The sequence below is a fragment of the Tautonia rosea genome (assembly GCF_012958305.1).
Classification (GTDB): domain Bacteria; phylum Planctomycetota; class Planctomycetia; order Isosphaerales; family Isosphaeraceae; genus Tautonia; species Tautonia rosea.
Genome location: NZ_JABBYO010000006.1, coordinates 173,014 through 403,699, shown reverse-complemented (window position 1 = coordinate 403,699; position 230,686 = coordinate 173,014). Strand labels below are relative to the sequence as shown.

Genomic DNA, 230,686 nt, shown 5'->3' with positions numbered 1-230,686 from the left:
CTGTCGGACGGAGCCGACGCCTCGACTGCCGACCTGATCGATCAGCCCTCCCGCGAGGCTGAGATAGTTGCGGCCGACCTTCACGTCGATCGGTTCGTCGCTGGTGATGCCCGGATCACCGATCGTCAGGAGCACGGCCAGACCGGCAATCGTTCCCAGGAGCCAGGGCCATCGGGCGATCGAGGGAGCCGGAGTCGGAGTTGCCATCGGCGCGGGGTCGGGCATCGGGAGGCATCGGGCGAGAGGAGCGATCGGGCAATCGGCAGAGCAACACGATGGCTCGCATCATACCCAGGGGGATCGGGTTGATGCCAAAGGTCGGAGGATCGAATTGTGAGGTTCGGGAAACGATCGCGGGCCCCAGGGAATGGCCCCGGCGAGGAACGCCGGGAATTCCCGATGGGGCCCGAGAACGCAGTCGAACCGAACGAAGCGGAGATCGCGGAGGATCAGTCCTCGTTCTTCTTCTGGGCGATGAGCCGCTTGACCCGTTCGGCGAGCAAGGCGCCGTCGAAGGGCTTCTTGAAGCCGTCGTGGAAGCCGAGGCGGTAGATCTCGTCGCCGGGCTCGTCGCTGGTCAGGGCGATGAGGACGGTGCTGGCGTGATCTTCGCTTCGCTTCAGGTTCTGGGCGATCTGACCGGCTTCGATGCGGCCGATGGCCATGTCAATAATGATGCAATCCGGGTGGAAGCTTTCGGCACGAATGCCGGCTTCGAATCCGGACGCGGCGACTTCGAGGCGGAAGTCCTCGGTTTCGCGGAGGTGGTCGCGGAGCATGGACTGGAGCGGGCCGTCAGCCCCGACTACCAGCACTTTGCTATAGACCTCGGCTTCAAGCTCGCCGAGAGGCATCCCGTATTCTTTGAGGAATCGCAGCAAGTTATCCCGTGGGATACGGCGATCCTGCGAACCCGGGATGCGATATCCCCGCAGTCGGCCGGAATCAAACCACTTGCTCACGGTTCGGGGCGCAACTTTGCAGATCTTGGCGACCTGACCAGTCGTATAAACCTTCTTCATATCGAGGACTCCACTCGGATCGGAGTACGTGAGAGACCTCGGAGGTGTCCGAGACCCCCTCCTTGGGGCCGGGCCGGCCCGATCCGACGCGGACGGGGAGCGTCGCCAGCTCCGGCCGCATCGGCCGGGGTCAGCGGATCGGGTTGCCGAGAACGAGCCGGGTCCGGGGCGAGCGGACATCGGCGGGCAACCAATCGATTCAACCGTCACCATCCGTGGATCGTAGGGACCGATCGCTCCGCGGAAGCGAGTGACACATGGTCCTTGACGGACCGTTGCGTCGAGCACTTGCACGGAACCGACCCGCTGACACCGCGTCATGCAGGCCGCCCGGTTCAGGTCACCCGGAGGGGGGTTCGCTCGCCTCCTTGCGGTAGCGGACCTGACCGTCAAGACTAATTTTCGATCGGCGCGGCCGGCGACTTTAGGGAGGGTTACAACACAAGCCCGGTCGGGAGACGTGTACCGGGGGTCGCCGAGAGGGGAATGGTGCCGGCAGGAGCTATCAACACAAGTGTTCCGGCCAGTCGAGACGGGAGGAAGATTCGGGGGAAAATCGATCCGGGAGGCGTCGGCTGCCCCTCGACCCCGAGGGCCGGATCATCTCCGGCCACAAGGGGTTGGGGCAACTCGTCTGCACTCGCGAGGCTCAGCGATCCGAGTCACCGGGGCGGTTGCGGAACCGGCCTAGGAGACCAGGACGACGGGGCTCGGGCTCCTGGAATTGGGGATCAAGCCCGAGTTCGGCTTCAAGCTCGCTTTTTGGCTCCTCGTCGGGCGGATTTGACGTGGTTCCCCCCGGCCGAAGCCGCTTGAATAAGCCGAATCCGCGCCGACGGTTGGTCTCCTCCTCGAACGAGGCGGGGGCGAGGGCATCGTCCTTGACAATGTCCTTGCCGGCGAGCAGGGCCCGATCGTACTGCTGAACGTCGTTCGGGACGGTATCGATCTGGAAGGCCGCGTCGAGATTGGCCTGGGAGTGGGCCCCCTGGAGGATTGAGACGACCTGCGGGTAGGTCGCCCCGAGGGCCGAGACGCAGCGGATGACCTCGACGAGGTCGGTTGAGCAGGAGAGCACCTGGGGCGGGGCTCCGGTCAATTCGATCCGGGAGACCTCAATCCGGCGATCGCCCTGAGCGGCATTGAGCAAGATGGGACCGGTTCCGCCGAGGACCACGGGAGTTTCCAACTGGTGCTGATCCCCGAACAGGACGATCTCCGGGCGTCGGGTCCGGCTCACATGGATCATGGGAGGCCCATCGCTTCGAACGACGTACAGCTCGAAGGGGTCTTCCCGAGGCGGTTCCTTTCGAACCGGGGCCGCTTCCGCACCAACGCGGAGGCTCATGGGATCGTCGGCCTCTTCGGAGCGTCGGCGTTCTTCGAGGAAGCCGAGCACCCGGGTTCGACCAAGGTACGGATCGCCGGGGTCAGCGGTCCGCAAGGCGTTGAACGCTCCGTATCGGATGGCCGGGTCGGGCTGGTCCATCAGGGTGCGGAGCCGGACAATCCCGGCCGGCTGATCCATGGCCGCCAATGCGGCCAGCGCCATCGTCCGAAAGTCGGGCTGCTCGATCACCGCCCTCACAAGTTCATCCGTACCGGCCGAGTCATCGAGGTACGCGAGGGCCTCGGCGGCGAAGAAACGGACCTGCGGGTGATCGCTCGTCAGCGCCTGGGCCAGGACGGGTGAGGCGATCCCGCCAATCGCTTCGAGCTTCAGGGCCGCCTCGCCGGCGGTCTTGGGGTCGAGAAGCTCCTTACCCCAGGTTTCGAGCCGCTGATCCTGGAGTTCCGGCGTGCGCTTTAAGCGAAGCTGAGCGAGCACCTGGAGGTAGCGAAGCTGATTATGGTGGTAGCGCTGGGGGACGTTCAACACGATGGTGTTGTCGGTCTTGGCCGTCGCCACCCCCTTCTTGAAACGGCCGTCACGATACTGGAAGCGCTGGTTCACCAGGTCCTGAAGCTGCTTGGCGACGCCCCCGCTCCGGTAACGATCATTGATCAGCAGAACGTAGGGAATTTCTTGCTTGATCCGACCGCCACCGAGCACGCGACCGACTTGCGGGTCGTCGGGGGCCTCGGCGTTGCCGGTAATCACCGGGCCATAGGCGTAGACCATCGGCTTACCGTCGAGCTGATTGCCCGACGCGATGCCGATTTCGTTGAGCCAGGTCCCCATGAGGAAGCCGCCTTCAAGGCTGGTCGTCTCGCTGTCGGGCGGGAGGAGCACCTCGATGTTCAGCTCGTCCTGAGGAGACATGCCGGCGGTAATCCGAGCCCGAACGACCACCAGGGACGTCCGCTGGAGCGGGTCGCCAAGGATGGACTGGACGTCGAGATCCGGATTGCGCTTGATCTCGGTCTCCAGCTTCTCGCGATAGGCCGAAGGTCGGGGTTCCGATCCGGTCCCGGCCAGGCCGATGACGAGGCCAACCCCCTCGACGACCTTCTGTCCGAAGCCCAACGGCTCGGCGATGTCGACGACCTTCTGATCGGTATCTTGACCGAGGACCACTGCCGGGGCACCGATCATGAAGATCGCCACCCCGAACCCAACCAAGGCCCTCGCCGGGACCGCGCGTCGATCGCCGCGTCGCATCACCTGGCCTCCTTGCCTGTGACTGCATCTGTAACGTGATCGAGGCGCCCCGAGACGCCTCTTGCCCGCCGCCGAGGACCGGGGCGAGCATCCTTTGAGCAATCGGCCCGGCTCTTCTCGATAGAAGCCGAAAGGCCGGATCACCTGTATGGACGAGTACGGATTGCGTTGCGGCAAACGCTCCCACCGCTCGGGGTCGATCAGGAAGGGAGTGTCCACCCAGAGAGCGGGCGGACCGGTGCGGTAGAGGCGGTTGACCGGACGCGGACTTTAAGCAAATCGCTGAGAACGGTCAAGATCGTCCCCGAAGTTGCAGTCGAGGGATTCTGGAGAGACTCGCAGCCCGAACCACAGCCCCGACCCCGAAAACCGCTACAAACCGCAACCTTGCGCCGAACACACTCCGCCTCGCATTCTCCCTATATGGTATAAATCCCCTGGGTTCGCGTTACGCGGCGGGACTGAGGGAACGTCGAATTCCGTCCATCGGTGCCGGTCGGGGGAGCGGACCCGGCCGGCGGGTGTGGATCGCTCCTCGGTTGGCACCCGTGTCACTCCGTCCGGCTGCTTCGTTTGAGGATCGCATCATGTGTGGCATCGCTGGCGCAGTGGATCTGACCGGAGCCCGTCGAACCTTCCCCCTCGATCGGGCCGTGTCCATGACCCGGGCGATCGAGCACCGGGGGCCGGACGCGGAAGGGATTCACCGCGAACCGGGAGTGTTCCTGGGGGCCAGGCGGTTGTCGATCGTCGACCTCAACGGCGGCTTTCAGCCGATGGCGAACGAGGACGGCTCGATCTGGGTCGCCTTCAACGGCGAATTATATGACGACGACCAGTTGAGGCGCGACCTGATCGCCCAGGGGCACCGGCTCCACTCGCGATGCGACACGGAAGTCTGGGTCCATCTGTTCGAGGACTACGGCGACGGGGCCTTCCGCGCCGCCAAGGGGCAGTTTGCCGTCTCGCTCTGGGATCGCAACCACCGGACGATCCACCTGGCCCGCGACCGCGTGGGCATCTGCCCGTTGTTCTATGCCGAGCGGGACGGCTGGCTGCTGTGGGGCTCGGAGATCAAGGCCCTGCTGGCGTCGGGTCTCGTGGACCCAATTCCCGACCCGAAAGGGCTCGACTCGTTCTTCAACACCTTCTCGGCGAGCATTCGCCGGACCTGCTTCCGAGACGTTCATCTGCTGCCGCCGGGGCATTTCTTGCGGGTGGATGCAGAATCGGGGCGGAAGCACGTTGTCAGCTACTGGGACCTGGAATTCCCGGATGCAGGGGAGGAGCGTCGGGAGGAGAACGTCGAGGGATTGATCGAGGAGTTCGAGGGCTTGATCCGCAACGCCGTCCGCCGTCGATTGCGCGGGGATGTGCCGGTGGTCAGCTACATCAGCGGGGGGCTCGATTCTGCGATCGTGCTTGGTGTGGCCGGTCAGGAGCGGGGAACCCCCCTGCCCTCGTTCTCGGTGGCGCTCGATCGGGCCGGGCCGGACGAACGGACGAAGGCGAGCGAGGCAGCGGCCGGAGTGGGATCACCTTTGACGCTCGTGGAAATGTCCAAGTCTCGGATCGCTGAGACGTATCCTGAGTTGATCGTCGCCGCTGAGATGCCGGTGATGGATACGGCGTGTGCGACCTTGCTTCGGCTGGCGCAAGCGGTGCATCGCGACGGCTACAAGGTCGCCCTGACAGGGGAAGGGGCCGATGAGGCGATGGCCGGCTATCCGTGGCACCGAATGCACGCCATGCGTGATCGCTTCAAGGCCCGATGGGGGGAAACGCTTCCCCGGATCGGCCGGGAATGGTTCCTCAACCGTATCTCGACCGACCCAAGAGCGCGCAACCCAAGGTTCCCGGTCCGAGGGGCGCGCGTCGCGCAGCAAGAGCTGTACGACATGCTCGGGCAATCACGGGCTCGCGTGTATTCGGAGTCGATGTGGTCATCGATCGATGGATACAGCGCCTATGGCGAGGACATGGGGATCACCCACGATCGCTTTGAGCACTGGCACCCGCTGCATCAATCGCTGTACCTCGGCTACAAGGTGATGCTGCCGGGGCTCTTGCTGGCCGGCAAGGGGGACCGGGTGGCGATGAACGCCTCGGTCGAGACGCGGTATCCGCTGCTCGACGAGGACGTGACCGCCTTCTGTGCCGCGCTGGCTCCGGAATACAAGCTGCGAGGGAAAACGGATAAGTGGCTGCTCCGCCAGGTCGCCCGTCGTGTCTTGCCGAGCCCGATCGGCGAGAAAACGGCGAGCCGACCGAAGGAGATGTTCCGGGCCAGCCTCTCGCGGACCTTCCTCGGCCCGCACCGGCCGGGATGGGTCGATCAGTTGCTCAGCCCCGAGTCACTCGGCCGCACCGGCTTCTTCGACGCCGAGGCTGTGGCGGCGGAAGTCGCCCGACGCCGCTGGTTCCCCCGAGTCACCCCGAGGCAAGGGGGAATGGACCTGAGCCTGACGATGGTCATTGCCACGCAGCTCTGGCATCACACCTATTGTGGCGGCGGACTCTGCGACCTGCCGACGTGGTCGGCTCCGACCGTCAGTCGCGCGGATCTGTCGATTCCTGATGCCTCGGCCTTCGCTCCCCACACGGCGACGGCGGCCAGCGCCTGATCAAATCCGATCGATCAGAACTGGCTGATCGTGAGCAATCGCGTCGGCCAGGCAATGGCTCAGGGCGATGAGGGCAGCATCGACCTCGTCGCCCGGCTCGATCGCGTTTCGGGCGAAGCGGTCACGGAGCAGACGGAACGCGGAGAGCGTTTCCGCCGGGTCATTGAGCACGGATCGGCCGACCTCGGGATCGAACAGCCCACGGTCGGCGATCCAATCGCTCAGGATGTTCAGACGCTTGATCCGACGGTCGCACCACCAGAGATCATGAAGGCCGCGGAGGATCACGTCGAACGTCCCGTACCAGAGGTCCACCGGGACCGGATCGTCCTCCCCTCCGCAGACGCGAACGCCGGGAGCGCCAGGGCGGCCGAAGTCATCGGGATCGTCGTCGATCATCTCAGTCCGCAAGCTCCGTGAGCGATCCGTACGGGGAATGCGATTCCAAGCACTCTCGGCTCCCCTTCACCCGGCCTGACGGCCACCCTCTCCTCCGCGATCGGGGGAGAGGGTTTGGGAGGCGGGGCTTCATCGAAAGAACAACGAGGGTCAACGGCCGGCGGCGGCCTCGGTCGCGAGGGCGTCGGCGGTGTGGCCGAGGGTGGTCCAGGCCCATCGGAACAGGTTGCGGGCGTCGGTGTAGCGGGCGTCGGCGGAGGTGCTGCCGAGGACGACGGTGATGACCCGGTCGTCGCCTCGCGATCCTCGGGCGACGAGACAGGCACCGGCGGCGCTGGTGGTGCCTGTCTTCACGCCGTCGTAGCCCTCGGTCGGCAAGAGCCGATTGGTGTTGTTCCAGAGGACGTTGCGCGGCGAGTCGTCGGGGTCGAACAGGGTGCAGCCGCGGCGGCGGGTGGAAACGATCTCGGCGAAAAGCTCGTTATCCAGGGCGACCCGAGCCAGGCGGGCGAGATCGACGGCACTGGCGTGGTGTCCGGGAGCCGTCAGGCCGTGCGTGTTGGCGAAGCGGGTGTCGGGTAACTCCAGCTCAATGGCCAGGCGGTTCATGGCGGCGACGAAACGAGGGAGCGGGTCGACCTCGTGCGGGTCGTCTTCGATCGGGCCGACTCGGGCGCCGAAGTGCTCGCCAAGCGCGACGGAGGCGTCGTTGCCAGAAGGGAGCATCAGGCCGTAGAGCAGTTCACGGACCGTCAGGCGCTCACCAGCCCGAACGCCAGCGGTCGAGCCGTTGGTGCGGTCGGCGCGCTCGGAGAAGGTGACGACCTCGTCGAGGATGCTCGGGTCGGCTTCAGCCAGGCGGACGACGACCAGGGCGGTCATGATCTTGGTCGTACTGGCCATGTCGAGTGCCGTGTCTTCATTGTCGCCGCCGAGCAGTTCGCCAGAGTCGGCGTCGATGATGGCCCAGGCCTTGGCGGTGACGAAGGGAGGCCCGTCGATCGGGTCGGGCTCGGCCTGTTCCTCGACCTGGTTGTTGACCTCCTCAGGAGAGGGAACGGGCGGGTCTTCGAGGGGTTCGGTACCGAGGGCAGCGAGCGTTTCCGGGTCGGCATTGCCGCTGGTGGGCAGGTTCCGAAGGCCTTGAAAGCGGATGAGGGCCGACTGGGTGGCTGGGCCGAAATCACCATCGACTGAGAGGCCGGGCGAAGGATCGAGCGCGGCATTGAGCCGTCGCTGGAGCGCCTCGACGGCCGGCCCGTTGGCCCCGAAGCGGATTGTCTCGGAAGCGTTGTCAGCGGGTTGAGAGTCTTCGGGCAAGCGGTTGAAGTGGTTGTAAACCTCCTGGGCGACGCGGGCGATGAGGCGTTCGGCGGCGTTGTCGTCGGTCCAGCGGGTATCTTCGTTCTCGGAGGTCAACACACAGAGGGCAACGGGGCCGCCGGGAGTTTCGATGATACCGGCCGAGGTGCGAACCTGGCTGACGGCTCCGGTCTTGTGCGCGACCTTCGTGCCGGAGGGAAGGAACCGCTTGAACAGCTTGTCATCCTGACAGTTGAGCATGTGTTCGTACATTTGCTCGGAGGCATCGGCGCTGACGAGCTCGCGGGCGTGAAGCTGTTTGAGCAGGGTGATCATCTCGTCGGCGGTGGTGCTGCCGAGGCCAAACTCGGGGCTGCGGTCGGGGAAGACGGAAGTATCGCGGCGGTAGACCTTCGAATGAAGCTTGGTGTTGGGCAGTCCCATGCGCTCCATCGTGTCGGCGGTCGCCTTCAGGCCGACGGCGTCGGCGACGAGGTTGGTTGCGGTATTGTCTGAGTAGGCGATCATCAAGCGGATCGCGTCGCGGAGCGGGAACGAGGCCCCCTCGGAGAAGTGATACGTCAGGACTCCCGAACCGGGAACCTTGTCGTCGTCGATCAGGGTGATGGCCTGATTCAGGTCGAGTCCGTCCTCGGCAGCCTGGCGGTAGGCTTCGACCATGACGGGGAACTTGATCAGGCTGGCCGTCGGCATGGGTCGATCGGCGTCCTTGCGGTACGAATCGCCCGACTCCAGATGCTCGACGGCGACAGAGACCTTCCCTTGATGCGACTGGAGCAACGGTTCCAGGCGATCGTCGAGCGATGTTTGCGCGTGAAGAAGCGGACAGACGAAGAGGAGCAGGACGACACTCGCAGTCGTCAGGGGGGCGCATCGAATCATGGCAATGGAGTCTCAGGAGGGCGTCGAATAGGGGCCGATCCGCCGCCGCGTCCTCAGCCGAACCGGGTCGATCCTCGGGAAGCAAGGTGAGCGGCGATCCCGCCATCGTGGCGAATCGCCGGGCTTGACGCAATCGGCCAGACGGTGTTGGGATCGCCTGATCGGCGAGGGCTCAGAGGCGAATCCGTGGGCAAGGGCGAGATTTCCGAATAGAATCGAATGCGACACGGCCCGCTCCGGTTGACCCATGGCACCGAAGGCCCCAGGGAGCCCGTCCGCATGAACCCTTGGCGATCCGAGTCGATCGGGGCATTTGCCCTGATCGCGCCCTTCCTCCTTCTCATCCCGCCTGCATCTGGCACGGGGAATCCGCGGCCGCACGAGCCGTCTGATCGCTCGACCGCAGCTCCGGAGCTTCGCTGGCGAGAGCCGGTCGCGATGGCCGTTTCCTTCGATGGATCGTGGCTTTACGTAGCGAATCGGGGGAGCGGGACGATCTCGGTCATCGACACGCAACGGTGTGTGGTCGTGACGGAGGAGCCGGTGGGGGCGGCCCTTGCCGACCTGGCGGCGACGCCGGATGGGCGGTTCTTGCTGACGGTCGATGAGGAGCATGACCAGACCGTCTTGTTGAGGGTGGAGGGGCCAGAGCTTTCGGTCATCGCTCGGGTGGCGGTTGCCGACACACCGGTGGGCGTAGCAATCGAACCGGACGGCTCTAGGGTGTTTGTCGCGTCGCTCTGGTCGAGAACGGTGACGATCCTTGAGGTGGGTGAGGCTGATCGGCCGTTGCGCGTAGTTCACACGGTCCCGTTGCCATTCGAAGCAAGGAACGTGCTGGCGATCGGTGACGGTCAGGCGGTCGTGGCCGATGCGTTCGGCGGACACCTGGCGGTGGTGGACGGGAATGTCGGTGCGCTCGCTTCGGTCCGGGAACTCCCCGGGCACAACATCCGAGGAATGGTGCAAAGCATCGAGGGAGATCGAATCCTGATCACCCATCAGGTATTGAATCGATCGGCGCGCACCGACATGAATGATATTCACTGGGCCGGATTTATTGGCAGCATGCTGCGAACGATTCCAAGAGCGGCCCTGCTCGACCCCAACGCCGACCTGCACGCGGCGAGCACCCGTCAGCACCTGAGCGATGTGGGGGACGGTGCGGGGGACCCGAACGGGGTGCTGGCGATTCCCGGAGGTCGGATCGCAGTGGCCCTGGGCGGCCTGAACCGGGTGGCGTTCGGCCCTGAAGGAAGCTCGATCGGGCAGCGGGTCGCGGTCGGTCGTCGGCCGGTAGCGATGGTCCGGCTTTCGGAGGACGATCGGGTTGCGGTGGCCAATGCGTTCGACGATTCGGTTTCGATCGTTACGCTGGCGTATGGCGCGAAGCCGGTCTCGATCTCTCTCGGCCCGACCCCCGAGCCCGACCCGGTGCGCCGGGGTCGGTTGCGGTTTTACGATGCGAGGCTTTCGCACGACGGCTGGATGAGCTGCCATAGTTGCCACACCGACGGCCATGCGAACGGTCAGATGGCCGACACGCTCGGGGATGATTCGTACGGGACGCCGAAGCGCACTCTCTCATTGCTCGGCGTCGGAGAGACAAAGCCCTGGGCCTGGGACGGGGGAATCGAGGTTCTTGGTGATCAAATCAAGAAGTCGGTTTCCTCAAGCATGAGGGGATATCCTCTCTATGACGACGAGGCGGAGGAGATCGAAGCCTATCTTCGGTCGCTCGGGCCTCCCCCTGCCCTGACCGCTCCGGAGCACCCGTCGTACGACGCCGAGGCGGTTGCGCGTGGGGCGAATCTGTTCCGAGCGATGCGATGCGACCGCTGCCACACGCCGCCGGTCTACACCTCGGCCGAGGTGTACGACGTGGGCCTGAGCGACGAGCAAGGCCAGACCGCGTTCAACCCGCCGTCGCTGCGGGGGGTTGGTCGACGGCCGATGTTCTTTCATGACGGACAGGCGAACACGCTCACGGACGTCTTCAACCATCACCAGCATCAGCTTGAGGAACCGCTCGGAGAGGAAGACCTGGCGGATCTGATTACATTTTTGAACAGTCTGTAACGATTGATCCGTGTCGAGCGATGGTTCGCCTCGACCATTTTCCGTTCATGTTCCTCTTCACGAAGACTCCCATGACGCACAGAAATTGCGGTGAACTGGCCGGGGATGACGTTCAAGCTGAGGCTGATCGGCCTGAAGGAATGCATCGCCGGGCGGTCTTGAAGGCGCTGGGGGCCTTGGGAATCGGCTCGGTGACGTTTCACCGAGCGTTGGCGGCCGGGGTGGGCGAGGGAGTGATGGTGACTCCCGAACTGATCGCCCAGGCCGAGTGGATCTCCGGCCTGGAACTGAACGACGATGAGCGGGCGAGCATCTCCAGTGCCCTGATGCGCGCGCTGTCCGATTTTCGGCAATTACGAGCCGTGCCGGTCGACTACGATGTGCCCCCTGCCCTGACGTTCCTGCCCGACCCGGACCTGCGGCCCGCGGCCGAAATTCGCCGCAATCAGGCCGAGCCGAGCGACTGGCACGCGCTGGAGCGTCCGGCCTCGGACGAGGACCTGGCGTTCCTCCCCGTGACCGAGCTGGCAAGCTTGATCCGGTCGCGGAAGGTTTCGTCGATCGAACTGACTGAGCTGTATCTTGACCGGCTCAAGCGGTTCGACCCGATGCTCAAGTGTGTTGTCACGCTGACCGAGGAAACCGCCCGGGAACAGGCGAAGCGCGCTGATGCAGAGCTGGCCGCCGGGCAGTACCGAGGCCCCTTGCACGGCGTTCCCTGGGGGGCCAAGGATTTGATGGCCTATCCCGGCTACCCGACGAGTTGGGGAGCGCCGCCGTTCAAGGATCAAGAGCTCGACACCAAGGCCACCGTGGCCGCCCGCTTGGAGGAGGCGGGAGCAGTGATGGTGGCCAAGCTCTCGCTCGGAGCGCTGGCAATGGGGGATCGCTGGTTTGGCGGTCGGACCAACAGCCCCTGGGACCCGAGGCGCGGATCGAGCGGCTCGTCGGCCGGGTCGGCCTCTGCCGCGGCAGCTGGGCTGGTCGGTTTCGCGATTGGCAGCGAGACCCTCGGCAGCATTGTTTCGCCGTGTCGCGCCTGCGGTGCCTCGGGCCTGCGGCCGACGTTCGGCAGGGTGAGCCGACACGGCTGCATGACCTTATCATGGACGATGGACAAGGTCGGCCCGATTGCCCGATCGCTGGAAGATTGCGCCTTGATCCTCGACGCGATCCACGGCACCGACGGGTTCGACGCGGGGGCCGTGGATCAGCCGTTCGACTGGCCTCCGAAGGTCAGTCTGCCGAAGCTGCGGGTTGGTTTCTTCGACGATCCCGAGCGCCCGGCCGATGATCGACCGGAGTTGGCGATCTTGCGCGAGCTGGGCGTGAGCCTCGTTCCCATCAGCTTGCCTGACCAGTACCCGACGTCGAGCATCACCCTGATGCTCGGTACTGAAGCGGCCACGGTGTTCGATGGCCTGACTCGGGCAAGGATTACCGAGGGGCTCAATAGCTGGCCAATCACCTTCCGACGCGGGCAGTTCATCCCGGCGGTTGAGTACCTTCGGGCCGCTCGGGTCCGTACTCTGCTCATGCGAGCGATGGCCGATCTCATGAAGACGGTCGATCTATACGTTTGCGACGCCGACGACCTGGCCCTGACCAATTTGACCGGCCACCCGACGGCTGTCCTCCCGTTCGGCATGAAGGAGATCGACGGTCGGGACGGTCCCGGCTCGATCACCTTCACCGGACGGCTCTACGACGAGACGACCCTGCTGGCCGTGGCCTCCGCCTTCCAACTCCGCTCGGGAGACCACCTGCGACGGCCCCCTCTGGAACAGTTTCTTGCCGAGTTCTCCCCGGAAGACGAGGATTCTTGAGGGAACGAGACGCGAATCCGCGATTGGGGCGGGGCGCCTAAGGTCGGTCTCTCCCCACCTTCTTTCGATGAGTGTCCATCCTTCGCACTGGAAGAGCCTGCGTCCTCTCGGATCGAACATCCCAACGCACCCGAACACCCAGGACCGATGGAAACCTCGATCGAGATCATCGTTCGCCCGACGGAAATCGACGTGAATGGACATGTCAATAACGGCAAGTACGTCGACTATCTTGAGTGGGGCCGGGAAGACTGGTATGAGCAGCACGGGCTCGACTACGACACCCTGTTGTCCCTCGGGGCGATCACGGTCACAGTCAATCTGAGCCTCAACTTTCGCAAGGAGTGCCGCCAGGGGGAGCGGCTGACCATCGTCACCCGCCCCGAGCGGCTCGGCCGGACCAGCTTCGCGCTTCGGCAGGAAATTCGGAAGCCGGACGGCGAGATCGCCGCCGATGCCGTCGTGACGCTGGTGACCATCGACCCCGAATCCCGCACCAGCCGCCCCGTTCCGGCCCCCCTCGCCGAACCGTTCACCACCTGACGGAATCAAGGGGCGGCGGCCCTGTGTTCGACAGCGTGGGATGCAATCCGCTCCGATCGAGTCGCGTTCCTTGGGCGATCGCTCGTGCTGCGTACCCGGGTCGACCGATCCGGTGAACCGAGGCCGAGGCTTGAGTCGTTTTCCATCTCTGGCCGCACACCCCGACCGGCTGAATCACCATTCAGGGTTGCGCTTCAGACCCAAGAGACCGCCTCCCTTTCCTTGCTTGCTTTTGGAATTTTTTCACCAAACTTGACCTAGACGTTTGACTCAACGCAATTGTCCTCGTATTTTCTAGCTGTGCAGGGCACCCAGGCTTCCCAGATTTACAACTCGAAGGTGTCCTGACCTCCGCCCTACATGCTGGGGTGGTTGTCTCACCGTATCAAGCTCGGAACGCCTTGGTGGTCGAGGCGAGGTCGGGCAGCTTCCGACCGGGTCCGGAATGGGTGGATTGGGGGAGACGAGGCCTTCTCGCGGAGGGTCAACGTCGACCAGACACCCTCGGTCGCCGGACTTGGTGGTTTGTGATGGCATCGGGGTCGGACTCTTCGGTTCGCAACTCGCATATGCGGAGGACATTCGGGATGATCTCATTGCTTCGCCGATCGGCATACTCAGTGGCTTGCCTGGGAGCCCTTTCGCTTGGTGTCCCTCATGTGGCACTGGCTGGGCTGTTCGGACACGGATCGCACGGGTCCAGCGGTGGATCGCACGGGTCCAGCGGTGGATCGAGCGGCGGGTCCAGCGGTGGTTCGCACGGCGGCGGCCTCTTCTCGAAGCACCACGGCTCCAGCGGCGGGTCGAGCGGTGGATCGAGTGGCGGATCGCACGGGGGCGGTCTGTTCAAGACGAGCCACGGGTCCAGCGGTGGATCGAGCGGCGGGTCCAGCGGTGGTTCGCACGGCGGCGGCCTCTTCTCGAAGCACCACGGCTCTAGCGGTGGGTCGAGCGGCGGGTCCATTGGTGGCCTGTTCAAGAAGCATCACGGCTCTAGCGGCGGGTCGAGCGGTGGCTCCAGCGGTGGTGGCCTGACCAAGACGAGCCACGGATCGAGCGGCGGGTCGAGCGGTGGATCGCACGGTGGTGGCCTCTTCTCGAAGCACCACGGCTCTAGCGGTGGATCGAGCGGCGGATCGCATGGTTCCAGCGGTGGGTCGAGCGGTGGCTACGCTTCAAGCGGCGGATCGTACGGCTCGACCGGCGGATACTACGCCGCTCCGGCCGCAGCTCCGATTGCTGCTCCGCAGGCCGCTCCTCAGTATGTGCCCGTTTCTCAGAACGGCGTGCTGAACATCACGGTTCCGGCCGATGCCAAGGTGTATCTCCAGGATCAGCTGATGACGCTAACCGGTGCTGAGCGTCGGTTCGTCACCCCGCCGATCGCCGAGGGAGAAATTTTCGTCACCAACGTTCGGGTCGAACTCGAACGCAACGGCGAGATCGTCACCGAGACGGTTGAAGCTCGGGTCAACCCGGGTGAAGAGGTCAACGTGGCCGTCAACCTCGACGGCTCGGTCATTCTCGCCGGTCGCTGATCGGTTTGTGAGTGATCGTTGAGAATGGACCCGACCCGGGCGGCTCGACCTCGGTTCCGTCGCAAGACGATCGAGTGAGTCCCCGGGTTCGGGTCGTCTCGCAAGGGACTGGATCGGATCGATCACGGAGGTTTCGATATGGACGTCGATTCGGATCGCAATCGCGATCAAGACGCAGATGGGCGGGAGATCGACTCCGGCCCTCCCCCTCGACGGATCGGGCGACGATCGCTCCGGTGGGCGGTCAACCTCTGGCTCGTGCTGCACGTCTCGGCGATCATCATCGCCCCGGCCTCGGTTGCCCCCTCGTCGGCCCTCGCCCAAACGGGCTGGGAGATTGTCCACCCCTACTTGCAACTGCTCTTCTTGAACCACGGCTACCACTTCTTCGCCCCCGAACCGGCCGAGAGCACCTTACTCGGCTACGTGGCGGAGCGGGAAGACGGTACGGTCGTGACCGGCCGGATCCCGAACCGGGAAATCGGCCCGCGACTGCTCTATCACCGCCACTTCATGCTCTCGGAGCACATGGCGGGAACCGATCCCGAGCTACGCGAGCTCTGGCACCAGTCCTTCGCTCGCCACATCGGGACGAAGTACGGCGCCGATCGGGTGAGCCTGTCGCAGATCACCCACTACCTGCCGACCCGGCAGATGGTTCTCGAAGGGGTTCGCCTGGATGACCCGGCCAGTTACGTCGAGCAACCGCTGGGGGTGTACCAATGGGACGAGGACTAAGCCTTGCCATCGGGGCCGTGCGTGATCGCCTGCGGACGATGTCCGAAGGCTGGGACCGATTCTGGTTCTCCCCGGCCGACCCGACATTGCTCGGTGTGCTTCGCGTGCTCGCCGGCTTGATGTTGCTCTACACCCACGCCGTCTGGGGCCTGGCTCTCAACGATTTCTTCGGGCCCGACGCCTGGCTGAGCGTCGAACTGGTCCGCACGCTTCAGGAATACCAGTTCGCCTACTCCTTCTGGTGGTGGATCGAACCCGACTGGATGTGGACCGCCTACGGCATCTCGATCCTCATTCTGGCGATGTTCACCGTGGGGCTCTGCACGCGAGTGACCTCGGTCCTCTCCCTGATCGTGGCCATTTCGTTTGCCCACCGAACGCCCGAGGCCCTGTTCGGCCTCGATCAAATCAATGTAATGCTCACGCTGTATCTGACGATCGGCGATGCCGGCCGCGCCGTCTCGATCGACCGCTGGCGAGCCCGTCGCCGAGGGATCGAGGACGTCGCCCCCAGCGCTCGGGCCAACCTGGGGCAGCGTCTCATCCAGATCCACATGTGCACGATTTATTTCTTCGCCGGTGTTTCGAAGCTCCAGGGGCTGGCCTGGTGGAACGGCGAGGCAATGTGGCTTGCCTTCGCGAATCTCGAATATCAGTCGATGGACATGACCTGGCTGGCCGGGCATCCCCTGTTGATCAACGTCGCAACCCACACGACGATCCTCTGGGAAATCTTCTTCTGCGCCTTGATCTGGAATCGAAACTGGCGGCCGGTGATGCTCGCCGGAGGTACGGCGATGCACCTGGGGATCGGTGCCTGTCTGGGCATGTGGACGTTCGGCTTGATCATGCTGGTCGGCTGTGCGTCGTTCCTGCCGAACGAGCGTGTCAGACAGTTGGTCGAGGTCCTGGCGACGCGACGTTCCCGCGCCGTGCCGGTCTCCTTCCCGATCGCCGCGAGCCCTCAGGCCGCCTCGTCGGCGCTACTCGGCGGACCGCACCAGACCCTCCCCATTGTGGTGACGGTCGATTACGGACCGCACCGCTCGGCGAACGGATCGCAACGCTTCCAGGGATGATCACCTCGATTGAACCACGAATCTTCCGGGAGCGTGATCGTCGCACGCGTCGATCATTCCCGGAAGGTTCAGCGATGACGTGTGGATGCGCCCGTCAGCCCCGGCCGACAAACGGCATCCCGGCGGCCATGACGGTCAGGAAGAGCACATTAGCCTCCGGCGGCAGGCTGGCCATGTAGAGGACGGCTCGGGCGACGTGTTCGGGGTCGATGGTCGGCTCGTTGGCGATGGAGCCGTTGGCCTGGCGAACACCGCCCTGCATACGGGCGGTCATCTCGGTGGCGGCGTTGCCGATGTCGATCTGACCACACGTGATGCCGAACGCGCGACCATCGAGGGCGGTCGATCGGGTCATCCCTGTGATGGCGTGCTTCGCCGCCGTGTAGGGTGCTGAATCGGGCCGGGGCACGTGAGCCGAAACCGATCCATTGTTGATGATCCGCCCCCCTTGCGGTTCCTGGCGTTTCATGAATCGAAACGCCTCTTGAGTGCAAAGGAACGTGCCGGTCAGGTTCACGTCGATCACGCGGCGCCACTGATCGAGCGTCAGGTCTTCGAGCGGAACGGCCGGAGCCCCCGTCCCCGCATTGTTGAAGAGCAGGTCAATGCGACCAAAGGCCCTGTGTGTAACCTCAAAAAGTGCCCGGACGGAATCGGGGTCGGTCACGTCGGTCGGGACGGCGATCGCCCGCGATCGCGCTTCCCCGGCGCGTTCGACTGTTTCTTTCAGGGCCTCCGCTCGTCGTCCCGCGAGCGCGACCGAGTAGCCTTCCCCCAGCAACGCTAGGGCCGTCACCCGGCCGATTCCCGACCCTGCTCCCGTGACAATCGCTGCGTTTCCGAGGGTCACCATCGTCAACTGCGCCTCCCTTCATCACCCTCCTGGTGATGCGTCCCTCGTTGCGAGGGGAGTGAAGGCGACCAGACGGGCGAATGGGCGATGAGGGATTCGAACCCCCGACATCCTGTGTGTAAAACAGGCGCTCTAACCAGCTGAGCTAATCGCCCGAAGGAGTGAGAAGTACGTTATTCTAGCGAGAGAGGGAGGCTGATGGCAAATTCTCACGCGGAAGACGAGTCGGGTGGCGAGGGATCGGTCGAGCGTTGCTCGGCGGCGGCGAGGGCGGGGGCGTCGGCGTAGAGGCGGCGGGTCCAGCGGCCGAAGCCCCAGTCGACGAAGCCGGGAACGACGCGGTTGACGGCGAGGAGCAAGCGTCCTCGGGCGGTCAGGGTCAGCTCGCGGCGGCCACGGAGTAAGGCGCGAAGCCCGGCCTGGGCGACGGCGTCGGGGGTCATACTCCGCTCGGATTCCGTTTTGTATATGGCGGTGTGGACAACCACGTTGCGTTCGAACCCGGTGGTCGTGAAACCGGGGTTCAGGAGCATGACGTGGATGCCGTCGATCGTCCATTCGGCGCGAAGGGCTTCGGTCAGGCCGGCGACGGCGAACTTGCTGGCCGAGTATTCCGGGCGACCGGGCAAGCCGCGTCGGGCAACGATCGAGCCGATGTTGAGCAACGAGGGACGATCGCCTCGGCGAAGCATCGGCAAGGTCGCTCGGCACATTTCAGCCAGGGCGAAGACGTTGATCTCGAAGACCTGACGCATGACCGCAGGCGCGTGCGACTCGAACCGCCCATAGGCCCCGACCCCGGCGGCGTTGATCACCAGATCGAGGGCGCCGTCGAACCGCTCGGACGTGGCATCGAGCAGCTTCCGGCGATCGTCAGCATCGGTCAGGTCGGCGGGAACGGCAAGGATCTGATCGGCGGAGGCACCGGCGTCCTTCAGGTGCTCGACCTCCGAGGCGAGGCGATCGGCCGATCGGCCGGTCACGACGAGCCGGGCACCATCGGCGGCCAGCAGCCGGGCAAAGGCGGCTCCAATGCCGGAGGACGCTCCGGTGATCAGGCAACGCGTGGCCTGGAACGAGTCTCGACGACGGGGCATGGACGTGACGTACTCCTCGGGGATCGGGGAGTCCTCGAACGATGATCGCAAGTCGAACCGGGCTGAGGCCGGAAATCGATCAACGGACGAGCGACGCGTCGGCTCCGCCTTGGACCTCGGTCGTCACCAGCCTCGGATTGCGTCCGAGCGGATTCCAACCGCCACCGGCCATCGGGCCGGAGCTGGGACGACTAATGACCACCCGAGAGGATGATCGGGAGTTGCTGGTCACCAGGTCCGGCTCGGACGAGACGGACGACCGCGGGGCGTCGGCCCGGGCGACCAGCGAGGGGCTTTGCGTGACGACCCGGCTGGGGATCTCGCAAACGTCGTCGAGAATGACGGTTTCTCCCGGAACCACATAGGCCGGGGAGGTCCCATAATAATGATTGTGCGTGCAACCGGTCGCGAGGGCCAGGCCGGCAACGGCCAGGGCCAGACCCGCAGGACCGGGGCGGCGCGACGTCGAAGGGCGTCGCATGGCGATCTCCTATGCCGAGGGAGGGTCCGCCCCGGGCCGGGTGTCCGGGTGAGGGCGCGAGCCATCGTGCTCGCCCTGCGACTCACCCGGGTCGATTCCGGGGATCGGCCGGTTCGGAATTCGGGCCGCGCGATCAGAAGGCTCAACAGAGGGAGATCGGAAGACGTGGCGAGGCCATCCGGCCGGCGAGGGACTTTACCCGAACGGCTCTTCTCGGCCAACCGGAATTTTCCGAAGGAGTTCACAAGTCCTTTTTCGCCCGCCTTCGGTGGGGGGGCATTGCTTGCTGAGCCGTCGCAATGGCCTGTTCGAGTCGTTCCCGGATCAACTGGGTCGCGTCCTCAGGCGAGAGTCCATCCAGTTCCTCAGGGGCAATCCTGGGCGCGAGGTGGAGGCGAAGCGGGTGAGGTCGGGGAAAGCGTTGATCGCGGGGCCATGATTCGAAGGTGCCGGCGATCCCGGCCGGGATGATCGGCACGTGGGCTCGGGTCGCCAGAGCGGCGATCCCGGGTTTCAATTCCTGGAGTGTGCCGTCGGGCGATCGGGTTCCTTCGGGAAAGAAGGTGACGATGCCCCCGGCCTTGAGGCGGCGGAGGGTTTCCTTGAACCCCTGCGATCCGAAGCCGTCTCGCTGAATCGGAAAGGCACCGTAGAAGCGGAGGAAGCCCCCGAATTTCGGCGTGAACAACGATGATCGCGCCACAAAGTTCACCGGTCGGCGAATCCCACTGCCGAGGACCAGGACATCCCAGAAGCTCAGGTGGTTCGAGATGAGCAAGGCGGCTCCGCGTTCCGGGACATTCTCCTGCCCCGACACGCGGAGGCCACCGTAGCACGCCTCGAATCCTCTAATCATCCACTGAGTCATGCGGTAGCCGACCCGTCGAATCCACGAGCGATCATACCGGGGAATGTCGTCCGGTTCGCGACGGCGGGACGAGTCGGGGGCGGTCATGACTGTGGAGGCTCCGGGAGGGATGCCTCGCCCGAGCAGCGCCGGGCCGCGGCCTCGACGATGGTGGCGATCTCTTCGATGGTCCGGCCGGTCGTGTCGATCAGGGTGGCGTCTTCGGCCGGACGCAACGGGGCGAGGGTGCGTTCGGTGTCTTCGGCATCGCGTCGCTGCTGGTCGCAGAGCACCTCGTCGAAGGAGATGGACTCACCACGATCGAGAAATTCGGCATGGCGACGGCGAGCCCGTTCGTTCGGGTCGGCGGTGAGGAAGAACTTGCAAGGGGCGTCGGGGAAGACGACCGTACCTTGATCACGGCCCTCGGTGATCGTGTCATTCTCAGCGGCGAAGGCCCGTTGCCAGAAGGCCAGGATCTGGCGAACCTTGGGGTTCTCGGCGGCGAAGCGGGTGACGCGCGTGACCTCGACCGTGCGGATCGCCTGGGTCACATCCTGATCGTCGAGCAGGACCTGGCCAGGAGGCAGTGAGACGGTGATTCGACTGGCCAGGGTGCCGAGAGCCTCCTCGTCGGCCAGGTCGATTCCGGCTCTCAAGGCGGCCAGCGCGACCGATCGGTACATCGCCCCCGTGTCGAGCAGCCGCCAGCCAAGCCGTTCGGCCACGATCCGGGCCACGGTACTCTTTCCCGATCCGGCCGGTCCATCGATCGTCACCACTCGCCGCATGGAAATCGTCGCTCCTCCCGTCGAGAGTCGTCTCGGTCGCGATGACCGGACCAAGTGTAGCGATTCCCGAGCCCGAGCGGGAGGGATCGGACCCGTTCGAGAGGGCCAGGCCGGTCATCGCCGCTGGCGCATGGTGGCAATGACGATCTTGAGCTGAATGACGTTGGTCAGGTTGTTGCACTGGAGCAGGAACAGCGCAAACGTGCCATCGCCTCGGAGCGTTTCGTGAGTGAACTGGGAGAGGGCGTGGAGCTTGATGCGGACGACGCGGTCGAGCAGCTCGCGGAGACGGCGGGGGTCGTCGGTATCCATCTGCTCGCGCTCGATTGCGGCGGTTTGTTCGAGGAACAGGTCGAGGCGTTCCTTCTGAACACGAACCTCCTCCTGTTTCTCGCGCTCCCGGACGCGTCGCCAGCGGTCCCAGAGCAGGTACGCACCGGCGGCCATTGCAAAGAGCAACTCCTTGAGCGCTGAGAGGGATTCGAGCACCGTGGCCGTCCAGCCGAGATGATCGAACGGGTCGAAGAACGAGCGGGCCGCCGGGTGCATCGGAGCCGGGTGCCAGTCGAGGGCTCGGGAACGAGGAATCAGGTCGGGGAAGTCCCAGGGGCCGATCTCGGAGTATAGGGCTTCGAGGGTTTCCTCGACCAGTCGGGCGGGGGCATCGGCCCTCGTGGCGAGAAAGGCGGTCGTGGCGACCGTCGGCACCGGCTCGGCGGGAATGCGGGGCGACTCGCAGAACAGGCCCCGAGGAATGGTGATCGCGTGGTAATGGTAATGGATCAGGGCGATCGCGTCGGCGTCGATGACCGGAACGAGGACGTACTGTCCCCCGGCCAGCAATCGTCGCAGCGCGCGATTGCTGGAGTTGGTCGTGACGATGGCCGCGTCCAGTTCGTCGTCGAACGCAAGTGAGTCGAAGCTGACCGATCGGGCGTCGAGTTCGATCGCATAGTGATCGAGCAGGTGTTGCGCGCTGACCTGCATTCCCGACCCCGGCTCTCCGACCGAGACGCAACGCCCCCGGAGGTCCTCGATCGTCTCGATCCCCCGATCGGCCCGAGCGACGACGTGCACCACGTCGGGAAAGAGTGGGGCGATCATCGTCAGGCCGCGGAGCGGGACGGAGCCACCTTGAAGAATCGCCAGATCGGCGCGACGATCGGAGTCGTCAGCCAGCAGGAGTTCCCGGCTGGCGAGTGATCCTTCGGAGGGGAGGACCTCCGAGGGCCGTCCGAGCCGTGCCTCGATAGCCGGACCAAGGCGGCGGGCGAACTCATGGTAGCGGCCTTCGACCTGGCCTGAGGAAATCCGGAAGGTTCGCGGAAGCCATTCCCGGGTGACCAGCCAGGTGATCGCCGACCCGATCAGAACCGCGAGCATCGCGGAAGCGACCCCGCGCCGGATCAACCGGGATCGTCGTTGCGCCATCGGCTCGGTCTCGACGATGAGGGAAACTGTCGTCGATCGGCAGGCTTACACCGGATGAGCCGCGGTCGAAGGCTCGTCACTCTCGATCGGCTGACGGCCGGAGAAGCCCGAGTGCAGCTCGTGCCAGTGAGAGACCTCGGGCTCGCCGAGCTTCCAGCACAGGTAGACCTCGCGGCCGTTTTTGAGGCTCGGGAAATCGCAGAGGCCGTTGTGGGCCCCTTTCAGCTCGACGCCGAGCGTTTCCAGCTCGTGCAGGTAGCGCCGGAAGGCCGCCTGTTCGGTCGCAAGTTCGGCGCGTCGGCTTTCCAGTTCCGCGTCGTAGGGGTCGTCTTCGGGCCGAGCGGTCCGACGACGATCGAGCACGGGGGTCAGGCGTTGTTCCAGGTCACTGACGACCTGCCACTGACGAACGATGTCGGCCACGATCGCCCGCACAAGCGGCAAGGCGCGATTGGCCTCCTCGACCGTGAAGTATCGCCGATCAGGCTGATCCGATTTCGGTAATGCCATGGCGCGAATCTCATTCGTGAGGGTCGATGTGACCCGTTCGGGCGATCGAGCAACAAGGGCATTGCGAGCGTCGACGGTCGGAACACCCGCAACGCGTTTCGGGAGGAGCGCAACGCGAACGCCCCGGTCGTCCTGGCGGTTGTGACATCATCGTCCGGAGATGACGTTCACGGACCAACCGTCATCATCTCCCGATTCGATCGTGATTTCCGTCGTCGTTGTGGATTCACCTGTCTGCATTATAGAAGGCCTGGCCTGACCCGCAAGATCACGCCGATCACTCGATCCCGAAGAACTGTCGCGTTCAGTCACCTTGATGAGGTTTTTTTGAGTCGTCGAGCCACCTCCGAGCAGTTCGCCGTGTTCAAAACATGCTCCGGGCTCAGACCGGCGCGACGGGCCACACCGATACCGAACTCCAGGTCATCGAGGCCCCCGGTGGCGTGGGCGTCGGGATTGATGACGAGTGTGATCCCGCGCTCACGAGCCCGGCGGGCATGCGGGGCATCGAGGTCAAGACGATGCGGGTTGGCGTTAATCTCGATCATTGTCCCGGCCTCGGCTGCCGCGTCGATGACCGCGTCGAGATCGACGGCATACGCGTCTCGACGGAGCAGGAGCCGACCCGACGGATGCCCAAGCATCGTGACCAACGGGTGCCGCACGGCCCGGACGATCCGATCGGTCATCACCTGTCGAGCTTGCCCAAAGCTCGAATGAACGCTGGCGACGACGTAATCGAAGCCTTCGAGCACCTCGTCCGGGTAGTCGAGCGAGCCATCGGGCAGGATGTCGCACTCGATTCCCTTGAACAAACGGAACTCGCGGCCAAACGTCTCATTCAGAGCGTCGATCTCGTCCCACTGGCGACGGACCCGGTCAATGCTCAGCCCATTGGCATAGCCGGCCGATCGGGAATGATCGGCGATCCCAAGATACGACAGGCCGCGCTGGCGGGCGGCTTCGGCCATTTCGAGTAAGGTATTGCCGCCGTCACTCCAGTCGGTATGGCAGTGAAAGGTACCTCGCAGGTCGCTTCGCTCGATCAACGGGGGAATCGGCCCGCGCTCGGCCAGGTCGAACTCGCCGTGATCTTCCCGAAGTTCGGGAGGAATGAAGTCCAGCCCGAGCGCCTCGAACAGCTCGGCCTCGGATCGGCAGGCAAGCGGCCCCTCGGAGCCTTCAAGGGCGTATTCATTGAGCCGAAGCCCCCGGGCGATCGCCCGACGCCGCATGGCGATGTTGTGCGCCTTCGATCCGGTGAAGTAATGCAGGGCGAACGTGAACTGCTCGGGCGTCACCCCTCGGAGGTCGCATTGTACGCCCCCGGCCAGACGAACGCTTGCCTTGGTCGGACCGTGAGCGAGCACGCCGGCCACCTCCGGAAGCGCCACGAACCGATCAAGCACCGGCGCGGGGTCGTCCGCCGCGAACAGGACGTCGAGATCGCCGATCGTCTCCAGGCGACGGCGAAGGCTGCCACAGACCTCAACCTGTTCCACTCCCGGAGCCTTGCGCACCGCCTCGACGATCGGAGCCACGAGGCGCAACGCCGTGCTTTGCAAGATACGGTCGCCCGAGGACTCGACGAAGTCCAGCCCTTCCAGGATCTTTTGCTGCGTCTTCGCCCCGAAGCCCTTCAACCCGGCAATCGCCCCCGATTCGGCCACACGTCGCAGATCGGCCAGGCTGGTGATCGCAAGCGCTTCGTGCAACGCCTTGATCTTCTTCGGCCCGAGTCCAGGGACCCGAAGCAAGGCCACCAGGCCCGCCGGCATTTGCTCGCGAAGCTCCTCCAGAGCCGTCAGCCGGCCGGTCGTCACCAGCTGGGTGATCTTGGACTGGATCGTCTCGCCGATGCCCGGCACCTCGGCCGCCAGGCGACCCGAGGAGACCATGTCGAGCAGATCACCCCCGACCCCCCGTACGGCATCGGCGGCCGTGTGATACGCCCGGCATCGGAACGGATTCTCCCCCTGGAGTTCCAGGAGCGTGCCCATCTCGTCGAGCAGACGGGCCACGTCGTCCGCGAGCATTGTAAGAGCCTCAGCAGAAGGAAACCAACGGTCGACATCCGGGGGTTGATGGTAACGGATTCCGTTCCATTCAGGGAGCCGGGCGGCGGTGGGAAACGCTTCTCGACCAGAGAGCCTGACCCGGGCTGAATCATCCGGCCGGCGACCCAGGAAACTTGGATCAACAGGAAGGGAAATTCCCCGTTGACAGGTTTCCCGGGCCTGAGTATCGTTCGCCGCGTCTTTGGGGCGACGGTGCGGAATCCGGGAGAGCCGGGCCGCGTCAGATTGCTCCCGGAGATCCGGAGTACGACCCGATGGCTCCGATGCCGGGGTCGGGCGCACAACCTGATTGAGCTTAACTTCCTAAGCGACCGTCCCGCCTTCGACTTCCGACGACGCACAATCGTTGGGAATGCCTCGGCTGCCCTCGGGCACAACGGACTGGATCGCCACGCGGACCGCAGATGGAAAGATCGCCGATCCTCCCGCCGTCAATCGTACCAGAGGATGGGTGCGAGACGGGATGAGATGGCGAGCGTTGCAAGTGTGAGGTCCGAGCGGGCTACCCCCGACGCGATCGGACCGAAGGAGTTTCCATGCACCGGATGCGTCACTACGTCGCCGTCTTTGGGTTGATCACCGGAGTGACTGCCCTGATCGGCAGTCCTGCCGAGGCCAACCTAATTCGGACTGACCCGAAGCTCGCGTTCCCCGACGTCCTCGCCGCCGCCATCAACGGTCGGATTGAATACGACTTTGATGAAGCGTCCCAGCGAGGCGTTCTGACCATGACCAACACGCCGTGGGAGATCGCCGGAGACGAGACCACGTCGTTCCCGATCGAACATGCCGACGGCTCCAACAAGTCTCAGCGACTGGTGCTCAATCTTGATGCGAGCGGGAACATCGTTTCCGACCCGTCAAACCTTTACGAGTTGTACGGCCGAATCGTTGCGGGAGATCAGACCTTCGACGGTCTGCTCCTCAAGGGCACCCCGACCAAGTTCGGCTGGCTCGACTTCGGCAGTCCCTCGGCCCCGATCGGCCTGGACATGTTCGACGTCGAGATCGAAGTGACCGGCGGTGAACTCGCCCGATACTTCGGCGATACCGCCTACATGGAGTTCACCCCGCTGCTCGAAAGCACCTTCGAAGGAGCCTTCAATAATGACTTCACCGGGCTGAAGCCGGTGAGCAATATCCGCTCCTACAACTCTCCGGAGCCGTTCCCGATTCCCGAGCCGACGACCATCGTCGTCTTGCTCAGCGGTGGAGCCGCCTTGCTCTACCATCGACATCGCCGCCGTATTGTCTCTTGAGGGCGGCAGGGACCAGAGGTTCGGGAGGGGTGTGCTGCCTCCCGAACACTCGGAACCGTACGTATCGAGACCTCAGACCGTTACGACCGACTCATGATGCGAACGGCCGACCCGGGCGAGGGGTCGGCCGTTCGGCGTTTGAAATGAGTCTGTCGATCGGAGCAATCACCCAAGGTCGGGCAACTCTGACCGATCAATCCGCCATAAACGAGGCCGAAAGCTTGCCCAGCGCTTCGTTTTCGATCTGACGGACCCGCTCGCGGGTCAGACCGAGCGATTCGCCAATCTCCTTGAGAGTCTTCGGCGGCGCATCGTTCAGGCCGAACCGCATCCGGAGCACCGTCGCCTCGCGCTTGTCCATCGCGTCGAGCCGCAGCATCACCAGTTTCAGATTGTCGGCCTCGAGCATCTCGACATCGGGAGCCCGGGTCCGCTCATCCATGAGCATCTCTCCCAGGCTCCAGCCGTTCTCGGGCTGATCGGTCTGAGGCACAAGGTTGTAGACCTTGATGGCCTTCTTCACGATCGCCAGCTTCTTCTTGGGAAGCTCCAGTGCGGCGGCGATCTCCTCCACCGTCGGCAACCGTCCCAGGCGGTCCTGAAGCTCCGCCTGCATCCTGCGCCACTTGCACAGCAGTTCGACCATGTAGGCCGGAATCCGGATGGGCTTGGCCGTGTTGACCAGGGCTCGCTTGATCGATTGCTTGATCCAGTAGCTGGCATAGGTACTGAATCGGGTTCCCATCGACGGGTCAAAGCCCTCGACGGCTCGGAGCAAGCCGAGATTCCCCTCTTCAATCAAGTCCTGGAGCGACAAGCCTTTGCCCGTGTAGTGCCGGGCGATGTTCACAACCAGCCGAAGATTTGCACGGATCATGCGATCCCGAGCATCCTTGTCTCCCCGAGAGATGCGGTGGGCGAGCTCCTTTTCCTCCTCGGCGCTCAGCAGCCTGACCTCGTTGATCTCCCGGAGATAGGTCTCCAGCGGGCTCTGAACCACGTCGCGTCGGTGTCGTCGAATACGAGCCATGAAGGTCCCTCTCGCGTCGGTCACTCTGGTGCTGCGGTCTGCACCGGACGGTGTTTCTCCCCCGCCTTGAAGCCGCCGGAGCGCCGGTCCGAACGCAATCGACCGGCTACTCTCAGCCAGCCCCGATTGCCTTCGTTCCACGCCACCACCGACCCCGCATCCCTCCCTCCCGAGCCCAAGAGCCGGCACCAAGACGCGTCATTCCCTTTGCCGGAATAACACCCTCGATGCGTCAGCCAGACGCTCCAGTCGAGATCGATTCGCGGTTCGAAAACATTATCGTCCAGGAGGAGTGGGAATTTGAAGGGGTCTTGTGAAAATAGGATGCCTGGGAAAGACGAATTGTTCAGGCTTTTCCGATTTTGCGGATTGTGCGGGGGAGTATGGGGTACTGGAGACGGGATGACCTGGAGCCTTGATTCTTGGAGTTGGTCTACGAGGGCGAAGCGGATCCCGGAGCGAGCCGGCGGAACGTTGTGGAACTCGGCGTTCGATTCCCGGGAGGCGTGTGGGATTGAGTGGTTCAGGTCCAGCGTGATGATGCAGGACATGGATGCGGATTCGGGATCGGCTGAGAGGGCGCTGCTTCCCATTTTACCAAGCCGGTCCAAATTCGCCGTTACGGAGCAGTCTCCAGGCGAATCGGTGTCCCTCGGCAACGATCTCAGAGCGCATCGACCGACCGGGCGAGGTTCTTCCGTACAACACCTTCTGAACGGTTGACCAGAACCAAAGGAGAGTGCTGCAACGTACTTTTCGGGGAATAGGCGAAAAATCCCCACATCTGGTGTAACCATTCACCCGACGCCGCAGGATTCAAGGTACGGGCTTGTTCGATCGGACATGTCTTCGCCCGATCGTCGCTCGAGCCGACCGGGAGGTGAACTGGCCTGCCCTTGCCAACCCAGACGCGGGACGAGGCATCAAGGCCTGCCGCGAACGGACGTCTGCCTCCCGTGCTGAAGCGGGGGGAGCCGAGGCGAAGGGCGGTCGGGCTCTCTTCACACGAGGGGCGGCGGCCGTTGAGAGGCCGCCCGCCTACGCCTCTCGGGCGGTCCTTCATCATGATCACCGAGGAGTTGCTTCGATGGATTTCAGGATTCCGGGCCGGGACTCGTCCGCTCGTCGAAGGCGATCGAGCGGAGGGGCGGATCGACGTTCGTTCGGGAATCGTTCGGCCGGGCGACGATCGCCCCGGCTCGAGGCGCTGGAGCGGCGGACCCTGCTGACCATCCTCGTCGACACGTTCGACGACGTGGTTGGCGACGATGGCGTGACCAGCCTCCGGGAGGCGATCGACCTGGCCGCCTCGAACCCCGGGGCCGACACGATCGAGCTGCCGGTGGGGACCTACCCGCTCGACCTCGGTGTCCTGGCGATCGACGACCCGAGCGGTCCGCTGACGATCCGCCCCGAGGCCGGCGGTACGGCGACGATCGACGGGCAGTCCCTCAGCGGCGTGTTCTTCGTGGCGGCCGGCAGCGAGGCGGCGTTCGAGGGCCTGGAGGTCATCAACGGTTCGGCGTTCGCCGGCGGCGGGCTGTCCAATGAGGGCTCGGTCACGGTGCTCGACAGCACTTTCCGGGGCAACGCCGCGACCTTCGGCGGCGGCCTCTCGAACATCGGGACGGTGTCGATCAGCGACAGCACCTTCCTGGAGAACGAGGCGCCGCGAGGGGGCGGCATCGCCAACCTCGGCACGGTCACCGTCGACGGCTCGACGTTCCGGGGCAACCGGATCGAGGACTTCACCGCCCAGGGCGGCGCGATCTGGAACTTCGGCTCGGATGCGGACCTGACCGTCGTCGGCTCGACCTTCGACGGCAACGAGGCCGTCGGCTTCTTCGGAGGCGCGGGCGGGGCGATCTTCAACGACTCTGGCGCCGGGCTCGACGTCGCCGGCAGCACGTTCGTCGGCAACCGAGCCGTCAGCTCGGACAGATTCGACGCGAGGGGCGGGGCGATCCTCACCGAAGGCCCGACCTCGATTTCCGACAGCCACTTCGAGGTGAACCAGGCCTTCGCCGGCAACGGTTTCTCGTTCGGCGGGGCCGTCTTCGCCGATCGCTTCGACGTGTCGATCGCCGACAGCACGTTCAAGGGCAACGCCGCGCTCGGGGCCGCCTCGCCCGAATTCTCCAACGGCAACGGGTCGGGAGGAGGGGCAATTGTCGCCGTCGGCGTGGTGCTCGACGTGGCCAGGTCCGAGTTCACTGCAAACGAGGCCCTGGGGGGAGACGGCGGCTTCAACGCGGGTGGTGGCTTCGCCCAAGGCGGCGCGATCCTCACGGAGGCATCGATCGTCTCGGTTTCCGACAGCCTCTTCTCGACGAATGTCGCCCGTAGCGGAAACGGCGGCGACAGCGACTCCACCGGCCGGGGGGGCTCGTTCGCTCGCGGCGGCGGGATCGCCCACTTCGGTGGACCGTCGGGGCTGCTGACCATCTCCGGCACCATCTTCGTTGCCAACCAGGCCCTCGGTGGCAACGGCGGCGAGGGGGGACCATTCTCCTTCGGCGGCAGCGGCGGCTCAGGTCAGGGTGGTGGACTGTATGCGTCGTTCGGCTCGTCCGTGGAGGTCGATGCGAGTTCGTTCGAGCAAAACCTTGCCGTCGGTGGGGGTGGCGGCCTCGGCGGCGCCGGTGGCACCGGCGGCTTCGGCCGGGGAGGCGGAATCAGCGCCGAGGGGGGAAATGCCCTCTCAGTCACTGGAAGCAGATTCGCGGCCAATGTTGCCGAAAGCGGCGACGGAGGGGCCGGCATCGGGTTCTTCGGCCAGGGTTCCCAGAACGCGCTCGGCGGCGGCATCTACCTCGGCGGGATCTTTGCGGGCTCTCTCTCAAGCCTGACCGTCGACGCCTCGCTCTTCGAGGCCAATCGGGCTCTTGGCGGCGATGGTGGGGACAGCGATCAATTCTACGATGGGGCCGGCGGCAGTCAGGGGCTCGGCGGGGGCATCTCCGTCGGCACCTCTTCGACCGCGACGATCACCGACACCACCTTCCGGCTCAACGAGGCGATTGGCGGAGACGGCGGCGCCGGCGGCCCGGACGGCGGCCGTGGTGGCAACGGCGTCAGCGGGCTCGGCGGTGGGATCTTCGCCGACGATAGAGCCACGCTGATCGTCGCCGGCGGGAGCTTCGAGCGGAACCACTCCCGGGGAGGCGACGGCGGGGCCGGCGGGCTCGGACGACCCGGCGGCTCGGGCGGCCTCAGCTTTGGAGGCGGGATCGTCCTCGACCCGGATGGGACGCTGGAGCTCTCCGACAGCCACTTCTCGCGCAACTCCTCACAGGGTGGTGCCGGCGGCCCAGGCGGAGCCGGTGGCAACGGCGGCTTCGGGGGCGGCAGCTTCGGCGGTGTAATCTGGACCAGTTCACGGACCGCAGCGTCCTTGAACCAGGTGGAACTGGAACGCAACACCGCCATCGGGGGCGCCGGCGGCGCCGGCGGCGAGGGGGGCAACGGGGCCAGCGGCGGCTTTGCCGTGGGCGGGGCCATCTACACCATCTCCTTCTCCCTGCTCGAATCGGTCGATTCCCGGTTTGTGCGGAACGAGACGATCGGCGGGACCGGCGGCGCCGGCGGGCTGGGGGGTGACGGCGGCGCCGGTGGGCTTGCGGCAGGCGGAGCGATCGCGCTGTTGGCCGATGCCGTCGTCATCTCCACCGGCGACGTCTTCGACCGCAACACCGCCGTCGGCGGCGCCGGCGGTGATGGGGGAGGTGAAGGTGGCGCCGGCGGCGCCGGCGGCGGTGCCGAGGGCGGGGCAATCAACAACTTCGGGGCGACCTTGATGCTCACCTCCGCCCTGCTCGATCGCAACCAGGCCCTCGGCGGCCAGGGTAGTCGGGGAGGCGACGGCGGCGGGGCAGGCGGCGCTGGCGGGACCGCCCGCGGCGGCGCGATCATCATCAACTCGTTCGGTTCCTTCACGGGGACTGCCGTCGTCGTCGACTCGCTGATCGACCGCAACCGCGCCCTCGGCGGTGACGGGGGCAAGGGGGGCGACGGGGGCCAGAGCGGTGACGGAGGCGATGCCCTCGGCGGCGGGATCTTCCTGACCCCGGGCTCGGTACTCGAACTCAACAACACCGAGGTCACCCGCAATCGCGCCGACGCCGGCAAGGGCGGCGAGAGCGAGTTCAAGGGAGACGACGGCGAGGGACTCGGCGGCGGCCTGTTCATCTCCGAGGGGGCCCTCGCCCAGGCCGTCGACTCGGTCATCGAGGGCAATTTCGCCTCGGATGACGATGACGACGTCTTCGGGTTCCTGAACGAACTCTGATCCGATCGAACCGAACCGACCGGAGATCGACGATCGGCCCGTTCCCGCCGCGAGCGAGTGGCGGGGGCGGGTCGGCTTCCTTTTGGGACGCGCGTGAAAACACGAAGCCCGCCGGAAGCAGATGCTTCCGGCGGGCTTCTGTTGAGGATCAGCGATCCGAGAGGATCAGTCCTTTTCTTCGGTTTCGGCCGATTCGTCTGAGGCCGCTTCGCCCGGGGTTTCGGCTTCGGTCGATTCGGCCGGAGCCTCGGCAGGGGCGGAAGCCTCGGATTCGGCGGCTTCGCCGGACTCCTGACCACCGAAGGAGAAGAGCGGTCCACCGCCACCGAGGCCGCCCTTGAGCTCGGACTTGGTCGAGCCGGCGGCGGCGGCAGCGGCAGCCGGGGTGCCAGGGGCAGCCCCTTCGGCCTTCGTCTCCTCGGCTTCGATTTCTTCCTTGCTCCAACCGGCCTTCTTCTTGGACAGGCCGATCTTGCGATCGCTGCGGTCGACGCGGAGGATTTTCACCTCGATGTCGTCCCCAACGTTGACGATTTCCTCAGGGCTATCGACCTTGTGATCGGCCAGCTCCGAGATATGGAGCAAGCCTTCCAGGCCGGGCTCCAGCTCGACGAAAACGCCGAAGTTCGTCAGCTTGGTGACCTTGCCCACCACCACTTCGCCGGGGTGGTAGCGGTCGGGAATGTCGGTCTCCCACGGGTCTTGCTTGAGCTGTTTGAGGCCCAGGGCGATCCGCTTGCGTTCCTGGTCGACATTGAGGACCTGGCAGGAGACCTGCTGGCCCTTTTCGAGCAGCTCGTTCGGGTGGCCGATCTTGCGGGTCCAGCTCATGTCGGAGATGTGCAGGAGCCCGTCGATCCCTTCCTCGATCTCGATGAAGGCGCCGTAGTTCGTCAGGTTCCGGACGGTGCCGTCGACCATCGTGCCCGGCGGGTACTTCTGCGCGACCTGATCCCAGGGGTTCGGCTGGGTCTGCTTCATGCCCAGCGAAATTTCCTGCTTGTCGCGGTTGATCCCGAGGACGACGACCTCGACCTTGTCGCCGATCTGGACCAGCTCGCTCGGGTGATTGATGCGCTTCGTCCAGGACATCTCGGAGATGTGGACGAGCCCTTCGATCCCCTCTTCGAGCTTGACGAAGGCCCCGTAGGACATGACGTTGACGACTTCGCCGGTGACGCGGGCGCCTTCCGGGTATTTCTCGCCGATGTTTTCCCAGGGGCTGGCCGACTTCTGCTTCAGGCCCAGGGCGATCTTCTCGCGGTCGCGATCGACGTTGAGGACCATGACCTCGATCGTGTCGTCGATCCGGACCATGTCGCTCGGGTGGTTGATGCGCCCCCAAGACATGTCGGTGATGTGCAAGAGGCCGTCGATGCCGCCGAGGTCGACGAACGCGCCAAAGTCGGCGATGTTCTTGACGACGCCCTTGCGGACCTGACCCACCTCGATCTCCGACAGCAAGGCTTCCTTCTGCCGGGCGCGCTGTTCCTCGATCAGCTTGCGGCGCGAGACGACGATATTGCGTCGTCCTTCGTCGATCTTGAGGATCATGCACTGGATCTCGGTATCGAGGTAATCCCCGATGTCCGAGGGGCGTCGGATATCGACCTGGCTGGCCGGCAGGAAGACATTGACGCCGATATCGACGAGCAAGCCACCCTTGATCTTTTTCGTCACGCGGCCGGTGACGACGTCGCCCTCGGCGTGCTTGGAGATGACGTTCTCCCAGGCCCGCATGCGGTGGGCCTTCTTGCGGGAGAGCAAAATCTCGCCGGTGTCGTCGTCCATGCCTTCGAGCAGGACTTCGACCTCGTCGCCCGGTTCGGGGCGGCCCTCGGTCTCATCCCACTCGTTCAGGGGGACGAGTCCCTCGGCCTTGTAGCCGACGTCGACAATCGCCTGGTCGCCGACGATGTCAACCACCTTGCCGTGGACGATCGTATTGAGCACATACTCCTGGCCCTCCTCAAGCAGGGCCATCGGGTCCTCCTGGCTTCCGTCGGTGTAGACGGCGGTGGAGAACTCTTCGTCGGAGATATCGAACTCGCGGAGCAGGTTGCGATCTACCATAAAAATAAGGTCGGTCCGGACCGCCCGGCAGCCTCCGTCCGTCCCGGCGCGCGTCGGGTCGGGATCGTTGCCGCCCTGGATGCAAAAGGGAAATCGATGGGGAGTCAGGTCCCGGCACCGCGCGCAGACCGGGATTGAGGACGCAACGAGCCATTGTAACCAGCCCGACGGGAGTCCGGATAGGGGGATTTCGCGGGATCTGGCCGAGGCCCCGAGGAGCGCCAGTGTATTCCGGCGTTGCGTGTTCTGATGGGCGGGGGCGATCCGTCGCGGATCGGGGAAGATCGCCAAGGCCGGGAAGATGATCTATGGTCCAGGAAGGAGCAGGCGGGCGCATCCTCTCGAGGTGAGAAACGGCTCTGCCCGATTGCCGCCCGGTGCCGTCATGCCCGGGACTCGTCCCGACAGGTCACCCCCGAGAAGCCCAAATGTCTCAAAACGTTGGACGTCGCCGCCCGGATCGATCCCTGCTCAATGCGCACTCCCGCCGACGGGCGAGCCGACCGCCGACCCGCCTCCGCCCTGAGATCCTCGGGCTTGAGGATCGCGCCCTGCTTGCCATCAGTGCCGTCGTGACGTCTCCCACCGTCATTACCAGTAGCGGCGCATTCGAGATCTCCGTCCAGGTCAGTTACACCTCGGACGCGACCAACCTGAATGCCGGTTCCTTCGATCTCAATGACGTCAGTCTGAGCGGCCCGAACGGCTACACGGCAAACGCCATCGGTATCGGCGGTTTCGTCAACGGGGCGACCGCGGGCGTGACCTACTCGTTCCAGGCTCCGGGCGGGGTGATCGACCCGGCTGACGACGGGCTGTACACGGTCATCCAGGGGGCCAATGAGGTCTCGAATTTCGGGGGCGAGTTCGCACCGGCGGGCTCCATCGGAACGTTTACGATCGACACTGATCCGCCCCCGACGGTTGCCCTCTCGACGACGGCAACGAGCCCGACGAACCTGGCCTCGATCCCGGTGACGGTGACCTTCAGCGAGGCGGTCAGCGGCTTCGACGCCTCGGACCTGCAACTGACCAACGCCTCGGCCCAGGACTTCGCGATCGTTGACAGTTCGACCTACACGTTTCTCTTGATCCCGACGGCCGACGGGCCCTTCTCCGTCACTGTCGGGGAGAACGCCGCGGAGGACTCGGGCAACAAGGGCAACCTCGCCGCCTCGGCCCCCCTCTCGCTGGTCTCCGACCGCACGGCGCCAGCGGTCGCCCTCTCGACGACGGCAACGAGCCCGACGAACCTGGCCTCGATCCCGGTGACGGTGACCTTCAGCGAGGCGGTCAGCGGCTTCGACGCCTCGGACCTGCAACTGACCAACGCCTCGGTCGCCAACTTCACCACCCTCGACGACTTGACGTACAGCTTCGACCTCGTGCCGACGAACGAGGGGTTCGTCGCCGTCTCGATTGCGGCGGGAACCATTGCCGACCCGTCGGGCAACGAGATCACGGCCCCCGAGTCGCTCGAACTGGTTTACGACACGACCCGCCCGACCGCCACCCTGAGTACCACGGCGACAAGCCCGACGAACGCCTCGACCATCCCCGTGACGCTGACCTTCAGCGAGGCGGTGGTGGGGTTCTCGATGTCGAATCTGCTCCTGGAGAACGGGACGGCGGACAACCTCGTCGCGATTGACGGAACGACTTACACCTTTGATCTCACGCCGGCCTCCCAGGGAGAGTTCTCGGTGGCCGTGGCCGAGGGGGCGGCTGTCGACGCCGCGGGGAACCCGAGCCTGGCCTCGGTCGAGATCAAGCTCGTTCTGGACCTCGACCGTCCAACCGCAACGCTCTCGACCGCCGCCACCAGTCCGACCAACCAGACGGGGGTCCCGGTGACGGTGTCCTTCAACGAGGCCGTGACCGGCTTCGACGTGATGGATCTCTTGCTCGAGAACGCCACGGTGCGAGACTTCATTGGCGTCGGGTCGAGCTACAGCTTCACGCTCGAACCGACGGGCATCGGGCCGTTCTCGGTTTCGGTCGGGGAGGACGCGGCGGCCGACGCGGCCGGCAACGGCAGCCTCGCGGCGACGGATTCGGTCGTCCTGGTCTTCGACCCGGTCGCGCCGACCGTCTCGATGAGCGCCGCCGCGGGCGATCCGGCCGGGGCGGCTGTGCCAGTGACAGTCACCTTCAGCGAGGCGGTGAGCGGTATCGACGCCTCGGACCTGGTGCTCGAACACGCTTCGGTGTCTGACTTCCTGGGGGACGGCTCGAATTACAGCTTCACGCTGACTCCGACTGGACGCATGCCCGCCTCGGTCTTGATCCGAGCCGGGGCGGCCAGCGACGCGGCCGGCAACGCCAGCGAGGCCTCGACCATCCTGACCCTTCCCGGGCTCCCGGCTCCCCCCGAACCGCCGGAGCCGGTCGACCCCGAGCCGATCGCGGCCCCCGAGCCACTGCGACCCTTCGAACAGTTCTTTGTCGGAGTTGCCCCGGAGTCGGTTTCCCGTGCGTCGATCGCCCGATTCCTACAGGCGAGCCGGGTCCAGCCCTTCCGGGCGTATGTGGGGCTCTTCGAGACGAACGGCCAGCGATCCGCGGCGGTCCGCGGGGCATACCGGATGATCCTGGGCCGCGACCCCGAGTCGCCCCTGGCGACCCAAGCACACTGGGCATCCGCCCGATCAGTCCCCGACATCCGGATCCTCTGGCGGGCCATTGCCCGTTCGGACGAGTTTTTCGCCCGGGGAGGCAGCACGGCCGAGGGCTTCGCGGGCCTGATCTACGAAACCTTCCTCGATCGCCCGGCCGGCGACTTCGAGATCGCCAACGCCGTCCGGTTCATGCGGAACTCGACTGGTCAACCAGCGCGGACCCGACTAATCAACGCGATCTTCCAGTCGCCTGAGTTCACGACGTTCTGGACGCCGAGACTTTACCAGGACGCCGTGTCCCGGGCATGACTCTCGCCAGGACGTTTCAAGCGATCGAATTGTCGACACCAACGCGGAAGGTCCTGGACTGGGCCTTCCGCGTCGTCGTGTCCCGGGCCCTCGCGAGACGTCCACCCCCCATCATCGAGCAGCCGATCGGGCAGCGCGAATGAAGGCCGAAACGAGGTCGCGGTCCTTGCGACCAGGGGTTGACTCAACCCCGCTGGCGACATCGACCATCCAGGGGCGAACCCGAGCTACAGCCCTGGCCACATTCTCAGGCGTCAGCCCGCCGGCAAGGATGAGCCGGGGAGCCGCGCCTTCGGCCGGCTCGTGATGCCTTGCCAGAAAGGGCGAGGTGTTGAGACGATCGGCCAGATGGTCAAGGACGTCGGTCGTGATCGCATGCCCGGTGCCCCCTTGCTGACCAGGCACGAAGGCATCGACCAGCACCGCGTCTGGCAATCCGTCAAGCTGCGACGCGTGCAGAAGCCATGCTTCCAGGCGGTCGACGGACTGCCGATCGGCCAGGCGAAAGGCGCGAATCACCTGATAACGGTCTCGTTTCAGGTCTCGAATGGTTTCGGCGGGCTCGTCACCGTGAAGTTGCACGATCTGGACACCGGCACGTTCCGATTCGCGGACGATCTCGGCCGGACGCCGATCGACGAAGAGACCGACCGGCTCGGAAAGCCCCGCCATTGCTGCAACGAGGCCGGGAGCCTGGTCGGGAGGGACATACCGCTTCGAAGCCGGATGAAAGTTGATGCCGATCCAGTCGGCCCCGGACCCGGCCACCATCCGAGCATCGTCGGACGTGGTCACGCCGCAAATCTTGATCAGTGGTGCGGGGGCGTTGATGGTCGTGTCCAATCGCAGAACCACGACGGCCAACCGTCAACGGTCGGCCGTCGTCCACTGTCAATGATCACGCGTTGCGAAGGCTTCGGTTCAGGAAACGCCCATCTCGGCCAGCGTGGCCTTGAACTTCGCCTCGGGATTGACCCCGACGAGGCGTCCGACTTCCTTGCCACCCTGGAAGAAGACGACCGTCGGAATGGATGAGATGCCGAGGCCGCTGGGGGTGTTGTTGTTCTGGTCGGTATCCATTTTGCCGATCTTCACGCGACCAGAATACTCGTTCGCCAGCTTTTCAATGGTCGGCGCGAGCATGCGGCAAGGGCCGCACCAGGGGGCCCAGAAGTCGACTACCACAGGGACATCCGAATCGAGAACTTCCGACTGCCAAGTCGCGTCGGTAAACTCTTGGACGTTCCCAGCCATGAGAGAGCCTCACCGTCTGTAAAGGATGCTCGATCGGAGCCTAACGAAGTTGCGTCCCCCAAGACAGGGACTGCACGGGAGCCATTATAAATTGACAAAGAAGCGAGTCAACCGACGGGAACGGCCAGCGTCTCGACCCGAGGGACCTCCCCCTCACACGCCAGGGCCTCCCGCGACCCACGATCCTGAGGCCCCAGGCTTCGATTGGCGAGACTGGCTCGACCCGCGTCGTGTCGGCTGGTTGAGCCTGATGCTGGTGTTCGTGCCCATTGGCATCGGCTTGCGGATTGCGGGGGTCGGGGAAACCTGGCAGTTCGTCGCGGCAGGTCTGGCGATCATCCCTCTGGCCGGCTTGATGGGGGAATCGACCGAACACCTCGCCCACCGGCTGGGGCCGGGGATTGGCGGACTCCTGAACGCCACCTTCGGCAACGCGGCCGAGTTGATCATCGCGCTCTTCGCCCTGTTTCGCGGGTTTGACGAGGTGGTCAAGGCGTCGATCACCGGATCGATTATCGGCAACCTTTTACTCGTCATGGGTGCCAGCTTGTTGGCCGGCGGCCTACGATGGCCGCGGCAGCAGTTCAACCGAACCGCCGCAGGTGTCGGCTCAACAATGATGGTGCTGGCCGCCTTCGGCATGCTCATTCCCGCGATTTTCTATGCCTTACCTGAGGTCGTTCAGGTGGCCGAGGAGGAAGGCCAGGGGCAGCGTTTGATGCTCGAACACGAGTTGAGCGTGGGTGTCTGCATCATCCTGATGGTGACGTATGTTCTCTATCTCGTCTTCAGCCTGAAAACGCATCAGGACCTCTTTAATCCCGATGCCGAGGAGGGCACTCCCGATGAGAGCCTGCACGGCCACGGCCCCGGATGGAGCATGCGGCGATCCATTGGAACCTTGCTGCTGGCAACCACGTTCGTGGCTATCATGAGCGAGATTCTCATCGGCGCCGTCGAGCATACGACCGAGGCGTTTGGCCTGAGTGAGGTCTTCGTCGGGGTGATCGTCGTGGCCATTGTCGGCAACGCGGCCGAGCACTCGACGGCCATTCTAGTGGCGATGAAGAACAAGATGGACCTGTCTGTCGGCATCGCGATTGGCTCGGCCCTGCAAATCGCCCTGTTCGTCGCGCCGGTCCTGGTCTTTGCCAGCTACCTGCGCGAGGAGCCGATGGACCTGCTCTTCACCACGCTCGAAATCGTGGCCGTCTTGCTCGCGGTCTTCATCGCCCGAATGGTTGCTGAGGATGGCGAGTCGAACTGGCTGGAAGGGGCCATGCTGTTGATGATCTACGCCATCCTCGCTGTCGCCTTCTTCGTCTTGCCCGCAGGCCACGGTGAACTCGATGCCGAGGAAACGTACCCAGCTTATTCAACCGAGGCCGCGGCGATCGAAGGGGGATAATCTCTTATCGACTCTTCGTGTCGATATGGGCAATCCTGGTCCGAGACAGCCCTTCCCCGAGGAGGGGCCATCCCGGTGCCGTCCGTCCCGAGCAATGAGAGCAAGGCGGGCGATCAGTCCTCGACGAGGTACATGATCCGCCCGCAGGTCTTGCAGAAGACCAGGCGCTCGGCGTTCATCAGCTCGCTAATATCCTGGATCGTGTTGACCTGATTGCAGCCTTCGCAAGCGCGGGTATGGCGATCGACCGCGGCGAAGGCGTCGTCTCCCTTGCCCTTGACCGAACGTCGGTAGCGTTCGCGATCGTCAGCGGGAACGACGGCCTCGCCCTCCTTGATCGCCGCTTCCAGTTCCTGGAGCTGGGCACGCTGCCCTTCGGCCTTCGATTCAATCTCGTGGCGAAGGGCCTCGACCCCCTCGGCGAATTTGGCGACCTCGGCCTCCTGCGTGGCCAGTTCGGCGGCGGCCGTCTCGACCCCCTGCATCAGTTCGAGGATGGCCTCTTCCTTGCTGTTCACATCCTTGTTGATCATGGCGATCTCATTCATGACCGCCTTGTATTCCTCGTTCTTCTTGACGCTGTTGAGCTTGATCCGCAGGTCGTCGCACCGAGTTCGCTGACTCTGAACCGTCAGCTCCTGGCGCTGGACGTCGGACTTGCGTTGTTTCAGGGCGGTGCGTGCTTCTTCGAGGGCCGCACGGCGCGATTCGAGGCCACGCATCCGGGCAGCGAGGGTCTTCGGTCCGGACTCCAGACGATCGCGGAGCGCCTTGACACGGCGGTGCAGGTCGTGAAGTCCGCGGAGGTCGTCAACGGTCGCGGGCATCGGGATCGGGCTCCTCGGGACGATGGGAACGGTGAGGACAGGATCGGGTAGGGAAGGCGCCCTGGCAACAAAAAAACCGCCGGTCGCCTCGGGGCGACCGGCGGTTGAGGTGTCCGGGGTCAACCGGTACTTTCCAGGAAGCCTTCCAACTGGCGGCTTCGCACCGGATGTTGCAGCTTTCGAACGGCTTTCGCCTCAATTTGCCGCACCCGCTCTCGGGTGACCTTGAAGATACGGCCGACTTCTTCGAGCGTGTAGGTGTAGCCGTCGCCGAGCCCGTAGCGGAGTTTGATGATCTCGCGTTCCCGGTAGGTCAGGGTCTTCAGGACCGCGTCGATCTTCTCCTTGAGCATTTCCTGGGTGGCGGCGTTGATCGGGCTCTCGGCGGCCTCGTCTTCGATGAAGTCGCCGAAGTAGCTGTCCTCGCTCTCGCCGACCGGGCGGTCGAGCGAGATCGGGTGCCGGCTGATCTTCATGACGCGGCGGGTTTCCTCAACCGAGATGTTGGCGACCTTGGCCATTTCCTCGATCGTCGGCTCGCGGCCCTTCTCCTGAAGCAACTTCTTCGAGACGTTGCGCAGCTTCGACATCGTCTCGATCATGTGCACCGGAATGCGGATCGTGCGGGCCTGGTCGGCAATGGCCCGGGTGATCGCCTGGCGAATCCACCAGGTGGCATAGGTCGAGAACTTGTAGCCGCGACGATATTCGTACTTGTCCACGGCCCGCATCAGGCCGGTGTTCCCTTCCTGAATCAGGTCGAGGAACGAGAGGCCGCGGTTGCGATACTTCTTGGCGATCGAGACGACGAGCCGCAGGTTACCGCCGGAGAGTTCACGCTTGGCCTGCTCGTATTCCTTGTATCGCTCGTTCATCAAGGTGACGCGCCGGGTCAGGCTCCGGGGCGTCTCAAGCGTCATGATCATCAGGTCCTTGAGCTCTTTCTGGAGGTTGGCCAGGTCGTCCTGGTTCCCCCGGCCGGCCAGGACGAGATCACGCTGAGTGAGGATCTCGTTCAACCGGGCGGCGATTTGCTCAAGCCGCTTCATCAACGGCTGGACCTTCTGGGTGCGGATCGACAGTTCTTCGACGAGCGTGACGGCCTTGCGGCGACGGCGGGCCAGATCAACGCGAAGGACGCGGGCGGTATCGGGATCGTCCTTGGCCCGGATATAGGCGCGGAAGTCGCGGAGGTTGCAGTCCATCAGGTGATCCAGCGTGGCCAGGTTCGGCTTCATCCGCTGGAGAATCTGTTCCTTCTCAAGGTTCTCGGTGACGGAGACCTTGACGGTGCGGTCGAACGGCAGCTCACCGCAATCGACCTTCTTCAGGACGTCGACGACCAGCCGCAGGGCGTAGTCACATTCAAGAACCTTGCGGCGGAACTTGCGGCGGGTGATCTCGATCCGCTTGGCCAGGTTGATTTCCTGGTCGCGGGTGAGCAGCGGAATCTCGCCCATCTGGGTCAAGTACATGCGCACGGGGTCGTCGATCCGCCGCGAGATCTCGTCGAGATCCTCGGGGGTCAACTCACCGTCGTCGTCATCCTCGGCCTGATCGTCGATGACCTCATCGTCGACATCGTCGCCCAGGTCACCGGCAGCCACCAGCCGCGCCTCAGCCTCTTCTTCGTTGAGCAGGTCAACGCCGAGTTCGTCGAGCCGTTCGAGCAACTCGTGAAGCTTCTCGGGGCTGCTGGAAATCTCATCCGGCAACTGGTCGTTGAGCTGATCGTAGGTGAGAAACCCTCGCCGCTTACCCAGCTCGAGGAGCGTCTTGAAACCCTCGTCCAGCTTTTCCATCGACACACTCTCCTAGGGGAAACCGACGTCGGGTCAAGACGCGTCGGACGATTTCTTGGTGGAGGCCAGCCGCAAGAGCTCTTGGTTCAGGCGCATCTTTTCCCGCCAGAGTTCGCGGTACGACTCGGGCTCGTCGGCCAGGTTGATCTCGGCCAGGGCACCTTCGAGGTCACGGAGGCGGTCGCGACAGGCACGCTCGGCCAGCCGCGGCAAGAGACGGGCCAGGCGTTCGCGCCAGGGCCGGGGGAGATAACGACCGTTGACGTACCGCTCCGAGAGCGGCCGAGGGTCGATCGGAGACACCAGCGAGGCCACCAGACTCCGCACGCTTGGATCGTCGAGTCGCGACGAGACCTCCGAAACGCTCGCCTCCCGGCCTTCGCCGTACAGGTCGTAACAGACCTGAAGGATCGTCCGGAGGGGTGCGTCTCGCAGGGAAGTCACTTCAACCCGGGTAATGACCCAAGACACCACGGAAGGCTCGTTCAAAAGAACTTCGATCAGTTCCCGACCCAGGGGATCAAGATCCCCGAGCCGAATGACCGGTGGCGGGGCCACCGCCTCGCTCGTTTCGGGCACACGCCCGGCGGTAACCGGCGTGTCCTTGTCTTGTCCATAGCTTACATGATGATGCGCCGGTCGGTCGGGCCGTCGGCGCTTCTTCAGGTCACGTCGCAACGTCTCGACCGGCAAGCGAAGCCGTTGGGCCAGCCGATCGAGCGCCTTGGCCGCCTTCAGGTCCAGCCCCGCCCGGCCTCGGTGCGAGGGCATCCGAGCCAGCAGGTCAAGCACCGTGTCGGCCGCACGACGCGCCCCGTCCAGATCTTCGAGGTTGAAGGCCGAGGCGGCCCGATCCACCACGTGATCCAGCGGGTCCGAGGCCCGCTCGACCAGGGCGAGCATGGCGTCTGCTCCCTCGCCGAGCAGGAAATCGCAGGGGTCGAGTCCTTCGGGAAGCGTCAGGACCCGGACGTCGATCTCGTGATTCAGGAAAAGTTCCAGCGAGCGATCAGCGGCCTTCTGGCCCGCCTCGTCGCCATCGAAGACCAGGACGGCCCGATCGGCGAGCCGCCGCAAGGCCCTCACGTGGTCGTCACCCAGTGCCGTGCCGAGCGTACCGACGACGTTGGCCAGGCCCACCTGATGGGCAGCCACCACGTCCGTGTAGCCCTCGACCACCGCCACCCACCCTTGCTTCCGGGCGGCCTCGCGGGCCAGATCGACGGCGTAGAGGTTCCGGCGCTTCTGAAACAGCGGTGTTTCGGGCGTATTCAAATATTTGGCGACACCCAGGCCCGATTCGGCCATCCGTTTCTCGACATCCGGCAGAATCCGACCCCCGAAGCCGATTGCTCGCCCTCGAATATCGCGGATCGGGAAGATCACCCGCCCCCGGAAGCGATCGCGGAGGCTGCCATCCCGCTCGCTCCTCGCCGCCAATCCGGCGCGTTCGAGCAAGGACTCGTCGTAGCCTTCCCGACGCCCCCGGGCCAGCAGCCAATCGCGCCGATCGGGCGCGAAGCCGATGCCGAAGCGATCAATCGACGCAGCCAGAATTCCCCGACGCTCCAGGTAGCCGCGGGCCTCGTCCGAACCGACCAGGGCCGTGCGGAAGGCCCGCTCGGCCCAGTCGCAAGCCGCGAGCAGATCACTTTTGCTCGGGCCGCTCGACGCAGTGCCGGTACTCGGATTGTCCAGGGCCACTCCGGCCCGATCGGCCAGCATACGCAACGCCTCAGGGAACTCGACCCGCTCGTAGTCCTTCACGAAATCGAAGATGTCGCCGCCGGCTCCACAGCTCCAGCACTTGTAGGTCTGACGTTCCGGATTGATTTCGAGCGACGGGTGGTGATCGTCATGGAAGGGGCACAAGGCCTTGAACTTTGAACCGGCCCGATGCAGAGGAAGGTACTCGCCAATCAGGCTCACGACGTCGATCGCGCCCTTGATCGCGGCAAGTGTCGCTTCGGAGTGTCGGGGCACCGGGAACTCCAGGGTTGAGGTCGCAGTCCCGGATCCGCTACGGAGACGACGAGGGATCGGCTCCGGACCTTGGGGGAGGTCGAGTGGGCACGGCCCCGATCTCTCATTGGCTCGCCATCTCCTGCGCGGCGATGTTATCGGGATTATACCTCGGGGTGATTTTCGGTCAAGTTCGCCCGGCCTGCTGCCGACAGAACACTTCCTCGACCTAACCTCCCTCTCAAAAAACGCTTGCAGCAATCAGGCTCTCAGAAGGAACCCCATAATCCTTCCAGTCCGCTTCACCAGGCTCTTGACAAGAGCTTGCCAAATCGTTCCGCCTCGTTGCTCAGGCGATTGTCTGGTGGCGCTTCAGGATCGTTTCGGCCCCTCGCCTTGTCGACCAGCCCGAATTTTGTCTCGAAAACCAGGTGTCCAAGTCAACCCCTGCCCCGCTTCCGAATCGTGTTGCCTTGGACTGCCAAGCGGAGTGGGGAGGACCCGGGAAAATGCGATGTTTCGGTGGGGTTCGCCAGGCCAAGGGGGACCAGGGCCGAGTCGTGTCGGCCCCGCATCATCGCTTCCGTGAGAACCGAATTTTGCGGGGAGTTCCGACAATCTTCACGGCGGAAAATGAAGTCGAACCCCGTGATGAAGTCCCCGAATTCATTCGGGAAGGCATGATCAGAGGGCTCGGGCGGGGACTCGGGTGGGGAGGTCGGATCAGCGCGGTTGGAGCCCTGGATTCGGACCGCCAATGGTCCACCAGAGCCAGGTCCCGTCAATCGCGACGGCTTGCAGGCGAAGGCCTTCGTCCTCGTCGTACTGGGCCGCGGACACGTCGTGCAGTTGCTCCAGCGTCGTCACCGGAACGTTTCCGACCCCGGTAATGCGCAAGAGTGACAGGATCCTCGGGTCGATCCCCGATCGGGCAGCCAGGCTTCCCGGACTGACGCCGGCAATGTACAGACCGTCATCCGGCAACTGCTCGGCCAGCTCGACGGTCAGGTTTTCAGGAGGGCCTTCCACCACGATGAGACCGAGGTCCATCAAGACCGGCATGGCCTGAATGGTGACCGAGATTTCCTCTCGAGTGCCGTTGCGAACGACCGTGACCGGCACAGCCTGTTCGACCGGAATGGTTGTGGTCCGGATTCGCAAGGCGTTCGAGTCGTCGACCGCTACCCCGTCGAGTTCTAGCACCACGTCGTCGGGACGCAGCCCTGCCTTGGCCGCGGGTCCTCCGGGGACGACTCCGACCACCCGAACCCCACGAGGCTCCTCAAGCCCAAGCTCGGCGACGTCGTTCGCCTGAACATCCTGGATCGTCACCCCCAGGTAGCCCCGGATGACTCGACCGTCCTTGATCAGTTGATCAACGATCCGCCGCGCCAGGGCCGAGCTGATCGCCAGGCCGATTCCCTGATAGCCCCCGGTTTCCGACAGGATCGCCGTGTTGATCCCGATGACCTCCCCTTTCAGATTGATCAACGGCCCTCCGGAATTCCCCGGATTGATCGCCGCGTCGGTCTGGATGAAGTCCTGGTACAGGTCGCCCGGCAACTGCAGGCCCCCCCGGCCAGTGGCCGAGACAATGCCGGCTGTCACCGATCGGTCCAGCTCGAACGGACTGCCGATTGCCAACACCCAGTCGCCAATGTCCAGCTTATCGGAATCCCCCCACGAGGCTTCCGCACTCAGGCGGCCCTCGACCTGAAGCACGGCCAGGTCGGTCTTCACATCCGAGCCGACCAATCGGGCAGGAAGCTCTCTCCGTCCCAGCCGAACGGTGATCCGGTCGGCGTCCTGAATCACGTGATGGTTGGTCACGATGAAGCCGTTGCGGCTGTCGATCACGACGCCCGAACCGGCCCCCAGGGCCAGTTGCATCGGACCGCCGGCGCCTCCCATGCCCGGCACCCCGAGTTGCGAGGTCCGCACGTTGACCACCGCCGGCTGCACCTTCGTGCTCGCCAGCCGAAACAGAGCCGACGATCGGCCGATCAGGTCGTCACCGTCGAGCCGCTCCAGCGCCTCGGCCGCGGCAATCGAACGGCCGACCTCATAACGATAGCCGATCTGCTGCGCCAGATACGGCGCACCGTAGACGCCCCCGGCCGCCAGACAGAGGATGAGAAGGACGATCAGAAACCCTCGACGCACCGGCGGGGTCTCGGGCCGGGGCGGAGGCTCAAGCGGATCGTAGTCAATCGGATCAAACGAGGCCATCGGGGAGCGTCTCCAGGGCGCATTTCCTCCCGGGCCGGAACGCCTGTTCGGCCCGAATCCGCGACAAGGCAAGCGTATGCGCCAACCGCGCCGAATTCAACGGCCGGCCCGCGTGCCTCTTGCCTCGATGTGCTTGGCAGGCGACGCTCGGCCGCAATAATGAATCAAGACCGGGCCACGATCGGCCCTTTGGAGACTCAAACGAGGCCCATCATTCCTTATGTGCGGGATTGCCGGCTTCCTCAACCGCGACGGCGATGCCGCCGATCGCTCCCTCATCGACCGCATGACCGCACCGATCACCCACCGAGGGCCGGACGGTTCCGGAGCGTTTGTCGAGGGGCCGGTCGCCCTCGGACACCGACGCCTGGCCATCATCGACCCGAGCCTCGGCGCCCAGCCGATGAGCAACGAGGATGGCACCGTCTGGGTAACCTACAACGGCGAGCTTTACAATGAACCCAACCTTCGCAAGAGGCTCGAAGCCCTCGGCCACCGCTACCGGACCCATTGCGACACCGAGAGCCTTGTCCACCTGTATGAGGAAGAGGGTCCCGACTTCGTCCGGCAATTAAACGGTATGTTCGCCCTGGCCCTCTGGGATGCGAAGCGACGGCTCCTCATCCTCGCCCGCGACCGAATGGGGCAAAAACCCCTCTTCTATGCCGAAACCGCACACGGCGGCCTTGTCTTCGGTTCCGAACCGAAAGCCTTGCTCGTCCATCCCGAGGTGCCCAGACAGCTCGACCGCGACGGCCTGGCCCGCTATCTCTCCTACGAGTACGTCCCCGCTCCCAACTCCATCTGGCAAGGGATGAAAAAGCTTCCCGCGGGGCACCTGCTCGAATGGTCGCTCGATCCTCCCCGATCGGCGGCCCCGCGACGCTACTGGCACGCCCCCCTGCCCGTCTCCAACGCCGACGCCCTCCCCTTTAACCAGGCGAGCCGCCAGTTCTGGAGCCTCTTTCGCGAGGCGGTCGCGCGGCACCGGCGATCGGACGTGCCGCTCGGGGTATTCCTGTCCGGAGGGATCGACTCCTCCAGCGTCGCCGCGGCCGTGGCCGACTTGCAACCGGCCGCATCAATTCGGACCTTTTCAATTGGCTTCGACGACCCGACCTTCGACGAAAGCGAGCACGCGCGAGCCGTCGCCCGGCATCTCGGGACCGATCACCACGAGCGCACGTTCGCCGTGTCTGATGTGGTCGATCTCTTGCCCGAGGTCGCCGGATGGCTCGACGAACCGTTCGGCGATGCCTCGATCCTGCCAACCCACCTGCTCAGCCGGTTCGCAAGGTCGGAAGTCACCGTCTGCCTGGGCGGCGACGGTGCCGATGAGCTGCTCGCCGGCTATCCGACCTTCACCGCCGAACAGCTCGCCCGGTCGTTCCAACGGGTGCCAAAGCCGATCCGGTCGCTCGTCGGCGCGGCGGTCGGCCGCTTACCCGTCGATCACGGCAACATCAGCCTCGACTTCAAGCTCAAGCAGTTCCTGCGAGGGGCCTCCGAGCCGGGTCCGCTGGCGCACCTGCGCTGGATCGGATCGTTCAGCGGGTCGGAATTGAGCGATCTGCTCGTCGATCCTCCCTCGATCGACGTCGAGAGCGAGCACCTGGCCCGAGCCGCCGCCCTTGCTCCCGGGGCCGACCCGCTGACTCAGTCGCTCCGGCTCTATCAGGACACCTACTTGCCCGAGGACATCCTGACAAAGGTCGATCGCGCAAGCATGGCCACCAGCCTGGAAGTCCGTGCGCCGTTCCTTGATGCCGAGCTGGTCGACTTCGTCCAGGCGTTGCCGGCAGGCGACAAGTACAGCCGAGGGACCGGCAAGCGATTGCTCAAGGCCGCCGTGGCGGATAGGCTACCGGCGTCGATCCTGAAGCGTCCGAAGAAAGGCTTCGGCATTCCGGTCGCCCGCTGGTTGAACGGGCCGCTTTCGGGGTTGCTCGATGATCGGCTCGCCCCGGATCGCCTGCGTCGTCAGGGGCTCTTGAGGCCCGAGACCGTCTCCCGGCTGGTGGCCGAACATCGGGCCGGGGTCCGCGATCATCGCAAACCGCTCTGGACGCTCGTTTCGTTGCAACTCTGGATCGATCACTGGCTGGGCGACTCTTAAGGGATCACCCGTTGCAACCCGATTCGGGGATCGTCGCGCACAAGGAGGTCGGGGGTTGAGGATCCTCGTCGTCTCGGACATTCACGCGAACTGGGCGGCCCTGTCGGCTCTCCAGGAGCCGCACGACCTTTGCCTCTGCCTCGGCGATCTGGTCGATTACGGCCCCGACCCCTTGCCCTGCGTGCAATGGGCCATGACTCACGCCCACCATGCCGTCCGGGGGAACCACGACCACGGTGTTGCCCAGGGAATCGACGTCGGCGGCGACCACGGCTACCGCTACCTGACCAGCGTCACCCGACAACAGCACTGGCAGGCCCTCGGCCCCGACGAGCGCCGGTATCTGCTTCAGCTTCCGTTGACCCAACGGCTGACCCTCGGCGGCAAGCGATTCCTGCTCGTCCACGGCACGCCGCGCGATCCGCTCGACGAGTACCTGATGAACGATCCCGGAACCTGGACCCGCCGTCTGGCTGGAGTCGAGGCCGACATTGTTTGCGTCGGCCACACGCACATGCAGTTCAACCTGCGGGCTGGCGACACCATCGTGTTGAACCCCGGCAGCCTCGGCCAGCCGAGAGACGGCGACCCGAGAGCCGCCTACGCGATCATCGAGGACGGCAAGATCCAGCTCAAACGAGTTGCCTATCCGATTGAGGAGGCGATTGCCCGCACCCTGGCCTCAGACCTCCCCGAGCGCGCCAAGCACCTTTATTGTGAAGGGCTCCGCCTGGGACGCTTACCCCAGGCAGCCCCCTTGCCTCAAGGGGGGCCGGCATGACCGAGGGCCTCGGCGACGGCCCCACAACACGGTTGGGCATGCCCCGCGTCGGCCGGGTCCACCTGATCCTCTTTGCATTGGTCTATGGGCTGCAAGGAGTGGTGTTCGCCTACGTCATCAATTTCAATCAGCTCTACATGAAAGCCTCCGGGCTGGAAGAAACCACCATCAATGATGTGCAAACCTTTGCCATCATCTTGCCCTTTGCCTTGAAATTTCTCTTCGGACCAATTTCCGACCGATTCAACCCGCTGGGCCTAGGGCATCGTCGGCCGTTCATCGGGTTCGGTATTTTGATGCAAAGCCTCGGTCTGATTGGCCTGGCTCTGATCAATCCTGGGCAGCATGTCGGCGGCTTCGCGGCGGTGGCTCTGATCACCGTCCTCGGCCTGGCGATCTACGACACCTGCTGTGACGGCCTGATCGTCGATGTCACTCCCGAGGCCGATCGCCCCCGCGTGCAGTCGATCGTCATGGTCGCTCGCTTCGTCGCGGCCACGATCATGACGTTCGCCTTCGGTCACTTCCTCTCCGAAACGGGAATCGGCCCCGGCAAGAGCGGCTGGATTCTCTACACCTGCGCCGCGTTGGGGCTTCCGCCGCTTGCGCTGACCCTCGTCATCCGAGAACGTCGGGAAGGCCACCCCGGCGATCAGTTCGACTGGCACGCCTTGAAGGTCCTGATCCGCCCCAAAGGGCTCGCGTTGATCGCCTTCGGCTTGCTGTACGCCCTACCCGGGTGGGGGGTCGAGATCAATCTGCCGCTCTTTTACGCATCGAGCGGTTTTGACGAATCCGATGTCGGCCTCTGCGGCGCGGCCCGGCTCTCGGGAAGGGCGGTCGGGGCCATTCTGCTGCCATTGGCCACGCCGATTCTCGGACGCAAAGGGACGATTCTCCTCGGCGTCGTCGGCCTGATCGGATCGACCATGGCCCACGCCGTCATCTCCGTTGGAGACGTGGCCACCGCCGCCGGACTGGGCTTCCTGTTCGGGGTCGCCAACGGCTGGAACGACGTGCTCTTTGCCACCCTGGCCATGGGGGCCGCCGACCCAAGGCTCGCGGCCTCGACGTTTGCCCTGTTCATGGCCGTGACCAATCTGAATATTCTGGGGGGATCGCTCTTCGGCCGGGGGCTGGTTGCCCTCGACGGAAGCTACCCCCCTTTGTTTCTTCTGGCCGGGTTGATGATGCTCCCGGCCTTGCTCCTGGTCGGCCCGCTCGCGCGACTGGCGCCGCGGGCCTCCGATGCGAAGGATCGCCCTGATGAGTTCCTTGCCTGACCTCTTCGTCTGGATCGGTGCGGCGCTGGCCGTGCTGGTCTTTCTGGCCCTCTGTCCGCTGCTGATCTTGATGGTCGTCGCGGCGGTCTATCCCGACGGTATCCAGTCGGCCGTCCGGTTCGTGCTGACGCCAGTCTATCGGCTCCGGATCATTGGTCTGGAGCACCTGCCAAAAACCGGGCCGGTCCTGGTCATCGCCAATCACGTTTCATGGATCGACGGGTTCCTTCTCGCTGGATCCGTCCCTCGGCGAGGCCGGGCCCTGGTCTTCGCCCCGTACCTGAAGATCCCGATCGTCGGACCCTTGGCGAAGCGATCGGGCATGATCCCCGTCCCCGATCGCGGCCCGAAGGCCCAGCGCGCCATGCTTCGCGCTGCCTTCGAGGTCCTCGACAATGGCGAGGTCCTCGGCATGTTCCCCGAAGGTCAGATCTCTCGAACCGGCGTGATGGGCACGCTCTATCGAGGGGTCGAGGTGATCGCATCAGGACGCAAGGAGGCGACGATCATCCCGGTCTATCTCGATAATCTCTGGGGAAGCATCTTCAGCTTTTCCGGCGGCCGGTTCTTCCGCAAGTGGCCCCGAGGAATCCGTCGAACCATCATCGTCTCCTTCGGCCCCCCGATTGATCGCCCGTTGACCGTCTTCAACGCCCGGCAAGCGATCATCGAGGCCGGCGTTCGGGCCTTCGAGCACCGCCCCGAGCGTGACAAGACCATCCTTCCCGAAACCATCGATTTGAGCTTGCCGCACCTCACGCATCCCGAGTTTGGCCTCCTGACCGCCTCGGCTCCGAACTTTGCTCGCGGGATCATTCGCCAGACCGGCCACAAGGACGGCTCGGTCGGCCAACCGGTCCCCGGCGTCGCCCTTCGCGTGGTTGATGCCGACGGCCACCCGCTCCCTCCCGACACCGAAGGCCGGCTCCAGGTCCTCCGCGCCGGGAATCCCAACTGGCACGACCTGGGGCGAACAGCTCGGATCGAACGCGACGGCTTCGTCTTCCTCACCCAACCGACTGCGGACCCGGAAGTCCGATCACAGCAAGAACCGACAGCCTTTCCCTGACCATATCCCTCGATTGACGGAGTGATCGCTCATGGTCCGCCTCGGAGTCCCGTCGGCCATGAGCCTCCGCCTCACAATCCTCCATTGAAACAGTCTCGAATCGTCGGCAAGTACTTCTCGGCCGACGCCGTGTTGACCAGGACCACGCGATCCCCTTGCCCCACGATCCGACGATCGGCTAGCTCCTCCAGCACCGCCAGCGTCGCCGCCCCCTCGGGCGACCAGGCAAACCAACGATCGTCCCACTCCTGCCGGATCACCTGCTTTATCCGATCATCATCCACCGCAATTGCGCATCCCCCCGTCTCCCGGATGATCCGCAACACGTTGATATGGCCGACATTCTTCGCCACATTGAGCCCCGTGGCGATCGTCTGCCCTGCCGGTTCGGGGGTAATGTCCTCGTCTCCCCGATCGAACGCCCGGACCAACGGTGTTGTAACCGATGACTGCACGCAGACGAACCTCGGTCGCTTCGGGCCGATCAACCCCAGCGCCTCCAGCTCGTCGAACCCCTTGGCCATGCCGACCACGCCCGTCCCTCCTCCGGTCGGATAGACGATCACATCGGGCACCTGCCATCGACGATCCGCCAGCCGATCCCCTTGCGGCTCGGCCATCTCCAGCCCGAGCGTTTTCTTCCCCTCGGTCCGCCAGCCGGGCTCCTGGAACGTCGCCACGCTGAAATACCCCTGCGGGACGTAATGATCACGCACCCGAGCCGCGCAATCGACGATCGTTCCCGGCACCAGCTCCAGCCGAACCCGATCCGGATGCAAGGCTGCCAGCGCCGCCACATTCCCAAGCACCGGCCGATCCGTGTCGGGCGACATCACCACCACCGCCTCAAGATCGGCCGCGATCGCATACCGCGCCAGGGCATCCCCTGCGTTTCCTTGCGTCGGCACGGCCAGTCGTTTCAGCCCCAGCGCTCGGGCCATCGAGACGGTCATCGCCATCCCCCGGTCCTTGAACGACAGGGTTGGATTCGCCCCGAACCCGGCATGGGGCTTCCCCTCGTCCTTGACCTCCAGCCGACAACCAATGCGATCGGCCAGTGGATGCTCATACGTCAGGCTCGGCGTCGCCCCTTCACCAAGCGTGACAACATGCCGGCGGTCGTCCGGATCGGTCACATCTAGCGGCAGCAATCCGCCGAATCGCCAGAGGTCGCGCCGTTCGGGGTTCCAGAATCGATCCGGCCCGTGATCAGCTCGCAACCGATCCAGGTCGAGCACCACCTGCACGGGCCTCCCGTCCCGCTCGCACAAATTCATCACGCGGTCGGGCGGATACGTCGCTCCGCAAACAGTGCAGGCCAGATGAGACACATAGCGCATGGAACCACCACTCCCGGTTCGACCACGGTGCCGGGCCGAGCACCTTTCGCCCTCCCGACCGGCTTGCCCGGATTGTATCGCATGCAACGCTTCGGCCCAGCGCCACCCCGTGGAAACCCCAATTCGGTTGAATAGAGGTCCCGAAATCGTCGTCACTGGCAGAAAGAGATCCAGGGCATTTTCCTCCCGTTCGGATCTCGTTGAGGCCTCACGATTGACGTGCTAGGCTAACTCTCGATTGGCGTTTTTCCCCCCAACATCGGTTCATCGGGGCACTTCTACGGACGTGGTGTCCTGGTCCTGGAGATTCCCCTATCCCTCACGATTGACGAAAGGTGCCCGACCCATGCGTTCGACGTTCATCACGCGGTTCCTCTCCCTGACCGTGGCCGGTAGCCTGCTCGCCCTTGGGCCAGTCGCTTCCGGCCAAACCGATGAAACACTCCCCGTCGAGGCCGTGGAATCCACTCCCTCCAGCACCTCCCCTGCACCTCAGCCGCAACCGGAGCTTCCCGTCATTGACCTCTTCGAAGGGGTCCGTACCGGCCAGATCGCCGTCAAGGCCGAAGGGGCCAAGGGCGGCGCCATGACCGTCTCGGTCACCAATACCTCCCGCGCTCCGCTCCGCGTCGTCCTGCCTCCCGGACTCATCGCCTCCGGCGCCACCGGCCAGTTCGGCGGCATGGGCGGTATGGGCGGCGGCATGGGCGGTATGGGTGGCGGAATGATGGGTGGCATGGGCGGTATGGGTGGCATGGGCGGTATGGGCGGCATGGGCGGCATGGGCGGTGGTATGGGTGGCATGGGCGGTATGGGCGGCATGGGCGGCATGGGCATGGGTGGCGGTGTGATGCCCGCCTCGATGGGCATGATGATGCTCGGCATGCTCATCATGCAGCTCATCGAAACCGACAGCTGGGACATGACCTCCCTCATGATGGGTGGCATGGGCATGATGGGCGGCGGCATGATGGGTGGCATGGGCGGTATGGGTGGCATGGGTATGGGTGGCATGGGCGGCATGGGGATGGGCGGCATGGGCGGCGGCATGGGGATGATGGGCGGCGGCATGATGTCCATCCCCCCTGGATTCCGCTCCGTCCCCCCCACCGGCGTCCCCGCCGCCGCTCTGGCTCCCGGCCAGACCCGAAACCTCAAGACCCGAACCGTCAGCCTCGCTCCCCCGGTCGCAGGCCGCGCCCTCTTGCCCGCCGAGGGGGAAGTCCTGCAGCTCGGCGACATCAGTCAGACCGAGGTCGGCAGCGATCCGATCGTCCAGAAGGCCCTCCGCCAGCTCTCGCTCGAAAAGGCCCCCGAGTCCGTCACCCAACTGGTCCTCTGGAACCTCATCTACAAGCTCGACTGGACGACCATCGGCCAGCTCTCGCGCAAGTGGGCCAACCCCCACGAACTGAGCCTCGCTCGCCAGTTCGTCGACCGCATCACCCGGCCCGAAACCGAGCTCAGCCCCATCGGTCCGGCCACCCTCTTCGTCCAAATCCAGGGCAATGACCCGATGGCCGAGGCCCTCGAAGGGGTCCTCGTCGGCACCCGCACCCTGGGCATGGCCGTCGAACTCGACGCCCCGGCCGCTCCCGAAGGCCCGGCCCTGGCCTGCCTCGTCCGCTTCCACGACGCACCGGCCGGCGGCGACGACCGCGAAGCCTCGGTCCTGATCTACTCCAGCGACCCGAACGCCAGCCGCTGGGCCGCGGTCGGCAAGTTCTCCCTGCCGGTGGCCGCCGACGCCACGGCCGAGACCCTGGCCGATGCCCTGGCCGAAGGGATCATCAGCCGGTTGGTCCGGGCTCAGGTGACCAAGGGCAAGAAGGTCAAGGATGTGCAAACCTACAAGCTGCGGATCGACAACGCCGCCCCCTTACTGCTCAACGGCCTGGCCCTGACCGGTTCAGACCTGAGCGTCGAGAGCAGCCCGTCGATGCTCGCCGGCTTCTCCCTGCCCCCGCGTCGCAGCATGACCTTCACCATCACCGGCGACGCCGTCGAACGGCTCAACCTCGAAAACGGCGCCAAGGTCATCGCCGCTGACCTCAGCGGACTGTAAGCGACTCTGCCGAATCTGGGTCATCCCAGGTCATTGCCTCGGCTCCGTTCCTTTTCTTCTTCACGGAGCCGAGGCCCAGGTTCGATTGAAGACGAAGCGGTCCCGTACTCTGTTGCGGGACCGCTTCGTTGTTTGAGTGCAGACACTCTGTTCCCTTTCTCCAGAGCAATCCGTCGCCGGAGACTCGACGATCGTGGGGCTAACGCCTCCGGGACGATCCTCTCAGCCCGAATCGCTCCACGATTGCGGAGGACGGCCGATGGAATGAATCGGCTGACCTCGCAGAGCGTTCTCGCATGTCGAACGTCATCTCTCGTCCGTCGCCTCTGCAAGGGTCTTGCGTTCGACTGATCGAGCCGAATCCCCTCGGTCTGTTCGGGTTTTCCGGGTTCCGACGAACGCAACGGCGCGTTCGGAATCCATGGACCAGATCTCCGAAACGGCTTCGAATAGACGCTCTGAACCTACCGTCTGAGGGAGAACAACCGAAGGATACGGGTCCCCAGATCCGGCGATGGGCCGGAGGCGACTTCCACCTTCGATCGGCATGATATGCTAAGCATCAACCGTCCGACCACTCCAGCACAAGTTCAGGCTGGATCGCATGTTTGGACGAAGCTCCCCGACCGTAGCAACGCGTGCAATCGCATCGATTGCAGAAAGGCTCCCCCTCAAATGCGTCCGAATCGCAGAAGCTGGTTTTTCTCCGCAGGCATCGCAGGCACGCTCCTTACCTTCGGCCCGATGGCGATCGGTCAGACCAATGACGTTCTGCCCGCGTCCCCTGCATCCGCATCTCCCGAAGCGGCTCCCTCCGACCCTCAGCCGCAACCGGAGCTTCCCGTCATTGACCTCTTCGAAGGGGTCCGTACCGGCCAGATCGCCGTCAAGGCCGAAGGGGCCAAGGGCGGCGCCATGACCGTCTCGGTCACCAATACCTCCCGCGCTCCGCTCCGCGTCGTCCTGCCTCCCGGACTCATCGCCTCCGGCGCCACCGGCCAGTTCGGCGGCATGGGCGGTATGGGCGGCGGCATGGGCGGTATGGGTGGCGGAATGATGGGTGGCATGGGCGGTATGGGTGGCATGGGCGGTATGGGCGGCATGGGCGGCATGGGCGGTGGTATGGGTGGCATGGGCGGTATGGGCGGCATGGGCGGCATGGGCATGGGTGGCGGTGTGATGCCCGCCTCGATGGGCATGATGATGCTCGGCATGCTCATCATGCAGCTCATCGAAACCGACAGCTGGGACATGACCTCCCTCATGATGGGTGGCATGGGCATGATGGGCGGCGGCATGATGGGTGGCATGGGCGGTATGGGTGGCATGGGTATGGGTGGCATGGGCGGCATGGGGATGGGCGGCATGGGCGGCGGCATGGGGATGATGGGCGGCGGCATGATGTCCATCCCCCCTGGATTCCGCTCCGTCCCCCCCACCGGCGTCCCCGCCGCCGCTCTGGCTCCCGGCCAGACCCGAAACCTCAAGACCCGAACCGTCAGCCTCGCTCCCCCGGTCGCAGGCCGCGCCCTCTTGCCCGCCGAGGGGGAAGTCCTGCAGCTCGGCGACATCAGTCAGACCGAGGTCGGCAGCGATCCGATCGTCCAGAAGGCCCTCCGCCAGCTCTCGCTCGAAAAGGCCCCCGAGTCCGTCACCCAACTGGTCCTCTGGAACCTCATCTACAAGCTCGACTGGACGACCATCGGCCAGCTCTCGCGCAAGTGGGCCAACCCCCACGAACTGAGCCTCGCTCGCCAGTTCGTCGACCGCATCACCCGGCCCGAAACCGAGCTCAGCCCCATCGGTCCGGCCACCCTCTTCGTCCAAATCCAGGGCAATGACCCGATGGCCGAGGCCCTCGAAGGGGTCCTCGTCGGCACCCGCACCCTGGGCATGGCCGTCGAACTCGACGCCCCGGCCGCTCCCGAAGGCCCGGCCCTGGCCTGCCTCGTCCGCTTCCACGACGCACCGGCCGGCGGCGACGACCGCGAAGCCTCGGTCCTGATCTACTCCAGCGACCCGAACGCCAGCCGCTGGGCCGCGGTCGGCAAGTTCTCCCTGCCGGTGGCCGCCGACGCCACGGCCGAGACCCTGGCCGATGCCCTGGCCGAAGGGATCATCAGCCGGTTGGTCCGGGCTCAGGTGACCAAGGGCAAGAAGGTCAAGGATGTGCAAACCTACAAGCTGCGGATCGACAACGCCGCCCCCTTACTGCTCAACGGCCTGGCCCTGACCGGTTCAGACCTGAGCGTCGAGAGCAGCCCGTCGATGCTCGCCGGCTTCTCCCTGCCCCCGCGTCGCAGCATGACCTTCACCATCACCGGCGACGCCGTCGAACGGCTCAACCTCGAAAACGGCGCCAAGGTCATCGCCGCTGACCTCAGCGGACTTTGATTCGATCCCATCCGATCGACTGGTCGCCATCGTCAACCGCGTCGACCCCCTTTGTGAAGGGTCGACGCCTTCCCTTCGACGCCGCCCCGCATTCGATCGCGGTGCGGCGTCGTTCGTTTGCGCCGAGGGTTCGGTCCCACCCGTTCCCGCCCCGTCTCCCGATTTTTTCTGAGCCGAGTGACTGCCCCTCCCCAATTTCCCGATCCTTTCAGACGGAGCCTCATGAGTTCCATCCCCTCGATCTTTGGCAATTCGAGCCCCCATTGATGTCTCCTCGACGGGAACGACGTGTCTCTCCTTTCCCTGCACAGTTGAGTGGTATCCTACGCACACCGTTTTCCCGAAACGAACGACCGAGTGATGACGCAACCCTCTGTCACAGAACCGATTTCCGCGATTCCCCCAGATCGCATTGCAGCGCACCGAGCTTTGTTTCGAGGTGCACCGAGGCGCGCGGCCTCAGCCTCCTCAATGGCTACCCGTCGCGGCCCCAAACCAACCCAACGCCCGGGAAGACTGATTCCCGAAACGAACGGTGCCGTTTGGACCGAACTCCCTGTCCAGCAATGAAATAGCGTCAACGCTCAGAACCGCACCGAGGCGCACCAGGGCCGTGTTTCGAGGCGCACCGGAGCGTACCGCGACCACCTCAACGGTTTGATCGATCAATCGCTGGCGTCGAGTTGACGAACAGCCTCGAAGACCCCGACGGCCGCCGAGACAGCCAGGTTGAGGCTCCTTGCCTCGCTCCGCATCGGGATTCGGACGGCCCGATCAGGCCGATCTTCGACCAGCCGGGCCGGCAAGCCGCGGCTCTCGGGCCCGAAGACCAGGGCGTCGCCGGGTTGATAGCGGACCTGGGTGTAGGGAGTCGAGGCCCTTGTGCTGAAGGACCAGAAGCGGTCATGACCGATCGCCTCGGCCACCTCGTCGAGCCCATCGACGACCTGCCAGCGGAGATGGTCCCAGTAGTCCAGCCCAGCCCGCTTCAGGTGGCGATCTCCGATCAAAAACCCAAGCGGACGAACCAGCCAGAGCATTGCCCCGACCGCCACGCATGTCCGACCGATCGACCCGGCATTGGCTGCGATTTCCGGCTGATACAGGACGACGTGGAGCCGAGCGGCCGACCCTTCCGCAGGCATGATGGTCATGAGTCGCCCGGGTTCGCCTCGACCAGATCCGGCCGTCGCTGACGCTCGCGACGAAGCGAGAGGCCGATCCCCTGAAGGATCGCCCACCAGGCAACGCCGATCATCAAGAAGCTCCAGTTGATCATCGGAACCATCGCCAGCCCAACAAAGTACATCAAGACCGCCGGGATCAAAAATCGGATACCGCAGAGCCATGCGGTCGTTGCAAAACCGAAGGTCGCCAGGCCCGCCCAGACGAGGAAGTACCAGCGGAACCCCAGACCGGTCATCCCGTTGAGCGTCACGGCATTGAAGCCAATGATCAGCGAAGTGGCCCAGACTCGCGTCAGAATCCCGATTAAGGGTGACGTCTTCGTCCACCCCTTACCAAGCATGACGTTGAGCAAGGCCAGCACCAGAACCAGTTCCAGCGGCCAGAGCGTCAGGTGTGGCCACTTCGCATTCAAGGCCATCGCCGCCCACTGATGGACCGCGAAGAAAACCAGATGGATCCAGCCGAGTGTCATCAAGACCCGATCCCAGCCATCCCGGAGCGCCACCCGAAGCAGGTCGGTCCGAAGCTCGGCTTGATAGTCCGATAGGTTCTCCAGCGGCAACGGTGCGTGAGCCATCAGCGAATCATGTGTTTCAAGAGAAGAAAGAGAGAACGAGGATGCCAGGACTCACCCTCAACGTCAACGACACCCCAGGCCGGAAACACAACCGAACCCGTTCGTTTATCCTATCACACGGAAACCCCGCTGATCTCTTCATCTTCTCCAATTGAGCAGACTGGGAGCAAGATCGAAGGCGATCGGGCGATCCGGGGATCGGTCGCTGTCCGATTCGGAGCGAAGACCATCGAGGACACCCCAGAAGTAGACGACCCTCCACGGGCGAAGGACACGACCATGCCGATTGATGGGTTGATCCGTCTGGGTCGGTTTGTCGACTTCGCCCTTCGGGTGATCCTGGCCGCGCCGGTGGCGATCGTCCGAAGGCCCGGCGAGGTGCTCCGCCAGTTTGAGCGCGTGGCCTGGGGTAGCCTCTCCCTGGTCTCGGTGGCGGGTCTGAGCGTTGGCCTGGTGTCTTGGCTCCAGACCCGCCGCCTGCTGGTTCGCTACGGGGTTGAGGCGACCTTGCCAAGTGTCCTGGCCGCGGCCGTGCTGGTCGAGACCGGCCCGATGCTCGCGTCGATCCTGGTCGCGGCCCGGCTCGGAGCGGGGCTGGCCGCAGAGTTGAGTTCGAAGGTCCTGACCGAGGAAGTCGACGCCGCCGAGGTGCTGGGAGCCTCGGCCATTCCGAGCCTGGTGGCTCCTCGGGTTGTCGCCTGTGCCCTGGCGGTGCCGTTCTTGACGATCGTGCTCGACACTGCGGCCCTGCTCGGCGGTTTGGCCGCCGAATTGACCGGCGGCTCGCTCTCGGTCCAGGCCTACGCCGAGCGCTGCCTTGATTACTTGAGACTGGCCGACGTGATCCCCGGCACGCTCAAGACGGTCGTCTTTGGCCTGATCGTCGGCCTGGTCGGCTGCTGGGTGGGTCTGCGATCGGAACGCTCGACCGAGGCGATCGGCAGCGCCGCGACCCGAGGAGTGGTGGCGTCGGTCTTGCTCATTTTCGGAGCGAACGTGCTGCTCGTCCCCTTGATTCAATGGGGCACGGCGGCGGTCGGGTGGGTCGGGTAATCGACGGGAATCCAAGACTCCTCTTGACCGATCGGGGCGGTTTGGGTCGTACAATAGAATCCACACAGGCGAATCGACGCGGGGGACGGGGAAGCGGCACCACCCTCCCCGATGAGATCAGCACCAAGGGGCGCAAGCCATGCATCGAGAGATCGGACCGCTGCGAGCCCTGGCCAACGGGGTGTTTTGCCTGGGCCTTCTGGGACTGGCCGGCTTCGGCGCGGTCCAGGTGGCCGGAAAGAACTGGCAGGTGCAGGACACCTATCATCTCTCGGCCGCGTTCGATTCGATCAGCGGACTGGAGCCCGGAGGCCGCGTCTTCGTCCAGGGGGTCGATGCCGGGGTGGTCGAGGCGATCGTTCCGCCCTCGACCCCAGGTGATCCGGTCCGGCTGACGCTTCGGATCGACGCCCGGCTCCGCCCCTTGATCCGGACCGATGCCGAGGCCCGGATTGTCACTCAGGGGGTCGTCGGTGCCCGGGTCGTCGAGATCCGCCCGGGAAGCGCCGAGGCCGAGATTCTGCCCGACGGCGGTGTCATTGCCAGTGAGAAACCGCTGGAACTGGCCGACCTGATGCAGAAGGCGTCGGCAGCCCTTGAACGGCTCGACACCGTGGCCGGGTCCGCCGAAGAAGGGCTGGCCGAGGTCAACGCCATTGCCTCGGCCATCCGAGGTGGTGAAGGCACCCTCGGCCGGCTCTTGACGGACGACGAACCGGTGAACCGGCTGGTCCAACTCACCGACCGTGGCGAACAGACGCTCGCCGACATTCAAGACAATCTGGATGCATTAAAGAACACCTGGCCCATTTCGCGCTATTTCACCCGCCGCGGCTATGACGACCGGGACCTGGCGCTCTACCGGCCCAACGCAAGCCGAAAATCGATGACGATTTCCGAATCCGACCTGTTCGATCCTGGTCGGGCGGTACTGACCAAGGCGGGTCGAGAGCAGCTGAACAGCGTGGCCGAGTGGACCAAGGAGCATCTTACGAAGAAGACCGAGGTGGTCATCGCGTCGTTCACCGACAACTCGCTCGATGACCTGATGGCAGAGCGATTGACCCAGCAGCAGGCCGAGGCGATCCGCGAATATCTGGTCGACAACCACGGAATCGACTCGGCAGGCTGGTTTCGATCGAGAACGGTCGCCGCCGTCGGGTTTGGACGCCATCGGCCCCGGATGATTTCTGCCGAACCACAGGGGACCTCTCCCGATCGTCGGGTCGAGATCATCCTGTTCACCCCTCAAGCAGCCTCGTGAGGAGATCGACGTGACGCTCAGGGCTGAACGATGATCGGAGGACCAAGCGCGGGAGCATAAAACCCAACCGGAACCCCCCACGGAGGCGTGACCCCTCCTCGGGGAATCGGGAAGGTGCTGTAGCGGCCTGGCGCGGAGTAATCGCCCGGATTGACCGAGCCGGGACGCCAGAGCGAGGCCCCGAACGATCCAGGAAGCAGCACATACGGATCGTATCCATATCCGTATCCGACACCACCGAAGGGGGTGGCGAAGTTCGAATGGGTTCGGGGAACACCGTAGCTCGCAACACCCCAGGCCATGCCATAGTATCCTGGAGCATCGTAGATCGGAGCAGCCATTGGGACGCCGTTGACGTCAACCGACTGAGCCAGGCTGAGTCGAGCCGCGCCGAAGGAGATCGCGGTCCCGATCACGGCCACGACAACAATTTGCCTCATCTCTAATGGTGCTCCAGGAGAATGACAGCAGAGGCATGGTCCTGGTCGATCGGACCTCGGAACGGATCAACGCGATCCGATGATCTTGCCCCCCCCAGAATGCCACGAAACACCGCCAGGCGATCGACGAGGAGCACCTGGCGGCCTCGAACATCAAAGCATACCTCACTTCGGGCAGGTCGGGCAGTTTACGCTGGGAATCGTCCCGGTGGTCGGAACGCCGAGCGGGGTCGAAGGCTCGACAATCCGGTAGCCTGGAGTTCGCGATCCGAAGAGGGGACGCCTCACTTGAGTGCTGGGGACCATCGGCGGCTGGCGATAGACCTGTGGAGCAAAAGCGACATTCCCGGCCCTCGAAGGCGCCGCAAACGGATTGATCCGCCGGGCGGCCGTCTCAATCAGCCCCCCCGAGGCGACACGACGCCCGTAGCCAGACGCGAGCGTCGAAGGGGAGGTTACGACCGGCAAGGTCGAAGAACCGACCACGTACCCCTGCGGCTGAGGCGTGGGGGCAGCCGTTCGCCACCCTTGAGCCTCTGCCCTGCCCGCCATGATCAGCAGCATCGAGAGACCGAAGGCCATCCTGAACCATCGGGACATTGTTCGCTCCTTTGAGATTGATTCGGAAACTTACTTGTTGATCCGACTCACCACGGTTCGCTCGCCAGGAAGACAACGCTAAGCCCCACTGTTCCAACGAAACGTTTTTCGGTCTTCCAAAAAACTGAATTGCGTCTCCCATGATGGTTGCGTAAAATCGCATGAGTGATGTTGAATTCGATTGAGGAAAGGAAAATTTGCCGTGGGTTGTGATCTGCAATCGGCATTGACCCGTGTGAATCTTGCACGGGATGCGTGCAAGGAAAGGGCTTGGAGCGAAAACGCGGCTCGGGTCTTGCGGGCTGGCCTGATCGCACTGATTCTGATGGCGTCGGGGTGCGGTGATCTTGCGGAATCAAGCCGCCGGGGCATCGAACCGTATGCGGGATCGGGACCGATTCGTGTGGTTTGCTCGACCGGCATGGTCGGCGAGGTCGTGGAACGGGTCGGGGGAGATCGAGTCGAGGTGGTGGTCTTGATGGGGGCGGGAGTCGATCCTCATCTGTACAAGCCGTCACCGGGAGACATCATCGCCCTGTCACGAGCAGACATGATTGTCTTTTCCGGGTTGCATCTTGAAGGGAAGATGGGCGAGATTTTCGAAAGGCTCGGGCGAAGCAAGCCTTCGGTTCCCCTGGCCGACGGGATCGCGTCGGGCGAGCTGATGGAAACGAGTGGCGGGCAGGTGGACCCGCATGTCTGGTTCGACGTGAGGTTGTGGGCCGAGGTGGTCAATGCGGCCCGAGATGCCCTGGCCGGGTTCGACCCGTCGTTCTCCACACAGTATGCTCGCAACGCCGAGAGGTACCGCGATGAGCTGATCCGGCTCGACGCGGAGGTCCGGGAGCGAATTGGGGGGATTCCCGAGTCGCGCCGGTTGCTGGTCACGGCACACGATGCCTTCGGCTATTTCGGGAGGGCCTACGCAATCGAGGTTGAGGCGATTCAGGGGATCAGTACCGAGAGTGAGGCGGGGGTCTTCGAGATCAACGCACTGGTGGATCTTCTGGTCAATCGGAAGGTGCCGGCGGTGTTCATCGAGGCGAGCGTCAGTGATCGCAATATCCGGGCATTGGTCGAAGGCTGTGCCGCTCAGGGGCATCAGGTCCGGATTGGTGGGGAGCTCTTTTCCGACTCAATGGGAGAGCCGGGGACTTCCGGTGGAACGTATGCGGGAATGGTCAGGCATAACGTGTCAACCATCACGGAGGCGCTAAAATGAACTCCGCTTCGTTCCTCGATCGAGCCAACGCACTGGAACGTGATACACCCTCGGGGTCAGCCCCCCCTGCCCCCGTGCTCGACGTCCACGACGTGACAGTCGCCTATCAACGTAAGCCGGTTCTTTGGGATGTGGACCTAACGATCGAAGGGCCATGTCTGGCCGGGATTGTCGGGCCGAACGGCGCGGGCAAGAGCACCTTGATCAAGGCGATTCTTGGTCTGGTGCCGATGGCGAGCGGTACCGTGCGATTGTTCGGCAAGCGGGTGTCGGCCCAGCGGCGTCGGATCGGCTACGTGCCCCAGCGGGAGAGCGTGGACTGGGAGTTTCCGGTGACGGTGCTCGATGTGGTGCTGATGGGAACCTATGGACAACTCGGCTGGTTCCGCAGGCCGGGGAAAAGTGAACGATCCTGGGCGCAAGAGTGCCTGGATCGGGTCGGTTTGCTTCACCTGGCCGATCGACAGATTGGCCAACTCTCCGGCGGCCAACAGCAGCGGACGTTTCTGGCTCGGGCCCTGGCACAGCGGGCCGAGGTCTACTTTATGGACGAGCCGATGGCGGGGGTCGATGCCGCGACCGAGGCGGTCATCTTCGACCTGCTGCGGGTCCTTCGCGGCGAGGGGAAAACGGTCTTCGTCGTCCACCACGACCTGCGATCCGTTTCCGAGTACTTTGATTACACCATTCTGTTGAATATGCGACTGATTGCTCATGGTCCGACCGCAACCACCTTCACGACCGAGAACTTGCGCAAGACCTATGGAGGTCGGCTGGCCATTCTCGAAGCGGCGGGGGCGGCGGTTCAGGCTCAGGAACGAAGTCAGTGAGGCGTCCAAGCGGGAACTCAGCCAGCCGCTCGACCGATCCAGTTGCGGGCGATTGCGGCAAGCCGGGGGTGGCGAGCGGCTCGATCGTGGAGCCAACGGGCCACGTTCAGCGCCCGAGGGCCGATCTGCCGGTAGGTCTCGAGACGATGGGTCAGCTCGGCAATCTGCTGGGCATAGCCGAAGATTTCAAAGTTGTCGGTCTGGTTGACGGGCACACTCAAGGGGGCGATCAGGTGGGCGTCTTCGTCTCGGACATAGACGCGGTTGATGCCGTCGAAAAGGGTGAAGTGGTATCGAGCGGCCAGAAGTGTCGGCTCCCAGCGTTCGAACGCCCACGACTCGACGATCAAGACCCGGGGACGCCAACGGCTCCAATCATTTCCACGCAAAACTTTATCTTCATGAGTTTTGACGTCGATCTTGAGAAAATCGATGGTCTGACCGGCGGGAACATGAGCTTCTCAGACGGCGGCCAGGGTGGTGGCGGGCAGTTCGATTGCGCGGACATCCTCGGGACGGGCACCAAACCATCCGGTGATCAGGTTTCGATCGACGGACGGATGCGCGGCGCCGTCGGCTGTGTAGAGGCGAAGGGTGCCTTCTCGATCCGAGAGGGCCACGTTGAGATTGAGGTCGTCTGGCCGATCGTGGCAGAGGCGAGCGAAGGGGGCGGGGTCGGGCTCGATGTTGATTCCTCGCCAGCCCAGGTTCGAGAAATGCTTCGTGACCGAACCCTCGACCGGGTCGTACGCACCGACATCGATGAAAAAGCCGGTGGATTGGTCAGCAAAGGCGCGACGGAGCAAGACGTCTTCAAAATTTCCGGCGTAGGAGATCATCCGCGGCAACATGCGGTACAACCCTCCTGGCAAGGATGGAGCAAAGTGGACGTCCTCTCAGCGCGCGGACGATCGCAAGGCGGTACTCTCGCACGAGCCCCGCAAAGGGTCAATGCGAACCCCGGACGATGGGGGCCGGAGGCTCGGTCATGACCGCATCCTTTTTGTCCTACAACACGCTGATCGTCTTGCTTGGCACCGGCCTGCTGGGGGCGAACGCCGGGCTGGTCGGGAGCTTCGCCGTCTTGCGAAGGCGATCGTTGACGGGAGACGCGCTGGCGCACGCAGCCCTGCCGGGGCTGGCCCTGGCGTTTCTCCTTGTGGGACAGCGGAACCTGCCGGCGATGCTCGCAGGGGCACTCGTCTCAGGATTGCTGGGCGTGGCGGTCATCTCAGGATTGCGATCACGAACACGGGTGAAGGAAGACGCGGCCATTGGCATCGTGTTGAGCGTCTTCTTTGGTGCGGGGGTGGTTCTGAGCCGGATTGTCCAGAACACGCCGGGCGTCGGCAGCAAGGCGGGGCTCGACTCGTACATTCTGGGCAAGACGGCGGGGATCATTCGGCAAGACGTGTTCATCATCGGCGGGGTGTCGCTGGTCAGTCTGCTCCTGATCCTGCTGGCGTACAAGGAATTCAAGCTGACGGTCTTCGATCCCGACTTTGCCCGGGTGCAAGGGTGGCCGGTCTTGCGGCTTGATCTGCTGTTGATGGGCTTGATTGCGCTGGCGGTCGTTTTCGGTTTGCCGATGGTGGGGGTGGTCTTGATGGCGGCCCTGTTGATTCTTCCGGGGGCGGCAGCACGGTTCTGGACTGACCGACTCAGCCCGCTGCTCGTGCTGGCGACCGTGTTCGGGCTGTCGATTGGTCTCATCGGCACCGCCCTGAGTGCCCAATATGCAAAGATGCCGGCCGGGCCGATCATCGTGCTGGTCGGGGCGTCGGTCTTTCTGCTCTCAGTCCTGATCGCGCCAAAGCGGGGGGTGCTCGGGCGGGCGGTGGCGGCCTGGAGGTTCCGGCGATCGCTCGATGATCGGGCGATGCTGCGCCGACTCTACGATCGGGTCGAGCCTGATCTGCCGACCGTTCGCCCGATCAACACCGCGGAAGAACTTGATCGGATCGGCACCAACCGACGACGAGGGGCGATCCTGGCTCGCCTGGTCCGTCAAGGAGCGTTGCGCATGGAGCCTGATTCGGGGGGGATCATGATGACCCTGACTGAAGACGGATTGCGACGAGCCAGGGCCGTGGCCAGGGACCAGCGGCTCTGGGAGCAGTTTCTGCTGCACGCTCCGGAACTGGCGGGGACGATGGCCGATCTGTCTCAGGAATCGGTCGAGGTATTGCCTCCCGATCTGATCGCCGAGCTGGAGGAGTCGTTACGAGCAACCGGACGATTGCCCGACTTGGAGCCGAGGGAGCTGGCACCATGACCGAGGCGTCTGCATCGTCGACGCGGGAAGGTTGGATGGCAGGACGAGGGGGAACCGTTCTGTCGATTCTCGCAGTCATGGTCCCGACCGGCTGGGCACTGGCGGCGAGCGACGAGATCGGCCGCTGGACGATCGTGCTGGGGGTTCTGGCGAGCCTGCCATGCGCGGTTCTGGGCTGTTACCTCGTTTTGCGACAATTAAGCCTGCTGGGAGACGCGATCAGCCACGCGGTCTTGCCGGGGATTGCCCTGGGATTTCTGCTGAGCGGGCAGCTGATCGGCCCGGCGATTGTGCTCGGTGCGATGGTCGTCGGCATCCTCACGGCGGTATTGACGCAGTTGCTCAGCAGGCTCGGCAAGGTGCCGGAAGACGCGAGCCTGGGGGTGGTGTTCACCTCCTTGTTTGCAGCAGGGGTTTTGCTGATCACCCATGCGGCGAGCGATGTGGACCTCGACGCCGGATGTGTGTTGTACGGCCTGATAGAACTGGCCCCGCTGGACAGTAGGCCGATGGGAGGGCTGGAGGTCCCGCGGTCGTTCTGGGGGCTCGGGACGGTCGCCCTGGTAACGCTCGGGTTCGTGGCCGTACTCTGGAAAGAACTGTTACTCGTCTCATTCGACGCGCCGCTGGCGACGGCCGTGGGCATCAACGCAACGGTGATCCATTACGCCTTGATGGCAATGGTCGCCGGGGTGACAGTGGCGGCGTTCGAGGCGGTTGGCTCCATTCTGGTGGTGGCGATGCTGATTGTACCTGCGGCCACGGCCCACCTTCTGAGCGATCGGTTGCCGAAGATGATGCTGACGGCCTCGGGGGTGGCGTTGCTTTGCTCGGCACTCGGGTATCGGGGGGCGGTCGCCCTGAATTCGAGTGTGGCGGGCATGATGGCGGTCGTTGCGGGAATCCTGTTCGCAACGGCCGTAATTCTGGCACCGAACCAGGGAATGCTGGCCCGCGTCATCACCCGGCTTCGGCTGTCGCTGCGGATCGCGCGGGAGGATACCCTGGCCCGGCTCTACCGGCTCGAGGAACACTCGTCGGCGCTTCCACTCCCCACAGAGCGCGAGATTCCCGCGGCGACCTCGATTTCTGATCGGTGGATTGAAGCGGTCGCCCTCGGGCAGTTGCGTCGGGGAGATTTCGTCCGCGTCTCGGAAAGCGGCGAGCTGACCTTGACCGATCGCGGCCGGGCCGAGGCCAGAGAGTTGGTTCGTGCTCACCGGCTCTGGGAGTCGTACCTAAGCACCCACTTCGACCTGCCGCCCGACCATCTGCACGACCCGGCTGAACGGCTGGAGCACTTCATCGGCCCCGGCCTCCGTGCCGAGCTGGACGCCGCGCTTCAGGCCCCGGCCGCCGATCCTCACGGTCGGAGCATTCCTCCAGAGGCTCCCTCGCGCGACCGCTCCGACGAGGCCCAGCTTTGGCCAACGGTCGAGGAGGGGGACGATCCCCACTGACGACCACCCTCTCCCCTAACCCTTCGCCACGACGCAAACCTCCGAAAATCCAAATCTTACGCCACTTAACAACTGTAGACGTTCCGTTGCCGATGTCGGGGTCGGGGTCGTAAAATCGACGTGTTGCTTGGCAAGTCATTGGCCGACTCGCGCGATGGGCACCCAAGAGAACCTCAACGGGGGGTCGAGATGCGACGCAACCGGACAGCGACGGCAGCAGCATGGGTCGCGGCCCTGGTCGCGGCCCTGGCCGGCTCGACCGGCGAGGCCCGGGCCGATCAGGTTAAGATCCGAGGGGGGGGAACACTTCGTGGCGCGGTGGTGCCGATCGAGGATCGCCCCGGGTACGTGGAGATTTACACGGCCACGGCGTCCCGTCCGTATGTCTTCCGGCGCGATCAGATCGAGCAGATTGTTCCGGAAGCTTCTCCGATGGAGGAGTACCTGAAGCGTCGGGAGACGATCGAGGAGAGCGCCGATGCCCATTTCGAGCTAGGGCTCTGGTGCGAGGAGCAAGGGCTGTCGGGTCCGGCACTGGTGCATCATGGTCGAGCCGCCGAGCTGGACGAGCATCACGCATTGGCACAGAAGAAGCTCGGAAGAGTCTTCTTCGATGGGCGCTGGATCACCTACGACGAGCGTCGGCAACTGCAAGGCCTGGTCAAGCACGGCGGCCGATGGGTCACTCCCGAGGAAAAGGAAGACCTGAACGAACAGCAGCGCATGACGCAATCTCAGGAGGCCTGGGCGCGGCGGATTGACGTGCTGGTGAAGACATTTTTGGAAGGAAACCCCAACGATCGGGCCGAGGCCGAACAGCAACTCCGTCAAATCAATGACCCCGACGCCGTCGTGCCGCTGGTCAACCGGCTCAGTCGGCAAGGAGTCGAGCTGAGGCTAATTCTGGCCCAGCTTCTCGGAACGATCGACGATCCCCTGGCCGTCTCCGGGCTGGTGCATCTGGTGGTCCGGGAGGAAGATCAGCAGGTTCGCTTGTCGATGCTCAACGAACTGGCCCGTCGCCGTGATCCGACGGTTGCGCCGAGGTTGATCCGAGAGCTGGGCAAGTCAGACCCCGATCGCGTGGGTCGGGCCGCCTGGGCGCTGGCAGGTCTGGGGGCCACCGAAGCCGTGCCGAAGCTGATTCCTGCGCTCGTGAGCGTGCAGAAGCGGGTCGAGACGGTTCTGGTCCCAAGCGAGCCGGTCGGCGGAGGCATGGGGATGGGGGTGAATTTCGGCGCTTCGGGAGGTCCGGCCTTTGGTATCGGAAGCGGGCCGAGTATCCCGGTGCTGACAGGTCCGGCCGTGGCCCCCGGAGCCATTGCCTTCGGAGCCCAGGCGGTTCCCATCTTTCAGTACCGCGGACAGGGGACCGGCGTGGTGATGGGGAATGTGGGTGGGGTAACCGCTCCGGTTCCGGCTCCTCCGGTTCCTCGACAGGTGGTTCGCCAGTACCAGCACCGGAACGTCGAAGTCCTGGCCGCGCTGGAGCGCCTGACCGGCACGAACCTGGGCTACGATGTCTCGGCCTGGAACCGATGGCTGCGGACCGAGTTCCGTCCTCCGGCCGAAGAAGACCGACCCGCTCGGCTCGTTCCTCAGCCGTGAGTGGATCGCAGGCGCGATGGCCTGGTTGATTTCTTCGGTTCGTACCACGGACCGGTGTCTGGACATCACCCTTGGCCGATTGATCGACCAAGGGCCCTTCACGCGGGATAGATTCGTGCGTACACTCAAATCATGATTGGTTCATCGATTTCGCACGACAATCGCTCGGAGCGCCCCCAGATCGTCATCCTCGGGGCGGGCTTTGCCGGTCTGGCGGCCATGAAGGTGCTGGGGGGCAAGGCGGTGGACGTGACGGTCATTGACCGGACGAATCACCACCTGTTTCAACCCTTGCTTTATCAGGTGGCCACGGCGGCCCTGAATCCATCGGACATCGCAATGCCGATCCGTCGGATCGTCAGGCGATCAAAAAACATTCGTGTGCTTATGGGTGAGGTCCAGACGATCGACCCGGAACGTCGGTTCGTGGTGCTGGATCAAGGAGAGATCTCGTACGATTTTCTCATTGTCGCAACCGGCGCGGGGCATTCGTATTTCGGCCACGACGAATGGGAACGGGATGCTCCGGGGCTCAAGAGCATTGAGGATGCCCTGGAAATCCGCCGTCGGGTGCTCTCGGCATTCGAGGTCGCCGAACGGGAATCGGACACGGAGGAGCGAAGGGCCGCCTTGACGTTTGTCATCATCGGGGCCGGGCCAACGGGTGTCGAACTGGCGGGCACGTTGTCTGAAGTGGCGCGAAAGACGCTCGCCCGAGACTTCCGCCGAATTGATCCGACTCAGGCGCGCATTCTGTTGCTGGAGGGAGGGCCTCGGGTGCTGATGGCTTACCCCGACGACCTGTCGGAATCGGCCCTCAAGCAACTGGCACACCTCGGAGTGGAGGTGCGGCTCAACAGCAGGGTCACGCACATCGATTCCGAGGGAGTGAACATCGGCGACGAGCGCATCGAGGCCCGCTCGGTGATCTGGGCCGCAGGGGTGGCTGCCTCTCCCCTCTCCAGGAGTCTTGGAGCACCGCTGGACAAGGCAGGGCGGGTGAAGGTGGAACCGGATTTGACGGTACCCGGCCATCCCGAGGTGTTCGTGGTCGGAGACCTGATGGCCATGTTTCAGGATGGGGAGATGGTTCCTGGAGTGGCCCCAGCCGCCATGCAAGCCGGGCGATACGCAGCGCGAAGCATTCTCCGGCAGATTTCCGGAAAACCTCGGAAGCCGTTCCACTATGTCGATAAAGGGTTACTGGCGACAATCGGGCGGGCCTCGGCGGTGGCGAATCTGCGGGGCTTCAAATTTTCCGGGCTCCCGGCCTGGCTCCTCTGGTTGTTCGTGCATATTTTCTTTCTGGTCGGCTTCCGGAACCGGCTGCTTGTGATGATTCAGTGGGCCTACTCGTATCTGACCTACGACCGAGGCGCCCGGCTAATCACCACAACCTGGCACGGCCTCACGAAAAAGCAGCCGGAGTTGACCACCACGACCGTGATCGCTGAGACGAACCGCGCCCAGGCTCCTCCGTCGTCATGAGCGATCTCATGGGGATTTCGAAGCTCGACCCATCGTTGGCTTTCCTTCCGGACGTGACGCGCATGGACGCTGACCACCAACGCCTGATTCGCCAGGTCCGCCAGCGCCTTGAGTCGCTGGCCCGAGCCGGTGTCGACCGGGCTCCGCTAGGACCGCTCCCAGCAATCACGCCTTCGATGATTGCTTCGGCCGTGCCTCGAACCTCCCGAGCCGAGCCGCCTCGGGCTTCGGTGGTCGATCAGCCGGAACCTCAGGAGGCCGATTCCTCCGCGACCGTCGCACCCCTTCCTCGGCGACGCCCGGCGGCACCGACTCCGCCTCCCGCCACTCCGGCGACGATCGGGTCGCTGTTCGACGAACCGGGAATCAGCGAGCCGGTCATCCCGCCCGAGGAGCGTCCCGAAGCACTCCGCGTGCTGGCCGAGGAGATTGCCTCGTGCGTCCGTTGCGAAGTTCTTTGCGCCAATCGAACGAACACGGTTCCTGGCGAGGGGAACGCCTCGGCCCGCCTGATGTTCGTGGGCGAAGGCCCAGGTCAGACTGAAGACGAAACCGGCCGACCTTTCGTGGGCAAGGCGGGGAAGTTGCTCGACGACATGATCACCAAGGGTATGGGCCTGAGGCGACAGGATGTGTTCATCGCCAATATCGTGAAGTGCCGACCGCCGAACAACCGCGATCCCGAGCCCGAGGAAGTGCGGAACTGTATCGGCTATTTGGAACGGCAGATCGCGATCATCCGACCCGAGTTTCTTTGCCTGCTCGGCAAGCCAGCCGCGCAGACGCTATTGAATACGTCGATGCCAATGGGACGGCTTCGGGGCAAGTGGCAGCGCTACAAAGGGATTCCGACGATTGCGACCTGGCACCCGGCCTATCTGCTCCGGAATCCCTCTGCCAAGAAAGACACCTGGGAAGACTTGCAAATGCTCATGAAAGCGATGGGCATCCCGATCCAGAAACGAGGCGGGGGCGGCTGAACATCGCGTGATCGCGATCAGGACCGCCCCGCACCCGATGTTCTTGTTCTGCTCAAAACGGCTGGTCAACCGGCCTGGACGGGAGCAAGCTGGCTCAAGGCATCTTGAACTTGCTTCATCTTGATCGGCTTGACGAGGACGATCAGCCGGTCATCCTTGGGCAGCCGGGAGGACAGATGCCCTTGCCGGGGGCCGAGCAAGACCAGGGCATGCAGCTCGTGGCCGTCTTCGTGCGCCTTCTCGTGCATGTCGATAAAGGCGTCGAGCGCGTTGGCCCCCATGCCATCGATATCGAAGACCACAACATCAACCGGTGACTCGCGGTAACGCTCGGCGGCGATCTCAGGATCGCTGACGATCAGGACCCGGTAACCCATGCGAGAAAGGGTCTTACGGAAAGCGTCTTGAATTGCGTTCTGCGTCTCGACGCAGAGGACACGGCGCTGCTTGATTGCCGGAACCTCGTAAGGGGAGTCGCCGTGATTCGATTCCTCGGCAATCCCCAACTCGAAATCCTCGTCGTCTGGCAACGGTGCAGAGGCGGCAGATGATACGGCGGATTCCTGGGCGGCCCGATCCTCCGCGAGGCGACGCATAAACAGTCGCTCGATGTCGAATTCTTCCTCGTCCTCAACCTCGGCCTTGGGAGGAGCCTGGCCGGTCATTTCCAGGTAGTAGGCTTCCAGATCGGCAACGACCTCTTTCATGCTCTGGTAGCGCAGGGTGAGATCCATCTTCATCATCTTTTCGATGATGCGGCAGAGCTCCGGATCGGGGGCGTGGTCCATCTCGCTGATCGGTTTGATGGCACCAAAACTGCGCTTGAGCATCTTGGCGAGGAAGTCGTCGGCCTCGACCTCGGGCAAGGGAAGCCGGCCGGTGATCATCTGGTAAAAGACGCAGCCGAGGAAGTAGATATCAGAACGCGGGTCCCCTTTCTGGCTGCCGCAGGTGCGTTCGAGGGCCGAGTAGTCGACGGTGCGCTGGCCGTGGGCCTGGGCCATTTTCCGCTCGTCACCCTCAATGGTCGCAAGACCGAAGTCGACGAGCTTCGCCTGGCCGCTGGAGCTGATCAGGATGTTCGTCGGCTTGATGTCACGGTGGGTCACCCCTTTGCTCAACGAGTGTGCCAGCCCCTGGGCCAGCCCGAGCATTAAGGGCATGGCCTCGGCCGGCTCAAGGCGGTGACGATAGCGGAGGAAATCGCGAAGGTTTGAGCCTTCCACGAATTCCATGATCATGTAGTACCGATTATCTTGCGCGCCGTAGTCATAAATGCGCACGATGTTCGGATGGACCAGTTTCATGCCGGCTTCAGCTTCGTGGTTGAAGCGTTCGACCGATTCGGCATCCTGGGTGAACCGCTGGCGAAGTACCTTGATGGCGACGGGTTCGCCAGAACCTTGCTTCCGCCCGCGATAGACACGGGCAAAGGTTCCTTCGGCTAGGTGAAAGAGGACTTCGTGGCCCCCGTAGTAGAAGCCTGTGGCCTCACCTTTGAGCAGTCGGTCGACCTGCCAGCTCGTCAGAAACTGTTTCCGCATCAAGGCACGGCGGATCGATTCAACCGAACCGTCTTGCGCGTCGATCCGGGCCTCGTTGGCTTGATCCCGAGAGATCAGTCCGAGCAGGGTCGCCCGCTCGAGTAGCATTTCCGAATCGAAATCGGACATCGCGCGTATCCTGACTGGACTCAGGCTCTCAGAGGCCCCTGACCGGCCCAACGGTCTCAGGGCGAAGGATTTGAGCACCGATGCAATCGAGTCTGACCAATCGCGGTCGGAGACGCAACCGACTCCCCCGCCACCACTGCGACTCGGAACAGGCGATCGGAAGATGCCCGGCAATCCACCGAAGCCACACAATCATCCTGAAAGGAACCAGACCTCGCTGGGAACCGACCAACCAGAGCATCTTGTCGTTTACGACGCAGTCGGCGAGGTGTGACAGGGTCTCCGCCCCCCCGCAGAGCCAATTCCCCCCACCGCGATCAGGGCAATGGCAGGAACGACCGGTGCTCGCATCCTCAAATCAGTCCAGTAAAGACTATGAACCATGGCAAGCGAGAGCAATGCCAACGGGGCCGCAATGCGTGGCCATTGCCACGTCGGCCGACGGAACAGCCCCAGGAGAAGCAACCCCCAGAGCGGAATGGTCCAGCCGGCCGTCAGCCACCGAAGTCCCTTGGAGTAGACCGCCGAGGAGGGAGCCACGGCCCAGAAACGGCCGACCCGTTCGAGCGTGGCCCGCCCCGCCTCCGTCGGACGATCGATCATGACACCCACCGCCTGAAGTCGAAACCAACGATCGGCTTGCGGCTCTGGCATTCCTTCGGCCTTGCGGTTGACCTCGGCAAACCAGTGAGCCTGATTCGGTCCCGTCCAGACGGGCATCGGCCCCTTGAGCACATCGTCGTAATAGGCGGAATTGTTTGCCAAAAAGAGCGTGTAGCCACCGTGAGTGGTGGTCCAAACCGGGGCACCGAGGACCAGGGCGTTGCGAATGGCCCACGGGGCCATGGTCGCGGTCAGGGCCGCCAGCATGACTCCCGAGCAGATCGCTCGGCGCGGCCAGCGGCCCGTCGAAAGAAGTGCCAACGCCGCGACAATCAGCAGCGCCGCCGGGAGCAAGCTGGGACGGCAGAGTGCTGCGACACCGGCGATCAGACCGGTTCGCAGAGCCGAGCCGAAGGTCGGAACGGGGCCGATCGACGCGAGCAACCCTGCAACCAGCGCCGACGCGAGAGGTTCGGTCATCACTCCTCGGGTCTGGGAAACCAGCACCGGGTCGCAGGCGACGACAAGCATGGCCAGAGCCGTGGCCCCATCGGAAACTCCCCATCGACGCGCCGCCAGGCCGGTCAAGCCGATCGCGGCTGCACCGGAAGCCAGGTGCAAGGCAACCACCCAGGCCGTTGCCGGCAAGCCGAGGAGGGCCACTCCCGGAGCCAGGGCCAGCGGGTAGAGCGGAGGTCGATACGCGGTAGGCCGGTCCGCAATGCGGAAGCCCTGGCCTTCGGCGAGCGACTGGGCGAGCATCAAGTAGTTGTCGGGATCGCTCGGAGGAGTGTGCCGAAACGAGAGCATCAATGCGGCCCGGAAGGCCAGGCCAATGATCACGATCAGCACGGCCAGAACGAGAAACCCGTGCCGGGCACGGAGACCACGCGACACCTCCGGCCGACTCACCGGAACACCCCATCACGTGCCATCGACGCGAAGGCAAACCCAACGCCCACGAGCAGACCGGCCACGTGGGCCGTATTGGCGATCGGTCCAAGCAGGTTGAAGGCGCAGATCACCAGCCAGGCCAGCAGCAAGACGACGGTTTGCGGGTGCAATTGCAGGCCTGAGGCCGGATCGTACTTGCCTCGCATCCAGGCGTAGCCGAAGAGGGCATACAGAACGCCCGACATACCGACGAAGGGAGCATCCGGCCCCCGAGCCGAGGGGACGGTGAACAGGTCGGGCAGGAAGAACTGCGCCACGTCGGACAGAACCGCCGCGACGAGCAAGAGTATGACATATTCTCCTCGCCTCCTGCGACGTTCGACAGCCCCGCCGAGAAGCACGAGCATGTACATGTTAAAAAACAGGTGAAGCAAGTTGCCGTGCAGCAAGGTTGGGGTGACAAGGCGCCAGATCTGACCTCCGGCAATGGGATCGAGCCCCCGGTTGGCGAGCTGCCGGTCCTCGGTCACGTACCATTCGGTGAAATAGAGGGCATTGGAAAGAGGCGAGAGGAAGCTGCCTCGATAGACAAACCAGTTGAACAGAAACAGAGCGACGCACAGCGTCACTAAACCCCGAGTGACCGGGCCGAGCGAGGAAGCCCCTTGAAGCCGGTTGCGGAGATCAACAGTCCTGCGCTGGTAGTCGCGTTCTTCCTTGTCCCTACGACGCCGAACGGCCTCGGCTTCACGTCGGGCATCGAGATAGCGAGGCGCGTTCGGGTTCTCCTGGAACTGCCGAAGCTCATCGCGGGCCTGGTCAAGCTGATCTTCGCGATGGATCCAGACCGCGCAACCGTTGGGCCCTCCGACAATGCGAGAGGTGATGCCCAGCGTCAGCAGGTAATCCGCGAAGCGAAGGGCCTGCTCTTCGGGCAACAAACCGATCTGGCGCATGAGAACCCATCCTAACATCACATCGGGCTTGAGAATGCATCTATGGTAACGAAAACCGCGTCCAGGTCCAATTCATCACGTGGCAAAGCATCATCAGGAGCCCCTCCGTGGCCTGGGCGACTGTGCTTTGCTAAGGTAGGAACCTCGATGACGGACTGATCCCGATTCCCACCCTGGCGAGCGATTGAAGACCAATGCCCGACCGGCCCCGCATCTTCATGATGACCCATATGCACGAAGACGGCATGAACCTGCTCCACGAGGCCGGCGACGTCGTGATGACCTCGTCGCTCGAACCTGAGATCCTGCACCGAGAGGTCGCCGGCGCCGACGCGATCGTCACTCGGACCTACGGCCGGATCGACGCGGCCCTGATGGACGCCGCCGGCCCGCAACTGAAGGTCGTCGGGCGGCACGGCGTCGGAGTCGATCACGTCGATGTGCCCGCGGCGACCGATCGAGGGATTCTCGTCGTTTCGACCCCCGGCGCGAACAAGGAAGCGGTGGCCGAACACGTCTTCGCGTTCATGATCGGCCTCTCGAAGCATTTCCCGCAACAGATGATCGCCCTTGAAGAGGGGCGGTTCATGGACCGCACCAAGTTGATGGGCCGAGACATCAAGGGCAAGACGATCAGTATCGTCGGCTTCGGTAACGTGGGCAGGGTTGTCGGCAGGATCGCCCAGACCGCGTTCTCCATGCGAGTGCTTTACAACGACATTGTCCCCGCACCGACAGAGGTCGAAGCCGTTGCGGGAGCCACCCGCGTCGATTTCGAGACGGCGCTCCGCGAAGGTGACTACGTGACGATGCACGTCCCCCTCGACGACAGCACCCGAGGCATGATCGACCGCAAGGCCCTGTCGTTGATGAACCCCGATGCGATCCTGATCAACACCTGCCGCGGGCCGGTCGTCGAGGAAGACGCCGTGGCCGAGGCGCTGGACGAGGGCCGCCTTTGGGGCTACGGTGCCGACGTCTTCGCAGAGGAACCGCCGCCGGATGACCATCCGCTGATTGGTCGGCCCGACGTCATGCTCACGCCTCACAGTGCGGCACAAACGATCGAAAGCCTCAGGAACATGGCCACCTGGGTCGCCGAGGATGTGGTCCGGGTCCTCCGAGGCGAACCTCCGTTGCGACCTTACAACGACCCCACCGCCGTCGCGGCCAACCGAGCGAGACGGGCGGGGGAGTCGGTCTGAGGTGATCGGTCAATCCCGGGCGACCCCGGTCACTGACCTGCCGAGAAGGGCACCGAAACAGACTGCCCTTGCACGGTGGCATTGATCGTGCCGAAGAACGGGTCGAAGACATAATCGCCAGGAGCGGAGGCGAAGCGTCCCTCGCCGCCACCGGCAGTCAACGCGATCGTGGTTGATTCGCCGCCGGGCAAGGCCAGGTCGACCGAGACGTCGGTCGGAGCCGGAGTGAGCGGGTCGTAGGTTGTCGTATTGCCATAGAAGTAGGCCACCACGCGAGCCTGAGGTCCGACCTGCTCGGTTGTGACCTCAACGGCCCCGCCGTCAGGAAGGGAGACGAGCGCGCCGTCGTGTTGACCGAAGATCGGATTGTCTTCCGGGGCAATCTTCACTTCGCCGGGACCACCGCAACCGGCGAATCCGCACGCGACCAAGGCAAGAGTCAGCATGCGGCATCGAATCGAATTCAGAGCGGGCATGGGGATGTTCATCTCAAAGAAGCGTCGAGAGGGAACCAGCACCAACGCCCGGGGCAGGTTCGGGCCTGCCCCGGGCGTTGACAGAATCGGAGGACGAAGACCAGAGGAAGCCTGCGCTCAATACTGGTCTGCGCTGATGACCTCCCCGCCGTTGCGGGTGCCCAGAGCTCGCCAGGTGAAAACGTCGACGGTGCTCTTGACGAACTTGACCGAACCGTCGCCGAGCAAGACATTAACGCCGCCCGGGTGATCGCTTCGGGCCGAGACGATGGCGTGCTCTCCCGGGACGTCGGCAATGGCGCTGGCCATGCCGCAGTCGGTCCCTCTCCAGTTCGGTGGGGCGACGTGGTTGTAAAGCGATCCGGAATAAGCGGCTGTCGGCCAGCCGTTCACGAAGTCGCTGCCATCCAGGAACCGCCCCATCGAATTAAAGTGGAAGCGGTCAGGAACAGGCACGTAGCCGCCGCAAACCTGGAAGTGGGTGTCACGATCGACCTCGGACACCGCGGTGGTCTGCCGCTGGGGGGAAGTGATGATGTCGGCAGGAGTGGGAGGAGTAGACGAAAGATCTGTTCCGCTTCCCTTGACGCGTTCGGAGAAGACGGCGGTGTTGCTCAGACCGTCCTTGAAATCAGCCACGCGGAGCGAAGGGCCGTAAGAGAACGCACCGTTCCCCGGAGCCGTTCTTACGGCGTTGTTATCCCAGGTCGCTGCGCCCTGGTGGGTCAGCGAGCCGCCGAAGTTGTAGCGATAGTTGTTCTCACCCACGACCCGACCGGTGTTGGCGTCGGACGGGCAGATGAACACATTGAACGCGATTGAGTAGGCGGTGAAATTGGCGTTCGAAACGACTCCGCCGGTCGTCAGGCGGTTCGAGGTCGCCACCGAGAAGTTCATGGCGCTATACGCGTTGACCTGCTCCATGAAATTCAGAATGTGGGTGTGGACCGAGATATTACCGGTCCAGTTGCCCGGTACCGAACCGTAGCTGGTGTACCGACCGGTGACGGGGTTCCCGGCCGAATCGGTTCGGTCCGGCTGAAGCCGACCGGGGGGGTAGGCATTGTGGCTACTCTCATAGTTGGCCAGGCCGAGCCCGATTTGCTTCAAGTTGTTGGTGCACTGGGCACGCCGGGCGGCCTCTCGGGCCGACTGCACTGCGGGCAGAAGCAAGGCGATGAGTACGCCGATGATGGCAATGACGACGAGCAATTCAATCAGGGTAAAACCGCGACGATTGCCGAAACGATCGCTGGGGGACATCAATCCTGGAACCTCGGGGGTTGAGCAACGCTCGAAAACGTGGTGGGGAAATTCGGACCGCAACGAGCCCAAAGCAAAGGAGGGGAAGTGGACCGGCAATCGTCCGTGATTGTCATCGGTCGCACCCATTCTAGACGTTGAATCCAGGAGAGGTGATGAAAATTATGTGAATTCGCGAGAGCCCTGGTCAATCCCCCAGTGGTTGATTGTCAGGAAGCGTCGCGCTTGCCCCGGTCCTACAATCGATCGATCAGGAACGACTGGCTCGGCAGCAGTCGAATTCGTCACGAGGTAATGAGGAACGGCAGTGGACAGTATCGACGAGTTCTTGCAACCGAACCCGAGAGTGCGAGTCGTTCGTCCCGGAGAACCAATCTCGAATGGCTCGTGCGTTCTTTACTGGATGCAGCGGTCGCAACGATCAGAGGACAACCCCGCCCTGGATCTGGCCATTGCGCTGGGCAACGCCCTGAACTTACCCGTTCTGGCCGCCTTTGGCTTGACGGCCGATTATCCGGGAGCCCAGCGTCGGCATTATCGATTCTTGCTCGACGCGATGCCCGAAATTGAGCGGGGCCTGAGGGATCGTGGCGTGCCGTTCGTTCTGAGACTCGGCTCGCCCGATGAGGTAATCTCCTCGCTTTGCCGGGAGATCGAGCCCGCCTTCCTCGTCGGAGACGAGAATCCGCTCCGGGTTGGCCAAGCCTGGCGTGACCGGGTGGCCGAACAGGTCGAGGTGCCGTTTCGGTGCGTTGATGGCGACGTGGTCGTGCCAACCTCGCTGTTCACGAAGCAAGAATACGCCGCCCGGACGATCCGGCCGAAGATCCATCGCGTCTGGGACACGTACCTCCAGCCCTCCGGACCGCCGAATACCGCGGAAACCTCTTGGCGAGGTCGGCGATTGCCCAAAGGAGAGTCGATCAACCCCGATGCCTTGCTCAAGGCAATCAAGGTCGGAGGCGTGGACGAAGTGCCGGGGTATCGTGGCGGGCCGAGCGAAGCCCGCAAGCGTTTGGAACGTTTCGTTCGCGAGCGTCTCCCCCACTACGCGACCGCCCGGAACGAGCCGACACCTTACATGACCAGCGAACTGTCGGCTCATCTGCACTTCGGACACATCAGCCCCATCACCTGCGCCCTGGCGGCAAAGGAAAGCGACGCGGGCCAGGAGAACATCGATGCCTATCTGGAAGAATTGATCGTCCGTCGCGAGCTGGCCATCAACTACGTGACGCACAACCCGAACTACGATCGGCTGCAAGGCTGTCCCGATTGGGCACTCAAGACCCTGGCCAAGCACGCTGACGACCCCCGCGAGCACCGCTATTCGGCTGAGGAGTTGGAGCGGGGCAAAACCCACGACCCGCTCTGGAACGCCGCGCAACGCGAGATGGTTCTGACGGGCCGGATGCACAACTACCTTCGAATGTACTGGGCCAAAAAGATCCTTGAATGGAGCCCGGACGCCGAAACCGCGTTCACGATTGCCCTCGACCTGAACGATCGCTACGAGATGGACGGCCGCGACCCGAACGGCTACGTCGGCGTTTCCTGGGCGATCGGCGGCACCCACGACCGTCCCTGGCCCGAGCGGCCCATCTTCGGCACGGTCCGCTTCATGAGTTATGAAAGCACGCGCAAGAAGTTCGATTCGAAAGGGTATATTCAGCGAATCGAACGACTTGAACGCGAGGGCGGGCCGGTCGATTCGGCATGACACAACCCGCCGGTTGGCCCAGGCAGTCGCGTTACGATTCGGGCCAGAGTGCCTTGATCGCCTCGACGGTGCGCTCGACGAGTTCGTCGCCTCCCTTCGGACCAACCTCGCTGCTCTGGACGATCGCACTATACCCGCCGCCCTGAACGGCAAACGCCGTGGGCAGGTACGACCCTGGGCCGGCAAGCTGAATGACGAAGGTCTGGAGCGCCGGGCTGCGGGCCTTCATCCGAATGCCGTACTCGGTGAACAGCTCGAACGGGTTCGTGGCGATCGCCACGTCTCCGAGCCGAATCACATGCAACTCCATTACATAAGGCGCGACGGAGCCGGATTCCTGTTGCTCGTAACGGTCGAGGACTGCCTGATGCCAGAGCATCCGGCGCTTCTGGGCCGGGTCGGCCGACAGCGACTCGACCTGTCGGGCGGCCTCGGCGGCTTCCTCGTCCGTCACCAGGCGAGCCGTAAGTTCAATGCTCTTGACCGTGTGGTTCAAGGGGAGGTCAGTCACGATCTCTTGCCGGGCCCCGTCATGGGCTTCTTCCCAGGCGAGGACGATCCGGCGGGCGATTTCGTCGAGGCGATCGAGGCCTCTGAGCCTCCGCATCCGTTCCTCGGCCTCCTTGCGCATCATCAGGTGAGGCGACTGATCGCCGGCGGCCCCAATCCAGCCGAGCACGGCCAGGTCCTCTCCGTGACGTTCGCGGAGTTGCTCGCGGACGGGATGCCAGAAGTCCGCATTCACGGCCGATCGGCCTTCGACTTCCTGCGCGGGGCAAGCAACGTTGATGGCCGTCGCAATCAGTTGCTCATCCCGATTCCAGAAGAACAGGACGTCGACGCCGTGGTCTTCATACCCTTCGATTCCGACGAAGTCATCCTGATCCGTGCGACCATACATCACGGACCGGCCATCGGCATAGACGGCGCGACGATTCTGAGCGACGACTGCATGGCCCATTCCCCAGCCGACTCCAGCAGGCTGACGAGCCTGCCAGGCCTCGGCCGAAGCCTCGACAATGCGATCCACAAGGAAGACGACGTACTCGGTCGGCGAGACGATCGTGTCGTCGTCCGGCAACTCGTAGCGGTCTTCCTCCATCACCGGAGCCGTATGGGTGTGGGTGGCGCTCAGGACGAGCTTCCTCGGGTCGAAATCCGGGAGCCGATCCGCCAGGCGTTCGCGAACCTGCTCGATGATTCCTTCCCTGATCGCAACCAGTTCACACGAAACGAGGATCGCCTGGTCCATCACCTCGTCCCCTTCATGCGATTCCAACGCAAGGGCCGTTGCGGTCACGGGGGTCTCCACGTTCCGGGAGATCCGGGTCGTCATCTGCCCCGAGAGGGGAACCGGGCGATCAGGAGTGATGCTGATCGTGGCCGCGCCGACCCGCAGCTCAGCCGCCCGCCCCTCCCGAGAAAGACCACTCAGCAGCCCGACCGCCAGCAAGGCCGGAATCATCGCGATCAACGTCTGAACAATCTTGATTGATGCGCATTTCATGCGAATGTTCCTCCCGGTGCCCGCTGCAAACGGGCGGCCGAGGCATGCACCCCGACTCGCCCGATAACCTCAGGAGCACTAGTATCAAGGAACGCAGCAATAAGTCGCAAGGACACAGCCGACCCTGTACTCCCCGGCCGGATGCTGCCTCAGGGCAAGGTGGAATAGATCACGATGTTGGCCGCGATCCGCATGGCGCTTTCGTGGGTGTATCCCTTGCAGTCGAGCCCTTGCTGGCGTTCGAGGGCGCAGCCGATGTCGTAGGGGGAATAGATGATCGCCCAGTGGCCGTCGATCTTGACCCCTTCCAGGCGAGGACGGTCCTGACCACCGCCAGCGGCCTTGGTGTACTGGACGTCGGAGAGGTCGAAGCCGACCCGGGTAGTGTAGAGATCGTCGTCCGGGGGAATGACCTCAAGCTCCTTACCGGGAAGCAACTCCTCAACGAAGCGTCGGAAGGCGGTATCGAAGGCCGGGCTGCCGCAGGCGGCATCGGCGAAGAAGGTGCCACCTCCGGGGTCGAGGTGGGCTCGAAGCGCATCCATGTCGGCCCCAGACATGGTGAAAGCGGCATTGCCATGCACATAAACCAATGGGAAATTGATCAAGTTTGGATCGGCTGGCAGGAGATCGCGGTGGTTGATCACCACGTCGTAGCCGACCCGCTCGCGCAGGATCGTCGTGAGATTTGGGATCGACAGCGGAGCGACGTTCCAGCCCCCGGCATGCCGGAGCTTGGCGATTTGCAAGGCCCCCCGGCGCGGGAGTTCCAGTTCGAAGTCGATGACCTCTCGGGGTACGAGCTTATCGGGCGGGGGCTCGCGACCCGTGGCATAGTCAATCACGTTTTCACCAATCCGGGTCGCTCGCAGGACGGCCGGATTGTCGGGCTGAGCCGTCATGAAGTTCCAGAAGCCAGACAGATCCTTGGGACTATAAACCAGGACAGTCCGGCATCCCAGGTCGATCCCCCAGAGCGGGGCCACATCGGGGCTGAGCTTGTGACGCGACCGATAGATCGGGTGGTCCTCACTCAAAGGCTTCAACTCATAACCCTGTTCGGAGGGGAAGATCTCCTGCACCAGTGCCTTGAAGCCACGATCGTGCTCCTGAATTCCGCAACAGGCCTCAGCGAAGAGAAAGCCTCCTTGCTCGACATAAGACCGGAGGTTCGCCTTGCCATCGGCCCCCAATCCGATTGGTTCGTGATAATTCAAGAAACAGACTGGTGCTTGCAAGAGCGACTCGACCGAGGCAAAGTCAGGATTGACGGCTTGCCAGGTCAACAACGTGCCCCAGTCTTCGGCAACAGCATCAACCAGGTTCCTGACCCCTTCGCGGTGGATGTCCCAGTTGTCTCCGACCCCGTGCCTCAGGTTGTTGATGAGGACCGGCGCACGGCCCTTCGACAGGAAAAGGAGGGCAAAGCTGGTGGTAATCACCGGGTTATCCTCACCGGCGTTCCTCGGCCAGTTGCCGAGCAGCTTATCCTGAAGGGCGATCAGTTCCTCGGCCCCTTCGACGTACCAGTCGTGGCTTCCAAAATAGCGCTGACCACTCAGGCGGCCGGCCCGTTCGAGACCGTACAGGTAGTAATATTTCCAGGTCATCCCGCGTCCGAGATTCGTATCGACCCGGAAGTTGGCCCCCATCCAGTCGAGGGCTCGCTGGATGTTCGGATTGATGCCACCTTCGCCGCAGTTGCGTATCTCGTCGCCGACGAGCAGTTCGCGGCTCTGGATGCGACGCAGACCGGTAATGACCAGGCTGGAGATGCCGGCAGTCGTCATACTGGCGGTAACGGGATTGTTGGGAGTCATGGTGTACCCCCAACCGCCGCTGAGCCGCTGCGATTGCTCCCAGTACTGGCGAGCCAGTTGCCAGACCCGATCATCGACCGGGATGCCAACCTCGGCCGCGGCGTTCAAACCCAGCAGTGCATACTGGGCATTCGAATTGTCGGCCGACTGGCCTTTCTGGATCGTGTACGACCAGGCACCGACACCATCGACCCGGTCTTCCGGCTGAATCTGGGCGGCTTCGAGCCACTTGACGTTCTCGTTGAGCCGGACGCGATAGCGGTCGGGATCGGCCGCGGCGTAGGCCATCGTTTGCAGAGAAACGGTGTAGACCTGGCCCAGGCGTCTCGCGGAGTATTGCTCAAGAAACGCGAGCGCCCGGGTGATGGTTGGATCGTCGGGCGGAACTCCGGCGGTCATTAGAGAGAGGGCGGCCAGGGAGGTCGTTCCGGTTTCGTACCGAGGGTTGAATTCGGGCCAGGAACCGTCAGGACGCTGTTCCCCCTTGAGGTAGCGAATCCCGTCTCGAATCGCCTGTTCGACCTGCGCTGAGGTGACCTCAGCACGTGCCGGAGCGATTGGGCCAAGGCTCAACATCATGACCAATGCCGCCAGGAGCAGCCCGATCCCTCTCATCCCACACCATCGCATGACCGCTTGACCTCCCTGGCAGGATCGATCGGCGTGCCTCACTGACAACTGTCCAAGTGTAGACGCTGCCTTCTCAGGGGTCAACGACCACGACGAAGACCGGCGGCGATCATGGCTCCAGTGGCCTCGCGGCCGCGAGGGTGGTGGGACGAGAATGATCGTCGAGAGGCACGCGCAGGGGGATGGGCTCGCGGTCTTGAAGCGTCTGCACGAGGACCGACGCCCCTCCATCGACAAACACCGGTGCGTGGTTCAGGCAGGAATCGGCCAGGATTTTCCCTTGCGTTCCTTCGGCGACGGGCATCCCCGTCTGCTCGTCAAGCCGGACCGGAAGGACGCGAAGGTACAGTGCTTCAGGCGTGTCTCTCCAGCTCAGGTACGCAAGGCAGAGGGTACCGTCGCTGAGCACTCCGAGCGCGGGACGACGTCGGCTGACGTCGAGCCCTTCAGGGTCGGGCCAAGTGATGGGTCCACAATCCATGATGGCCTGCTCGTCGTCGCTGAGTCGGAGCCACCAGATCTCGTGAGCATCCGCTCGGCTCATTTCGCCCTCGGAAAGCCGCGGCACGACGGTGGCAATCAGGAGGTTGGGAGTCGGGAGTCGCTCAGGACGCGTGACATCAACCAAGAGAGGGACCGCCATGCCGGGCCGTTCCACGTCCCAGCGGATCCGATTGAGCCCCGGGGCACCCGCGCCGGAAATCGGCTCGAAATCGTAGCGATAAAGGTTGCCATCGCCCGAGACGAACAGCACGCGGGCCGTGGTCCCGGCTCCCCAGCAGGGAGGCGAGATGGGGTAATGATCCAGGGACACACGATCAAGCACGTTTCCAGAGGGAATGGCCACGCGGCTTAGCCCGCAATCCTTCAAACCTATTGCTGGGTCGATCACCATCCAACGCCCGGCCACATGAACCTGATCCCAGGCATCGACCCAGGGCGAACCGATCGCCAGGTCGACGCGCTCCTGTGTCCTCAGCGGGAGCGACCGAGGCGGACCACCGGTCAGGTCGAACAGTTGCAGCCCTTGACCAGCCGCTCCTTGATAACTTGTGGATACCCCGAGAAAGTGTGTCGAGGATTGGGTCCTTCCCAAACCATCGGGGGAGAGCTTTCCGAGGCCAATCGCACCGATTGACATCAGCAGCGCACTCATTGAGGCAATTCGAAGCATGGAATGAACGGTTCGAAGCATGGAAACCACTCGAAAGCTGGCGAGGCAGGGTTGGAGCAGGGTCCGCGGCTCACTCGGCGCGGAGTGCAACGGGGGGAAACGATCAGTTGCGTCTGTCGGGTCGTCGCGGAGGAGTGCAACGGACAGACAATCGCTCACTCGGAGCACCACCTGGGGAGTGGTGGGCTGCCGACCGAGCAAGGAGGAGGGATCTCGCCCCAAACGACTTTGTCGTTTTGGTCGAGGAGAAACGCGAGTGCCAGAAGGTTCCTCTTGGAGACCTGAGAGCTGTTCGCGGTCCTGAATGGCCTCAGTAATGAGTGGTCTCGATCCTCGCAACCAACGGGCCAAGGCGGAATGAGGGTCATGAGAAACCCGGATGAATCGGTCAAACCCAGAGCTGCCCCGCACCCGAAGCCCAAGCGCCACAATCGTTACGGTAATGGTCCAACGATCGCGCGGGCCAGGAGTTGCTCGAAGGACCTTGCCAGCTCTTGCCGCGGTGATCGCCCGAGGTGCGGGCAGTGGTGCCTGATTCAGGGCAGACGGGTCGGTGGTGATGCCGATCCTTGAATCGGGTCTTGCGGGGCCTCTACAATGGTCCGACCCGTCCTCGGCATCGTCGCTCGCCTGGTGCGAGGGCGAATTGCCTGTTGCTTCGATTCTTCTGAGCCCCTGGGACACCGACGTATGGCCAGCTCCGGCGACCGGATTTCGCAATTGCTCGACGAGTTCCGTAACTCCCGAGACGTGATGATCACCGAGCTGAGCAAGTCGGTCATCGGCCAGCGAGACGTGCTGGAGCTGATCCTGGCTGCCATCTTCACGAGGGGCCACTGCTTGCTGGTCGGCGTGCCGGGCCTGGCGAAGACCTTGATCGTCAGCTCGATGGCCCGGATCCTCGACGTCGGCTTCAAGCGCATCCAGTTTACGCCCGACCTGATGCCCTCGGACATCACCGGTACGAACGTGCTGGAGGAGCCCGAAACCGGCCGCCGATCGTTCCGATTCGTTCCCGGTCCGATCTTCTCGAACATCATCCTCGCCGACGAGATCAACCGGACCCCGCCAAAGACTCAGGCCGCCCTGCTCCAGGCCATGCAGGAACGCGAGGTCACCGTCGGCCAGGAAACCATGAAGTTGCCCGAACCCTTCTTCGTGATCGCCACGCAGAACCCAATCGAGCAGGAAGGGACGTATCCTTTGCCCGAGGCTCAGCTCGACCGCTTCATGTTCGACATCCGGGTCGGCTACCCGAGCCAGGAGGAGGAGGAGAAGATCCTCTCGGCCACGACCAAGGGAGAATTCCCGGAGCTGCGCAAGGTGCTCTCGGCCAAGGCGATCGTAAACCTTCAGAAGCTCATCACCTCGGTGCCGATCTCCGACTACGCGGTCAAGTACGTGGCCAAGCTCGTCCGCGCCACCCGCCCGGGCGACCCACAGGCCCCGGCCTTCGTCAAGGAGCTGATCGACTGGGGGGCCGGCCCCCGGGCCGGGCAGAACCTGATCCTCGGCGGCAAGGCGATGGCCGCCATGGACGGCCGCTTCAGCGTCTCGCTCGACGACATCCGCAAGGTCGCCGTTCCGGTCCTCCGCCACCGGATCAGCACCAACTTCCAGGCCCAGGCCGAGGGCATGAGCCCCGACGACCTGATCAACCGCCTCGTCAAGGAAGTCCGCGAGCCCGACGTGCCCAAATACGATCGCCGCGGCGGTGCCGCCTGATTGCGATCCGGAAGGCGTTTGCCTCGATTCTCCCCTTGTCGGGAGTCCCATCCCATGTCGACCCAACGCACCTCCCTGCTCCTCGGTCCCGACGACGACGGCCGATTCGTTTCGGCCGAGGAGTTCGCCGAGGCCGAGTTCGTCGAGCCCTGGACGTACGAACGAGAGGCCGGGAGGCTGGTCGTCGTGTCACCCGAAGGTCAACGCCATCTCGATGACTCGAAGCCCTGGCGGCAACGGCTGAGTCGATACTGGATCGAACATCCTGACGTCGTCGAAGAACTCGCCGTCCAGGCCTGGGTTCGCGTCGATGACGGCACCGACCGGATCGGCGATATCGGTGTCTACCTCGTGACCGCCCCCGGTCGTTCGGTCCCGCCGATTCCCGAGCGGGTTCCGGACCTTATGTTCGAGATCGTCAGCCCCGGCCGAACGTCGCGGCAGCGGGACTACGTCACCAAACGCCGCGAGTATTTCCAGCTCGGCATCCGGGAATATGTCGTGATCGACCCCTTGCGTCAGGCGGTGACGATCTTCATCCGAGGCCCTCGCGGCGACCGCCGCCGGACCTTGCGACGGGGGCACGTCTATCAGTCTCCGATGCTCCCGGGCTTGGTCGTGCCGATTGATGAGGTGTTCTGACACGACTTTCTGACGCTCGGAACGAGCCGCCGGACGCCGTTCCCGATACAATAGAGCGTCAACACTGATGGGATACGAACCACAGCCCGATCGGGAGGACGAGCCTTGGCCGTCACGGCCGAACAGTACCTGAAGCCCGAGGTGATTCGCCAGGTGGCGCGGCTCGACCTACGGGCGCGGTTCATTGTTGAGGGGTTCATCGCCGGCCTGCACGCCAGCCCCTTCCACGGCTTCTCCGTGGAGTTCTCGGAGCACCGCAAGTACACCGCGGGCGATAACATCTCCGACATCGACTGGAACGTCTTCGCCAAGACCGACCGCTTTTATATCAAGAAGTTCGAAGCCGAGACGAACTTGACCGGCTACCTGGCGATGGACCTCTCGGCCTCGATGGGCTACACCTACCGGCAGGATCTCACGAAGTTCGAATACTGCATCAGCCTGGCCGCGGCCCTGGCGTACCTGATGGTCCACCAGCAAGACCCGGTCGGACTGGTTGCCTTCGATACCAAGATTCGCCAGAGCCTGGCCCCGAAAAGCAAGCGGACGCAGTTGACGAGCATCCTCTCCTTGCTGGCCCGGCTTCGTCCGTCCGACGTGACCGACGTGGCCAAGTGCCTCCACCAGCTCGCGGGCATGATCCGTCATAAAGGTCTGATCATGCTCTTTAGTGACTTGCTTGATGATCCCGAGCCGATCCTCAAGGCGCTGTACCGCCTCCGTTATTCCGGGCACGATGTCATCCTCTTTCACGTACTCGACGAGGCAGAAGACTCGTTTCCCTTCGACGGCATGGTCGAGCTGGAAGACAATGAAACGCACCAGAAACTCCTGGTCGATGCCAATGCCATGAAAGCCGATTACCTGGACGAATTGATGGCCTTCCGACAGCGCTACCGGAAAGAGTGCCTCGCGGCCAGGATTGATTACGTGCCGCTGCATACCGGCATGCCGTTTGATAAGGCGTTGATGAGCTACCTCCTCAGCCGGCAAGCCCGGGGCTGAACCCTCGCGACGTATCGGGACGACGAGTTCTCATGGATATTTCCTTGATCCACGCGGGTCTTGCGGCGGGAGCGGCCCTGGCGGTCGTGCCCCTGATCATCCATCTGGTCATGCGCCAGACGCCCAAGCGGATCGTCTTTCCCGCCCTTCGTCTCCTGCAGCAACGGCATCAGCGATCGACCAAGCGGCTGAAGGTCAAGAACTGGCTCCTGCTGCTCGCCCGGATGGCCTTGGTCGCCCTCATGGCCCTGGCCCTGGCACGGCCCGCGCTCAATGCCCGGGTGCCGCTCGGCGATCGCGAGGTGCCGACCGCCCTGGCGATGGTCATCGACACGAGCCTCTCGATGGGCTATGTCGAACAGGGCAAGACCCGACTCGACGAGGCGAAAGAAGTCGCCAATCAGGTGCTCCGCAAACTCCCCGAATCCAGCCAAGTTTATCTGATTGACTCCGGGGTACCCACCGTTCCGGCGGCCGTTTCCCCATCGGCGGCGCGAAAACGGCTGGAGGGGTTGGAGCTGCGGGCTGCCAACCGCTCGCTCAACCTCTCGCTCGAACGGGCGTACGAGGCCCTCTCCGAGAGTCGCCGCGATCTGCCCCGCCTCGAAGCCTATGTCCTGACTGATCTGGCCCGATCGTCGTGGGAGCCCGGTCAGACGATCCCCGGCCGAGATCGAATCAAGGAACGCTCCGGGCGCGAGGCGGCGACGTACCTCATCCGGCTCGCCCCCGACGAGTTTCGCAACGCGGCCATCGTCGGCCTGGAAGCTCGCCCCGCGTCGGAGCCGGAGGCTGATGGCCGTCGAGCATTCGAACTCGTGGCCACGATCCGGAACACCGGCCCGGCGACCACCCGGCTTGCCGAGTTCCTCCTCGATGGCTCGAAACGCGGTCAGCAAGACGTGCAACTGCCGGCCGAGGGTCAGGTTGAGGTCATCTTCCGTACCCCGGCGAGCCTCGACGCCGGATTGCATCAGGCCGAGGTGCGACTTGACGGGGTTGACCCCCTGCCCTTCGACGACCGACGCTTCGTCACGTTCGAATCCAGCCCCGCCTTTGATGTCCTCGTCCTTTACGACCCCGACCCCGACGACGAGCCCCGGTTCATTGACGCCACCTTCGTCGCCGGAGCCCTCGACCCGCAGGCCACCGGCATTCCGAACCGGGTCGAGACGCTCAGCACCGACCAATTCGACGGCCGGATTCCCCGAGAGTTGGCGAACTACTCATGCCTTGTCATGAACAATGTTGCTCGGCTTTCGCCTCAGGCGTGGGAACAACTGGCGGCGTACGTCCGGAATGGTGGCGGGTTGGTGGTCGCCCTCGGTCGAAACACTGAGCCGGATGAATACACCTCTGAGGCCGCTCGAAGCGTGATCCCCGGTCAGCCGGGAGCCCCCGTCTCCCCGTCCGGGGGCACCGCGTTCGGTGATCTGGTCGATCCGAGCCACCCCTTGTTCTTACCCTATACTCGGGAAATCGCCGCCGACCTGGCCAACATCCCCGTGTTCACTTATCGGGCGTTTCGACCCATCGAGGCCTCCTACGTCCGTCCCTTGCTGACCTATCAGGACGGTGCACCGGCCTTGATCGAGGCAACCTTTGACGGCCCGCAGGTCGGCCGGGTCTTGCTCTGGACAACCCCCCTCTCCCGTAGGCCGACCCCCGACGACCCCGATGCCTGGAACGAGTTCCCGAACCCCCTGGCCGGCTGGTCGTTCCTCGCCCTGATGCAGCGCACCGTGCCCTACCTGGCCGGTGCCTCGGGATCACGATTGAACTACGAAGCCGGGGAGATTGTCATTTTGCCGCTCGAACCGTCGGTTCGGGCCGCAAGCTACCTCGTGCAAGGGCCGACTGATCAGCTCAACGAACGAATCAACCCCGACCGAGACGTGTCCGAGTTGATCGTCGAAGGGCCCGAGGCCCTGGGTCAGTGGACGGTCTTACCGACGCGCGGAAACGCCCCGGCTGCCGATCCACCTCAGCTTGGCTTCAGCATTAACCCCCGGCCTGAGGAGGCGAACTTCCGCCCCCTCCAGACGGACGAACTCAACACGCTGCTCGGCGACCCCGAAACCTTCGCCCTGGCCGACTCTCCCGACGCCATCGATCGCGTGCAACGCACGGCCCGGGTCGGCCGGGAGATCTTCCCCTGGCTCATGATCCTGATCCTCGTCCTGCTGACCGCCGAGAATTACCTGGCCAACCGCTTCCATCGCGAGCACGCCACCGCAAGCCCGGCCCCCGCACGAGCCGCCGCGTGATGTGACCGACGACTTCCTCGACCGCCGCAACCGATCGCCTCGACTCCCTGACCCTTTTTGTGTAGACCGCCGCGATGAGCGAACGCATCAGCCTGAGTCTCAGCCCGATCGGACACTGGGCCCTGGTCGTCCTTGCCGCGGCCGCTGTGGTGGCGCTGACGCTCTGGCCGTACCGGAAACGACTGAGAGACAGCACCGACCGTCGCAAATATCTTGTCGTCGGCCTGCGAATGGTTGCGGTCCTTCTGGCGCTCCTGGCGTGCGTCAGACCGTCGGTCCTAATCATGCAAAAGGTCAAGCAGCAGGTCTCATTAATCTTCCTCGTCGACAGTTCGACCAGCATGAAGATCAATGATGAGGCCAACAACCGCAGCCGATGGGGAATGGCCCGCCGCGCTCTGGACCGGGCGCAAGAGGTGCTGGGGGACACTTCGGCCGATCCGGACTCGGGCCTGGCCGTGAAGTACTACCGTTTCGACCGCGAGCTCCACCCCGGCCTGCCTTCCGACGAGATAACCGAACCGGACGGCCTGCAAACAACGCTCGGCGCCTCGCTCCTGGAGGCCGTGCGACGGGAGAGCGGAGCACCGATTGCCTCGGTCGTGGTGATGTCTGACGGAGCTTCGAATGGCGGGGTCGCCCCCTTGACGGCGGCGCAGAACCTCAGGGCTCAAGGGGTGCCGATCACGGCGGTCGGCTTCGGGTCGGCCGCCGCCGGAGCTGGCTCCCGAGATATCGCCGTGACCGGGGTGCAGGCTCCCGAAGCCATCTTCGTGAAGAACGAGATGGAGGTCCGCGGGGCGCTCCGGGTTCGCGGGTACGCCGGTCAACAACTGGAAGTCGAGCTCCGCGCCGAGGGTTTCGGACAGCCCGTCGCCCGAGCGACCGTCCAGGTACCGCCCGACTCGGAAGTGGTGACAACGCCCCCCTTGCGGTTTGCCCCTCAGGTTGCGGGAGAGCAGTTGCTCACTGTCCAGGTTGCCTCGCGAGAGGGAGAGCTGATTGACTCGAACAACAGCTTCAGCACCTTTGTGAGTGTCTTGCCCGGTGGGCTCAACGTGTTGCACCTTCAGGGTCCTGGGACGATCTGGGAAGGGAAGTTCGTCACCCGCGCGCTCGATGCCTCCCGAGAAATCCAGGCGAACCTCAACGTGATTCTTGGCCCGGGCCGCGGTGGTCAGCCCGCCATCCCCGACGAAGCCTTTGCGCCAGGCGCTCATGATGTCTACATTCTCGGTGATGTCCCGGCCAAATTCCTGTCACCGAATCAGCAGCAGTTGCTCGCCCGAGCCGTCCAGGCCGGTGCCGGCTTGATCATGCTCGGTGGACGCGACAGCTTTGGCGATGGCGGCTGGGGAGCAACCCCCCTGGCCGAGGTTCTCCCGACGATCATGAGAAGCGGCGACGGTCAGATCGAGCCCGCAGACGGGCTTCAGGTCATTCCCAACCCGCAGGCCCTCGACAACTACGTCTTGCAGATTGGCTCGACCCAGGCCGAGACCGCCAGCACCTGGGAACAACTTCCGCCGATTCCCGGCGCAAGCCGACTCGGCCGCCCGAAGCAATCGGCCGTTGTCTGGGCGTTGACACCCGAACGGGAACCGTTGATGGTTGCCCAGGATGGCCGCGGGCGCGTCATTGCCTTCGGCGGCGAAACCTGGCCCTGGTACCGCGCCTCGGAAGCCAGCCAGGAAGCCCATCGCAAGTTCTGGCGGCAGGCGATCCTCTGGCTTGCCCACCAGGAAGATCAGGGACAATCCCGCGTGGAACTGCGCCTCGATCGTCGCCGCGTGGCCATCGGCGGGGCCGTCGAGCTGTCGGCACTCGCCCGAGACGAGCAAGATCAACCCGTCTCAGACGCCCGCTACGAGGCCATCGTTCGGCCCCCCGGAGGCGAGGCCGCCGTGCCGGTCGATCTGTTTTTTCAGGACGACCGCGCCCGTGGCACGTACTCCGCCTCTGGTGATCCGGGAATCTACGGTGTCGAGGTCATCGCCACCGGTGCCGATGGCAACGAAATCGGCCGAGCCACCTCTCGATTCCTTGTGTTCCAGGACGACCTGGAGCTGGAGAACCCGGCCGCAAACATCGCTCTGCTGCAGCAACTCTCCGAGCTGACCGGCGGCCAGTTCCTCCGTCCCGAACAACTCGACCGCTACCTCGACGATCTCGACCCGGAATCCTTCAGCCGGGTCGAAACCCAGGTCGAGTATCGCCTTTGGGACAATTGGCCGTTTCTGATCAGCTTCGTCGGCGTCCTCGGCGTCGAGTGGTTTGTCCGCAAGCGGATGGGATGGGTATGATCGTCGATCCCTCTTGATCTGCGAGACCACTCGGATCGCCTCACCCCGCGGCCGGCCTTCGAAAGGCCAGGCCCTGATTCCCCCCTTCGGAGAAACCCTCGTGCCGTGGTTCGAACTGGCGGGCTTGCTCGCCTTGATCCTGGCCAACGGTGCCTTTTCAACCTCGGAACTGGCGATCGTCTCAGCGCGGAAGGGGCGGCTCGATGCCCAGGCCAAGCTCGGCGACCGTCGCGCTCGGGCGGCCCTGGAACTGGCCGAGGACCCGAATCGGTTTCTCTCGACCGTGCAGATCGGCATCACCTTGATTGGCACGCTCGCCGGAGCCTTCGGTGGTGCCACGCTGGCGAAACCGCTGGCAGAAGCACTGCGCCCGCTACCGGCCATCGAAGGCTCGGCCGAGCCGATCGCGCTGGGGATTGTAGTCGTTGGCATCACTTACGCCACATTAATCCTGGGAGAGCTCGTTCCGAAGCGCATTGCGCTGGCGGCCCCCGAGCGCATCGCCCGGTTGACGGCCCCGACCCTGCGACTTCTCTCCCGAATCACCGTCCCCCTGGTCCGATTGCTCAGCGGATCAACCAACCTGGTGCTCTATGCCATTGGCATCCGGCAAAGTTCCGAACCTCCCGTGACCGATGAGGACGTCAAGCAGATGATCCTTCAGGGGATTGAGCACGGCGTCTTTGAACCGGTCGAGCACGACATGATCCGCGGCGTCCTTCGCCTCGGCGATCGGCGGGCGGGCGTGCTGATGACCCCTCGGAGCGAGGTCGTCTGGCTTGACATCGACGACTCTCCCGAGGAGATCCGCCGCAAGGTCACGACCAGCCCACACTCCAGCTTCCCGGTCTGCAACGGATCCATTGATGATGTTCTGGGAATTGTTCGTGTCAAGGAACTTCTGGCCCTTGGCCTCTCCGAACATGCCGTTGCCTTGAAAGGGCACCTGGCAATCCCCTTATTCCTTTACGAAGGGACGCGGGGCTTGAAGATTCTCGACACCTTCCAGAAAACCGGCCACCACTTCGCCGTCGTGCTCGACGAGTACGGCTCGGTCGAGGGAGTGCTCACGCTGACCGACCTGCTGGAAGCCATCGTCGGCGATCTCCCCGGCCCTGGAGAGTCTCCCGGACCGCGAGCCGAGCCTCACTCCGATGGCTCCTGGATGGTCGACGGCATGCTCCCCGCCGACGCTCTCCGCGACCACGTCATGCACCGCGACCTTCCTCCCGGCGATTACCATACTGTGGCCGGATTCGTCATCACCCGCCTGGGCCACATCCCCGCCGTGGGAGAGTCACTCGATTGGGACAACTACCGATTCACGGTGGTTGATGTCTCGGCTAATCGTGTCCACAAAATCCGGGTCACGCCCGTCGAGGAAAACGCTTCCGAACCGCCCCCCTGAGACCGATTACAGCCAGCAACCCGACCGACCCCACCGAGATCATCCCCCCAATCGCCAGGCCCGGCGCTCGATACGTCATCACCACTTCGATCCTGCCCGGCTCCGGCAAGGCCACAACCCGGAAGGCGTGATCGCCGCAAAACACCGGAACAGGCCGACCGTTGAGCGTTGCTCGCCAGCCGGGCATCCAGGTGTCGGCGACGATTAGCAGGCCAGGAGCCCTCGTCGTCACCCGAAGAACGATCCGATCCGGATGCTCCTGACAATACTCGACCGGCGTGAACGGTTGCCGATCTCCGTCAAGCCCCCGCAGCGGGTCATGCGTCATCACGACGACCAAACGCGGATCGACCTCGGCCAGACGATCCAGCGTCCAAGATGGTTCGACGACGTCGACCCTCGGAAGCACACGGGCTCTTGGCAAAGCGCTCAGATTCTCGATCAGTTCAAACCGAGCGATCCCGTTCCTTCCCGATTCCAGCACTGGCCCAATCGTCAACCGAAGCGGTCGATCGCTGAGCAACAACTGCACTCCCATCCGGTCCAGAACCGATCGAGCAAGGTCCGCATCGAGGGGACGTGAGGCTCGGGAATCCGACTCCTGGAACACCGCATAAAGCGGTCGGATGATCTCTGTCGCATGACGAATTTGGAACAAATCACCAATATTTGTTTTTTCAATACTCTCACGCCACGCGTGCAGGTCGGAATAAAACGTGTCTCTGGCTCGAATGCGCAATGGAGACTTCGGGCGATGCCGATCGATCGCATTCGACACCGCATCACGCTCAAGAAACCGGTCCACCGAACAGGTCGGAACGGCCATCACCGTCGAGAGCGACAGTTCCAGGATCGTAATGCCCGCCACAAGGATCGCCGCTCCGCTTCCCTTCCCAATCGGTGAGACTCGCCAGCACAACACCACCCCGACCGCCGCGATCGTGGCAAGCGTCAACCAATCCTGGACAAGCCGACCACAGGCCAGCAACCACGGCGATGGGGCCAATCCTCCTTCCCGGGCCTCCCCAGCTTCAGGAACCAGGCTCACCGCCAACCCCGCTGCCACAAAGAGACACACCAACGCAAGTATCCGTCCATAAGAAATTGCCCACCGTATCACTCGACGACGATCAACGACCGACGCAATCATCTGCAATCCCATCCCAGCCAGCACCGCAGCGGCCGTGGCAGTCAGAAAGAGCGATCGGGCCGGAACCCGGGCCGCCTCCATCCCGGGAATTCCCGCCACAAGCGAGGCCAGCCCCAGCGACCTCCCCCCGGCGAACCAGAGACTCATGCCCATCAGTACAAACCATCCCCACACCGCTCGGCGATCGGGAAAAACGAACACGCCGAGCACGATCAGGACCAGGGGAACCCAACCGACCGACAGCATCGTTTCCCAGGAATTTCCACGACCATCATACGAGGCAGGTTCCCCGAGCGCTCTTGGAGAAACCAGTTGCATCAGATTCGACGGCCAGAGATGATACACGGTCGCTCCGCCCCCCCCTTCCCCGCCCATCGGCCCGGCCGCCCAGGCTCTCGCGTGCAAAATCGGCAGCCACTCCACCGCTGAAAGCCCGAGCGCAAGCAGGAACAGGAGGCCCCATCGGCCCAAACGATGAACACCTTCACGAACATCGGAATCTGAGTGTGTTGCGAGCCGTTTCCATCGCCGTACGCTCGTGATCGTCCCCGCTGCATCCCAAGCAGCCCAGCCCGCCAGCACCAGACCGAGGTACACGCCCTCTTGAGGATGCCCCGTCATCACCGAGCAAGCCAGGCCCAGGGGAAAGAGCAAGCCACCCGGCCATTGGCCCTTCCTCAGACAGAGCACACCCAGGAAAGCCCAGGGATACCAGCTCACTGACCAAACATGCGGAACATGCCCTTCATTCACCTGCGCGATGATGTACGGATTCATCATCACGACGACGCCTGAAACCGTCGCGGCCAAAGGGCCGAGTCCGACCCCGAGGCCCAGGGCAAACCCGCCAAGGCCCAGCCAGAGCAGGTGCGCCACCGTCAGCCAACCGAGGGCCGATGGATCGCCCCACGACCAGGCGAGCCAGACCGGCGGATACCAGAGACCCGCCTGCGGGTTTGCCACATTCGGCCGACCGGCAAAGCCCCGCGGATCCCATTGCGGAATCGTGCCGGTCTTCCTCCAGATCTCGCTTTGCCAGAGGAATCGCGGGAGGAACAAACCCGTGAGGTCGTTTCCGATTGGCCGCTCCCCCGGCCCAAATCCCTCATCGACCCAGGATCGTTCACCGTCGACAATCAGCGCCCCCGGGTCGGCCATCAGGCCCGAGAAGCCGAGCAGCAAGGCCCCGGCCAGGACAGCGATCGGCCCAGCGATGCGTGACCATCGACGGACGTCCGGAACAGCCGCCCTCATCTGTCCGACGCTGGCCAGCCCGCCTTGCTTCGCCAGGCGAAGAGCGAGACAGCCGTTGCCGTTGCGGCGTTGAGCGACTCGACCCCCGGCGCGATCGGCACGCGACGGCGATGAGGATGACCGCGCCATCGCTCCGGCAATCCTGGCCCCTCCACGCCTGGCAGCAACCCAAAGCGATCAGGCCAGGGTTCGCCATCAAGTGAAGGCCCATCGAGGTCGAGCGGAATGATCGGCACAGATTCACTCACCAGATCGTTGATCGATGGCCCGAAGGCGAGTGGAACCTGAAACACCGCCGGCCCGGCCGCGCGAACCGCCTTCGGATGAAACGGATGCGCCGCTTCCTTCAACAAAACCACCCGGGCCGCCCCGAACGCCGCCGCCGATCGCAGCACCGCCCCCACGTTTTCCGGATCCTGAAACGGCACGAACAGCGAGCAGCCCTCGGGCCAATCCTCCTCCGCGGACCAGCTCGGGATCTCCGGCACCCGCGCCAGCAGTAACGGAGCTCCGGTCCCCGACACATCGAGTTCTCGGAGCAACACCGGATCTAGCCGCAACCAGGTCACGTCAGGGCTGATCTCCTGTGGAGGAGGGTCCCCTTCGGGGCCGGTCATCCAGGCTTCGATTCGATCGGGAAACCGATCCACAATTTCGGTAATGATCCGATGTCCCGCGATCACCGCCCGTCCGTGTTTGCGAATCCCTCGGCCGGAGAGCACGTCACGCGCCAGCCGGAACGAAGGGTTCGACGCACTCGACACCTCCTTGACCGAACCGGAAAAGGCCCGGGCCCGCGGAGTCTCGGCTGTTGGCAGCGTTGCAGAGACGACCGGAGCCTCCAGGCGTTCGTACACGACGAACCGACGACGATGCTCAGTGCCCGGAATGCGGTCAGCATGATCGCCGACAAGCCGGTACGCATTTCCAAGCGTTCGGCGAGCCTCGGCAATTTCGTCGTCGCAATCCGGCCCTTTGAGGAAGATCATGCGGCCACCGGGGCGAAGACAGTACGCCACCCGTTCCAGCGTTTCCGGAATCGTCGCGACCGCTCGGCTGATCACTCCCTCGACCGGACGGGTAAACCACGGGCCGATTTTCCCCGCGTGCACCTCCGCCCCTTCGAGACCAAGCCGTTCACACACGCGACGGAGAAATGCCGCCCGCGCTCCCCGAGGCTCAGCCAGAATCAGATGAACGTCTGGCCGGGCGATCTTCAGCGGAATGCCCGGCAAGCCTGCACCCGAGCCCATGTCGACCAGCGGGCTCGGCAATTCGACATGGTTCAACACCAGCAGGCTATCCATATAATGCTTGAGAACCATATTTTCAAAGTTGCGGATGCGTGTCAGGTTCAGCTCCGCATCCGCCTCACGCAGCAGCCGATGATACGCCCAGAGGGCATCATACTGTGACTCAGCCAGAGGCAAGCCGCACTGTTCGAGAATCGCCTTCAACGCGGCCCGGCTCGGAGTGCTTGGCACGACCGTCTCTCTCCCCTTCACTCTGATCAGGACGGTGTACCGCCTTCGATTTCAACCGGCTCGGCCTTGGCCGCACTGGGCGGGCCGAGCAGAATCGCCAACCACCGAGTCTCGTCTGAGCCTTCCAGGACGATCTTCAACGCCATCGTCAGCGGGACCGAAAGGAACATGCCCACGGGGCCCAGCACCCATCCCCAGAAAATCAGAGAGATCCAGACCACCAGGGTCGAGATTCCCAGGCCCTTGCCCATCGCCGGCGGCTCGACCAGATATCCAATCACGAAGTTCACCGCCAGAAACAGCAGCACCACCCCGATTGCCACGGGAATGCCGTTCTGCACCAGGGCGAGCATCACCGGCGGAATCGCGGCAATCAGCGACCCAATGTTCGGAATGAAGTTCAGCAGAAACGCGAGCACCCCCCAGAGCACCGCATAATCAACCCCCATCAATGCTAGACCGATCGCCACGGGAATCCCCGTTGCCACACTGATCCAGGATTTGATCACCATGTAGCGCCGCTGGTCGGCCAGAATCTTCAAGCTCCGGTTCATCGCCGGGCTGTCCGAACCGAAAATCGTTTGCATCTTCGCCGGAAATCCTCCTGATTCCAGCAAGATGAAGGCTACGGTAATGAGAATCATCAGACCGTTACTGAAAATATTGCTCATCCCCGCCAGGAGACCCCCGAGCATTCGAACCCCGTAAGCGGGGTCGAAAATCGCTCCCTCGCTCCGCTCCGGAGGGACTGGCAGACCAAGAGACTCAAGCTTGTCGAACATCTCTTCGCGCAATGTGTACAACTGTCGCTGAATCTGCGGAAGTCTCCAGAGCAATTCGTTGAGCGAGACCCCGACATACGCCAAACCCAGCACCAGAATGACGCTGACAACCAGGGTCACCAGTGCCACCGCCACCCAACGCGGCATCCCCCACCGGGCAATCTGATCAATCTTCGGTGTGATGATCACCGCCAGAAAGAGCGCCAGCAAGAACGGCACGATCAGCTCGGCCGAGGCCCGAATTCCTGCGATGATCAGGATAAACGCCGCCAGGTTGATCAGGAGGCCCGTCGACTTCGGCCAGGCCAGGCGATCACTCATCAGTCTCACCTCGGAGATGGGAGCGCATCGGGTCCACTTAACTACTCGCACTCCGATACGATCGCAGGGCTCGACGGAAGAATTGTCGGCTCACCCACAGACTTGCAGCCGTGGCCAACAGCGTAAAGCTTACCAGTCGCCAGTCAAGCATCTTGACCATCGACTCCGCAGGCACATTGATCACCAGCAGGAATGGCACGATGAACGTGAAGAACAGGCCAATCGGCTCGGCCCAGGTCACGCGCAGATAAATCTCTCGTGGGTAGCGCGTCAGGCTGCTGAACAGCCACCACAATTCCATCATGCTCTGATTTCTGACCAGCCAAACGCCCGTGGCCGTCAATAGCACCATGAAACTGTACGCCAACATCACCCCGCAGCCGAACATCAAGAGAAAGACTGCAACCCGGGTCGGGTCGAAGGTCCAGCCCAGGTTCACGAGCGAAAGCCCCATCACCGCCACACCCATCAACACATTCGGCGCGGTCGACCAGTCAACGCGGCGACATGTAATCAAAAATTGCTCATCAATCGGCCTGAGGAGCAGAAAATCCAGATCCCCCTTGCGTACCAGTTCCGCGAACTCGTTGCAGTTCTCCAGAAACAGCGTCTCCAGCAGGCCGTTCATGGCGAAGTAGCAGCCAACAAAAAACAAATACTGGGGCTCAGACCACTCCGCGATCACACTCGTCTTCGAAAACACGACCCGATAAAAGGCCAGCAGAATGCCCAGCCAGAGCACCTCCACCGACACTTTCACCAGAAAATTCCCTCGGAACGACAATTCTCGAACCAGCGTGTATCGGGCAAGCTGGGCATACAGCCGAAGGTAACGCAGCGCTCCGCTCATGAAAGGTCTGTCGGCCTCGGGAGGATCGGGGACTTCCGGACACTCGGCCCGATTCTACCAGAACCGACCGTCGAAAATCGGCGCCTCCGAATCCCCGATCGACGATCGCGCTGCAAGCCGTCAGATGGCCTTCGATCCCTCACCCTGATCGCCACGCTTCGCCGCTTGCCCTCTCGGATGGCAACGCGCATGCACGTCAAGCAGATGGCTGATCTCGACGCGCGTATAGATTTGGGTCGTTCCGATCGACGAATGACCCAGAATTTCCTGAACGACACGCAAATCGGCCCCACCTGCCAGCAGGTGGGTGGCAAAGCTGTGTCTCAGAGTATGGGGGCTTACTCGGGTCGGCAATCCGGCCGCCAGGGCATGCGTCTTTACGATCCGCCAGAGCCCGGTTCGAGACAGCGGCCGACCCGATCGGGCCACGAACACCGTTTCCGTCTCAGGGCATCGAGACACCAGACGGGGACGATCACTCCGAAGATAGGTCTCCAGGACCTCCAACGCTCGGGACCCGATCGGCACAACCCGCTCTCGGTCTCCCTTGCCAATGCAACGGACGGTGCCCAAGTGGAAATCGACATCGTGGGGCCGGAGCGATGTCACCTCCGAGGCCCGGCAGCCCGTCGCGTAAAGGGTTTCGAGGGCCGCCCGGTCGCGACGACCGAGCAGCGAGTCGGGACTCGGGGTCGTCAGCAACGTTTCCACGGCTGCGGGACCCAGTACCGTCGGTAATCGCTCCCAAAGTTTTGGGGCAACCAGCAGCTTGGCCACATTCTCCGAAAGGCGACCTTCATCGACCAGGAACCGGAAAAAGGTCGACAAACTCGCCAGGTGCCGGCAGATGCTCGAAGGCGCGAGGTCCATCAAGCCCAGGTAATCGACATAACCGGCCAAGGTACCGATGCCAATCGCAGCCAGCGGTCCTGGTGCATGTTGTGATCGCCAGCGGGAGAACTTCGTGATATCTGCCCGATACGCCGCCAACGTGTTCGGCGAAACCCGGCACTCGGCCATCAAGAAGTGCAAAAACGGGCCGAGTGGGTCCGCGTCTCGGGACAATCGAACATTGGGCGGACGTTTCCGCTTCGACTCGGGTTCAGCGTTCATCGACGATCCATCACCCCCTGCAACTTCAGGCTGCAACACAAGGAGCAGCCGTCATCAGGAGTCGATCGGCCGAGAATCACGCTCGCTTGAAGCCAAGACCGAGATAATGAGAAAGGAGGTCATGAGTGCGACCTCCTTTTCCCTGAAATGACAACAGATTCACGAGCGATGTCGCTCAACCGACCGGAAGGGCATCGGCCAGGTTGTGCTCCGAGGCGACCGCCCGAAGCTTCTCCAGAGCTCGGTCCTGAATCTGGCGGACCCGCTCCTTCGACACCTGCAGCACCTTACCCACCTGGCTGAGCGAGAGCCGCTGCTTGCCTCCGAGGCCGAACCGAAGCGCCAGGACCTGCTGCTCGCGAGGCCGGAGTGAGTCAAGCAAGAGCGAAATCGTCTCGTCCGTATCGACGTCGTCAGTCCGATCCGAGTCGGGATCGCTCATCGTTTGCAGGAGACTAAAGCTCCGGTCGGTATCGATCGTCGCGTCGAGCGAGATCGTCGGACGGGTCGCGGCGTGAATCCGGCGGATCATTTCGGCCGAGGGACCATGACCACCCGACGACTTGGCTGGAGCCTGTTCGATAGCTCCGTCATCCTCGCCCGGAACACGACCTCCCACATCATCCTGATTCTGAGCGAGTTGCCGAAGATGCCTGGGGCTCAACTTCACGGGATAAGCCCCCGATGCCACGGCCCGCTGCATCGACTGCCGAATCCACCACGTGGCGTAAGTCGCCAGCTTCGTCTCATGATTCAGGTCGAAGCGATCGATCGCTTCCAGCAGACCGCAAAATCCTTCCTGCATCAGGTCGCCGTACGAGACGCCCCGGTCTCGAAACCGCTTGGCGACATGCGCGACCAACCGCAGATTGGCCAGAGCAAGCTTCGATCGCAATTCCTTGTACCGCTGGAAGACGGCACCAAGCCGGCTTTCGAGTTGAGGGTCCTGAGTGCAGGTGGCTGCAATGTAGACCGCCATCGCCTGGGGATTGTCCGGAGTTCCCTCGGGAGGAGCAAACTCGGGAATCGCTGCCATCGATTTCGCAAGTTTCGATTTACAATCACCCAGCTCTCGGAGCAATTCACGTTCCTCGGCCGGAGCGAGGACTCGGGTGACGGCGCTATCGAGGCCCGCAAAACCATCCGTCTCGCCAATCTGTCGTGCCGAACGCATGGCTGTACCCCTGTCGGGGCTCCTCAGGGCTGGGTCGAACTGGGGCGATCCATCGATCCAAAAGCATTTGGTCCCATGTCCGTTGAGTGAAGTCGCCTGGCAAACTCCCGTAGATGGGCAATGCGGTCGCCGAAACTGGCAGCAACCACACGAGCCCTCAAGGCGGGAGTCAACCCCGACCCACCCAGGACCACCGCAGTCTCCGTCCTGGAGACTGAGGCATAAAAGGATTGATAATCGTGGAGGAACGTCGCTTCGTCCTCCAAATGGCTCACGGAAATCCAGACCAGCTTGGGCTGCTGGACTCGGATCGCTCGGGCCAGCGAGGCCAAGGGAAGGTTCGGGCCAAGATTGACCACGTCCCACCCCAGCTCTCGCAGCGAAAGCTCGGCCAGAAGGCCAGGCAAAGTGTAAAGGTCCCCCTCTGGTGCCGCTCCGATGGCCAGGGGAGAGTCTTCCGAGGGTGCCGGAAGCGTCCGAACCAGTTCCAGCAACGCCGACTCGACGATACGAGACGCACGGTGCTCCTGATAAATGTCCAGTGCGCCCCGCTCCCAGTCATGACCGAGCGCCTGCATGGCGGGCCGAATGAAATCGTCCGCCAGAGCAACCGCTCCGCCAAGGGTTGTGTACGCATGAATGAGCAGCTTCCGTGCCGAAGCGGTCCGACCACGTTTCAGAGCGGTTACCAGCTCTTCCCAGGTGCACGATTCGGACGTCGGAGGCATCTCCTCTTCCGAAGACTCCGACGCCAAACGCACCAGACGATCCGTCGGTAAGCCTCGCTCGCGGGCAAATTGCAATGCGCCGGAGAGGGGCACCAGCCGATGCCCCCCTACCGTTCGCTTTGCCGGCAGTTCTCCCAGATTCACCCAACGCTTGATCGAGCTGACACTCACGTTCAGCAAATCGGCCAACTGTTGGGTTTTGAGAAGAATGTCAACCACGGCACCAACCGAGTGAGCGATTTCGTTTGGACGATTTGAACGATTTCATCTTATGCTGAAACCGTCCCCAGCACAAGAGGCTAGTTCGAATTTCGAGAGTTTTCCTCCTTGCACTTCACAATTCTCGATGATGATCGGACGGTTTGAACGGTTTTCGCGAACGATTTCACCTATTGGCCGGTTTGAAATCGTCCAGACCGGTCACTCGTTGATCACGCAATTTCCTTCCGGTCTCGCCGAAGTGACCTCCGGGGAGGTTCCTCTGTGGCTCGGATCGGCGGCTCCTCGTCGTCTACTCATCTGTTCGTCCCCCGCCGAACATTTGTTCAGTTTCGTCGGAAAATTCAGAAATGAATGAAAAATTGGTCGGCTGGTCCCCGATCGGCCCGGCCGTTATGCTTTGGCGGCGAGATGTCTGGGGCCGACGTGGCGTCGAGACACTGGGAAGCACGTTCTTCTCGAAACGATGCTGCCAAGGGGAGAGCCGGAGCCATGGCAAGCGGTTGGGATCGCGAGCGGTTGATTGCCTTGTTGAAGCGAGACGCTCTGAAGCTCGGGCAATTCACGCTGGCCAGTGGCCGATCGTCGCACTATTACGTGGATGGCCGGCGCGTCTCGCTCTCGGCCGAGGGGGCGGCCATCGTCGGGGCGGGCATGCTGGCCATGCTCGACGAAGTCCCAGAGGTCGACGCCGTGGGAGGCTTGACGATGGGGGCCGATCCGATTGTCGGCGCTACTCTGGCCGCGGCGGGCATGGGGGCGAGGCCCCAGCTTCGAGGCTTCCTGGTGCGAAAGGAGGCTAAGGGGCACGGCACTGGCAATCTCGTCGAGGGCCCGCTTGAACCGGGATCGACCGTGGCCATCCTTGACGATGTGGCGACCACCGGAGGCTCGTCGCTCAAGGCCGTCGAGGCCGTTCGGGCGATGGGATGCTCGGTCGCGCGAGTCCTCGTTATGCTCGATCGCCTGGAAGGCGCTTCCGAGGCCTTCGCCGAGGCCGGCCTGGAGTTCCGATCATTGCTGACCATCCGGGATCTCGGCGTCGAGCCCCTCAAGCCGGCGTAATGAGAGGCAGAGACGAATGGAATCGAGCCTGCACCGCACCTTGAAGCAGCACTATGCCGGAGGACTCGGCGGCCGGGTCGAGGTTCCCCTCGGCGTTGATCGGGTCGATGCCATCACCGTCGACGGGCAGCTCGTTGAAGTCCAGTGCGGGCCGACGGCGGCCTTGCGGCCGAAGCTCGGGCGATGGCTCGATCGTGCCCGGGTTCGCGTCGTACTTCCGGTCGTCGTCGCCCGGCGGATCGTCCGTCGATCGGGTCGAAACGGTCCAGATCTCTCGGCCCGGTTCAGCCCAAAACGCGGCCTGATCTTCGACGCCTTCGAGCACCTGGTGGGACTGGCAGGGTTGCTCCCTCACCCGAACCTGGAGGTCCTGATCACGGCCGTCGAGATCGACGAACTCCGCCGTCACGCTCCCCGAGTTCGGTCAATCACAGTGCTCGACCGACGGTTGCGTCGGATTGTTTCCGAGACCTCCGTGCAGATGCCCGACGATCTGCGAGCCCTGCTCCCCCCAGACCTTCCCGAACCGTTCTCAAGTCGAGAACTGGCCGCGCTGACCGGCCGACCTGAATGGATCGCCCGTCGCGCGGCCTATTGCCTGAGGGTCGCCGGGACGGCCGTTGAGGTCGGCCGCATCGGTCGGTTCCGTGGCTATCGGTTTCTCGCTCCCAAAGCCTCTCGATTCGAGGTAGGCAACCCCGGATGGCGTCGGATCAACTCATCGATTGACTCTTCATATTCAGTTTCGTCGACGCGAACACCCGACTCGGACATCACGACGCGAACCTGACCCGGCGGTTTTTCGTGCTGCCGCCGCGAGACAACCCGGGCCGTCCAGCCCACAGCCAGCCCAATGCCGAGGGCTCGAATCAAGGAAACCTCGGTACGATCCTCGTCCGAATCCTCCTCTTGCCGATCGGAGAGCTCCCCAGGGCTGAGGGACCCGTCTCCCGGATTGACTCCGGGCATCGCGTTCAGCGGCTGAGACAGCCACGGGCTTGTCGGCGCCATCATCGCCAACGCGGCGTCGATTGCCTCAGACGAAACCGGTCTGAGCAGATCCGGTTCCGGATTCGGAGTCTGGGCGATCGCTTCGGCGTGTTCCGAAGGAGCTTCGGTCTCGGAATTCGGCTGGATCGGCGGTCCACCGACCCTCCTGGCTTCGATCTCGCCTCGGCCAACCGTTTGCCCGAAGCCGATCGGAACCAACTGGCTCAGCTCGGCTCCTTCCGCCAGCGAGGCAGTTGCGGCCAGAGCACCGCCCCGATCCGGGTCGATCGCAACAATCCGCAATGGTTCGGTGGTCGGGAAGCCGACCGGCGCCGTGTCGGGAGTCAGCATCGGCCTCACGGGCATCCCAGCCCCAAGACTCACCATCTCGGAGGTCGCCCCGAGATGGCCCGAGCCTCCGGAGAACCCGTTCGAAGGGTTCTGGAACATCGGAGAGACCGTCACTTCCCCCATTCCAAGGTCGACTTGCGGCGAAGGTGGATCAAACCCCACCTGCGGCAACCCAGCAGCAGGAGCCGCTAATCGCATCCCCAGCGCCGGTCCCTGGCCGACACCGTTAAGCGGCACCGAGTCCAGGACAGACCAGGTGTAGCGAAGATCCACTCCTCCGTCGATGATCCGGCGTGTCGGATTGACGATCCGAAGGAGATAGACACCCGGATGCAACTCAAGTCGCACGCCATTAATCGTCCCAGGTGAGGCCCCGAGATCGACCTTGCCGTTCGGTCCAATCAATTCGACCGTCAACCCGCTGTCCGAGTCGTCGAGAGTCAATGAATAGTGAGCGCTGAACGCCACCACGAACCGGACGGTACTTGAGGAGCCGGGCAAGACCGAGAGTGAGTGCTCGACAGGATCGATCGACCGCGCCGGCAATAACACTCCTAGATCGTTCGGACGACGGCTCGTCGGTTCGGTCGTGACCTCGAACTGGCCCAGAACGCCCGCCTCCTGCCCCTCGGCTACCGGATCACGACCGACCAGGTCGACCAATCCTCCCGTCCCCGCGAGCCGAATCTCGTAGCGTCCCCGAGGCAACCGATCATGGAAGACGAGTGACACCGACGAGCCCGTCGAGTTGGTGGAAACGATCCCCGTTTTCCAGACCTTCCCCGAGGCATCGACCAGAATGATCGGACCGTCCGGGAGCGTTGAGCCTGAGACTCCCGATGGTCCCAATCGCACGATTTGATCGAAATGGAGTGTCAATCCGGTCGGGACTGGATCGGCCGGATCGGCCCGATCGAGCGTCACATCAACCACCCGAGTCAGGGCATCGGCCACGTCGGCCACCAGGGCGAGCGAATAATCCCCCCCCTGCTGAGCCGGCAGATTGACCGGTAAGGCACCCGTCACGGGATCGTAACCGCCGAGCGAGGGATTGTTCCCCGCTCCCGAGAGGCCGACATAATAAATCCCCGGTACCAATCCTTCGAATAGGAAAGGATCGGATGGCGCATCGGCCATGCCGAGCGTCCCCGTACGGAGCAACTGCCCCTCGGCATCGAACAGCGAGAGACGGCTCAGCAAGGGCGAACCCACTCGGCCCGACGAGACCTCCAGCCCCAATCTCCAGAAGTGATTCGGGCCGAGTTCGATCCGAAACAGCTGAACGGCGGTCGGATCCGTGTTCAGATCAAGCGATCCGGCAACCTTCACCACGTTTGGCCCGACCGTCCCAAGCGGCGTCGCATCCGAGAGTTTCGGACCCATCGGACTGGTGGGTGTCTCGACCGGCTTCAAGACGGCTCCCGCGACCACCTGAAACTCGGAAAGAACCACGTCGGTCCCATCACCGTCATAGATCCCGCCTTCCACTCCCACAAACCGAGCATGGCCGGAAAGCGTCAGTCGGTACTGCCCCGGCTCAAGCGGCTCGTCTAGGATCAGCAACAAGGTCGAACCGTCACCCGCAAGCCGCAACGTCGGCGGTTCGGCTGGACCGAAGATCCGCTGCAATTGCCCGTTGGCTCCGATTCGATCCAGCGTGAAATCCGACGAAACGAGCGAGTCGTTCGAGAGCGGCACACTGTAGCGAACGGCCAGTTGCGTCAGCTGACCCGAGGACCATTCCGAACCATCGGCCGGATCGACACCGTCGATCACGATCGACGATGGCAAGGGAAACTCGAACGAAGGAGGCGGGATCGGAGGCAGCGGGCCCGTGCCCGGCGGCGTCGGATTCCAGACGATCGGTCCCCCATCGCCCGATGTCGGATCGGACCCATCGAACCAGGGGTCCTGATTCTCCCAGTTGATCGGTGACGTATCCTCGGTCGATCCGTCCGGGAAAAACAGATCGGTCAGACCCGAGCCATCGGGAGGCGGCTGGTTCAAGAATGGATCGTCCCAGGTCGTTTCCTCTCCTCCGAACTCCCCGCCAAAATCGTCCCCGATGGGATCCGAAGGGGTGTTGGTCACCTCGAAGGTGGGGGCCAGGTTGAAACTGGCAAAGGTATCACCGGAAAGCGCCACCCGGTTTTCCAGCCCCTCGACACGAGGGCGATCCGGCGGACGTCTGGCTCGTTGCTCATCTCGTTGGTATGCCATCTTCAGAGCCTTTCGTGCCCCGACATCTGATTCCCGGCCCTCGGCGAGTGTGTCGGATGACTCGTCAGCCGATCGTTCGGGGTCCATTCACCCAACCTTAGATCGCGAATCGGGATAATGTGGCTCGCTTGCCGATCAATGAGCCAGAACGAACAACCTCGGGCACGTTCCGGACGAGCGGGAACTCGCTCCGCCCACAAAGCAGCGACATGACTCTCACGAAACCCCTCTGTCGAAGAGGAGCCGACCTCAAGGGAGAACTTCGTGAGACGCTCCCGGAAGGGAGCGATTCCGGTTAGGAAAGATCGACCGGGCCGATCCCCTCCACCTTCCACTGCCAGCGCCGAGCCGCAGAGCCCGGCATCAGTTGATCGCCGTCGTCCAGTTCCACGACCCGGTCAATCGCCTGTGTGAACCACAGGGGAGCTCCTCCCGAGAAGGCGGCGCGGGCAAAGTGCGCGACCGCCGCTCGGGTCGGCTGGACGAACTCAACGATGCCGTACGACGCTTCCAGACTGGGCTGAGCGTCCCAGCGATGGATCAGGCCCTGCATCCCAACGTTTTGAGCGATGAGTGACGGAGGCGCGGCCAGCACCTCAGTCCAGGGCACCCGAGCCTGAGCCGGCGAGGCGATCATCTGATTGATAAAGCCTCCTCCCTGATCCGGCTGTTCGAGAACCGTTGTGTTCGGCGGCGACACGATGGCCGAGGGAATCGGACCTCCACTGAAATCGGCCTGCAAGGCGTAGGCTCCAATGCCGTTGACCCCGCTATTCGAGCCGTTCCAACCCAACGCCCTGATGTACAGACCGGTGCCGGCCGGAACCCCGGTAAACTTCAGAGAAATCGTCGCTCCGAAGGTTGACCCGGCACTCGGTGCAACCGTCCAGGCCACCAGTTGCAAGGCAGAGTTGTAAACCATGAACCGCGGACTCAGCGAGCTGAGATCCTTCGATTGCATGGTGATGATCATCTCGCCGCTCGTATTGCTCGGCGCCTGAACGTAGAACCAGTCTTCATCCTGATTCGACGTGAGATCCAGGTTCGACAGCGTGACCTTCCGGTTCGAGTCGATTAACCCGGAAATATTGACCGCAGACCAGGGCGTCTGGTTGTTCTGGAACTGATCGACCCAGTCGTGCTGGCGAACTCCGTACAGCGATCGAATCCCGGCGATGTCGTCCGAAGTCAGCCCCTGCTTGACACCATTGTAGGTGTCGTACATGACTGCAGTGCTGAACTCAGAGTGACCAAGGCCGAGCGAATGGCCAATCTCGTGAATCGCCACGGTTTGAAGGTCGAAATTCGCGCCGACGTTCCAGGTCGACGTGCTATTGAACACCACGTCGCCAGCAAGCGTGCCCCCGTGAAATGGCGGAGGCAAAAACGCCTGACCCAATGCCTCGGGCGCCATCGGTTTGGCAAATAAGCGAATATCGCCGAACCGAGGGTCATTCTGCTGGTTTCCCGGAACACCCATCGGGGCTCCCGAGTCGGGAACCTCGGCCATGTTGATGTTGGTAGCCGACTGCCACAGTGCGGCCGCGCGGCGAAGCGCGAACTTCCATTGCGCTTCGGTGATCCCGCGGTCGGCCATGGCCTGGTGCATCTGGTTCGGAACACCAGCCACATCCGTCCCGTCTGCGGGAATGCTGTACGTAATCCGGCTCCCGTAAGCCCACTGACCTCCGAGGGTCGAATACAATAATAAGCGTTGCTCCAGCCCCTCAAGCTGCGGCTTCCGGCCAGCGGAGCTGTGCCGACGCTCGGTGCAATGGGGTTGCATCTTGCTGCCAAACATCAGGGTGATCCTTTCGTCTCCGAAGAACAAGACGCAGCGTTGAGAAACCGTTTTGAGCAAGGCCTCCGCCGCGGCGGCACCTCCGATACCCACTCGACGGCGTCTGTCATCTGTTCAACACGCCTCTTAGAGCAACCTAGTTCACTCCTTGCCTTGAAAAACGTGCACGGCGAATCATGTTGCTTCAGGGCAACACTCCCCTGGATAAGCGCTAATGCCGGTGAGGGCAAATTTCGACCGGAACGTCCGTTTTCGGTCGTCGACGTGGAGCGCCAATCGCCGAATCCTGTCTCCCTTCCCTCGACGCAGGCCGACTCACGCATCAACACATCCTGGGGCGGCGGGCCCGAAAAAATCGGAATCCAGGCAAAGGCGTTCTTGAATTGATTCCCGATTTCCCGGATCATAACTTGTTGTGCAATCTCACCCTGTAACATCCGGAAGGGGTGCAACTGGGTGGGTCAATGACCGCTTGTGATGAGCAAGAACGGATGAGGGATGGCTTGCAGTTGCCCCCCCCTCAATCTCAAGCCCCTCTCCACGGGAGGCGGATACGAGTGAAGGCCGATCCTCTCTCCAAGGCCCATTACTCGATCGCGGCCGTATCAAAACTCAGCGGCGTGAGTTGCCATACGCTCCGGGTCTGGGAACGACGCTATGGTTTTCCCGTGCCCGAGCGACTCGAGTCAGGCCACCGGCGTTACCCCGCTCAGCAGGTCGATCTGATTTGCCAGGTTGCCCGGCGTTGCCAGTGCGGTGGCTCCATTGCCCAGCACATCGCCGAGGCACGAGCGGGACATCCCCCGCCGCCACCGATCGACCAGACTCCTCCGGTCACCAGCCAGCGAACCTCCGAACTCATCGACACGCTCCAGCGTGCCGATGCGCGCACCGCCGAAGTCATCTACGAACACCTGACCACCGGCCTCGCTCCGGCCGAGATCGCCAATGCCATCCTCACCCCTGCCCTGACCGAAGCAGGCGAGCGGCTGTTCCGCAACGACTGTTCGATCGTTGAAGAACGGCTTGCCACCATGTTCTTGCTTCGCAAACTGGCCGCGCTGGTGGATGACGCTCAGCGAGCTAATTCCTCTCCCCTCGGCCGTGTCATTGTGTTCGTCATGCAGGGAGACCGGCATGAAGGTGGCGCCTTGATGCTCAGTCTGGCTCTGGAGCTGGCTGGCTGGCGATCACTGTTTCTCGGTGCAGACTTGCCCATTCGCGAGGTGCAACGCGGGATCGATCGCTGGAAACCAGTTGCCGTGGGAGTCTCGCTCAGCCTCTCACGCAACATCCGCAAACGCTTTGACGAGCTGGAAAGCTTGCACGGTGCCCCGATCTTCGTGGGCGGTCGTAGCCTTCTGAATTATCAGGGGCTTGCCCGACAATGCGGATTCGGAGTTGTGCGAGGCCCGGCCATTCCGAACGTCGGCCGATATCTCGAAGAACTGGTCGGCCGAGGTCGTCAGAACAACCACTGTCGAGTCTGCATCGCTCCGGAAACCACCGGGCACCCCTTGGATGACACACAGGCTGAGGAGTTCTCGGAATGGCACACCAACGATGCCATGAAACCAGACTCGCAGACGGATCTGACATCGTAAACTGAATTCGGCCGAAACGGGATTGGCAACAAACCACGTTCAATCCTCAGCCCGAGAACCCTGCCCAATCGCCGGGCCAGTGGGGGTCTCTGCCCACCCGGAAACGAACGAAGCCATCCGCGAGTGCGGATGGCTTCGTTGAATCGGAGCACTCGTCCAATTCATTTGAAACGAATCAGCCCTTGTACGGGGCCTGAGGAGCCGGAGCCACCTGAGGAGCCGGGGCCACTTTAACCGGAGCCTGGGGAGCCGGGGCCACCTGGGGAGCCGGAGCAACCTTGGCCGGAGCCTGGGGAGCCGGGGCAACCTTGGCCGGAGCCTGGGGAGCCGGAGCCACCTTGGCCGGAGCCTGAGGAGCCGGGGCAACCTTGACCGGAGCCTGAGGAGCCGGCATCACCTTCGCAGGAGCCGGGGCAACCTTGGCCGGAGCCTGGGGAGCCGGGGCAACCTTAGCCGGAGCCTGAGGAGCCGGGGCAACCTTAGCCGGAGCCTGAGGAGCCGGCATCACCTTCGCAGGAGCCGGGGCAACCTTGGCCGGAGCCTGAGGAGCCGGGGCAACCTTGGCCGGAGCCTGGGGAGCCGGAGCAACCTTGGCCGGAGCCTGAGGAGCCGGGGCAACCTTAGCCGGAGCCTGAGGAGCCGGCATCACCTTCGCAGGAGCCGGGGCAACCTTGACCGGAGCCTGAGGAGCCGGGGCAACCTTAGCCGGAGCCTGAGGAGCCGGCATCACCTTCGCAGGAGCCGGGGCAACCTTGGCCGGAGCCTGGGGAGCCGGGGCAACCTTGGCCGGAGCCTGAGGAGCCGGGGCAACCTTAGCCGGCGCCTGCGGGGCCGGCAACACCTTGGCGGGGGCCTGAGCCGCCGGGGCGACCTGGGCACTGGCGTGAACCATTTCGTGGCCGCCATGCCCGGTCCCCACGTTGCTCAGAGCAAGTGCTAGGACCAAAGCCTTGGTCATCGCGATAACCTCGAGGCAAAAGTAATTCGAGTCAATACGTTCCGGTCGACGTCTCGATCGGTTACGGTGAGCAAGTTCCCCGCTCCATTTTCGCTCCGACCTTCCCGTCGAGCGATCAAAAAGAGTTCAACCGTCACAAGCCTTCCTTGGCCTGTTCGGCCACCCAGCCTTGTACCGCTTTCGCTTCCAAAGCTGGGCGGAAGTGTTTTGAACGTCTCCCGCTCAGAACACCTCGATTTCGGGGACGACGGCAGGAATCGTTAAGTGTCACAGAGTCGGCCCAACCCGCGTCCATGAGGGCCCCTCTCGATTTCCTCCGTCTGGGTGGTACCTTGGGTATCGGCCGTGACTTGCCCTCGGATGAGGTAATTCGATGATCGGGGAGAGATGACAAGCGGGGGAAATTTAGGGGGTATGACGAACGTTCTCCATCTCCCCCCCGTTGCCTCGAGAATTGCGTTGATCGACCTCTCAGGATGAACCGAAACCCAATGAGCAATCACTGCCGCTGAGCGTCCGCCCGATTCTGCGAATGGATTCGTTCGGGATCGGCGGGGCGGAGTCGGGGACGACCTAAGGAATTTGACGGGAATGATGGGAGGCAACATGCGTATCGGCAACGGGCTCAGAGGGGCGGCGGTCTGGGCCGTGATCGCCCTCATGGCGATTCCATCTGTGTCCTGGGCGACGGGGCCGCAGGAACGGGTGCAGCCAGTTCCCCTGGGCGGCGCTCTGTCCGACCAACGCGGGGATCGGTATTACGGTGTTTACATTCCCACTCGGTACGGCGGCCAATTGACGATCACGGTCAACGACGGCAAGGTCGATCGGATCGTCGGCCCTGATGGCCGCCCGCGGACCAACGGGGGCGAGGTCGGGCGCGACCAGCACGGCTGGTACACCTTCCTCGTTTCGGATGCCAAAGATGCCTACACCGTCACCACGAAATTTGTCCAGGTGGGCGAAGCCGCTCGAAGACCCTGGAATTTCTACTACTGGCCCACCAAGGGAGACTCGATTCACGAGCCCTGGGCCGGCGGCAACGGTCGCGTCGACACCACCTATGTGAACGGTGACGATATCCTGGTCGCCACTCCGGGCAGCTACATTGCCCCCGGTAAGGATATTGTCCTTCCTGGTCCGAACGGCATTTTGGAAACCATGCCCGCGGCGGGAGATACCTCCACCTGGTTCCCAAACCTCTACGATGACCTGACCTGGAGGGGTCCCGACGGCACGGTCTACGCCACGCCCTCTCCCCTCTTGAAATATGACCAGTTGTTCAACACCCGGGCACGAAACTGGGAAAGCTCTTACGCGCAGAATCAGGACATCAACCGTTGGCCAGGCCACTGCCTCGGCGGGGCGGTCTCTTCGATTCTGTTGAACGAGCCTGTCCCGGCCCCCGGCTCCGGCCTGACCCGCGATGAACTCAAAGCCCTCTGGGCAGAGTTGGGTGAGAACCACCTGAACCATCGGATTGGCGACTTCGCGACCGACATCCCCGCTGGTCCCCCTCGTCCGGGGACTGACGAGACGGATCGTTTTGCCCCTCAGGTCCACCGCATGCTGGAGCAGCATGTGGTTGGCCGTCGCCAGGCGTTGCTCGGCAACCTCAGGGCCTTTCCTCCCAACGGTACTGCCAATGAGGTTTGGAACCACGGTATCGGCAAGATCACAACCACCTACTATGCGATGCCGGGCAAGGGTGAGCGATCGGTCCGATTGCTCGTCGAGATCGAGGCCAACACCGGCTCGAATCTGAACGAGAGCGATCCCAAGCCCCGCATGGCCATTTATGAGTACACGCTCGTTTATGGCCTCGACGGTGAGATTGACCAGTCGAAGGCTTATCAGTCTGACTGGATCGCCGTGCGAGGGGACACGATGTATGCCCCGCTCAACGTGCTGGAACTGGCCGAAACCCGCTGGCAGGGGCACAACCCCTATGTCAACGAGGCGAACATTCGATCGCTCGACCTGGCCAATGGCGGCAACCTTGGGGGACGCCTGGCAGGAACGCCTCCCCAGTTCCAGCCGGTTGCTTCGTATGAAGGACTGGGAAGTGGCCGACCCGCAGGAGGCGGTTTCCCCGGCTTTGGCAACCTCGCAGGTTCTGGACCGCAGAATGATCTGCCTGGTGCTCCGGTTCCGCGACGGGGAGTGCTTTCTCGACTTTTCGCTCGCTAAGCCCTCCTGCCCCCTCTGGTCCCGGCTGACCCGCGAATGCCTTTGCAACGTCCCGTCGGCCTCCGTCCGGTCCCCCTTGCGACCGGACGGAGGCCGTTTCCGTTGAGGAACTCGCGAACGCATGATGAGATTTGCTCAGAAGCAACTCGGCCGTCAAAACCTAACGATCCACTTGATCCCTCAAAACCCCTTGGGTCACTCGCATTCGCCCCTACGCTCGGCATGGTCGTTCAAGTTTACCCAGGGGGCCGGACGATCATCGAAACCAGGGGATGAAAACCAGACCATCACCCGAACCGCTCCGGCTCGCCTTCGAACCGGAACAGGGACCGACCTCGACGCCCCCCAACCGGAGCCACGCCGATGATCGGAAGCCCCCTTGTCCGCGAAACGACCGTGAGCACGCGATCGGCGTCTTCCCGGGTGGTCGCTCCTCCGGTCTTGATCGAGGTCCCCACGCTGCCCGGTTCGGGGCCTCATCGCTCGCGAGTCAACCCAAGGAGGCCGGTCTCCAGCGTTAAGCCTCGGCGACGGCTCCGGCGAGAGGTTCGGCTGGTCGGGCTGACGATGCTCATGGGCTTGCTCGCAGTCTCGGCCGCGATTGCCGTCTGGTCGAGAGAGTCCGCGACGGCCGAGGTCGAGGTGGCAGACGAGCTTCCCCCGGTTTCCGAACCCTTCGGGATCGAGCTGGAGGTTCCCATTCTTGACCCGGTCGATTCGCCCCTTCTGGACGATCGGGTCGAACAGCTTCCGGTCGCCTTTCCCGGCTACCTTTTGCCGGGAGAATCCGACGGTGATGGCGAGGAGGAACACGGCCATGCGAGACCTTGATCAGGCCCTGGCCGACGCGTACAACCGCGGATCGTCCGGTCGCGCTCTGAGTCGATCGCCGAGCGATTCGCGACTCGTCGAGGCCCGATCGCTCGATTCGCCCGGCGAATCGGGGGCGGTCCCTCCCCCCCCTCACTTTCATGTGCCCGGCCGTCGGACGCAGCCCTTGACCTGGCCGGCCACCGTCCGAGCGTTGGAGCGGGAGCACGGCGCTCGGTTCGAGCACCTCGCCGATCATCTGATCGCGGCCCGAGATCGTGATCAGATTCGGGTCTTGCTCGTCACCAGTTGCCATCGGGCCGAAGGACGGACCACCCTGGTTCTGACCGTCGCCCGAGCCCTTGCGCGTCGGCCACAGCGCTTGCTCGTCGTCGATGGCGACCTCGGCGGGCCGATGCTCGCCCGACTGCTCGGCCTGAAACCGCGAGTTGGTCTGGAAGATGTGGTTCTGGACAATGTCCCGCTGGAAGAAGCCATTGTCGAGGTTCCCGACGACAACCTCAGCATCCTGCCGCTCCGGGGCCCGGTCGCTCGCCCCCGAGAGTTCCTTCAGGAACCGGGATGGGCCTGCATGATGGCCCGTCTGAGGCGTTCGTATGATCTGATACTGATCGACGGTAGCCCGCTGTTCACCGGCCTTTCGGCGGCGGTTCTTCACCGTCCGGTCGATGCGGCAGTGCTCGTGACCCATCGGGCCCTGACCGGCGAGCGGGCCTTGCTCCGCGCCCGGGAGGTGCTGGACGCCGGGAACATCCCGCTGCTCGGCCTGGCCGAGACATTCGTCTAAGTCACCAGCCGCCCTGATTCCGGCGTGGTGGACGGCCTTGACGGCCCGTTGACTGACGGATTGCGACCGTTCCGGGAGTTCCTCGTGTACCTCGATCATTTCGGCCTGACCGCCCTGCCCTTTGCCGAATCGACTTCGACAGAGGTCCTGGTACCGCTCTCGACCCGGGACGCGGCCCGCCGGCGTTTGCGTTATGGCCTGGAGCAGGGTCAGGGGCCGGTCTTGCTGTTCGGCCCTCCCGGATCGGGCAAGACGGTGGTGGCCGCAAGCCTTGCCCGGGAGCTCGGCGGTCGGACGATTCACCTGTCCTATCCAGCGATGCCTGCACCCCAGTTTCTCGCCTTCCTGGCCGATGAGCTGGATGGTCTTCATCGCGTTCCCGGTGCCGAGGCTCCGGGCCTTCATGCGACTCTCCGCCGTTTGAGAACCCAGCTTGCAGGGCCTGCCTCGCGGGGAAAGCCGGTGCTGGTGATCGTCGATGAGGCCCAGTTGATCGACGATCGAGGGACGTTCGAAGCGCTCCGTCTGCTCCAGAACTTCTCCAGTGCCGGGCCTCCAGATCTTCGTCTGATGATCGTGGGAAGTCCTGAGGTCCTGCTGACCTTGCCGCCGAGCCTGGCCGATCGCCTGACCGCCCGCTACGCGCTCGGGTCGATGACCGAGGAGGAGTCGGCGGCCTACGTCGTGGGTCGCCTGGAAAAGGCTGGAGCCCGACTCCCGCTGTTCGACGACGAGCAACTGAGCGCCATGCATCTGCACGCCGAGGGCTTGCCGAGACGCCTGAACCGGCTGGCGGACCTGACCCTCCTGATGGCCTTTGCCGAAGGTTTGGACCGCCCCGACGCCCGATGCCTCGACATCGCCGTTCGAGATGCCTGCCCTGATCCGCTCCTGGCCTGATCCCGGCCCGCTCCCATCGTACGATCGAAACACCTCCCCTTTCCGTGCGTGGATGCGGATCCTAGAATTCTCAAGGGGATTCGGTTCTCGCAGACGTAACGACCACGACGGCGTGGAGGTGGACCATGATTCTTGGTGTGCTGGCAGACCCTCGAATCCACTTGCTGGGTCTCGGGCTGGTGCTCGGTGCCATCCTGTTCTTCCCGGAAATGGCCGAGGTGACCGACCGGGTCGAAGATCGAGCGGTCGAGACGATCGAGCGAGTGGGCGAAGACGCTCGGCTCGCGCTGGGCCTTGAGTTTGAGCCGGTCGGGTGACAATCGGCGGCCGGCAGTGACTTGCGGGGCTGCTTGGGGGAGCGTTAGCCTCGGAAGACCGGTTCTGGTCGGCGGGAAGTCGACGGGCCGGTGGGAGGCCCTCGCCATGATTGCCCTGCGGTCGCGCTCGATGCTGGTCGTCGGTCTGGGAATGTGGGGAGCCCTGCTCTGCTCCTGGGCTTCGGTTCGGGCCGGAGTCGGTGCGGGATCGAGCGAAATCGTCTGGAAACCCGAGGCGCCGAGAGATGAGATCCGCCCTGACTTCCGTCAGGAATCGGGCGGCGGCCCTGGAGACGCTCCTCGCCTGGTGATTGAGGCCGATGATCGACCGGGGCTCGATGGCGCCTGGGTGGCGTCGATCCCGGTCGAGGGGGGCAAGTCGTATCATTTCCGGGCCTTGCGGAGGGTTTCGGGGGTCCAGGTTCCTCGGATCGGTGCCGTGGTGATGATCCGCTGGCAGGATGACGAGGGCCGTCGGGTGGTCAATGATCGAGGGACCCTCGTTTCGGGGTTCCTCCGGCACTGGAAACAGCCCCCCGCCGAGGCCGAGCATCCGACCGACGGGCCGACCGACACCGAGGGCTGGACCGAGGTCTCGGGGACTTATCAAGCTCCTGGAGGGGCGACCCAAGCCGTGGTCGAGCTTCGCCTGCGGTGGCCGGCGCCAGGGGGGAAGGTCGAGTGGAGTGCCGTGTCGATGGAGGAGGTCGAGCCGCTTCCGCCTCGTCGGGTCACACTGGCGACCATTCATCACCGGCCGTCGGAAGGTTCGACTCCCGAATCGAAGCGAGACCAGTTTGAGCCCTTGATCGCCGAGGCGGCACGGCAAGGAGCCGATCTGGTCGTCTTGCCGGAAACCCTGACCTACTACGGCACAGGGCTTTCCTTCGCGGACGTGGCCGAGCCGATTCCTGGCCCCTCGACGGAGGCGTTCGGCCGGATGGCCCGTGAGCACGACCTGTACGTTGTGGCCGGCCTGGTCGAGCGCGACGGGCACCTGATCTACAACGTCGCCACATTGATCGGACCTGATGGAGAGCTGGTCGGGAAATACCGCAAGGTGACGCTCCCTCCCGGCGAGTCGGACGCGGGGATCATGCCGGGCTCGGAGTATCCGGTCTTCGACACGAGGTTCGGCAAGGTGGGGCTGATGATCTGCTACGACGGCTTCTTCCCCGAGGTCGCCCGGCAACTGACGATCCAAGGGGCGGAGGTCATCGCCTGGCCCGTCTGGGGATGTAACCCGCACCTGGCCGAGGCCCGAGCGGCCGAGAATCACGTCTTCGTGATTAGCAGCACCTACGAGGATGTCGCCTCGAACTGGATGATCTCGGCCATCTACGACCGATCGGGCAGCGTGCTTCAGCAGGCGACGGAGTGGGGAACGGTCGCCATCGCCGAAGTGGATCTGAACCAGCCGACTGAGTGGCCCAGCCTGGGCGACTTCCGCTCGAAGATCGAACGCCATCGCCCCGCCAGCGATGCCGAACGCCTCCCCGCCGAAGGGCCGTGATGCGCGGAGTGTTCTTCGGTTCGGTGCGCCGAGCGATATTGATCGAAACCATTCGAAAATCAAGACTTGCGACGCAAGCACCCATTCGTTTCGGGAATCGTGCGCACCGAGGCCTTCGGCCGTTGTTGCCGATCGTTGTTGGAGTTGTGGGGCAGCGACGAGGCCGCCCCGTGGCCTGGGGGTGCGCGGGGTGTGCGCGGGTCGGTGCGCTGAAGCAGCCGAACGGAATCGCAATTCGAGAAACGAGTTAGGCCGAAAATCCATGTTCGTTTCGGCAATTGAGCACGCGGGCGTGCACTCGATCGAGCGGTAGAGCCGAGTCGGGTCGGGCGATCGGAGTTCGGCGGGGGGATCGAGAGGGCGCTCGATCGGTTTGAGGAGCGAAGTCGCGGCGGTGAGTGACGGGAAAACCGGACGGGTGCGCTCTGGGTGCGCGGCTCGGTGCGCGAACTTGAATCGACCGAACCTATCTTCAAGAAACAGGTTGTGCCCGATACGCAGGTTCGTTTCGGGAATTGGGGTGAGTTGGTCCGGGGAATGGAGCACCATGACATCGCGTTGCAACGACGGGGGTCAGCTCATCGGGGCTCGGATCACGGTGTGGCTCGGCCGAGGAGAGCAAAACATCCTGGCCACCGTGATCGGGGATCGGGTAGAGGGAGAGGATGAGGAAGGGAGAATTGGAGAATCCCACACGTTGGAGTTGGAAAACGCGAGCGCCGGGAATCGCGGCGAGGGTCGGCCTGCTCCCAAGGAAATGATCGAAGAAAGAGGCCATCGTAGTCACTCAAAATGGTAAGGATGGGCAAGAGCGCAAAAAAACGGCCCTGGTTGTTCAACCAGGGCCGTTTCGCAGGATTCAGACACAGAACGCTCCGAGCGAACTCAGGAGCGGGTTGCGCTCGCCTCGATCGAGGAGTCCCGGACCTCAGGGGGTGGCGGGTTCTTCGGCCGGGGCGGGCTCGGGGGTTTCTTCCACCGGGGCGGGTTCCTCGGTGACGGGAGCTTCGACCTCGGGGTCCGGAGCAGGCTCGACGGCTTCGGCGTCGTACGTATCGACGACAACATCGCCTTCGTCGAAGCTTGATTCGGCGCCGATGGTCTCGTCAACCGGGGCGGCCTCGTCGGTAGGGGCACCGCAGCCGGCGAGAACGGCGGCGGCCAGGAGCATCGGGGAGAGCTTCATCCAGTCGATCAGTCGAGTCATGGTCATCGGTGTGAATCTCGAAAAGGGAGAATCGGGTGTCAGTCAGATCGCGTCGGGCCGGATTGCCGCAAGCAACGGCAAGAGGCCACGATTCCGATCGGCGCCCTGGCGGGTCGAAGTCTTCGCCGCCGAGGCCGATACTCCCTAGTACGGCAACACTCGGGCCGAGTGTTGGAGAGTTCCGCCGAAGAATTTCGGATCAATCGACAAAGGCATAGCGGAGGATGCAGTAAAGGGCCCGGAGGCCATCACGGAGGGGGCGAATGTGCTTGCCTTCCTCGAAGCTGCGGCCGTGGTAGCTGACCGGGATTTCGTAGATGCGGCACTTGCGGCCGCGGCGACCCCCCTCGGCCGGGAAGCGGAAGCGGGCGACCTTGGCAGTGACCTCGGGCTCGAAGCCAAAGCGGTCGCTCTTGAGGGTGATCCCCTGAATGATCTCGCGCCGGAAGACCTTGTAGCAGACCTCCATGTCGGTCAGGTTCAGGTTGGTGAACATGTTCGACAGGAAGGTGAGCCCCTGGTTGGCCACGGCGTGCCAGAAGAGGTGAACACGGTGAGTTTCACCAATGAATCGGGAGCCGAAGACGACATCGGCGCGGCCGTCGACGATCGGCTGGATGAGCCGGGGGTATTCGGCCGGGTCGTATTCGAGGTCGGCATCCTGCACGATGACCAGGTCGCCGGTGGCGTGGGCGAATCCGGTGCGAAGCGCTGCGCCTTTGCCCTGGTTCTGAGTGTGAAAGAGGATCTGCAGGTCGGGCTGGGGGTCGCTTCCCTCGGCGGTCCAGCTCTGAAGCAGCTCTCGGGTGCCGTCGGTGGAGCAGTCGTCGATGAGGATGATTTGCTTGGTGACGGGGGTTTCCCGGACGCGACGGAGGATCTCGTGAATCGTCCGCTTCTCGTTGTACACGGGCATGACGACCGAGAGGACCAGCTCCTCGGGAATCCGAAACAGACCAAGCCGACGACTATTGGCCTCTCCGAGCGTCTCCATCAGCCACTCGAGCCGGAGCCTCGGGTTGTCGGGCAGTTGCGGGAGGGTGGGCTGATTCGATTCCATCGTGGGACCAATCCTTACGACTCCGGTGGCAAACACGGGGCCCTGGGCAAGCGGTAAGGAGATGACCCCGACACAAGACACCTATCTATCCCGAAAACGACGTGCCTCGTAAAGACCAAGCTGCGCAGGCGAACGGCCCGAGCCACCCGGAAACCGAGGCGACCTGGGCCGTTGCAGAGGCTCGTTCCCTCGGGTCGGGCCGCAATTGCCCGGCCCGAGGAAGTCGGCCGATCAAGTATTCGGATCGTCGATCGGCAGGTCGCCGAAGTCGAGGTCGTTTCCGACCGGCGGAGTGGGGGGCTCGGTCGGAACCGGGGGTTCGTCTGCCGGGGGAGCGGCCTCGATGGCCGGTTCTTCAAGCGCAGGTTCTTCCGCAGGAGCGGCGGGGGCGGGCTCAGCCGGAGCGGCCGGGGCCGCGCTGCCGTAGGTCTGGGGCGAGGACTTGCCCGGGGTGGTCATGATCACCCCCTGAGGCGAGCCGTAGGCCGCCTGCGGAGACACGGCCGGCGTGTAGGTGCCAAAGACCGGCATGTCGTAGCTGGTCGCGTGGATCACGCCCGAGTAGCAGGCATCGTAATAGGTCGGCCCGTAGCAGGCTGAGTAGCAGGCGTCGTAACACGACGAATAGCACGAATCGTAGCACGCGGCTCGCTTGTGCTTATGACCAAAGAGGCCCTTGAACAGCCCCTTGCCGCCGAAGCAGGAGAACAGGCCCCCGTGCTTCTTGTGCGAGACGGTGTAGCAAGCGTCGTAGCAGGACGAGTAGCAGGCGTCGTAGCAGGAGCCATACGCGGTTTGCGTGAAGCCGCCACCGTAGCAGGCCGAGTAGCACGAGTCGTAGCAGGCGTCGTAGACGACCGATCCGCCGTAGCACGAGCTGTAGCAGGCGTCATAGACCGGCGTGTGGTGGACCGAGTGATGGCAGCCCAGCCCACTGAGGGCCAGGAGCATGACCATGGTACCCTGCATCGCGATGTGTCTCCCTGAGGTTGCGAGACGATGGAGAAGTCGAAGTCGATTGGGCCAATCAGATCGAGGCAGTCGGGCTCGTGACGCGATTCACCGGTGAGCAACACGAGGCCGAATTCTTAAGGCAATCCGCGTTCCAGGACATCCACTCACGAATTTCCCGGCTTATGCAAACTGCCCAATGCGGAAAGTCTGAGGCTTCCGTTGGCGATTCTAAATTCCCGGAACGCGCGGAGCAACCTTTTTCTGGCAAAATAGCGGATTGAGGTCGAATCGGGAAAGTAGGTTTGGTTTCCCGATTCCTTCGCGGTTCTGGAGTTTGGGGCTGGTCGGGGACGTCGGCACGCTACGGATCGGGTAAGCTGGAGGAGACGATCTCGAAGGGTGTGGACGAGGGGCGAGGCAGGAGCGACGTGATGGCGGAGCAAGACGCTGGATCGGGCAAGCCGCAATGGCCCGGCTGGGCGAGGCTGGGGGTGTCGGCGTTGGTGATCTGGCATGGCCTGGCGGTCCTGGCCGCGGTCCTGGCGGCGCCGCCGTCGTCGGCCTTGCAACAGGCGGTGGCGGATCTGTTCCGACCGTATTACCGGGTGGCCGATCTGGGATACTCGTATCGCTTCTACACGGCCGGGGCGCCGCCGACGCCGATCGTGACGGCCCTGCTCGAATTCGAGGATGGTCGGTCGGAGGAAATTCGGATTCCGGATCGGTCGATGTGGCCTCGCTTGCGGTTTCAGCGGCAACTGGCGCTGGCGTATCACCTGTTCGACGAAGTGCGGCGAGCTCCCCGAGACCCGGCGACCGGAGACAGCCGGAGCCGTTGGGCGATTTCGTACGGCAGGCATCTCTGCCGGGAGAATCCGGGGTGTCGACGGGTGATCTTGTTCCTGCAAGATCACCTGAATCCGAGCCCGGACGAGTTGATGGAGGCGGCGGAGGAAGGTCGGACGATTGACGTAGAAGATCGGCGGTATTACGGCGATCGCCAGCGCATTGGAGTCTACCTGTGCGACGATTGATCACCGGGCCGGCGGCCTATTTCGCCGAGTTGGGCCGTGCGACGGCCCGAGGCTGGAATACCTTCCTGTTTCGACCGGCCGACCCGACGCCGGTGGGCCTGATCCGCCTGGGTCTGGGGCTGCTCTTGCTCTGGAATTACACCATTCTGGGGCTGGATCTGCACGCCTTTCTCGGATCGGGAGGCTGGGCCGATCCGGAGGCCCTGAGCTTCTTCCGAAACCTGGAGCAGGACCGCTGGACGTGGTCGCTTTGGGCGATCGTGCCTGATGCTCTGCTGGTGCCGGCGTATGTCGGGTGCCTGGTGGTCTTGCTCCTGTTCACGGTCGGCCTGTGGAGCCGGACGACGGCGGTCTTGACGTGGTTGATCGTGGTGTCGACGGTGCGGCGGACGCCGGTGATGGTCTTCGGGTTCGATCAGGCGGCCTCGATGGTGGCGTTGTACCTGGCGGTGACGGGGGCGAGCGGCCGGGCGGTGTCGCTCGATCGGTTCTTCGAGCGGTTGAAGGGGACGAGGGAGGCGGTGAACCGAGGGCGATCGGCGACACCGCTGGAGGGCCCGGTCGGAGATGGTCGGCCGAAGGGGTCGATTGCGGCCAATCTCTGCCTGCGGTTGATTCAGGTGCATCTCTGCATCATTTATGGATTGGCGGGGCTGGCGAAGCTGCAGCATCCGATCTGGTGGGAAGGGTTTGCGTTCATGAGCCTGCTCGGCTATGCCGAGTTCCGGCCGATCGATCTGACCTGGCTGGCGCGCTGGCCGATGCTCCTGATGCTCTTTTCGCACGGCGCATTGTGGCTGGAGATCCTTTATCCGGTGCTGGTGTGGGTGAAGCGGCTTCGACCGCTGGTGATTAGCCTGACGATCGCCCTGCACCTGGGGATCGCGGTGACGATGGGGCTGTACGAGTTTGCTCTGGCGATGATCGTGGCGAACATGGCGTTTGTCTCCGGCCCCTGGCTGCGAAGCCTCGTGACAGGGACAAAGCCGGAACCGTTGTCGGTGCTGTATGATGGGGCGTGCGGTCGGTGTCGGACCTCGGTGGCGATGGGCAGCGCGGCCGATCCGGGACGGATGGTCGATTGGATCGACGTGACCACAATGGATGTGAAGACGGTGCATCCGTTGCTGGACGAGCGGGCCTGCCTGGAATCGGTGCACAGCGTTGGGCCGGGCGATCGGGTCCGGTCGGGATTCCCGGCGGTGGTAGCGGTGGCACGCCGCGTGCCCTTGCTCTGGCCACTGGGACTGATGGGCGGGTTGCCGGGTGTTTCGGCCGTGGGCCAGGCACTTTACGAGGCGGTGTCGAGGCGTCGGCATCGTGACCCCGCCTGGGAATCACGGCCGAAAGGCGCCGACTCGAAGAAAGGAAGCCCGAGGCCGTCCAATCGACCCGAGAAACCGAGGGCCCGCTGATGATCCGCGACCCGAACCTTCCGAACGCTGAAGACGGCCCCGAGGAGCCGATGGTCCCCCGCGTCTTTTTGAGGGAGCCCGGCTGGCGGGTTGGCCTGAAAATCGGCAGCGAGCGGGAATTCTGCCACAGCATGGCGCCGGGAGATGACGCCTATCATCGCCTGGCGGATGGTGAGGTGTTTCTCTACTCTCCCGAGGAACGGCTCTGCCTGCCGTGCGCCGATCGGCGGGGTCTGCTGCATTACGAGCCGAAGGGGCTTCGCCAGCCGATGCGGACCTTCGAGTGGGAAGGCCCCGCTGCCCTGCCGGGCGAGACGTTCAAGGTGATCGAGCGAAGGACGGAACCTGAGCCGGATGACACCTGGAACGGAATGGATTGACGCGTCTTTTCTTTTGATTCTCTCACTCCCTTTCGGAATCCCCATGTCGCCCGCTGACCCGTATGCCGTCGAACTGGAGTTTGTGAAATCGCTTGCTCAGGAGACGGCCGAGATTGCCCGCAGCCGATGCGCTCGGGTCCGACCACAAGAGAAAGAGGCGAATCTCGGCTATGTGACCGACCTTGATCGGGACCTGGAGCTGCTCATTCGGAGCCGGCTGGGAGACCAATTTCCGAACGATCTGTTGACGGGCGAGGAATATGCCAACGAAGGGGGATCGGGGCCGAGGCGGTGGTCGATCGACCCGATCGACGGCACGGGAAACCTGGTGCATGGCCTGCCGATCTGGGCCGTGAGCATCGGCTTGATCGACCGGGGAGAGCCGGTGCTGGGGGTCATCGCCCTGCCCTTGCTCGGTGAGCTGTACTGGGCGACCCGAGGGGGAGGTGCCTGGCGAGACGGCGAGCCGATCCAGAGCGCGGAGGATCAGGACGGCTTCCATCAGCAGGACAACGTGTGCATCGGCACCAATGCCTTGCGGGTGATTGACCCGAGGAGCGTGGTCGGGCGGCTGAGGGACTTGGGGTCGTGCTGCTCGGAGCTGGTCTGGGTGGCCTCTGGTCGCCTGGTCGCGGTCTGCCACCTGGGGGAAAAGGCGCACGACCTGGCCGCCGGGGCGGTGATTGCCCACGAGGCCGGGTGCCGATTTGGGACGATCGAGGGGCGATCTCTGACCCCCGCCGAGTTGATCGCGGAGACGCCGATCACGGTCCCCACGTTCACCGCGCCGCCGCGACGCCTGGCCGCTTTGATGAGCCAGACGACGCGATTGCCGTGACACGAGCCGGTTCGGGTGACTTCGATTCCAACCGCGCCCCTGGTATCCTGGGACGATCCGGGCGGACGCGCGCCGGCGGAGTCGAAATCCAAGACGAGCGAACAGCGGCACGGCAGGAGGGCCAACCACGGTGGCCGAATCGACGACGACGAACAAGGTCGTGATCGTGGGGGTGGGAGACGACGGCCTGGCCGGCCTGACCGAATCGGCCCGGGGGATCCTGGCCGGGGCGGATGTGATCCTCGGGTCGCCGTCGGCGCTGAAGACGGTCGAGGACCTCGGCGTTCGGAAGGTGCCCCTGTCGAGCGACATGGTCGAGGCGGTCGATCAGGTCCGGCAGGTGATGGCCTCGGACGCCGAGCGTCCCGTGCTGGTGAGCACCGGCGACCCCTTGTTTTACGGGATCGCCCGCTACCTGTGCGAACGGCTGGGGAAAGAGCGGTTCGAGATCGTTCCGCACGTCAGCAGCATGCAGTTGGCCTTTGCCCGGGTGAAGGAGAGCTGGGACGACGCCTATCTGGCGAACCTCGGCTCTCGGCCGGTCGAGGCGATCGTGTCGCGCATCCGAAACGCCGAGAAGGTGGGCTTGTTCTCCAGCGACCGCTGCCCACCCTGGAAGCTGGCGCGGGCAATGCTCGATCGGGGGATCGAAGACTACCGGGCGTTCGTCTGCGAGCACCTCGGCTCTCCCGACGAGCGGGTGACGCAGGCGAGCCTGAGCGAGCTGGCGGAGATGGAATTCGACCCGCTGCACGTCTTGATTTTGGTGCGGTCGGTCGATCACTCGGCCAGAGCCGATCACCAGGCCGGTCGGCTCCGGTTTGGCAACCCGGACGAGGTCTTCTTCCAGAACCTTCCCCGGCGCTCCTTGGTGACGACCGCAGAGGTACGGTCGATCGCGCTCGCGCAGTTGAACATCCGGGCCGATTCGGTGGTCTGGGACGTGGGGGCGGGGACGGGATCGGTGGCGGTTGAGGCAGCCTTGCTTGCCCCTGAGGGGGAGGTCTTCGCCATTGAGCCGAGGGCCGACGACCTGGCCTTGATACCCGTCAACGCCGAGAAGTTCGGCGTGTCGAACGTCAAACCGATCGCGGGCCGGGCTCCCGATGCGCTGGCTGATCTGCCCGACCCGGACGCGGTGTTCATCGGCGGCACGGGGCGTCATGTCGGTTTGGTGTTGCGGGCGGCCTTTCAGCGGTTGCGTCCCGGAGGACGGATGGCGGTCAACGTGGCATCGGTCGAGGCGCTGGTCGAAGCGCACCGACTGCTCAAGGAACTGGCCAAGGACGTTCAGGTCTGGGACGTGCACATCTCCCGAGGGGTCGAGCAGCTTGACCGCCTGCGGTTTCACTCGAACAGCCCGAGCTACCTGCTGGCTGTGGGCAAGACGGCAGACTGACTCGAACCTCGAGACCAAGGCGCGTTTCTGAAGCAGGAGCGGTTCTGATGGGGCACTGGGGCGTGCGGAGTTACGAGGTGGACGAGGCCAACGACGCGATCGACGCAGCGATGGATCGCGTGCACGGCGGGGCTTACGACGACCTGATGAGTGATCGCAACCCAATGCCCGTTGAGGAGGTCCATCGGCAGCTTGCCAATCCCGAAACCCTGGCCGCGGCGATCGACGCGGTCGAGGAGGAGTTCGGCACCGACCGCGACGCCTGGGACGACCTCGCTCGGCTGGCCTTTTGCGGGGTGGTGGTGCTTCATGCCGAGCGGGGTGTGCCCGTGGCCGACGACCTGAGAAACCAGGCCGCCCAGTGGCTGGAGGCCGAGGAACTGGACTGGGATCCTCAGCCGAAGCGAGACGTCCGCCGTCGTCGGGAAGTTGAGTTGTTGCGCCGATCGCACAAGGAGAGCGATTGATCAAGCGGCCGCGAGCGATGGGAATCGCCTTGTGGGGTCGGCAAACTTGACGAGGGGGGGAGCGGTGCGTATCCCAAATGGGGGATGGAATCTGTCAGTTCGACATTCTTCTCCCGATTGCGACGCAACCCAGGACTTTCGAGGATGACTCGTATGAACGCCGCCCCCTTCGTTTGCCTGATGGCCTTCTTTCTGTTGACCTCCCCTGCCCTGGCACAGCAGGGAGACCTGCCCGCGCCGGATGCTCCGCTGCCCGAGGGATTCCCCGATCCGACCGTGCCGGGCGAAATCGAGATCAAGCAGTATCCGGCGTACCGCAGCGCCTGGACGAAGGGGGACTCGATGAGCATGCGCTCCGGCGATATGCTCTTTTTCTGGCTCTTCCGGCACATCAGCGAGAGCAAGGTGGAGATGACCGCGCCGGTGATCAACACCTACCTCGACCCCGAGATCGCTGTCGATCCGTCGCTTCGCGGCGACCTGTCGATGGAATTCCTTTACGAACGGCCCGATCAGGGGGAAGCCGGTAAGGGGGTCGGCCCGGTCGAAGTGAAAGACTTCGCGCCGATGACCGTGGTGGCGCTGGGCTTCCAGGGGGTCATGACTCCCGAGGAGATGGCGAGCGGTGTCAAGCGGCTCCGATCCTGGATCGACGAGCACGGCAAGGAGTGGACCGAGGCCGGCCCTCCGCGACGGCTCGGCTATCACGGCCCGATGACGCCGGCCAACCGGCAACTCTGGGAAGTGCAGATTCCCGTCAAGCCGGCCGGTGAGGCTCTCGAGGTTGACGCCGATGCCGAAACGGGCGAGAAGCCGTCGGAGACGCCCGAGAATCCCGAACCCTCCCGTTGAGATAAAGACGTGATGCATCTCGGATTAATGTACGCAGCGTTGGTGGAAACTGGGGCGATCACTCCCGACGGTCGCCCCCTTGCCGCGAAGAATCCCGAAGCCGCAGATTTTCCCCGGAATCGCAACGATCAGGCGATGTCCGCGATCGTGTCTGCTCCGATCGGCGAGGGCACGGGAGTGTCTTCGGAGCCGGAGGGAGCGGTCGGATGCCCGACCGAGGCGGGGATGCCGGCCGTTGCATCCTGAATAGTAGCGTTCGTACTGCTTCCCTCCCGATGGGAGAGCTCTGAGTTCCGTGAGGGGGTTGGGGTCGTAACGCGAAACGTTCTTCGCATCGATCCCCTCACGCGGCCTTCCGCCACCCTCTCCCCCACGATCGGGGACGAGGGTGAACGAGACAGACACGACTCACGCTCGGGGCTGGGTGCTCATGAAGTTAGAAGCCACCGGACAAGGTTGAGCCAGAGCGTTTGGTACTGGCTCCAGTACACGAGGTTACATCCCCAGTGAGGCGCGGGGTCGGAGGTGTAGGCCGCGACCCGGCCGGAGCCGAACTGGCCGATAGCAAGCGCAGGATCGGGGGAGTCTCCCCAAGTGGCCAGGACCTCGCAGCCGGGTCGGGGTCGGGTGATGTTGTAGCCGAGGATCGGCGGAGAGGCGTGCAGGTCAATCCCGCGCAGTGCGGGATGATCACCGGCGGTGGGGACCATCCGGTAGCCCTCGGTGCTCTCGCGCAGATCTTCGTAATCGAGACAGGTGACGGGGAGGACTTCGGCCAAGCGGGTGCGACCCCAGCCTCCTTTGCCGCACTCGCCGTTGAAGCTGAGCCAGCCGCCGAGGAACAGGGCGTGCGTGCCGCGGTGAATCGCCTCGACGGTCAGGCGAACGCGGTCGGGAAAGGTGAGCGGCTCGGTGCCGAACTTCGAGCGGTCGAAGAACGACGGGTGGAGCTGGAAGTTTCGGGCCTCGACATCGGAGAAGATCAAGAGGTCGTACTCATCGAGAATCCGGTCGAATTCTCCTGGAGCGAGGCGGTAGAAATCCCAGGCGGGGACACTGGTAACGGTGTGCTCGCCGGAGGACTCAAGCGCCTCGACGAGCCATGTCCCGTAGTTGAAAATCTCGGTCCCTTTGTATTCGTAGTTGAAGGGACTCTCGGCGAAGATCGGGCCCATCATGATGGCCCAGTCGCCCACATAATAAATGTTCGCCATGCGATTAGTGATCCTCCCCGATCGGACCCGGCGTGGCAGGTTCGGCCGTTCCTGAAGCAACCCTTCGCCAGGTGACGGCCATTGCGGCCCCTCCGGCGAGCGCGACCAGCACCGCAAGCATCGCGGGGATCGCGCGGCCGTAGAGGATCAGGCCGGTGGCGAACAGTGCGCCGTAGATCGAGGCACAGCCGCCGATCAGGAAGACCAGTTCGCTCCGCATGTTCCACGAACCGTCGCAGTCGAGCAGCGCCCCCTCGGCATGGGCGCGGCGGATGACCGCCTTCCAGCCTGGCCCTCCCGGGCGAATGTGGTCGTAGAAGTTTCGAAGGGTTTCCTCTCGCTCCGGAGGCGTGACGAGTGAAACGACAATCCAGCACGCCGTGGTGCCGCCGACGATGATGAGGAACTGGAGCCAGTCGGCTGGGGTTTGCTCGGGGGCAATCCGGCTCAGGACCACGAAGCCGGCGGCCATCAGGAACGAGACGGCCATCGCCACGATCTCGGCCAGGGCGTTCAGCCGCCACCAGAACCAGCGGAGGATGTAGATCAGGCCCGTCCCTGCCCCGACCTTCAGCAAGATCTGGAACCCTTCGTAAACGCTCTGAAGCTGCAAGGCGATCACGCAGGCCAGGACCATCAGGGCCACGGTCAGGAATCGGCCGAGCCGGACCAGCTCGCGTTCCGACGCCTTCGGCCGAACGAACCGGAGCCAGAAGTCGTGAACGAGGTAGGACGATCCCCAGTTGAGCATCGTTGAGATGGTGGACATGTACGAGGCGATCAACGACGTGGCGATCAGGCCGAGCAGGCCGGGGGGCATCCGGTTCATCATGGCCGGATAGGCCAGGTCGTCACGGACCATCGTGTCGCCGACCTTCGGGAAGGCGGCGCGAAGCGAGTCGAGGTCGGGGTAGATCGTCAGAGACGCCAGGGCGACGAGGATCCAGGGCCAGGGACGCAGCGCGTAGTGAGCGAAGTTGAAGAGCAAGGTCGCGCCGGTCGCGTGCGACTCACTCCGAGCGGCGAGCATCCGCTGGGCGACGTATCCGCCTCCGCCGGGCTCAGCTCCGGGATACCAGGCGGCCCACCACTGCACAGCCAGGGGAATGATCAAGATGGTCATCGCCGCGTTCAGCGAGGCGGTCGAGCTGAAATCGAGGCTCGGCCAGAGGGCCAGACGCGATTGAACCTGCTCATTGGCGAACAGGCCGGTCAGGCCGCCGACCTCCGGTTGTCGAAGGGCCACGACCGCCGCGCCGATCGAACCGGTCATGGCGATCAGGAACAGGACGAAGTCGGTGAGCAAGACGCTCCGCAAGCCTCCGGCGGCGCTGAAGATCACGGTGACGGTGGCCGCGACCAGGATTGCCTGAACCGGGCTGAAATCGAACATGACCTGGGCGATTTTGACCGCGGCCAGGGTGACGTTGGCCATGACCAGGACGTTGAAGATCAGGCCAAGGTAGAGGGCGCGGAAGCCTCGAAGGAACGCCGCGGGAGCCCCGCCGTAGCGACGTTCATAAAATTCAACGTCGGTCAGGATGCCTGATCGCCGCCAGAGCTTGGCGAAGACGGCGACCGTGAGCATGCCGGTGAGCAGGAAGGCCCACCAGACCCAGTTACCGGCCACGCCTTGTTCTCGGACGATGCTCGTGACCAGCAACGGGGTATCGGCCGCGAAGGTGGTGGCAACCATCGAGGTGCCAAGCAGCCACCAGGGCATGCCCCGCCCGGAGAGGAAGAAATCGGACTGCGTCCGCCCTGCCCTTCGGGAGACGACGAGCCCGACAATCAAGGTGAAGGCGAAGAAGGTGCCGATAATGGCCCAGTCGATCGTTCGAAGCAGCACGCGCAGGCCCTCGGGTTGGCTCGGGCATCTCCCTGGGGGAAAAGGACGCATTCTCATGAGGCCGATCGGGCGGGTCAAGCGAGCACCCGCCGCGCACGACGAAACGGCCCGGATCGCCGAAGCCATCCGGGCCGTTCGATCGTCTTGATGGATCGCACCCGGGAGGGGAGCGGTTCCGTTTCGTGCGGAACGAAACGATACGATCTCACCAGTCCCCTCACCCGGCCTTGCAGCCACCCTCTCCCCCGACGGAGGGGAGAGGGTTAAGAGTCACATTCTCCGGACTCTTGAGCCAGAGGGGTCGGCGTCACGAAGAATTAGAAGTTGCCGGGAGGGGGAACCATGCCCGGAAGCTGTTCGCCCGGAGGAGGAGCCTGGATCGGCGGGCGAGCCTGTTCGATTTCCATGTCAGAACCGCCGCCAGGGATGGATCGGATCATGCTCGCTCCACCCGGAGCGGACAGGACACCGCCCGGTGCGACCATGCCGGCAGCCGGCGGAGCGCCATAAGGCTCGATACCCTGAGCCTGCATCTGAGCCCGCTGCGTGGCGGCCTGCGTATTCGCCAGCGGGAAGTCAGGTCCCTTGGCGAAGTACTGGACGTCGTCGAAAAGATACTTGCCCGTCGGCAAGGTCATGCCGGCATACTCGACCTGGCAGCCGACGGCCCCGAACAGGCCGAAGGCGGCGATCCCGGCCCAGATCGCTCGCCGACCGGCGTGGATGGGGCCTCCCATGCGGGACGTCGACATCGGTTCGACCCTCCTTGGTCTTGTGGCGGTCAACTCCGGACCACCTGCGAGGCGTTCATTCTGCTTCCCTGATCCCAAGCCGGCCCTCTGGAAACGGGGGACCGATCCACACCCTGGACCGAGCAAACCGACTCGGCCTGGCGTTTGGGATCAATCACGATAAGGTGATCGGCCATTCGGGCATCAGATCCGCAACGAAAAGAGACCGGGAGGTTTCGACCGGCTGCTCGGATCGTCCGCGGTTCGGCACGCCGACCTCGGCAAAACTCCCTATGATGTTTGTATCGACCGGGAATGCCCGTTGCTTGACTTCCCTGGAGCTTTTCCTGCGATGTTCGTAGTCATCGATCACCGAACGACTTAAACTCGAATGTGTGATCGGAAACCAATCCGCACCTCTGGGGACTGCGATCATGAAGACCGATTCTTTGCCCCGATCGGCGTCGGTGGCGCTGCTGACCGCGGTCCTCGTGGGCCTGAGCTGGCCCACCTCGGCCTCGGCCCAGCCGCAATCAGGGCCATACGGCCCGTTTCAGAATTACGTCTACATTGGTGGGTCCGGCCCCTACGGTTGGGGGCCTTATGCCTTCGGCTGGAGCGGACTCTCGGCGACCGGCTACAGGCCACCCGTGCCGCCGATCTACATGCCTCCCGCAATCCAGCCGAACGCCCAGGCCCTTCAGACGGCCCGCCCCACCACCGCAGCCGACGCCCTGAAGCAGCAGGCCGCCGCGGCCGCCTGGCGCGACCAGCGCCGCGAAGCCTTGCGGATGCAAACGAAGCTCGATGTCGAAACCGGATTGCCACGGACGGTTCCGACCCGAGTCGCCCCTGCCCTGCCCCTTGAACGTCGGATTGAGATGCTGTTCGACTCCGAGGGGGCGATCCAGTGGCCCGCCGGGCTCCTTTCCACCCCCGCCGCGACCCGTCGCGCCGTGGAGCAGGCCGCCCTGATTGCCCTGGAGCAGTACCGGCTTCAAGGCAGGGCCAATGTCACCGATGTCGCCTTCGCCCGTGATCAACTCGCCAGCTTCGCCAGGCCGATCTTCGCGCAACTGGCCGCGATCGACGACCCGCTGGCCTCGCAGACGACGCTCGACTTCTTCGGCCGCCTTGATGCCACGCTCATCGACCTGGCCGATCCTCCTCCCGCCTCCGCCCCCCCCGAACCGGCCGAGGCTCCTGCAGCGGACGAAGCCCCGGCCGACGCGAACGAGCCGACCGCCGAGACCCCCTGATCGGTCGCGGAGGGGACTCACGACCCGGTCCGGTGCCGAATCGAACACTCAGGATGCCGCCACCCGGTCAAGGAATCGGGTCGCGGCGTCCATGATGGCTTCCTCGGTCGCCTCCGATCGGGAAAGTTCGGCCGTGAGCCTCCCCTCGCAAAGCACGAGAATTCGGCTACTGACGGCGAGCAATTCGGGAAGCTCGCTACTGGTCATCACGATGGCCATGCCGCGCTCGGCGAGGCGGTGAATGAGGGCATAGATCTCGGCCTTCGCCCCGACGTCGATCCCGCGTGTCGGCTCATCCAGCAGCAGGAGCTTCGGCTCGGTCAGGAGCCATCGGGCGAGAATGCACTTCTGCTGGTTGCCTCCCGAGAGACTCAGGACCGGCACCTCACCGGACGGGGTCTTGATCCGGAGCCGATCAATGGAGCGTGCTACCGCCTCGCGCTCGGCGGCCGACGAAACAACGCCCAGGGTGGCCAGGGCCTGAAGCTGGGCGAGCGTGATGTTCTCGGCCACGGTCATCTGGTCGAAGAGACCGAGGGTCTTGCGGTCCTCGGTGACAAGCGCGACCCCGGCCGCGATGGCGTCGGCCGGTTCTTGGAAATGAACTTCCTGGCCGTCGAGTCGGATGGTTCCGCTGGGACGATCGGCCGAGGCCCCGAACAGCGACTCCAGGAGCTCGGTTCGCCCTGCCCCAAGCAACCCGGCAATGCCGACGACTTCTCCTGGTCGAACGGTCAAATTCAGGTCGCGGAGCGTCGGTCGACCGCTGCCGGCAGGGCTGGGCAGCGAGAGCCCTTCAACCTGAAGCACGGGTGTTCCCTGGGGGACGTTCGCCTCGAACTCGAAGTCGGCGATCTCTCGGCCGACCATCCAGCGCACGACCTGGGCAGGCTGGATTTCCTTGCGAGGGGCTGAGGCCACAAACGATCCATCGCGAAGCACGGTCACCCAGTCGGCAAGAGTGAAGACCTCATTCATCTTGTGCGAAATATAAAGAACCGTCGTTCCCGATTGCCTCAGGTCGCCGATCACGCGATACAGCCGCGAGACCTCGGCATCGGAGAGGGCCGAGGTCGGCTCGTCCATGATGAGGACGAGGGCATCGAAGGCCAGGGCCTTGGCGATCTCGACCATCTGCTGATCACCGATCCGAAGGTCGCCGACCCTCGCCCGGACCGAGATGGGAGTGCCGAGCCGATCAAACAACGCCGAGGCGGCCCGCTCCATCGCCCAGTCGTCGATCAGTCCGAGCCGCGAACGACGTTCTCTCCCAAGGAAGATGTTGGCCGCGACGCTCAGGTCGGGAACGAGGTTGAGCTCCTGGTGAATGATGCGGATGCCGGCGTCCTCGGCATCTTTCGGCCCCTGAAAACGGCGATCGCGACCGTCAAGGATGATGCGGCCCTCGTACTCGGGAATCGCCCCGGCGAGGATCTTCATCAGGGTGCTCTTGCCCGCGCCGTTCTCTCCGCAAAGGGCGTGAACCTCCCCCGCTCTGGCGTTCAAGTTCACCGATTCGAGCGCGTGAACACCACCGAATCGTTTGGTGATTCCTTCCATGACGAGGCGGGGGGGAACCTCATCGGGATCGACCTTGATCCAGGTCAGTTCGGTGTTGGTGGTCATTGCGGGGCGGTCCCCTTTGCCTGGGAATGGTCAGGGTCGGTCAAGGGCATGGCAAAGTGGATCTGCCGGGCAACTTCCCGGAAGCCGACCGATGGATAAAGGTGTTGACCGATCGGGTTCTGATCGAGCGTCTCGATCCGGGCGACGGTCATCCCCTGCTCGCGGAATCGTCTGATCGCATGCTCAAGCAAGGTGCGCCCGATCCCCTGCCCCCGAACATCGCTGGAAACGGCGAGGTTGGGAATTTGCCCGACCTTCGCTCCGTAATCGTAGCGCATCGAGACATAGCCGACGACCCGACCGCCCTCATCCTCGGCCACAGCAACCTCGCCACCGGGGGCATCGAGGTCGTCATCGACGTGCTTCCCCTTGCGGGTCCGCCAGTCCTCGGCCGCGATCGGACCGAGAAGGCGGTCGATGTTGTGGTCGATCGACACGCCTTCGAAGGCCTCGATGGTCATGGCTCGAAGGATCGAGCGGTCGGATTCGCGAAACGGGCGGATGGAGATGGTCATGGCAAAGGGTCATGGAACAATCGGGCGATGCGGCGAGCCTGCTACGCTCTGGCTTGTGCCTGGATTCGGTGTCTCAGCGATTCGAACCGTTCCGCGTTGCCGGGCTCCTCGGACTGCCCCAACTGCCAGCATCGCAAAAACATCTCTGCGAATAGCGGTTCATCCAAAGCCCGTTCCTCGACACGAGGGAAGAATGCGGTGAAGTGGCATTCGAGCAGATGCTCCAGCAGACAGCACGCGATCGCATTCCGCAAGTCTTCCTGAGGATGGCCGCCCCAGCGAGCAATGAATAACCAGACGGGCTCGGGGTCCGACTCGACGAAATCCTCCACCTCAAGAATGGCTTGCCAGCGGGGGTCCTCGCCTTCGTCAACCGGCACCGGCTCGCCGGGGAGTAATGCTTCGGCGTTTCGAATCGCGGTCTCGACGTCCATCGAACCGTCCCACGTTTCGGCAGACAGGGCGACGGATTCCTAGCGGGGTGCTCCCGAGACCACAGCCTCGGCCATTTGCTGCATCATCTCCGACTCGGTGATGCCAGACCAGCAATGGCCTTCCCCTGCACCGTAAACGATGGAGCCTTCGAAGGGAGGGTCGGCGGTCTCGAGGAAGGCTTCGAGGCGCTGGAGGGCGTCTTCGAGGAAGAAATTGTCGGCATCGCCCATCCAGATATGAATTTTGCCGCGCAGCTTGGGTCCAAGCATCTGCCAGTTGGTTTCGAGAACGCGGCGGATATCGTACTTGGCCCAGTGGTCGAGGACGGAGGTGTCGATCGCGCCGGTGACGGGGTCCCAGAGGGGGACGGGGCGACCGTCGGGGCCTCTCGGGCTGTAGGTGGCGTTCCAGGAACCCCACTGGCCGCCGGACATGGCCCACGAACCGCCCAGGCCGAGGGCGTTTTCGAGGCTGCACTCGTCTCGCATGGCGTAGACGGGGGTGCCGTCTTCGCGGCGGAAGGCGGGGCGCTCGGTGCCGTCGGCAGTGGTGTAGGCGTTGGCGTCGTCGTAGATGTTGATCAGTTGGAAGGAGCGGAAGTCGAGGCTATCGGGGCAGCTTGACCAGCAGCCGTTGAAGAAATCCGGATAGAAGACCTGGAGCGCGACCGACACCCAGCCGCCGGTCGATCCGCCGTCGAGGACGCGGGCGTATCCCTGGCCGATGCCGCGATACAGGCGCTCGACGTAGGGGATCAGTTCTTGCGTGATCGCGTCCCCATACGGTCCATGATTGGCCGAATTCACCTGATACGGGTCGCCAAGCGGCCCGGCCCCGTCGAGAAAGAGCATGAGGAAGCGTGGGGTGTCGTCGTCGAGCCACATCCGGCGGAAGGGGGAACCCTCAGCCATCCGACGGCGGGCGGCGGTGAAGCGCGAGCCGAAGCCGCCGATGTGGACCCGAAGCGGATAGCGCAGGCTCGGGTCCTTGCCGTAATCCCGAGGGAGGACCACGGCGACACGGAGGAACATCGGCCGACCGTGGAACTCGCTCAACAGCTTCGACGGAACCTTCAGATAACGGACCAGATCGGTATCGTCGGGCAGGCGTTCGGGGGGGTCGATCCGGGTGAGTTCCAGAGAGATCGGATCGGTGTCGGCCGGATCGAGCCGGACGGGAGTCGGGGCGCTGGAGAGATTGCCGGGGGCGTCGAGCAGGAGCAAATCCGGGTTGCGCATCAACACGGCCTGAGCGACATAGTCGCCGGCAGGCAGGTTCTCCAGGGCCGCGATGGGGAAGCTCCGGGCCGAAGCATCGACGAGCGTGACCGTGCCGGGGGCGACCAGTTCCGCATCGACGCCCAGCACGGCCGGCGAGCCAGGGACGGGCAGGCTGAGGGCGTCTCGCGGCTCGGGGCGAGCACGACGCGAGAGGATCACGACGAGACGGCCGTCGGTCGGAGCGTCGAGCAACCCTTCGACCACGCTGACCTCGAATCGGGGGGCGAGGCCGACCGCCGGCGCAGTCACGGCGGCAGGATCAGGCTGGCCCGTGGTCGCGGGGATCGGCTCCACAGGCTCAGCGCTCCGGGTCGGAAGGGAGCCGAAGCCCTGGGCCTCGACCGTGGTCATCACCAGACAGAGAGAAAGCGGCGCGAGCCAGCGGTTGAGCGTCATCGGGGCGTTGTCCTTCAAAATCGGCTCGGGCAGGATTGACGACGTATCCTAACGTTGTCGGCCCCCTCGACGAAAGGGACCGATCGCCGCGGAGGTGGCATGGCTCGGCCTCCGATTCTCATCATGCCGGTGAGCGATCGTCGTGGTTGGTGGACCCGACTCGAACCAGATCCTTGCAAAAATCCCGAGAATCCGAGGGTGAAATGAGGCGCTTACCCTTGTCGGACGAGTTGACCCACCGTGTTCGAGCCCCGAGTGTCTCGCCGTTCTGGGTCCGAGCCGGAGCGATCACCTTTCGACGAATGCTCCGCCGCGAGCAACGAATCGAACAGTACGACATCGAGGGCCTCGACCGGCTGGCCGAGCTGATCGATCGCGGAGACGGGGTCCTGATCGCCCCGAACCACTGCGACGACGCCGACGCCGGGGTTGTCTTTGAGTTGAGCATGCGGCTGCATCGGCCGTTTTTCTACATGGCCGCGTTCCAGATTTTCCAAGGGAAAGCCGGCTACGTCTTGCCCCGCGTCGGGTGCTTCCCGGTCGACCGCGAGGGGACTGACCTCCGGGCCTTCAAGACCGCGGTCGAGCTGCTCGGCGATCGGCCGAACCCCCTGGTCGTGTTCCCGGAAGGCGAGATCTACCACATGGCCGACCGGCTCACTCCGATCCGGGAAGGGGTGGCGACCATCGCCTGCTCGGCCCTCAAGAAACGGCGAGCGGCGGGGAAGACGGTCTGGATCGTCCCGATTGGCTTGAAATACCGGTTTCTCGACGATCACGACCCCCGTCCGGCCCTCGACGCCCAGATGACCTCCCTGGAAGCCCACCTCCGCCGCCAGACGAGGCCAGGCCGGTCGCTCGTCGACCGCATCTATGCCTTCGCCGAAGGAGCGGTCTGTTTGAAGGAGATCGAGTATCTCGGCTCGGCCCGAAGCGGACCGCTGGCCGATCGACTGGCCGAGCTGCGGGAGCATATCCTCGGCGCGATGGAGGAACGCCGGTTCGGTACCCGGAAATCGGGACCGGTGCCGGTGCGGGTAAAGGAGTTGCGGAGGGCCTGCCTCGACGCGCTGAGCAACGCCCGGACCGATCCGGAGCCGATCGCCGAGGCCCGCCAGGACCTGAATGACCTGTTCGTGGTCATTCAGATGTTCAGCTACCCCGGCGATTACGTCCGCGACTGCCCAACCCTGGAACGGGCCGCCGAGGTGCTGTTGAAGCTGGAGCAGGATACGCTGGGCATCCCGTTTCCGAGCCCGAGAGGGCCGCGACGGGCCGTGGTCCGAGTCGGGGAGCCGATCGACGTGGGAGCCTTCGCCAACGGCTCCGAGCGTCCCCGACGCGCCGCCTCGGCGCTGACCACAACGCTGGAGGAACGCCTTCAGGGGCTCCTCGATGCCATCGGGCCGGGACGCCCCCTCTGAGCATGAGCATTGGCAGAACGCGTTCGAGCCTGCTCATTCCGTCTCCGAGGAGGCAAAGGCATCGTCGAGGGGAGCATACCCGAGCATCTCAACGGCTCGCGTGATCGGCCATCGGCTCTGGCGATTGCGAGAGGTACCGTTGACGACGAGGAAGCGGTCGTCCAGCTCGGACCAGAGGGCGCACTCGACAAGCTGGGCGAGGTCGCGGTCCGAGAGCCAGAGGGATCGGGCCCAGTCGTCGGGCAAGGTGGCCGGATCGTTCGGGTCGGGCTGGACCCAGCCGACCCGGATCGCGACGAAGGTCAGCTCGAAGGCCTGGGAGACGCTGCGCCCGAACCGCTCTCCCGCGAGCTTTGAAGCCCCGAACGGGCCATCGGGCCGGGGGGGAAGATCTTCGGCAATCGGGCCGGTGCCGTCGTCACGGTAGCCCCACATGGCATGGCTGGAGCTGGCGAAGACGAAGCGATCGACCGCCGCGAGCACGGCGGCGTTCAGAACGTTGGGCAAGGCGTCGAGGTTCGGACCGACCAGGGCATCCCACGAGGCATTCGGGTGCGAGTGGGCCGCAAGGTGAACCACAGCATCAACCCCGTGAAACAGCTCGGCCCAATCGTCGTCCAGCTCGGTCAAGTCGGCGGCGATGACCTCGTTGTTGTCGAGACCGGGAGTGCGGTCGAGGAGGATCAGGTCGTAGCGATCGCCCCACTGGGTGCGGAGCTTGCGTCCGAGGTATCCGCAGGCGCCGGTGATGAGGACCGTCGGCCGATCTTCAGAGTCGATCGGCCCGAGGTCGTCGTCGATCATCGGCAGGTTCGGAAAACCGTTGGGTTGACTTGGCGTTTCAGCGGGGCCGCCGTTGTGGCTCATGATCGGGCCTCCGGCCCGTGGGATCCGGCGGGCATGGGAACTCGCAGAAGGGGAAGAATGGTTGACATCAGTCCCCGTCGAGCATCGACAGGACCTTGCAAATCGCTTCGAGGAAGAAGAACTCGCCCCACATGACGGACTCGTCGACGCCGAGCCCCTTGGGCTTGTGGTAGACGCCGTGCTTGAGGACGCCTTCCCACTCGGGTTCGTTCCAGGAGACGTAGGCGTCGGAGCAGAGGGAGTTAAGGATCGTCAGGGAGGCGTCCTGGTAGCGGGCGGCTCGGGCAGGGTCGCGGGTCAGGTCGGCAAGCTGCCAGAGGCCCGAGGCGGCGATGGCCGAGGCGGAGCTGTCGGCCATGCGGTCGCCTTCGGGGGCGTCGAAGTCCCAGGGAGCGATGAGGCCGTCGGGGCAGCGGTCGATGAAGTGGTCGGCGTTGCGCTCGGCGACGGCCAGGTCGGCCGGGTCGTTCGTATAGGTGTAAACCGTGCCGAAGCCGTACAAGGACCAGGCCAGGCCTCGGGTCCAGTCCGACTCGGCCGAAAGCCCCTGGTGGGTGCTCTGACGAAGGAACTCGCCGGTATTCGTATCGAAGATCCCCTCGTGAGCCGTGCTGCCATTGGGGCGAACAATGGTCCGTTCGGTGGTCCGGCAGTGGGCCCTGGCGATCTCAAGAAGTCGCTCGTCGCCGGTTTCTTTGGCGGCGTAAAAGATGACCGGGACGTTCATCATGATGTCGATGAACAGGCTTTCCGGCCCGATGAACGAGCAGAGGTACTGCCCTCGTTCTCGGAATCGCTTGGCGAGCGTCTGGCCGGCGGTGACAACAACCTGCTTCTTCGAGTCGTCGCCGGTGACCTCGTACCAGGGGAGGTACGAGTTCAGGAAGATGAAGCCAAGGTCGTGCACGTCGCGGTCGTGCTGCTTATGTTCGAGCAGTCGGCAGTAGTGCTCGGCTTTGTCGCGCCACCATTCGTGGCGAATGCGGCGGTAGCAGTGCCAGAGGATGCCGGTGAGGAAGCCGGCGCACCAGTCGGTCCAAAGTTCTCCGCCGTGCCGCCACCGCCCCCCTTCGGTGTAGATCGGGAAGAAGTCAGGGTGGTGATCGATCAGGGTGCCGAACTTCGAGGCGTAGTGATCGAAGGTCCGCTGCAGGCGCGGTTTCAGGTCGGCCAGGTCGACAAGTTGGGGCTCGGCCATGCTTCGGGCTCTCCGGTCCACCAGGAAAGGAGGACGGTCCGCAATCGGACGTCAGCGTGAGGGAATCGTTGGGGGCATCGGCGGCGATCGAGGATGATCCGATCCGAGCCCGGCACCGATCGGCAGAGTGATCGGCCCGCAGACTCGGCGTCAGGGCGATGAGACCAGCGTCTGACCAACCTCGGGCCCTCGTCTTCCCCCAGGGGAATCCGGCCCATCTTCGCCGATCGTCGCATTCCGCGAACGATCCGCCGAGGGCCAAGCTCGTCCCGACCAGGCCGGGTCAAGCGGGAGCCAAAGGAGATCATCGCTGCCAGTTGCCTCCCAAGAGCCCGACCCGTCGGGGCGCAGTCATTCCCCCAGGCAGGGCCGCGAAGCGCAGCGAAGCAAGACGAGGGAATCCGCCTCAACCGACCCTCCGGAGCCAATCACCCCGCCGACGCCAGCAGACGCCGCCGGGCAGGTCGCTCCGTGTGCATCGGGTCGCATCCATCGTTCGGATCGATCCAAGGTGCCGACGCTCAGCGAATCGGTTCGCCACCATAACGACCGAGGGTTCGATCGGCAAGCACTCGTCTCTCGTCAACGCGAACCGACCGGCCCCAGGCGGCATGGCCCGGGACCGGTCGGCACGTTCGAACGTTGCGATTTTTGCGATTAATCGCGGCGATTACCGCTGCGGTTCATCGGGGGCGGGGGCGGCGCCGTGAGCCTCGCGACGGCCGACTTCTTCCCACGGGAACTTGTCGAAGGCACCGACGGGAGGTTCCTGCCCAACATTCGCCTGGAACTGGTCGGGAATCTGGCCTCCGAGTTCCTGAGCCACGCGCTGACGGAGATCGGCCATCTTCGGATAAAGGGTGTTGAGGTACAGCGCTCGTTCCTCCGGAGTGTTGGCCGCTCCGAAGCTGAGGTTGAAATTGGTCATACCCAGCAGCGCATTGGCGAGGGGAACCTCGTCACGCTTGTAGGCGGCTTCGAGCGCCTGGCGAACGTCGGCGCGGCGGGCCAATTGAAGCATCCCGGCAAGGGTCTTCAGGAATCGCTCGGCCTCGGCGAAGTCTCGCCCTTGAAGACTCTGAGAGGCCTGGGTGCGAATCTGACCGACCAGATCAATGGCCCGGACAATCAACTCGTCGGGAATTTCTTCCTCGTCGGGGATGTTGCGTGCCTCGTCAACAATCTGCTGGTACTGCTGTCGAAGACCGTCGAAGGGACCGCCGGTCAGCGGCGGAGGCCAGTTTTCCTCGGCAGACAGACGGTGAGCCGAGATGACCAGCCCCTTGCTGGCAAACCGGAGCGGAACCAGGCGAATCTGGTCGCCCGTGATGGTCAGGTCGGAACCGGCGTTGACCAGCACCGAGTGCGGAACGCCCGGGCTGAGAATCTGGTGGAAGATCGCGTTGAGCGAGTCGCCGCTGACGATGTCCTGCTGAGTCGGTTGATTGAGCTGCCGCTGCTGAATCGCACTGGCAGAATCCCGAAGGTTCGCCGATCGTGCGGCAACCCTCTGGGCATACTGCTGCCGACGAATCTGCTCTGACTGCCAGACGTACTCGTTGAACCGCATGCGCGTGTCGGTTTCGATCGACCGGGCCACGGCGGTTTGCTCGTTGTACTGGCCCATGCCAGCCGCGAGAATGCCCATGCCGCGGGTCACATCACCGCCGACGGTCGCACTTCCCCAGCCTCCCCAGCCTCCCCAGCCGTAGGCCCACTGGGCCCGGGCTTCGGAAGCCAGGCCGGATGCCGCGAAGACCGCGGCTGCGACTGCGATTATCAAACGCCGAGTCATGGTGCCTCTCCAAAGGTCTCGATGGATGTCGGGCAAGGGAGATAGCCGCCGTCTCCGAACAGGGAAATCGGATCGGCGAACCTTCTTCTAGTTTATCCCCGATTCTGGAGTCGTGACGAGGGTCAATTCTTCGTTGACCGCTCTCTTGTGTCCCGATTTCTCCTTTCCAGGCAACGAATCGTCGTCGCAAGACGCGGAAACCGCGTGAATCACGTTCTTGAAATACCCTATTCTGCGCCGATTGCCGTTGCAACGAGATCGGGAATCCAAGACGAAAAAGGCTCGAATCGGACACGCAAGGCGTCTTCGGCCGACCCATTGCTCCAGACATCGGGAGAGTCAACCGGGGAGAGCGAGGATGGCCGAGCCCGATCAATCGATGGATCGGCTCCTTGAACGTCCGGCAGGTCTGCCGTTGCCGGTTTGCCTCGATCGCGATGGGTAGCAGGAGGCCCCCGTTGCCGACGGCATGACCACGGCGTTACAGTGCGCAGGTGGGTCGCTTGCCGACCAAACCTCTCGACCCTCCATCATGGGGGAGACTCTGATGAAGATGTGGATGATTCGAGCCCTTGGGGCAAGCCTCGGCCTGGTCGTCGTGGTACTGGCCGGGTCCTCGGTTCAGGGGCGTGTCTTCGGCCCGACGGCTCCCGAACCGGCGGTGATCTCGACCCTTGACACGCCCTCCGAGACGCAGGACAAGCGGGCCGAACTTATGGCCTTGAAGCTGGATTACGCCAAGAACGTGCTCGAAGGCCTGACACTTGAAAAGATGGATCAGGTGGCCAAGAACGCCCAGGAGCTGAAGCTCTTGAGCGCCGCCGCCGAGTGGGAGCCGGTCACGGTGCCCGGCCCCTTGTATCTGGTCTATACCCGCGAGTTTCAGCGCATCGCCGACTCGTTGGCGGAAAACGCCAAGGACAAGAACCTCGACGCGGCAACCCTGGCGTATGTGCAGTTGACCATGAATTGCGTCGAGTGTCACAAGTATGTCCGATCCACGGACCGCTGATCGACGGTGGTCCCATTCGGCTGGTGTCGGCTCGGCTCGCCGTCGGACCAATCCGGTGAAGGAGACTTCCCCGTCATGGCGACTGCCCATTTTGCGGCTCGATGGCGATTCGGGCTGATCATCGCGCTGGGACTCACAGCGTTTTCCCTGGCGGCCGTCTCGCTCGCCTCCTCTCGCGAGACGGCCGACGAGCCGTCGCAAGCCGAACGGCCCCTGGATGATCGCTCCGTCCTGATGCGCCGCAAACTCGACCACGCCCAGCGCATCCTCGGCGGTCTGGCCGAGCGGAAGTTCGGCCCCGTGGCCCGGTCGGCCCGATCGCTGCAAGAGATCAGCGAGGTGGCCGCTTTCTACAACCTGCCAACCGAGGACTACCGCCGCTTTAGCAACGAGTTCCGCCGCCTGACGAAGACCCTCGCGGAACGGGCCGAGGCCGAGGACCTCGACGGCGCCTTGCTGGCCAACGTGCAGCTCACGATGAACTGCGTCGAGTGCCACAAGTATGTCCGAATCCAAACGAAGCCGCTCGACCCTCCTCGATGATCCGAGGACGCCGTCGACGATTTGCATCAATGTCCGTGATGACCGACTTCCGACGCCTTCGAAATCGACTGGCGAAGGAACCCGAAGAAGGAACCGCCGGTGAACATGCCGAGGACGTACACCGCCAGCATGACCAGGAACAACGGAGCCGAGAGCTGAACCTCCGTCATCGGGAAGTTCACCTGGACCGGCGATCGATTCACCACCGCGAAGGCGAGGAAGGCGGCTATCAGTACAATCAGGATAATCAGGTAAACGTAACGCATCGAAACCTCCGCGTTGATGCATGCGAGGGGGACTCATCCACAAAGCGGTCTGCTTCAGTCTACCCGATCAATCGTGGAAACGATGCCTGTGGGGATCGGTTCAACATTTGGCCCCAACACTTGCGGATCATTCAGGAACCACGGCGATCATATCGACCGTGATCGAGCGACCGCCCCGCCCGACGCCGCGAACCTGGGCCTTCGAGGCCGCTGGAGGCCGATTCGGGTCGTAATAGTTCGGCCGCAGGTCGTTCAGCGCCTGGCTCGAATCGTTGGCGGAAACGTAATAGGTGGCCTTGGCCAGATGGTCGAGATCGCTGCCCGACGTCTTGAGCAGAGCGATCATCGCGTCAAAGATTTCCTCGACCTGCGCGGCTCCCGAGGCTCCCTCGGAACCGAATAGCCCCGAGAGAAACACCAGATCCCCCCGGTTGACCCGAGCCACCCGGCTGTAGACGGGAGAAGCAGGGAGCGACGGTGTGGCCAGGTAATCAATCACCTGATCGCTGCCCGGATCGGGAGCGGTGGCGACCAGTTCAATTTCGATGGGCAACGTGCTCTGCCACTCGACCAGCACCAACGGGGGGACCACGTTCCCCTGGAAGAAGGTTGCGACCTCGCGCTCGACGACCTCGGCCGATTCCGGGGGCAGGTAAAACGCTTTCAGTTGCACCACCTGTTCGGTCCCAAGACCGAGGTGTTCCAGCGTCTCGGCCAGGCTTTCGAGCGTCTTGCGGGTGGCGGTGGCGAGGTCGTCGGCCGGCTCGGCCTGGCCGGCGATGAAGACCCGAGGGCCTCCCGGCAAGACGGCCAGCGGCGCCCCTGCAATTTGTCCGGCAGCCCTCCCCAATGGCACCTGAGGATGAGCAACCTGCCCGGCCGGAGGCTGAGCGTCGGTCGTCGCCACGGCATCGACGCCGATCCAGGCCCCGGGGCGCGGCAAGGTGCCCTCGACGACGGTCAAGGCCGGTGGCTCTTGCTCGCCAAAGCGCTCGACGAGGTGCGCCTGCAGCACGGGAAGCAGGTCGGCCTTGGCCAGCACAACGTGCAATCGCACCGCCCGATCGAGGCCCGAGCCTCCTGCCTGGAGCATGGCATCGAGCCGATCAAAAACCTCGGCCACCAGCGAATCGGGAGCGGTTCCCGGTTCCTCCGATTCAGGCCCGACCACTTGAGTCGAGAACACCAGGGCGGTCTCGGCAGGCACCACCACCGCAGCAGAGAGCCCCTGCTTCGGGTCGGGCTGGATGAACCTCACGTCCGGTTGCGAGGCGGTTGCGAAGGAGCCAATCGCCAGAGCGATCATCGCGCAGGAAGGAAGGGTACCGGGACGCATCGGGAGGGCCTCCGCCGAGGGCACGGGGTCAGAGCGATTCGAGAGCGAGGCAACGCTCGGTGCAGGAATGAAACGCGAGCATAGGCGGTCGATCGGGGCAGAGCAAGCCTCGGGGCTCGACCGCCCCTCGGTTCGCCCGGCGATTACGCGACGACCTGTTCCCCTTCCCGGCGGGTCAGATCGCGGTAGAGGTCGCTGAGGCGTTGGGTCATCGGGCCGGGCTGGCCGTCGCCGATGGTCCGTCCATCGACCTGAACGACCGGGGCGAGTTCTCCCATCGTACCGGTACAGAAGACCTCGCCGGCGCGGTAGACGTCCGTCAGAGAAAGGTCGCCAATCTCAAGCGGAATCTCATGCGATCGGCACAGGTCGATGACGGTCGATCGGGTGATCCCTTCAGGACAGGCGTTGACCGTCCCGGTTCGTACGACCCCCTCGGAGACGAGGAAGACGTGAGTCGCGTTCGTCTCGGCCACGAAGCCGCGGGGGTCGAGCATCAAGGCATCGTCGGCACCCGCGGAGTTGGCCTGAATCTTGGCGAGGATGGAGTTAATAAGGTTGCAGTGATGGATCTTCGGGTCGAGCACGTCGGGGCCGGGGCGCCGGATCGTGCTGGTGACGAGGGTGATCCCGCTGAAGTCGTAAACCGGCGCCTTGTGCTCGGCCAGGACGATCAGGGTCGGCCCAACAGTGTTGAGCCTCGGGTCCATGCCCGAAGTGTACTTGACGCCTCGGGTCAAGGTCAGGCGAATATGAACACCATCACGCATCTGATTCGCCTCAAGCGTGCGGCGGATCTCGGCGGTGATGGCCCCGAAGCTCGGAATCTCTGCGAACGCCAGGGCCAGGGCCGAGCTTCGCAGGCGTTCCAGGTGCTCGGTCAGCTTGAAGATGCGGCCGTCGTACACCCGCAGACCTTCCCAGACCGCATCCCCCCCCTGCACCGCCGAATCGAACGGGCTGATTCCCGCCTCATTTCGGTGCAGGAGGCGGCCGTTGATGTTGATGATCAGATTTTCATTTCGGGAATCAAAGGTTTGAAGCATGGGAGCAGCCGGGCTGAAACGGTGGGGTCAATGACGCGATGCGATCACGACGAACGCGTTGAATGTCATGCGGAGAGGAGATGACGGGAGAGCGTCAGGTAGCACGCTTCGGCGCGGTCGAGGACCTCGGAAAGCGACTCGGGCACCGTGTCGGGCTTGGGTCGATAGGGTTGGAATCCGGTCGAGCGTTCGACGTTGTCGTACCAGTATTTCGCCCAGATGCCGTCAGTCTCTCGGGGACCGGCGGGCCATCGGAGCATGGCCTCGTCGAACGGGACATCGAGCGCTTCGCAGAGTGCCGAGAGCACCTCGCGCGGGTGATCGAGTACGTCCTTCGCATCGATGACCGGGGGCGTGCGGCCGGTTGTTTCCCGAACACGCTCAAAGATCTCAACCTGTTGCGGCAACCCCGTATCCTCGAGGCGAGGCTTATGCAAGACCTTCGCCAGCGAGGTGAGCATCTCGCGCGGATCTCGAATCAGGAACACATGCGTCAGGTGATCAAGCCAGCCTCGGTCGATCGAGGGCAGCAGGTGATGCGCCATGTGCTTCTGATAGAAGATCGCCTTGCCTCCCGGCACCGGGCCGATCAATTCCGCCACCACCGCTCGCCAGTCCGGGTTGTGATGGGTGATGACCTCTGAGGCCCCCGGATGGTCCAGGCCCGTCTCGCGAAGGTAATGGGCGTAGAGCGGCTCATCGCAGACCACCGTATCGGCCCGGTTCCCCCACGATCGCATCATCGCCGTTGAGATGTTGCGGGGGCCGGACCACATGGCAATCCGGATCGGAGCTTCAGGGGTTGGAGCGGGCATGACTCATGAAATCCAAGGAATTTTTTTGTTATGAGTTCTTGTGTGCAGGGACGAGCATTCGATGAACTCGCTTGAGGACGTTTTCCCTCGTCATCGCTTGTGCCGCCCTGGGGGTGAAGCGAGAGAACAGCCAATCGATCAGGTCGGGGGCGTTGCCGAGGCCTTCAATCGGCTCGGTGATACCCAGAAAGCCTGTCCCAATCGCCACCGCATCGAGGTCGACGCCGAACAGCTCGGCGGCCTCATCCAGGGCGTTGCCGAACGCCTCGGCGTCGGGGAAGAACGCCCGAGCGGGACAGAAACCGATGACCCCTCCGAGCGTCTGCAGGCGGGCCAGGTCGTCGGGTCGAAGCCCACCCATCGGCCCTCCGAGGCTGACGATCGGCACGAGCTGACCCCCATCCCCGGCTTCGAGACATCCGATGGCCTCACTGGCCGCGGTCGGAGGAAGCCCGGCGAGGTCGAGCAGGAGCGGTCGGCCGGAGGAGGCCGAGACGAGCGTGGAGATCGCCGAGCGTTCCAGATCGGTCAGGCCGCGATCATGGGTCGGATCGGCCGGTCGATTCACGAGCCCGGCCAGCCGAACCGCCCGGAGGCCGCGATCAATCAGGGCGGCAAGGCGGTCTCGGGCGTTTTCGGATTGCAAGAAGGAGGCACAGCCTCGAAGCCCGACGACAGCCCAGGTCAACGTGTCGTCCGCTTCAGCGGCGAAGCGGTCGAGGTCGGCGGCATCAGCGAGGATCCGACCGGAGAACTCGGCCTCAACCCCGGCAAAGAGGCGGGAGATCTCGCCCCAGGGGTCGGGCCGATCGCCGGGTGCCGGCCCGATCCAGATGATCGCCGCAAGGGTTGTCGAGAGGTAGCCGTCTACCTGACCGATCCGCTTTGCAATGCCCGGATAATCCGCGGCGTCGATCGCGGTCGACTCCTCGGCGTACTGGAGTGGCCACTCGACGGCCAGGTCGATCAGACGAGGAGGAGAAGCGGGAGCGGGGGCGTTCATGAAGAGGGGCCCTCCGTCACGACGAGCGGCCCATCCGTCGGCTCGGCCGGTAACTGGTCGAGGAATTGTTGGACCGGCCCGCGGAGCCCTTCCCACCGCAGGCGGTCACGGAGGGCTTCTCCCTCGGTCCAGCCCAGAGTAATCACAGGAGGAGCATTGCCCAGTGCTTCTCGGATCGCGGGATCAGTCCAGGGAAGCCGGCCGGGCCAGGCAGCGAGCACCCGAGAGGGGACCTCGGGAGCGTCGAGCCAGTGGGTCCGCAGGGCGGGTCCGGCCGATTGCCCCGGATCGGCAATCGCCACAAGGCTAGCCGTCAGGGCGTCGGTTCCCCATCCGATCAGGACCGAAGCCCCGACTCGAGCCATCTTCAGAGGCCGATCTTCCATCACTCCGGCTGTCGCGAGTCCCTCGACGAGTCGCCTTACGACCCGATCACGGAGGAGTTCGGCGGCCTGATCGTCGGTGGCATGGAGGGCGAGGAGGCCGCCATCCGGGAATCCGGCCTCGTCGAGCGATGCCCAGGCCGTCATCCCCGCGAGATTCGGCCAGAAATCCAGCTCAAGCCGGATGCCTCGGACCAGGGCGAGAAGGCCCAGCCGCTGCCGGAGCGCCACCGTATCGCCCCGCATGGGGTCGGCCCGCTCGACCCGATCGATCACCTCCAGCAACCCGGCCCAGGAGTCTCCTCCCGGCCCGATCGCCAGTGAAACCGCCATTGCGGGGCGGTCGCTCGGCACCAGGTCCAGCCATTCTGGATCGACCGATCCCCAGCCCGGGCCGGTTGGGATCGGAAGGCTCGGGCCTTCAAGGACAACCTCAAGGCACTCTCCGACCAGTGCCGCGCGGGCCTCGATCGTTCGGTAGCCGAGGCCGACGGCCGCCGCGGCGATCCGACGACCGAGCAAGGATTCCGAAGCAGCCAGGGCCTTGGGATCGACCCGGACGAGCCAGCCGGAGTCGAGCCGCGGATCGACCCCTTGCCCCACGTCGAGCCGATTGATCGCCGATCGCAAGCTTACGCGGTCGGAGGCGAGAATGACCGGGAAGCCTGGTTCGGCCGAGGCCACGAGGGGAGCCCCGATCGGGCCGATCCGATCGACCACAAATGGTCCTTCGGGAGCCTCGCGACGACCGTCGGTCAGAACCAGGGCAGTGGCCAGCGCAGTGACCGTGCCGTCGTCTTCCGGCACGATGGCGGCCCAGTGGGGCCGACCTTCAGGGTCGAGGTCGAGCAGGATCCGTGTGCCGTCGAAGGTGGCCAGCTCCTGGGCCATCAAGGGGTTCAGGGCGGCGAGGATGGCTTCGAGCGTCTTGCCGAGCGAGCGATCCTCGCCCGGATCTCCCGATTGCTTCCAGTCAGCCAGGGCGGCGGCCGGGTGCGGCCAGGGGGTTCCTTCAAAGAGCGAGAGCAGGGCAAACACCTGGGCATCCGGTCGGATCGCCCGGATCTCGACCGCCGGCGCGGGCGACTCGGCCCGAGAGGTGCGCAGCAGGGGCATCAGCCAGAGCAAGAGCAGAAGGCCGATCGGGAGGGATGCTTGCCCAAGGCCGGGTCGGCTCGTTAGGCTGAGGACCGATTGGGACCCCTGGGTGCGTTGGCGGTCCCGCAGTCGACTCTGGCAGGAGGTCCCCATGCCGACCGTGTCCGTTGAAGGTGTCGGATCATTCGAGGTGGAAGCGGGAAAGAAGCTGGTCCTGGCGATCGAGGATTCCGGCATCGACATCCTCCATCGTTGCGGAGGCCAGGCCAAGTGCACGACCTGCCGCGTCGAGATTCTGGAAGGGGATGTCCCGGAGATGAACGAGGAGGAGCGGCAGCGGTTGGCCCTCGAATCGACGTTCCCGCCGAACACCCGGCTCTCGTGCCAGGTACGCGTGGCGGGAGACCTGAGCGTCCGGGTTGCCGCGCGGGCCTCGACCACCGGCAAGGAGCCCGGCACCCGCCCGGCCGACTGATCGACCGGCGTCGGGTCAAGATCGGCGGCCGACTGCCGTTGCGGTCCCAGGCTGAAGTTCATTACAATCACCCTCTTTGCTGATTTCAGCGATCGCTCAGCAGTTCCGAACGTGTGCAAAGGACCGACCGGCCCAGACCGGCGGGAGAAGGACTCATGGCGAAGAAATCGGCCGGTCGTGAGCACGTCTGGCTCCAGTGCTCTGAAACCGGCGACCTGAACTACCGCGTCTCCGTCAACACCAAGGGCGGGATTCCGGAAGGGCTTCAAGGGGGCTTGAAGAAGTATTGCCCGAAGCTCCGGCGTCATACGCTCCACAAGATCAAGCGGAAGTAATCCGAGCGGATTCCAATGGGTCGGCTCCTCGGAGAGGCACGGGATATTCCCTCAGGGGGAAGGCCCGTGCCTCTCTGGCATTTGGGGCTGGTCAGTCGCCATCGGGCAGGGAAACGCCCAGCTCGTGGACGACGAAGGCCATCTCGTCGGCGGCCTCCTCGATGATCTTGGCCGTCGGCTTGCCGGCGCCGTGGCCGGCTCGGGTCTCGATCCGGATGAGGATCGGGTTGTCGCAGCCCTGGGCCTCTTGCATGGCGGCGGCGAACTTGAAGCTGTGGGCGGGGTAGACGCGGTCGTCGTGGTCGGCCGTGACGATCAGGGTCGGTGGGTAGCAGGCCCCCTGCTCGACCCGGTGATAGGGGGAGTAGGCGTAAAGGGCCTGGAACTCATCTGCGTTCTCCGATGAGCCGTAGTCGTCGGTCCAGGCCCAGCCGATCGTGAAGGTGTGGAAGCGGAGCATGTCCAGCACCCCGACGCCCGGAAGGCAGGCGCCGAAGAGATCGGGCCGCTGAGTCATGCAAGCCCCGACGAGCAGGCCGCCGTTGGAGCGTCCCTGGATGGCCAGCTTGGGGGTCGAGGTCCGGCCCTGGTCGATCAGGTACTCGGCCGCGGCGATGAAGTCGTCGAAGACGTTCTGCTTCTGGAGCTTCGTGCCGGCCTTGTGCCAGGCCTCGCCGTACTCGCCGCCGCCTCGGAGGTTCGGCACGGCGTAGACGCCGCCCATCTCCATCCAAACCAGGCGAGCGACGCTGAAGCTGGGGGTCAGGGGGATGTTGAACCCGCCGTAGCCGTAGAGCATGGTCGGCGTGTCCGGCCCGATCTCGATCCCCTTCTTGTGGCTGATGAACATGGGGACGCGGGTGCCGTCCTTGCTCGTGTAGAAGACCTGTTCGGTGGTGTAGTCGTCGGGGTTGAAGTCGACCTTCGGCTCCTTGTAGAGGGTGCTCTCGCCGGTCGCCAGATCGTAGCGGTAAATGGTCGACGGCCGGGTGTAGGAGGAGAAGGAGTAGAAGGTCTCGGTGTCGTCGCGGTCGCCGGAGAAGCCGGAGGCGGTGCCCAACTCAGGGAACTCGACCTCTCGGACGAAGGCGCCGGACAGGTCGTAGAGCTTGACCTGAGAGCGGGCATCCTTCAGGTACTGGGCGATCAGGAGATCGCCGACCCGGTTGGCGCCAAGGAGGGTTTCCTCGGCCTCGGGGATGATTGTCTCCCAGTGTTCCGGCTCGGGGTGATGGACGTTGATGGCGATCACCTTACCGAGCGGGGTCTGCTTATCCGTCCGGAAGAAGAGGCGGGGGCCGTCGTTGTCGATGAAGGTGTAATCGGCATCGAAGTCGCCGACGAGGTGGATCGGCTCGGCGTCGGCGTCTGCCAGGGGGCGGTAGAGGATGCGGTACTTGTCGTCAGTGCCTCGGCCGATGGTGAAGATCAGGTAGGCACCGTCGTCGGTCACGGTCACGTCGGCACGCCAGTCCTTGTGCTCGGGATCTTCCCAGACAAGGGTATCTTCCTCCTGCGGGGTGCCGAGCCGGTGGTGATAGACCTTGGCGAAGTAATTCGCCGCCTTTAGATCGTCCCCTTCCTTCGGCTCGGGAAAGCGGCCGTAGAAGAAGCCGGAGCCGTCGGGGGTCCACTCGGCACCGGAGAACTTGCTCCAGCGGATCTGGTCGTCGAGGTCGTCGCCCGAGGCCACGTCGCGGACCTTCCAGGTCATCCAGTCCGATCCGGCGTCGGAAACAGCGTAAGCAACTTTTGATCCGTCCTTCGAGGGGGCCAGGCCGGCCAGTGCGATCGTGCCGTCGTCGCTGAAGCGGTTTGGGTCGATAAGGACCTGGGCGTCGGCGTCGAGCGAGGGGGTCGAGTAGACGACGTTCTGGTTCTGCAAGCCGCTGTTGTACGAGTAGAAGTAGCGGCCCCCCTTTTCAAAGGGGATGCCGAACTTCTCGTAGTCCCAGAGCTGGGTCAGGCGATCCTGGATGCGTTTGCGGGCGGGAACATCGGCGATGTAGGAGTCGAAGAGGGCAACCTGGGCCTCGACCCAGGCGCGAGTCTCGGTTGAGTCGATGTCCTCCATCCATCGGTAGGGGTCGGCGACGGGCGTGCCGTGGTAGTCGTCGACCACGTCGCCGCGGGCAGCCTGCGGGTAGTCCAAGGGGGTGCGCTTGGCGTTGTCGGGCGGGCCGGCGGGGGCGGGGGCGGTCATCAGCAGCACGGCTCCGGCGAGGCAAAGGGCAGGGAACAGGGGGCGTCCCGTGATCCTCATGGTCGGCCGACTCCTTGGGGGAAACGGGGGTGGCTCCGGGCGTCGCGTCGATTGGCGCCGGAGGCATCGTTTGGGATCAGGTTGGGCGGACGACGCCAGTGTACGGCCCCGATGGCCTGCTCGCCAAGCACTCGACGGGTCAGGAGCCGACACCGGATGGCTTGCTCTCCCGGTGCGCTTCCGAGAGGCCACATGGTGCGCCCCGGTGCGCGTGAGGAAAATGCACTTAACCTTCTGATATTTAGAGGTTTCCGCGAATTCACCCTGATTCGTTTCGGGAATACGATTCCGGGCCGACCAGATCGAGAAGGGGCTTGCGTTCGATGGGGTGCTTCCGGTGTCGCGAGACGAGGAGCGACGATCCTCCGGGCGGCTCGGGTGCGCGTCGGTGCGCCCGGGGAGACCGGCTCGGTGCGCTGAAAGGGGATCACACAAACTGTTTTTTCAAAGAGCGTTACGGCGATTCAGGCCGTTCGTTTCGGGAAATCGTGGTGTTCGGACGCGAGGCAAGAAAAGGTGGACGGAGCCAGGGACAAACCGATAAAATGCACCAATGGATGATCCGGTCTTACGTCAAGCCAGGGCAGGGAGAAAGCCCCCATTGAAATCATCGTGGCGGAGGGCGGTTGCAGTCAGGAATTCTGGAAGCGGTCTTGGTGGCAGGGCGTGCGGGAGACTGCCGAATCGGCAGTCGGTGGGACGGGAGGACACGGGATCGGCAGGCAGAGGATCGGGACGCCAACGCGAACAATCGACGCAACTTTCAACCCCAAATCAACTTGCGAATTGCGATTGCGATGGGCACGCGGGTTGCCTCTGACGGTGGCCGACGAGTGGGGCCGGCCGCGTCCAGAGGGGGACGAATTTGGCAGGAGGCTCCATCGGGTCAACGATTGTGATTTTACGAATCGTGCGAGGCTCGGGCGCATCGCCGAGCGAGGAGAGCAGGTCGCGATGAACATCCAGCCGCTGGGCAATCGAGTGGTGGTCGAGCGGGAGGAAGCCAAGGAGACGACCGCCGGCGGCATCGTTCTGCCGGATACGGCCAAGGACAAGCCCCAGAAGGGCAAGGTGGTCGCGGTCGGAGACGGTACGACCTCCAAGGACGGCACCAAGAAGCCGCTGTCGGTGAAGGTCGGCGACGCGGTGATCTTCACCAGCTATGCCGGCGAAGAATTCAAGCTCGACGGCGACCGCAAGGTCCTCTTGATGCGTGAGGATGACATCCTCGCGGTTGTCGAGGGCTGAGTGCCATCGGGGTCGGTCGTCTCTCTCGTCGCCTGAGGGACGGGCGGGGCCGACCGGATCAACGGGTTGCGTCGTGACGCGAGGTCACGGCCGGACAACCGTTTGACGTGTCTCTTTCGAATTGATCGCCTGTTTGTTCAGACTGTCTCGTCCTCGACCGGGGAGTAATTGCGGAAACTCGGGGTGCCTGGGGTCGGTTCGACCCCGGCCGGATGCTTCGGAGCGATTCGGAGCCATCGACTGGGGTCGGCACGACCCCAGCCACCCCGGTTCGAATGTCAAAGCGTTTCCGTGATGCTCTCTGGTCGTTCACGAATCCACCCCACCGAACCGGATCTTCGCCAGGAGAGAGTTGTCCATGTCCGCGAAGATGATCGCATTTGATCAGGAAGCCCGCACCGCCATGCAGCGCGGTGTGGCCAAGCTCGCCCGAGCTGTCAAGGTCACGCTCGGCCCCAAGGGCCGCAACGTGATTATCCAGAAGTCGTTCGGCTCGCCGACGGTCACCAAGGACGGCGTCACCGTCGCCAAGGAGATCGAGCTGGAGGACAAGTACGAAGACATGGGCGCCAAGATGGTCAAGGAGGTCGCCTCCAAGACCAACGACATTGCCGGCGACGGCACGACCACGGCGACCATTCTGGCCGAAGCGATTTACAACGAAGGGCTCCGCGGCGTCGTCGCCGGTGTCAACCCGATGCTCATGAAGCGCGGGATGGACAAGGCGGTTGAGGACGTGGTTGCCGCGCTTCAGTCGATGAGCACCAAGGTTTCCACCACGAAGGAAACCGAGCAGGTCGCCACCGTGGCCTCGAACTTCGACCGCGAGGTCGGCCGGATGATCGCCGAGGCGACCGAGAAGGTCGGCAAGGACGGCGTGATCACGGTCGAAGAGGGCAAGAGCCTGAAGACCGAGGTCGAGTGGGTTGAGGGGATGCAGTTCGACCGCGGCTACCTCTCGCCGTACTTCGTGACCAACCCGCAGTCGATGGAGGCGGTCCTCGAAGACGCCTACGTCCTGATCCATGAGAAGAAGATCAGCTCGGTCAAGGACCTCGTCCCGGTCCTGGAGAAGGTGGCCCAGACGGGCAAGCCGCTCCTGATCATTGCCGAGGACATTGAGGGCGAGGCGCTGGCCACCCTGGTCATCAACAAGCTGCGTGGCACCTTCCGTTGCGCCGCCGTGAAGGCCCCGGGCTACGGCGACCGTCGCAAGGCGATGCTCGAGGACATCGCCACCCTGACCGGCGGCAAGCCGATCTTCGAGGCGCTCGGCATCGACCTCGAGAAGATCGGCCTGGAAGACCTCGGCCAGGCCAAGAAGGTGATCATCGACAAGGACAACTCGACGATCATCGAAGGGGCCGGCACCTCCGACGCGATCCAGGGTCGCATCGAGGCGATTCGTCGCGAAATCAAGGACACCAAGAGCGACTACGACCGCGAGAAGCTCGAAGAGCGTCTGGCGAAGCTCTCCGGTGGCGTGGCCAAGATCAACGTCGGCGCCGCGACCGAGTCGGAGATGAAGGAAAAGAAGATGCGCGTCGAGGACGCCTTGCACGCCACCCGGGCGGCCCTGGAAGAGGGCATCCTCCCGGGCGGCGGCGTGGCGTTGCTGCGGGCCTCGCGATCGGTCAAGGCCGGCGACATCTCGCACGACGAGAAGACCGGCTACGAGATCATCATCCGGGCCTGTGCCGCGCCGATCACCCAGATCGCCGACAACGCAGGGCAGGACGGCGGCGTGGTCTGCTCGAAGGTCCTCGATCTGAAGGGCAACGAAGGCTACGACGCGCTGAACGATGAATACACCGACCTGGTGAAGGCCGGCATCATCGACCCGACCAAGGTGACCCGCTCGGCCTTGCAGAACGCCGCCAGCGTGGCCACTCTGCTGTTGACCTCCGACGCCCTGATCGCCGACCTGCCGAAGGACGGCGAGGGCGCCCCGGCCGGCGGCATGGACGACGACATGTATTGATCGGTTTCGCGTCCGGCCTCCCGCTCGTTCAGGGGGCCGGGGCGAAGCGTTCGACGATCACGGGGGGGCTGGGATTTTCCTGGCCTCCCCTTTTTTTGTTTCGGGGCGTTCGGCAGTTGCCGAGTCCTCGGGCCACACTGCGCGTTTCATCCGAATATTCCGGAGACTTACCAAGGGAGACGACGCATGGGGCACTGTATTCAGGCGATTGTCACCCGCGCTGAAATCGCTGATCGCTTGCAGACCGCCTATCCTGAGCTTCCGCGCGTCGTTGCGAGACAGCGTTTCGTCATCTTCCCGATTGACGCCGAGTTCATCGATTCGTTGACAGAGGCCCAGCCTTCGCGGCCCAGCGACGAGACCTTTATGCTGCTGACCGACAGCTTCCGGGATTTTCTTCGTGGGCTTTCGCGTCTCGGACGCGTCGCTTACATCGAGACGGAGTATTTCGGGGGAACTGGCGGGCAAGGGGCGGTCGTCTACTCGGATTGTCAGGTCATCATGGAGCCGGAGTGGCGCGAATCGGGGCCGATCAACCGGGCGCTGAAGATGATCGGCGTGAAGCGCCACCTGCTCGGAGATCGCTTCTCGGCCCTCGGCCTCGGCGCGTACCGCTCGAACGACGACCTCATTGACGCGGCGATGAAATGATTATCTGGCCAACACAGCATGACGATCTCCGATCGATATTGATCGATCGGTGGAGGCCGCCGGAAACGGGTCAATGGGACGGGGGAACGGAGGGGGAGTCCTGGAACGAAGCATTGAGCCGAGGGAGGGACCAGCGGCGCCGGTAGGCGATCAGGCGGAGGAGCAGGCCCGCGGCGAAGACGGCAAGGAGGGAGGCGGGGGTCATCAGGTCGGCTCGATGGAGGGTGTCGATGGCCAGGCCGAGGAGGATGGCCACGCTGCCGTAGAAGTCGCCGTGGAGGACCAAGGGAACCTCGTTGACGAGGATGTCGCGGACAATACCGCCGCCGGTGGCGGTGAGGAACGAGAGGGTGACGACGCCGAAGAGATTCAGGTCGTGCTCAATGCCGATGATCGCCCCCGTGATCCCGAATGCGACGAGACCGACTGCGTCGCTCAGGACGAAGATCCAGGCCCGTTCGAGCGAGGCACGATGCTGGAGCCTCAAGAGAAGGGCGAGCGTCACCGTGCCCGCCGTGAGGTAGAAGGGCCTCAGGCCCGCCATGATCGCCGGAGGGCGATCGACGAGCAGGTCGCGGATCACGCCGCCGCCGTTGGCGGTGAGGAAGGCGAGGATGAAGACCCCCATCAAGTCGAGCCGCTTGCGAGCCCCCATCATGAAGCCGGAGAGGGCAAACGCTACACTGCCGACGATCGACGCCGTGGTGAAGACCTGGGAGGGACCGTCTCCAAGATTCAACATGCGATCGTACCGGGTGAGGAGGGAGTGAGAGGCGGAGGTTCGGCCAGAGGTGCTGATGGATCGGTTCGGTTGGGGTGAGGGGTCGGGGAGGTTGAGGCCGGGCTCGACGGCGAGGCGGAGCCCCCCTCACCTCCGGCCCTCTCCCCCGCGGGCGGGGGAGAGGGAGACGGAGTGCTTCGGGATCGCAAGGCGTTGCATTCTGCCGCGCCCCCTTCAGGCCGAACACATTCGATTGTCAGGAAGTTTGCGGGATGAACCAGGGCGAGGAGGCTCAGCCCGGGGCGGAATCGGTGGGAGTCACGGGGGTTGCAACCGTTGGGACGGGGCGGGGGCGCCTCAAGGGAAGATAGCGGAGGGCGACACCGGCGAGCAGGAAGGCGCCTCCGGTGAGGGTCGGTTCGTTGGGGGCTTCGCCGATGATGAGAAGAACCCAGAGGGGGTTGAGCAAGGGCTCGACCAGGGCGATGAGACCGGCTTCGGGGGCGGGAACGTCGCGGAGCCCTCGGGCGAAGAGGACATACGGGATGGCCATCTGAACGATCCCGAACAGCAAGAGGGCTCCGGCCTGCGGCCAGGTCGGCAGGGGGATGGAGCCGGAGACCATCAGGAGGACGAGGCCGAGGACCAGCGCGCCGCCGAGGTTGTTGACCGAACTGAGCCACATCGGGTCGAGCCCCCGGAGGCTCCGCAGGCCGACGGCAACTCCGGCGTAGCCGACCCCGCTGCCCAGGGCCATGGCGATGCCGAGCGAGTCGTTGGGCCCCCCTCCCCCGCCCCGTACGACGATCAGGGCGATGCCGAAGGCAGCGACACCGATGCACCAGAGCGATCGGCGGTCGGGCCACTCGCGGAGGAAGACGAGGCTGAGGGGGACAGCCCAGAGGGAGGAACTGTACTGGAGGAAGATGGTGTTGGCGGCGGTCGTGGCCTTCATGGCAGCGATAAACAGGCCGGTCATGGCGGCAAAGGTGATGACCAGGGGGATCATCGGCGCTCGAAGCTGCATGTTCGCGCGGCGAACCAGGGGCAGGAGGGCCAGACCCGCGAACAGGCCGCGAAAGAAAGCGATCGTACCCGCATCGAGCCCGGCCAGGCTCTTGGTAAAGACGCCGGAGAGGCTCCAGAGGACGGCGGCGGCCAGGATGCAACGACGGCCGAAGGCGCGGTCGGATCGACTCGAAGATTCCAGGGGCACGGGGCGAATGACCTCAGGGAGGAGCCGTCGCAAGGGTTCGGAAGGAGAGCGAGCCATCGTAGCGAAGACGCGGGGGTCTTGCGAAGCGTCCAGGCTTGGTGGTGGGGGTGGGAAGATGGGATTGCGCGCGGGGGCGCGGAGATGCGGAGAAGAGCGTTCGTTGTTCGCTGGCCTCGTTGTTCGGCACGCTTCGGCTCGGGGTCTGTGGGCGAGGTTCTCTCGAACTTGCTCGGTTGTCGGATTTGGTTCGAGCAACCGGCCGTTGCCCCGTCGAGGAGAATGACCGTAGAGTGAAGGAAGTGGATCGGAACACGTTGAGGGTGGGGTGAGCGTTTGATGGACGTTCTGGTCGTCGGGATCATCGTCCTGGCCTTGTATGCGATCGTCCGAATCTTCGGGGCGCTGTGGGCGGGGCTTTCCGGGGCGAGGTACCGGGCGTATCGGGCCCTGGCGCGACAGTACCGGGGGCGTTACGAGCATCGGGGGTTGGTGGACCCGCCGACGGTGAGCTTCGGGCACAACGGGTCGAGCGTTCGGGTGGGGCTGGCTCCGGTGGTCGCCGGGCAGCCGTCGATGCCCAGGACTCGGGTGGTGACGCGGTTCGCGGCGGGGATTCCGTTTCGGTTCGAGCTGTTCCCGGTGCAGCGGCCGTCTCCGAAGCAAGTGCCGCGAGGGACTCGGCTGGTGCGAATGGGGGACCCGGTCTTCGACCGGCATTACGTGGTGAGGGCCAACGATCCGGAGATCGCAAGGGAGTTTTTGAACCGGGACTCGGCCCGGTCGGCGATCGAGGCCTTACGAAAACTGGGACCACCGGGGGGAATCCTGGTGTCGGTCAACCCGGAGCGGCTGCTGGTGCAGATCGACCGAAACCTGGGGCAAAGCGTTTCGGGGCTGGACTCGGCCGTCCGGGAAAGCCTGGTCCTGCACGACCTCTTGCGGTCGAAGATCACCGAGCGCATGGCCGAGGGGATTGCGATTGTCGATGTCGGCGCGTCGAGCCCGGTGGAGGCCGGGCCGCCGATCTGCAAGGTCTGCAACGAGCCGATCGGACCGGACGAGGCGAAAGTGATCTGCGCCTCGTGCAAGACGCCGCATCACCGCGATTGCTGGACGTTTGTGGGAGCCTGCTCGATTTACGGGTGCCAGGGAAAGCAGTGTGTGTCAGCGTGAGGGAATGTCTGTTGTGGGAAACGGCCCCTTTTCGAAGGGGTGGCGAGGGGGATAAGATGGGGGCGTCCTCGATCCGTCTGGGGGTGGTTGTCGTGTCGCCGGGACGCAAATCGGTGCGCCGTTGCCTCAATAATCGCGGCCGAGGTCCGAATCGAATCTAGAGGAGGGACCTTGCCATGTCTTACGGCGGTAATGCGGATGCCAGCGGGATCCAGGTTACGTTCCTGGACCAGACCGGATCGAAGTCGGTCAAGGCGGTGATCGCCTACAGTGTTCCGGTGAGCCGGATCCTGCCGAACATCATCACGAAAATGAACCTTCCGACGACTGGTCCGGACGGTCAGCCGTTGAGCTATTCGCTCGACCACAAGGAAGGGCGTCGGCGATTGACCGAGGCGCAAACCCTGGTCGAGGCGAGCGTTCAGAACGGCGATCACTTGATCGTTTATCCGGAGGTGGTCGCGGGCTCCAGCGGGTGAGTTCCTGCCGGGGGTTCGATGGTTGTGATGCGATGCGTTGAGCGTGAGGCCCTGCGTCATGCTTCGGAAATCGTATGATTCGCCCCAGTCTCGCCGATTGCGATCGGATCGGTCGGCGATGGAGCGTTTGCAAGAGGAGAGCACGATTGTCCGGTTTCGGGCCTCGGGCGATCCACCGCAGCGTTATCTGGTCGAATTCCGGGGTCGAAGCCTGGCGAGAGAGCGGGGGAAGATCATCGCCCAGGACTCGCATCAGGTGGAGATCAAGCTGGGGGCCTCGTACCCGAGGAGCATGCCCGAGCTGCGCTGGCTGACGCCGATCTATCACCCGAATATTTCGGAGATCGGCCTGGTTTGCCTGGGCGGCTACAACACGCACTGGGTGCCGAGCCTGCAACTCGACGAACTGTGCGAGATGCTCTGGGATATGGCCCGGTTTCACAACTACGATCTCCGCAGCCCTTATAACCGTGATGCAGCCCTGTGGGCGGCAAACCAATCGACGTTTGCCTTCCCGATGGATGCTCGGCCGCTGCGTGACGTGAGAGCTGCGCAAGGCCGGTTCGAGCCGGAGGGAGTGGCCTCGTCGCAGGGGACCGAGGGGGAGCCGATCGTTCTGTTCGACGAGGAGGTGGCCCTGCCCCCTCGGCGCGAACCGGCCGCGGCTCCGGTGCGGCGGGAGCCACCGCCGGACATCATGTTCATCGAATGAGATCACGATCCGACGCAACGGGACGGGAGCCTTCGGATCGTGGACGACGACATTCTGCACATCGACGACGACGACCGCTATAGTCGTCTGCGCCTCATCTCGTGGTGGCGACAGGATCGGCTGGCGGCGGCGAAGGTGCTGGTGGTGGGCGCGGGGGCGCTGGGGAATGAGGTCCTGAAGAACCTGGCGTTGCTGGGGGTCGGGACGGTGGTGGTGATCGACCTGGACGAGGTCGAGGCGTCGAACCTCTCGCGATCGGTCCTGTTTCGAGCCGAAGACGGGGGGCAGCCGAAGGCCGAGGTGGCGGCGCGTCGGGCTCGAGAGCTGAACCCGGATGTAAACATCCGGGCGATTCATGGAGATGTGATCACCGACGTGGGTCTTGGTCTGTTTGCCGAGATGGACGTGGTGATCGGCTGCCTCGACAACCGAGAGGCGAGGCTCTGGGTCAACCGCCAGTGCTGGAAGGTGGGAACACCCTGGGTTGATGCGGGGATCCAGGAGATTCAAGGGGTTGTCCGGGTGTTCGTGCCGCCGGACTCGGCCTGTTATGAGTGCGGGATGACGAGCCGGGACTATCAACTATTGAACCTACGTTATAGCTGCCCCTTGCTCCGTCGAGAAGACATTCTGGCGGGGAAGGTGCCGACCGCGCCAACGATTGCCTCAATGATGGCGGCAATGGAGGTGCAAGAGGCGTTGAAGCTGATTCACGGGATGCTGGTGCAGGCCGGCTGCCTTCATGTCTTCAACGGGGTGGCGAACACCTTCTATACGACCGAACTGCCGCGCAAGGATGACTGCCTGAGCCACGAGACCTATCCCGAGCCGATGCGGGTGGACCTGGGCCACGCGGTGACGGCGGAGGAGGTGTTCCACGTGGTACGGGATCATCTGGCCGGGCCGTTGGTCTTGAGCCTCGATCGGGACCTGGTCGCGGCGATCGAGTGGCCGCAACTGGGGAAACGGCAGGAGGTGATGAAACCGAGGTCGAAGGTCACCCTGGCCGAGGCAATCGACGCAGAGTCGGGCGAGACCGGGAGGCCCGAGTTGATTGCGATGGTCGAGGAAGGGACCCCCCTGGCGGGGCGATCGCTGGCCGAACTGGGCGTACCCCCGTACGATGTGGTCCGCGTGGAAGGGCTGGATGGGGCGGTCTTCGTCCTGCTGGGGGCCGACCGGGAGCGGGCGATGGACGCCTCGGGGAGAAATTCATCGAAAAACACTCATTGACTTGACTCTGATAACCATGAGCCAACCGTGAGCAGTGATCGCGACGAGATTCAGTTTGATGAGGTGAGCTACCGGGAGCCGCTTCGGCTGCGACGGCCCGACCGGGATCGGCGGTTTGCGTGCCTCGCGTACGGGAACCCGGGTCCGGAGGATCTGGCGATCTTCGTCGATCGAGTGACGGTTGACGCGATCGAGCGTCATGCGCTGAGCGACACGAGGGTGGAGCTTGGGGGCATCCTGCTCGGCAAGGAGTGCGTGGACGAGGAAACGGGGAGGCCGTTCGTCTGGATCTCGCAGGCGATCGAAGCGAAGCATTACGAGAACACGCAAGCAAGCTTTACCTATACGCACGACTCGTGGGAGGAAATTACCCGAGAGCGGGACCGAACGTATCCGAACCTGGACATCGTTGGTTGGTATCACACGCATCCGGACTTCGGCATTTTTCTGTCGGGGCACGATGTGTTCATTCAGCAACACTTCTTCGGCCAGCCGTTACAGGTGGCCTATGTGGTGGATCCGATCCGCCAGACTCGGGGCATTTTTCAGTGGCGGGATGGCGGGTTGAGGCAGGTCGAGGGGTATGTGGTCGTCTCCCCTCGGGACCAGCGGAGGGCTCTGGCCCGGACGGTCGACGACCTGGAGGGGGTGCTGGTGGCCGAGTCCTCGGGGGGACTGGGCGCACTCTCGCCCCGCCTGGAAGCGGAGCTGATCGCCATGCTGAATCGACCGCACACCGCATCGGTCACGACAGCCGACCGGGGCCAGTCGGCCGCGGTCTTTACCCTGCTGGGGATCATCTTCGGCGTGCTCGGCCTGGCGTTGGCGCTCTGGATTGGGGCGTTGACGAGTCAGATCCGGGAGCAGTCGCGATCGCTCGGCAGCCTGAAGGCTGAGCTAGCCCGCGCAAATGAGGCTCGCAAAGCATCGGACACCGCCGAGCGTCTCCGAGCGAAGGAGCAGGCGATTGACGCCTTGCTGGCGGAGGTTCGCGTGGGGGATTCGAACGAGCGGTTCACCCGCGTTTATACTCAGTTGCGCGAGGAGCGCGATCGGGCCGTGGCCGAGGCAGCCCTGGTCGAGCAGGTCGGGCGCGATCTGATCGCCAAGGATCGAGAACTGGGGGAGATGCGTCGCCAGGTGGCGATCCGGGACCAATCGCTTGCTCAGATGGAAGACCTGCGCGAGGAAGCGGATCGGCTCCGGTCGGCGAACGAACGGCTGGCCCGAGCGGCTTCGGGAGATGGGACCGCGATCGACGAGGTGCTGGCAGGCAATGCCGATGGGATCGACCGGCGGTACACGGTGGCCTGGTATGCGGCGGTCGGAGGTTGGTCGGTCGCGGTCTTGCTTGGCCTGGGCTTGGTAGCGACCATTGCGCGATCGGTCCCGCATGCCAGAGACGTTCCAGAGCCCCCTGCCCCGACCGGTCGGGGCGGATCGGCCGAAGGACCGCATCGGATCGATCACTAAGTGGGAGCCCGATGGGCTGTCGAGGCGCGGTCAGGGAAATGATCGGCTCGGGGACGTGACCGAACGGCATACGGAGGTCCGTCGACCGGTACCCACTGGTCGGATGGGGGAAAGCTTGGAAAATAGGGCGATCGAATCGGACAACGCGGGCAGTCCCGCGAAGGTTGGTCACCGGGTCGGATGCCGGACCCGGACGGGGGGAGCCCGTCTCGTATGCCTTTCGATGCCCTGAGGTGGTTTGTCAGTCGTCGGCCGGCAGTGGTCGTCGCGTGCTGGGTGGTGGTTCTGGTCCTGGTCGTCCGCCTCGCGCCGGACTTGACCCGGATCGCGGCCGAAGGGCAGGCGTCGCTGCTTCCCGAAGGATCGGAGAGTGCGATTGCCTCGAAGATCCTCGGCAAGACCTGGCCGGAGCAGTGGTTCGACTCCTCTGCGGTGGTCGGGGTGTCCAATCCCAGCGGCCTGACGGAGGAGGATCACGCTTTTGCGGTGATGCTGGCGGATCGGTTTCAGGCGAGCGACCGGCCGGAGGTGCTGTCGACGGTTGTTGCCCCGTCACCTGATGAGCCGGAGCTCTCGGCGCGGCTGATCAGTGAGGATGGAACGCTGCTGCTGATGTTCGTGGCGATTGAGGAAGCGTTCGTCAGTCCGACGAGTCAGGAGGCGGTGGCCTGGCTGGAACGGGAGGTGGCGGCGCTCGACTCGGAGCGGCCGGAAGGGGTGTCGGTCGTCTGGAGCGGTGCGGCGGTGATCGGTCGGGACTACATGGAGAACGTCCAAACGACGCTCGACCGGGCGGCGATCGCGGCGTTCTTCCTGCTGTTGGCCGTGTTGCTGATCGTTTATCGGTCGGTCTTTCTGGCGATGGTCCCGTTGATCACGATCGGCGTGAGCCTGTTGATTGCTCGGGGCCTGCTGGCCTGGGGGGCGGAGCTGGGCTGGGAGGTCTCGTCACTGGTCGAGCTGTTCCTGGTGGTCTTGCTGTTTGGGACGGGGACAGATTTTTGTCTCTTGCTCTCGTGGCGATTCGGGGAGAACTGGAACGCCTCGAACCCGAGCGCGGCGATCCGGACGACGCTGGGAAGGGTCGCGCTGGCGGTCGTCACCAGTGCGTTCACGACGATCATCGGTCTGTCGTTGATGGGCCTGACGCGGTTTAAGCTGTTTTCGAGCACCGGGCCGAGCGTCGCATTTGGCCTGGCGATCACCGTGGTGGCGGCCCTGACTCTCGCTCCGGCCTTGCTCCTGTTTCTGGCGCGATGGAGGCCCCGATCGTTCACCGGCCTGACGAGACCGCCATCAGGATACTGGGATCGGCTTGGCCGGGCTGTGTTGAAGCGTCCGTGGCTGGCCTGGGGCCTGACTCTGACCTTGATGATGCCGATGGCGGTGCTCGGGCTTCGTCTGACCGCGCAGAATGCGTTTATTCAGGATACGATCTCGGAGATGCCCCCTACGGCCGGATCGGTCGAAGGACTGGCCTTGATCTCGGCAAAGTTCGGTGAAGGGGCGACGGCTCCGATGGCGGTGTTGCTGGAGGCGAGGCCGGAGGATCCGGACTTCCGCAGCTCGGTCGGTCTGGCGGCGCTGGATGACATTAGCCGGTTACTCTCGCACCAGCGGACGCTGGTCGAGGTTCGATCGGCCACGCAGCCACTCGGAACAACAGCCCCGCTGGAACCGGCTCGGCTCTCGTCGCGGCTGTCGGCGGTCAACGCGGGGTTTGAGCGCCTGGTTGAGGGAGCCAAGGAACTGAAGGCGGGGCTCGATGAAGGGGGAGGTCGGATTCGAGGGGCGATGCTGCTGGGGGAACTGGCAGGGGCCGATGTGCTCGGGCAGCTTCCCGGCACCTCCCCCCCTACTCCGGAGCCGGAGCCGGAGCCGAAACCGGAAGACGAAGGAGGTCGTCGGTCACAAAGTGATCCGGTGACGGCGGGATTACGGCGGGCGACCTCAGCGATGCTCGGTCAGTTCGGCGGGGCGGCGGCGGCACAAAGTGTCTCGTCGATCGGACCGGTCGAGGGGGATGGCCCGGTGGCGCAGTTGCTCCGGGAGCTGGCCCGAGCCGCGGAAGGAGCCGGCCAGATTGCCGAGGGGGCGACCCGAGCCCGTCGGGAGATTAGCAACATCCTGGAGGACCCGGTCGGCCGTCGGGCGCTCGATCGGTTGTTAATCGACGAGCAGACGATCGAGGAGAATCCGGAGCTGCTGCGCGGGTTCGAAGCGTATCTGTCGGAGGATGGTCGGCAGGCTCGGATCGATCTGGTGCAGGCGAGCCGGCCGTTCTCTCCCCAGGCCCTCGACCAGGTGGAGACGATCCGGAGACGTTTGCAGGATTATCTGAGCGAATATGACGAGGAGGACCCGATTCACCCCTCGGCGATGGTGGCCGGGCCGAATGCCGAGGGGGCCGACATCCGAGCCCTGACTCGTCGGGATCAGTATCAGACGTGGATCATGGTGCCGCTCGGGGTGTTCTTCGTGCTGGTGGCGATGCTGAGGGCGCCGCTGGCGTGCGTCAATCTGGTGGCGACGATGATCCTGACCTACGCCTTCGCCCTGGGGATCACGCACGTCGTGTATGTGTGGTGGGGCGGGGCCGAGGGGCTCGACTGGAAGGTGCCGTACTTCCTGTTCGTGCTCCTGGTGGCGGTGGGGGTCGATTACAATGTGTTTTTGATGTCGAGACTTCAGGAAGAAGTCCGGGCGCTGGGGCTGAAGGCGGGGATCACCAAGGCAATCGGTCAGACGGGCGGGTTGATTACTTCGGCGGCGGGGATTACGGCGTGTAGTTTCGCCGCCATGATGTTCAGCCCCCTGCTCTCGCTTCGGCAACTGGGCTTTGCCCTGGTCATCGGTATCGTGACCGACGCGGCGCTGGTGAGGCCGGTCCTGGTGCCTTGCGGTCAGTGGTTTTTGAACAGAGGGCGTGAGAAGCGTCGGCAGAAGGCGTTGACGCGAGCAAACGCTCCGGGAACCTCGGTGCCACAGTCGAGAGAAACGATCCTGTCGTAGTGTCGCCGTCCAAGAGGAGGCGGGCTCGTCTCTCCAACACTGATCGAAGGCTCAACCACCGCGGCCGAGGTATTCGCCGGTGCGGGTATCGACTCGAACGATGACGCCCTGATCGAGATGCTCAGGGACCTGGACGACGTGGCCGGTGGAAAGGGTGGCGGGCTTGGTGCGACCGGTGGCGGAGTTGCCGCGAACGCCAGGGCTGGTCTCGGTGACGGGAAGCTCGACGACGTCGGGAATCTCGATGCCGATGGGCTGCTCGTCGACGACGAGAGCCTCGACCCCTTCCATGTTCTCGGTCATGAACGGGGACTGGTCTTCGAGGCTCTCGGCAGGCATCGAGAACTGTTCGAAGTTCTGAGCGTCCATGAAGTGGAACTGCTCATCGTCTCGGTAAAGGTACTGAATGGGGCGCCGTTCGAAGCTGGATTCGGCGAGCGTGTCAGTCCCCTTGTAGGTCTTGTCGAGGCGCTGGCGGGTCTTGAGGTTGCGGGCTCGAACCTTGTACAGAGTGGCCGCACCGCGGGCCGAGGGGGTCTGGACGACGATCTGCTCAATGAGATGCGGCTGGCCGTCGATTTCGACGACCATCCGTTTCTTGAAATCCTTGGCGGGGATCACGGCGGAGACGCTCCAAGCTCGGCTGGGCAACCTGTTTGGGGGCAACGCAAGGCGCACCCTCAGGCCGAGTTGCGGGTCGCGAAGACCGGCCGGTGGGTTGCGTCGGGGTGGTTTATGGTATCGGGAAGCACTTGGGTCGGTAAAGACCGGCCAAGGGCTCGAAGGGTTCCATTGACTTCGGGCGTTGGGAGCGATAGGTTCCTATATCCCACCTTCGTTTGAGACGGCACCCATGCCCGCGCCTCCCGAAGACGATCTGCTGGACCATTGCCAGCGGGCCATCGGTTATCGCTTTGCGAACTTGGCTCTGCTTCGCGCAGCGCTGACGCACGCCTCAGGGGCCGATCATCGGCTTGCGTCGAACGAACGGCTCGAATTTCTCGGGGATTCGGTCCTGGGATTGATCGTCTGCGAACTGCTTTACCGTCGTTATCCGGAATTTCTCGAAGGGGAGCTGACGCGGATCAAGTCGGTCGTCGTATCGCGGCAGACATGTGCCAAGTTCTCTGAGGAACTGGGGTTCGAAACCTGCCTGACGCTGGGCAAAGGCATGTCGGGTCACGGGCCGCCGCCGTCGTCGGTTCTGGCCGACGTGTTCGAGAGTGTGCTGGGAGCGCTCTATCTGGACGGAGGAATGGAGGCCGCCCGGACGTTCCTTGAACCCCTGGTGCTGCCCGAGATTGTCGAGGTGGTTGAGAACCAGAGCGGGTCGAACCACAAGAGCACCTTTCAACAGGTCGCTCAGCGCGAGTATGGGGCGACGCCGACCTATCGCCTGCTCGACGAACAGGGGCCAGACCACTCCAAATGCTTCAAGATCGCCGCGCAGGTCGGTTCCCACAAGTTCCCCCCGGCCTGGGGACGCAACAAGAAAGAAGCCGAGCAACGGGCCGCGCTGAACGCTCTCTGCCAGATTGCCGGCGACCCGATCCCATTTGCCTCAGGTTGATCGATCGAAGGGGAGATGTGGAGGATCGCCGATCGGGTCCCTTGCGGGGTTCCGCAGTGGGCCTTTAGGATGACCGATTGGCGTTGAGTCGATCGACGCTCTGCAACGACGCAGACGATCCAAAACACGGCGGGTCCTCCGCCAGTCAGCTTCCCGAGAGATGCCTTCATGGTTCCCGACCTCGGTCTCGGGCCCGAGATCTGGTTATTGTTGACGCTCTTGCTGAGCGTCTGCATCTTCGTCTCGTTCCGCAGGCCTTGGAGCCTGAGGAACCTCGACCTGCTCTTGCTGTTCGTGCTGGCGCCGGGGTTGATGGCCCTGGTGGGCAATGGCGACACCAACGGGACCTTGGTACCGTTCCTCTGGCTCTTTTTCGGGACAGGTTTGTGGTTGCTGCGCTGCCTGCTGGATCTGGGTCTGGCCCGTCGGCCCATGCTGGAGCCGAACCTGAATGCACCGGGGCTGACGTGCCTTTCGGTCGGGATGGTGGTGCTGCTGGTCGCCGAGACGATCAGCCTTCCCATCCGAGAAGGAGCCGCGCGCAATCCCGCGGCCTCGGATGATGGGAACCTTGATGCGCACGGCGCGGTGGGGGCGGTTTCGCAAGTTCCCGGGGATCACGTGGACGCAGCCCTGCCGGTGCCGACCGAACCAGGAGTGGTGCGCTGGCGATCGACGCAAATTCTGCTTTCGAGGGTCCTGGCCGGGCTCTCGCATATCGGGGTGGTGCTGGGGCTCTGGATGCTCGGCCGGACGCATTTTGGCCAGCCAATCGCGGGGCTCTCGGCGGCAGCGTTGTATCTGGTGATGCCGTACACGAGGATCGAGGTGGTCGATAGCGGGCAGGTGTTTCCGGCAGCCCTCATCGTGACGGCCCTCGTCTGCTACGAGATGCCGATCAGGGCCGGTGCCCTGATTGGGGTGGCGGCCGGCTGGATGCCGGCTTGTGTGGGCCTCATTCCGCTCTGGCTGGGATTCTACCGAGGCAAGCAAGCGGCGCGATTTGCGGCGGCGAGCCTGGGGGTGGCGATCGCGTGCGTCATCAGTGGCCGCAACGTTCCGGTGTTGAGCCGTTGGGCCGAGGCGATGGGGGCGCGCGGTCTGGCTCAGGCGGGACTGGTGCCAGGGCAGGAGACTCCAAGCTCGGGCAGTCTCTGGTCGGGGCTCGATCCGGCCTACCGGCTGCCGGTGTTGGTGGCGTATCTCTCGCTGGTGATCGTGGTGTCGATCTGGCCCTTGAGGAAGAATCTGGGAGAGTTGATCGCCCTATCGGCGGCAGTCTTGCTGGCGAGCCAGTTCTGGTATCTGGAGAAAGGGGGCACGATGGTGCTGCTCTATCAGCCACTCCTGCTCCTGATGATGTTCCGCCCGAACCTGGCGGCGAAACGGGCGCCGAGGCCCGAGCCGTCGTCAGCAGAGCCGGTCACTCCCCTGCTCCGCACCTGAGTCAGGGTCGGGGAAACACGCGGGAGGGTGGACGAATGGGCTGCCGGTTCCACGTGGAACGAGCAAGACGGACAGCGAGAGGTCTGAATCGCCCGAGCGAGGATGTGAATCGGAACCGAAAGTCGGGGCGACCAGATTCGAACTGGTGACCTCCTGCTCCCAAGGCAGGCGCGCTAACCAGACTGCGCTACGCCCCGAACCGCGATTGCACAGGCATGGTAGCGCCGGGTGGGCCTGTTGGTCAAGGTCGAGTAAGACGATTCTCGCTCGATGGGCCGATGAGAAGGAGTCGATCAGAGGGCCAAGTGAGAGACTCGATCGAGCAAGCGGTCGCAATCGACCGGTTTGCTGAGCACCTCGTCGAAGGTGTTCTGGAGTTCGACCAGCAAGCCTTCATCGAGCGGCTGAGCGGTGATCAGAATCAGGGCGAGGCCGGGAAAGCGGTCTCTGAGACAACGGCCAAGGCCCTGGCCGTCGAGGCCGGGCATGCAGAGGTCGGTGATCACCAGGCGAGGCAGACGATCGCCGCAGAGGTCGAGCGCTTCGCGGCCGGAGCCGACATCGATACAGGGATGTCCGGCGTGGTCGAGCAGTCGAGCGATCGATTCCCTGCCGATGTCGTCATCATCGACGAGCAAGACAAACGAACTGCCACAGCAAGAGGCCATTGGGTCAGCCTCGGGGAGGGGACTCAGGAGGGTCATCAGAGGGAACCTCGATGGGGGTCATCGTCAATCCGCCGGCCAGGTCAGTTCGATGGCAGAGGCATCGGGCGCGATGTCGAGTCGACCCTGATGGGCGCGAAGGACACGAGCGAGGACGGGAAGCGCGAGATTCTCTGCGTCTCCCTGAGTCCGAATCAGCGACGATTCACTTTCGAAGCGAATGTGGAACTGACCGGGGAGACGTTGCCAGCTCAGACGGATCGTTCCCTCAGGAGGTCCCTGAGAGGACCAGAAGCTGATCAAGGCGTCGAGTCCCTGGGCCAGTCGATTCCAATCGAAGCGGGAAGGAAGCGTTGCTCCGGGTCCACTGGTTTCCAGCCTGAGGGAACGCTCGGCCAGCAGTCGATGCCAGTCGGGCACGCGCTGCTCGATCCAGTGATTCAGATCGCCCTCGGCCGGGGAGGGTTGGAGCGGATTGCAGAAGAGTTGCACCTGTTCGATCATCGCTTCCATGGAGCGATAGGCCGAGTCGGCGCGGACCCACTCAGGACCGGAGGGGTTTCCGGAGAGCCTTCGAGCCAGGTAGAGGCTCAGCTTCATGCTATTCAAGCGGTTGCGGAGCCGGTGGCTGTAGCGATCCAGCAAGACCTGGATGATGGGAATCCGCTCCGGTTCCTCGACACAACGAAGCAATGCCCCGGCGAGTCCATCGAGCTGCGCCGCTGTGCTCATCTTGCCTCCGAATCGAGTCGGCATCCCCGGTTTCGGGCCACCAAGGGTAATCCCTGGTGGTGATCCGCCGGAGCAAAAAGCGATCGCGTCCTCTCTCACCACGCAATCACGGTGCCGATCTTCACAGAGCGAGTCCTCCGATCCGCTCCAGTGACCGATCCGGTTGAGTCTTACGTCCAATCCGCGCGGATTCAACGATCGAGAGGCAAACCAGGCAGCGGGAAACGGACTTCTCGTTGGTTGGGAACCGATGGAGAAATGGGAACCGATCTTCCCGGAACCCTCACATCCGAGTGCCTCAAGGACAAGAGACGACCCAACCCCGAACGGCTGAGCCGCCCGGGGTTGGAGGGGTGTCGGAATGACTAGGGGAGACGGTGGCCGAGGTCCGCGAAGGATGAGATTCCATCGTCAGCCGGACCATTCCTCGTGATGCTGGTGATGCCCGTTGTGGTGATGGTCCTCGTGCCCGACGGTGACCGGCTCGGGCGACCACTCTGCCCCCCGGATCATCCCCGTGATCCGCTCGAACTGGTCTCGGTTGGCGTAGTCGATGACGATCTGGCCGCGGTCTTCGCCCTTGACCTTGATCAGGACGTGGGTTTCGAAGCGGGTCCGGAGGTGCTCCTCCAACTCCGAAACATGGGGGGGACGGGTGCTGGCATGAGCCTGATCGACCCGTACCCGGGTTCGGGATGGGGTCGGCTCGCCGGTCTTGACCAGGGCTTCGGTCTGGCGAACGGAGAGCTTCTCGTCGATCACCCGGCGGCAGGCGGCGGCCTGTTCCTCGGGGTTCTCGATGGCGAGCAAGGCCCGAGCGTGGCCGGGGCTGATCTGGTCGCTGACAACAGCGTGTTGAAGCTCCTCGGGCAAGTCGAGCAGGCGGAGGAGGTTCGAAAGGGTCGAGCGGTCGATGCCGAGCCGACCGGCCAGCTCCTCCTGGGTTCCGCCGTAAGAGTCGAGGTAGCGGCGGAAGGCCTGGGCCTTCTCGATGGCGTTGAGATCCTTTCGTTGAAGGTTCTCAACGATCGCCAGCTCGTTGACCCGCTGGTCGTCCAGCTCCAGGACGCGGGCGGGGACTTCGGCCAGGTGGGCCTCGACGGCGGCTCGAAGCCGACGCTCTCCGGCAATCACCTGAAAGCGATCGCCGGCGGTCCGGACGAGAATCGGCTGAAGCATGCCGTGCTGGCGGAGGGAGTCGGCCAGCGCGGCAATCTCGTCAGCGTCGAAGATCCGACGCGGCTGGAACGGGTTCGGGTCGATCTGGTCGACCGCCAGGTGGGTCAGCTCGGCTGCTTCCAGCGAGCCGGGCTCGAAGCCGCCTTCTTCGGTGCCGAGCAGCGCGGTCAGTCCGCGCCCGAGTCGCTTACCCTTGGTCACGATCGATGACCTCCAATGTCAGCTCCATGTAAGCCCGAGCCCCCCTGGCCCGAGGCGCGTAATCGATGACGCTCAAGCCGTGGCTTGGCGCCTCGCTGACGAACACGTCACGCGGGATCATGGTGTCGAAGACGGCGTCATCGAAGAACCCGCGGACCTCGTTGGCAACCTCGTTGGCCAGCTCCAGCTCGGGATCGTACATCGTCAGGACGATGCCGCCGATTTCCAGGCGGCGGTTGTCGCGCGCCTTGGTCTGCCGGGCCAGCTCGATGATCTGGGAAAGACCCTCCATGGCGAAGTATTCGCACTGAATCGGAATGTAGACCTCGGCCGACGCCCCGAGCGAGGCCCGGGTGAGCTGACCGAGTGACGGCGGGCAATCAATCAGCACATAGTCATACGTTGAAAGTTCTGAGCCGAGTTGCTGACGAAGGGCCGAGGCACGCTGGCGGTTCGAGGCCGAGAGGGCGTCGGCATCGGCGAGGCTCTGGGAGCCGGGCAGGACGTAGAGACGTTCCTGGGAAGTGGGTGAGACCGATTCGGCCAGGGGCTTGCCGGCGAGCAGCGGGTGCCGCTTGGCCGGTTCGACTCCCAGGCCGCTGGTGGCGTTGCACTGGGGGTCGACGTCGATCACGAGCGCCGACTTGCCTGCCTTGGCCAGGCCGGCGGCCAGGTTGATGGCGGTGGTGGTCTTGCCAACGCCCCCCTTCTGGTTGGCCACGCTGATGATCTTGGCCACGGTCGAGGTTCCTCCCGCCAAAAAGGGACCGTACAGGCGGGCTCGGACTTGTTGCAATCGGGAGGAGTGGCGTCAGGGATGTTGGGCGTCCGTGCCCGCTCGTTTTGAGCGATCGAATCGAATGGAGATGATGAACACCGAGGAGGGTCGATCATGATGGGCTGCAGGACTCTAGCCGCACCCCCCTGCCCTGTAAAGCTCAAGTGTGCTGGGAGTCTTCGGCCGAAACGGTTGGGGAGGTGCTTCGATGAGACACAGACTCCTCTCTCCGAGATCGGGGAGACGTCAATGGAAGCGGCTGAGCAGGCAGCGTGACAGGACAGGACCTTTTCCTTGGCCTGGACACAAGCGTCCGGAAGGAAGTTGGGGGGAGGAGCGATTGCGTACCGAGATCGGTTCCGCTTAATCGGTCGAGGCCGCCGGTCCGGGACGAAGGCGATGGGCGATGCGGTCGGCCTCGCTGGTCAGCGAACGGCTGAATGAGACGGGGTAGTCATTCTGGGCATCGAGGCTGAGGAGGGCATCAGGAAGCGAGGCAATCTGATCGGCGCATCGGGAGCGAATGGTGTCGAGTCCGGGAAGCGGTTGGACCAGTTCGCCGCCGCGGAGTAATGGAATCAGGAGTGGTTCACCGTCGGCGGACTCGTCGAAGCGGGTCACGCAATCGCCGGAGAACCTCCCCTGCCCGTCTCGCGATCGGAAGACCTGCTTGCCGAGCGGGATGCTGACCTTGTCGGTACTGAGCTTCAAGCGTCCCTCGCCCGCAAAAGCGACGATCTTGTAGACCATCGCCAGCGAGGGAGCGTCTCGGCTGGTGATCAGTTCAGTGCCGACCCCGAAGGCATCGATTGGGGCTCCGGCTCGGACGAGCTGATCGATCTTCCCCTCGTCGAGGTCGCCACTGGCGAAGATGCGAGTCTCGGCGCGGCTGTGATCGTCCAGGATTGCTCGGGCCCCTCGGGAGAGTTCGAGGAGATCGCCGCTGTCGAGTCGAACGGCGGCCACAGGGGGCTCAATCGACGCGGCGCGTCGGACCCCTTCGAGGGTGTCGTACGTATCGACGAGTAAGGTCGATTCCGCTCCGAAGTGGCGGCTGAAGGCCTCGAATGCGGTATGCTCGTCTTCGAACGACTGAACCCAGGAGTGGGCCATCGTGCCGACGGCGGGGATGCCGAGTCGTCGAGCGGCCTCGACGTGGCTCGTGCTGGAGAACCCGGCGAGGTAGGCCGATCGGGCCGCCAGAAACGGGGTCATCGGCCCGTGTCCACGACGGGCCCCGAACTCGACGATCGAGCGTTCCCGCGCGGCGTGGATGATCCGGGTGGCCTTCGAGGCGACCATCGTCGGATAGGCGCAGGCGTTGATCAGGAACGTCTCGATCCACTGGGCCTGTTCCAGGGGAGCATCGACCCGCACGAGGGGCTCATTCGGGAAGACGACGGAACCTTCGGGCACGGCCCAGATGTCTCCGGTGAAGCGGAGCGACCGGAGGCGGTCGAACCAGGACGGGTGAATGTGTCGGAAGGTCGGGTGCGACTGGAGCCAGGCGATTTGCTCGTCGGAAAAGCGCATCCGACGCAAACCGTCGATTGCCTGCTCCAGACCGGCGAAGACGAGGTACGATCGGTTCGCCGGCAGTTTGCGGACGAAGAGCTCGAAGGTGACGGGCGTTTCGGCCATGCCCTCGGCGGCGTAACCGGCCATCATGGTCAATTCGTAGAGGTCCGTCAGCGGGCCGAGGGCGTCGGGGTCGGGCCAAAGTGAGATGGGTGGTGTGCTGGGCATGGTGTTGCCTCGAGAGCGGACTTCGGGTCGGCCCGATCGGCTCAGCGCCGAGTGAAGATCCAGAAGGAACAGACACCCGCCTCCTGACTCTTCTCGGCCGCCACCTTGCCGGGATCGGCCGCGGGCTCGATTCCGAGGAATCGCTCGTCAGGGTCGTAGACAGAGCCGGGCCTGACATCGAGTAAGGGGGCGATGGCGATGGTCGTTTGCAGGTCAGACACGCGTTCCCAACCGGCTTCCTGGAGTTCGAGAGCCAGCTCGGGGGTCATCGTCACGCCCATCGCGGCATCGACGAGGGCGAAGGTTCCTGGAGTGGCCGAGGCGGTTCGGAGCGATTCCAGATCTTCAAGAACTCGAGTCGGGCGGGTGCCCCCTGCCAGGACGTAGGCATAGCGCACCGTGGGCCGGGCGTAGAGGAAGATCGGAGGGGTCGAGGCGCCAAGGGAAGCTTCGGGGAGTTCGCCTCGAAGGAACTCGGCAGCGCGTCGGCTACCGTCGCTCCGAGAGAGCGGGTCCGGAAACCATCGGACGCGATCGGGCAAGAGCCAGGGACCAAGCTCGGCGAGCAGCACGCCGACCAACGCGACCACGACCACATGCCGCAACGACCGCAAGGAGCGTCGGATTGGGGTCGTTGCCGGTTCGTCCCGGACGCCTCGCAACCAGCAGAGGACGGCCGCGATCAAACCGCCTCCGAGCATCCAGGAGGCCGCCAACGTCGGCAACCAGAGCCGGGCATAGGGATGGTACAACGGAGTCGAAACGGCCATCACCAGGAACCAGGTGGCCATGAGCCGCGCTGAGGGACGATCGTCGAGGCACACAAGGACTGGCGCCCACGCGAGAGCCACCCAGAAGGTCAGATTCGGCGGGCTGGCTAGCGAGACCAGCGCCAGGATCAAGGCCAGCAACGGGCCGAGATGCCGGAAACGCTTCCAGGATCGGACAGACCTCCCCTGCCCGATCGCCGCGCCGATCCAGGCCAGAGCGATCGAGATCGCGAGCCAGGAGGTCCCGGTTCGCGTCAAGCCGATGAGCGCGGTGGTCTGAGCCATCTGCTGCTGCCAGTTGGGCCACCAGCCGGCAACGCCGTCGACGTAGCTTCGGTGATGAGCGAGCAGACCCGCGTAGCCTGTCGTGCGCTCGACGAAGAGGAACCACGGCAGGTAGACCAGGAGCGACACCACGGCGCCGATCAGCCCGAACCCGAGCGTCTTCGGCAAGGCGAGTCGCCCGGCTCCAGGGCGGATCGCGGCGGCCAGGACCGTCAGGGCGACGATCAGGCCAGTCATCCCGCCGTTGTACTTGACCAGTTGAGCCAGGCCGACGAAGAGCCCGAGACCGATCGCCCGACCGATGCCCGGCCGATCGAGAAACCGGGCCCCGGCGAGCATCGCGAGGGACCAAACGAGCAGGGAGGTCGCGTCGGTCAGGCCGGTCCGTGAAAAGACCACGTGCGGCCCGGAGAGGGCGACCAGCGCGGCCGTCGCGGCTCCGGCCCCCTGCCCGAACGTGCGACGGGAGAGCCAGGCCAGGACGGGGATGGTCAGCACCCCGGCGAGGATCGAGACGAGAATGACCGCCGCGGCTGAGAGCCCGACGCCTTGATAGAACAGACCGACCAGGAACGGAAACCCAGGAGGCGCGTATGGGATCAGGGCCGGATCGAGCGCGCGGAGCCCTCCTTCGGCGAAGACCCAGGAGGCGGCCTGGGCGTAGATTCCCTCGTCGAAGTGGTCGAGCCCGAGCGTGCTCAGCCCCTTGAGCCGCACGCCGGCGCCGAGCATGGTCATGGCGATCACCCAGACCGTTTCCCGGCCAAGGCGTCGCGGCATCGCGTCGGTGTCCATGCGAGGTATTCTACCGCAGCGATTCCTGTTTCGCGCGTCCGTCGGTTTCACGTGGAACGCGGAGGGGGAAGAATCCTCGAAGGCGATGGGGGTGGGCTTCGGGCTTCACGTCATTGACGCCCCCCCATCCTCGCCTTACCGTGCAACGATACGGCCGGATCGTTTCCCTCTCGTGCGACGTTCGAACCGAGCCAGATCGAGGCCCGACAGTCATGGCGATGGTCCGCTTCTTCAGCGACCCCCGGATGCTTGAACATGTTCCGCCTGTCGGCCACCCGGAGGCTCCGGAACGCCTTTCCATTCTTCTCAGACATCTGGAGCGAACGACCGTGCGGGCGGCCTGCGCCTCGGGGACGGTCCGGGAGGCAACCGACGAGGAACTGCTCCGGATCCACGATGCGGCCTACCTGGAAACGCTCTCCCGAATGGCGTCGGAAGGCGGCGGTCGAATCGAGGCCGATACGTGGCTCGGCAAAGGGTCGATCACGGCGGCTCGCCTGGCGGCCGGCGCGGCGATCGAGGCCGTCTCGGCCGTGGTCGCTGGGCCGCAACGGGTGGCCTTTTGCGCGGTCCGGCCTCCAGGACATCACGCCCGGCCGGCTCACGCGATGGGGTTCTGCCTGTATGGCACCGTCTCGGCCGCGGCGGCGCATGCGGTCGAGGTGCTCGGAATGTCTCGCGTACTGGTGATCGACTGGGACGTGCATCACGGCAACGGAACCCAGGAGATCTTCTACGAGGATGGCCGGGTGGGTTTCCTGTCCTTGCATCGGCATCCGTTTTACCCCGGCACCGGCATGAAGGATGAGACCGGCAGCGGCCGAGGGCTTGGCTGGATCAAGAATCTGCCGACCCCTTACGGAACGCCTCGCAGGGCGATCGTCGATCAATTCACCGCGGCGCTCGAGGAACTGGCCGACAAGACCCGGCCGGAGCTGGTGCTCATCAGTGCAGGATTCGACGCCCATGCGAACGATCCGGTTGGGGATCTCGGGCTGGAAATTGAGGACTTCGAGATCATGACCCAGGCAGTCGAGCAGGTAGCAGACACCCACGCCGGTGGTCGACTGGTGAGTGTGCTCGAAGGTGGTTACGATCCCGTGACGCTTGCCCAGTGTGTCGAGGCACATTTGCGAGTCCTGGGAGCCGAAACGCCCTGAGCCGATCGAGTCGGCGATCGACCTTCAGACCGAACGACAGACCGGATTGCCCTGATGACCGCTGACCCTCCTGCTCCTCGTCCCCGCCTTTCCTTCGTCGCTCGAATTCTGCTGGCGATGGTCGCCGGCGCAGTGATTGGGCAGGTTGCCAACTGGGCAATCGGGCCTCAGGCGACGCTGGCCGAACGATGGACGGCGGCGATGCCGGAGGACATCGGTCCGAAGGTGTTCGATGCCTGGCTTGCTATCGGGCGGTTCACGGTGACGCTGGGCTACCTTGGGAGTCTGGTGGTCGATCTCATCAAAGGGCTGGCCGGACCGCTCCTGTTTTTTGCGGTGATTGACGCGTTTCTGCGGACTCGAATCCGGGCAAGGAACGCGGGATTGATGCTCTTGATCTCGGGGATCAATGCGGCGATCGCCGTGGTGATTGGTCTGACGATCTCGAACACGATCGAGCCAGGACGGTATTTGAATCAGGAGATCGAAGCTCCCGTCGCGGCGATGGACGGGCAGGGGGCTGAGGCCGGGGTTGAAGGCGAGCCGGCAGATCTCGCTCGGTTCGACGCGGGACGGAGGCCGATCGACTTTGTCAGGGACTTGCTCGGCTTTGTTCCGACGAACCCGGTGCAGCCTTTTTTGGAAAGCTCGATTTTGTCGATCATCATTCTGGCCTTGCTCGGCGGGGCGGCGCTGAGAAAAGTCAAGGATGAGCAAATCGCCGAGGGTCGGGCGGACTATCGGGTGATCGAGACGGGCGTGGCGGTGGTCTTTCGAGCGATCGAGGTGGCGCTGGCGTGGGTCATTGCGCTCGTGCCGCTGGCGGTCTTCGGCGTGGTGGCGAAGACGGTGGCCGAGCAAGGGTTCGAGCCGTTCCTGGGGCTGATCGTGTATGTGGGGGTGGCGATGCTCGGCCTGGCGATCCAGGTGGGGGTCGTTTATCAGCTCTGGATCGTGCTGGTTGCTCGGATGCCCTTACGGACGTTCTGGAAATATGCCAAGGAGCCGGTCGCCTATGCAATGGGGGCCAGTAGCAGCCTGGCAACCTTGCCGGTGACGCTCAAGAACCTGGAGCGGATGGGGATTTCTCCAACTGCTGCGCGGCTCTCGGCGTGCGTGGGAACGAACCTGAATAACGATGGGATCTTGTTGTACGAGGCGATGGCGGTGCTGTTCGTCGCCCAGGCGTATGGGATCGACCTGTCGATCACGCAGCAGTTGATCGTCGCCTTCTCGTGCGTGGTGGCGGGCATTGGGATTGCGGGAGTTCCGGAAGCAGGCCTGATCTCACTCGCCCTGGTGCTGAGCACGGTCGGATTGCCGCTGGAGCAGCTCCCGCTGTTGCTGACGGTTGACTGGGTACTGTCGAGGTGCCGCGCCATGACGAACGTGACGGCCGATTTCCTGGTCGCGGTGTTGCTCGATCGGTTGGGAGTGCAAGCGGAGGAGGCTGAGGACCTAGGGGAATCAATGGCGCCGCACGATCCAGAAATGATCGCGGGGCCGCTCTTCATCGCATCTGACGAAGAACAGCCCCGAGATTCGTAGGCGAGATGTGGAAGCGACCCCGACGGGACTCGAACCCGTGTTACAGGTGTGAAAGACCTGTGTCCTAACCACTAGACGACGGGGCCGTCATCGACGTGAGTTCTATTATGAAAAAAACTGGCTGCGGGTCAACCTCAAGACGGGAAGAAGTGGCAGAGAAGGACGAGGCCAGTCGCTTGCAATCGACCGGAATCGTGCGTTAAGGTTTGAGGCCGGCTTGATGGACCCACTTCCTCGGGGATCATGATTTTGCGATGAAAACGATCCTGATCCTGACTGGTGACGCCGGCGAATCTCAGGAAATTTACTACGCCAAGTACCGGCTTGAAGAGGAGGGATGGCGGGTCCAGATTGCCGCTCCCGAGCGACGGACGTTCCTCTCGGTCGTCCATGACTTCGAACCGGGATTCGATACCTACACGGAGAAACCGGGCTATCGGGTGTCGGCCGACCTTGGCGTGGAGGAATGCGACCCGAGCGGGTTTGATGGACTGGTCCTTCCCGGGGGCCGAGCGCCTGAGTATCTTCGGAACCGGCCGAAGGCGGTGGCGATCGTGAAGCACTTCCTTGACACCGGTAAGCCGATTGCGGCCAACTGTCACGGGCCGTTGTTGCTCTTCGCGGCTGGCTATGGAAACGATGAAACGATGACGTGTTATCCCGACCTGGCTCCCGAGGTCCGGAGCGCGGGCGGGACCTTTGTGGACCGAGACGTCGTCGTGTCGGGACCGGTGGTCACTGTTCGAGGCTGGCCCGACAATGGACCGTGGATGCGCGAATTTGTCCGGATGCTCAAAGAGCGCTGAACGCTGACGCCCGCAGGGGTCGGACGTCAATCATCTTCGTAGAGCCGCGCGGCCGTCGAGTTCGATTCGACCTGATTGTGGATGGCATCATAGACTTCGCGGCGATGAACCGAGATGTCCTTGGGCGCTTCGATACCCAGACGGACCTTGTCGCCTCGGATTTCGACCACGGTGACAACGATGTGGTCGTTGATAATGATGCTCTCGTTCTTTTTCCGGGAAAGGACCAGCATCGCCAACCCTCACTCTGGTGCCGCAACAATGGGAGGTCATCATGGACCGGGTTGGGATGAGCCCACGGCGCGGGCGAGGACTGAGCGTCCTGCCCGGAGAGGACGTAAAGCGACCCCTCTCTCCGTGCCAGCTACCCGTTAAACTCTAGATGGAGAGAAGGGAAAGGTCAAGGATTTGCGCCGATCTGGTCAACGACGTAAGCTTAGCGATCCTCTTTCTTGCGATAGCGCTGGTAGAACGCTCCCAGACCCAGATCGTAGATTTCGGCCTCGATATCGGCCTGAGACGGGTGGGTAATTCCGTCGCGCAACTCGGATTCGAGCAATTCGACAAATTTTTCCCGAGCCCGTTGCAGGGTCTTGCGAAAGGCTTCGGGACTGAGGTGCTCTCGGCTACTCTGGGCGAGTTGTTCGGTCAGTTCCTCGATCGAAGCCTGAGGGCTCTTGATCCGAAGGTTCAGGACACGAGCGTAGCGGTTCTTGGGATTCTGGGCCTCGTAGGTGTCGAGCCGAGCGAGGACACGTTTGATGACCGCCTCGCGCCACACGCGGTCGAACTCGCCGTCGGGGATGGACGGATCGGGTAACTCGCCAGGAGGCAGCGGCTGAAGTTTCCGGCCTCGGAAGTGGTCAATGATCAGGCGATGGAGAACGGTGCGAAGGTAGTCTCGGAATCGGCCCTTGGTGTTGTCGGCCCCGGCAAGTTTATGGTTCAGGAGCTTGATCCAGAACTCCTGAAGGACCTCGTCGGCGAGGTTGGGATCGCGAAGCTTGAGGCGGAGGTAGCGTTCCACGGCATCGTGGTAGCGACCGATCAGATGCCGCATGGCTTCCCGACCTTCCGGGCCTTCTTCGTGGGCCGTTCGGACCAGGTGCCAGTCGGTCGGCAATTCCGTCAGTCGCTCGGGGATCGCATCACTGGACATCACGGAAGCGTCGTCCTTCCAGATCAAGAAGCCGCCGCGCTCCGGAGCGATCTGGCGGTCCGGAAGCGTTCGGGACTGCATCCTCGGAGAGAGAGTCGCGGGAGCAGGGTGTCGGAAGACTGGCGGAGAAGGTCCTGATCCTGCTCGGCCTGGCCAGGAATTCCGTTCCACGTGGAACGAATACATCGTGGCCGGCGGAACCGCATCTGCCGATCAATCGACGCGTTCACTAAGGACCTTACGATACGATTGAGGTCTGGGGTATGGAAAAGGTGTTTTCCGAGTTGGTTCGATGTGTCGGTTCAGCTCTCGTCGGCGTCTCGAAATCGAAGTGTCACGGTAGCGCGCCCGGCAGGATTCGAACCTGCGACCAGCGGTTTAGAAGACCGCTGCTCTATCCAACTGAGCTACGGGCGCCCTCGTCGGGGAGCGAAGTGGAACGATGATCGCAGTCGTCGGCTTGGGAGAGGGAATCAGGTACGCCCGGCAGGATTCGAACCTGCGGCCTGCGGTTTAGGAAACCGCCGCTCTATCCTCCTGAGCTACGGGCGCATGGGAAGTTGCATTCTGAGTCTAATTCTCCGGCTTCGAGGATCGGCTGTCAACGGACCCGACACGATCTGTAGGCAACAAGGTTCGACAAAGGCGATGCTCTTGACCGTTGCTGCGGGGGTCGGGATGCTTGGCAAGCTGTCTCGCCCTGAAGATGGCCCGCAGCACACGAGGGAGGGCCGGTTGTGGCCCGGTTCATGGGGATGGTCGAGCATCGCGTGGCGGTTGTGACCGGTGGAAGCCGGGGCATAGGCCGAGGAATCGTCGAGGCACTGGCTGCCGAAGGGTTCGCCGTGGTCGTCAACTACCGATCGGACGCCGCCTCGGCCAAGGCAACCTGCCAATCAGCCGAGCGATTGGGGGCACCCGCGACGCTTGCGGTACAGGCCGATGTGGCCGACCTGGATCAAGGTCGAGCGTTGATCGACGAGACCCTTGAGGTCTTCGGTCGAGTCGATCTGCTGGTCAACAATGCGGGGGTGGCTCCCTTGCAACGATCCGATCTACTGGAGACGACCCCCGAAAGCTGGGACCGGGTGATCGGGATCAACCTCCGCGGACCGTTTTTTCTCTCGCAATATGCCGCCCGGGTCATGGTCGATCGGAAGGATCTCGGCGGCCCGATTGCCCCGATGATCATTTTCGTGACCTCGGTTTCGAGTCGCTTTGCCAGCACCAACCGGGCGGAGTACTGTGTCTCAAAGGCCGGTGTGAGCATGGTCGCTCAGCTCTTCGCCGTCGGCCTAGCGGAGCAGGGGATCCGGGTCTTCGAGGTGCGGCCGGGAATCATCGCCACCGACATGACCGTCGGAGTACGGGACACTTACGAACGACGGATTGCCGAGGGGCTCAGTCCGATCCGGCGCTGGGGAACCCCCGAAGACGTTGGCCGAGCGGTCGCGAGTCTGGCGTCCGGGGCCTTCGAGTTCTCGACCGGGCAGGTTCTCCACGTGGATGGAGGACTTCATCTCAGAAGGCTTTGATCGGGGCCGGACGTTTGCCGAGTGACGATCGAACGCTAGAATAGGAGGTGGTGAGGGCGACACCGGCCGTTCTTGCCGCGCGCGTCTTGAGGCTTCGGGGCAGGTCTGCTCCCCACTTCTCGCAATCGAGGACGGGACCGCGGCCTTATGGATGAGCCAATCCCCACGCAGTCGTCGACCCATCCTGTCACGAGGTTGGGCAGCTATCGACTCGTCGAGCCGCTCGGCTCGGGGGGGATGAGTTCGGTGTTCCGGGCCGTTCACGACAGCAGCGGCTACGAGGTCGCACTCAAGGTCCTCCCGCGCTATTTGGCCAAAAATCCGACTCTGTTACAGCGGTTCTTGCGCGAGGCACAGAGTGCCGAGGCGCTGGAACATCCGAACATCGTTTCAATCTACGATCGAGGAGCCGAGGGGGGCCGGCACTATCTGGTGCTGGAATACGTCAACGGATCGGATTTGCACGATCTGGTGCGGCAACATGGGCCGATGTCGGTCGTCGATGCGCTTCGGGTGGTTCGAGAAGCCGCGCAGGGGCTTCGCTATGCGGCCAGTAAAGGGGTGATTCACCGGGACATCAAGCCGGCGAACCTCCTGTTGTCTCGGGAAGGGGAGGTGAAGCTGATCGACCTGGGACTGGCCCTGCAAAGCGAGTCGGAAGATGAGCGCGTGACCCGACACGGGACGACCGTGGGGACGGTCGATTACATGTCTCCGGAGCAGGCGAGGGACAGCCGAGCGGCCAACGAACAGAGTGACATCTATTCCCTCGGCTGTACCCTGTACTACCTGCTGACCGGCTTCCCGCCTTTCGCCGGGGGACACATCGCCGATAAGCTGCGCCGACATGCCACCCATCCGCCTCCCGACGTCCGCCAGCTCAGGCCCGATGTGCCCCGGAGCGTGGCGAAGTTCATTCAACGGATGATGGCCAAGCGTTGCGGTGATCGCTACAACTCCTATGAGGAGCTGATCGCCGACCTCGACTTTCTTGACCTGAGCGAAGGGAGTTCGAGCAGCGATTCCATTGAGTTTGCTCTGATCGCCGATGACGACGAATCAGCCGACTTCGACCTGGGAGACGGAGTACGGACAATCGAGGCCCCCTCGACCCGCGATTTCTCTCCGGTTTCCGATCCCTCCCCGCGGCCCCAGGCTCCTCGAGCGGAAGAACCCGAGAGGGTCCGTTCCGCCGGGGAACCGGAGCTCAAGCTCGACGAGCTGGCGAGCTTGCTGAAGGATGAGGACGACGAGCCGGTCCCTCGACGTGCGTCTGCTCCCTCGCCGACGCCGAATGAGCCGCTCCGGCGCGGCCCGGCGGCGCGTCGAGCTGCCGCGCCGGTCGAGCCATTCGACCCCTTCGGCGATCTGGACGACGAGGACGAGGTGATCGCTCCCATGCCTTTGGCAGGAGGTCGGCGATCATACGGCGAGGAGGCATCGGTCAAGGCCTGGGCGATCGGAGGAGCACTGGTCGGCCTGGTCATCGCCTTGCTCGGGTTTGCGATCATCAGCCTGATCCGAATGGACTGGTCGAGGGGACCGAGCTTCTCTCCCCGGCCGACCGAAACGCAGGTCGATCCCCAGGACCCGGCGTTGCAAGGGAACACTCCGAACCCGTTCGGAGATGAGCCGGGCAGCGACGTGGGTTCCGGCAGGGAGAACCTGAGTTGATCGTGGGGTCCGACCAGACCGACTGTGCATCCATCGATCCGACCAACTCGGCCGGGTCCTCGGGTACGGATTGAGCCGTTTTCCCCCTGGTGTTCCGCCCGTCTCGAACGCAAAGACCGACCTCAATGGCTGCACCCTCGCGCTACTACGCCGCTGCCTGTCAGACTGACCTCCCATGCCCGAGGACCCGGGACGAGTTGCCCGATCGGGTCGATCGCTTGCTGGGGATGGTCGATGCGGCGGTGATCGGATACCGGCCGTTCTTCAACATCAGGCTGGTCGTTTTTCCCGAATTCGCTCATGCCGCGCCAATCTATGAGACGGCGGGGGAGCTGCTCGACCGCCTCGCGGTGCCCCTTCCCAACGAGCAAACCGACCGCTACGTGGCGAAGGCGAAGCAGCACGGAATCTACATCCAAACGGGGACGTTCCTCGAATCAGACCCGAAATGGCCGGGGAAAGTCTTCAACACGACCTGCCTGATTGGTCCGGACGGCATTCTGTCGAAGTACCGGAAGGTCAACCCGTGGCTGCCGTGGGAGGTCCATTCGAGCCCGCATGACCTGCCTGGCTACGATGAGCCGATGTTCCCGGTTGCCGAGACGGAGATCGGGCGCCTAGGGGCAGCGATCTGTTACGACTGGCTCTTTCCGGAGGTCTTGCGGGCGCTTGCGCTGGGAGGGGCGGAGGTCTTGATCCGCGTCTCGGCCTACATGGACCCTTGGGGAGCGACACCGCCGATGGACTGGTGGACGTTGTTCAACCGGGCAAGGGCGGTCGAAAATCTCGCGTACGTGGTGGCATCGAACCAGGGAGCCTCGTACCAGAACTATCCGCCGTTCTCGTGGCCGGGAGGGAGCATGATCGTCGACTTCGACGGCCGAATTCTCTCGCAGGCCGATCCTGGGTCGGGGGAGAAAATCGTGGTTGGGCCGATCGACCTCGGTGTCTTGCGAGAGGAACGGAAGCGACGGCAGGGGCATGCGCTGCTGTCCCACCTGAGGACCGAGGCGTATACTGACCTCTACTCCCGGCCGATCTACCGCCCGCCCGGTCGGAGCTGACGCAAGACGAAGGCGTCGTAGTCCAGGGAACGGGACGACTTTTTTGGTTTCCGAGCGATCTCCGCCCGTCCTTCTGCGCTGACCTCTCACCTCGGAGTCTCGTGGCGATGCGGTATGCGATCCGCGATCGATCGACCCTGGCGGTCGTGCTGCTGGCGACACTTGGTCTTTCCGGCTGCGGCTGGTTTCGGGGGCAAGCTCCCGAGGCTAACGTGGTCATTGAGGGCATTCCGCCGTCCTCGGTCGAGGCGGTGCTCGACGCCCATTACGCCGGGCTCGGGCACATGGAACGGTACGAGTACGCCGACGCCGCAGAGCGGTTCCGGGAGGTCCGCCGTGACGCTCCAGACTGGCAACCGGGCAAGATCAATTTGGCCATCGCACTCTTGAACCAGACCGGTGAGGCGATTGCCGAGGAGAACGGTGGCGATTCCTCCACGGAAGGGGGGCAGAGCCGGTTCGACGAGGCGATCGGGTTGCTCGACTCGGTGCTCGCCGAAGATCCGGGCAACCTTCATGCACACTACTGCAAGGGGATCATCCTCGAACAGGTCGGCCGCTGGCAGGAGGCGCACGAGGAGTTCTCGGCTGTCGTGGAGGGAGATCCGAACGACGCGCACGCCCTCTACTGGTCGGCGGTCACCATGCCGGACGACTCGGGCCAGGAGCGGGCCGCCCTGTATGATCCCGAGAAGCTGGTCGAACCATTGGAGCGAGCGCTGGCGATCAACCCGTATCTTGTGCCGGCGCTTTACAACCTCTCACGGGCCTACATCCGCCTTGGCCGACGCGACGATTATGACCGTCTGACCGAGATGAAGAATCGGCTCGATCCTCAGCGGAGCGAGCCGCCTCCGGGCATCGGCGACACGGCGGCCAAGGTCTACGGCGAAATGGGGCAATACGCTGATGTCGTCGGCCCGCCGTCTCGGAGACCCTCTCCCGACTCGGAAACCCCGCCGGAATTCGGGGCCTTTGAGCTTGCGGATGTGGTCTTGCCCGATGGCCACCGTTGGGCCTCGGCCGACGATTTCACCGACTCGCTTGCGGTGGTTGGTCGGGCTCGGGCAAGGTTCGGAGCCGGGGTCGCCGCGCTTGACGTGGACCGGGACGGCAAGATCGACCTCTATGTGACGGCCGCGGTGGCCGGGCCGGACGGGGTCCGAGATGCCTTGCTCAGAAACCTCGGCGGTGGGAAGTTCGAGGACGTGTCGGACGCCTTCGGCATCCCGACCGATCGTGCCAGCCTCGGCGTGGCGGTGGCTGACTTCGACGCCGACTTCTTCCCGGATCTCTACCTGACCGGCGTCGGTCCGAACCACTTGCTTCGGAACACCGGAGCAGGGCGGTTCGAGGACCTGACCGATGCGACCGGAACCGATGGGGGCGACGCCGTAAGCCTGACGGCCCGATGGCTTGACCTCGACATGGACGGCGACCTGGATCTGTTCGTCGTGAATTACTGCGATGCCTCGGACGCCGACAGGGCATTCACCGAAGGAGAGGTGAGCGGATCCTTCACCGTTGCCTACCGGAACGACGGCCAGCCGGTCCCGCAGGAGACGGGGACGCCGCTCTCGTTTGCTCCGCTCGCCGTGGAAGGGCCGAAGGCGAACGCGGTGGCCGGCCTGGAAATCGCCTTCTCGGAATGGAGCGATGCGGTGGCCTTGCAGGATGCCGAGGTGCCGCATGTGAGTGTGGCGGCGCTGGATGTTGAGGGGGACCGGGATCTGGATTTGGTCCTCGCCGCCGATGGAGAACCACTCCGGGTCATTCTGAACGATCGGCTTGGCCAGTTCCATGCCGTGGATCTCATCGTGGACACGATGCCCCGGCAATTGAGCGGGCTTCTGGTGACTGACCTTGATCAGGATGGCCGCCCGGACCTGGTTGCGACCGGGGCGAATGGTCAAACCATTGCCTGGCGGAACGCAACGGAGGGCAGGGGGGAAACGCTCGAACTCTCATTCGAACCGTTCCCGATCAACGGCGAAGGCTGGCGAGCGGCCACCGTGGCCGACCTGGACCTGGATGGCTTGCCAGACCTGATCGCGACCTCGATCGAGCGCGACATGCCGACCTGGTCTCGGAACGAAGGGGATCGCTTGACGACCCGACCCTTGCTCTCGATGCCAGCCGGCGAGGAAGGGTCGGCCGAACTCCTGGGTGGCGTGTACGTCAACCTGAGCGACGATGCTCCGCTGCCCGATTTGTTCCTCGTACGGGATGGATTGTCCCCGATCATCGCCGGCAACCAGGGGAATGGGAACCGCTGGCTGGGGCTCGACCTCGCCGGGCGATGGAACATTTACCCGGAGCTGATGCGGACGAACCCGCATGGTCTGGGAACGGCCTTGTCGCTGGAAGGTGCGAATCTGTCGGTCCATTACCACCACACGACGACCGAGTCGGGCACGGGACAGTCGATTGCTCCGGTCGTTCTCGGGTTGGGAGATGCGGACCTGGTTCCCTTGATCCGCCTGCGATGGCCCGACGGCGTGATGCAGACCGAACTGAATCAGGCGGCCGACGTGACGATCACCCTGGCTGAGAAGAACCGAAAGACCGGCAGTTGCCCGGTGCTTTTCACGTGGAACGGGGAGCGGTTCGTTTGCATCGGCGACATTCTCGGCGGTGGAGGGATGGGCTACCTGGTCGCGCCCGGAGTCTACAGCCAACCCGACCGGGACGAGATGGTCCACATCACCGATGAGCAGTTGGCGGAGCAGGGGGGCGTTTATCGGATCTCGATCTCCGAGCCGATGGACGAGGTCGCGTATCTCGATCACCTGATGCTCGATGTGGTTGATCGGCCTCCGGGGGTCGAGGCGCATCCTGACGAACGGTTCGCTCCTGGCGGGAATCGGCCGAGTGGCGACCTGTACGCCTGGCGGGAGACGATTGCCCCCGAGTCGGCTTCGGACCTGGACGGGAACGACGTGAGGGAGCTGCTCGCGGCCAAGGACCGACGGACGGTCGATACGTTCAAGCGACATATCCGGTGGATCGGCTATGCCGAGGATCACGGCGTGGTGCTCGACTTCGGCGACCGGCTTTCCGGGTTCGGGCCGGAAGATCGTCTGGTGCTTTGCATGAACGGCTGGGTCGAGTACCCGTACTCCCAGACGAACTACGCAGCCTCAACGGCCGGGGTCGATCTGCAACCGCCGGTTCTGGAGCGGCTCCGGGAAGATGGGATCTGGGAGGTGATCGAGCCTGACCCCGGATATCCCGCCGGATTGCCCCGGATGACGACGCTCGACCTGACGGGCAAGCTGCTTGGCGATCGCTGCGTCTTGCGAATTCGAACCAACATGGAATGCTACTGGGATCAGGCCTTCATCGCCCTGCGTGATCCCGAGGCAGAGGAGCAACTGCGCGTTTCGTCGCTTCCGGTGGCTCGGGCAAAGCTCGGCCCAAGGGGGTACACCCGAGAGGTCTCGCCCGATGGGCGGCTGCCCTTGCTCTACGATTACGACTATGTCGACCCCGCGCCGCTCGCACCCTTCGCCGGTCTGCTGACGCGGTTCGGCAATGTGGTCGACTTGCTGACGGCGGATGACGACCTGCTCTGCCTGGTCGGCCCAGGAGATGAGGTCCGGGTCGAGTTCGACGCGACGGCCCCTCCTTTGCCGGAAGGGTGGACGCGGAGCTATGTCCTTCGCTCGTACGGCTACTGCAAGGATGCTGACCCATTCACGGGTGGAAGCGATACGGTCGGACCCTTGCCCTGGAAGGGGATGCCGTCGTATCCCTTTGCGGAGGGCGTGGAGCGTCCGAGAGATCCGGTTTATCAGGAATATCTCGACACCTACCAGACCCGGATCGCAGGAGGGGATTGATCCGTGGAGTCAAGCGGGGGCGCGACCGAGACCGGCCGTCCCCCGCGGCTCTCTCAATGCGGATCGGATCGAGTGGAGGCAGACCGATGGACGAAGCCGGTGGCTGCTGCGGACTGCTGGTGATCGTGGTCCTGATCGTTCTGGGGGTGGTCGTCTGGCGAGGGATGCGCAGCGAGCCAGAAGCGGCTCTCATCCCGGTTGCGGAACGTGAGGAAGCCATCGAGCAGGCACCTCGCGTCGACGCCAAGGCTTCCCCTGAGCAGAAGCGGCAGTGGAACCCAATTCACGGGTGGCCGTTCGCGGCTCGGGCCGTCTTGATCGGTTTAGGAGTGCTCTATGGTCTCGGTCTCTTCTTGATCCGGCCCGCAGCCCAGCGGGCCAAGCGCCACGGTGCGAGTAACCAGCACGCCGCCCTGACAGCGCTGGCCCTCTTTGCGATGAGTCCGGTTGTCGTGCCCGTGAAGGGGGTCTGGTACGGGCTCGGTGCGCTCGGAGAAGCGCTGACGCGGACTCCGGATGGCAACGGCAAACCGACCAGGCCCCGAGGACTGGACGACCTCGAGTAACGGATCGCCGATGCGGCTACGGTGCCGAGCGAGCGGACTCATCAGCGGGTTCGGGATCGTTGACGTCTTTGGCAGATCGCCAGGTGGTGATCGAGGCGATGAGACGTTCGCGGGTCGCGTTGGGCAGTTTTTTGTCGAGGTGAGGCACGCGGGCATCAAGGTCGAGAGCGATCTCGGCTTGCTCAATCGCACGGTCGAACTGACCGACAGCGGCAAGGGCCTCGGCAGCTCGGGCGCGATCGATTGGGCGGGTCGGCGCGAGTTCGGTGGCGATCGTATACGAGGCGTCGGCGATGATGGCCCGCAGACGATCACGAGCGGTCGAAGGAAGATCGGGCCTCGCTTGCAAGATCCGGCTGGCGGAATTGAGTCGGGCCATGCGGACGTCGAGCGATCGGGGGTCGCGCGGCGGGGTGCGTGCGGAGTCGAGCAGCCGCTCAATGCGGTTCCAGACGGCATCCTCGGGCGGAGCACCCCGACTCAGCCAGGCGACCAGCTCCAACTCGGCGAGGGCGAGATAGGGGCGGGTGGCATAGAGATCGGCCGCGATGGCACGGTCGAGCAGATCACCGACCTGATCGAGATCCTCCTGACGCGGGGCAGTCGGACGCTGGGCGAGCAGGGCGTCGGCCCGGTTCATGAGGGTTTGTGATCGCCAGTAGGGGGAGACAGTGCCGTAGAAGGTGCCGAGGATCGCCGCCAATACCGCCGCGGCCGTGAACGGGAAGAACAGACCGGGAAGCTCGCGAAGCCGACCGACGGGGCGATCCTCTCGCAGGTTCAACCCGATCGCCGACAGGCCCCAGAGCATCGAGGCGACCGGGGCATAACCGATCCCTCCAGCGGCAAGGAGGTTGACGACCGTGGCCACGATTGCCGCGCCGAGGGCGACCGGGGGAATTGAGACGCGAGCCCAGAGTGGCCCGGCCAGGGCCACCGCCAGGCCCCAGCCGAGGCCAAGGATGAGCCAGCGAATCAGGCCCTCGTTGTCGTCGGCGAAGATCACCAGATCACCGAGGAGGATAACACCGATCCAGCCGCCTAGGCCCGCCCAGAGGAGCAGTGCTCGGGCACTTTTGGGAGTGATCGTGGTCGGCTCGGAATCGACAGGCCGATCAGTCGGAGCCTTGGCCAGGGTTCCTGATCGAGCGGGTCCGAACAGATTCCAGAGCACCAGGGCCAGGCCAAGCAGCAGGAAGACCAGGCCGAAGAGTCCGGCGGTTGACCAGACTTCGAGGAGAAGGTTGTGGGGGTCGGCAATGTCCTCGCTCGCCTCGACAAGTTTATGCACACGGTACTCGGGGCGGAAATTCCCCGGGCCGAGGCCGGTGAGCCAGGTGTTGCCATCGGTCAAGACGCGCCAGGTGCCGATCCAGTACTCGACCCGGTAGCGCAGAGAAAGGGTGGATTGGGTGATGACTTCCCGGTCGAGCAGTCCCAGTTGCCAAAGGCCGACCGAAGCCAGGACACCAACGACGATCAGCCCCAAGGTGCCGCCGATCACGGCTCGACGCCCAAGCCGCGGGGCCATCCAGACAGCCAGAATCGCCACACCGACGACCAGGCCCGCGAAGGCACTGCGACTCTTGGTCAGGAGCAGCACGACGAGGACGGCCAGCACCAGCAGGGCCGCCATGAGGAGCGAGAGGATGGTCGGCCTCGGGCGGGACGTGTTCTCGCCCTGGGCCACTCGGGTTCCAATGCCAACGATCAAGAGCCCAATACCCAGCACCAACGGACCGACGATGTAACCGGCCAGTGAGTTGGCCAGGGCGAAGGTGGCGTAGGGCTCTCGGGAATAGAGGACGCGGTTGACGAACTGCTCGTACTCGGGGGAGCCGGGGGCAGCATTGACACCGAGCATGGCCAGCATTCGAGCGGGGTTTTGCTCGAACTGGGCGCGGAAGGCAGGTAGCTCGATCCCGACCTGATAGAGGGCGTAGGCAGACACTGCCGCGGCCGTCGCCGCAAGGGCACCGGCGAGGGCTTGGGATTCGTTGCGGTTCCTTGGCAGGTTGCGGAACAGCAGGTAGACCCCTCCCACACCGACCCACTGCCAGGCCAGGTTGATGGCGACTCGGCGATCGAGTGCTCCTGAGGCACTGACACCGACGGCAGCGATCAGGGCGAGGAGGGCCAGATCGGCCCAGCCAAACCGGAAGCGGAGCGTGCGTTCCATCATCGCTCCGACCACGGCCAGGGCCGTCACGGCAAGAAGAGCAAAGGTCCAGGGCAACTGGGCTCCGGTCTCGATCTCAGTCATCCCCTCGGAGGGCCAGTAGGCCCGAGCGACGATCAGGGCAGCGGTTAGGCCAAGGGCGAGCCGTCGGAGGTGTTCGCCGAATCGGGAGGCATCGTCCGGAACCGCCGCTGAGGGGCGCAGCGTGTCCGGAGGTGTCTTCGATCGTTTCCGAGATTTACCGGATCGCCCCGCCATAGGAGGAGTCATCCCGTTGGGGTCGAGCGGGCCGAGTCAGGGGAGTCGGTGGACGCTCCCAATTGCTTCGGCCGCGAAAGTTCCAGGATCGCCACGACCCCGAGGACGCAGAGCGTTTGCGAGGCGACCACCGAGGCCCCCCAGCCATCGAGCCGATGCAGCAAGAGTGCTCCAAGCCCGCCGGCGAGCGTGACCAGATAAATCGTCCGCACGGCCCAGGGCGGGGTCAACCCGCGCTCGACCAGGCGATGCGAGAAATGGCTCCGATCGGCCTGGAAGGGACTGCGGCCCTCTCGAATGCGGATGATGATGACCGAGATGGTGTCGTAGAGCGGCACAGCCATGACGAGCAGTGGTGCCAGGGCGCCGAAGGGGGAGAAGTCGGAGTCGGGGTTGTCTCTCGTGAAGGTGCCGACCACGGTCAACGCCCCGAGCAGGAAGCCGAGGAAATTGCTCCCGGCGTCTCCCATGAACAATTTTGCCGGGGGAGAATTATGAACGAGGAACCCGGCTAGGGCTCCGGCCAGGACGAGTAGAACCGCCGGCACGAACAGAGCGCCGACGGCGATCTGGGCTCCGACGAAGAGCAGGGCGACAATCAGGCCGACCCCGGCGGAGAGGCCGTCCATGTTGTCAAGGAAGTTGAAGGAGTTGGTCAGGCCGACGATCCAGAGCAAGGTGACGGCCCATCGAACGGGAGCCCATCCGAACGGTCCGAACAGGGTGATCTGCGCCCCAGCTGCAATCAGGCCAACCGCCGCGAGCACCTGAAGGGCGAGCCTCGGCTTCCAGTCGATCCGGAAGCGGTCGTCCATCAGGCCGACGAGCATCATTCCCGTGGCCAGGCCGACGATGATCCAGAGCTGTCCGACTCGAAGCAACGACCCTGAGGCGTAGTCGGCCACGCCTCGGGGGACCGGCAGGTTCCAGGCGACCCATGCGGTTCCCAGGCCAAGCACCAGCACGACCGTGCCCCAGATGGCCACACCACCACCGAGCGGGGTTGGGGCCTTGTGGGCCTTACGGCCGCCAGGCGAGTCGATCAGGCCGACCTTCGGCGCGGCCCATCGCACGACCCAGCAGAGCAGATAGCAAAGCATACCGCCGATGCCAAACAACCCCAGACCGGCCAGCGCCTCGGTCACGATTGGACCTCCGGGCGGTCAGGGGGCGAGTCGGCGTTCGATTCGGGATCTGAGCGGGTCGCATTCCGGCGACTCTGCCGAAGCGTCTGGCTCGCATCGAGAATGCAGGAAGCCATCAGCAATATGAAGCCAATGGTTACGATCCCAAAGGTCCACCACTCGACTGGGCGGTCGGGGGGCCAGCCGGGCCGATCCCCCCCTCGACCGACGAGGACGATGGCCATCGGTCCGCCGAAGGTCATCATCGTCAAGAGGATGAACAGGAGCATTGGACGGAGGCGAGGAGGCAAGGCGGGGCCGGTCTTCGAGGGGGTCATCCGGCGTTCCCTCGGCGGGCCACCCGCTTCTCGGCGCGCTCATCCACGCGCTGCTGCTCGGCCTGTCGGGCGTTGATGATGTGGTTAACGACCTCCTGGGGAGCGTTTTCGGCCGAGACGGTGGAGGCCTGGCTTTCGTGCCGCCATTTCAGCTCGATCTTGCCTTCCTTCAGACCCCGCTCGCCGATGACGACCCGGAGCGGAATGCCGATCAAGTCAGCGTCCTTGAACTTCGGCCCGGGACGCTGGTCGCGGTCGTCGATCAGGACATCGACCCCGGCGAACTTCAGGGCCTGGGCGACTTCTTGGGTCAGCTTCATCACCTCGCCGTCGGGATCGACCTGCAAGGGAACGATCAGAACTTCATAAGGGGCGAGGCTCAGGGGCCAGATGATGCCGTTGGCGTCGTGGCCGGCTTCAACCGCAGCGGCGACGATCCGGTTCACGCCAATCCCGTAGCATCCCATGATCAAGGAGCCGGTCTTGCCGTCGGCATCCTGGAACTGGGCCCCCATGGCGTCGGAGTACTTGGTGCCGAGCTTGAAGACGTGGCCAATCTCGATGCCGTTGCCGACCTGGAGCGCATCGCCGCAGCGGGGGCAGGGGTCGCCGGCCTCGGCATTGCGAAGGTCGACGACGCGGTCGATCGGGAAGTCTCGGCCGGGGACGACATTCGTGAGGTGCACGTCTTCCGCATTGCCGCCCACGACCACGCGGGGCATGATTGCCACCGAAGGATCGACGGCCATCGGAATCTTGATGTCGATCGGGCCGAGGTATCCCATCGGGGCGCCGGTCGCCTTCTCGACGGTTGGCGGATCGGCCGGTTCGAGTGAGACGGCGTTGAAGGCGCGTCGGACCTTCCCCTCGTTCGCCTCGTGATCGCCCCGGATGAGGGCGGCGACGGGTTTGCCGTCGGCGAGGAAGACGAGGAGCTTGGCCGTTTCCTCGGTCTTGACCTTCAGGAAGGAGGCGACCTCCTCGATGGTGCGCTTACCGGGGGTTTCGACAGGAGAGGCCGGCGGAGCATCACTCGGGGCAGGGGGGTGTCCGTCCTTCGCACCGATCTCGGCCTTCTCAACGTTCGCGGCGTAGCCACACGATCCGCAGTGGATAAGCAGGTCCTCTCCCGAAGGGGACGGGACCATGAACTCGTGCGAAGCGTCGCCGCCGATCGGGCCGCTCTCGGCCTCGACCGCGACGTAGGGGAAGCCGCAGCGATCGAAGATACGGCAATAGGCCTCGTACATCCGGTCGTAGCTGGCGTTGAGGTGATCGAGATTCGCGCCGAAGCTGTAGGCGTCCTTCATCAGGAATTCGCGGGTTCGGACGATGCCGAACCGGGGCCTCGGCTCGTTCCGGAACTTCGTCTGAATCTGATAGGCCGTGACCGGGAGCTGGCGGTAGGAGGTGATGAACGCCCGAGCGATGTCGGTGATGACTTCCTCGTGCGTCGGCCCGAGGCAGACTTTCTTGTCGGTGCCGAGGTCAAATTTGATGAGGACCTCACCCATCGTGGCCACTCGGCCGGTTTCCTCCCAGAGCTCGAGCGGGTGCAGGGCAGGCATCAGCAGCTCGAGCGCTCCGGCCTCGTCCATCTCTTGCCGGACGATCTGCTCGGCCTTCTTGAGGACGCGGAGCCCGAGCGGCAAGTACGAGTACGTCCCTGCCCCGAGCTGACGGATCATTCCGGCTCGCAGCAGCAAAACGTGGCTCGGCGCCACGGCGTCGGCCGGAGACTCCTTCTGGGTCGGGATCAGGGCGTTCGACCAGAGCACGGTTTCCTCTCCCGGTGCGGATGCGAAAGCGAGGCAATGCGAAAGCGTTGCGAGCGCGATTAAGGAAGGAGCCGGGGGCGCGGGTGCCGCTCTAGACGATCCGACACAACCTGCATCCTCGGTGTTTCCCGTGAAACGGGATCGCGGCGAGCGATCAAGTGCTAGGGTGCGAAAGACCGCCTGCCCCGTCGTGGACGATCGGGCTCAATGGAGCTGAGTTTACCAGAACGCCCCCCTCCTGAAGAAGATATCGATGGCCCGAGGCCGAGCCGATTGACGCATTCTTCTTCTGCAAGATCCGTCAATCCGCCCCTGTCGGGGGCTGCGCCCCTGGGAACTCGCCATCGATGGGCTCGCTCGATTCCGGCTCCGAAGCCTCAACTCCGCCTCCCGATACCGCCGCGCGGGTTCGGGAAGCGGTTATTGTCCTTCTCGTCTGTGTCATGGGCCTTGGCGGCTTGCTCTGGGGCCTCAATCGGAAACCCGCTCCCGAGGATGAACCGGCCCGAGGGGCTTCGGCGACCCATCCGGCCGCGATCGTGAGGGAGGACTTTGTCGGCGACAGTACCTGTGCCGAATGCCATCCGTCGATCGCCTTCTATCACGATCAGAACGGCCACAGTCGGACGTTTCGCCGGGCGGCCGATCGTTCGCTCGCCGATCGGCTAGATGGTCGGGTGGTGGCGGACCCGGAACGACCGGGCGTTTCCTGGGAGTTCCTGCTGGAGGATGAACGATTTTCGGTGGAGCGTCGGCACGGGAATCGGGTCGATCGCGTCCCCATCGAGTTTGCGCTCGGATCGGGCTACCACGCGACCACTTTTGTGAGTCGGATCGAAGAAGCCGACGAGGATGCCGGCAGCAGAGGGAACCTGACACTCCGCGAGCATCGCCTCACCTATTATCACGACGATTCGCTCCGTCTCACTCCCGGCCAGAAAGCGGCGACCTCCCTGCCGGGGACCGATGCGCTGGGCCGGATCGTTCATGGAGACGAGGCGTTCGATTGCCTCTCCTGCCATGTCACTCTGACCTCGGGCACCGACGCGGATCGCTTCGATGAGGAGACGATGATTCCGAACGTGACCTGCGAGCGCTGTCACGGCCCCGGACGATCGCACATCGAGGACGCCCGAGGAGGTCTCGACCCCGATGCCCTGGTGATGCCCTTTGGGCCGACTCGGAATTCGACCGAGGATCAAATGCGACTCTGTGGCGCCTGCCATCGGCACCCGGCCGACGCACCGCCCAATACCATTCGACCCGACAACTTCGAGTTGATCCGCTATCAGCCCGTCGGCCTGATGCAATCGGCCTGCTACACCCAGAGCAACGGCGCCCTGAGCTGCACCACCTGCCACGATCCGCACCGCCGCCCCAGCACCGACCCGGCCTATTACACCGCCGCCTGTCTCTCATGCCACACGCCGACACAGCCCGAACAGGTTCCGTGTCCGGTGTCTCCCTCACAGGATTGCACGTCGTGCCACATGCCCCGGCTCGACTCGGGGCAGGGGATCTTTTTCTCGGACCACTGGATTCGCGTGCGGGACGAATTGGCTCCTAAGCCTGAGGATCACCCGAACGAAACCGAGTGATCAGGGCGTGGTCGATCCCGATGCGTGTTCGACGGGTTCGCCCTCGCCGATCGCTCCGGCAAGCGGAGCCTTCTCCGCAGCCAATGCTTCCGAGAGCGCCGTCACCGCCCAGCAGGTCCCGGAAACCGAGATGAACGAGGACTCGCCATGCGGGTCTCCGTTGTCGAACATCGTCTGGAACGGTCGGGCGCGGGTCTGGACGAACCAGGAGCCGTCATCGCACTGGGTGTCGATCAGGAAGGCAAGACCGCGCCGGTAGGCAGGGTCGGACGTCGAGAACCCGGTTCGGGCGAGCAGGGCGAGGGCCTGGCCGGTGGCATAGGCGTCGCTTTGGCGCTCGGAGTCGTCGAGTTGCGACCAGCCTCCGTCGTCGCGCTGAGCGGCGAGGAGGGCGGATCGAGCGTCGTCGATCGCCTCGGGATCGGCGTCGAGCAGCCAAAGTCCCCAGAGCTTCGCCGCGCGGTCCTCGGCGTCGGCCGGTTCGACCTGGAGAAGCCAGTCCTTCGCCTTCTGCTCAGCACGGTTCGCGAGGGCACGATAGGGCCGGGGGGCAAACTGCTGGATGCCGTAGGCGGCCAGGGTCGAGCACATGATGTGCGAGCCTTCGAGCGGAGGCCGCCCGCTGTTGCTCTTCCATCGCCCCGAGGATTCTTGATTCTTCAGGAGAAAACCGACCATCGCGTCCGACAGTTCGTCGCGCGGCCGGTCCCCCTCGAGAAACGCCCAGAGACCATAGCCGACGGTCATCGACGAGCCGCCGATGCCTGTTCCTTTTTCAAGCTGTTCGATGCGCGTCTCGAACGAATCGGCCGAAAAGGCAACGATCTCGGCGAGCAAGTCCCGATCGACCTCGACCCCCGCCCGATCGGCGGCGACCATCGCCATCGCAGGCAGCGTTTGATGGTGACAGGTGAAGCAGTCGCGGTGATTCGGGTAGTTCCGCGCAGCCGCCTCGACCCGGACGAGCCCGCGCTCGATGCGCTCCCGGATCGCCTCGGCGTTCGGCCCGTCGTCCGCCTGGGCAAGACCGGCGGCACTCAAGGGGAGGAGGAGCAACACGGCCAAACATTGCGTGCGACCAATCATCAATCATGGCTCCCTGGGTGCGAGGCGGGGATGTCCTTGCTTGATTGTCCGCCTCATGCGGGAGGGGGGCAAGCCACCGAATTGAGCGGCGGGGCGATCACTGGTATGGTGATCCATCATGCCCGGACGCACGCGGGGTCTCGCCCTCTCCCCTGTGACCTGCGAAACGAGACGCGCCATGACGTGTTCACGACTCGGTTTTCCGTTGATTTGCGCGGTGCTTGCCGGCGTGCTGCCGGCCTTGCCTGTGATGGCGCAGGAGGAGGCGAAGCCCCTCGGCGGCGTGGTGCCCAGCGACGCCGACGGCCGACCCCTGAATCTTGGCTTCGAGACCGGCACGCTCGACGACTGGATCGCCGAGGGAGACGCCTTCCGCGACCAGCCGATCGAGGGGGACACCGTCTCCGCCCGCCGGTCGGACATGGTGAGCAACCACGCGGGCCGCTTCTGGGTCGGCACGTTCGAGCGATCCGGGGATGAGCCGAAGGGGACGCTTACGTCGGTTCCCTTTGTCGTCTCGCAGCCATTTGCCAGCTTCTTGCTCGGGGGAGGGGCGCACCGGGGGACTCGGGTGGAGCTTCGGCTGGCCGACTCGGAGCGGGTGATCGCGGAGGCCACCGGCGAGAATGCCGAGGACATGAGCCGGGTGGTGGTGGACCTGTCGAAACAGCAGGGGGAGCGCATCCAGATCCGCCTCGTCGATGATGTCTCCGGGGGCTGGGGGCACATCAACTTCGACGACTTCCGATTCCACGAGGAGCGCCCGAAGGTCCCCGCCCGCGACCCGCTTCCTCCGCAGGACCAGATCGCCCACGCCGGGCTGTCTCCCGAGGAATCGGCCGCGGCGATGACCGTGCCGGAAGGATTCCGCGTGACGCTCGCCGCGGGGGAGCCGGACGTGGTGCGGCCGATCGCGCTGGCGATCGACGACCGGGGGCGGGTGTGGGTCCTCGAGAATCACACGTATCCCTTCAAGGCCCCGGAAGGGGAGGGGAGGGACCGCATCCTCATCTTCGAGGACGAGGACGGCGACGGGCGGTTCGATTCGCGGAAAGTCTTCCATGAAGGGCTGAACATGGCGACCGGCCTGGAACTGGGGTTCGGTGGCGTGTGGGTCGGCGCGGCTCCGGAGTTGCTGTTCATCCCCGATCGGGACGGAGACGATGTGCCCGACGGTGAGCCGGTCGTCCTGCTCGACGGCTGGGGGTTGGAGGACACGCACGAGACTCTCAATAGCTTTACCTGGGGGCCCGATGGCTGGCTCTACGGCTGCCACGGGGTCTTCACACATTCGAAGGTCGGCAAGCCGGGGACTCCGGATGAGGAACGCACCCCGATCAACGCCGGTGTCTGGCGTTACCACCCGACGAAGCACGAGTTCGAGGTCTTCGCCCACGGCACGAGCAACCCCTGGGGGGTCGACTTCGACCAGTATGGCAATTGCTTCATCACCGCCTGCGTGATTCCCCACCTCTACCACATGATCCCCGGCGGGCGTTATCAGCGGCAGGCGGGGCAGCACTTCAACCCGTACACGTACGACGACATCAAGACGATCGGCGATCATGTCCACTACCTCGGCCGCACGCCGCACTCCGGCAACGACCGCTCCGACGCCGCGGGAGGCGGGCACGCCCATTCCGGCCTCTTGATCTATCAGGGGGACGCCTGGCCCGAGGAGTACCGCGGCTCGCTTTTGATGAATAACATCCACGGTGCCCGCCTGAACCGCGACCTCGCCGAACCTTCCGGGTCCGGGTTCATCGGACGCCACGCCCCCGACTTCCTCCTGGCCAACGACCGCGCCTCGCAGATCCTCGCGTTCAAGCAAGGACCGGACGGAAACGTCTGGATGATCGACTGGTACGACCTCCAGCAGTGCCATGTCCCAAACGCGAGTGTTCATGACAAGAGCAAGGGACGTGTATTCAAAATTTCATATGGCGAACAGAGCCGCGAAAAAAACTGGTTGCCCCATGCCCAGACGCGACAGCTCGAGTACTCTGCTGTTGTCTCGAAGAATCCGTGGTACGCACGTCGCGCGATCAGGCGTCTTCATGAACTCGTTCTGATGAGAGATCCCGCGAAAAAACCTGAGGAGAAGCTCGGCCCACCTCAGCCCGGATTGCTTGGCCGTATGCTCGCCGGAGAATTCACTCCTCCCGATTCGGAAGGCCCCCTCTCGGATGCGAGCCGCCTTCGTGCCCTCTGGGCCATTCACGCTAGGTGGGTTCTCGACGATGCCACCATCGCCAGGGGCCTCAAGGATGATGCCCCTTCCATTCGCTCTTGGACGATCCGCCTTGCGATGGAGGACAAGGCCCCGTCGGATGCGACCCTCGCGGCCTTCACCGAGCTGGCGAAGTCCGAACGATCACCCATCGTCCGCCTCGAACTCGCCTCGGCCTTGCAACGAATGGCCGTCGATTTGCCTGCCCGCTGGGAGATCCTTGACGCTCTCGCCATGCACGCCGAAGACGCGGATGATCACAACATCCCGCTGATGCTCTGGTACGCCCTCGAACCGGCGGCGGCGAGCGATCCGGGCCGGGCCTTGAGCCTGGCGTCCCGCTCGCCGATCCCGAGACTCCTGGAATTCACGGTTCGGCGGATCGGGGCCATCGGGACGGATGAGGCGATCGCGATGCTCGTCGACGGCCTGGCGTCGGCCGATTCGGTTGAAGGACGGAAGACAATCCTCGGCGGCATCAACGAGGCGCTCAAGGGTCGCCGACAGGTGCCGATGCCTGAGCGGTGGCCGGCTGTCTTCCGAATGCTGCTCGATGAGGGAGACGCCGACCTCCGGTCGCAGGGGACCGCGCTGGCCCTGACCTTCGGCGATGCGTCGGCGCGGGATGTCCTGCTCGATCTGGTGACGGATCGGGCGGCCGATCCGAACCTCCGGCGCGAGGCGCTCGACGCCCTCCGACGTGCCCGAGCACCGGGCCTGGCGGGTCAGCTTCGCCACCTGATCGGGGACCCGGCGGTGAGGGGGCCGGCACTGCGAGCGTTGGCGGACTTCGACGACGTGGAGACGCCCGAGTCGGTCCTGGAGGCGTACCCTGACCTGCCGCTCGCGGAGAAGCGAGACGCCCTGAACACGCTCGCCTCGCGGCCGTTCTACGCCCGAGCGTTGCTCGATGCGGTGGGGCAGGGGACCGTGTCCGCGAGCGACCTGTCGGCCGATCTGGTGCGTCAGCTCCGCAACCTCGACGACGAGGCCGTGACCGCGAAGATCGCCGAGGTCTGGGGCACCGTCCGCGACACCCCGGCCGATCGGGCCGAGCGGATCGCCGCGTTCAAGGAAATGCTCACGACCTCGCCCGAGGTTGAGCCGGATGTGGCCCTCGGCCGTGCCGTGTTCGTGAAGACGTGTGCGCAGTGTCACGTGCTGTTCGATCAAGGCGGGAACGTCGGCCCTGAGCTGACGGGCTCGAACCGGGCGGATCTCGATTACATCCTTTCGAACGTGCTCGACCCCTCGGCCCTGATCGGCAAGGATTATCAGGCTCATCTGGTCGCCACGAGCGATGGACGCATCCTGACGGGAATCATCAAAGGTGAGAGTGAGGATGCCATCACGCTCTTGACGGCGAATGAGACGATCACCATTCCGCAAGATGAGATCGAGGAGCGCCAGGTCAGCGACCTGTCGATGATGCCCGATGACCTCTGGGCGAACGTCTCGAACCACGAAATCCGATCGCTCGTGGCCTATCTGGCCAGTCCCTCGCAGGTGCCGGTCCTGCTCACGGAAGACACGGCGCAAATGATTTTCAACGGCGAGGATCTGACCGGCTGGGTCGGCAATCCAGCGTTGTGGAGCGTCGAGAACGGCGAAATCGTCGGCAAGACCGAGGGCTTGAGGCGCAATGGGTTTCTCAGGAGCGAACTGGTCGCGGGGGATTTCCGCCTCACCTTGGAGGTCAAGCTCACCCCGAACGCTGAGAACAGCGGCATTCAGTTCCGCAGCGAACCCCTGCCCGAAGGAGAAGTGAAGGGCTATCAGGCCGACATCGGTGCGGGCTGGTGGGGCAAACTGTACGAGGAGCACGGCCGGGGCTTGCTCTGGGACGAACTGGGGGATGCTCACGTGAAGCCCGGCGAGTGGAATACGTACGAGATCATCGCCCAGGGTTCGACGATCCGAACCTTCCTCAACGGCAAGCCTTGCGTTGACCTGGATGATCCCAAAGGAGCCTGCCGAGGCATCTTTGCCCTGCAATTGCACTCGGGAGGGCCGATGGAGGTCCGGTTCCGCAACCTGGTCCTTGAACCGCTCGACTAATTTGATCCAAGAATCCGATTCCTACCTTTTTGATGGAGCCCGCCCGCGCATGAACCTCTTGACCACGCTCGCCGGATCGATGATGGAAGGGTTCCTCCCTTCCGGCTGGGACCTCGCGAAGATCGACGCCTGTTGCGCGCATCCCGCGGAATCGGTCACGGAACGCCAGGCGTTCTGGAACGATCGCTTCGAGCCGATCCCCTGCAAAACGGTCGAAGATTTCGACGTGATGATGGGTCACGAGATTGCCAAGAAAATCCGAGACGCCCGCACCGAGGGGCGAGATCTGGCCATGATCCTCCCCGTCGGTCCGATGGGGATGTATCGCTGGGCCGTCTACTTCCTGAAGGAGTGGGGCGTCTCGGCCGATCATGTCCACGGGTTTAACATGGACGAATGGTCGGATGCGTCGGGCAATACCCTCCCGGCCAACGACCCCGGCGCGTTCACGAACGCGATGGAGGCCGCCTTCTACGGCCCGCTCGGTTCGGCAAGCGTGCCGAAGGAACATCGCTGGTTCGCCACGTCGGACCGGCTGCCCGAGTATGCTGACCGGATCGCAGACCTGAAGAACGGGGGGGCGGAACTGGTCGTGATCTTCGGCATCGGCCGGGTGTGCCACATTGCCTTCTGGGAACCGCACTTCGCCTGCGAATATTCCGACGTCGAGACCTGGAAGGCCCAGACGCACCGGATCGGTGCGCGGCTTCACCCGCTTACGATCGAGCAGAATGCACTAACGAGCTTCAAGAGCCGGACGACGCTGGTGCCGGCCTTTGCCAACACGATCGGCCCAGGGCTGTTCCTGCAGGCCGACCACATCATCGGCGGATGCGACGGCATCCTCGGCCGGGGGATGCAGTGGCAGGGAATGAGCCTTTGGATGACCCTCCGCTATGGTCCCGACCCGTGGATTCCCAGCTCGTTCATGCCCACCCTGCCGGGACGCCTGTTCTTCCTGCAGGAACTCGCCGGGCCGCTGGAGCCGGAGATGAACTGATTCTTGGAGTGGCTGGGAGTCACGTCGCAGCCCCCAGTTGCAGAGGCATCATCCCGCCCCCTCGCTCGCGTCGCGGTTCCTGTCCTCAACATTCCGGACGACCTCGGCGAGGCGAACCAAAGTTGAGGCCGAACGGCCTGTGGCGGCGCAGTGCTTCGAGGAGGTCGCGTACCGCCATCGGCAGAAGAATACCGCCGAGGCCCAGGGTCAGCCAGTCTCTGAGCCGGGCGTGGCCTCCCCAGACCGTCGGAAGCGCGATGACGATCAACATCGCGGAGGCCAGGACGTGCAGGACTGGCATGTGCTGACTCGCCGTGTCGGCGACCGCCAGCGCCCCGTCTTCCGCGCCGACGAGTCGGTACAGCGTCCTCGCGGTGGCGTAGGCGACCGCGAAGAAAACGAGACATCCCTCGAAGATGACACGGTCCTCCTCGGGGGTCGTCCGGAACGGTACGTTCGGAGGATGCGGAACGTCGGGCATCATCAGGGCGATCACGGCCATGGACGCGGCGACCCCCGAGGCGATCGACAGCAGGATGATCGGGATTCGGCTCATGACGGTGGCGACTCCGGGTAGGTCGGGTCGATCGCGGCCCACTTACCCAGCAGTTGGGATCCAGAACGGCCCCCGCATCGTCAATCGACGAGGATGCGGGGGCCGTTGGGTTCAATTCGAATTCGGCTGCGGGGGTGGTGAGTGATTACTCATCGCCGGTCCTGGCCTCGGCGGCGCGACGGGCACGCTCCTCGCGCATTTGCTTCTCGATGTCTTCGAGCTGGGCGCGGAAGAGGAGATGCAGGTCGTCGGTGTCGCCTTGGGTGAGGTCCTGACCAGCCTTGGTGGCGGCGAAGAAGCCGAAGCACATCTCGTCGGTGGTGGCTTCGCCGAATCGGACGTCGATCGGTTCGGCAACCGGCTGGTTCGGGTTGTCCGTGCTGTTGTCGAAGTGGGCGATGACCTTCACGACGGAGCCGGCCGGGAGAAAGACCGGTTGTTTCAGCGTGTATTGAAGCTGCCAGTTGAAGTCCCAGCGGTCGATCCGGATCAGGTCGATCCGATTGCCGGAGGGGGTCTCGGCGTACATCGTCATATCGGTGCCGAGGAGGTGCATGTGCGGCGAGACTTTGTGGATCTCGACGTCGCAGGGCATCGGCAGCGTATCGCCGAGAACCTGATAATCCTTCGCCCCGGCGGGGATGGTGAACCGCATCTCGCCGGCGGCCCACCAGTGGAGGGCTTTCTTGATGGGGCGGTCTTTGGACGCGAGGTAGAGGCCGAGCCGGGATTGGTCCGTCTCCGGTTTGCCGCTCGGGTGGTAGTGAACTTGAAGAATGATGTGCGAGCCCTTCGGGAGGATCCGGCCGATCCTGTCGGGGAGTTGCTCAGCATTGGCGCCGGGAGCCCAGCCGCCGAGGTCGCCTCGGACGTCGATCATCGGGCCGCCGGGGCACTCGTAGCCGGGCTGGTCATCCTGTGCCGCGAGCTTCGCAGCCTCGCCGGTCACGTCGATGTAGCCGAGGATGTGGTGAACGACGCGTGGGTTGCCCGGCTGGTACTCAAGGCCGACGACCTCGGCATCCTCGGGCAAGGGGTTCGGGATCACGAAGCATCGGTAAATGTCGGCTCCGTCGGCGGGGATCTCGAAGGGTTCGGGCAGCTCGATGATGAGGTCCGGCTCGCCCAGAGTCCAGCCCTCGGAGAACTCGGGAGCAGGGGGCAGGTCGTCGGGATTCCCTTCGGGCATACCGGCATCGGCCCAGGCCTGGAAGGTGGCGATCTCAGCCTCGGTCAGCGAGCGGTCGTGCAGAAACGGCACGTCGCCGAAGTCAGGCGAGGCCAGCCAGGGGGGCATGCGGCGATCCTCGGTCACGGTGGCCAGGTCGTAGGCGTGCTTGCGGGCGTCCTGGTACGAGACGAGGGGGAAGGGGGCGATTTGACCCGGCCGATGGCATTCCTGACAGTGTTTTTGCAAGAGCGGGGCCACGTCTCGGGTGAACGTGGGCGAGTCGTCCTCGATCACGGGTGGAGCGTCGGCTTTGGGGGTCGTCGCCTCGGCAGTCGAAGTGGAGGCGAGGAGCAGGGCACCCCGGCTCGCGCCCCCCTGGCAGCAGTCGAGCGGGACACCCGCTGTCTCGGAAGGAGGCGAAGGTGGGCTTTCCTCGGGCACCAGGCACGCCTCCGACTCCTCGTCGGTCATGAGGCAACACGGGTCGTCCGCGATTTCGACGGAGCAGGGGAAGGCACTGGAAACGCTGCACGACGATTCCCCGGTCCCTCCGCCGAGCAGGCGGTCGATCCCGTCGGGATTCAGATACGCGAAGCCGGTCGAAAGGCCCAGGACTGCCACGGCGCAGAGGCTTGTCCCGGCAATCGAAGTGCGCGGTCTGGAAATCAGTCCCATCGAGTCGGTGCTCCTATTGTTGCAAACGCTCAACACCGAGGAGTCAAGAAACGTGGTCCACGAAGACGCTCACTAGGGTGAAGCAAACGATCAACCGATCGCGGCTTGGAGCGCCTCAAGGGGCCTCGCCGAAATCGGGTAAGGTGCAACCGATGGCCTCGGTCCGAGGTTCTCGAACCGGATTGCCGGCCAGGACGGAGGAAATCGCGTCGAGCAGGTCTTCCGAACGGACAATTTGCCTGCGTCGGCCAAGGTCGTAGAACTGGTCGTTGATTCGTCCCAGGTATCGAACGGATCCCTGGTCATCAATGACGACAGCCGAAGGAACCGTCTCGACCCCCAATTCTCGGGCCAGGCGGCCGGCCCCGAGGCGACCGATCGGGAATTCCAATGCGTACTCCTTCGCATGGGCCGCCACCTGGGCGTCGGTCAGGTCGGCATCGACGTACAGGCCAACGAATCGTACAGGATCGGAGTTGAACCGAGCAGCGATCCGGTTGAGCGTCGGGCTGTACTGGTTTGAGTTCGGGCACGGAGTCCAGAGGAAGACGATCGCCAGCACTCCACCGTCCGGAGCTTGTAGACACAACGGGTTCCCGTCCAGTCCTCGAACCTCGGTCGCAGGGCTTTCAGGTGATAATGAAACGGGAGCAGCGACGAGCGGGAGGTTGCTCGCCGCCAGCAATATCCCGATCGCGCCCACTCCCCAATGCACCTGTCGATGTGCTAGATGTCCAATCATGAGCCAGGATCCCTCCAGTTGATGAGGGTACTCCAGGACCGCGTTTCTTGTTTCGAGCTTACGGGAGGCGACTCGATCTTCGCTGTCGACTTGAACGAAACTCAGTGTATCGAGATTCCGTTGGTTTCGCTCAAGAAATCCTTATGAAGCCTCGGGTGCGCGCGAGGAAGCTCTAAACGGGGTCGGAGAGCGCGACAGTTCAGGTCAGGGGGTATCGGTCTGAACGGCGTGGTCGTGCCCCTCGTGAGCATTCGAGGAGTGGGCGTGCTCCGACTCGCCGAACGAGGAGAGAAACATCAGGCCGAGGCCAAGCAGAAAGGCAATGGACAGCTTTGTCCGGTCGTGCGAGTGGAAATGCAGCTCGGGCAGGAGGTCGCTCAGGGCAATGCAAAGGAACGTCCCCGCTGAGAAGGCCAGGGCAGACGCCGTGACGATCCCCGACCTCGGTGCATCAAGCAGCAAGACGCCGATCAGGAACAAAGCCACACCGATCGGAATCATCAGCGAGAAGCCAAAATTCACCAGATGGGCCATCGCTGGGGTTGTCCGGGCCCGAAGCATCAAGCTGATGACCGTCAGGGCATCGGCAGGTTTGTGGACGATCGTCGCCAGCAAGACTCCCCAGCTCGCGGCGCCGAAGGTTCCCTTGGTGCCGAAATCGGCGACGACCGCACTGGCCAGGGCCACCCCACCGATCATGCTATGCACTGCCAGGCCGATCACCGCCGCGGCCCAGTTGAGCGTTGGTGACTCAACTCGGCCACGGTTGAGTTGAGGCTGATGCTCGTGGCCGTGCTCATGCCCATGATCATGCCCAGGCCCATGCCCATGAAGTTCGGCAGCGCTGGGAGGTTCGTGCTGGTGGAACGAGAAGAAGCGTTCGAGCAAGAATAGGGCAGTCAACCCTGCGGCGGCCCAGCGAAGGGTACCGGCCGATCCGAGCGCGACGGCCTCGGGCATCATGTGGAAGAAGGCCGCACCGAGCATGGTCCCGGCGGCAAAGCTCAAGTAAAGCTGCAACCGGGTATGGGTGAGTGTCGCAACAAGCGGGAGTAATCCCCCAAGCAGACTGACGACAACAATCGCAACGCAAGAGAGGGCCAGGGCCAGGGTCATGCGACGGCCCTCCCGGGGCCGATCAGGACGAAATCGTGGTTGCAGGGGCGACCATGAGCGCCCGAACCCAGGCGGGTGAAGCACGAGGAACGGCCCTGGGAATCGCGCATGGTGACTACCGGGCGACACCAGGGTTGGCAACCATCCGAGCCCGGTGCTGCCGAGCCTGAGAACCGCCCCGAGAGGGGCCCCTTGCCCTCTCTACCAGAGCGGGAGATAATCAAGGTCCGATCATTTTGGACCGCGATGCCGCCAGGTTCGGCCATCTCAGGAGCATCGCGATCGGTCCGAATCCGATCCCCGAGGAGCGGGCCATGAAGAAGCTCCACGACGACGAGATCAAGGTTCGGCTCGCAACCATTCAGGGATGGGAGCATGTCGGCGACATGCTCATCCGCACCTGGCAGTTTGCGTCTGACCGACGCGGGCTTGAGTTCGTGAACCAGGCCTGGGCCGTGGCGGATCGGCTCAAGCATTATCCGGAGATTGTGCTCAGCTATCGTACGGTACGGATCGAGGTCAATAGCCGAGCAGAGGGCGGATTGACCGATCATGATTTTCAGCTCGCCACCGAGCTGAATGCCTTGCCTGACGATCGTTAAGCACAGGTACGAGGAGAGGCTGTGAACGCCCAGCCCGAGGAGCCAACCTGTCAGTCCTGGTTGCTGCTGTCCGGGCGTTTTGGTCCCGACTGACCGGCGGCAAGGTCGCGGTGCCGGGTCTTGGGCAGGCCGTAGACCGGGTGATCGTGATCCCAACGACCATCTTCCTGAAGAATCGCCAGTCGCTCGGCTCGGGTTTGCACGTTACGCTGGCGAGAAAGGCCGCTGGCCTTCTTTAAGCTTTTGTCCATCGACATCGGAACAAACTCCCAACCCCCCTTCCTTCCGAGGTCGGGGGCACGATTTCGGTTCTGAGGCGCCTTCGATCCGGGCCGGAACGAGGCATCATACCACCCCCGACCGGCCCACTGCAAGCCGATGAGCACCAAGATGCCCGACACCGACCGCATCGACGCCCTGCTTACCCAAACTCTCGACGATTACCGGCTCTCCCGTTCGGAGCGTCAGGCAATTGGCAGGGTGCTCGACGAGGCGCAGGCCGACGCCGCCACCGAGTCCTTCTGGCGCAACAGGGCCTTCGCCCTGGCCCGCAAAGCGCTGGCCGACGGTGGAGGGTCGGAAGTCCTCGACTGGCTCGAAGGCTTCGAAAAGCTGCTGGCCCATCGTGCCTCGGCCGATCGTGAGGGCCCGGCAGCGTCAGCGGCCTACTTCATGCCTGGAGACTCTGGCCCACGAGCCATTGCCGGGCTGTTCGACCGTGCCAGGCATTCGGTCGACGTCTGTGTCTTCACGATCACTGATGATCGGATCACCTCAGCAATTCTCGCTGCTCACCGACGAGGGGTGGCCCTCCGCATCATCAGCGATAATGAGAAGGCACATGACACCGGCTCGGACATCCGGGAACTCCGCCGCGAGGGAATCCCGTTGCACACCGACCGCGATCCGAACCACATGCACCACAAGTTTGCCATCTTCGACCGGACCACGCTGCTGACCGGGAGCTACAACTGGACCCGAGGGGCGGCTGAATTCAACTTCGAAAACTTCATCGTGACGAGCGATGCCGGGCTCGTCTCCGCCTTTCTTGGGGAGTTTGAACGGCTTTGGGACCGACTCGGCTGATCCATCTCACCGGAGATCGGACCTAGAGGTGTCCACGTGGGCCGTATCCTTGCTTTGAGAAACCGGCCATGGGAACGTTGACAGGGAAGTCTTGAGCCTCCTGGTGGCCAAGGCCGACAACCAAGATGGCCTGATCCGTGGTTTCGACGGCTCCGCAGCTGGGATCAGGTCCGTGAGAAGCGGTATGCCTGCCGAGGCACCCGGATCGTGCGATGTTCGGCACAGGGTCGACGAAGGAGGGCGAGGAAACTTAGGATGTTTCCGATCGGCATGATTGCTCGGGGCTGATCATTCGCCCCAATCCCGGAGCGTCTCGACACCATGATCCGCATTGTCTTCTCCCTCGGCCGAGTCCTGGCCCTGATGATCCCAACGGTTCTTTGCGCAATCGTGGCCGGCTGCCAAAGTGCCGAACCCTCAGTCGTGGAATCCGGGCCTCCTCCCGTCTCGGTCAGTCGTCCCCTGGTTCGGCCGGTCGTCGACTACGATACGTACACTGGCCGGACCCGAGCGGTTTCGACAGTGGAGATTCGGGCTCGGGTGCAAGGTTATCTCAAAGAAATTTGCTTCGAGGCGGGCGATCTGGTCGAGGCCGGCCAGGTTCTGTTTGTGATCGATCCGCGCGAATATCAGGACGCTGTCGCGCTGGCCGAAGCCCAGGTGGAACAGGCCAAGGCCCGCGCCCGACTTGCCGCCGTGGAACGTGACCGCTACCGCACCCTTGCTCAGCGCGACGTGGGGAGCCGACAGGATTTTGACCGCGCCGCCGCGGCCTACGACGTGGCCGTGGCGGAGGCCAGAGGGGCCGAGGCAGAGCTTCGCCGGGCCCGACTTGACCTGAGCTTCACCGAGGTCACCTCCCCGATCACCGGGAAAGCCGGGGCTCACATGGTCGATGTCGGCAACCTCATTACCGTCGGCAAGACGGACGACAACCTTTTGACAACAGTTGTTTCAGTTGATCCGATGTTCGTTGACTTTGACGTGGATGAACGGGCATTGCTCCGATATCGGCAAAATGCCTCGGAGCTTCGCGGAGAAGAACTCGACGCCACCCGCATTCGTGAAGCCAGGTTTCCGGTTGAGGTGGGCCTGGCCGTCGAGGCTGGATACCCCCACGTCGGGATACTCGACTTCGCCGACAACCGGATCGATCCGAACACCGGAACCCTTCGAGCCCGAGGGGTCTTTCCCAACCCAAACCAGTTGCTCTCTCCAGGTCTCTTTGCACGAGTGAGGATTCCCCTCGGAAAGCCCGAGGATGCGATCCTGATTACCGAGACCGCCCTTGGCTCGGATCAGGGAATTCGCTTTGCCTATGTGGTGGATGTCGAGAATCGGGTCGAGCGACGGCTGGTCGCAATCGGCCCGGTCTTCAGTGGAATGGCTGTTGTGACCGAGGGACTTACTACCGAGGACCGTGTGATCGTCACCGGCATCCAGCGGGTCCGAGAGGGGATCGTCGTTGAACCCCGAGACGTTGCCATGCCCATGCCTCCCGGAACCGAGGAAGCCCTGGCCGTGGTCTCCGAAGAATCGGGCACTCTTGAAGTCCCTGACCTGCCCACCGTCGGCATTACCGAGGCCGCGGGAATGGACGAGCCTGAGTCATCCCCCGCAACCGACGAGACCAGTTCCGGCCCCGACGCCGAGGTCGATCCCGCGTCCGAATCGATCCCCGATCCTGACGCTCCTTGAGGACTGCCGCACGTGTTTACCGAGTTTTTTATCAAGCGGCCCATCGCCGCGGCAGTCATCTCGATCCTCACGGTGGTGTTCGGCGGGATTGCCCTGATTGGTTTGCCGATCGCCCAGTATCCGGAGATCACGCCGCCAACCGTCTCGGTCACGGCGAGTTTTCCTGGAGCCAATGCACAAACGGTGGCGGACACCGTCGCATCAGAAATCGAGAAGGAGGTCAACGGGGTGGAGAACATGCTCTACATGTCCTCCATCTCGACCTCCGATGGCCAGTACCTCCTGAACGTCACGTTTGAGGTTGGCACGGATCTGGATACTGCACAGGTCTTGACCCAGAACCGCGTCAGTACGGCCGAGGCCAAGCTTCCGGAGGAGGTGAAACGAATCGGCGTCACGACAAAGAAGAAGTCGCCGGCGATCACCTTGTGCGTCAACCTGATCTCTCCCGATGAGCGGTACGACCAGCTTTACCTGAGCAACTTCGCCTCGCTTCAGATCCGAGACGAGTTGGCCCGTCTTCCCGGGGTCGGTGACGTGGCCTTCCTCGGCGAGCGAGAATACAGCATGCGCGTCTGGCTCGATCCCGACCGTCTCGCCTCGCTCGATCTGACAGCGTCGGACGTGGCCAACGCGATCCGGGAGCAAAATGTTCAGGTCGCCGCAGGACGCCTCGGCCAGCAGCCCGCACCCGCGGACATCGGCTTTCAATACACCCTGAGTACCCAGGGGCGACTGCTCGAAGCCGAGGAGTTCGGTGAGATCATCGTCAAGACCGGCGACGATGGCCGCGTGACTCGACTGCGAGACGTGGCCCGGATTGAGCTGGGGGCTCGTAGTTACGATGTAAACACCTACCTCGACGGTACCCCAACGATCACCCTGGCTGTCTTCCAGCTTCCCGGCTCGAACGCGGTCGAGACGGCTCAGGGAATCTACGATCGAATGGCCGAACTCCAAGACTCCATTTTCCCCCCCGGTCTGGAATACCGGATTGTCTATGACACGACCCAGTTTATTGAGGAGTCGATCACGAGTGTCGTTCACACCCTCTTTGAAGCCTTTGCCCTGGTCTTCCTGGTCGTCCTGCTCTTTTTGCAGAACTGGCGGGCGACGATCATTCCCTTGATCGCTGTGCCAGTATCGCTGATCGGGACATTCATGTTCATGGCGTTGTTCGGATTCTCACTCAATAACCTCTCGCTGTTCGGACTGGTGCTGGCGATCGGGATTGTGGTGGACGATGCCATCGTGGTCGTCGAGAACGTCGAGCGCAACCTGGCGCTCGGTCTCAAGCCGAGCGAGGCGACGTCGAAGGCGATGCGAGAAGTGATTGGACCGATCATCGCCACGACGTTCGTCATGCTCGCCGTCTTTGTACCAGTGGCGTTCATCAGCGGCATCTCGGGACGGTTCTACCAGCAGTTTGCCCTGACGATCGCGGTATCGACCGTCATCTCGTCGATCAATTCGCTCACGCTCAGTCCGGCGCTGTGTGCCATCCTTCTCAAGCCGCACGACCACGGCTCGACCATCGAACGATCGTGGGCCTTGCCCCGTTTGGCGTATGTCGTTGCCTTCGCATTCCTCGCCGATGTGACGCTCGGGTCGGGGATCGCGTCGGCTTTGGGCCTTGAGGAGTCGAGGGAATGGATCGGACGGAGCGTGGCCGCGCTGGGAGGGGCAGTGGCAGGATGGTTCCTCGGTCTCGTGATCGACCGTCTGCTCGCCATTTTCTTTGCCGGGTTCAACACAGTCTTTGATGTTGCCACAACGATTTACGGTCGACTGGTTTCTGGATTAATTCGCGTCTCGGTGATCGTGCTGATCGCCTACGTTGGTTTGCTTGGCCTGACCTTCGCCGGATTCCGTGCAGTCCCAGTCGGTTTCATCCCGTCGCAAGACAAGGGGTATTTGGTCGTTAATGCGCAGCTACCCGATGCCAGTTCGCTATCACGAACCGAGGCGGTCATTCAGCGCCTCTCGGAAATGGTTCGAGACATTCCCGGCGTCGCGCATACGATCGACATGGTTGGTTACTCGGCCCTCAACGGCACGAATGCCTCGAACATCGGTTCGATGTTCGTGATCCTCGAACCATTCGAGGAGCGAGCCGGTCGCGCGGAACTCGGAGCGAACGCCGTCCTGCGGGCGTTTGCCCAGCAATCGAGGAAGGAACAAGAGGCGATCGTGAGTGTCTTCGGTGCCCCTCCGGTCGATGGGCTTGGCAGTGTCGGCGGGTTCAAGCTCATGGTGCAGGACCGCGCCGACCTTGGACCCGACATGCTTCAGGGAACGGTTGCGAACCTGATCGATGCCGGCACTGCCCAACCGATGATCGGGGGGCTGTTTTCCAGCTATCGCGCCGATGTCCCACAGTATTTCATCGACATCGACCGCGACATGGCCCGGTCGATGGGAGTGCCGCTTGACAACATCTTCGAAACGCTCCAGATTCAGCTCGGATCACTTTACGTCAATCAGTTTACGCGATTCGGCCGTAACTGGCAGGTAAACGTCCAGGCCGATTCTCCGTATCGCCTGCGTCCCAATCAGATTGCCCAGCTCAAGACCCGAGGGGCCGACGGTCGGATGGTTCCGCTGGGCGCGGTGGCGTCGGTCCGGGAGATCGGCGCTCCGACAATCATCGAGCGTTACAACATGTTCCCGTCGGCATCGGTGGTCGGGGCTCCGGCCCCTGGCACAAGTTCGGGCCAGGTGGTCTCCCTGATGGAACAACTTGCGGGGAAGGAACTCCCACGAGGCATGAGCACGGAATGGACCGAGTTGACCTTGCTCCAAAAGCTCGAAGGCAACACGGCGATTTTCGTCTTTCCCTTCTGCGTGCTCTGCGTGTTTCTCGTCCTGGCCTTCCAGTACGAGAGCTGGAGCTTGCCGATGTCGATCATCTTGATCGTGCCCATGTGCCTGCTCTGCGCCATCACTGGAATTTTCTTGAGAGGGATGGACAACAACATCTTCACGCAAATTGGATTTGTTGTCCTCGTTGCACTGGCGTGCAAGAATGCCATCTTGATTGTCGAATTCGCTCGCGAGAAGGAGGAGGAGGGGCATTCGCGACGCGAGGCGGCCGTGGAGGCCTCGGTCCTTCGGCTCCGGCCGATCCTGATGACCTCGTTCGCCTTCATTCTCGGCGTGGTTCCCCTGGTTCGAGCCGTGGGAGCTGGCGCAGAAATGCGTCAGGCGCTGGGGACGGCCGTTTTCTCGGGAATGCTCGGTGTCACGGCCTTCGGGGTTCTGTTGACGCCCGTCTTCTACGTGGTAATCCGATCGCTCAGCGGAGGTCGATCTCCCGAGAGGGCCAACACACCGAGCCATGCCCTTGAGCCTGTCGAGACGAATACACCCGCGACCACTGGCTAACGGTTTCTCCTCGCACCAAGGCCGACTCGTGGCAGCACGTCACCGCGGATCGGAGACGTCTGATTCCGAAGGTCTGGCACCTCCACATGAATCATCGGCCGAAGCGGCGGCCTTGCACTCAAACGATGGACAGAGGAATTTCGTGATGCGCGCACTGCCTCGGATTCGATCGGCCTCGGCAATGGTCGCGGCCCTGCTTCTTGTAACCTCGGCCGAATCGGCCGAAGACCCTGACCCGGCCGTGACTCCAAGTGCCGCGAGGATCCATGCCGAGGCAATCCTGATCGACGGCCATAACGACCTCCCCTGGAGGCTTCGAGGTGACGGGGACGTGGGCTTCGATCGGCTCGACATCGGCCGACGGCTCGATTCGGGTCATACAGACATCCCTCGCCTGCGCGAAGGGGGGGTCGATGCACAGTTCTGGTCGGTCTACATTCCAAGTGAGCAGCCGAACCCGTCTCAGACGGTCTTGCAACAGATCGACATCGTCTACCGGATGATCGATCGCTATCCCGACGCCTTCGAACTCGCCCGGACGGCGGACGATGTCGAGCGGATCGTGGCCTCGGGTCGGATCGCCTCGTTGCTCGGGATCGAAGGAGGAGTGGCGATCGAGGAAGACCTTTCCCTCTTGCGCAACTTCGCGAGGCTGGGGGTGCGGTACATGACCTTGACGCACAATTCCAGCCTTTCCTGGGCCGATGCGGCCACCGATGAGCCGATCAGCGGCGGCCTCTCCGAGTTCGGCGAGCGCGTCGTCCGCGAAATGAACCGTCTGGGGATGCTGGTCGATATCTCCCATGTCTCCGAGGCAACGATGGACGATTGCCTCCGTGTCTCAGCCGCGCCGATCATTGCCAGCCATTCCAGTGCCTATGCAATCGCCCCCCACCCGAGAAATGTCCCCGACGCGATCCTCCGTCGGATACCCGAAAACGGTGGCGTGATCATGGTGAACTTCTACCCCGGCTTCCTCGTGCCGAACGCCTCGGAGCGGCTGGCTGAGGCTCGATCGCGGTTCCGAAACGAATTCCCGGACGACGATGACGCTTACCGCAGCGCGCTTCGCCAATGGCTCGACGAACATGAGGATGAATTGCGAGGCGATGTGGCACTCGTGGCCGACCACATCGACCATATCGTCAAGGTCGCCGGGATCGATCATGTGGGCATCGGTGGCGACTACGACGGCATTAACCGGGTGCCAGTCGGCCTGGAAGACGTTTCGACCTACCCGAAGCTGACCGAGGAACTCCTGCGTCGGGGATATTCGGCCGAAGACGTTGGCAAGATCCTCGGCGGAAATGCCCTTCGAGTTCTCCGCGATGCCGAGTCTGTGGCCGATCGGCTGCAAACGGACACCCCGCCCGACGTCCAGCAGCCCGAACGAAGGCGGCAGACGGATTGATTCGCCGATCAAGTGACTGACGGGGCGCTGCGCGGGCACGTCGCTCAGGAACTCGATCCCGTCAGCCGACGATTTCGTGGCGGCTGACGGGATCGAGCGCGATTGATGATCAAAGGGTCTTGAGGTACTCAATGACGGCCCGGCGTTCGTCGGGGCTGAGGGCGTCGCCAAAGGTGTGACCCTGGTTGCCAAGCCCATAGCGTGACGTGTCGAAGATGGAGCGATCACGATCTCGTTTGGCGGCTTCAGCAGAGACAGGCTCAAGAACCTCAACGCGCCAGCCCACGCGATCGGTATCGTAGTGCTCGAAATCGGTCGAGGGCGGACGTCGAAAGCGATCGGGACGTGAGGAGGAGTCGAGGAGATGCTCCAGGGTCGGGATCGACCCGTTGTGCAGATACGGTGCGGTCGCCCAGACTCCTTCCAGCGGAGGGGCCTGGTACCCCGTCATCAATTCATCGACCGGATATTCCTCGGCGAACCAGGTGGAATTGTAGTGCGAGACCAGGAGGTCGGAGGGGGCTAGGGCCCGAACCGGATCGGTGCCGATGCGGTCAAGCTCGATGATTAAGTTCGGGTAGGAAGGCTCATCGACGTAAGTGCCGTGACACTTGGCGCACTGATTCTCAAAGATCGAGCGGCCCCTCACGGCCAGCTCGGCATCGATCGGAAAGGGATACTCCGGAGCCTCGATGCTGTTGAGATAGGCGAGGATGTCGGCGAAGGTCGGCTCCAGTTCCTCAAACTGCTCGCGAGACTTCTCGCCGAGCATGAACTGCATGTTCGATCGGACCGATCGGGCGTCGGTGCGGCCGTCGTAGTAGGTCGTCTCCTTGTACTTGATGTTCCACCAGGCGGGCACGTCGGTCTCGGGGAACTTTGAGCCGTGGAGAACCGGAATCAGGCGACGAGAGAGGTCGGGCTTGCGTAGGCTGATCAAGACAGCGGCCATCTGCCCAGCGTTGACCGCCCCTCGCACCGTGTTGACCGTAAAACCGGTGAAGAAGATCGGTCGGCCGTCGGCCTGAAAAAAGTCCTGGTAGAGGCCGATCATGTCAAGCTGCGAGTTGCCCAGGCCCACGAAGCTCTGGCCGCCAATCGAACCGCCGTGACAGACCAGGCAATCGACCTGCAATCCCTGGCGGCCGGTGGTCGGGTCGGTCGACCGTTTCAAGCCCATCGGCAGCCCATCATTGGGGAAGGGGGCTGGATGGAGGCCGTAGCGGCGGGCGAAGGCGAGCGCATAGCGTTCGGGATCGGTGTTGGGGTCGGGAGCCTTATCTTCCCAGAGGCTGGCGACCCTCTCGTAGATTTCGAGACTCCATTCGGGCTTCAAAAAGCTCCGGGACGTCAACGCCTCGCGGCCGCGATCGGCCGCCGAAGGCTCGACCACAGCGGTGCCTCCCAGGGAGACCTGAGCGCCGAAGGCAACGACCAGCAGCGAAAAAACGCTGATTCTGGCAAGGATCCGGAGATTCACGAGCTTAGTCCTTGTATCTCTAGCCGAGCGGCAATTCTGTTCTATAACTCGTTATAGACGACCTTTGCGACAACGGAAATGGTCGACGGAACCAGACGGGTGATCTCGAAGTTGCCGCGATTGAGCGATTGTTGTACAATCGGCCCACCAGGATCCTTGGTTGTAAGACGCGGTCAAACCTTCCGCATTGTTTCGGCCGATGGTACTGGAGCCTCGCAAGCTCGCTCGAGTTCTCGGTATCAACCTTGCACCGTTGACTCGAAACCCTTGATTTTCCCTCCAAGTAGGTCAACAACGGGACGAGTCGCTCGACGCTTGGTTCGGTCTAAAAGCCGATCCAAACACCCTCCTGACTTCCTGCCTTTGCTCAGCTCAGAAGCCACTCGGGCTGACGACGACCTGCCTTCCCGCCTCCCTCCTGTTTGAATGAGGAACGATCCCATGAAAACCCGAACGTCGAAGCGAGGGCTTTCCTGGCTCGCCGCAATGCTGGTCATGGCCGGCATGGCTGCCAGTGCGGCTGTCCTGCTCCCCTCGGCCTCCTGGTCGAGCGACGCTCGGGCGATCCCTGAAGGGATTACCCGGGTCCCCGTGGTTCGCCAAGACCTTTCCGTGACCGTGGTCGCCAGCGGGGAGCTCAACAGCTCCGAAAACACGCTGATCGAGTGCGAACTGGAAGAAATGAGTGAGCGAAACGCCGGTGGAAGCCGCATCTCCACCAGTGGCCGTTCTGTCATTATCGATCTCATTCCCGAAGGCTCGGTGGTGAAGAAGGGGGATATCCTCTGCCAGATTGACGGGAGCGAGTACGAGGAGATGATCCGGCAGAAGGAGATCGAAGTTCAAAAGTCTGCGGCGCAGTTGGAGCAAGTCGAACTGGACCTGCAAACCGCCCAGATCTCGCTGACCGAGTACATTGACGGGCTCCGCATCCAGCAGATTCAGGAGTATGAAGGTCAGGTCAAGCTGGCCGAGGCTCAATTTAAGCGGCAGCAAGATCGGCTTGCATGGTCAGAGAAAATGCTTCCTCTCGGTTACATCTCCCAGTCTCGGTACGAACAGGAAAAGCAACTCTTTCTGAGCGACCAGATCGCGCTCGACCGGGTTCGACTGGCTTACGCAAATTACCTAAAATACACCGTCCCGAAGATGACCCAGTCGCTTGAAACGCAAGTTGATCAGCGTCTCTCCACTGCGATTTATTATCGCCGTCGGCACGAGCGTCAGTTAGAACGGCTTGAAACCTACAAGGAACAGCTTGCCAACTGCACCATCCGTGCCCCGCACGACGGATACGTCATCTACGCCACAGATCGCAGGCGAGACGTGCCACTTGCCCCCGGTGTGGAAGTTCGGGAAAACATGGATCTCTTCTATCTCCCGAACCTGAACTCGATGCAGGTCGAGGTAACACTGAACGAGACGATCGTTGAACGAGTTCGCAAGGACATGCCGGCTACGGTCCGAATCACTGCGTTCCCTGAAATGATCTTGCCGGGCCGGGTGATCAAGGTCGAACGATTGCCAGTCACCAATCGCATGAGCTTTTTCAAGGATGATGTCAAGGACTACCGAGCGATCATCGAAACCGTCTCCATGCCCGGCCTGATGCCCAAGATGGAAGCTGAGGTGGAGATCGAGACGGATCGCCGGGTCGATGCCCTGGTGGTCCCATCCGAGGCGCTCGCATTCGAAAAGGGCAACTCCTTCTGCTATGTCGCCAGTGACGGAGGTCTTGAATGTCGGCGCGTTGAAGTCCGTCCGGGAACGATTGACATGCTTCAAATCACCGGAGGCCTGGACGAAGGGGAAGAGGTTGTGCTCAATCCGACCCAGTATGATCTGGAGGATTTGGTCATCAAGACACCTGCTCCGCAACCGCTCGTGACGGCCGATCCGATCGAGGTTGGTGAATCGCACGCGGCTCTGGGATCCGTCTCGCTGTACTGATCGGCGCAACCTGAGAAGCGCCGGGCCGGGTCGACTCATGATCGTCCGGCCCGGAAACCGATGGGAAGGATTATGTCGCGACGTGTGCCGGAACGGGTCGGCGCCCGCACTTGCTGTCGCGACGATCTGACACCGGCCTTTCCTCGATCTCCGGATCCTCCCGATGCCCTCAAAACGCGCCGCCTCGCGGAACTCCGGGTCTGCCGCCTCCGTGTCATCAACCCAGGGCGCCTCGTCCCCACTGCTCAGCGCAACCTTGGTGCTGCTCGCCATCGGTTATGGGATGATGTTGCTGGTCGAACGTCACGAACTCTCCTGGCCACCGCGAGAGTTGCTTGCCAGTCTCTCGACCTTGGCTGGCTGCCTCGCCATGGTGGGGCCGTTCTTACTCTGGCGCCGGGGCTCTGAGGATGGAACTGTTGGCGAGTTGATCTGGATTGTTGGCGGCCTGCTCCTCTGGGCCTTCGATCTCTCGGCATTAATTCAGGGAAATGTTCGCGAGCTCGACTGGGCTGCTCCAATCGGTCCGGAGATTCTCGGGCCTGTGGTTCTGGCCGTGATGGTTGGGGGATGGCGTACTGGCCGGCTTCCCTGGAGCTGGACATGGACCAGTGTGACCGGGTGGTTGCTGGGTCTGATCTGGATCGGCATGTGGTTTCTGTCCATGCTTCCGCAGCGAACCAATCCGTTTGGTCTGTCGTAATGGGAACGGAACCTGTGCGGAGTCCCTTGGGACCGTCCCACCGCTTGACGCCGCGAGGATTTGCCGATTAGCCTGGTAAACCAACGTCTCGATCGTGGGTCGCCATGCGTTCCGCGATCGGTGCTGTCTTGTCGTTCATTCTTTCGGCCCGCCCCCGCATCCGGCCCGCTCTTCGGGCAGATGATCGCATTCGCAGGAGCCCTCGACGTGGCCACCGAACCGAAAGCCGCTTCCTCGACGGCCCCATCGTGGTCCGATTCTCCCATCGAGAATGAGTTGCCCACGTATCGGGCAATTAGTACCTGGGCTGTTGCCAGCCTGGTGCTCGGTCTCATTTCTCTCGTAAGCTTCGCCAGCCTGAGTTTTGTGGTCGCTTCGATCGCTGCCATCGTCTGCGGGGCGGCCGCTCAACGGGCGATTCGAAGGTATCCAGACCTGGTCACTGGGACCGGATTAGCCAATCTCGGCATCACACTGGGCCTGATTTCCGGCCTTGCGGCCCCGACGCTTTCCACTGTTCAGCATTCGATCATCTCTCGCCAGGCCCGCGACTATTCCACCCAGTTGGTCGAGGCTCTGGAATCCAAGGGAATGGCCGATGCCTTCTGGTTAGGCCAGCATCCCCAGGTTCGAGCTCAGATGACTCCTCAGGGCTTGATGAGCGACATTGAGAACACCCCCGAGCAGGAGATGGGCGGCCCCGACACTCGACTCAGCGCGATCCGTTCGATCAGTCAGCGCTTGGCCAGTGGCAATCAGCATATCCACTTCGACGAAATCGAAGGCCGAGGCTTCTCAGGAATTACGCCTTACGCCTTCGTCCGAGTCATGCTCGATGGACCGGAAACCGACGAGTTTCCGGCCGTCCAGTTTGCCCTTTTCCGTGTCGAAGGGGCGGATTATGAGGGTCAACGTCAGTGGTACATCAAAGACGTTGTGTATCCTTACGAGGCTGGTTCCCGGGCCAATGTCGTCGAGTCTGCTCACGGTCACGAGCATTGATCGTCACTCAATGACGACTGGCTGAGCAACGACCTTGACCTCTGGTCAGCCAGGCTCCTGTTCTAATCGGGCCGTCTTCGAACGAAGGCGGTCCGCTTGCATTTATTCTCCGTACGTGGCGTGACAGCGAGGAGTTTCCCAGAGCGTCACCTCGACCACAGGCAATCCAGCTTCTTTCGCCTTGTCAAAAATGAGCCGGGCGATGTTCTCGGCCGTCGGGTTGTCTTCCATGGTAAAGAAACGCTCACCCCGCTCATGAAGCATGGGCACGATGGGGTCGTCGCGATGCAAGAGCATCGTGTGGTCGAGGTGATCGTCAATCCAGCGCTGAACGTGCTGCTTGATGTCGCTGAAATCAACCAGCATGCCTCGATGATCGAGCGATTCCGATTCCAGGATGATCACGGCCTTCCCATTGTGACCGTGGAGATGGCGGCATTTGCCCTCGTAATTGAGCAAACGGTGGCCGTAGCAAAAGTCGATTTCTCGGGCAACACGATACATGAAACTCATCCCTCCCTTGATGGGGGGATTCTAGGCCGAGGCTCCTCCCGTCGGCAAGGATCGAGCCAAGATCAGTCCCTTGATCCGTAGTGAGTTCTCATCAGCCCAATCGGTCAGGTCGCGGAGCGAACGAGTCGATCAGGTCGCGAACGATGTGCCCATGCACGTCGGTCAGACGCTGGTCTCGCCCACCGTGGCGGAAGGTCAATTGCTCATGATCGAGCCCTAGCTGGTGGAGGATCGTGGCGTGAATGTCGTGGATCGTCAGCGGATGTTCGACGACTCGGTTGCCGAAGTCATCGGTCTGGCCGAAGGCAAACCCACCCCGGAAACCGCCGCCGGCCAGGAAAATCGAGTAGCCATCCACATGATGATCGCGCCCGGCGCGCTCGGAGATGGCCGGAGTGTGCGGGGTTCGCCCCATCTCACCGGCCCAGACGACGATCGTCGAATCAAGTAACCCGCGACGTTTCAAGTCGACAATCAAGGCCGCGATCGGCTGATCGGAGATCAACGCATTCTCGGTATGATACTTTTTCAGTTCGCCATGCTGATCCCAGGGGGAATTGTTCGGATGCGTCAGTGGGCAGGTGATCTCGACAAACCGCACGCCTCGCTCGACGAGCCGACGCGCCCGGAGGCATTGCAAGGCGTAGAAGCGCTGGTGATCGTCTGGCCGGTCCAGTCCATAAAGCCGCCGGGTTTCTTCTGATTCTCCCGAGACATCGGCCACTTCGGGGATTGACGTCTGCATCCGAAACGCGGTTTCGTAGTTCGTGATGGCGGATTCGATCACGTGACCTTCCGTCAAGAGACGAGCGAAGGTCTCATCTTGCTCGGCGAGCAGGTCGAGCTTGCGGCGCTGAACGGAAACCGAGTCGCTCGGCACAATCCCATCCACTGGGACACCGCGCGATCGGATCATCGTCGCGCCGTGAGAGGCCGGCAAGTAGGCCGGAGCAAAATTCTCGAAACCACCATTCGGAATCCAATCATTATTGAGAAGCACATAACCTGGTAAATCGGAACGTTCCCCAGCCAGACCATACGAAACCCAGGAGCCGAAACTCGGAGCCTGGCCCGTCACTCGACCGGTGTGCAGCAGCAAGCTTTGTTGCCCGTGCAGTGGTTGCTCGCCTTCGAGTGATCGAACGACGCAGAGGTCATCGGCGCAGTCGGCAAGGTATGGCAGAAGATCACTGACCCACAGTCCCGCTTCACCGCGCCGCCGGAACCGCCACGGACTTCCCATCCAAACACGCGACGCTGCCGATTGCGACTTCTTGGAGACGGCTTGCTCGCCAATCGACTGCCCTTGAAACCGCGACAGTGCGGGCTTCGGGTCGAAGGTATCAACGTGGCTTGGACCGCCGTCCATGAAACAGAAGATGACATTTCTCGCCCTTGGCGTTGGTCCGAAGTCGGCTCCGCGTGCCTCCTCTGAGAGAAGTCCGGTGAGGGCCAGCATCCCGAATCCGCACGACGAGGTTCGCAGCCAATCACGTCGGCTCGGCAAGCAGAGAGGAGGAAGATCTTGGAGTTCCCGTCGTTCTTGGGTGGTCATGGCTAAGGCCTCAGCTCAGGTCGCGACGGGTCAGCGAAGGTAAAGAAATTCCTTGGTATTGAACAGCGTATGGGCAACGTTTGCCCAGATCTCGGACGAGGTGAGGATGTCTTCGGGAGTGATCGACCATTCGCTGGCCAGGTCGTTGACCAGATTCGACCATCGCTCCTGTTCAGCCGAGTTTGGAGTTCGTCCCAGGGCATCCCTGAACATCACTGATAATTGATCTGCGATCGAATCGGCCGGGTGAGCGGCGACACGCTTCCCCCACGAGGCCGCCTGATCCGTGACGAAAGGATCATTCAGCAATGCGAGCGCCTGGGCTGGGATGTTCGTCACGTCGCGCCTACCAGTCGGAATTTTCGGTGGCGGCTGATTGAACAACGCCAGGAATCGAGGCGGTTCCATCACTGTCAACTTGGTATAGAGCGATCGGCGATTGGCACCATTGACCGGACCGGAGTACAAGCGTTTCGAAGGATCTTCACTTGAGCGATGCGGATTGATCGGAACCCCGTATATCCTGGAATCAAGCTGGCCGGAAGCGACGAGGATGGCATCTCGGATCGACTCCGCATCAAGCCTACGAAGCGGGTAATGGGCAAGCAGGCGGTTGGCGGGGTCGATCTCCGCAGACCCTGAAATGGCCAAACTGCTTTGCCTGAATGTCGCACTCAGGACCAGTTCGCGGACGATTCGCTTGGTTGACCATCCTTCATCCACCAGCCGAGCAGCCAGCCAGTCGAGCAATTCCGGATGTGAGGGAGGATCACCGAGTTTGCCAAAATCGTTGGGAGACCCGACCAGGCCAACCCCGAAAACCCATTGCCAGAGACGGTTGACGTAAACCCGTGCGGTCAGCGGGTTGTCGGGCGAGGCGACCCGATCAGCAAGTTCGCGGCGGCCGCTTGCAACGGAGCGAAACGCCGCATCGACGGCTTTGGCGGAGAGCACTTCCAGGAAGCCTCTGGGCACAGCCGGGCCGAGTTGCGCGTAGTCTCCGCGAATGTTGATTCGATCGTTGATTCCTTCATCAAAGTCAGCCATCCCGTTGATGGTCTGCGGTTCCAGTAGCTCGCGTTCGGTTGTTCGATACGTCTCGACAAGTAATTGAAGTGCTGGGGAAGATTTATCGGAAAGACGGTTCGGAAGCAGTCCGTGATCGAGGAGCCAGTTGAGAAGGATGGAGTCGTCGTCAGTTGCCTGGTCAGCGGCCCAGCGATCGAGTGAGGCCTTCAACCATTGCTGATACGCCTGTGCAAGATCGGTAAGCGAGTGTGGCGTAGGATGGTCAAACAAAGGGGCGAACCGCCCAAGCTCATCCTGAGGGGTACCGGCGTCAGCGCTCACCACGGCCCGTGTGACTCCGAACCAACTTTTCGGATCGGCGGCCTGTTCCTCGGAACACGGGCCACCCAGGCCGACACGGGGAGGGAAGTTCGGGTTGCTGGTTTTCGTGGCCAGCTCGCGATAAACCCGACGCCCTGAGAATTCAGGGAAGGGGGGGTAGCCCGACCAGGCAGGAGCACTGCGGGCCAGATACATCTGACGCTCGGTGAGGAAGGCGTTATCGACCACCGTTCGCTCGGCAGAAAACTCACCGCCACACGACTCCCAGTGCAACCAGGGAGCAGGCAACGTATTGAGGAACGGCGACCGCAACGCGCCGTTCAATCGGGGAGAAAGGGCATGTGTGAACAATCCGGCCGGCAGGATGGCATTGAGGATTGCCTCACCCTCCAGCGCCACAATGAAGTCACCCGAGCGAACCGGTCCGTCACGAAGTCCCTCCCCTTCGACCGACCATCCGGGCGGGACACCGTTGGAAAAGTCGGCGACCAGGGTAAACGACGAAGCATTCTCTTGAATGCGCTTCTCGCGTTCCTGAGCATATCGTAATGCAAGTTCCTCCCAGCCCGAGGCCAGATCGGCCCCTTCTTGCACCGCGTTCATCAGGGTGATCCATGGATAGAGAGGATGCTCGAGTGTTCGCTCCTCTCCTGCGTTCTGCACTGCGACTGCCCAGGGGTTGGAGGGATCTGAGGAATCGGTCGAGGCGATTAGGGTGTCATCCCATCCGGCCGCTTGGGATTGCCACCAATCGGCCAAAGCATCACGTAATGGAGCCTTCAGGCGGCGGAGTTCGATCAGGACCTCGGCATTACGTTCAGGCGTATCGAGAGTTCGGGAAACCCAGCGAGAACTCATGAACACGCCGGCCAACGCGTGATAATCACGCTGGGAGATCGCGTCGAGCTTGTGATCGTGACAGCGGGCGCAGCTGACCGTGAGACCGAGAAATGCCTTGGAAAACGCGTCGACCTTATTATTCAGCATTTCCTGATGAATGCCATCGAACTCGGCGCTGTCGCCGTGACGTTTCTCGCCGAGCTGGAAGAACATTGGACCGGCGAGTGATTCCACAATGCCATTGACCGTATCCGTCCGGGGGTTCTCCAGCAGGTCGCCGGCAATGTGCTCCCGCACAATCTGATCAAAAGGAACATCTTCATTGAAGGCTCGGATGAGATAATCGCGGTAGCGCCATGCCCCTTTTGCGGGGATATCCCACTCGTATCCGTAGGTGTCTCCGTAGCGGACGACGTCCATCCAGTGCCTCGCCCAACGCTCGCCGAAGTGAGGCGATTCGAGCAATCGATCCACGAGCCGTTCATAGGCGATCGGGGAAGGATCGTCGAGAAATGCCTGGAGCGACTCCTCGTCGGGAGGAATCCCCGTGAGGACAAACGCCAGGCGACGAGCCAGAACAGCAGGCTCGGCCGGGTCCGCTGGGCGTAGCCCTTCATGGAGCAGGCGATCGAGGATAAAGCGATCGACCGGGCCTCTGGACCATAAGGGGTCGTCAGGTTGGGGAACGGTTGGTTGAATGACGGGTTGAAGACTCCACCACGAGCGCCGCTCAACCAGCTTGATCGACCACTCGTCCTCGGCAGATTCCTCGGGAGAGGGGAGGGATGCTCTTGGATCGTAGGCACCTTCGAGAATCCAGGTGCGGAAGTCACGGAGAATCTCATCGGAAAGCTTTGGGGCTTTCCTCGGCATTTCGAGGCCCGGCTCAGCATGTTCCATGACGAGCAAGAGCAGACTCTCGTCAGGATTGCCGGGCTCGATCGCGGGACCGGAGTACCCCCCTTCGCGCAATCCTTCGCGCCAATCAACTCGGAGGCCACCGGCCTGCTTGGCCGCGCCGTGGCACTCGGCACAGTGAAGGACCAGGGCAGGGCGGATCTTCTCTTCAAAGAACGCATTTCGGGTTGCGTCGTCTCGTGCGTCAACGCGTAAGGCAGGCGCAAGCAACACGAGGGAGACCACGACCAACAGCCTGGCCCATCGCCTCCCTCGCTGACTTCGGGCCGACACACGATCCGAACCGGCTGGCATCATCGCGAGACGCTCCACCCGAGGGCCAGGATGTTCAACACACGATGAACGCTCATCCTAGCGTACGAGCGGAACGAGGTCCACGGCGGACAATTGCAGGAGGTTAGGCCTCCGGATTCGACAGACGACCGAGAAAGAGAATGCTGCCGGTGCGCGTGTCGCGGATCAAGAACAGGAACGGATGATCGGCTCGGAAAACCTTGGGCTCGCTCGGCAGGGCAGATCGCACACCCACAACGATGCCGGTGGCCGCGGCGGCCTCGGTGCCTTCCTCGTTTACGTCGACAAATGCCTTGTGAATGGCGGCTGTGATGTACAGCTCTCGGCTGCCATCCATGCCAGAGAAATCCGCCTGGCTCGGTTGGAACGGCAAGGTCATGCCGAGCTGACTCAATGCCTGGTTCAGTGTGAATTGCGAGTTGAGCGAGAAGCGGGGCAGCGAGACCGCGACCTCCTGACGATGAAGACTGGCGATCCAGAGGTCAATCTGCTCGGCGTTGAGCTTCGCCTCCAGCTCATCGAGTCCATCCCTCGCATCGGGCAAGAAAACGACCATGGACAGATCGCCCTTCCCATAAGGGAGTTCAAGGATCTTCAGATCCTCGCCCTCACCATAACGGTAGGAACCGCGACGGTTCATCAAGGGGACCATGACTTCGTCCTCACCCGAGAGGAAAAAGGGTGCGTCGCGGGTCGCCGATTCAGGGAACGGGGTCGCCCAGTCTCCCTTGAAGTGGATGGCGTTGGTGAGGACAAGGCGGGTCAGAGAATCCAGCACACCGGGAGGGATGAGGTTCGAGATCTTGCCCTTCGTTTGGTCTTCGACCCAGGAGTTGATCTGGTCACGGGCCGCCTCAGTGGCCCTGGCGAAATCGACGGTTTGCAACTGAGCGCCATACGCATCTCGGGTCAACGCAAGGTAGCCAGGAACGAATCCGTAGCCTTGCTGACCCCAGATTCGGTTGGCAACATTGAGTTGATACCCTGCGTCGTCATCGGTATCGAGCAATCGGGTGTTGAGCACGCCGAAGGCAGGATGCAAGACGTCCGAAGGCAGCGTGAGGTGCAAAACGTCGGCCATTTGATCAGCCGTTTCGCCTGCGGCACCTCCGAGGGTCATTGCCAGCGCCGACGAGATGCTGTAGGGCGAGAAAAACAGGTTGCCCGGCTCCTGGGCAAGTTGACCGTAAAGGTCGAGCGCAAACTGCGAGTTCCCCCGGACGACTGCATCCATCGGCTCGTCCTCCGGTTCCAAACCACAGACGATTGCCAGCAAGAAGCACCCAAGCATCACAGACCTCCTTACGCGTCGAGTTGGGATCGGTACTCCCCCTGATTACGTTCGGAATCGGGAGTTCTTAGGTTAACTTGCACGCGTCCGGAACAATCAGGCGAGGATTGGCGTGATGAGGTTGCCGTGCACATCGGTCAAACGGCGTTCGATGCCGTTGTGGTAATAAGTCAACCGAGTGTGGTCGAGCCCGAGCAAGTGAAGGATCGTGGCGTGAAAGTCGTGGACAGTCGTCACGTTCTGCTCGGCCTTGAAGCCAAACGGATCCGTTGCACCGTAAGTGAAGGGGGCACGCACTCCGGCCCCGGCGAGCCAGCAGCTGAAGCCGAACGGGTTATGATCGCGGCCGTAGGTGCCGAGCTGAAACATCGGCATGCGTCCGAACTCGGTGCAGAAGACGACGAGCGTTGATTCGAGCAAGCCCCGTTGTTTCAGGTCGCGGATCAAACCAGCCACCGGCTGATCGAGGATCGCTCCATGCCGATCGTATTGTTCCTTAAGCTGACTGTGCCCGTCCCAGTTCAGGTTGCCTCCCGACGCATACGCTCCATTAAATAATTGAACAAATCGAACCCCACGCTCGACCAGGCGACGGGCCAGGATGCAATTGCGGGCGAAGGCGGCCTTGGTCGGCTCGGGGTCATCGGCCCCATAGAGGCGGAGGATATGGGCCGGCTCGTTCTCCACGGCGGTCGTCTCGGGCACCGAAAGCTGCATGCGGGCGGCAAGCTCGTAACTGGCAATGCGAGCGGCAAGCGACTCGTCGCCGGGGTACTGCTGGGCGTGGTCGCGGTTCAGGGCC

The 230,686-nt window shown here is 63.7% G+C and carries 176 protein-coding genes, 5 tRNA genes and 1 pseudogene (2 of these 182 running past the window's edge); 85 read left to right on the top strand and 97 right to left on the bottom strand.

Annotation, left to right across the window (positions count from 1 at the left end):
• The 3 genes from HG800_RS13295 to HG800_RS13285 form a co-directional block, all read right to left on the bottom strand.
• A protein-coding gene (locus HG800_RS13295; RefSeq protein WP_169977098.1) for an ArnT family glycosyltransferase crosses the window boundary here: on the bottom strand, nt 1–225 show its beginning. It extends 1,428 nt beyond the left edge of the window; 225 of the gene's 1,653 nt are visible here — the first part of the coding sequence; it begins with the start codon at nt 223–225; its stop codon lies off the left edge, out of view.
• A gap of 224 nt (nt 226–449) precedes the next feature.
• Nucleotides 450–1,022 (bottom strand): helix-turn-helix domain-containing protein, encoded by a 573-nt coding sequence (locus HG800_RS13290; protein WP_169977097.1) that lies wholly within the window; start codon nt 1,020–1,022, stop codon nt 450–452.
• 649 nt (nt 1,023–1,671) lie between these two features.
• Complete coding sequence (locus HG800_RS13285) at nt 1,672–3,624, bottom strand: flagellar basal body P-ring protein FlgI (protein ID WP_169977096.1); 1,953 nt, start codon at nt 3,622–3,624, stop codon at nt 1,672–1,674.
• Nucleotides 3,625–4,211: 587 nt separating this feature from the next.
• On the opposite strand from HG800_RS13285, the gene asnB (HG800_RS13280) reads away from it, so the two are divergent.
• A complete protein-coding gene (gene asnB, locus HG800_RS13280; protein WP_169977095.1) occupies nt 4,212–6,248 on the top strand; it encodes an asparagine synthase (glutamine-hydrolyzing) in 2,037 nt (678 codons plus the stop codon).
• Here asnB (HG800_RS13280) and HG800_RS13275 read toward each other — a convergent pair whose 3' ends face one another.
• Together HG800_RS13275 and HG800_RS27410 are read right to left on the bottom strand one after the other, a co-directional pair.
• Nucleotides 6,249–6,647: a hypothetical protein gene (locus HG800_RS13275; RefSeq protein ID WP_169977094.1), complete on the bottom strand. Its 399-nt coding sequence runs from the start codon at nt 6,645–6,647 to the stop codon at nt 6,249–6,251.
• A gap of 150 nt (nt 6,648–6,797) precedes the next feature.
• Entirely contained in the window at nt 6,798–8,852 is a 2,055-nt protein-coding gene (locus HG800_RS27410) for a serine hydrolase (RefSeq protein ID WP_235963650.1), read from the bottom strand.
• A 279-nt stretch (nt 8,853–9,131) separates the two neighbouring features.
• Between HG800_RS27410 and HG800_RS13265 the strand changes: the two genes are divergently transcribed.
• From HG800_RS13265 to HG800_RS13240, 6 genes are all read left to right on the top strand, one after another.
• Nucleotides 9,132–10,931, top strand: coding sequence for a cytochrome c peroxidase (locus HG800_RS13265; protein ID WP_169977093.1), 1,800 nt, complete (start codon nt 9,132–9,134; stop codon nt 10,929–10,931).
• Nucleotides 10,932–11,002: 71 nt separating this feature from the next.
• Nucleotides 11,003–12,757: an amidase gene (locus HG800_RS13260; protein WP_235963649.1), complete on the top strand. Its 1,755-nt coding sequence runs from the start codon at nt 11,003–11,005 to the stop codon at nt 12,755–12,757.
• A gap of 147 nt (nt 12,758–12,904) precedes the next feature.
• Nucleotides 12,905–13,300, top strand: a complete 396-nt coding sequence (locus HG800_RS13255) for an acyl-CoA thioesterase (protein WP_169977092.1) — start codon at nt 12,905–12,907, stop codon at nt 13,298–13,300.
• A gap of 587 nt (nt 13,301–13,887) precedes the next feature.
• Nucleotides 13,888–14,838 (top strand): TIGR03000 domain-containing protein, encoded by a 951-nt coding sequence (locus HG800_RS13250; RefSeq protein ID WP_169977091.1) that lies wholly within the window; start codon nt 13,888–13,890, stop codon nt 14,836–14,838.
• Between the two features lie 138 nt (nt 14,839–14,976).
• Nucleotides 14,977–15,576 (top strand): hypothetical protein, encoded by a 600-nt coding sequence (locus tag HG800_RS13245; protein WP_169977090.1) that lies wholly within the window; start codon nt 14,977–14,979, stop codon nt 15,574–15,576.
• A complete protein-coding gene (locus HG800_RS13240; RefSeq protein WP_169977089.1) occupies nt 15,561–16,655 on the top strand; it encodes an HTTM domain-containing protein in 1,095 nt (364 codons plus the stop codon). The genes HG800_RS13245 and HG800_RS13240 overlap by 16 nt, the downstream gene beginning before the upstream one ends.
• Before the next feature lie 94 nt (nt 16,656–16,749).
• On the opposite strand, the gene HG800_RS13235 is transcribed toward HG800_RS13240, so the two are convergent.
• From HG800_RS13235 to polX, 9 genes are all read right to left on the bottom strand, one after another.
• Nucleotides 16,750–17,508, bottom strand: a complete 759-nt coding sequence (locus HG800_RS13235; RefSeq protein ID WP_169977088.1) for an SDR family oxidoreductase — start codon at nt 17,506–17,508, stop codon at nt 16,750–16,752.
• Nucleotides 17,509–17,589: 81 nt separating this feature from the next.
• Nucleotides 17,590–17,663, bottom strand: a tRNA-Val gene (locus HG800_RS13230).
• Nucleotides 17,664–17,717: 54 nt separating this feature from the next.
• Nucleotides 17,718–18,605: an SDR family NAD(P)-dependent oxidoreductase gene (locus tag HG800_RS13225; protein WP_169977087.1), complete on the bottom strand. Its 888-nt coding sequence runs from the start codon at nt 18,603–18,605 to the stop codon at nt 17,718–17,720.
• Between the two features lie 79 nt (nt 18,606–18,684).
• A complete protein-coding gene (locus HG800_RS13220) occupies nt 18,685–19,086 on the bottom strand; it encodes a hypothetical protein (RefSeq protein ID WP_169977086.1) in 402 nt (133 codons plus the stop codon).
• A 241-nt stretch (nt 19,087–19,327) separates the two neighbouring features.
• Nucleotides 19,328–20,041 carry a lysophospholipid acyltransferase family protein gene (locus tag HG800_RS13215; RefSeq protein ID WP_235963648.1) on the bottom strand — a complete coding sequence of 238 codons (714 nt, stop codon included), beginning with the start codon at nt 20,039–20,041 and terminating at the stop codon, nt 19,328–19,330.
• The gene (cmk, locus tag HG800_RS13210) at nt 20,038–20,724 is read right to left on the bottom strand and encodes a (d)CMP kinase (protein WP_169977085.1); all 687 of its coding nucleotides are present in this window, start codon (nt 20,722–20,724) and stop codon (nt 20,038–20,040) included. The genes HG800_RS13215 and cmk overlap by 4 nt, the downstream gene beginning before the upstream one ends.
• 114 nt (nt 20,725–20,838) lie before the next feature.
• Entirely contained in the window at nt 20,839–22,155 is a 1,317-nt protein-coding gene (locus HG800_RS13205) for a TAXI family TRAP transporter solute-binding subunit (protein WP_169977084.1), read from the bottom strand.
• 45 nt (nt 22,156–22,200) lie between these two features.
• Nucleotides 22,201–22,665: a DUF2203 domain-containing protein gene (locus HG800_RS13200; protein ID WP_169977083.1), complete on the bottom strand. Its 465-nt coding sequence runs from the start codon at nt 22,663–22,665 to the stop codon at nt 22,201–22,203.
• Between the two features lie 308 nt (nt 22,666–22,973).
• Nucleotides 22,974–24,701: a DNA polymerase/3'-5' exonuclease PolX gene (polX, locus tag HG800_RS13195; protein ID WP_169977082.1), complete on the bottom strand. Its 1,728-nt coding sequence runs from the start codon at nt 24,699–24,701 to the stop codon at nt 22,974–22,976.
• A 578-nt stretch (nt 24,702–25,279) separates the two neighbouring features.
• Here polX and HG800_RS13190 point away from each other — a divergent pair.
• A complete protein-coding gene (locus HG800_RS13190; RefSeq protein ID WP_169977081.1) occupies nt 25,280–26,002 on the top strand; it encodes a PEP-CTERM sorting domain-containing protein in 723 nt (240 codons plus the stop codon).
• 193 nt (nt 26,003–26,195) lie between these two features.
• Here the strand turns inward: HG800_RS13190 and HG800_RS13185 are convergent, their stop codons facing one another.
• The gene (locus tag HG800_RS13185) at nt 26,196–27,032 is read right to left on the bottom strand and encodes a sigma-70 family RNA polymerase sigma factor (protein WP_152053169.1); all 837 of its coding nucleotides are present in this window, start codon (nt 27,030–27,032) and stop codon (nt 26,196–26,198) included.
• 1,087 nt (nt 27,033–28,119) lie between these two features.
• Here HG800_RS13185 and HG800_RS27990 point away from each other — a divergent pair.
• Nucleotides 28,120–31,320, top strand: a complete 3,201-nt coding sequence (locus HG800_RS27990; RefSeq protein WP_169977080.1) for a hypothetical protein — start codon at nt 28,120–28,122, stop codon at nt 31,318–31,320.
• Nucleotides 31,321–31,485: 165 nt separating this feature from the next.
• On the opposite strand, the gene HG800_RS13175 is transcribed toward HG800_RS27990, so the two are convergent.
• Complete coding sequence (locus HG800_RS13175) at nt 31,486–33,393, bottom strand: 30S ribosomal protein S1 (protein ID WP_169977079.1); 1,908 nt, start codon at nt 33,391–33,393, stop codon at nt 31,486–31,488.
• A gap of 428 nt (nt 33,394–33,821) precedes the next feature.
• Here HG800_RS13175 and HG800_RS13170 point away from each other — a divergent pair, with 428 nt between their 5' ends.
• Entirely contained in the window at nt 33,822–36,320 is a 2,499-nt protein-coding gene (locus HG800_RS13170; RefSeq protein ID WP_169977078.1) for an Ig-like domain-containing protein, read from the top strand.
• A 111-nt stretch (nt 36,321–36,431) separates the two neighbouring features.
• Here the strand turns inward: HG800_RS13170 and HG800_RS13165 are convergent, their stop codons facing one another.
• Together HG800_RS13165 and trxA are read right to left on the bottom strand one after the other, a co-directional pair.
• A complete protein-coding gene (locus HG800_RS13165) occupies nt 36,432–37,175 on the bottom strand; it encodes a phosphoribosylanthranilate isomerase (protein WP_315852031.1) in 744 nt (247 codons plus the stop codon).
• Between the two features lie 66 nt (nt 37,176–37,241).
• Complete coding sequence (trxA, locus tag HG800_RS13160; RefSeq protein ID WP_169977077.1) at nt 37,242–37,574, bottom strand: thioredoxin; 333 nt, start codon at nt 37,572–37,574, stop codon at nt 37,242–37,244.
• A gap of 91 nt (nt 37,575–37,665) precedes the next feature.
• Between trxA and cax the strand changes: the two genes are divergently transcribed.
• A complete protein-coding gene (gene cax / locus HG800_RS13155; RefSeq protein WP_206352250.1) occupies nt 37,666–38,982 on the top strand; it encodes a calcium/proton exchanger in 1,317 nt (438 codons plus the stop codon).
• 113 nt (nt 38,983–39,095) lie between these two features.
• On the opposite strand, the gene HG800_RS13150 is transcribed toward cax, so the two are convergent.
• The 4 genes from HG800_RS13150 to HG800_RS13135 all read right to left on the bottom strand — a co-directional run bounded on the left by HG800_RS13150 (nt 39,096) and on the right by HG800_RS13135 (nt 45,802).
• Nucleotides 39,096–39,809, bottom strand: a complete 714-nt coding sequence (locus HG800_RS13150; protein WP_169977076.1) for a zinc ribbon domain-containing protein — start codon at nt 39,807–39,809, stop codon at nt 39,096–39,098.
• Between the two features lie 119 nt (nt 39,810–39,928).
• The gene (gene rpoD / locus HG800_RS28230; protein WP_169977075.1) at nt 39,929–41,611 is read right to left on the bottom strand and encodes an RNA polymerase sigma factor RpoD; all 1,683 of its coding nucleotides are present in this window, start codon (nt 41,609–41,611) and stop codon (nt 39,929–39,931) included.
• Nucleotides 41,612–41,644: 33 nt separating this feature from the next.
• Nucleotides 41,645–43,594, bottom strand: coding sequence for a DNA primase (dnaG, locus tag HG800_RS13140; RefSeq protein WP_169977074.1), 1,950 nt, complete (start codon nt 43,592–43,594; stop codon nt 41,645–41,647).
• 702 nt (nt 43,595–44,296) lie between these two features.
• Nucleotides 44,297–45,802 carry a S1C family serine protease gene (locus HG800_RS13135; protein WP_169977073.1) on the bottom strand — a complete coding sequence of 502 codons (1,506 nt, stop codon included), beginning with the start codon at nt 45,800–45,802 and terminating at the stop codon, nt 44,297–44,299.
• Nucleotides 45,803–46,022: 220 nt separating this feature from the next.
• Between HG800_RS13135 and asnB (HG800_RS13130) the strand changes: the two genes are divergently transcribed.
• From asnB (HG800_RS13130) to HG800_RS13115, 4 genes are read left to right on the top strand one after another with little or no spacing between them, the layout of a single operon-like run.
• Complete coding sequence (asnB, locus tag HG800_RS13130; protein ID WP_169977072.1) at nt 46,023–47,918, top strand: asparagine synthase (glutamine-hydrolyzing); 1,896 nt, start codon at nt 46,023–46,025, stop codon at nt 47,916–47,918.
• Between the two features lie 55 nt (nt 47,919–47,973).
• Nucleotides 47,974–48,699 carry a metallophosphoesterase family protein gene (locus tag HG800_RS13125; protein ID WP_169977071.1) on the top strand — a complete coding sequence of 242 codons (726 nt, stop codon included), beginning with the start codon at nt 47,974–47,976 and terminating at the stop codon, nt 48,697–48,699.
• Entirely contained in the window at nt 48,696–49,982 is a 1,287-nt protein-coding gene (locus HG800_RS13120) for an MFS transporter (RefSeq protein ID WP_169977070.1), read from the top strand. The genes HG800_RS13125 and HG800_RS13120 overlap by 4 nt, the downstream gene beginning before the upstream one ends.
• Nucleotides 49,966–51,051, top strand: a complete 1,086-nt coding sequence (locus HG800_RS13115; RefSeq protein WP_169977069.1) for a 1-acyl-sn-glycerol-3-phosphate acyltransferase — start codon at nt 49,966–49,968, stop codon at nt 51,049–51,051. The genes HG800_RS13120 and HG800_RS13115 overlap by 17 nt, the downstream gene beginning before the upstream one ends.
• 71 nt (nt 51,052–51,122) lie before the next feature.
• Here the strand turns inward: HG800_RS13115 and HG800_RS13110 are convergent, their stop codons facing one another.
• Nucleotides 51,123–52,391: a threonine synthase gene (locus HG800_RS13110; RefSeq protein WP_169977068.1), complete on the bottom strand. Its 1,269-nt coding sequence runs from the start codon at nt 52,389–52,391 to the stop codon at nt 51,123–51,125.
• Nucleotides 52,392–52,737: 346 nt separating this feature from the next.
• On the opposite strand from HG800_RS13110, the gene HG800_RS13105 reads away from it, so the two are divergent.
• Both HG800_RS13105 and HG800_RS13100 read left to right on the top strand, forming a co-directional pair.
• Nucleotides 52,738–54,456 carry a hypothetical protein gene (locus tag HG800_RS13105; RefSeq protein WP_169976849.1) on the top strand — a complete coding sequence of 573 codons (1,719 nt, stop codon included), beginning with the start codon at nt 52,738–52,740 and terminating at the stop codon, nt 54,454–54,456.
• Nucleotides 54,457–55,131: 675 nt separating this feature from the next.
• On the top strand, nt 55,132–56,850 hold the full coding sequence (locus HG800_RS13100) for a hypothetical protein (protein ID WP_169976848.1): 1,719 nt from the start codon (nt 55,132–55,134) through the stop codon (nt 56,848–56,850).
• 665 nt (nt 56,851–57,515) lie between these two features.
• Here HG800_RS13100 and HG800_RS13095 read toward each other — a convergent pair.
• Nucleotides 57,516–58,004, bottom strand: a complete 489-nt coding sequence (locus tag HG800_RS13095) for a tRNA (cytidine(34)-2'-O)-methyltransferase (protein WP_206352249.1) — start codon at nt 58,002–58,004, stop codon at nt 57,516–57,518.
• On the bottom strand, nt 58,001–58,615 hold the full coding sequence (locus HG800_RS13090; RefSeq protein ID WP_169977067.1) for a hypothetical protein: 615 nt from the start codon (nt 58,613–58,615) through the stop codon (nt 58,001–58,003). Before HG800_RS13090 ends, HG800_RS13095 begins: the two co-directional genes overlap by 4 nt.
• A gap of 279 nt (nt 58,616–58,894) precedes the next feature.
• On the opposite strand from HG800_RS13090, the gene HG800_RS13085 reads away from it, so the two are divergent.
• The gene (locus tag HG800_RS13085; protein WP_169977066.1) at nt 58,895–59,668 is read left to right on the top strand and encodes an MlaE family ABC transporter permease; all 774 of its coding nucleotides are present in this window, start codon (nt 58,895–58,897) and stop codon (nt 59,666–59,668) included.
• 139 nt (nt 59,669–59,807) lie between these two features.
• Entirely contained in the window at nt 59,808–60,932 is a 1,125-nt protein-coding gene (locus HG800_RS13080) for an MlaD family protein (RefSeq protein ID WP_169977065.1), read from the top strand.
• A 17-nt stretch (nt 60,933–60,949) separates the two neighbouring features.
• On the opposite strand, the gene HG800_RS13075 is transcribed toward HG800_RS13080, so the two are convergent.
• Nucleotides 60,950–61,372 carry a hypothetical protein gene (locus HG800_RS13075; protein ID WP_169977064.1) on the bottom strand — a complete coding sequence of 141 codons (423 nt, stop codon included), beginning with the start codon at nt 61,370–61,372 and terminating at the stop codon, nt 60,950–60,952.
• 165 nt (nt 61,373–61,537) lie between these two features.
• A complete protein-coding gene (locus HG800_RS13070; RefSeq protein WP_169977063.1) occupies nt 61,538–61,972 on the bottom strand; it encodes a hypothetical protein in 435 nt (144 codons plus the stop codon).
• Nucleotides 61,973–62,375: 403 nt separating this feature from the next.
• On the opposite strand from HG800_RS13070, the gene HG800_RS13065 reads away from it, so the two are divergent.
• Both HG800_RS13065 and HG800_RS13060 read left to right on the top strand, forming a co-directional pair.
• The gene (locus HG800_RS13065) at nt 62,376–63,194 is read left to right on the top strand and encodes a metal ABC transporter solute-binding protein, Zn/Mn family (RefSeq protein ID WP_206352248.1); all 819 of its coding nucleotides are present in this window, start codon (nt 62,376–62,378) and stop codon (nt 63,192–63,194) included.
• The gene (locus tag HG800_RS13060; RefSeq protein ID WP_169977062.1) at nt 63,191–64,024 is read left to right on the top strand and encodes a metal ABC transporter ATP-binding protein; all 834 of its coding nucleotides are present in this window, start codon (nt 63,191–63,193) and stop codon (nt 64,022–64,024) included. The genes HG800_RS13065 and HG800_RS13060 overlap by 4 nt, the downstream gene beginning before the upstream one ends.
• Nucleotides 64,025–64,041: 17 nt before the next feature.
• On the opposite strand, the pseudogene HG800_RS28415 reads toward HG800_RS13060, so the two are convergent.
• A pseudogene (locus tag HG800_RS28415) lies at nt 64,042–64,863 on the bottom strand (FkbM family methyltransferase).
• A gap of 149 nt (nt 64,864–65,012) precedes the next feature.
• Between HG800_RS28415 and HG800_RS13045 the strand changes: the two are divergent.
• The 5 genes from HG800_RS13045 to HG800_RS13025 all read left to right on the top strand — a co-directional run bounded on the left by HG800_RS13045 (nt 65,013) and on the right by HG800_RS13025 (nt 71,835).
• Nucleotides 65,013–66,299 carry a metal ABC transporter permease gene (locus HG800_RS13045; RefSeq protein WP_169977060.1) on the top strand — a complete coding sequence of 429 codons (1,287 nt, stop codon included), beginning with the start codon at nt 65,013–65,015 and terminating at the stop codon, nt 66,297–66,299.
• On the top strand, nt 66,296–67,759 hold the full coding sequence (locus tag HG800_RS13040; protein WP_169977059.1) for a metal ABC transporter permease: 1,464 nt from the start codon (nt 66,296–66,298) through the stop codon (nt 67,757–67,759). The genes HG800_RS13045 and HG800_RS13040 overlap by 4 nt, the downstream gene beginning before the upstream one ends.
• Before the next feature lie 189 nt (nt 67,760–67,948).
• The gene (locus tag HG800_RS13035; protein WP_169977058.1) at nt 67,949–69,367 is read left to right on the top strand and encodes a HEAT repeat domain-containing protein; all 1,419 of its coding nucleotides are present in this window, start codon (nt 67,949–67,951) and stop codon (nt 69,365–69,367) included.
• A 132-nt stretch (nt 69,368–69,499) separates the two neighbouring features.
• Nucleotides 69,500–70,855, top strand: coding sequence for an NAD(P)/FAD-dependent oxidoreductase (locus HG800_RS13030; protein WP_169977057.1), 1,356 nt, complete (start codon nt 69,500–69,502; stop codon nt 70,853–70,855).
• Between the two features lie 62 nt (nt 70,856–70,917).
• Complete coding sequence (locus HG800_RS13025; RefSeq protein WP_169977056.1) at nt 70,918–71,835, top strand: uracil-DNA glycosylase; 918 nt, start codon at nt 70,918–70,920, stop codon at nt 71,833–71,835.
• Between the two features lie 65 nt (nt 71,836–71,900).
• Here HG800_RS13025 and HG800_RS13020 read toward each other — a convergent pair whose 3' ends face one another.
• The 3 genes from HG800_RS13020 to HG800_RS13010 all read right to left on the bottom strand — a co-directional run bounded on the left by HG800_RS13020 (nt 71,901) and on the right by HG800_RS13010 (nt 75,961).
• Nucleotides 71,901–73,508, bottom strand: coding sequence for a protein kinase domain-containing protein (locus HG800_RS13020; RefSeq protein WP_169977055.1), 1,608 nt, complete (start codon nt 73,506–73,508; stop codon nt 71,901–71,903).
• A 249-nt stretch (nt 73,509–73,757) separates the two neighbouring features.
• Nucleotides 73,758–75,008 (bottom strand): dolichyl-phosphate-mannose-protein mannosyltransferase, encoded by a 1,251-nt coding sequence (locus HG800_RS13015; RefSeq protein WP_169977054.1) that lies wholly within the window; start codon nt 75,006–75,008, stop codon nt 73,758–73,760.
• Nucleotides 75,009–75,019: 11 nt separating this feature from the next.
• Nucleotides 75,020–75,961: a rhomboid family intramembrane serine protease gene (locus HG800_RS13010; protein ID WP_169977053.1), complete on the bottom strand. Its 942-nt coding sequence runs from the start codon at nt 75,959–75,961 to the stop codon at nt 75,020–75,022.
• Nucleotides 75,962–76,155: 194 nt separating this feature from the next.
• On the opposite strand from HG800_RS13010, the gene HG800_RS13005 reads away from it, so the two are divergent.
• Entirely contained in the window at nt 76,156–77,166 is a 1,011-nt protein-coding gene (locus HG800_RS13005) for a hydroxyacid dehydrogenase (protein WP_169977052.1), read from the top strand.
• Between the two features lie 29 nt (nt 77,167–77,195).
• Here the strand turns inward: HG800_RS13005 and HG800_RS13000 are convergent, their stop codons facing one another.
• Both HG800_RS13000 and HG800_RS12995 read right to left on the bottom strand, forming a co-directional pair.
• Complete coding sequence (locus HG800_RS13000; protein ID WP_169977051.1) at nt 77,196–77,612, bottom strand: hypothetical protein; 417 nt, start codon at nt 77,610–77,612, stop codon at nt 77,196–77,198.
• Nucleotides 77,613–77,759: 147 nt separating this feature from the next.
• On the bottom strand, nt 77,760–78,905 hold the full coding sequence (locus HG800_RS12995; protein ID WP_169977050.1) for a DUF1559 domain-containing protein: 1,146 nt from the start codon (nt 78,903–78,905) through the stop codon (nt 77,760–77,762).
• A 307-nt stretch (nt 78,906–79,212) separates the two neighbouring features.
• Here HG800_RS12995 and HG800_RS12990 point away from each other — a divergent pair, with 307 nt between their 5' ends.
• Nucleotides 79,213–80,625, top strand: a complete 1,413-nt coding sequence (locus tag HG800_RS12990; protein ID WP_169977049.1) for a deoxyribodipyrimidine photo-lyase — start codon at nt 79,213–79,215, stop codon at nt 80,623–80,625.
• 31 nt (nt 80,626–80,656) lie between these two features.
• Here the strand turns inward: HG800_RS12990 and HG800_RS12985 are convergent, their stop codons facing one another.
• The 3 genes from HG800_RS12985 to HG800_RS12975 all read right to left on the bottom strand — a co-directional run bounded on the left by HG800_RS12985 (nt 80,657) and on the right by HG800_RS12975 (nt 85,777).
• Nucleotides 80,657–82,132: a hypothetical protein gene (locus HG800_RS12985; protein WP_169977048.1), complete on the bottom strand. Its 1,476-nt coding sequence runs from the start codon at nt 82,130–82,132 to the stop codon at nt 80,657–80,659.
• 149 nt (nt 82,133–82,281) lie between these two features.
• Nucleotides 82,282–84,582 (bottom strand): DUF4159 domain-containing protein, encoded by a 2,301-nt coding sequence (locus tag HG800_RS12980; RefSeq protein WP_235963647.1) that lies wholly within the window; start codon nt 84,580–84,582, stop codon nt 82,282–82,284.
• 109 nt (nt 84,583–84,691) lie between these two features.
• Nucleotides 84,692–85,777: a hypothetical protein gene (locus HG800_RS12975; protein WP_169977047.1), complete on the bottom strand. Its 1,086-nt coding sequence runs from the start codon at nt 85,775–85,777 to the stop codon at nt 84,692–84,694.
• A 669-nt stretch (nt 85,778–86,446) separates the two neighbouring features.
• Here HG800_RS12975 and HG800_RS12970 point away from each other — a divergent pair.
• The 6 genes from HG800_RS12970 (at nt 86,447) to HG800_RS12945 (ending at nt 95,106) form a co-directional block, all read left to right on the top strand.
• A complete protein-coding gene (locus tag HG800_RS12970; protein WP_169977046.1) occupies nt 86,447–87,481 on the top strand; it encodes an AAA family ATPase in 1,035 nt (344 codons plus the stop codon).
• Nucleotides 87,482–87,535: 54 nt separating this feature from the next.
• On the top strand, nt 87,536–88,123 hold the full coding sequence (locus HG800_RS12965) for a Uma2 family endonuclease (RefSeq protein WP_169977045.1): 588 nt from the start codon (nt 87,536–87,538) through the stop codon (nt 88,121–88,123).
• 105 nt (nt 88,124–88,228) lie between these two features.
• Nucleotides 88,229–89,128, top strand: a complete 900-nt coding sequence (locus HG800_RS12960) for a DUF58 domain-containing protein (RefSeq protein WP_169977044.1) — start codon at nt 88,229–88,231, stop codon at nt 89,126–89,128.
• Nucleotides 89,129–89,160: 32 nt separating this feature from the next.
• Nucleotides 89,161–91,395 (top strand): BatA domain-containing protein, encoded by a 2,235-nt coding sequence (locus HG800_RS12955; RefSeq protein ID WP_169977043.1) that lies wholly within the window; start codon nt 89,161–89,163, stop codon nt 91,393–91,395.
• Between the two features lie 74 nt (nt 91,396–91,469).
• Nucleotides 91,470–93,698: a glutamine amidotransferase gene (locus HG800_RS12950; RefSeq protein ID WP_169977042.1), complete on the top strand. Its 2,229-nt coding sequence runs from the start codon at nt 91,470–91,472 to the stop codon at nt 93,696–93,698.
• A 100-nt stretch (nt 93,699–93,798) separates the two neighbouring features.
• Entirely contained in the window at nt 93,799–95,106 is a 1,308-nt protein-coding gene (locus tag HG800_RS12945; RefSeq protein ID WP_169977041.1) for a hemolysin family protein, read from the top strand.
• Nucleotides 95,107–97,506: 2,400 nt separating this feature from the next.
• Here the strand turns inward: HG800_RS12945 and rsmG are convergent.
• From rsmG to HG800_RS12915, 6 genes are all read right to left on the bottom strand, one after another.
• On the bottom strand, nt 97,507–98,994 hold the full coding sequence (gene rsmG, locus HG800_RS12940; protein ID WP_169977040.1) for a 16S rRNA (guanine(527)-N(7))-methyltransferase RsmG: 1,488 nt from the start codon (nt 98,992–98,994) through the stop codon (nt 97,507–97,509).
• Between the two features lie 26 nt (nt 98,995–99,020).
• Nucleotides 99,021–100,097, bottom strand: a complete 1,077-nt coding sequence (locus tag HG800_RS12935) for an AI-2E family transporter (protein WP_169977039.1) — start codon at nt 100,095–100,097, stop codon at nt 99,021–99,023.
• Between the two features lie 37 nt (nt 100,098–100,134).
• Nucleotides 100,135–100,947: an ABC transporter permease gene (locus HG800_RS12930; RefSeq protein WP_169977038.1), complete on the bottom strand. Its 813-nt coding sequence runs from the start codon at nt 100,945–100,947 to the stop codon at nt 100,135–100,137.
• A gap of 120 nt (nt 100,948–101,067) precedes the next feature.
• Nucleotides 101,068–102,060 (bottom strand): site-specific tyrosine recombinase, encoded by a 993-nt coding sequence (locus HG800_RS12925; protein WP_169977037.1) that lies wholly within the window; start codon nt 102,058–102,060, stop codon nt 101,068–101,070.
• Nucleotides 102,061–102,235: 175 nt separating this feature from the next.
• The gene (locus HG800_RS12920) at nt 102,236–103,234 is read right to left on the bottom strand and encodes a sigma-70 family RNA polymerase sigma factor (protein WP_169977036.1); all 999 of its coding nucleotides are present in this window, start codon (nt 103,232–103,234) and stop codon (nt 102,236–102,238) included.
• 23 nt (nt 103,235–103,257) lie between these two features.
• Complete coding sequence (locus HG800_RS12915; protein ID WP_315852030.1) at nt 103,258–104,181, bottom strand: MerR family transcriptional regulator; 924 nt, start codon at nt 104,179–104,181, stop codon at nt 103,258–103,260.
• Nucleotides 104,182–104,673: 492 nt separating this feature from the next.
• Here HG800_RS12915 and pyrE point away from each other — a divergent pair, with 492 nt between their 5' ends.
• On the top strand, nt 104,674–105,246 hold the full coding sequence (pyrE, locus tag HG800_RS12910; RefSeq protein WP_169977034.1) for an orotate phosphoribosyltransferase: 573 nt from the start codon (nt 104,674–104,676) through the stop codon (nt 105,244–105,246).
• 651 nt (nt 105,247–105,897) lie between these two features.
• Here pyrE and HG800_RS12905 read toward each other — a convergent pair.
• Nucleotides 105,898–108,807, bottom strand: a complete 2,910-nt coding sequence (locus HG800_RS12905; protein WP_169977033.1) for a hypothetical protein — start codon at nt 108,805–108,807, stop codon at nt 105,898–105,900.
• 295 nt (nt 108,808–109,102) lie between these two features.
• Nucleotides 109,103–110,608 carry a matrixin family metalloprotease gene (locus HG800_RS12900; protein ID WP_169977032.1) on the bottom strand — a complete coding sequence of 502 codons (1,506 nt, stop codon included), beginning with the start codon at nt 110,606–110,608 and terminating at the stop codon, nt 109,103–109,105.
• A gap of 557 nt (nt 110,609–111,165) precedes the next feature.
• On the opposite strand from HG800_RS12900, the gene HG800_RS12895 reads away from it, so the two are divergent.
• On the top strand, nt 111,166–112,212 hold the full coding sequence (locus HG800_RS12895; protein WP_169977031.1) for a MerR family transcriptional regulator: 1,047 nt from the start codon (nt 111,166–111,168) through the stop codon (nt 112,210–112,212).
• 175 nt (nt 112,213–112,387) lie between these two features.
• On the opposite strand, the gene HG800_RS12890 is transcribed toward HG800_RS12895, so the two are convergent.
• Nucleotides 112,388–113,170, bottom strand: coding sequence for a hypothetical protein (locus HG800_RS12890; RefSeq protein ID WP_182830368.1), 783 nt, complete (start codon nt 113,168–113,170; stop codon nt 112,388–112,390).
• Nucleotides 113,171–113,776: 606 nt separating this feature from the next.
• On the opposite strand from HG800_RS12890, the gene HG800_RS12885 reads away from it, so the two are divergent.
• The 6 genes from HG800_RS12885 to HG800_RS12860 all read left to right on the top strand — a co-directional run bounded on the left by HG800_RS12885 (nt 113,777) and on the right by HG800_RS12860 (nt 119,708).
• On the top strand, nt 113,777–115,360 hold the full coding sequence (locus tag HG800_RS12885; protein ID WP_169977030.1) for a hypothetical protein: 1,584 nt from the start codon (nt 113,777–113,779) through the stop codon (nt 115,358–115,360).
• Between the two features lie 363 nt (nt 115,361–115,723).
• Nucleotides 115,724–116,191 carry a hypothetical protein gene (locus HG800_RS12880; RefSeq protein WP_169977029.1) on the top strand — a complete coding sequence of 156 codons (468 nt, stop codon included), beginning with the start codon at nt 115,724–115,726 and terminating at the stop codon, nt 116,189–116,191.
• Nucleotides 116,178–116,978 (top strand): CpsD/CapB family tyrosine-protein kinase, encoded by an 801-nt coding sequence (locus tag HG800_RS12875; protein ID WP_169977028.1) that lies wholly within the window; start codon nt 116,178–116,180, stop codon nt 116,976–116,978. The genes HG800_RS12880 and HG800_RS12875 overlap by 14 nt, the downstream gene beginning before the upstream one ends.
• 27 nt (nt 116,979–117,005) lie before the next feature.
• Nucleotides 117,006–117,878 (top strand): ExeA family protein, encoded by an 873-nt coding sequence (locus HG800_RS12870; RefSeq protein ID WP_315852029.1) that lies wholly within the window; start codon nt 117,006–117,008, stop codon nt 117,876–117,878.
• Between the two features lie 125 nt (nt 117,879–118,003).
• Entirely contained in the window at nt 118,004–118,195 is a 192-nt protein-coding gene (locus tag HG800_RS12865; RefSeq protein ID WP_169977027.1) for a hypothetical protein, read from the top strand.
• 106 nt (nt 118,196–118,301) lie between these two features.
• Nucleotides 118,302–119,708 (top strand): carbon-nitrogen hydrolase family protein, encoded by a 1,407-nt coding sequence (locus HG800_RS12860; RefSeq protein WP_169977026.1) that lies wholly within the window; start codon nt 118,302–118,304, stop codon nt 119,706–119,708.
• Between the two features lie 928 nt (nt 119,709–120,636).
• On the opposite strand, the gene HG800_RS12855 is transcribed toward HG800_RS12860, so the two are convergent.
• The 3 genes from HG800_RS12855 to HG800_RS12845 all read right to left on the bottom strand — a co-directional run bounded on the left by HG800_RS12855 (nt 120,637) and on the right by HG800_RS12845 (nt 122,944).
• Nucleotides 120,637–120,921, bottom strand: coding sequence for a hypothetical protein (locus HG800_RS12855; RefSeq protein ID WP_169977025.1), 285 nt, complete (start codon nt 120,919–120,921; stop codon nt 120,637–120,639).
• Nucleotides 120,922–121,114: 193 nt separating this feature from the next.
• On the bottom strand, nt 121,115–121,975 hold the full coding sequence (locus HG800_RS12850) for a glycosyltransferase family 2 protein (protein ID WP_169977024.1): 861 nt from the start codon (nt 121,973–121,975) through the stop codon (nt 121,115–121,117).
• A 231-nt stretch (nt 121,976–122,206) separates the two neighbouring features.
• Nucleotides 122,207–122,944 (bottom strand): hypothetical protein, encoded by a 738-nt coding sequence (locus tag HG800_RS12845; protein ID WP_169977023.1) that lies wholly within the window; start codon nt 122,942–122,944, stop codon nt 122,207–122,209.
• A 416-nt stretch (nt 122,945–123,360) separates the two neighbouring features.
• Between HG800_RS12845 and HG800_RS12840 the strand changes: the two genes are divergently transcribed.
• From HG800_RS12840 to HG800_RS12810, 7 genes are all read left to right on the top strand, one after another.
• Nucleotides 123,361–123,963, top strand: a complete 603-nt coding sequence (locus HG800_RS12840; protein WP_169977022.1) for a hypothetical protein — start codon at nt 123,361–123,363, stop codon at nt 123,961–123,963.
• Nucleotides 123,951–125,378: a DCC1-like thiol-disulfide oxidoreductase family protein gene (locus tag HG800_RS12835; RefSeq protein ID WP_169977021.1), complete on the top strand. Its 1,428-nt coding sequence runs from the start codon at nt 123,951–123,953 to the stop codon at nt 125,376–125,378. Before HG800_RS12840 ends, HG800_RS12835 begins: the two co-directional genes overlap by 13 nt.
• A complete protein-coding gene (locus HG800_RS12830; protein WP_169977020.1) occupies nt 125,378–125,758 on the top strand; it encodes a hypothetical protein in 381 nt (126 codons plus the stop codon). Before HG800_RS12835 ends, HG800_RS12830 begins: the two co-directional genes overlap by 1 nt.
• Before the next feature lie 43 nt (nt 125,759–125,801).
• Entirely contained in the window at nt 125,802–126,596 is a 795-nt protein-coding gene (locus tag HG800_RS12825; RefSeq protein ID WP_169977019.1) for an inositol monophosphatase family protein, read from the top strand.
• A 130-nt stretch (nt 126,597–126,726) separates the two neighbouring features.
• Nucleotides 126,727–127,995, top strand: coding sequence for a precorrin-6y C5,15-methyltransferase (decarboxylating) subunit CbiE (gene cbiE / locus HG800_RS28225; RefSeq protein WP_169977018.1), 1,269 nt, complete (start codon nt 126,727–126,729; stop codon nt 127,993–127,995).
• Between the two features lie 47 nt (nt 127,996–128,042).
• Nucleotides 128,043–128,462, top strand: a complete 420-nt coding sequence (locus HG800_RS12815; protein ID WP_169977017.1) for a hypothetical protein — start codon at nt 128,043–128,045, stop codon at nt 128,460–128,462.
• A 144-nt stretch (nt 128,463–128,606) separates the two neighbouring features.
• On the top strand, nt 128,607–129,314 hold the full coding sequence (locus HG800_RS12810; RefSeq protein WP_169977016.1) for a heme-binding protein: 708 nt from the start codon (nt 128,607–128,609) through the stop codon (nt 129,312–129,314).
• Between the two features lie 428 nt (nt 129,315–129,742).
• Here the strand turns inward: HG800_RS12810 and HG800_RS12805 are convergent, their stop codons facing one another.
• The 4 genes from HG800_RS12805 to HG800_RS12790 all read right to left on the bottom strand — a co-directional run bounded on the left by HG800_RS12805 (nt 129,743) and on the right by HG800_RS12790 (nt 133,544).
• Complete coding sequence (locus HG800_RS12805; protein ID WP_169977015.1) at nt 129,743–130,528, bottom strand: glutamine amidotransferase; 786 nt, start codon at nt 130,526–130,528, stop codon at nt 129,743–129,745.
• 4 nt (nt 130,529–130,532) lie between these two features.
• The gene (locus HG800_RS12800) at nt 130,533–132,377 is read right to left on the bottom strand and encodes a sodium:solute symporter family protein (RefSeq protein WP_169977014.1); all 1,845 of its coding nucleotides are present in this window, start codon (nt 132,375–132,377) and stop codon (nt 130,533–130,535) included.
• 317 nt (nt 132,378–132,694) lie between these two features.
• A complete protein-coding gene (locus HG800_RS12795) occupies nt 132,695–133,129 on the bottom strand; it encodes a hypothetical protein (RefSeq protein ID WP_169976847.1) in 435 nt (144 codons plus the stop codon).
• Nucleotides 133,130–133,283: 154 nt separating this feature from the next.
• The gene (locus HG800_RS12790) at nt 133,284–133,544 is read right to left on the bottom strand and encodes a hypothetical protein (RefSeq protein ID WP_169977013.1); all 261 of its coding nucleotides are present in this window, start codon (nt 133,542–133,544) and stop codon (nt 133,284–133,286) included.
• Here HG800_RS12790 and HG800_RS12785 point away from each other — a divergent pair.
• Nucleotides 133,543–134,367, top strand: coding sequence for a hypothetical protein (locus HG800_RS12785; RefSeq protein WP_169977012.1), 825 nt, complete (start codon nt 133,543–133,545; stop codon nt 134,365–134,367). The two genes, HG800_RS12790 and HG800_RS12785, sit on opposite strands and share 2 nt — an antisense overlap.
• Before the next feature lie 48 nt (nt 134,368–134,415).
• On the opposite strand, the gene HG800_RS12780 is transcribed toward HG800_RS12785, so the two are convergent.
• The 4 genes from HG800_RS12780 to HG800_RS12765 are packed head-to-tail and all read right to left on the bottom strand — an operon-like array spanning nt 134,416 to nt 138,619.
• Nucleotides 134,416–135,993: a sugar ABC transporter ATP-binding protein gene (locus tag HG800_RS12780; protein ID WP_169977011.1), complete on the bottom strand. Its 1,578-nt coding sequence runs from the start codon at nt 135,991–135,993 to the stop codon at nt 134,416–134,418.
• Nucleotides 135,990–136,508: a GNAT family N-acetyltransferase gene (locus tag HG800_RS12775; protein ID WP_169977010.1), complete on the bottom strand. Its 519-nt coding sequence runs from the start codon at nt 136,506–136,508 to the stop codon at nt 135,990–135,992. The genes HG800_RS12780 and HG800_RS12775 overlap by 4 nt, the downstream gene beginning before the upstream one ends.
• 41 nt (nt 136,509–136,549) lie before the next feature.
• Nucleotides 136,550–136,942 carry a DUF6869 domain-containing protein gene (locus HG800_RS12770; protein ID WP_169977009.1) on the bottom strand — a complete coding sequence of 131 codons (393 nt, stop codon included), beginning with the start codon at nt 136,940–136,942 and terminating at the stop codon, nt 136,550–136,552.
• 39 nt (nt 136,943–136,981) lie between these two features.
• Entirely contained in the window at nt 136,982–138,619 is a 1,638-nt protein-coding gene (locus HG800_RS12765; RefSeq protein ID WP_169977008.1) for an alpha/beta hydrolase-fold protein, read from the bottom strand.
• 203 nt (nt 138,620–138,822) lie between these two features.
• On the opposite strand from HG800_RS12765, the gene HG800_RS12760 reads away from it, so the two are divergent.
• Entirely contained in the window at nt 138,823–140,043 is a 1,221-nt protein-coding gene (locus HG800_RS12760) for a lysophospholipid acyltransferase family protein (RefSeq protein ID WP_169977007.1), read from the top strand.
• 33 nt (nt 140,044–140,076) lie between these two features.
• On the opposite strand, the gene HG800_RS12755 is transcribed toward HG800_RS12760, so the two are convergent.
• The 3 genes from HG800_RS12755 to HG800_RS12745 form a co-directional block, all read right to left on the bottom strand.
• Nucleotides 140,077–140,910 (bottom strand): NAD-dependent epimerase/dehydratase family protein, encoded by an 834-nt coding sequence (locus HG800_RS12755; RefSeq protein WP_169977006.1) that lies wholly within the window; start codon nt 140,908–140,910, stop codon nt 140,077–140,079.
• 67 nt (nt 140,911–140,977) lie between these two features.
• Nucleotides 140,978–142,108 (bottom strand): glycoside hydrolase family 88 protein, encoded by a 1,131-nt coding sequence (locus HG800_RS12750; RefSeq protein ID WP_169977005.1) that lies wholly within the window; start codon nt 142,106–142,108, stop codon nt 140,978–140,980.
• Nucleotides 142,109–142,778: 670 nt separating this feature from the next.
• Nucleotides 142,779–143,903: a hypothetical protein gene (locus tag HG800_RS12745; protein WP_169977004.1), complete on the bottom strand. Its 1,125-nt coding sequence runs from the start codon at nt 143,901–143,903 to the stop codon at nt 142,779–142,781.
• Between the two features lie 547 nt (nt 143,904–144,450).
• Between HG800_RS12745 and HG800_RS12740 the strand changes: the two genes are divergently transcribed.
• Together HG800_RS12740 and HG800_RS12735 are read left to right on the top strand one after the other, a co-directional pair.
• A complete protein-coding gene (locus tag HG800_RS12740) occupies nt 144,451–144,915 on the top strand; it encodes a hypothetical protein (protein ID WP_169977003.1) in 465 nt (154 codons plus the stop codon).
• A 75-nt stretch (nt 144,916–144,990) separates the two neighbouring features.
• Complete coding sequence (locus tag HG800_RS12735) at nt 144,991–145,458, top strand: hypothetical protein (protein WP_169977002.1); 468 nt, start codon at nt 144,991–144,993, stop codon at nt 145,456–145,458.
• 26 nt (nt 145,459–145,484) lie between these two features.
• Here HG800_RS12735 and HG800_RS12730 read toward each other — a convergent pair whose 3' ends face one another.
• The 6 genes from HG800_RS12730 to HG800_RS12705 form a co-directional block, all read right to left on the bottom strand.
• Nucleotides 145,485–145,724 (bottom strand): LapA family protein, encoded by a 240-nt coding sequence (locus HG800_RS12730; protein WP_169977001.1) that lies wholly within the window; start codon nt 145,722–145,724, stop codon nt 145,485–145,487.
• Nucleotides 145,725–145,851: 127 nt separating this feature from the next.
• A complete protein-coding gene (locus HG800_RS12725) occupies nt 145,852–147,060 on the bottom strand; it encodes a RidA family protein (protein WP_169977000.1) in 1,209 nt (402 codons plus the stop codon).
• A gap of 143 nt (nt 147,061–147,203) precedes the next feature.
• A complete protein-coding gene (locus HG800_RS12720; RefSeq protein WP_169976999.1) occupies nt 147,204–148,106 on the bottom strand; it encodes an aminotransferase class IV in 903 nt (300 codons plus the stop codon).
• Nucleotides 148,107–148,171: 65 nt separating this feature from the next.
• The gene (locus tag HG800_RS12715) at nt 148,172–148,921 is read right to left on the bottom strand and encodes a sulfotransferase-like domain-containing protein (protein ID WP_169976998.1); all 750 of its coding nucleotides are present in this window, start codon (nt 148,919–148,921) and stop codon (nt 148,172–148,174) included.
• Nucleotides 148,922–148,949: 28 nt separating this feature from the next.
• Nucleotides 148,950–149,924 (bottom strand): hypothetical protein, encoded by a 975-nt coding sequence (locus HG800_RS12710; protein WP_169976997.1) that lies wholly within the window; start codon nt 149,922–149,924, stop codon nt 148,950–148,952.
• Complete coding sequence (locus HG800_RS12705; RefSeq protein ID WP_169976996.1) at nt 149,921–151,558, bottom strand: hypothetical protein; 1,638 nt, start codon at nt 151,556–151,558, stop codon at nt 149,921–149,923. Before HG800_RS12705 ends, HG800_RS12710 begins: the two co-directional genes overlap by 4 nt.
• On the opposite strand from HG800_RS12705, the gene HG800_RS12700 reads away from it, so the two are divergent.
• On the top strand, nt 151,557–151,880 hold the full coding sequence (locus HG800_RS12700; protein WP_169976995.1) for a 2Fe-2S iron-sulfur cluster-binding protein: 324 nt from the start codon (nt 151,557–151,559) through the stop codon (nt 151,878–151,880). The genes HG800_RS12705 and HG800_RS12700 overlap by 2 nt on opposite strands.
• Before the next feature lie 155 nt (nt 151,881–152,035).
• Nucleotides 152,036–152,215, top strand: a complete 180-nt coding sequence (gene rpmG / locus HG800_RS12695; RefSeq protein WP_169976994.1) for a 50S ribosomal protein L33 — start codon at nt 152,036–152,038, stop codon at nt 152,213–152,215.
• A 91-nt stretch (nt 152,216–152,306) separates the two neighbouring features.
• On the opposite strand, the gene HG800_RS12690 is transcribed toward rpmG, so the two are convergent.
• Nucleotides 152,307–154,418, bottom strand: coding sequence for a prolyl oligopeptidase family serine peptidase (locus HG800_RS12690; protein ID WP_169977159.1), 2,112 nt, complete (start codon nt 154,416–154,418; stop codon nt 152,307–152,309).
• A gap of 1,014 nt (nt 154,419–155,432) precedes the next feature.
• On the opposite strand from HG800_RS12690, the gene groES reads away from it, so the two are divergent.
• From groES to HG800_RS12675, 3 genes are all read left to right on the top strand, one after another.
• On the top strand, nt 155,433–155,726 hold the full coding sequence (gene groES, locus HG800_RS12685) for a co-chaperone GroES (RefSeq protein WP_169976993.1): 294 nt from the start codon (nt 155,433–155,435) through the stop codon (nt 155,724–155,726).
• 358 nt (nt 155,727–156,084) lie between these two features.
• On the top strand, nt 156,085–157,707 hold the full coding sequence (gene groL, locus HG800_RS12680) for a chaperonin GroEL (protein ID WP_169976992.1): 1,623 nt from the start codon (nt 156,085–156,087) through the stop codon (nt 157,705–157,707).
• A gap of 186 nt (nt 157,708–157,893) precedes the next feature.
• Nucleotides 157,894–158,358 (top strand): hypothetical protein, encoded by a 465-nt coding sequence (locus HG800_RS12675; protein ID WP_169976991.1) that lies wholly within the window; start codon nt 157,894–157,896, stop codon nt 158,356–158,358.
• A gap of 70 nt (nt 158,359–158,428) precedes the next feature.
• On the opposite strand, the gene HG800_RS12670 is transcribed toward HG800_RS12675, so the two are convergent.
• Together HG800_RS12670 and HG800_RS12665 are read right to left on the bottom strand one after the other, a co-directional pair.
• The gene (locus HG800_RS12670) at nt 158,429–159,100 is read right to left on the bottom strand and encodes a trimeric intracellular cation channel family protein (RefSeq protein ID WP_169976990.1); all 672 of its coding nucleotides are present in this window, start codon (nt 159,098–159,100) and stop codon (nt 158,429–158,431) included.
• A 271-nt stretch (nt 159,101–159,371) separates the two neighbouring features.
• Nucleotides 159,372–160,352, bottom strand: a complete 981-nt coding sequence (locus HG800_RS12665; protein ID WP_169976989.1) for a DMT family transporter — start codon at nt 160,350–160,352, stop codon at nt 159,372–159,374.
• 279 nt (nt 160,353–160,631) lie between these two features.
• Here HG800_RS12665 and HG800_RS12660 point away from each other — a divergent pair, with 279 nt between their 5' ends.
• The 6 genes from HG800_RS12660 to HG800_RS12635 all read left to right on the top strand — a co-directional run bounded on the left by HG800_RS12660 (nt 160,632) and on the right by HG800_RS12635 (nt 168,377).
• A complete protein-coding gene (locus tag HG800_RS12660) occupies nt 160,632–161,468 on the top strand; it encodes an RING finger protein (protein ID WP_169976988.1) in 837 nt (278 codons plus the stop codon).
• Between the two features lie 176 nt (nt 161,469–161,644).
• A complete protein-coding gene (locus tag HG800_RS12655) occupies nt 161,645–161,947 on the top strand; it encodes an EsaB/YukD family protein (RefSeq protein WP_169976987.1) in 303 nt (100 codons plus the stop codon).
• Between the two features lie 58 nt (nt 161,948–162,005).
• Nucleotides 162,006–162,659, top strand: a complete 654-nt coding sequence (locus HG800_RS12650; RefSeq protein WP_235963645.1) for a ubiquitin-conjugating enzyme E2 — start codon at nt 162,006–162,008, stop codon at nt 162,657–162,659.
• A gap of 39 nt (nt 162,660–162,698) precedes the next feature.
• On the top strand, nt 162,699–163,892 hold the full coding sequence (locus HG800_RS12645; RefSeq protein WP_315852028.1) for a HesA/MoeB/ThiF family protein: 1,194 nt from the start codon (nt 162,699–162,701) through the stop codon (nt 163,890–163,892).
• Between the two features lie 27 nt (nt 163,893–163,919).
• The gene (locus HG800_RS12640; protein WP_169976986.1) at nt 163,920–165,365 is read left to right on the top strand and encodes a Mov34/MPN/PAD-1 family protein; all 1,446 of its coding nucleotides are present in this window, start codon (nt 163,920–163,922) and stop codon (nt 165,363–165,365) included.
• A gap of 213 nt (nt 165,366–165,578) precedes the next feature.
• Nucleotides 165,579–168,377, top strand: a complete 2,799-nt coding sequence (locus HG800_RS12635; protein WP_169976985.1) for an MMPL family transporter — start codon at nt 165,579–165,581, stop codon at nt 168,375–168,377.
• Nucleotides 168,378–168,428: 51 nt separating this feature from the next.
• Here the strand turns inward: HG800_RS12635 and efp are convergent, their stop codons facing one another.
• Nucleotides 168,429–168,998 carry an elongation factor P gene (efp, locus tag HG800_RS12630; RefSeq protein ID WP_169976984.1) on the bottom strand — a complete coding sequence of 190 codons (570 nt, stop codon included), beginning with the start codon at nt 168,996–168,998 and terminating at the stop codon, nt 168,429–168,431.
• Nucleotides 168,999–169,230: 232 nt separating this feature from the next.
• Here efp and rnc point away from each other — a divergent pair, with 232 nt between their 5' ends.
• Nucleotides 169,231–169,947: a ribonuclease III gene (gene rnc / locus HG800_RS12625; RefSeq protein ID WP_169976983.1), complete on the top strand. Its 717-nt coding sequence runs from the start codon at nt 169,231–169,233 to the stop codon at nt 169,945–169,947.
• A gap of 168 nt (nt 169,948–170,115) precedes the next feature.
• Nucleotides 170,116–171,393 carry a hypothetical protein gene (locus HG800_RS12620; protein WP_169976982.1) on the top strand — a complete coding sequence of 426 codons (1,278 nt, stop codon included), beginning with the start codon at nt 170,116–170,118 and terminating at the stop codon, nt 171,391–171,393.
• 122 nt (nt 171,394–171,515) lie between these two features.
• Here HG800_RS12620 and HG800_RS12615 read toward each other — a convergent pair.
• From HG800_RS12615 to HG800_RS12585, 7 genes are all read right to left on the bottom strand, one after another.
• Nucleotides 171,516–171,590 (bottom strand) — tRNA-Pro (locus HG800_RS12615).
• A 96-nt stretch (nt 171,591–171,686) separates the two neighbouring features.
• The gene (locus HG800_RS12610; protein WP_169976981.1) at nt 171,687–172,097 is read right to left on the bottom strand and encodes a response regulator; all 411 of its coding nucleotides are present in this window, start codon (nt 172,095–172,097) and stop codon (nt 171,687–171,689) included.
• Nucleotides 172,098–172,124: 27 nt separating this feature from the next.
• On the bottom strand, nt 172,125–172,790 hold the full coding sequence (locus HG800_RS12605; protein ID WP_169976980.1) for a sensor histidine kinase: 666 nt from the start codon (nt 172,788–172,790) through the stop codon (nt 172,125–172,127).
• Between the two features lie 411 nt (nt 172,791–173,201).
• Nucleotides 173,202–174,170, bottom strand: coding sequence for a ParB/RepB/Spo0J family partition protein (locus tag HG800_RS12600; RefSeq protein WP_169976979.1), 969 nt, complete (start codon nt 174,168–174,170; stop codon nt 173,202–173,204).
• Nucleotides 174,157–174,909 (bottom strand): ParA family protein, encoded by a 753-nt coding sequence (locus HG800_RS12595; protein ID WP_169976978.1) that lies wholly within the window; start codon nt 174,907–174,909, stop codon nt 174,157–174,159. The genes HG800_RS12600 and HG800_RS12595 overlap by 14 nt, the downstream gene beginning before the upstream one ends.
• Before the next feature lie 402 nt (nt 174,910–175,311).
• Nucleotides 175,312–176,694, bottom strand: a complete 1,383-nt coding sequence (locus tag HG800_RS12590) for a nicotinate phosphoribosyltransferase (RefSeq protein ID WP_169976977.1) — start codon at nt 176,692–176,694, stop codon at nt 175,312–175,314.
• 41 nt (nt 176,695–176,735) lie between these two features.
• Nucleotides 176,736–178,529, bottom strand: a complete 1,794-nt coding sequence (locus tag HG800_RS12585) for an ArnT family glycosyltransferase (RefSeq protein ID WP_169976976.1) — start codon at nt 178,527–178,529, stop codon at nt 176,736–176,738.
• 227 nt (nt 178,530–178,756) lie between these two features.
• On the opposite strand from HG800_RS12585, the gene HG800_RS12580 reads away from it, so the two are divergent.
• Nucleotides 178,757–179,704: a histone deacetylase family protein gene (locus tag HG800_RS12580; RefSeq protein ID WP_169976975.1), complete on the top strand. Its 948-nt coding sequence runs from the start codon at nt 178,757–178,759 to the stop codon at nt 179,702–179,704.
• A 54-nt stretch (nt 179,705–179,758) separates the two neighbouring features.
• The gene (locus HG800_RS12575) at nt 179,759–181,252 is read left to right on the top strand and encodes a dicarboxylate/amino acid:cation symporter (RefSeq protein WP_169976974.1); all 1,494 of its coding nucleotides are present in this window, start codon (nt 179,759–179,761) and stop codon (nt 181,250–181,252) included.
• Nucleotides 181,253–181,266: 14 nt separating this feature from the next.
• Here the strand turns inward: HG800_RS12575 and HG800_RS12570 are convergent.
• Nucleotides 181,267–181,338: transfer RNA gene (locus HG800_RS12570), tRNA-Glu, on the bottom strand.
• Nucleotides 181,339–181,506: 168 nt separating this feature from the next.
• Between HG800_RS12570 and HG800_RS12565 the strand changes: the two genes are divergently transcribed.
• Nucleotides 181,507–182,058, top strand: a complete 552-nt coding sequence (locus tag HG800_RS12565) for a DJ-1/PfpI family protein (protein WP_169976973.1) — start codon at nt 181,507–181,509, stop codon at nt 182,056–182,058.
• A gap of 26 nt (nt 182,059–182,084) precedes the next feature.
• Here the strand turns inward: HG800_RS12565 and csrA are convergent, their stop codons facing one another.
• From csrA to HG800_RS12545, 4 genes are all read right to left on the bottom strand, one after another.
• Entirely contained in the window at nt 182,085–182,291 is a 207-nt protein-coding gene (gene csrA / locus HG800_RS12560) for a carbon storage regulator CsrA (RefSeq protein WP_169976972.1), read from the bottom strand.
• 203 nt (nt 182,292–182,494) lie between these two features.
• A complete protein-coding gene (locus HG800_RS12555; protein ID WP_235963644.1) occupies nt 182,495–183,298 on the bottom strand; it encodes an RNA polymerase sigma factor in 804 nt (267 codons plus the stop codon).
• Nucleotides 183,299–183,560: 262 nt separating this feature from the next.
• Nucleotides 183,561–183,634 (bottom strand) — tRNA-Arg (locus tag HG800_RS12550).
• Nucleotides 183,635–183,695: 61 nt separating this feature from the next.
• A tRNA-Arg gene (locus HG800_RS12545) sits at nt 183,696–183,769 on the bottom strand.
• Between the two features lie 185 nt (nt 183,770–183,954).
• Between HG800_RS12545 and HG800_RS12540 the strand changes: the two genes are divergently transcribed.
• From HG800_RS12540 to HG800_RS12520, 5 genes are all read left to right on the top strand, one after another.
• A complete protein-coding gene (locus HG800_RS12540) occupies nt 183,955–184,752 on the top strand; it encodes a 3-ketoacyl-ACP reductase (RefSeq protein ID WP_315852027.1) in 798 nt (265 codons plus the stop codon).
• A 147-nt stretch (nt 184,753–184,899) separates the two neighbouring features.
• Nucleotides 184,900–186,426, top strand: coding sequence for a serine/threonine-protein kinase (locus HG800_RS12535; protein WP_169976971.1), 1,527 nt, complete (start codon nt 184,900–184,902; stop codon nt 186,424–186,426).
• 125 nt (nt 186,427–186,551) lie between these two features.
• Nucleotides 186,552–187,490, top strand: coding sequence for a nitrilase-related carbon-nitrogen hydrolase (locus HG800_RS12530; RefSeq protein WP_169976970.1), 939 nt, complete (start codon nt 186,552–186,554; stop codon nt 187,488–187,490).
• A gap of 107 nt (nt 187,491–187,597) precedes the next feature.
• On the top strand, nt 187,598–191,332 hold the full coding sequence (locus tag HG800_RS12525; protein WP_169976969.1) for an FG-GAP-like repeat-containing protein: 3,735 nt from the start codon (nt 187,598–187,600) through the stop codon (nt 191,330–191,332).
• A gap of 86 nt (nt 191,333–191,418) precedes the next feature.
• The gene (locus HG800_RS12520; protein WP_169976968.1) at nt 191,419–191,898 is read left to right on the top strand and encodes a hypothetical protein; all 480 of its coding nucleotides are present in this window, start codon (nt 191,419–191,421) and stop codon (nt 191,896–191,898) included.
• A 16-nt stretch (nt 191,899–191,914) separates the two neighbouring features.
• On the opposite strand, the gene HG800_RS12515 is transcribed toward HG800_RS12520, so the two are convergent.
• From HG800_RS12515 to HG800_RS12500, 4 genes are read right to left on the bottom strand one after another with little or no spacing between them, the layout of a single operon-like run.
• A complete protein-coding gene (locus tag HG800_RS12515) occupies nt 191,915–194,347 on the bottom strand; it encodes an O-antigen ligase family protein (protein WP_169976967.1) in 2,433 nt (810 codons plus the stop codon).
• Nucleotides 194,344–195,480 (bottom strand): glycosyltransferase family 4 protein, encoded by a 1,137-nt coding sequence (locus HG800_RS12510; protein ID WP_315852026.1) that lies wholly within the window; start codon nt 195,478–195,480, stop codon nt 194,344–194,346. The genes HG800_RS12515 and HG800_RS12510 overlap by 4 nt, the downstream gene beginning before the upstream one ends.
• Entirely contained in the window at nt 195,477–195,797 is a 321-nt protein-coding gene (locus HG800_RS12505; protein WP_169976966.1) for a hypothetical protein, read from the bottom strand. Before HG800_RS12505 ends, HG800_RS12510 begins: the two co-directional genes overlap by 4 nt.
• Complete coding sequence (locus HG800_RS12500; protein WP_169976965.1) at nt 195,794–197,575, bottom strand: proline--tRNA ligase; 1,782 nt, start codon at nt 197,573–197,575, stop codon at nt 195,794–195,796. The genes HG800_RS12505 and HG800_RS12500 overlap by 4 nt, the downstream gene beginning before the upstream one ends.
• A gap of 347 nt (nt 197,576–197,922) precedes the next feature.
• Between HG800_RS12500 and HG800_RS12495 the strand changes: the two genes are divergently transcribed.
• Nucleotides 197,923–199,173, top strand: a complete 1,251-nt coding sequence (locus tag HG800_RS12495; RefSeq protein ID WP_169976964.1) for a multiheme c-type cytochrome — start codon at nt 197,923–197,925, stop codon at nt 199,171–199,173.
• On the opposite strand, the gene HG800_RS12490 is transcribed toward HG800_RS12495, so the two are convergent.
• Nucleotides 199,174–200,259: a hypothetical protein gene (locus HG800_RS12490; protein ID WP_169976963.1), complete on the bottom strand. Its 1,086-nt coding sequence runs from the start codon at nt 200,257–200,259 to the stop codon at nt 199,174–199,176.
• Nucleotides 200,260–200,437: 178 nt separating this feature from the next.
• Between HG800_RS12490 and HG800_RS12485 the strand changes: the two genes are divergently transcribed.
• On the top strand, nt 200,438–204,547 hold the full coding sequence (locus HG800_RS12485) for a PVC-type heme-binding CxxCH protein (protein ID WP_169976962.1): 4,110 nt from the start codon (nt 200,438–200,440) through the stop codon (nt 204,545–204,547).
• Nucleotides 204,548–204,596: 49 nt separating this feature from the next.
• Nucleotides 204,597–205,547 carry a 6-phosphogluconolactonase gene (locus HG800_RS12480; protein ID WP_169976961.1) on the top strand — a complete coding sequence of 317 codons (951 nt, stop codon included), beginning with the start codon at nt 204,597–204,599 and terminating at the stop codon, nt 205,545–205,547.
• Between the two features lie 85 nt (nt 205,548–205,632).
• Here the strand turns inward: HG800_RS12480 and HG800_RS12475 are convergent, their stop codons facing one another.
• The 4 genes from HG800_RS12475 to HG800_RS12460 form a co-directional block, all read right to left on the bottom strand.
• Nucleotides 205,633–206,103: a hypothetical protein gene (locus HG800_RS12475; RefSeq protein WP_169976960.1), complete on the bottom strand. Its 471-nt coding sequence runs from the start codon at nt 206,101–206,103 to the stop codon at nt 205,633–205,635.
• A gap of 145 nt (nt 206,104–206,248) precedes the next feature.
• Nucleotides 206,249–207,949 (bottom strand): hypothetical protein, encoded by a 1,701-nt coding sequence (locus HG800_RS12470; RefSeq protein ID WP_169976959.1) that lies wholly within the window; start codon nt 207,947–207,949, stop codon nt 206,249–206,251.
• A 115-nt stretch (nt 207,950–208,064) separates the two neighbouring features.
• Entirely contained in the window at nt 208,065–208,691 is a 627-nt protein-coding gene (locus HG800_RS12465) for a redoxin family protein (protein ID WP_169976958.1), read from the bottom strand.
• A gap of 204 nt (nt 208,692–208,895) precedes the next feature.
• Nucleotides 208,896–209,807 carry a ZIP family metal transporter gene (locus HG800_RS12460; RefSeq protein ID WP_169976957.1) on the bottom strand — a complete coding sequence of 304 codons (912 nt, stop codon included), beginning with the start codon at nt 209,805–209,807 and terminating at the stop codon, nt 208,896–208,898.
• 314 nt (nt 209,808–210,121) lie between these two features.
• Here HG800_RS12460 and HG800_RS12455 point away from each other — a divergent pair, with 314 nt between their 5' ends.
• A complete protein-coding gene (locus HG800_RS12455; RefSeq protein WP_169976956.1) occupies nt 210,122–210,409 on the top strand; it encodes a 4a-hydroxytetrahydrobiopterin dehydratase in 288 nt (95 codons plus the stop codon).
• A gap of 50 nt (nt 210,410–210,459) precedes the next feature.
• On the opposite strand, the gene HG800_RS12450 is transcribed toward HG800_RS12455, so the two are convergent.
• A complete protein-coding gene (locus HG800_RS12450; RefSeq protein ID WP_169976955.1) occupies nt 210,460–210,666 on the bottom strand; it encodes a small basic protein in 207 nt (68 codons plus the stop codon).
• 133 nt (nt 210,667–210,799) lie between these two features.
• Here HG800_RS12450 and HG800_RS12445 point away from each other — a divergent pair, with 133 nt between their 5' ends.
• The 4 genes from HG800_RS12445 (at nt 210,800) to HG800_RS12430 (ending at nt 217,988) form a co-directional block, all read left to right on the top strand.
• Nucleotides 210,800–211,495: a phospholipase D-like domain-containing protein gene (locus tag HG800_RS12445; protein WP_169976954.1), complete on the top strand. Its 696-nt coding sequence runs from the start codon at nt 210,800–210,802 to the stop codon at nt 211,493–211,495.
• A gap of 321 nt (nt 211,496–211,816) precedes the next feature.
• Nucleotides 211,817–213,193: an efflux RND transporter periplasmic adaptor subunit gene (locus tag HG800_RS12440; RefSeq protein WP_169976953.1), complete on the top strand. Its 1,377-nt coding sequence runs from the start codon at nt 211,817–211,819 to the stop codon at nt 213,191–213,193.
• A gap of 12 nt (nt 213,194–213,205) precedes the next feature.
• Nucleotides 213,206–216,577 carry an efflux RND transporter permease subunit gene (locus HG800_RS12435; RefSeq protein ID WP_169976952.1) on the top strand — a complete coding sequence of 1,124 codons (3,372 nt, stop codon included), beginning with the start codon at nt 213,206–213,208 and terminating at the stop codon, nt 216,575–216,577.
• A gap of 145 nt (nt 216,578–216,722) precedes the next feature.
• Nucleotides 216,723–217,988, top strand: coding sequence for a dipeptidase (locus HG800_RS12430; RefSeq protein ID WP_206352246.1), 1,266 nt, complete (start codon nt 216,723–216,725; stop codon nt 217,986–217,988).
• 109 nt (nt 217,989–218,097) lie between these two features.
• Here the strand turns inward: HG800_RS12430 and HG800_RS28220 are convergent, their stop codons facing one another.
• On the bottom strand, nt 218,098–219,468 hold the full coding sequence (locus HG800_RS28220; RefSeq protein WP_169976951.1) for a c-type cytochrome: 1,371 nt from the start codon (nt 219,466–219,468) through the stop codon (nt 218,098–218,100).
• Between the two features lie 441 nt (nt 219,469–219,909).
• On the opposite strand from HG800_RS28220, the gene HG800_RS12420 reads away from it, so the two are divergent.
• The 3 genes from HG800_RS12420 (at nt 219,910) to HG800_RS12410 (ending at nt 223,123) form a co-directional block, all read left to right on the top strand.
• Nucleotides 219,910–221,418 (top strand): efflux RND transporter periplasmic adaptor subunit, encoded by a 1,509-nt coding sequence (locus tag HG800_RS12420; RefSeq protein WP_169976950.1) that lies wholly within the window; start codon nt 219,910–219,912, stop codon nt 221,416–221,418.
• 163 nt (nt 221,419–221,581) lie between these two features.
• The gene (locus HG800_RS12415) at nt 221,582–222,121 is read left to right on the top strand and encodes a hypothetical protein (RefSeq protein ID WP_169976949.1); all 540 of its coding nucleotides are present in this window, start codon (nt 221,582–221,584) and stop codon (nt 222,119–222,121) included.
• Between the two features lie 207 nt (nt 222,122–222,328).
• Nucleotides 222,329–223,123 (top strand): DUF4190 domain-containing protein, encoded by a 795-nt coding sequence (locus HG800_RS12410; RefSeq protein ID WP_169976948.1) that lies wholly within the window; start codon nt 222,329–222,331, stop codon nt 223,121–223,123.
• A gap of 102 nt (nt 223,124–223,225) precedes the next feature.
• On the opposite strand, the gene HG800_RS12405 is transcribed toward HG800_RS12410, so the two are convergent.
• The 5 genes from HG800_RS12405 to HG800_RS12385 all read right to left on the bottom strand — a co-directional run.
• Nucleotides 223,226–223,627: a 6-pyruvoyl trahydropterin synthase family protein gene (locus HG800_RS12405; protein WP_169976947.1), complete on the bottom strand. Its 402-nt coding sequence runs from the start codon at nt 223,625–223,627 to the stop codon at nt 223,226–223,228.
• 100 nt (nt 223,628–223,727) lie between these two features.
• Nucleotides 223,728–225,095 carry a DUF1501 domain-containing protein gene (locus HG800_RS12400; protein ID WP_206352245.1) on the bottom strand — a complete coding sequence of 456 codons (1,368 nt, stop codon included), beginning with the start codon at nt 225,093–225,095 and terminating at the stop codon, nt 223,728–223,730.
• 126 nt (nt 225,096–225,221) lie between these two features.
• Nucleotides 225,222–228,596, bottom strand: a complete 3,375-nt coding sequence (locus tag HG800_RS12395) for a PSD1 and planctomycete cytochrome C domain-containing protein (protein WP_169976945.1) — start codon at nt 228,594–228,596, stop codon at nt 225,222–225,224.
• 100 nt (nt 228,597–228,696) lie between these two features.
• Nucleotides 228,697–229,884: a serpin family protein gene (locus tag HG800_RS12390; protein WP_169976944.1), complete on the bottom strand. Its 1,188-nt coding sequence runs from the start codon at nt 229,882–229,884 to the stop codon at nt 228,697–228,699.
• Between the two features lie 96 nt (nt 229,885–229,980).
• Nucleotides 229,981–230,686, bottom strand: the end of a protein-coding gene (locus tag HG800_RS12385) for a DUF1501 domain-containing protein (RefSeq protein WP_169977152.1). Its footprint extends 773 nt past the window's final position; only the last 706 of its 1,479 coding nucleotides appear in the window; its start codon lies off the right edge, out of view — the gene reads right to left on this strand; it ends in the stop codon at nt 229,981–229,983.

Excerpts from the sequence above, each read along its gene's own strand:
- HG800_RS13290 (WP_169977097.1), bottom strand. The coding sequence starts at position 1,022 with ATGAAGAAGGTTTATACGACTGGTCAGGTCGCCAAGATCTGCAAAGTT.
- HG800_RS13285 (WP_169977096.1), bottom strand. The coding sequence starts at position 3,624 with ATGCGACGCGGCGATCGACGCGCGGTCCCGGCGAGGGCCTTGGTTGGG.
- asnB (WP_169977095.1), top strand. The coding sequence starts at position 4,212 with ATGTGTGGCATCGCTGGCGCAGTGGATCTGACCGGAGCCCGTCGAACC.
- HG800_RS13275 (WP_169977094.1), bottom strand. The coding sequence starts at position 6,647 with ATGATCGACGACGATCCCGATGACTTCGGCCGCCCTGGCGCTCCCGGC.
- HG800_RS27410 (WP_235963650.1), bottom strand. The coding sequence starts at position 8,852 with ATGATTCGATGCGCCCCCCTGACGACTGCGAGTGTCGTCCTGCTCCTC.
- HG800_RS13265 (WP_169977093.1), top strand. The coding sequence starts at position 9,132 with ATGAACCCTTGGCGATCCGAGTCGATCGGGGCATTTGCCCTGATCGCG.
- HG800_RS13260 (WP_235963649.1), top strand. The coding sequence starts at position 11,003 with ATGACGCACAGAAATTGCGGTGAACTGGCCGGGGATGACGTTCAAGCT.
- HG800_RS13255 (WP_169977092.1), top strand. The coding sequence starts at position 12,905 with ATGGAAACCTCGATCGAGATCATCGTTCGCCCGACGGAAATCGACGTG.
- HG800_RS13250 (WP_169977091.1), top strand. The coding sequence starts at position 13,888 with ATGATCTCATTGCTTCGCCGATCGGCATACTCAGTGGCTTGCCTGGGA.
- HG800_RS13245 (WP_169977090.1), top strand. The coding sequence starts at position 14,977 with ATGGACGTCGATTCGGATCGCAATCGCGATCAAGACGCAGATGGGCGG.
- HG800_RS13240 (WP_169977089.1), top strand. The coding sequence starts at position 15,561 with ATGGGACGAGGACTAAGCCTTGCCATCGGGGCCGTGCGTGATCGCCTG.
- HG800_RS13235 (WP_169977088.1), bottom strand. The coding sequence starts at position 17,508 with ATGGTGACCCTCGGAAACGCAGCGATTGTCACGGGAGCAGGGTCGGGA.
- HG800_RS13225 (WP_169977087.1), bottom strand. The coding sequence starts at position 18,605 with ATGCCCCGTCGTCGAGACTCGTTCCAGGCCACGCGTTGCCTGATCACC.
- HG800_RS13220 (WP_169977086.1), bottom strand. The coding sequence starts at position 19,086 with ATGCGACGCCCTTCGACGTCGCGCCGCCCCGGTCCTGCGGGTCTGGCC.
- HG800_RS13215 (WP_235963648.1), bottom strand. The coding sequence starts at position 20,041 with ATGACCGCCCCCGACTCGTCCCGCCGTCGCGAACCGGACGACATTCCC.
- cmk (WP_169977085.1), bottom strand. The coding sequence starts at position 20,724 with ATGCGGCGAGTGGTGACGATCGATGGACCGGCCGGATCGGGAAAGAGT.
- HG800_RS13205 (WP_169977084.1), bottom strand. The coding sequence starts at position 22,155 with ATGGCGCAACGACGATCCCGGTTGATCCGGCGCGGGGTCGCTTCCGCG.
- HG800_RS13200 (WP_169977083.1), bottom strand. The coding sequence starts at position 22,665 with ATGGCATTACCGAAATCGGATCAGCCTGATCGGCGATACTTCACGGTC.
- polX (WP_169977082.1), bottom strand. The coding sequence starts at position 24,701 with ATGCTCGCGGACGACGTGGCCCGTCTGCTCGACGAGATGGGCACGCTC.
- HG800_RS13190 (WP_169977081.1), top strand. The coding sequence starts at position 25,280 with ATGCACCGGATGCGTCACTACGTCGCCGTCTTTGGGTTGATCACCGGA.
- HG800_RS13185 (WP_152053169.1), bottom strand. The coding sequence starts at position 27,032 with ATGGCTCGTATTCGACGACACCGACGCGACGTGGTTCAGAGCCCGCTG.
- HG800_RS27990 (WP_169977080.1), top strand. The coding sequence starts at position 28,120 with ATGGATTTCAGGATTCCGGGCCGGGACTCGTCCGCTCGTCGAAGGCGA.
- HG800_RS13175 (WP_169977079.1), bottom strand. The coding sequence starts at position 33,393 with ATGGTAGATCGCAACCTGCTCCGCGAGTTCGATATCTCCGACGAAGAG.
- HG800_RS13170 (WP_169977078.1), top strand. The coding sequence starts at position 33,822 with ATGTCTCAAAACGTTGGACGTCGCCGCCCGGATCGATCCCTGCTCAAT.
- trxA (WP_169977077.1), bottom strand. The coding sequence starts at position 37,574 with ATGGCTGGGAACGTCCAAGAGTTTACCGACGCGACTTGGCAGTCGGAA.
- HG800_RS13150 (WP_169977076.1), bottom strand. The coding sequence starts at position 39,809 with ATGCCCGCGACCGTTGACGACCTCCGCGGACTTCACGACCTGCACCGC.
- rpoD (WP_169977075.1), bottom strand. The coding sequence starts at position 41,611 with ATGGAAAAGCTGGACGAGGGTTTCAAGACGCTCCTCGAGCTGGGTAAG.
- HG800_RS13135 (WP_169977073.1), bottom strand. The coding sequence starts at position 45,802 with ATGGCCTCGTTTGATCCGATTGACTACGATCCGCTTGAGCCTCCGCCC.
- asnB (WP_169977072.1), top strand. The coding sequence starts at position 46,023 with ATGTGCGGGATTGCCGGCTTCCTCAACCGCGACGGCGATGCCGCCGAT.
- HG800_RS13120 (WP_169977070.1), top strand. The coding sequence starts at position 48,696 with ATGACCGAGGGCCTCGGCGACGGCCCCACAACACGGTTGGGCATGCCC.
- HG800_RS13115 (WP_169977069.1), top strand. The coding sequence starts at position 49,966 with ATGAGTTCCTTGCCTGACCTCTTCGTCTGGATCGGTGCGGCGCTGGCC.
- HG800_RS13110 (WP_169977068.1), bottom strand. The coding sequence starts at position 52,391 with ATGCGCTATGTGTCTCATCTGGCCTGCACTGTTTGCGGAGCGACGTAT.
- HG800_RS13105 (WP_169976849.1), top strand. The coding sequence starts at position 52,738 with ATGCGTTCGACGTTCATCACGCGGTTCCTCTCCCTGACCGTGGCCGGT.
- HG800_RS13100 (WP_169976848.1), top strand. The coding sequence starts at position 55,132 with ATGCGTCCGAATCGCAGAAGCTGGTTTTTCTCCGCAGGCATCGCAGGC.
- HG800_RS13095 (WP_206352249.1), bottom strand. The coding sequence starts at position 58,004 with ATGACCATCATGCCTGCGGAAGGGTCGGCCGCTCGGCTCCACGTCGTC.
- HG800_RS13090 (WP_169977067.1), bottom strand. The coding sequence starts at position 58,615 with ATGGCTCACGCACCGTTGCCGCTGGAGAACCTATCGGACTATCAAGCC.
- HG800_RS13085 (WP_169977066.1), top strand. The coding sequence starts at position 58,895 with ATGCCGATTGATGGGTTGATCCGTCTGGGTCGGTTTGTCGACTTCGCC.
- HG800_RS13080 (WP_169977065.1), top strand. The coding sequence starts at position 59,808 with ATGCATCGAGAGATCGGACCGCTGCGAGCCCTGGCCAACGGGGTGTTT.
- HG800_RS13075 (WP_169977064.1), bottom strand. The coding sequence starts at position 61,372 with ATGAGGCAAATTGTTGTCGTGGCCGTGATCGGGACCGCGATCTCCTTC.
- HG800_RS13070 (WP_169977063.1), bottom strand. The coding sequence starts at position 61,972 with ATGTCCCGATGGTTCAGGATGGCCTTCGGTCTCTCGATGCTGCTGATC.
- HG800_RS13060 (WP_169977062.1), top strand. The coding sequence starts at position 63,191 with ATGAACTCCGCTTCGTTCCTCGATCGAGCCAACGCACTGGAACGTGAT.
- HG800_RS13045 (WP_169977060.1), top strand. The coding sequence starts at position 65,013 with ATGACCGCATCCTTTTTGTCCTACAACACGCTGATCGTCTTGCTTGGC.
- HG800_RS13040 (WP_169977059.1), top strand. The coding sequence starts at position 66,296 with ATGACCGAGGCGTCTGCATCGTCGACGCGGGAAGGTTGGATGGCAGGA.
- HG800_RS13035 (WP_169977058.1), top strand. The coding sequence starts at position 67,949 with ATGCGACGCAACCGGACAGCGACGGCAGCAGCATGGGTCGCGGCCCTG.
- HG800_RS13030 (WP_169977057.1), top strand. The coding sequence starts at position 69,500 with ATGATTGGTTCATCGATTTCGCACGACAATCGCTCGGAGCGCCCCCAG.
- HG800_RS13025 (WP_169977056.1), top strand. The coding sequence starts at position 70,918 with ATGGACGCTGACCACCAACGCCTGATTCGCCAGGTCCGCCAGCGCCTT.
- HG800_RS13020 (WP_169977055.1), bottom strand. The coding sequence starts at position 73,508 with ATGTCCGATTTCGATTCGGAAATGCTACTCGAGCGGGCGACCCTGCTC.
- HG800_RS13010 (WP_169977053.1), bottom strand. The coding sequence starts at position 75,961 with ATGCGCCAGATCGGTTTGTTGCCCGAAGAGCAGGCCCTTCGCTTCGCG.
- HG800_RS13005 (WP_169977052.1), top strand. The coding sequence starts at position 76,156 with ATGCCCGACCGGCCCCGCATCTTCATGATGACCCATATGCACGAAGAC.
- HG800_RS13000 (WP_169977051.1), bottom strand. The coding sequence starts at position 77,612 with ATGCTGACTCTTGCCTTGGTCGCGTGCGGATTCGCCGGTTGCGGTGGT.
- HG800_RS12995 (WP_169977050.1), bottom strand. The coding sequence starts at position 78,905 with ATGTCCCCCAGCGATCGTTTCGGCAATCGTCGCGGTTTTACCCTGATT.
- HG800_RS12985 (WP_169977048.1), bottom strand. The coding sequence starts at position 82,132 with ATGAAATGCGCATCAATCAAGATTGTTCAGACGTTGATCGCGATGATT.
- HG800_RS12980 (WP_235963647.1), bottom strand. The coding sequence starts at position 84,582 with ATGCGATGGTGTGGGATGAGAGGGATCGGGCTGCTCCTGGCGGCATTG.
- HG800_RS12975 (WP_169977047.1), bottom strand. The coding sequence starts at position 85,777 with ATGCTTCGAACCGTTCATTCCATGCTTCGAATTGCCTCAATGAGTGCG.
- HG800_RS12970 (WP_169977046.1), top strand. The coding sequence starts at position 86,447 with ATGGCCAGCTCCGGCGACCGGATTTCGCAATTGCTCGACGAGTTCCGT.
- HG800_RS12965 (WP_169977045.1), top strand. The coding sequence starts at position 87,536 with ATGTCGACCCAACGCACCTCCCTGCTCCTCGGTCCCGACGACGACGGC.
- HG800_RS12955 (WP_169977043.1), top strand. The coding sequence starts at position 89,161 with ATGGATATTTCCTTGATCCACGCGGGTCTTGCGGCGGGAGCGGCCCTG.
- HG800_RS12950 (WP_169977042.1), top strand. The coding sequence starts at position 91,470 with ATGAGCGAACGCATCAGCCTGAGTCTCAGCCCGATCGGACACTGGGCC.
- HG800_RS12935 (WP_169977039.1), bottom strand. The coding sequence starts at position 100,097 with ATGAGTGATCGCCTGGCCTGGCCGAAGTCGACGGGCCTCCTGATCAAC.
- HG800_RS12930 (WP_169977038.1), bottom strand. The coding sequence starts at position 100,947 with ATGAGCGGAGCGCTGCGTTACCTTCGGCTGTATGCCCAGCTTGCCCGA.
- HG800_RS12925 (WP_169977037.1), bottom strand. The coding sequence starts at position 102,060 with ATGAACGCTGAACCCGAGTCGAAGCGGAAACGTCCGCCCAATGTTCGA.
- HG800_RS12920 (WP_169977036.1), bottom strand. The coding sequence starts at position 103,234 with ATGCGTTCGGCACGACAGATTGGCGAGACGGATGGTTTTGCGGGCCTC.
- pyrE (WP_169977034.1), top strand. The coding sequence starts at position 104,674 with ATGGCAAGCGGTTGGGATCGCGAGCGGTTGATTGCCTTGTTGAAGCGA.
- HG800_RS12905 (WP_169977033.1), bottom strand. The coding sequence starts at position 108,807 with ATGGCATACCAACGAGATGAGCAACGAGCCAGACGTCCGCCGGATCGC.
- HG800_RS12900 (WP_169977032.1), bottom strand. The coding sequence starts at position 110,608 with ATGTTTGGCAGCAAGATGCAACCCCATTGCACCGAGCGTCGGCACAGC.
- HG800_RS12890 (WP_182830368.1), bottom strand. The coding sequence starts at position 113,170 with ATGACCAAGGCTTTGGTCCTAGCACTTGCTCTGAGCAACGTGGGGACC.
- HG800_RS12885 (WP_169977030.1), top strand. The coding sequence starts at position 113,777 with ATGCGTATCGGCAACGGGCTCAGAGGGGCGGCGGTCTGGGCCGTGATC.
- HG800_RS12880 (WP_169977029.1), top strand. The coding sequence starts at position 115,724 with ATGATCGGAAGCCCCCTTGTCCGCGAAACGACCGTGAGCACGCGATCG.
- HG800_RS12875 (WP_169977028.1), top strand. The coding sequence starts at position 116,178 with ATGCGAGACCTTGATCAGGCCCTGGCCGACGCGTACAACCGCGGATCG.
- HG800_RS12865 (WP_169977027.1), top strand. The coding sequence starts at position 118,004 with ATGATTCTTGGTGTGCTGGCAGACCCTCGAATCCACTTGCTGGGTCTC.
- HG800_RS12860 (WP_169977026.1), top strand. The coding sequence starts at position 118,302 with ATGATTGCCCTGCGGTCGCGCTCGATGCTGGTCGTCGGTCTGGGAATG.
- HG800_RS12855 (WP_169977025.1), bottom strand. The coding sequence starts at position 120,921 with ATGACCATGACTCGACTGATCGACTGGATGAAGCTCTCCCCGATGCTC.
- HG800_RS12850 (WP_169977024.1), bottom strand. The coding sequence starts at position 121,975 with ATGGAATCGAATCAGCCCACCCTCCCGCAACTGCCCGACAACCCGAGG.
- HG800_RS12845 (WP_169977023.1), bottom strand. The coding sequence starts at position 122,944 with ATGCAGGGTACCATGGTCATGCTCCTGGCCCTCAGTGGGCTGGGCTGC.
- HG800_RS12840 (WP_169977022.1), top strand. The coding sequence starts at position 123,361 with ATGGCGGAGCAAGACGCTGGATCGGGCAAGCCGCAATGGCCCGGCTGG.
- HG800_RS12830 (WP_169977020.1), top strand. The coding sequence starts at position 125,378 with ATGATCCGCGACCCGAACCTTCCGAACGCTGAAGACGGCCCCGAGGAG.
- HG800_RS12825 (WP_169977019.1), top strand. The coding sequence starts at position 125,802 with ATGTCGCCCGCTGACCCGTATGCCGTCGAACTGGAGTTTGTGAAATCG.
- HG800_RS12815 (WP_169977017.1), top strand. The coding sequence starts at position 128,043 with ATGGGGCACTGGGGCGTGCGGAGTTACGAGGTGGACGAGGCCAACGAC.
- HG800_RS12810 (WP_169977016.1), top strand. The coding sequence starts at position 128,607 with ATGACTCGTATGAACGCCGCCCCCTTCGTTTGCCTGATGGCCTTCTTT.
- HG800_RS12805 (WP_169977015.1), bottom strand. The coding sequence starts at position 130,528 with ATGGCGAACATTTATTATGTGGGCGACTGGGCCATCATGATGGGCCCG.
- HG800_RS12795 (WP_169976847.1), bottom strand. The coding sequence starts at position 133,129 with ATGTCGACGTCCCGCATGGGAGGCCCCATCCACGCCGGTCGGCGAGCG.
- HG800_RS12785 (WP_169977012.1), top strand. The coding sequence starts at position 133,543 with ATGAAGACCGATTCTTTGCCCCGATCGGCGTCGGTGGCGCTGCTGACC.
- HG800_RS12790 (WP_169977013.1), bottom strand. The coding sequence starts at position 133,544 with ATGATCGCAGTCCCCAGAGGTGCGGATTGGTTTCCGATCACACATTCG.
- HG800_RS12780 (WP_169977011.1), bottom strand. The coding sequence starts at position 135,993 with ATGACCACCAACACCGAACTGACCTGGATCAAGGTCGATCCCGATGAG.
- HG800_RS12775 (WP_169977010.1), bottom strand. The coding sequence starts at position 136,508 with ATGACCATCTCCATCCGCCCGTTTCGCGAATCCGACCGCTCGATCCTT.
- HG800_RS12770 (WP_169977009.1), bottom strand. The coding sequence starts at position 136,942 with ATGGACGTCGAGACCGCGATTCGAAACGCCGAAGCATTACTCCCCGGC.
- HG800_RS12765 (WP_169977008.1), bottom strand. The coding sequence starts at position 138,619 with ATGACGCTCAACCGCTGGCTCGCGCCGCTTTCTCTCTGTCTGGTGATG.
- HG800_RS12760 (WP_169977007.1), top strand. The coding sequence starts at position 138,823 with ATGAGGCGCTTACCCTTGTCGGACGAGTTGACCCACCGTGTTCGAGCC.
- HG800_RS12755 (WP_169977006.1), bottom strand. The coding sequence starts at position 140,910 with ATGAGCCACAACGGCGGCCCCGCTGAAACGCCAAGTCAACCCAACGGT.
- HG800_RS12750 (WP_169977005.1), bottom strand. The coding sequence starts at position 142,108 with ATGGCCGAGCCCCAACTTGTCGACCTGGCCGACCTGAAACCGCGCCTG.
- HG800_RS12745 (WP_169977004.1), bottom strand. The coding sequence starts at position 143,903 with ATGACTCGGCGTTTGATAATCGCAGTCGCAGCCGCGGTCTTCGCGGCA.
- HG800_RS12740 (WP_169977003.1), top strand. The coding sequence starts at position 144,451 with ATGAAGATGTGGATGATTCGAGCCCTTGGGGCAAGCCTCGGCCTGGTC.
- HG800_RS12735 (WP_169977002.1), top strand. The coding sequence starts at position 144,991 with ATGGCGACTGCCCATTTTGCGGCTCGATGGCGATTCGGGCTGATCATC.
- HG800_RS12730 (WP_169977001.1), bottom strand. The coding sequence starts at position 145,724 with ATGCGTTACGTTTACCTGATTATCCTGATTGTACTGATAGCCGCCTTC.
- HG800_RS12725 (WP_169977000.1), bottom strand. The coding sequence starts at position 147,060 with ATGCGTCCCGGTACCCTTCCTTCCTGCGCGATGATCGCTCTGGCGATT.
- HG800_RS12720 (WP_169976999.1), bottom strand. The coding sequence starts at position 148,106 with ATGCTTCAAACCTTTGATTCCCGAAATGAAAATCTGATCATCAACATC.
- HG800_RS12715 (WP_169976998.1), bottom strand. The coding sequence starts at position 148,921 with ATGCCCGCTCCAACCCCTGAAGCTCCGATCCGGATTGCCATGTGGTCC.
- HG800_RS12710 (WP_169976997.1), bottom strand. The coding sequence starts at position 149,924 with ATGAACGCCCCCGCTCCCGCTTCTCCTCCTCGTCTGATCGACCTGGCC.
- HG800_RS12700 (WP_169976995.1), top strand. The coding sequence starts at position 151,557 with ATGCCGACCGTGTCCGTTGAAGGTGTCGGATCATTCGAGGTGGAAGCG.
- HG800_RS12705 (WP_169976996.1), bottom strand. The coding sequence starts at position 151,558 with ATGGGGACCTCCTGCCAGAGTCGACTGCGGGACCGCCAACGCACCCAG.
- rpmG (WP_169976994.1), top strand. The coding sequence starts at position 152,036 with ATGGCGAAGAAATCGGCCGGTCGTGAGCACGTCTGGCTCCAGTGCTCT.
- HG800_RS12690 (WP_169977159.1), bottom strand. The coding sequence starts at position 154,418 with ATGACCGCCCCCGCCCCCGCCGGCCCGCCCGACAACGCCAAGCGCACC.
- groES (WP_169976993.1), top strand. The coding sequence starts at position 155,433 with ATGAACATCCAGCCGCTGGGCAATCGAGTGGTGGTCGAGCGGGAGGAA.
- groL (WP_169976992.1), top strand. The coding sequence starts at position 156,085 with ATGTCCGCGAAGATGATCGCATTTGATCAGGAAGCCCGCACCGCCATG.
- HG800_RS12675 (WP_169976991.1), top strand. The coding sequence starts at position 157,894 with ATGGGGCACTGTATTCAGGCGATTGTCACCCGCGCTGAAATCGCTGAT.
- HG800_RS12670 (WP_169976990.1), bottom strand. The coding sequence starts at position 159,100 with ATGTTGAATCTTGGAGACGGTCCCTCCCAGGTCTTCACCACGGCGTCG.
- HG800_RS12665 (WP_169976989.1), bottom strand. The coding sequence starts at position 160,352 with ATGGCTCGCTCTCCTTCCGAACCCTTGCGACGGCTCCTCCCTGAGGTC.
- HG800_RS12660 (WP_169976988.1), top strand. The coding sequence starts at position 160,632 with ATGGACGTTCTGGTCGTCGGGATCATCGTCCTGGCCTTGTATGCGATC.
- HG800_RS12655 (WP_169976987.1), top strand. The coding sequence starts at position 161,645 with ATGTCTTACGGCGGTAATGCGGATGCCAGCGGGATCCAGGTTACGTTC.
- HG800_RS12650 (WP_235963645.1), top strand. The coding sequence starts at position 162,006 with ATGCTTCGGAAATCGTATGATTCGCCCCAGTCTCGCCGATTGCGATCG.
- HG800_RS12635 (WP_169976985.1), top strand. The coding sequence starts at position 165,579 with ATGCCTTTCGATGCCCTGAGGTGGTTTGTCAGTCGTCGGCCGGCAGTG.
- rnc (WP_169976983.1), top strand. The coding sequence starts at position 169,231 with ATGCCCGCGCCTCCCGAAGACGATCTGCTGGACCATTGCCAGCGGGCC.
- HG800_RS12620 (WP_169976982.1), top strand. The coding sequence starts at position 170,116 with ATGGTTCCCGACCTCGGTCTCGGGCCCGAGATCTGGTTATTGTTGACG.
- HG800_RS12610 (WP_169976981.1), bottom strand. The coding sequence starts at position 172,097 with ATGACCCTCCTGAGTCCCCTCCCCGAGGCTGACCCAATGGCCTCTTGC.
- HG800_RS12605 (WP_169976980.1), bottom strand. The coding sequence starts at position 172,790 with ATGAGCACAGCGGCGCAGCTCGATGGACTCGCCGGGGCATTGCTTCGT.
- HG800_RS12590 (WP_169976977.1), bottom strand. The coding sequence starts at position 176,694 with ATGCCCAGCACACCACCCATCTCACTTTGGCCCGACCCCGACGCCCTC.
- HG800_RS12585 (WP_169976976.1), bottom strand. The coding sequence starts at position 178,529 with ATGCCGCGACGCCTTGGCCGGGAAACGGTCTGGGTGATCGCCATGACC.
- HG800_RS12580 (WP_169976975.1), top strand. The coding sequence starts at position 178,757 with ATGGCGATGGTCCGCTTCTTCAGCGACCCCCGGATGCTTGAACATGTT.
- HG800_RS12575 (WP_169976974.1), top strand. The coding sequence starts at position 179,759 with ATGACCGCTGACCCTCCTGCTCCTCGTCCCCGCCTTTCCTTCGTCGCT.
- HG800_RS12565 (WP_169976973.1), top strand. The coding sequence starts at position 181,507 with ATGAAAACGATCCTGATCCTGACTGGTGACGCCGGCGAATCTCAGGAA.
- csrA (WP_169976972.1), bottom strand. The coding sequence starts at position 182,291 with ATGCTGGTCCTTTCCCGGAAAAAGAACGAGAGCATCATTATCAACGAC.
- HG800_RS12555 (WP_235963644.1), bottom strand. The coding sequence starts at position 183,298 with ATGCAGTCCCGAACGCTTCCGGACCGCCAGATCGCTCCGGAGCGCGGC.
- HG800_RS12535 (WP_169976971.1), top strand. The coding sequence starts at position 184,900 with ATGGATGAGCCAATCCCCACGCAGTCGTCGACCCATCCTGTCACGAGG.
- HG800_RS12530 (WP_169976970.1), top strand. The coding sequence starts at position 186,552 with ATGGCTGCACCCTCGCGCTACTACGCCGCTGCCTGTCAGACTGACCTC.
- HG800_RS12525 (WP_169976969.1), top strand. The coding sequence starts at position 187,598 with ATGCGGTATGCGATCCGCGATCGATCGACCCTGGCGGTCGTGCTGCTG.
- HG800_RS12520 (WP_169976968.1), top strand. The coding sequence starts at position 191,419 with ATGGACGAAGCCGGTGGCTGCTGCGGACTGCTGGTGATCGTGGTCCTG.
- HG800_RS12515 (WP_169976967.1), bottom strand. The coding sequence starts at position 194,347 with ATGACTCCTCCTATGGCGGGGCGATCCGGTAAATCTCGGAAACGATCG.
- HG800_RS12505 (WP_169976966.1), bottom strand. The coding sequence starts at position 195,797 with ATGACCCCCTCGAAGACCGGCCCCGCCTTGCCTCCTCGCCTCCGTCCA.
- HG800_RS12495 (WP_169976964.1), top strand. The coding sequence starts at position 197,923 with ATGGGCTCGCTCGATTCCGGCTCCGAAGCCTCAACTCCGCCTCCCGAT.
- HG800_RS12490 (WP_169976963.1), bottom strand. The coding sequence starts at position 200,259 with ATGATTGGTCGCACGCAATGTTTGGCCGTGTTGCTCCTCCTCCCCTTG.
- HG800_RS12485 (WP_169976962.1), top strand. The coding sequence starts at position 200,438 with ATGACGTGTTCACGACTCGGTTTTCCGTTGATTTGCGCGGTGCTTGCC.
- HG800_RS12480 (WP_169976961.1), top strand. The coding sequence starts at position 204,597 with ATGAACCTCTTGACCACGCTCGCCGGATCGATGATGGAAGGGTTCCTC.
- HG800_RS12475 (WP_169976960.1), bottom strand. The coding sequence starts at position 206,103 with ATGAGCCGAATCCCGATCATCCTGCTGTCGATCGCCTCGGGGGTCGCC.
- HG800_RS12470 (WP_169976959.1), bottom strand. The coding sequence starts at position 207,949 with ATGGGACTGATTTCCAGACCGCGCACTTCGATTGCCGGGACAAGCCTC.
- HG800_RS12465 (WP_169976958.1), bottom strand. The coding sequence starts at position 208,691 with ATGATTGGACATCTAGCACATCGACAGGTGCATTGGGGAGTGGGCGCG.
- HG800_RS12460 (WP_169976957.1), bottom strand. The coding sequence starts at position 209,807 with ATGACCCTGGCCCTGGCCCTCTCTTGCGTTGCGATTGTTGTCGTCAGT.
- HG800_RS12455 (WP_169976956.1), top strand. The coding sequence starts at position 210,122 with ATGAAGAAGCTCCACGACGACGAGATCAAGGTTCGGCTCGCAACCATT.
- HG800_RS12450 (WP_169976955.1), bottom strand. The coding sequence starts at position 210,666 with ATGTCGATGGACAAAAGCTTAAAGAAGGCCAGCGGCCTTTCTCGCCAG.
- HG800_RS12445 (WP_169976954.1), top strand. The coding sequence starts at position 210,800 with ATGCCCGACACCGACCGCATCGACGCCCTGCTTACCCAAACTCTCGAC.
- HG800_RS12440 (WP_169976953.1), top strand. The coding sequence starts at position 211,817 with ATGATCCGCATTGTCTTCTCCCTCGGCCGAGTCCTGGCCCTGATGATC.
- HG800_RS12430 (WP_206352246.1), top strand. The coding sequence starts at position 216,723 with ATGCGCGCACTGCCTCGGATTCGATCGGCCTCGGCAATGGTCGCGGCC.
- HG800_RS12420 (WP_169976950.1), top strand. The coding sequence starts at position 219,910 with ATGAAAACCCGAACGTCGAAGCGAGGGCTTTCCTGGCTCGCCGCAATG.
- HG800_RS12415 (WP_169976949.1), top strand. The coding sequence starts at position 221,582 with ATGCCCTCAAAACGCGCCGCCTCGCGGAACTCCGGGTCTGCCGCCTCC.
- HG800_RS12405 (WP_169976947.1), bottom strand. The coding sequence starts at position 223,627 with ATGTATCGTGTTGCCCGAGAAATCGACTTTTGCTACGGCCACCGTTTG.
- HG800_RS12400 (WP_206352245.1), bottom strand. The coding sequence starts at position 225,095 with ATGCTGGCCCTCACCGGACTTCTCTCAGAGGAGGCACGCGGAGCCGAC.
- HG800_RS12395 (WP_169976945.1), bottom strand. The coding sequence starts at position 228,596 with ATGATGCCAGCCGGTTCGGATCGTGTGTCGGCCCGAAGTCAGCGAGGG.
- HG800_RS12390 (WP_169976944.1), bottom strand. The coding sequence starts at position 229,884 with ATGCTTGGGTGCTTCTTGCTGGCAATCGTCTGTGGTTTGGAACCGGAG.